Origin of the sequence: Aeromonas sp. S19(2024) (genome assembly GCF_041402625.1) — a bacterium.
In the GTDB taxonomy this organism is placed as follows: domain Bacteria; phylum Pseudomonadota; class Gammaproteobacteria; order Enterobacterales; family Aeromonadaceae; genus Aeromonas; species Aeromonas caviae.
Genome location: NZ_JBGLQU010000003.1, coordinates 173015 through 403700, shown reverse-complemented (window position 1 = coordinate 403700; position 230686 = coordinate 173015). Strand labels below are relative to the sequence as shown.

The window sequence follows — 230686 nt, the reverse complement described above, 5'->3', positions numbered from 1 at the left end:
CACGGGCCGGACGGTACTGCACGTTGTCGAGCAGCTCTCGGGTGTCTTCCACCTTGGTGCGGGACGCCGCATCGATTTCCAGCAGATCGACGAAATTACCCTGATCGATCTCGCGGCAGGTATCGCACACACCGCACGGATGGCTGCTGATCCCCTGCTCGCAGTTGAGGCTCTTGGCCAGAATGCGGGCGATGGTGGTTTTGCCCACGCCGCGGGTCCCGCTCAGCAGGTAGGCATGGTGAAGCCGCCCCTGATCCAGGGCATTGGTCAGGGCCGTCAGCACATGTTGCTGGCCGACCACTTGTTCAAACGTATGGGGGCGCCATTTGCGCGCCAAAACCTGATAGCTCATAGATCTCGATGCTGGGAAACGAGGCATTGAGGCTGGATGCTAACACAAATGGAGGGCTGGCTGTATGGGGGATGCGCCGCCTTGGGAGGGATCGCTTGAATTTCAAACCGGTGCCCGTTCAGGCACCGGTTTGCGGCAGAAAGCAGGGTGACGAGGCCTGCCGCGCGAAGGGGCGATTTACGCCCCCGCGAGTTCCACCAGAGAGACCACCTTGACGCCGGCGGCGGTCAGGCGGGCATCACCGCCCAGGGACGGCAGGGAGATGATGAAGGCGGCATCCGCTACCTCACCGCCGGCGCGGCGGATGAGCTTGACGGTGGCATCGACGGTGCCGCCGGTGGCCAGCAGATCGTCCACCACCAGCACCTTGTCACCGGGCACGATGGCATCGGTGTGCAGTTGCAGGGTGTCGGTGCCGTACTCCAGGGCGTAGGACTCCTCGATGACGGCGCGGGGCAGCTTGCCCGGCTTGCGCACCGGCACGAACCCCAGCCCCATGGCGTAGGCAACCGGGGCGCCGAAGATGAAGCCACGGGCCTCGGTGCCGACAATCTTGGTGATGCCTTGATCACGGTAATGATCGGCCAGCAGATCGATGGTGGCCTTGAAGGCCTCGGCATTCTCGATCAGGCTGGTGATGTCGCGAAACAGAATGCCCGGCTTCGGATAGTCGGGAATGGTCTTGATGCTCGCTTCGATAAACTTCAGGGTTTCCGGATTCATTATTTGACCGCTTATTTTTTGAGCCCTGCCATGGCGGCGCACGGGGTCTCCGCCTGGGGGCAATAAAAAGGCCCGTCACGCAAAAATGACGAGCCAACTCCATAGCATTATTGCCGCGATAGCTTAGGGATTTCACTTCTTCATTGCAACCGGCTCCAGCACCGGCAGACGCATCAACCAGGTGAGCAGGATCACCATTATGACAACCAGCAGCCACCTCACCCAGGGCAACGGCACCACCAACAACGATACCGAGAACGAGATCAGGATGAAGATGATGGCGCGGCGTCTCGCGTGACGGCGAATGCCGCGATACTGCTGCCAGTCGAGGATGGGGGGGCCAAACCAGGGATGCGCCAGCAACCAGCCATGAAAGCGGGGGGAGGAGCGTGCAAACAGCGCCGCCGCCAGCAACATGAAAGGAGTAGTCGGCAGCAGGGGCAGGACTATCCCGACTATCCCGGTGGCGAAGGCAAGCCAGCCCAGGGCCATCAGACACCAGCGTTTCATGGGTACTCCTCTGCATGTATCTCTGCATTTAGCCTAACAGAGTTGGCCCGGAAGCTGACAGCCTGGCCCAGTCGGCGGCCGTCGATTGGGGTCATCGAGTGGGCAGACGGCTGACAATCCCGGCCATTGCCACTACAATCTGCGCTCTTTTTTCTCCCCTTGTCTTCGGAAGCAGCTATGCGCGTTATTTTGGCCCCCATGCAGGGGGTGCTGGATCACCTGATGCGGGAGGTCCTCACCTCCGTCAATGATTACGACCTCTGCGTCAGTGAATTCATCCGGGTGGTCGATCAACTGCTGCCCGCCAAGGTCTTCCATCGCCTCTGCCCCGAGCTGAAACAGGATGGCAAGACCCGTGCAGGGACCCCGGTACGGGTGCAACTGCTGGGACAACATCCGGAGTGGCTGGCAGAAAATGCCATACGGGCCATCGAGCTCGGCTCTCCCGGGGTCGATCTCAACTTCGGCTGCCCTGCCCCCACGGTCAACAAGAGCAAGGGGGGCGCCGTGCTGCTCAAGGAACCCGAGACCGTCTATCGCATCGTCAAGGCGGTGCGGGAGGCCGTGCCTGCCCACCTGCCGGTGAGCGCCAAGATCCGCCTGGGATACGATGACAAGGATCTCTATCTGGACAACGCCCAGGCCGTCTATCAGGGGGGGGCCAACGAGCTGGCGGTGCATGCCCGCACCAAGCGCGAAGGCTACAAGGCGCCGGCCCACTGGGAGTACGTGGACGCCATCCGCCGCGCCCTGCCCATCCCCGTCACCGCCAACGGCGAGATCTGGAACCATGCCGATGCCCTGACCTGTGCCCGGGTGTCCGGTTGCGATGCCCTCATGGTGGGCCGGGGCGCCATCTCCCTGCCCAACCTGGCCAACGTGATGAAGACGGGGTGTGCCCACATGAGCTGGGCCGAGGTACTGCAACTGATGGTGACCTACACCGAGCAGGATCTGGCGAGCGACAAGGCCGACTACTACCCGAGTCGCATCAAGCAGTGGTTCTCCTACATAGTGCGGGAATACCCCCAGGCCGACGAGCTGTTTCGTCGCATCCGCACCATCAAGACCGCAGAGGAGATCCGCACCGCCCTCGAGCGCGAGTGCGCCTCACAGGCCTAGACTTGGCCGCCGCCCCGCGGCGCCCTATGATGAAGGCTCATTGACAGGAGGTCAGGATGCAAGGAGTGCCGGTCAACTTTACCCATCAGCACGACAGGGCCGATTTTCGCGCCCTGCCTGGGCAGCCGGCGACCGAGCTCTATCGCGCCCACATCCAGCACCACATCTTCGATCCCCATAGTCACGAGGGGTTTGGCCTCGGTGTCATCGAGTGCGGTGCCGAGCGCTTTCGCTATCGCGGCAGCCAGCTCCTGGCCGGTCCCGGCAGCCTGGTGCTGATGAACCCCGATGAGCTGCACACGGGCGAGTCAGCCTGCGAGCAGGGGTGGCGCTATCGCATGCTCTACCTGCCCGCCGACCGGCTCGAGGCCATCAGCGGCGAGCGCGACTGGTATTTCACCGATGCCGTGCGAAGCGATCCGCGCACTGCCCCCGTCCTGCAGGCAGCCCTGGATGCCCTCTGGCACTGTGACAGCGAGCTCGCCGCCGACGGCCTGCTGCTAAGGGTGTGCGAGACCCTGCGCCCCCATGCCCGGGCCCTGGCGGCCCCGCGCGAAGCGGCCCACCCTCTGGGCCGCGCCATCGACTATATGCAGGCCTGTTTCGCCCGCCCCATTACCCTGGCCGAGCTGGCCGGTTCGGTGAACCTCAGCCCCTACCACTTCCAGCGCAGCTTCAAGGCCCGCTTTCACGTCACCCCCCAGCAGATGTTGATGGCCATCCGCCTGCAGCGCGCCAAGGGGTGGCTGGCTGCCGGCCTGCCCGCGGCCGAGGTCGCCGCCGCCTGTGGTCTGGCCGATCAGTCCCACCTCAACCGTGCCTTCCTGCGCCGCTATGGCACCACCCCGGTCCGCTACCAGAAACAGGTGTAGGCTGGCCGCTAAAGCGCAATCTGGTTCAATACGCCCCCCTTCCCCCCTGCTAGGCTGGCCTCCTTCTTCTTTACCGGATATGAAACATGTTGATCGGAGTCCTGTTTGCCCTGCTGGCCGGCCTGATGTGGGGGCTCATCTTCGTCGCCCCCCTCTTGGTGGACGGCTATCCCCCCGCCCTGCTCGCGAGCGGCCGCTACCTCGCCTTCGGCCTCATCGTACTGCCGCTCGCCTGGCAGGCCCGCAAACACCTGGCGGGCCTCTCGGCCAGCGACTGGCGAGAGGCCCTCGCCCTCACTCTGGTGGGTAACCTCCTCTACTACTTCTGCCTGTCGGGGGCCATCTTGCGCATCGGCTCGCCCCTGGCGGCCATGTTTATCGGCACCCTGCCGGCGGTGACGGCCCTGGCCGCCAACCGCCTCTATGGCGCACGGGACGGTCGCCTCTCCCGCACCCGGCTCTACCCGTCCCTGGTGCTGATGGGGGCCGGCCTTTATCTGGTCAACAGCGCCGAGCTGACCTGGCACACCGAGGCGCGCACCGAACAACTGCTTGGGCTCGCCCTGGCGGTGGGCGCCGTGCTGTGCTGGACCTGGTATCCCCTGCGCAACGCCCGCTGGCTGCGCGAGCACCCGGGCCGCAGTCCGGCCGTCTGGGCCACCGCCCAGGGGCTGGTGACCCTGCCGGTGGCGCTCATTGCCTATCTCGGCAGTCTCGGCCATCTTGCCCTGAGCGCACCGGACTTTCCCCTGCCCTTCGGGCCGACGCCCCTGCGCTTCGTGCTGCTGATGGGGGCGGTGGGGCTCTTCTGCTCCTGGCTCGGCACCCTGTGCTGGAACGAGGCGAGCCTGCGCCTGCCGACCGCGCTGGTCGGGCCGCTCATCGTGTTCGAGACTCTGGCGGGGCTCTTGTACGCTTTTATGCTGCGCGGGATCATGCCCCCCATGAGTACCCTGGTAGGTGTCGTCTGTCTGGTGGCGGGGGTGCTCTACGTCATCACCGGCAAGCCGCAGCACCTGCCGGAAAAACCTGCCAAAGCACGGTTAACTTGACTCATGTCATCTTGATAAACCGCGGGTTTCCCTATACTGGCCGAGTTTTATCACTCGTTTTTGGGGGCTGCTGTGTGTGAAGTGACGCAAGCCCGGTTGGCCGAATGGCATCAGCGCCTTCTGACCGACTGGGCGCAAACAAGAGAGGAGCTGATCCGTCAGCTCAAGGCCTGTCGACAAGATGACTGGGCACAGAAGGTGGAGCGCTGCGAGCGGGATCAACTGGTTGATCTGACCAGCCGTCTCGATCTGCCCGGGGTGGAACACTGCGTGGCACGCCTCAAGCGGCTCGACGCGGCGCTCTGCCAGATGGATCTGGGGCTCTATGGCTTCTGCTCCGATTGTGAGGAGCCGCTGCTCCCTGAACAGCTGGAACAGGATCCGACCCTGCAACGCTGCCCGCGCTGCGAGGCCCGCTACCGCAAGGGATTCCACGCTCACGAACTCTGATGGGGGCACCCTTTGTGCCCGCCATTTTCCTCCTCCACCCCTTCTCGCTTCCCATCATGACCAACCCCCTGGCGCGACGATCCCGGCAACCCCTGGGGGCAGCCGCACAGGCATGAAAAAGGGGAGTCATGGACTCCCCTTCTCGTACTGCGTACTCGTCACTGGGCCAGCAGGTGGCCTACCAGCTCATGACGCCACCCTTGCAGCAGCATGGGCTTGTCCGCCCTGGCCCGCTCCTCGGCACTCATGCGCCAGCTCCAGGTGAAGTACTGGTGGATGATCTTCTTGCTCGCCACCAGCTCCGGTGGAATGTTGCTGGCCTTGGCCTTCTCCTCCACCATGGCCTTGATGCGCTTGAGCTCGGCCTTGTACTGGGGGAAGTCCACCAGACGGCGGATGGGATCGGGCCAGCTAGCAGGGTCGCTCTGCTGGGCGGCGGCGACGATGTCCAGCATCCGCTTGCCGTGGATCTTGATCTCGATGGGCGAGAGGCCCAGCTCGTTGAGATCCCGAAGGGAAGCGGGACGACGCTCCGCCACCTTGAACAGGTGCAGCTCTTTCACCACGAAGTTGAGGGCGAGATCCCGGCGTACCGCTTCCTGCTGGCGCCAGGCGGCCAGCTCGCGCAGGATGGCCAGCTCACGGCGACCCAGTTGCCAGGCGTTGACGATCTCGAGGTAGGCCTGACGGGGATCGCTGCCCTGGGTCTTGCGGGCGGAGTGGTTCTGGCACTCCTGCTCGAACCAGGGGAACTTGCCGCTCTCGCGCAGTCTGGCCATCACCTTCTCGTAGAGGGGCATGAGGTAGAAGACATCCGCCGCGGCATATTCCAGCTGACGAGGGGTAAGGGGGCGCGCCAGCCAGTCGGTACGGGCCTGATCCTTCTCAAGCTCGACCCCGAGGAATTCGTTGACCAGGGCGCCAAACCCCACCGACACGCCATGACCCAGGAAGGCTGCCGCCAGCTGGGTATCGTGCATCTGGTTGGGCAGGTGACCCGCCTGATGCTGGATAAGTTCCAGATCCTCACCGGAGGCGTGCAGGATGGCAATCTGTCCGGCCCGACCGAGGCGCTGCCACAAACCGGAGAGATCCAGGGTCAGGGGATCGAGCAGGGCAAGCTGCTTGCCATCGTAGATCTGGAACAGACCGAGCTGGGGATAGTAGGTACGGGTGCGAACGAATTCGGTATCGATGGCCAGAGGAACGTCGGCCAGAGAAGCGAGATACTGATCCAGTTCGGCTTGCTGTGAAATGAGTTGATATTGCATCGTTGCCTGCACGTTGGTCGGATCCAGAAAGAAAAAACCGTGGATGTCCCACGGTTTTGCATAACGACAGCGCTGGACTGCAAAGCAGTGCATGCCGGTTACTGCTTGGCAATCTCCTCGTCGCGCAGTACGCGGCGCAGGATCTTGCCCACGTTGGTCTTGGGAAGTTCGTCGCGAAATTCTACCAGTTTCGGCACCTTATAGGCAGTCAGATGTTTGCGGCAGTGGGCAATTATCTCCTCTTCCGCCAGCTTTGCATCTTTCTTGACCACGAAGATCTTCACCTGCTCGCCGGACACCGGGTTGGGTACGCCGACGGCGGCTACCTCCAGCACCTTGGGATGCAGGGCCACCACGTCTTCTATCTCGTTCGGGTAGACGTTGAAGCCGGAGACCAGGATCATGTCCTTCTTGCGATCGACGATCTTGAAGAAGCCCTGCTCGTCGCATACCGCGATGTCGCCGGTGCAGAGCCAGCCATCCTGCATCACCTCGGCGGTCGCCTCCGGGCGCTGCCAGTAGCCGGTCATCACCTGAGGACCGCGCACCTGCATCTCGCCGGGGGCACCCCGTTCGGTGACCTGGTTCCCCTCGTCATCCACCAGACGGATCTCGGTGGAGCAGACCGGCAGGCCGATGGAGCCGTTGTAATCCACCAGATCATAGGGGCAGACGCTCACCAGGGGCGAGCACTCGGTCAGGCCATAGCCCTCCAGCAGCGGGGTGCCGGTCAGCCCCTTCCACTGCTCGGCCACCGCCCGTTGCACCGCCATGCCGCCACCGATGGTGAGCTTGAGCTTGGCAAAATCCATGCTCTTGAAGTCGTCGTTGTTGACCAGGGCGTTGAACAGGGTGTTCACCCCGGTGATGCAGGTGAAAGGATACTTTTTGATCTCTTTGACAAAACCCGGAATGTCGCGGGGGTTGCTGATGAGCAGGTTGTAGCCCCCCAGACGCATGAACAGCAGGCAGTTCACCGTCAGGGCGAAGACGTGATAGAGCGGCAGCGCCGTGACCACGAACTCCTTGCCGCGCTCCAGCACGGGGCCATAGACACCGAGGCACTGCTCGACGTTGGCGATCATGTTGCGATGAGTCAGCATGGCCCCCTTGGAGAGGCCGGTGGTCCCGCCGGTGTATTGCAGGAAGGCGATGTCCTGGTTGCTGATCTCGGGTTTGATGTACTGCAGGTAGCGCCCCTTGGCGAGGGCCTGGCGCATGGTGCTGGCATGGGGCAGGTTGTACTTGGGCACCAGCTTCTTGACGTATTTGACCACGAAGTTGACCAAGGTCCCCTTGGCCAGCCCCAGGTTGTCCCCCATCCGGGTCAGGATCACGTGCTTGACCGGGGTGTCATACACCACTTTTTCCAGGGTGTGGGCAAAGTTGGAGACGATGACGATGGCCTTGGCGCCGGAGTCTTTCAACTGATGCTCCAGCTCGCGCGGGGTATAGAGGGGGTTGACGTTCACCACCGTCATGCCGGCCCGCAGGATGCCGAATACCGCGATGGGGTATTGCAGCAGGTTCGGCATCATCACGGCCACCCTGTCCCCCTTGCCGAGCTTCAGCTCGTTTTGCAGGTAGGCGGCGAAGGCTCGGGACTGCTCCTCCAGCCGACGGTAGGTAATGGTCTGCCCCATGTTGACGAAGGCGGGTTGATCGGCGAACTGGTTCACCGACTCTTCAAACATCTCGACCAGAGAGCCGTATTGGTCTGGATTGATCTCGGCGGGCACCCCTTCTGGATAACGCTTCAGCCAGACTCTTTCCACGAACTTCTCCTGCATAACTCGCACCTGTGCGCTCACTGTGTTGCCTCCGTCCCTGTCACATCCATTTCAATCAGTTGTTTTAAGTTCATGCTCTAATGCCGCACATATTTACATAAGGCAACATCAATTAACAGTGAATTAACAACGGGAAATGTGAGGGAGAAAGCAAACCTGACATGATTCAAAGCCGCCGATCTTACCGGATTTGAGCGAAGTTTTCGATATAAACGGCGGTTTCTGATGAATTTTCCATATGAAAATGATGGCCTCCTGCCACTGTCACCCGTTCAATGTGGCCAAAGGCCGCCTCCCGCAACTGCCACTGTGCCAGGAGCCCGGGGAAGCCCTGCTCTCCCCGGATAAAGAGCACCGGACAGGCGATGGCCCGGATCAGGGCCTGGGCCTGCCCCTCGCTCATGCGCAGGGGCGAGAGATCGCGAAGACGGGGATCACTGCGCCAATACCAGCGCCCTGCCCGCGCCTCCAGTTGCCGCTCGCAGATAAGGCGTGCCGCACTCGGGGGGATGTCCGCCACCTTGCAGCGGGCTGCCACCGCCTCCTCGAGGGTGGCAAATCCACTGGTTGCACGCTCACGGGTACGAGTGCGGTTGAGGATGGCGCGGCGCAGCTGCCCCGGTACCTCCTCGTCGGGCTGGCTCAAGGGGCCGAGCCCCTCCAGCAGAATGAGTCGCTCGATTTGCTCGGGAAAAACGCCGGCATAGGCAGAGGCAATCAGCGCCCCCAGGGAGTGACCAAGCAGGATGAAACGCTGCCAGCCCGCGGCCTGGGTGATCTGGTAGAGATCATCAAGCCAGTCCACGAAGACATAGGGAGTCGACTTGTGATCGGAGTGACCATGGCCCGGCAGCTCGACGCAGACCAGATGAAACGCCCCCAGCCAGGGGGCCAGAGGCAAAAAGCTGGCGCCGTTGTCGAGCCAGCCATGGAGGGCCACCAGCAGCGGTCTGCCCTCCTGACCATTGTCCAGCAGGGCGATGTGCCGCCCGTCCGCCAGGCACAGCCTGCGCTCCTGCAATGTCGCCGTCATCCGGGCTCCTCAGCGGCGCAGGGGCCGTCTGGGCCAGAAGGGATCATAGAAAGGATCGTAAAAGTAGGGATCCATGTAGCGGATCTCCACCTCCTTCACCGGTGGCCACAGCTTGCTCCCCGTCACCTTGAGTACCGAGAAGCGATACTTGTGCTCGCCAATCTGGCTGTCCACCGGCTTGTCGAGGGTGCCGAGCACCGTCAGGCTGCGACCCTTGGCATAGAGGGTCGGGTCGACAAACCCTTGCATGATGGCGAGAAAACGACCGGGGCTCTGCTCGGTCTGCTCCGGCACCCCGTTGGACTTGAGGGGCAGATAGACCACCTCGATGACACTCTGATCCGCCTTGTTGTGGACCGCCGAGATGACACCGCTCCAGCGGGCCGGCTTGCCTTCCATCCCCTGCAGGGCGGGTTGATAGGCAACCAGCTGATCCGCAGGCTCATAGGCAAGCTCTTTGGGCACCGTGCTGCAACCACCCAGCAGCAGCCCCACCAATCCCAGCATGATCACGGATTTTCTCATTCGTCTCTCCATCATCGTCCGATAAAGCAGCCCGGGCAGCTGTTGCCGCCTATTCGCGACCCGGCAGTTTCTTCCAGGTCACCTTGTCACGGAGATAGACAGGGGTGGCTTGCTCAACTGGCACCGCCTCACCCGCAAACCAGGCCTGGCGTGCCAGAGGCAGCATGTCGGCGGCCGCCGGGAAACGCACCTGGCTTGGCATCAGCACATCTGCCAGGCCGCACAGGGTCTCGCCATAGGTTTCAAAACCGGTGCCAACGCAGCTCACCGCGCCAGTCAGCTTGTCACGGGCCTGCACCAGTGCGGCTGGTTCGCTCACCACCTCCTCGCCCACCAGCGTCATCACCCCGTCCACCAAGGCGTAGTGGCCGAAATAGACCTCGTCCATGCGCGCATCGATGGCGGCAAGCACCTGCTCGGCCCCTTCCAGCTTATGGGCCCCCTGGGCCATGGCTGCCAGGGTGGAGACACCGATCATCGGCACGCCGGCACCAAAGGCGAGCCCCTGGGCCACGCTGATCCCGATCCGTACCCCGGTGAAGGAGCCAGGCCCACGACCGAAGGCGATGGCGTCGAGCTCATCCAACGATAGACCGGCTTCATCCAACAGAGCCTGAACCATGGGCAGGATCTTGCGGGTATGGTCACGGGGCGCCTCTTCCCAGCGGGAAAAGAGGGTATCGCCCACCAAGAGGGCTGCGGAGCAGGCTTCGGTGGCGGTATCCACGGCCAGGATCTTCAACTCATCCATTCTTTTTATTCTCTTCACATCAGTCAGTTAAATCGTCAGCATGGCCAAGGCCTGCCGTCATGCATGGCCGGGGGCAATCAGCCCCGGCGCGGCGGACTCACTCTCGTGGTCCGAAAAATTCTCCCAGGGTCGCCAGCTCCCGGGTCCGTGGAATGGCAGGCAGGCTCTTGATGAAGGTGGCGCCATAGGGCTTGTTGACCACCCGAGGATCACAAATAACCAGTACGCCGTGATCACTGCGATCACGGATGAGCCGCCCCACCCCCTGCTTGAGGGCAATCACCGCCTTGGGCAACTGCAGCTCGGCAAAGGGATCCCCCCCCTTGAGCTTGCAATCCTCCACCCGTGCCTTGAGCTGGGGATCGTCCGGGCTCGCAAAAGGCAGCTTGTCGATGATAACACAGGACAATGCCGCCCCCCGCACGTCTATCCCCTCCCAGAAACTGCTGGTGGCCACCAGCACGGCCCGACCGTTCTCCACGAAGGTCTTGAGCAGCCGCTGCTTGTTGTCTTCCCCTTGCAGCAGGACGGTGCGGCCGATTTCCCGGCGCAGCACCTCGGCCACCTGGCGCATCACCTGATGGCTGGTGCAGAGGAAGAAGCACCCCCCCGGCGTCTTGTTGATGAGGGGGATCATCAGGGTCGCCAGCGGCTCCCCGCGCCCGAAGGCATTGGGCTCTGGCAGGAAACGGGGTACGCACAGGCGCGCCTGCTCGGCGTAATCGAACGGACTGTCGAGAATGAGTTCGGCGCTGCCGGCCAGCCCCATCTCGGCGACGAAGTGGGCGAAGCGATTGTCCACCGTCAAGGTGGCCGAGGTGAAGACCCAGGCCACCTCGGGGCGCTGCACCTCGGCACCAAAGCGCTCGGCGACCGACAGCGGCGTCAGATTGAGGGTAAAGTGCAGACGCGAACAGTCATACCAGTAGGAGAAACCGGTCTGATTGATCGCCAGCACCTCCCCAAGGCGAGTACGCAGCTCGCTGATGCGCTCGAAACAGTGATCCAGCTGCTCCCCTCGCCCGAGCGCCAGTTTCAGCACTTCATAACAGAGCCCGATGGCATCGTTGAGACGGGCCAGCGCCTGGGCCCAGAGGGATTGTCTCAGCAGATCCCGGGTGTTGCCGCGCCCCCCCTCCACGCCGAAGGCAAGGCGCAGATCCTGACTGGCAATGGCGAGCCTGTCCGCCGCCTTGCCAAGCTGGGCCATGTCATGAGCCTCTGCCCGGTAGGCGAGCTGGATATCCTGCGCCAAATCCTGGATGGTGCGGCTGCCCACGGACTTGCCGAAGTAGTGGCTGGCGATCTCGGGCAGCTGGTGCGCCTCGTCGAAGACATAGACCTGCGCCTCGGGCACCAGCTCGCCAAAGCCGGTGTCTTTGACCGCCATGTCGGCGAAAAAGAGGTGGTGGTTGATCACCACCACCTGGGCGTCCATGGCACGGCGCCGGGCGATGACCAGGTGACAATCATCGTAATAGGGGCAGTCACGACCCAGGCAGTTGTCGTTGGTGCTGGTGACGTGGGCAAGGATCTCGGCGTTCTCCTGTAGCCCCGGGATATCCCCCACATCGCCGTTGTCGGTGGCGGTCGACCAGGATTTGACCTTCACGAGATCGCTCAGGATCTCGGGCTTTTGCAGATGGGATTCACTCAACAGCCGGTTCATCCGCTCGATGCAGAGGTAATTGCTGCGCCCCTTGAGCAGTGCCACCGGCGGGGTGTAGTGAAGCGCCCCCGTGATGGTGGGCAGATCCCGATAAAAGAGCTGCTCCTGCAGATTCTTGGACCCGGTGCTGATCACCACCCGCTTGCCGGATTCCAGCGCAGGCACCAGATAGGCATAGGTTTTGCCAGTGCCCGTTCCAGCCTCCACCAGCAAGCGGCCACCTTGCTTGATGGCGCGCGACACCGCCTCGGCCATCTCCAGTTGCGGGGCACGGGCCTTGAAGCCGTCAATATGGCGGGCCAGGGGGCCGTCTGGCTTGAACAGGGTCTGGATGATGGTCAAAGGCATGTCCCGCTGCAAAAGCGGGCATTATGCCAAAAGCGCGGAAAAAGCGGGACTGATAATGCGTTCAGACGAAGAGATCAATCCGATGGTCCGGATCCGGTTTGTGATCATCATCCTGCACCGCTGGTTGATCAGGCTTTGGCGGCTGCTCCCTCTGCTGGTGATGCTGGCCACCGCCGCCATTGTCGGTGCCTATCTTGCGCAGCTGATGTTTCTGGCTGATCTGGGTCACCTCCCGCTTGATGTCATCCGGGCTCGGTGTCGAGGGTGCGCGGGGCAGGATGGGAAATAACAGGTCCTGGCTGGGCATGATGTCGCCTCCTTTGGCATCTCATTGTCTAGTTATCGACCAGAAAACCGTTTTCTCAACTTTAATCGTCCGGATCACATTTTTCGGTTGCTTTTTCTGTCAAGGCAGGTAGTTTAAACCGGGCGTCAACAACGGCATCTGATTTGTAAAGGATTGATTACATCATGAAGTTCACCAACCTGAAGACTCATCATCACCATCATCATCCCGAATAGTCTTTCAGGAGGTTGACTGCTGGAAGACACTTAACTGGTGACTTCCAAAAGGACCGCAAGATTCATGAACCCTCGGAAGCACATACTTCCGAGGGTTTTTTCGTTTTTGACTAGAAGGAAATCGAGCAATGGAAACACAACGTCTGCGCATCGCCATGCAAAAATCCGGTCGTCTGAGCCAGGATTCCCAGGCCCTCTTCAAGAGCTGCGGCCTCAAGATCAACCTGCGGGAACAGCGCCTCATCGCCCATGTCGAGAACATGCCCATCGACATTCTGCGAGTGCGTGATGACGACATCCCGGGCCTGGTGATGGAAGGGGTGGTCGATCTTGGCATCATCGGCGAGAACGTTCTCGAAGAGGTGCAGCTCATCCGCGCAGCCCAGGGGCAGCCCTTTGCGGTGAAGACCCTCAAGCAGCTCGACTTCGGCGGCTGCCGCCTCTCTCTGGCGGTGCCGGACGATGTCAACTACACAGGACCCGAGAGCCTGGCCGGCAAGCGCATCGCCACCTCCTACCCCGGTCTGCTCAAGCGCTTCTTCGACGAGAAGGGCCTGGGCTTCAAGAGCGTGATGCTGGGTGGCTCGGTGGAAGTGGCCCCCCGCGCGGGTCTGGCCGATGCCATCTGCGATCTGGTCTCCACCGGCGCGACCCTGGAAGCCAACGGCCTGAAAGAGGTCGAGGTGATCTACCGCTCCAAGGCCGTCCTAGTGCAGGCTCCCAACCCCCTGAACGATGCCAAGCAGAAACTCATCGACAAGCTGCTGCCCCGCATCCAGGGGATGCAGCAGGCGCGCGAAAGCAAATACATCATGCTGCACGCCCCCAAAGACAAGCTCGATGCCATCACCGATCTGCTGCCGGGGGCGGAGCGTCCCACCATCATGCAGCTCGCCGGTGACACCAACCAGGTGGCCCTGCACGTCGTCTCCAGCGAAACCCTGTTCTGGGAGACCATGGAACAGCTCAAGGCCCTGGGTGCCAGCTCCATCCTGGTGCTGCCCATTGAAAAGATGATGGAATAAGCCGAGATGATGGAATAAGGAAGACACATCATGCAGACCCTGATCTGGAAGACCCTCTCCCCCGCCCGGCAAGCCGAGGTCCTGACCCGGCCCGCCCTTGGCGACGAAGCCGACATCGGTACCGTGGTGCGAGACATCATTGCCGCGGTACGCAGCCGGGGCGATGAGGCCCTGCGCGAGCTGAGCCAGCGTTTCGAACGCGCGCCCCGCGAACAGCTTCGGGTGAGCGACGCGGAAGTGGATGCCGCCTGCGCTCGACTCGGTGATGACATCAAGGGCGCCATCGAGGCCGCCATCGCCAATATCCGTACCTTCCACGCCGCCCAGGTGCAGCCCGTCGTCCGAGTCGAAACCCAACCCGGGGTACTGTGCGAGCTGCGCACCCAACCCATCAGCCGGGTCGGCCTCTATGTCCCGGGAGGCAGCGCGCCGCTCCCCTCCACCGTGATGATGCTGGCCATTCCGGCAAGACTGGCCGGTTGCCGTGAGGTGGTGCTCTGCACCCCGTCTCCGGCGAGCGACGAGATCCTGTTTGCCGCCCGCGCCTGTGGCGTTCGCCAGGTGTTCGCCATCGGCGGCGCCCAAGCCATCGCGGCCATGGCCTATGGCACGCAGACCATCCCCAAGGTGGACAAGATCTTCGGCCCGGGCAACGCCTATGTGACCGAAGCCAAGGGGCAGGTTTCCCGTGACTGGCGGGGCGCCGCCATCGACATGCCAGCCGGCCCCTCCGAGGTGCTGGTGATCGCAGACGAGAGCGCCAACCCGGCCTTCGTGGCATCGGATCTGCTCTCCCAGGCCGAGCACGGCCCCGACAGCCAGGTGGTGCTGGTCACCACCTCCGCTTCCCTGGCCGATGCCATCGGCAGCGAGCTCCAGGCGCAGCTCGCCGACCTCAGCCGCCGCGACATCGCCGAGCAAGCCCTGAAGGCAAGCCTGGTGATCCTCTGCGACAGCCTGGAGGAGGCCTGCGCCATCTCCAACGCCTATGCCCCGGAACACCTCATCGTGCAGACCCGGGCCCCCCGGGATCTGCTGGACAAGCTCGAGAACGCGGGCTCCATCTTCCTTGGGGCATGGACTCCGGAATCGGTCGGTGATTACGCCAGCGGCACCAACCACACCCTGCCCACCTACGGCTATGCCCGCACCTGCTCGAGCCTGGGGCTTGCCGACTATCAGCGCCGCTACACGGTTCAAGAGCTCACTGCAGACGGCATTCGCGGCCTTGGCCCCATTGTCCAGCGCATCGCCCAGGCCGAGGGACTCGATGCCCACAAGCATGCCGTCACCCTCAGGTTGAACGCCCTGGCCGCCGAGCCCCAACAAACAGCACAGCAGAAGGATTTGTCATGAGCATCGTCAATCTGGCCCGTCGCGTCGTGCGGGCTCTCACACCCTACCAGTCCGCTCGCCGCATCGGCGGCAAGGGCCACGTCTGGCTCAATGCCAACGAGGCACCCCTGGCCTATCCCTTCACCGTCGAGGGGAGCCGCCTCAACCGCTATCCCGAGTGCCAGCCGGCCGAGGTGGTGAATGGCTATGCCGCCTACGCCGGGATCAATCCGGATCAGGTGCTGGTGAGCCGCGGCGCCGACGAGGCCATCGAGCTGCTGATCCGCACCTTCTGCGAGGCGGGGGAAGATCAGATCCTCATCTGCCCCCCCACCTACGGCATGTACGCCATCAGCGCCGAGACCTGTGGCGTGGGGATTGTCGAGCAGCCATTGACCGCCAGCCGTCAGCCGGACTGGCCCGCCATCGCCGATCGCCTCTCTGACGTGAAGCTGGTGTTCCTCTGCTCCCCCAACAATCCCACCGGGGATCTGGTGGGCCGCAAGGGACTCGTCGCCCTGCTGGAGAAGGCACGGGACCGCGCCATCATCGTCGTGGACGAGGCCTACATCGAGTTCTGCCCGGAGGCCTCCGTGGTGGACCTGCTGGCCCAATACCCGAACCTGGTGGTGACCCGCACCCTCTCCAAGGCCTTCGCGCTGGCGGGGATCCGCTGCGGCTTTACTTTGGGGGATCCCGAGGTGATTGCCATGCTGGCCAAGGTGATCGCGCCCTACCCCATTCCCGACCCCATCGCCCAGATTGCCGCCCAGGCGCTCTCTCCCATGGGGCTGGAACTGATGCAGGAGCGGGTGCAGGAGCTCAACAAGCAAAAGGCGCTCATCAAGGCGGAGCTGCTTCGTCTGCCCTGCGTCAAGGAAGTGTTCGAGGACAAGGGCAACTTCGTGCTGGTGCGCTTCGTGGATGGCGCCGCCGTGTTCGCCGCCATGAAGGCCGCCGGCATCATCTTGCGTGATTTCTCCAGCAAGCCTGGCCTTGACAACAGCATCCGCATCACCATCGGCTATCAGGGCGAAATGGACGCCGTGCTGGCCGTGCTGCGTGACCTGCCCCCACCCTCTCTGTAAGACAAGCAAGGATGTAGCGATGAAAACCCCGTTTTTGTTTATCGACCGTGACGGCACCCTGATCGAGGAGCCGGTCACCGACAAGCAGGTGGACAGTCTTGCGAAGCTGCGCTTCGAGCCCATGGTGATACCTGTGCTGCGTGAGCTCCAGGCCGCCGGCTACGTGCTGGTGATGGTGACCAACCAGGATGGGCTCGGCACCGCCAGCCTGCCCCTTGAAAACTTCCAGCCGCCTCACGACCTGATGATGCACCTCTTCGAATCCCAGGGCGTCACCTGGGAGCAAGTGCTGATCTGTCCCCACTTCCCCACCGACGGTTGCAGCTGCCGCAAGCCTCACCTTGGGCTGGTGAAGGAGTATCTCGCCTCGGGCCGCATCGACTTTGCCAACTCCTTCGTGATTGGCGACAGACAGACCGACATCCAGCTTGCCGAAAACATGGGCATCCGCGGCATACGCTACCACCCGCAAGATCACGGATGGACTGCCATTCGTGATCAGCTGCTCTCCAAGGGGCGCGTGGCCGAGGTGGAGCGCTACACCAAGGAGACCCGCATCCAGGTGGCGGTGGATCTCGACAAGAGCGGTGGCAACCAGATCGCCACCGGCATCGGCTTCTTCGATCACATGCTGGATCAGATAGCGACCCACGCGGGCTTTCGCCTCAAGCTCAAAGTGAGCGGCGATCTGCACATCGACGATCACCACACGGTGGAAGATGTGGGATTGGCACTGGGTCAAGCCCTGCGCCAGGCACTTGGCAACAAGCGCGGCATCGGCCGCTTCGGCTTCGTGCTGGCGATGGACGAGGTGCAAGCGGTGATCGACGGGCGTCCCCGCCAGGAGGCTGACAACACCTCGCTGACCGAGCTGGACGTGGCCACGGCGCTGGATCTGAGCGGCCGTCCCTACTTCGTGTTCGACTGCCCGAGCGGCTTTGGTCGCGACAGCGTGGGAGAGATGGCCACCGAGATGGTGCCCCACTTCTTCCGCTCCCTCTCTGACGCCATGGCCATCACCTTGCAGATGAAGGTGGGCAGCGGCAACACCCACCATCAGGTGGAGGCGCTGTTCAAAGGCTTTGGCCGCGCCCTGCGCCAGGCCATTCGCGTGGAAGGGAGCGAGCTTCCCTCCAGCAAGGGGGTGCTGTGATGGGGAAGCAGAACCTGGTCATCATCGACACCGGCTGCGCGAACCTCGCCTCGGTGCGCATGGCGTTCGAGCGCCTCGGCGTGCAACCCAGGGTGAGCTGCAAGGCCACCGACATCGAGCAGGCGGACAAACTGATCCTGCCCGGCGTCGGCACCGCCATCGCCGCCATGAAGAACCTCAATGAGCGGGAACTGGTGCCCCTCATTCGCGCCGCCAAGCAGCCGCTGCTCGGTTTCTGCCTCGGCATGCAGATGCTGGCACAGGCCTCGGAAGAGAACATGAGCGCCGATGGCAGCGAAGGAGCGCTCATCGACTGCCTCGGCATCGTGCCTGGCAGGATCCGCCTGATGGAGGTGGGCAACCTGCGCCTGCCCCACATGGGCTGGAACCAGATTGCACACGACGAGACCCACCCGCTACTCAAAGGCATCCCCAGCGGCAGCTACTTCTACTTTGTCCACTCCTATGCGCTGGAGGTGACCGACGCGACCCTGGCGACCTGCGACTACGGCCTGCCCTTTACCGCCATCGTCGGGCGGGACAACTTCTTTGGCGCCCAATTCCACCCGGAGCGATCCGGCCCGGCCGGTGCCCGCCTACTGCAAAACTTTCTGGAGCTATGACAGGCATGATTATTCCCGCAATAGACCTTATCAATGGTCAGGTCGTGCGCCTCTACCAGGGCGACTACGGCCAGAAAACCGCCTACAGCGACAACCCGCAGGCCCGCTTCGATGACTATGTCAGCCAGGGGGCGGCTCAGTTGCACCTGGTGGATCTGGACGGCGCCAAGGATGCCAAGGCCCGCCAGTTGGCCCTCATCGCCCAGTTGCTGTCCGCCACCGAGGCACCGGTGCAGGTCGGCGGCGGCGTGCGCAGCGAACAGGATGTGGCTGACTTGCTGGCGGCCGGCGCCAGCCGGGTGGTGATCGGCTCCACCGCCGTCAAATCCCCGGATCTGGTGGCCAGCTGGATGGAGAAATATGGCCCCGAGCGCATCGTGCTGGCCCTGGATGTCAACATCGATGAACAGGGCAACCGCCACATCGCAGTGGCTGGCTGGCAGGAGAACAGCGGCATCTCCATCGAGGCGCTGATCGAGCGCTTCCTCCCCGCCGGACTCAGACACGTGCTCTGCACCGACATCAGCCGGGACGGTACCCTGGCGGGCACCAACGTCGAACTCTACCGGGATCTCTGTGCCCGCTACCCGAGCGTCGGCTTCCAGGCGTCCGGCGGTATCGGCGGCCTGGCGGATATCGAGGCGCTCAAGGGAACCGGCGTCAAGGGGATCATCCTCGGCCGTGCCCTGCTGGAGGGCAAGTTTGACGTGGCAGAAGCCATTCACTGCTGGGGTGACGGCCGCGCTGCGTGACGCGCCCCTTTCCGGCATCAGACAGCCTGCCCATCCGGGCAGGCCTCTTTCTCCCCGATGGGGGCGAACCTTATGATTTGGCAGCAATTGGCTCTATACTCGACCTCACAGGGATAGCGTCATGGAAGACATATGTTGACACCTCACAACGCCACCATCCTGATCGTCGACGACTCACCCGAAAATCTGATGGTACTGACCGAATTGCTTTCGCCTCATTACCGCGTGCTGGCTGCGCAGAGCGGGGAAAAATGCCTGCGCATCGTCAGCGCGGATCCAAAGCCTGACCTCATCCTGCTGGATGTGATGATGCCCGGCATGGATGGTTATGAAGTGCTAAGGCAATTGCGTCAGTCCCCGATCAGCAGCCGTATTCCCGTCGTTCTGCTCACCGCCCTCGCCGACCCCCAGAGCGAGGAGTTCGGCCTCTCCCTCGGCGCCGCTGATTACATCACCAAGCCCATCAAACCGGTGGTCGTTCAGGCCCGGGTGCGTACCCAGCTGGAGGCCAAGCAGGCCCGTGACGGTCTGCAAAACCAGAATGCGGCGCTGGAAGCCGAGGTCGCGCGGCGAATGGCGGAAAACGACCTGATCCAGCAGGTCTCCATCCGAGCTCTCGCCCATCTGGCGGAGATCCGCGACCCCGAAACCGGCAACCATATCCTGCGCACCCAGGGCTATGTGCGTCTGCTGGCGAGCGCCCTGGCTGATCACCCCCGTTTCGCCGATACCCTGACCCCGGGTTACATCGACCTGCTGAGCCGCTCCGCACCGCTTCATGATATCGGCAAGGTGGGCATTCCCGACCACATCCTGCTCAAACCGGGCAAGCTGACCCCGGAGGAGTGGCAGATCATGCGCACCCACGCCAAGCTCGGCAGCGATGCCATCGAGGAGGCCGAACAGGACATGGAGCAACCCCTGGCCTTCCTCACCCTGGCCAAGGAGATCGCCCACTGGCACCACGAGAAGTGGGATGGCAGCGGCTACCCGGATGGCTTGCAAGGGGACGCCATACCCCTCTCGGCCCGCCTGATGGCGCTGGCAGACGTGTTTGACGCCCTCATCTGCGCCAGGGTCTACAAGCCGGCCATGAGCTACGACGAGGCTCGCGCCCTCATCCTCTCCGGCAGTGGCCACCATTTCGATCCCGATGTCGTGACCGCCTTCGATCGCCATTTCGACGCGTTCGTCACCATTGCCGAACGCTACCAGGATGGCAGCGAGGCCGTGGATGGCTGAGGCTCCCCTGACCCGGGCACATGTGCTCAACGTCGTGCTCACCTATGCCGCCGTGGCAAGCCTGTGGATCCTGCTCTCCGACAAGGCGGTGGAGTGGCTGTTCAGCACCCCTGCCCAGTTCGCCATGGCAAGCACCATCAAGGGCTGGCTCTTCATCCTCATCACGGCCCTCATGCTTTATGCCATGCTTCGTCGTCGCATTGACACCACCGGCAGCACACCTGTCTTTACGAGGCGTCAATGGATCCCCTTCCTGTTGCTCAACGGGCTCATTCTGGCCCTGACCGCCATGGCCATCGCCCGCAACATCGAACTGGCACGCAACAAGGAGGTGGCTCGTCTCGAAGCCATCGCGGATCTCAAGAGCCAGCGCGTCACCGAGTGGCTCGGAACCCACGAGCAGGATATTCACCAGCTCATAAAGGGTCTGGGCAGTACTGATTTCTATCGTCCCGGACAAGCACCATCCTCACCCGAAGCGATCACGCCACCACTGGCAAGGCTGCTCGAATTCATCTCGGTACGCGGATTTCACGGTGCGGCCGTGTTCAATCCTGCCGGACAGCCCCTGTGGCATACCCCGGGTGGCGACACCATGAATGCCACGTTGCGTGACGCCCTGCCACGGCTCGAGCAGGGCAACGTCATGCGTCTTGGTCCCTATCTCGATGATCGCGGTCACGCCAGGCTGGACTTTTTGGTCAATCTGGAGGTTGCTGCAGGACCTGCCCCCGTGCTGGTGATGCAGATAAGCGCAAATCGCTGGCTCGATCAGATCCTGGGGGCCTGGCCCGTCCCAGACAGCAGCGGAGAAGCCATTCTGTTTCGCCAGCAGGGGGATCAGGTCCACTATCTGAGTAGCCTGCGCTATCGCCCGGAACCGGCTCTCACCCTGCACTATCCCGTCACCCACCCCACCCTGCTGGCAGCCCAGTATTTGCGGCTCGCCGAACGCGGCACGCCCCAGGTGCTTTATGGCCAGGATTACCGGGGCAGCGAGGTCTTCGGGGTTGTCTATCCGGTCATGAACACGGACTGGTACCTGCTGGCCAAGATCGACAAGGCGGAACTCTACCAGGCCACCTTCAAGGAGAGCGTCTGGATCGGTCTCATCGGCCTGCTGGTGCTCTTTGTCACCAACGCCGGCATCATCCTGCTGCGCCAGCACACCCGGCTGCAGATGGCCGAGCAGCTTCAGCACTCCCAGTCCCAGCGGCTGGAGGCGTTGCAACTGCTCTCCGCCATCGCCGACAGCTCGGAAGACGCCATCTTCGCCAAGAACAAGGAGGGCAGATACATCCTTTTCAACCGGGCCGCCAGCCAGTTTGTCGGCAAGCCGGTTGACGAGGTGCTGGGCCAGGATGATCTGACGCTCTTCCCGCAGCAGCAGGCGCAGATGCTGATGGCATCCGGGCGCCAGGTCATAGAGCGCAACCGGGTGCAGACCGAGGAGGAGTACCTGACCCTGCCCGATGGCGAGCATGTGTTTCTCGCAACCAAAGGCCCCTTGCAAGACAGCGAGGGGCAGGTGATCGGGATCTTCGGCATCTCTCGGGACATCACGGACTTCAAACGGGCCGAGGCCGACTTGCGAGAGCGCGAGGGACTGTTCCGTGCACTGGTGGAGCAATCCCTTGCCGGGATCTACATCATCCAGCAGGGTCGGCTCTGCTACATCAACCCCTGTTTTGCCCGACTGTTTGGCTATGACACCCCGGGGGCGCTGATCGCCGTTGGCCAGTTACACGCCCTTGCCGCTCCCAAGGACAGCACCAGGGTCGCCGAGCTGGTGCACGCGTGCGAGCAGGACGCGCGCGATATCCACACCCGCTTCAGTGCCCTGCATCAGCACGGGGAATCCCTGGAGGTCGAGCTGTACGGGCGGCGCGTCGACTACCTCGGCCAGCCCGCCATCATCGGCATTCTGCTCGATGTCACCGAACGGGAGCAGGTTGAACAGGCCCTTACCCGCCAGGCCAGCGAGCTGCGCCAGCAGAACCATGAGCTGGAGCGGTTCAACAAGGTGATGGTGGACAGGGAACTCGCCATGCTGGCCCTCAAGCACCAGATCAACGGGCTCTCCCGTCAGCTCGGAGTGCCGCCCCCCTATCCCCAGGCCCCCATGCCACCGGAGGATCTCCCATGATGAGCTGGTCACCCCTGTGGCATGTGCGCCCCTCCACCCAGCGCTGGGGGATCTCCCTGCTGGCCGTGCTGCTGCCCGTTCTGATGTTGCAAATCCGGGTCCAGCTGCCCATCGCCTTTGGCGAGCGACCGCTGCTGGTTCTCTTCATGTTGCCCATCATCGTTTGCGCCCTGTTGGGGGGCTTGTTGCCAGGTCTGCTCTGCACTCTGATCACCGCCCTGGTCACCAGCTATTTCATGCTCCCCCCCATCTATTCACTGAGTGTCGAGGCTGGCCAGGATCTGGTGCAATGGTGCCTGCTCATCGCCAACGGTCTGCTCATCAGCGTGCTCAGTGCCGCCTTTCATCGCGCCCGGGCCAGAGAGGTCCTGCGCTGGCAGGAGCTGATGAACACCCAGAACCAGTTGCAGCAGAGCGAGAACCGCTTCCAGGTCACCTTCGAACAGGCGGCGGTCGGCATCGCCCTGGTCTCCCCCGATGGACACTGGCTGCGTGTCAATCAGCGGCTGTGCCACATCCTGGGCTACCGGGCCGACGAGCTCACCGGGATGACATTCCAGCAGTTGACCCACCCGGACGATCTCTACCTCGATGAGGCCCATGTGGCCCGGGTGCTGGCGGGAACTATCCCCCACTACACCCTGGAGAAGCGCTACCTGCACAAGGGGGGCGAGATCATCTGGACCACTCTGACGGTGGCCCTGGTGCGCGACGCCGAAGGCAATCCCGACTACTTCATCTCCATCATCGAGGACAACCGGCAGAACAAGGAGACCGAGGAGGCGCTGCGCCGCAACGAAGCCATACTGCGCGAGTCCCAGCGTCTCGCCAAGATAGGGAACTGGCGCTGGCGCGTGGCCGATGACAGCCACTTCTGGTCACCGGAGATCTATCGCATCTATGGCCGGGATCCGGCCCTCCCCCCCGCCGTCTATCCCGAGGTCAGAAAATACTTCACCCAGGAGGGGTGGCACACGGTGGCCCAGGCCGTCGAGCGCTGCAGGATGGACGGGCAGCCCTACGAGTGCGATGCCGAAGTGATCACGGAGCAGGGGGAGACCGCCTGGGTCATTGCCCGCGGAGCGGCGCTCAGGGACAGGGATGGCACCATACTCGAGCTCTACGGCACCGTGCAGGACATCACAGAGCGCAAACTCGCGGAGCAGCGCCTGCAACACAATCAGCAGATGGCGCTCGATACCCAGCGTCGTGCTCGCCTCGCAGCCCTGAACCTGATGGACGACGCCATCAGTGCACGGGTGCGCGCCGAAACCGTCAGCAGCGCCCTGCGCGAGAGCGAACAGCGCCTGCTGATGGCCCAGGAAGGGGCCCATGTCGGCATCTGGGAATGGGACATGGTCAGCAACCGCCTCTTCTTCTCGCCGGAATGCGCCCGCCTCTATGGCCGCAGTGCCGAGGCGCTCGGCGAGCTGGCCGCCTGGCAAGCCTGCCTGCATCCGGATGACAGGCCCCGCATCGAGCAGTTGCTGGCGGAGCGGGCGGTCAGCGGCGCCCCCGTCGAGCTGGAGTTCAGGATCCTGCTGCCAGATGGCGGCATCCGCTGGCTGGTGAGCAAAGGGAGTGTCTACCGGGACGCCCAGCAGCGGCCCGTGCGCCTCCTTGGCATCCATCTGGACATCACCCAGAGCAAGCTGGCCGAGCAGCAGTTGCGCCAGTTGTCCCTGGCCCTCGAACAGAGCCCTGACGGCGTCTTCATCACCGACACCCGGGCGCGCATCGAGTACGTCAACCCCGCCTTCCTCGCCGCCAGCGGTTACCAGCAGCACGAAGTGATAGGCCGGACCCCGTCCCTGCTGCGCTCGGGCCTCACCCCGGATGCCAGCTATGTCGCCCTGTGGGATGCCATCAACCACGGCCAGCGCTGGCATGGCGAATTCATCAACCAGCGCAAGGATGGCTCCCACTACCAGGTGCTGGCCACGGTGTCGCCGATCCGCCAGGAGAGCGGCGAAATCACCCACTACGTCACGGTCCAGGCCGACATCACCGAGAAGAAGCAGCTCGGCGAGGAGCTGGACCAGTATCGCTACCACCTGGAGGAGATGGTCAACGAGCGCACCCGGCAGCTGGCCCAGGCCCACCAGCGGGCCGAAAGCGCCAACCACGCCAAGAGCGCCTTCCTTGCCAATATGAGCCACGAGATCCGCACCCCCATGAACGCCATCCTGGGGCTCACCTATCTGCTCAAGCGCGACACCCGGGATCCCACCGACCTCGAACGGCTGACCAAGATAGACACTGCCGCCCAGCACCTGCTCAGCATCCTCAACGACATCCTGGATCTCTCCAAGATCGATGCGGGCAAGATGACGCTGGAGCTGACCGATTTCTCCCTCACCGCCATGCTGGACAACGTCCGCGCCCTGATGAACGACCAGGCCAGGGCCAAGGGGCTCACCATAGTGACGGACATCGGCGATACCCCCGCCTGGGTGCACGGCGACATCACCCGCCTGCGCCAGGCCCTGCTCAACTATGCGACCAACGCCATCAAGTTCACCGAGCAGGGAACCGTCACCCTGCGCGTCAGGCTGGCCCGCCCCCTCACCACCGGCTACCTGCTGCGCTTCGAGGTGGAAGACACCGGCATCGGCATCACCCCTGCGCAGCGCGAGAAGCTGTTCCAGGCGTTCGAACAGGCGGATGTCTCCACCACTCGCAGATATGGCGGCACTGGCCTTGGCCTTGCAATCACCAGCCGGATCGCCGCCCTGATGGGGGGCGAGGTCGGGGTCACCAGCGAGCCAGGCCAGGGAAGCTGCTTCTGGTTTACCGCCAGGCTGTTCAAGGCAAAGGAGGACGCTCCTTCCCGGACCCCGTCCGAGCAGGGGAACCAACAGGCCTTCAGCTTCCCTCGCCACGCCCGGATCCTGCTGGTGGAAGACAACGCCATCAACCGGGAAGTGGTGCTTGAGCTCCTGTGCCACAGCGGCCTCGTCATCGAGACGGCCGTCAACGGCCAGGAGGCCCTGGCCCTCGTCAGCCAGCACCCCTTCGACCTCATCCTGATGGACATACAGATGCCGGTGATGGATGGCTACAGCGCCACCCGCGCCATCCGGGCCCTGCCCGGCATGGACAGGCTGCCCATCCTGGCGCTCACCGCCAGCGCCTTCGAGGAGGACAGAAAGGCGAGCGCATCGGCCGGCATGAACGATTTCATTGCCAAGCCCGTCACCCCCGCCAAGCTGTTTGAAGCCCTGCAGCGCTGGCTGCCCCAGGGCAAGGTCCCCGAGCTTGCCCCGGACGACAGCACTCGCCATCCCGTGACAGGCCCCCTTGCCCGCCTGCAGGCACACCCGGGTCTGGATCTCGACCAGGGGCTGGCGGCCCTCAACGGCAATCAGGAGAAATACCTGGCCCTGCTTCGCTACTTCATCCATGAGCATGGCCAGGACATGACCCGGCTGCACCGCCACTTGCAGGCCGGGGAGCACAGCGATGCAACCCGCATGGTCCACAGCCTGCGCGGCGTGGCGAGCACCCTGGGGGCACATGAGCTGTCGCACCACTGCCTGGCCCTGGAGCAGGCCATCGCGGACGGCAACACTGAGCCCACCGGACTCATGTCATCCATCGATGAAGAGATCGCCGCCCTTTGCGCTCTGCTCGGGGACGATCTCGCCACCCCGACCACCGATCTGGTGCCCCTGGGGGATCATTGGCGCCAGCAACTGCTGGGCCAGATGGAAGCCCTGCTGGTGCAAAGCGACACCGCCGTGATCCCCCTCTACGAGCAGTATGCCGGTCCCCTTCGCCTCATGCTGGGGTCTCGCAGCGACACCCTGACCAGGCAACTGAAGGCGTTTGATTTTGATGCCGCCCTGCTCACCCTGCGCCAGCATATGGCAACGGACGAGACCCACCCGGACGATCGGGCTCCCCTCCCCGAGGCGCCAGCCTGCCATCCGGGGCAGGTGAAGGGCGACAAAGGGTTGAATCACTGAATGAAGTCATGCATATAGTGGGGTGCCCAGAGGCGACGAGACGGCCTGCCGGGCCTGTCGTTTCTCCCTTCATGGGCCCCCGTTCAAGGCATGCCAACCGTGTTCCCGTCCGCCGCCCGGGCCAACGCCGGCGGCAGAACGACGTTTCTTTAACCGTGCTTTACATGGAGCAATGAGCATGTTGTCAAAGCGTATTATCCCCTGTCTCGACGTCAAAGATGGCGTGGTGGTCAAGGGCGTGCAGTTTCGCAACCACGAGGTGATGGGCGGCATTGTCGACCTCGCCCGCCGCTACGCCGCCGAGGGCGCCGATGAGCTGGTCTTCTATGACATCACCGCCTCGAGCGACGAACGGGTAGTGGACAAGAGCTGGGTAAGCCGGGTGGCGGAAGTCATCGACATCCCCTTCTGCGTCGCCGGCGGCATCAAAAGCGTGGAGGATGCCCGCCAGATCCTGGAATTCGGTGCCGACAAGGTCTCCATCAACTCCCCCGCCCTGGCCGATCCCACCCTGATCACCCGGCTCGCCGAGCGCTTCGGCGTGCAGTGCGTGGTGGTGGGTATCGACTCCTACTTCGATGCCGCCCTCGGTCAATATCAGGTCAAACAGTTTACCGGCGACGAGAGCCGCACCCGCACCACCACCTGGACCACCCTGGAGTGGGTACAGGAAGTGCAGCACCGGGGCGCGGGGGAGATAGTGCTCAACGTGATGAACCAGGACGGCATGCGTCAGGGGTACGACCTTGAGCAGCTCAAGCTGGTGCGCGCCGTGTGCAAGGTGCCCCTCATCGCCTCCGGCGGCGCCGGGGCCATGGAGCACTTTCGCGATGCCTTTACCCTGGCCGACGTGGACGGGGCGCTGGCCGCCTCCGTGTTCCACAAGGGCCTCATTCCCATTCCCGAATTGAAACGCTGGCTGAAAAACGAAGGAGTCGCCATCCGTGAATAATCAAGCAGTAGACAATGCATTGCCGCTGGCCGAGCGCCTGGACTGGGCCAAGTGTGAGGGCATGATCCCCGCCATCGTCCAGCATTCCCTCAGCGGCGAAGTGCTGATGCAGGGCTTCATGACCCGCGAGGCGCTGGAAAAGACCCAGACCACCGGCCAGGTCACCTTCTTCAGCCGCAGCAAGCAGCGCCTGTGGACCAAGGGCGAGAGCTCGGGCCATGTGCTCAAGCTCGTCGCCATCACCACCGACTGTGATCAGGACTCCCTGCTCATTGCCGCCGACCCGGTCGGCCCCACCTGCCATCTGGGCAACCCCTCCTGCTTCGACGGCCACCCCGTGCCGCCGCTCGGTTTCCTGGCCGAGCTCGAACAGATCCTGGCATCACGCAAAGGGGCAGATCCCGCCACCAGCTACACCGCCAGCCTCTATGGCAAAGGCACCAAGCGCATCGCCCAGAAGGTGGGTGAAGAGGGGGTGGAAGTGGCCCTGGCCGCCATGGCGAAAGACAGAGAAGAGCTCATCAACGAATCCGCTGACCTGCTCTACCACCTGACCGTCTTGCTGCAAAACGAAGGCTTGGGTTTGAAGGATGTGGTGCAGCGCCTGCATAAGCGCCACACGAAGTAATTATTGAATTCTGTTCAACAAAACGGGCCCTATAGGCCCGTTTCATTTCATGATTGCCATCTCACCGGGGGATGGCAGGCCCCGCTCCGCCCTCAGCCGATACGGGTCCAGAAGCTCATGTTGACCGAGTGATGGTCAAGCAGGGTCAGGTACTCCCCTGCCACGTCGTTGTGCAGCCACTGCTGGCAGTAGGCTTCCACCAGCGACTGGCTGGGGGCCATCACCACGTCCGCATAGAGGCCGTCGGCGCCGCGCAGCAGGCAGTGCATGATGAGCCCGGATTGCTGGACAAGAAACTCGGACTCGACCCGCCGTGACAGGGCGAGCAAATCAGCCTCCGTCACCCCTTCCCTGAGCCTGAAGGTGGCAAATTCGACGCCCCCTGCCTCTTGCATGTCACCCTTGATGATCATCTCGTTTTCTCCGTTGTGGATGGTCTGGAGAACCCAGCATAACGAAGGGCTACTGACAGCCTTGTGTCAGTCCTGAATGACCTTTTCGGCGCCACTGCGCCCAGGGGGAAACGCGTCCGACTGGCGCAGGGCAAGGTAATCGGCCAGGGTCGCGCCAGGTGGTGCCCCTTCTCCCGGTCGGCACGGCGCCAGGGTGTCGATGCGATCCACCCTGAAATCCCGGTAGGCCCGGCGCAGCGCACACCAGGCGCCGAGCGTCCAGCATCCGCCCCAGTAGAAGAGCCCGAGGGGAAAGAGCTGGCGTTCGGTCCTGCTGGCGCTGGCATCCCGGTAGCCAATGTGCAGCCAGTGACCGGCCGTGATGGCGTCGTGCAACCTGTCCCAGCGAGCGTATGCAGGGTGCGCCGTGGAATAGTCCGGCACCCGCACCACGGGGACGCGAGGTGCCCGAGCCTCCTTGGCGGGCAGAGCCGCCTCAATCTTGGCGAGCAGGGCGCGGGCCGGATCGGCCATCCCCTTGCCCGTCAGCACCGCCACCAGGTTCACCCCGGTGATGAGGGCCTCCAGCTCGGCCGCACTCAGTTGCAACGGGGCCATCTCGAACCCCTCGCTCAGCCGATAGCCCAGCCCGGCTTCCCCGTAAACCGGAATGCCCGCCAAAGAGAGATCGTCGATATAGCGGTAGATGGTGCGCTCCGACACGCACAGGCGCGTCGCCAGATCCCGGGCGGTCAGGGGTTGATGCGCCCGCAGCAGGTTGGTCAGTTGAAACAGTCGGTCCGATTTTCTCACAGGCATCCTCAGGCTGGCGGGACATGGCGGCCATGGTAAGCCGGGACGGGCTCGAAAGGCACGTCTTGTTGGCTGGCGACCGCTACCGGCGAGGCCCTGCTTCTTTGCATCACGCAACACAAAACGGGCCCGCAGGCCCGTTGATGGCGCGGCGCCTTTGTCGTCACGCCAACTGCTTGCGCAGCATGAATTTTTGCACCTTGCCGGTGGAGGTCTTGGGCAGCGGGGTGAAGATGATGCGCTTGGGGGCCTTGAAGTGGGCCATCTGCTCGCGGCAGAACGCAATGAGCTCGGCCTGGGTGAGCTCGCGCCCCTCCTTGAGCTTGACGAAGGCGCAGGGTACCTCCCCCCAGGTCTCGTCCGGCATGGCGATCACCGCGGCTTCTTCCACATCGGGGTGGCGATAGAGCACGTCCTCCACCTCCAGGCTGGAGATGTTCTCCCCGCCGGAGATGATGATGTCCTTGGATCTGTCCTTGATCTCCACATAGCCGTCCGGGTGCCAGACCGCGAGATCCCCGCTTCGAAACCATCCCTGAGCCATCGCCTCCTCGCTCGCCGCCGGGTTCTTGAGGTAGCCCTTCATGACGATGTTGCCCCGCAGCACTATCTCTCCCAGGGTCTTGCCATCCATGGAGACCGGCTCGCCGCTGACGGGGTTGATGACCCGCATCTCCCCTTGCAGGGGGGAGGCCACCCCCTGACGCGCCTTGAGACGGGAGAGGGTGGTGGCATCCTGCCCCTGCCAGCGTCTTTGCGGCTCGCACACCACGCAGGGGCCATAGGTTTCGGTGAGGCCATAGACATGGGTCACGGCGATCCCCATCGCCTCCATGCCGGCGATCACGGTGGCGGGTGGCGCTGCCCCCGCCGTCATCGCCTTGATGGGGTGGTCGAGCCCCTGCTTGAGTGCCGGATCGGCATTGTTGAGCATATTGAGCACGATGGGGGCGGCGCAGAAATGGCTCACCTTGTGTTCGCGCAGCGCCCCGTAGATGGCCGCCGCCTGCACGTGGCGCAGACAGACGCTCACCCCGGCGGTGGCCGCCAGGGTCCAGGGGAAGCACCAGCCGTTGCAGTGGAACATCGGCAGGGTCCAGAGGTAGACCGGGTGCTTGGGCAGCTCCCAGGAGAGGGCATTGTTGATCGCATTGAGGTGGGCGCCGCGATGGTGATAGACCACCCCCTTGGGGTTCCCCGTGGTGCCGGAGGTGTAGTTGAGGGAAATGGCCTGCCACTCGTCCGCCGGCAGCCAGCCGGGTTCGTCCCCGTCCCCCAGGGCGATGAACCCCTCGTAGTCGAGCTCGCCCACCAGCTCCCCTTCCCGGTAGAGGGGATCGTCGATGGCGATCACCAGGGGCTGGCTGTCAATGAGAGAGAGCGCCTTTCGCACCACGGCGCCAAACTCCCGGTCCACCAGCACCACCTTGCTCCGGGCGTGCTGGAAGATGAAGGCCATGGCGTCCGCATCGAGCCGGGTGTTGATGGTGTTGAGCACGGCGCCGCTCATGGGCACCCCGAAGTGCGCCTCGAACATGGCCGGTACATTGGGGGCGACGATGGAGACGGTGTCCCCCTCGCCAATGCCGCGACGGCGCAGGGCCGAGGCGAGCTGGCGGCAACGGCGTTCGGTCTGGGCCCAGCTCTGGCGCAGGGGCCCGTGGATCAGCGCCGGATAGTCGGGATAGACCCGGGCGGCCCGCCCCAGAAAGCTCAAGGGGGTCAGCGCCTCGAAATTGGCGGGCGTCTTGCCAAGGCCGGCGTCGTACATGTTCTGCTCTGTCATCGGATCCTTCCTCACAGGGACACAAAACGGGGTGGCTCTCGCGGTTCACCACGACCGGCATTGCGCCCTGATGCGGGGCCAGGATACCGGCTGGAACCGGATGAAAGGGTATCAAGGGGGCCAGATCCCAGGTATTAGCGAAACGTCTTAGGGGCCCTCGGCCCTGCTCTCCCTGTCGCCAATCGCCGACGCTATTTTTGCGCGGTCACTTTTTGCGCAGTCAGCCCCTGTCGCGATCCCGTGGCCCTTGCCTTGAGCCTGCGGCGCAAAATGCGAAGAATGATCCCAAGCCCTCAACGGGTATGAGTACGAGGAGAAGAGTGATGAACAAATCCATGTTGGCAGGTGTCGGGATCGGTGTGGCCTCTGCGCTGGCATTGTCGGCGGTCGCCAGCGGATCCCTGTTTTCATCAGAGCCCCAGTTTGCCGAGGTGCTGGCCAGCAAGCCGGTGACCGAGACCATCAAGACGCCGCGTCAGGAGTGCCGCAACGTCACCCTGACCCACCGCAAGCCGGTGCAGGACGAGCACAAGATCCTGGGTACCGTGGTTGGCGCAGCCCTGGGCGGCGTGGTCGGCCACCAGTTTGGCGGTGGCAGCGGCAAGAAGGTGGCCACCGCCGCCGGTGCCGTGGCAGGGGGTTATGCCGGGAATCAGGTGCAGGGCAACATGCAGGCGGGTGATACCTACACCACCACGGAGCAGCGCTGCAAAACGGTGCAGGAGAGCAGCACCCGCACCATCGGCTATGACGTCACCTACCGCCTCGCTGGCCAGGAAGGGGTGGTACGCATGGAGAAGCAACCCGGCCCCACCATTCCGGTCAAAGATGGCAAGCTGGTACTGAGCAACGCGCAGGGTTGATACTCCGTTAGGAGCGCCCTGCCATGAGGAAGGCCCACCATGACGGTGGGCCTTTTTCATCTTCGCAACCCCACCTGTCTGCAACAGGTCTTCCCAACAAACGTTTTCTCAACAGAAAGGGGCCCGCAGGCCCCTTTCTTTTGCTCAATCATCCTCAGTGGCGACCGAAGGGCCACCAGGGCTTGTCGTTGTCCTGGATGTCGACCCGGGTCTGCTGCAGGGCGCCGGGCTGGCCCCCTTCCACCCGATCGAGGCTCACCCTGAACTGCTCGGTGGGCTCGACGAACCAGTCATCGATGATCAGCACCTTGACCGACTTGCTGCCCCCCTCGCCCGCGGCCCAGCTAACCGTCTGGCCGAACCAGGGCAGGAAATCCAGTCCCCAGCGCGCGGTGACCCCGTCAAGGGCCACCCGGGCCCGGGCCGGCTTGCTCAGATCGCCGCTTCGCACCAGGGGGATCTCGGCAAACCACTGCCCCTCGTTCACCGTCAGGCTGGCGCGCGCCAGCGAGATGGTGGACGGCGCCAGCTTGTCCTTGATGGTCACCAGGGTCTGGTGCTGCTCGCCTAGGGTCGCGCCACTCGGGTCAAACAGCTCCAGGGTAAAGGTCTCGTCCCCTTCGCGCAGGGTATCGCTCTTCACCGGGATGCTGATGGTCTGGCTGTCGCTCTGTCCGGCGGCCCAGTGCAGGGTGCCGGTGAGGGGTGCCACGTCGCCTGCGTCCGCGCTGCCGTAGGCAATGCGGTAGCTGACGCTGGCCTCACCATAGCTGCCGTCACGGCGCGCCACGCTCAAGACCAGAGTGTTGCCCTCCTCCACGCTCGCAGCGGCGCTCTCGAGGCTCAATACCCCGGCGGGTGGCAGCGGATACTGGATGGCTACCAGCACGGGATCGTGATCCGAGGCGCTGAAGGGGCCCTCGGATTTCGCCAGCTGGCCGCTGTACTTGCTGCCGTACTCGAAGAAGTTGCTCTCGGCGGAGTTGATGTGCCAATCCTCGATGCCGATCACCTTGGCCGCGAGACTCGGGTTTGCCAGGGCGTGATCCAGGTTGCCGAGCTCCCCTTCGTAGCTGTAGGAGTAGGTGTCGGTGCCGTGGAAGCGGGTGTTGAGGTTCACAAAACCATACCCCTTGCCAAGGGCGCTGCCGCTCTCCTCGAAGGGCTGGCCCGCCAGGGTGGTGAAGGAGGCGCTCATGATCTGGCGCGATTGGGCGGCCGGATCATAGTCGGTCAGCACCCGAATGGGATCCTCCATGCCGTAGGCGTTCATGTCGCCGATAAGCAGCAGATCCCCGGCCAACTCTTTGAGCTGTTCTCCCAGCACCTTGGCGGCAGAGACCCGCAGCGCGTTGCAGTGGCCCTGACCATCCAGCGGATCGGCGGTGGCGTAGTCGGGGTAATCCTCGAAGCAGGCGGAGCCCTTGGACTTGAGGTGGTTGACCACCAGGGTCAGCGGCGCATCCCCCTTGGGCGAGCTAAAGCGCTGCACCAGCGACTCGCGCATCCCCTGATTGATGGTCACCGGCTTGCCGCTGGCGTCCACCGCCTCGGCCTGCTGCACCGGCAGCGCGATGAGGCTGGCGGCCCCTTGCGGGCTCACGCTGGCGGGTCGGTAGATGAGCCCCACCGTGATGGCGTCGGTGCCAATGGGCTTGCCATCCGGCGAGGCAATCCAGCGGTAGTGATCCGCCTCATCCGGCTGGGCGGCGTTCAAGGCCGCCACCAGATTGGCGATGGCGGAGTTGTCGCCGTAGCCGTTGTTCTCGATCTCCATCAGCCCCACCACGTCGGCGTTGAGGCGGGTGATGGCGCTGACGATCTTGGTGCGCTGCAACTCGAACTCCGCCACCGTCAGGGCGCCCCGGTTGCTACCGGTGGGGTTGGCATCGCCCCCCACGACCGTGGTGAAGAAGTTGAGCACGTTGAAGCTCGCGACCCGCAGATCCCCCGCCTCGGCGAGCTCGGAGGTTTCCACCCGATCCCAGCCACTGTGATCTATCTGGCTCGCGTCAATGCGGTTGCTGGCCACCAGTCTGAACAGGTTGTAGGAGTAACCGAGGGCCCCCTCCAGCCCGTTGAGCCTGTCGCCGATGCGCAGGTAACCGTCCTCGGCATTGAAGCCGGGATACCAGGGCAGCACGCCATCCGGCGCCTTGGCGTCGGTCTCCACCACCAGCTGGTTCTGCTGGTTGCGAAGGGCCCAGTCGCTCGCCTCCTGGCTCATGGCGGCAAACTTCTGGGTCGACTTGATGAGCGGCGCGCCATAGGCCAGCACCAGGTTGTTGCGCTTGCCGTCGTAATCGAAGCTGAAGTTGCGGGTCACCACCAGGCTGGAACCCGGCACCAGCCGAACCTGCATCCCCTCGTGACGCTCCAGCAGCTGGCTCAGGCTCTCGCCCGCCACCGGCACCAGATCCACTGCCGCCGGCACTGCCCCAGCGGGCCGAGTCACCACCAGCTCGTCGGCGTTGATCTGGGTCTGATTGAAATACTCCTTCACCTTGCCCGAGACGCACACCTCAGCCCCCGGCACGATGGCAGCGTTGGCCTTGGTGCTGTAGACGAAGAGGCCGTCGGAGGTGGCCGGATCCCCGTCCCCCTGCTCATCCTGAATGAAGAAGCCCTTGTAGAGGCCGCTCACTACCTGGGTCACCACGCCGCGGGTGGCATAGGCCTGTTCCGATTCGAACTTGCCGGCCGGCACCAGCGGGCTGCTGCTGCCCGGGCCCTGAATGGCGGGCACCGGCACCAACTGATCCACCGGGCAGACGAAGGCGGGCGGCTGGGTACCATCGCAGGGGCCATCGCCACTGCAACCCAGGCCACTGGCGTCATCTTTCGGGGCCGCCACGTATTCCTGCGCCGGATCAAAAGGCGACGTCGCATCAGTGCGGCCCATGGTGACGGTGGCCTTGCGGCGCAGTGTCATGTCCAGGGTCGAGACGCTCCCCGACACCCAGGCCGTGCCCGGATCCACCCCCACCTGGCCGACGCTGTCCACTATCTCGCTGCCGCGATAGAGCACCAGAGCATCGTCACCGTTGAACACCAGGTTGCCGCTGGTCTGGGTCGTCTTGGCCAGGATCTCGGCATTTGCAGAGGGGTTGGCCAGCACCAGGGTGGCGCCCGGGGCCAGCGTGCCTTGCAGCGCCAGGCTGTTGGTGGGTGATTCGCTGATGGGTTTGCCGTTGGCGTAGAGTGCCAGCCGGTATTGGGAGAGATCGACGGCGTCGCTGCCGAGGTTGCTCAGCTCCAGCGCCTTGTTGTTGCCGGACCCTTCCAGGTATTCGGTGATAAGCAGTTGCGCCTGTGCCTGTCCAGCGAGCGCCAGCCCGACGGCCAGCGCCACCAGAGAGTGTCTTCCTGACATGGTCAGTTTCCTTTTTTATTTGCAGATCATGTTATTGGCGCCCCGCACAAGGCGGGCCGCAGCACCTTGGATGCAGCCATCAACGGGAGGCATGTCAGCCCCCGGCCGAAACTGCGCGCCCACTCTGCCCCGTCGATGCCGAGGCTGCTGCGAGCTGGCTAACAATGACAACAAAATGTTGCGCCAAGGTGACGGGCAATACCCGAATGGGCAGTGTCTGCCATCGCTGCGCAGGAAGTTGTCGCCACCCCTAGCCCCTGCTGGCGGCCTCTGTCAGGGATCGACATCGGCGCCGGGGCAGACGGGGGGAGCATTACGGCAGGCCTCTGCCCGGTACCATTTCGTGAGCAACCCCACTCACAGACACTGGATCATGGGCAAATCCATGGGCGCCATACCGGGCGCCACCCCCTGCGTGGCCCGAGAAGGCAGAAAACCGGGGGATGGGACTCTCTCCTGGTGCTCTTGTGGAACCGGTTCCAGTAATGACAGAAATAACAAGAGAGGGGATGACACAAACGTTTGTTGCTTTTGCGCTCGCGAATAGCAATAGTTCTCACTTTCTTTTTTGACCGTCTCTATTCTCGAGGTGCTACAAGATGTTTCGTCACCCCCTGGCAAAGTTGCTGCTGCTCGGCCAGCTCGTCCTGGTAAGCTGGATGGCGCAGGCCGCCCCCCCCGTTGAAGTGGAAGATGTGATGGGCCGCAAGGTCTCCCTGAGCCTTCCGGCAAACCGCATCGTGCTCGGCTTCTATCCCGAAGATTACCTGGCGGTGGCCGGTGAAGGCGGGGCCGAACGCCTGGTGGGCATGTCCCTGGGCTGGTTCATGAAGTCCCGTCCCGCCATCTGGTCTCTCTACGTGGCCAGCCAGCCACAACTGGCCAACGTGCCGGACCTTGGCAACGTGCAGGATCAGAGCTTCTCCATCGAGAAGACCCTGGCGGTCAAGCCCGACCTGGTGATCCTGGCGAAGTGGCAATATGAGGCCCTGAGCGCCGACCTGCCACGCCTTGAACAGGCGGGGATCCCGGTGGTGGTCATCGACTACAACGCCCAGACCCTGACACAGCACATGGCGAGCACCCTGCTGCTTGGCAAGCTGACCGGCCAGGAGGCCCGTACCCGCAAGATGGCCGACGAGTACAAGGCCAAGATTGACACCATCACCTCCCGCATCGCCACCGCGAAGCGCACGCCGCCCCGGGTCTACATCGAGCTGGGTGACAAGGGTCCGGCCGAGTACAGCTACACCTATGGCAAGGACATGTGGGGCGCCATGGCCCTGCTGGCCGGTGGCGACAACGTGGCCGCCCCCTTCGTCGATCGCTGGGGTCCCATCCACCCGGAACAACTGCTGGCGAGCAAGCCCGAGGTGATCCTGATGGCGGGCTACGAAAGCGTGAGCAGTGCCGTCGCCATGCAGGTCGGCCAGGATGTGTCGGAAGAGACTGTGCGCCAGCGTCTGCAAGGCTTTGCCGCCCGTCCGGGCTGGAGCGAGCTGCCTGCGGTGAAGCAGGGTCGCCTCTACGCGGTCTATCACGGCGCCACCCGCAGCATCATGGATGCCGCCCTCATCGAGTTCATGGCCAAGGCCCTCTATCCGGACCTCTTCCAGGATCTCGACCCCCTGGCCACCTATCAGGCGTTCTACCAGCACTACCTGCCCATCCGTCCCCAGGGCACCTTCATGCTGGGCATTCATCAGCACAACGCGCACTAAGTGTCGGGCCGGGGTCTCTCCGGCTCATTCCCTCCTCCACCCGGTGGAGAACCCACCGGCGACCTCAGGTTGCCGGTGACAAAAACGACAAAAAACCACAAGACAAGATGGAGTTCACACGCAGATGACACTTTTCTCCCGCTATGCCAGCCTGGTGCTGGCAAGCCTTTGCTGCTTGTTTGGCACCGCACAGGCGAAAGTTGAAACCCTGACAGATGTGCTGGGACGGGAAGTCCAGGTCGATCTCCCCGCCAAGCGGGTAGTGCTCGCATTTTACTTTGAAGACTACATGGCCGTCGGTGGCGAACAGGCCTTCGATCGGGTCGTCGGCATCTCTCGCGAGGCCTGGGAAGGCTGGCGTCCTGCCAACTGGTCCCTCTTTACCGCCCATCGCCCGTCCCTCAAGGAGATAGCCGACGTAGGCGAGGTAGAAGTGCAGACCTTCTCGGTGGAAAAAGTGCTCGCCCTCAAACCCGACGTCGTCGTTCTGGCCGACTGGCAATACAAAGGTCTTGGCCAGGACGTGGCCCGTCTCGAACAGGCCGGTCTGCCCGTGGTGGTCGTGGACTACAACATGGAACTCCCCGCCAATCACAAGGCCAGTACCTTGCTGCTCGGCAAGATTGCGGGCACCGAGCCTCGCGCTCGCCAGCTCGCAGACGAGTACCAGCATGCCATCGACGAAGTACATGGCCGGATCGCCGCAGCCAATCTGCCCAAGCCCCGTTTCTACGTGGAGTTTGGCAACAAGGGGCCTGACGAATATGGCTTCAGCTATGGCAAGGGCATGTGGGGTCCGCTCGGCCACCTGGCTGGCGGCGACAACATCGCCGCCCCCTTTGTGGAATGGTACGGCCCCATGAACCCCGAGCAGGTTCTGGTCTCCAAACCCGAGGTCATCTTCCTCACCGGCACTGAATCCACCCAGAACCCCACCGCCGTGCTGCTGGGCCAGGGTGTCAATCCCGCGCTCGCTCGGGCACGGCTCCAGGCCTTTACCGAGCGTAAAGGTTGGGCGAACCTGCCAGCGGTGAAGGAAAAGCGCATCTATGGGATTTACCAGGGCGCCTCCCGCACGCTGCTCGATTACACCATGGTCCAGTTCATGGCCAAGGCGCTCTATCCGAGCCTGTTCAAGGAGATGGATCCGCTTGCCAACTACCTCGACTTCTATCGGCGCTATTTGCCGGTCAAGGCAGACGGCACCTTCGCTATCGCTCTTTAACCTTCAACCTTCGTGGGCGCCTCTTGCGGCGCCCGTTTCAGGATTGACATCATGAATGATTTGGCTGCCCTGCAGCAGACCCTCGCCCGGCAGCGGCAACGGGAGCGCCGTCGCTGGCACTGGCTCCTGCTGCTCGCCCTGGTCCTGTGCATTACCCTGGTGCTCGACATCGCCACCGGCCCCTCCCTGCTGGCCCTGCACGACGTGATCGATGCCCTGGTTTCCCCCGCCCAGGCCGATCCCATGACCCGCACCATCGTCCACGACATGCGCCTGCCCATCGCCCTCATGGCCCTGGTGGTCGGGGCCTCTCTCGGCCTTGGCGGCGTGCAGATGCAGACCCTGCTGGACAACCCCCTCGCCAGTCCCTATACCCTCGGGCTCGCGGCAGCGGCGGGCCTTGGCGCGGCGCTGGCCCTCTACACCGGCGGCCTCGGGCTTCCTCCCCTGGTGGCCATCCCGGCCGGCGCCTTCATTGTGTGCATGTTTGCCGCCTGCCTGCTGTTTGGTCTGGCCATGATGCGCCATGTCAGCAGCCAGACCCTGATCCTGGCGGGCATCGCCCTGCTGTTCCTGTTCCAGTCCCTGCTCTCCCTGCTGCAGTTCCTCTCCTCCCCCGAGCTCAACCAGCAGATCCTGTTCTGGCTGTTTGGCAGCCTGATGCGCACCACCTGGGACTCCCTGATCATCACCGCAGTCGTCACCCTGATCTGCACCCTGCTCATCTACCGGGATGCCTGGGCCCTTACCAGCCTGCGCCTCGGGGAAGCCCGCGCCCGCAGTCTCGGGGTCAATGTCGACAGGCTGCGCATGAAGACCCTGGTGCTGGTCGCCCTGCTCACCGCCACCGCCACCAGCTTCGTCGGCGTGATCGGCTTCGTCGGCCTGGTGGCCCCCCATATCGCCCGCATGCTGGTGGGGGAAGATCAGCGCTTTTTGATCCCCCTCTCCGCCCTGTGCGGCGCCTGCATGCTCTCGGCGGCCTCGGTACTCTCCAAGTCCATCATTCCGGGGGCCCTCTTCCCCATCGGCATCGTCACCGCGCTCATTGGCGTGCCCTTCTTCATCTGGTTGATCCTCGGCAGGGGGCGTAAACGTGCTTGAAATATCCCGACTCTCCCTCTCCCTCGGCCAGCAGACCTTGCTGCGGGATCTCAGCCTCACCCTGCATCCGGGTCAGGTCCATGTGATCATCGGCCCGAACGGGACCGGCAAGACCTCCTTGATGCGCACCCTCTTTGGTGAACTGACCCCGGACAGTGGCGACATTCGCCTCGGGGACCAGAGTGCCCGCCAGATGTCGCAGGCCAGGTGGCGCCAGCAGTTTGGCTACATGCCCCAGAACATCCAGCTGGAGCTGGACCTCAGCGTCATCGAAGTGGTGGTGCTGGGGCGCCTCGACAGCCTCTCCATGCGCCTCGCGGACGAGGACATCCTGGCTGCCGGCCGCGCCCTGCAGGCGCTCGGCATCGCCCATCTGGCGGATCGCCCCCTCTACTCCCTGAGCGGCGGCCAACGGCAGATGGTGCTCTTCGCCCAGGTGCTGCTGCGCGATCCCCGCATCATGATGCTGGACGAGCCGGTCAGCGCCCTGGACCTGCACCACCAGATGCAACTGATGGAGCACCTGTGCCAGCAGACCCGGGAGCAGCAGTGGATCACCCTGGTGGTGCTGCACGACCTCAACCTGGCCGCCCAGTTTGCCGATCAGCTGATCGTGCTGGCAGGGGGAGATCTGCAGGCCTTCGGCCCCCCCGCCCGGGTGCTCGACGCGGCCCTCATCGAGCGCCTCTACCAGGTGCCGGTGGAGATAAGCCACGATCAGCACGGCATCCCCTTCCTCAGAACCCTGCGAAAGACATCATGACACAGTGCTGCGCCACCCCGGCGACCACCGCCCCACGCGCTGGCGGGAGGCGACCATGAACGGCGCCTCCTACTGGCGGGACTGGCAGGACATGAGCCCGGCCGCCCGCCTGCTCATCACCAATGGGCTCGCCTTCAACCTCGGCTTCTACATGATGATGCCCTTCCTCGCCCAGCACATGGGCAGCGGGCTCGGCCTGGCCGGCTGGGCCTGCGGCCTCGTCATGGGGATGCGGGTCTTCAGCCAGCAGGGGCTCTTCCTGTTGGGCGGTACCCTTGGAGATCGCATCGGCTACCATCCCGCCATCGTCTGGGGCTGCCTGGTACGATCCTTGGGCTTCGTGCTGCTGGGCTGGGCCGAGTCCCTGCCCATCCTGCTGCTGGCCGCCGCCCTCACCGGCTTTGCGGGGGCTCTTTTCACCCCCTGCGCCCAGGCCTACCTTGCCAGCGAATGCCACAACCCGAGCCAGCGTCAGCGCGCCTTCGCCCTGCACAATCTGGCCAGCGAGGCGGGCATGCTGCTTGGCCCCCTGGTCGGCCTCACCTTGACCCAACAGAGCTATACCCTGACGGGGATCCTGGCGGCGAGCCTCTTCGCCCTGCTCGGAGTGCTGCAATACCGGGTGCTGCCCAAACGCCCGGTGAGCAACCAGAGCCCCCGTGGCGCCATCTTGCGCCAATGGGGGGAGATAGTGCGCCAGCGCCCCTTCATGGGGTTCACCCTGCTGGCAGGCAGCTACCAGATCCTGTTCCACCAGCTCTATCTCGCCCTCCCCGCCCATATCCAGAGCCTGCCGGACGCCACCCACCTGCTCGGCGGCGTCTTCACCCTCTCGGCGGTGATCGGTGTCGTGCTCCAGCTCCCGGCCTCCCGCCTGGTGGAGCATCGCCTGGGAGTGCCGCTCGCCATGGGGCTGGGGATAGGCATGATGGGCCTGAGCTATCTCGCCCTGCCCCTGCTGGCCCCCTGGCCGACGGCAGGCGTGTTGACGCAGGTGGCCCTGCTCTCCCTGGGCTCCATCCTCTGCTTCCCGCTCTTCGCCGCCCAGCTGCCCCGCTACGCGCCCCCTGAGCAACTCGGCAGCTACTACGGCTTCTATGCCAGCGCCGGGGGCTGCATGGCGCTCTTTGGCAACCTGCTCATCGGCTTTATGCTGGGGGATGCGGGCAGTCGCCCCGCCACCGCCATCTGGTGGCTGCTGGCCCTCGCCGGCCTGCTGGCGGGAGTTGGCCTTTATTCTCAGTTGCGCAAGGATGGCCAGGTTCAACCTGCTCCCCATCAATAAACAGGGCGGCCAAGGCCGCCCTGTTTTATCCCATTCATCCCTCTCCGATCCCCAGCCTTTTCATCTAACCCGAAACAGGGCTATATACTTGGCATCAATCGCACTCTAATCAGATATATACACTGTCCCTTCCATAATGCCTTCAGGAATGGACCTGTTTGCATCCACAATGCCATGTATATCCTCTTGTTTTGTTGGCTTTACAATTAATGGCGCACCCGCTATTAATTGATTGCCGCTGTTTCATAAGAGGAGCGGTGTAAGGCTGATCCGCCTAAGCTGGTCAGTACCCGCTCTGAGCCAGTCAGGCCGACGGGACTTCAACTTGAACCGAAGTCCGTCCGGCCATCATTTAATTCATACCGTCACGGACTTCAATATCAAACTTATTGAGGTCACGACCATGGGTAACATCGCCAAACAACGCCATCAGGCTGCCGTTCGCCAATCTTTTCACTGCTTCTATTGCGGACTGCCGATGTGGGAATCCTCCCCTGCCGCACTGATGCACCAATACCGCCTCACTCCTGCCGAAGCACGGCTATTGCAGTGTACTGGGGAACATCTGCAGCCACGCAGCGAAGGGGGATCGGATCGGTCAGCCAATATCGTGGCAGCCTGTCGACACTGCAACGGCACCCGCCACAAAACCCCCAAGGTGCTATCCCCTGAGCAGTATCAGAAAAAGGTACGGGCGCGGGTGGGTAAAGGGGGCTGGTTTCCGAAAGGGATCACCAGCAAGGTCAAGGGGAACAAAACCAATCGGGTTTAAGGTCGTAGGTTCGATTAGCGAAGCCTAATCGGACATGCACGATAGCAATAAAAAGGACGCCATCGGGCGTCCTTGAAGAGGAAGACAGAGCAGGGTCAACTCCCCAGATGCAGCGCCAACCAGACCGCCAGCGGGATCACCAGCACCGAGAGCGCATTGCCGCCGAGCACTATGCTGGCCACCTTGTCGGGCTGGCACTGGTACTGCTCGCACAGGATGTAATTCAATACCGCCGGAGGCAGTGCCACCGAGAGTGTCAGCAGCGGGATCCAGGCAGGCTCCAGGGGCAGCAGCCAGACGGCGAGCCCCAGGGAGAGGCCCCCCGCCAACAGGTAGAGCAGGTTGCACTTGATGGCCAGCCCCAGATGATCCAGCTCCCCCTCCATCAGCCGGATGCCTAAGGCAAACAGCATCAGGGGCACCGCTATCTGGCCGAGCAGGGCGGCGCTGGTCACCAGGTATTCCGGCAGCGGGATATGCAGGTTGGCCACCAGCAGCCCGGCGAAGGCGGCCCAGAGCACGGGGCTTCTCAGCCAGCCCCAGCGGGAGCTGCTGGCCGAGAGGATGAACATGCCCACCGAGAAGTGGAGCAGGTTGGAGAGCACAAAGAGGATGACGATGGCGCCGAGCTGCTGCTCGCCAAAGGCGAGCACCATCAGCGGAATGCCGAGGTTGCCAGTGTTGCGAAACATGGCGGGCAGGATCAGTGCGGCCCGCTCTATCTCCTTGAGTTTGAGCAGGGAGAGCAGCAAGCCGGGCAGCAGGATCACCAGGGCACCGGCCCCCACAAGGGGCAGGTGCGCCGCCAGATCCAGGGGGTATTTCACCAGGGCCGAGAAGACCAGCGCCGGGGTAAAGAGCTCGATATTGGCCCGGTTGACATAACCCAGGGCCCCGCCCGGTCGCAGCCGTCCATAGAGGGCGCCAAGGCCCACCACCGCAAACACGGGAATGACGATATTGAGCAGAGCGCTGAACATGGGTATCCCGTTTACAGTTCGCGGGCCGGGCGTCCCATCAACACCACGGGGTCCAGCGTCACCTCCTGGCTGCCGTTGCTGACCCAGAGCTGGCCGTCGGAGATGGTACAGGTGAGCTGCATGGTGCGCTCCACCATGGCCGCCAGGGGCAGGGTCTGGCTGTCGGAGAGTTCGATGACGCTCAGGTTGTCGTGCAGACCGAGCTTGCCCTGGTTCTGCTTCCACCAGACGCTGGTGCCACGGCCGCCGTAAAGGTAGAGCACCACCTGGCGAGAGCGGTTGCATGCCTTCTTGAGGCGGCGCTCGTCCGGCTGACCCAGCTCAATCCAGAGTTCAATCTCGTCGGAGTAGTTCTTGCACCAGAGCTCGGGCTCGTCGTCGGCTGAGAGCCCCTTGGTGAACTCCAGCCGCTCGGCGGCATGCCAGGCGAAGGCCGCGAGGCGGATCATCATGCGCTCGTCGGTCTCGGAGGGGTGACGGGCCAGGGTGAGGGAGAAGTCCTGATAGAGATTGCGATCCATGTCAGACAAGCTGATCTGGGCCTTGAAGATGGTTGCCTTGAGCGCCATAGAAGTCGTGAATACCTGATAAAAGAGAAGGAGGCGGACATGCCGGGCGTCAGTGTAATCAAAATGGCCGCCGGGTTCGACCGTCTTGCGCTCCCTTTACCCCATCAGGGGCGGGACAAGTGCTTCAGAAGACACAAAAAACAAATGCCAGTCGTGAGACTGGCATTTGGCGGCATGAACGAGAGTGACTCACTTCTCGGCGGACTTGACCCCGAAGGCATTGAGCAGCAGGCAGCAGGTCACTGCCACTGCCACGAACCCGCTCAGGAAGATAAAGGGCATGGCCCCATACCCCAATACAGTCCAGATGGTGTGTTCAAGCAGACTCATAGTGTGTCCTTCATCCAGTGAAATGGGTGTCCCTTTCGTGACGGGGTCGCCCCCGTTCCTGATGAGACTATTTGACCTCAACCCGCGCCTGAGTCCTATGCCACCAAAGTAATAAATGGGGCACCAGTTTGCGCCAGATCAAGGTTTTACCCCTCTCCGCCCCGTTTTTCTTCGCGCCCTCGCCCCAAACCGGAAAGGTACGCCCAACAAAAAGCGAGGCGACCTTGGGGTCGCCTCGTTCGATGCATGCCGTCGAGAGCCATCAGTAGAAGGTCTGCTGCTCCGCCGCCATCGCTTTCAGCCGCGCACAGGGGGCGAAGCGGTCGCCAAAGCGCTTCTGATGGTGCTCAAGGCGCCCCACCAGATAGTCGATGCCGAGGCTGTCCATGTAGCGGAACGGACCGCCCAAGAAGGGGGGGAAGCCGATACCGAAGATGGCGCCGATGTCGCCATCCCGGGCCGAGGCCACCACGCCGCCATCCAGGGCCATGGCCGCTTCGTTGAGCATCAACAGCACGCAGCGCTCGGCGATCTCCTGCCTGGCCAGCTTGGCCTGGGGCTTGACGCCCAGCACGTCGTAGACGCTCGCGTCCACCGTCTTCTTGCCCTCCTTGCCGGTGAGCTTGTTGCGCGGAGCCGCCTTGCCATAGAGATAGAAGCCCTTGCCGTTCTTGCGCCCCTTGCGATCGTCTTCCAGCAGCTTGTCAAAGGCCTTGGGCGCCTGGAACTGCTCGCCACCCAGCTCTTTTTCGAGGATGGGGGAGATCTTGGCTCCCACGTCGATCCCCACCTCGTCCAGCAGGGTGATGGGGCCGACCGGGAAACCGAAGTCGAGCAGAGCGCCGTCCAGTACCTCCACCGGCTCCCCTTCCAGCACCAGGCGCGCCGCCTCGTTCATGTAGGGCGCCAGGATGCGGTTGACATAGAAGCCCGCCTCGTCCTTCACCACGATGGGGGTCTTGCCCTGGGCCCGGGCAAAGGCCAGGGTGGTGGCCACCGTCTCGGCACTGGTACCCGCGTGGGGAATGATCTCGGCCAGCGGCATCTTGTCCACCGGACTGAAGTAGTGCAGCCCCACCACCCGCTCCGGATGCGTCGCCGCCGAGGCGATCTGGTGGATGGGCAGGGAGGAGGTGTTGGAGGCAAACACGGTGTGCTCGCCGCACTCGCGCTCCACGTCCTGCACCATCTGGTGCTTGAGGTTGATCTCCTCGAACACCGCTTCCACCACCATGTCCACCCGGTGGAAACCGGAATAGTCCAGGGTGCCGGTGAGCAGGCTCATCTGTTTTTCCAGCTCGCTGCGCAGCAGTTGGCGACGCTTGAGCTTCCTGGCGAGGAGGTCGTAGCTGTAACGCATGGCATTGCCGATGCCGGCGCTCGCCACATCCTTGATCCGCACCGGTACCCCCGCCTTGGTGGCGGTAACGAAGGCAATACCCCCCCCCATCAGGCCGCCCCCCAGCACGGCGGCATGACCCACCTTGCGTGGCTCGGCCCCCTGATAGCTCACCTCTTTTTTCATCTCCGTGGTGGCGAAGAAGAGGGAGCGCAGGGCGGCGGATTCCGGCGTCATCACCAGCTCGCCGAAGTGGCGGGCCTCGGCCTGCAGGCCGGCCTGCATCCCCTCCTCCACGCCGATGCGCACCACCTCGATGATGCGCTCCGGCGCCGGGTAGTTGCCCCGGGTCTTGGCCTTGACCCCCTTGCGGGCCTGATCGAACAGCACCTTGCGACCAAATTTGTTGGTCTCCAGCACCTTGCCCTGCAGATCCCGTTTCAGGTGGTGGCGCGGCTTGCCCTTCTTGGCAAGCTTGATGGCGGCCTCCAGCAAAATGGATGGGGGCACCATGTCATCCACCAGCCCGAGTTTCCTGGCCTGTTTGGCCCGCACCTGCTTGCCGGTCAGCATCAGATCCAGTGCCTTGGCCACCCCGATGAGGCGCGGCAGGCGCTGGGTACCGCCGGAGCCCGGCAGCAGGCCGAGCTGCACTTCCGGCAGGCCCAGCACGGTTTTACCGTGATCGGTCACCACCCGGCCATGACAGGCGAGCGCCAGCTCCAGCCCGCCGCCAAGGCAGGGGCCGTGAATGGCGGCGATCACCGGGATCCCCAGGGCTTCGATCTCGGCGAACACCTCCTGTCCGGCCCGGGACAGCGCTTCGGCATCCTGGGCGCTGGTGCAGGCCGCCAGCATGGCGATGTCGGCCCCGGCAACGAAGGAGTCCTTCTTGCCGGAGACGATCACCAGGCCGATCAGATCCCCGTTCCCCTTTACCTCGGCCAACAGAGTGCGGATCTCGTCCGCAAAGGAGGCCTTCAGGGTGTTCATGCTCTCACCGGGCACATCCATGGTGAGGATGCCGATGCCGTCTTTGCGAATATCCAGAGAAAAAGTCTTGGCACTCATCATTCCACCTCCAGCACCATGGCCACACCCAGCCCACCCGCCGCACAGGCGGTGTTGAGCCCCAATCCCCCACCCCGGCGCCGCAGTTCATGCAGGGTCTGGGTGATCATGCGCGCCCCGGTGGCGGCAAAGGGGTGACCAAAGGCCAAAGAGCCGCCGAGCACGTTGAACTTCTCCATGTCCACCTCGCCGATGGCCTGATCCCGGCCCAGCTTGTCACGGGCAAATTCGGCGCTTGCAAACATCTTGAGGTTGGCCAGCGTCTGGGCGGCAAAGGCTTCGTGCATGTCGATGAGGGTCAGATCCCCAAGGGTGATGCCGGCACGGTCCAGCGCCAGCGGCGTGGCATAGGAGGGGCCCATCAGCATGTCCTGCCAGACATCGATGGCGGAAAACGCGAAGCTGCGGATGTAACCCAGCGGCTCCAGACCCAGCTCGCGGGCCCGCCCTTCACGCATCATCAGCACGGCGGCGGCGCCGTCGGTGAGCGGGGTGGCGTTGGCGGCGGTCACCGAGCCGTGAGCCCGGTCAAAGACCGGTTTGAGCTTGGCGTAACTCGCCAGATCCGAGCTTTCGCGGATGTTGTTGTCCCGCTCCAGCGGCGACTTGTAGGGGGGCACGTGGGCAGTGAACACCTCGCCACTCAATTTGCCCTGGGCCCAGGCTTCGGCCGCCAGGGTGTGGGAGCGGTGGGCCAGCGCATCTTGCGCCTCGCGGCTGATCTGGTGGGTCTTGGCCATCTGCTCGGCGGTCTGCCCCATGGAGAGACCGGTGGAATACTCGGCCACGGCCGGGGGCACCGGCAGCAGGTCCTTCAGACGCAGACGGCGCAGAATATTGAAACGCTGCTGGAGGTTGCGCGCCTTGTTGAGATCCACCAGGGCGCGGGCCAGAGACTTGCTGACCCCGATGGGCAGCACGGAAGAGGAGTCGGCACCGCCGGCGATGGCGATGTCCACCGTGCCGGCCATGATGGATTCGGTGACATTGGCCACCGCCTGGAAACTGGTGGCGCAGGCGCGCGACACGCTATAGGCATCGGTGCTGACGCTCATGCCAGTGCCAAGCACGATCTCCCGGGCGATGTTTGGCGCTTCCGGCATCTGCACCACCTGGCCGAACACCAGCTGGTCGATGAGCTTGGGGTCGAGATCGGTGCGGGCGAGCATCTCGCTCACCACCAGTTTGCCCAGATCCACCGCAGGCACGCCGTGAAAAGCGGTGGCCTGCTTGGCAAAGGGGGTGCGCAGACCCGCCACGACGGCTATCCGTTCGCCCTGGCGAGTCGTCAGTTTCAATGGCTGTTTCATCCTGGCTCCTTGGGTTAAAAAGGCAGAGGTCTGACCTCATTGCGCCACATCTTAACAATCCAATCACAACTTTCATACGGCTGATTGAAACTAAATTGTCCCCATCTTGCCACCCTCCCTCGCCCTTGTGAGCCAACTGGGGTATAAAAAGATCAACTTCCATAAAAACAACGGGTTTATCGCATGGCAGCGGCCGAGTTCAGAGCACTTGGAGACTATCTGGGCAGCCAGATCCTGGGACAGGGCCCCCTCATCGAGGGGCTGCTGATCGCCCTGTTATGTGAAGGACATGTGCTGATCGAGGGGGCCCCCGGTCTTGCCAAGACCCGGGCGGTCAAGGCGTTGGCCGGTGCCGTGGAGGGGCGCTTTGCCCGTATCCAGTTCACCCCGGATCTGCTCCCTGCCGATCTCACCGGCAGCGAGGTCTTCCATCCCCAGGATGCGAGCTTCGTGTTTCAACCCGGCCCCCTGTTCAACCACCTGGTGCTGGCGGACGAGATCAACCGGGCGCCGGCCAAGGTGCAGTCCGCCCTGCTGGAGGCCATGGCCGAGCACCAGATCACCGTGGGCAAGAAGAGCTGGCGCCTGCCCTCCCTCTTCATGGTCGCCGCCACCCAGAACCCCATCGAGCAGGAAGGGACCTATCCCCTGCCGGAGGCCCAGCTCGATCGCTTCTTACTCAAGCTGCTGGTGGATTACCCCAGCCCCGCCATGGAGCTGGCCATCCTTCAACTCAACGCCCGTGGCGACGCCCTGCCGACGCCGCCAATCACCCTGAGCCAGTCCGACCTGATGGAAGCCCGCACCGCCGTTCAAGGGGTACAGATGCAGGGGCGCCTCGAGCACTATCTGGTGCAACTGGTGTGCGCCACCCGCCCCGGCAGCGGCCTGTGCCCCGAGTTAGACCCCCTGGTCGCGGTGGGGGCCAGCCCCAGGGCCAGCATCGGCCTCGCAAGAGCCGCACGGGCCCGGTCCTGGCTCGCCGGGCGCGACTTCGTGCTGCCCGAAGACATCCAGCAGCTGGCGCCAGCCGTGCTGCGCCACCGCCTCATCCCGAGTTATCAGGCGCTGGCGGACAACCTCGATAGCGAGGCGATCATCACCCTGCTGCTGGATGCCATTCCATGCCCCTGAGCCGGCCCCCACAGGCAGCCCTATCGCCATGACCCCCGTCGCCGAGCCCCGGGATCACCCCAACATCGCCCTCACCCTCCAGCGGCTGCTGGCGGTGCGCCTCTGGACCCGCCAGGGCGAGCGTGCCCGCATTCATCAGGCGGCCCATGGGCGTATCGGGCGCCAGCCCGGGCTCCATTTCAGGGAGCTTCGCCTCTATCAGGCCGGTGACGAGGTGCGTCACATCGACTGGCGGGTCACCGCCCGCCTCGGTCGCCCCCACACCCGCCTCTACGGGGAAGAGCAGGATCAGGCCCACTGGTTGCTGCTGGATCTCTCACCCGCCATGTACTTTGGCTCCCGCGCCCAGCTCAAGGCCCGCCTTGGCTGCGAGCTGGCCGCCGCCCTGCTCTGGCAGGGGGAGAAACAGGCCAATACCTTGATCTGCCAGGGCGCAGTCCCCCACACAGAGCACCAGCGCGGCTCTCTCATGCCTCTGCTGGAAGCGCTCTGCCGCCATTACGAGGCAGGGCTGGATCGCGCCCCCCCGCCCTGGACGCTGGCCCAGACCCTGGCACGACTCACCCTGCCCCACGGGGCCAGATTGACCCTGATAAGCCATCACCAGGCACCGGACCAGGCACTCTGCCAGCAGTTGCAACGCCTTCGCCTGCGCCACGATATCCACTACTGGCAGATTCGCGATCCCCTGGAAGCCGCCCTGCCCGAACAGGGGCAGCTGGCAGTGCAGGCAGGCAGACACAGCGGTTGGCTCGCGGGAGAAGATCCCCGCTTTCGCGCCCGCTACCAGAGGGCGGCCGACGAGCAGGCCGAGGCCTGTCGCCAGCAGTTGCTGCCCCTGGTGACGCGCCTCTATCGCCTCGACAACGGCGCCACCCTGCAACGCCAGTGGCAGGAGGGCGGATGCCGTCTGTTTTGAGGGGGGAGCAGGGCGTGCCCGCACCGGATGCATATCGCCAGCCCTCGTCCAGCGAGTCCTTGCAAGCCATCCGTGCCGAGCTGCGTGACATCCACCAAGGCCCCGCTCTCGAGCCTGCACAGGATCCTCGCCTGATGGCCCTCGGGGGGCTGCTGATCGCGGCGATCGCCGCTTGCCTGATCGCCACGACGGCCCTCACCCTGTTGCGCCAGCGCCGCTGGGCGCACCGGATAGACTGGCAGGCAGACGATCTCGTCCCCAAGCTGCAGGATGCCCTGCGAGAAGCGGCCATGGCCCGCTGGCCCGAGGCGGCCCCCCTGCAAGGGGAGGCCTGGCTCGCCTGGCTGGACAACAAGGGGGGGAGCGATTTTTCCCGGTTTGCCGCCCAGTGGCCACTCTGGCTCTATGGGGGCAGAGTGCCCGATGAAGCGCAGCGCAAAAGATTGCGCCTCGCCTATCTCGCCTGGGGGCGACGCTGCGTCAGCGCGCCGCGATTCCCGGCAAGCAAGCGAGGGGCACCTCCCCCGGAGGGTACGCGATGATCCTCGCCTGGCCCTGGTTTTCCCTCGCCCTCGCCCTGCCGCTGCTGGTGCGCTTCGGCCTGCCTCCCATGAAGGGGCGCAAGGGAGGAAACCGACTCGTTCACGGAGGTTTTCCCCTGCTCCAGCCCCAGGCGGGGCAGCCCTTGTGGCGCATGATGATCTGCTGGTGCGCCCTGGTACTGGCTCTGTGCCGCCCCCAGTGGCAGGAGCCCCCGATCATTCACTACCAGAGCAGCCGGGACCTCATCCTGGCGGTGGATCTCTCCGACAGCATGCGCACCCAGGACATGTTGGATGACGGAGAGCAAACGGACAGGCTTGCCGCGGTGCGCCAGCAGATAAGCAACCTTGTCGCCTCCCGCCCGGGGGATCGCATCGCCCTGGTCGTCTTTGCCGATCACGCCTATCTGCTCTCCCCCCTCACCCAGGAGACCGGGGCCCTGCTCACCCTGGCCAGGGAGCTCGATTTCGATCTGGTGGGGCGCACCACGGCCCTGGGGGAAGCCATCCTGCTGGCACGCCAGCACGCCGACCCCACCCGCCCCACCGCCCTGCTGCTGGTGACGGACGGGCGCAATACCTCGGGCAATGCGGATCCCCTGACCGAGGCCCGGCTCGCCGCCAAAGCCGGCATCCGTCTCTATACCCTGGGGGTGGGCGCCGACCCCGACACCTTCGCCGGGCCCGCAGGGGACGCCGATCCCAGTGCCGAACTGGATGAAGCCCTGTTGCAGCAGTTGGCGACGCTGGGAGGAGGCCGCTATTTTCGCGCCCGCAACCGGGGCGATCTCGCCGCCATCAACCAGGCCATCGACACCCTGGAGCCCCTCGCCCGGCCCCAGACCCTCTCCCGGCCCCACCAGGAGCTCTACCCCTGGCCACTGGCCCTGGCCTGGCTGCTGCTCTGCTGGCCAGCCCGCTGGCGCATCTCCCTGTCACACAGGCCATCCCATGAGTAGGCAGGCCATGATGGTGGCACCATGGAGCTGATCTTGCTGCGCCCCCTCTGGTTGCTGGCCCTGCTCCCCTGGCTGTGGCAGGGGTGGCGCCGCCGCCGCGATCCCGGCTTGCTCTCCCCGGCCATGCAGGCCTATCTGCTGCCGAGCCGCCATCGGGCCATCCCCTGGCGCTGGCTTGCCTGTCTGCCGGTGATCCTCGCGCTCTCGGGCCCCGCCCTGCGCCAGCAGAGTCTCCCCATGCCGAGCCCGGCCCTCGATATCTGGCTGATGGATCTCTCCGACTCCATGCTGGCACAGGATCTGGCGCCGGACCGGGCAACCCGGGTAAGGCTGGGATTGCAGGAGATGCTGGCCGACATAGCGCGGCAGGACGCGGCCCATCCCATCGCCCTCATCCTGTTTGCCGGGGATGCCTACCTCGCCATGCCTCCCACCCGGGATCATCAGGCCATCGCCCTGCTGCTGCCGGACCTGCGCCCGGCCATCATGCCTGTCCAGGGCAGCGCCCCCGAGCGCGCCGTGGCCCTGGCCCTCACCCTGATCCCGCCGGGCCAGTCCGCCCGTCTGCTGCTCGTGACCGACGGCCTCTCCGGGACAGCGCGCGATCGCATCGCCGCCCTCTGGCCCTGCCTCAACGACCTGTTCTGCAAGGCAGGCTCGGCCCCGCGGCTCGACATCCTGCTGGCCAGCGGGGGCAAGGAGACTCGGCTACCCGGCGTGGCCGCCGAGCGCTGGCAGCTCGGCAGCCCGATCGGCCACACCTTGCCGGCGCCCGACGAGGAGGCCATGACCGCCCTTGCCGCCAGTACCGGAGGCAGGCTGGCCTGGCTTGATTCCGGCCTGCCCCGCTTTGCCCCCCTGCCCATGGGCCAGACCCTGACGCAGGGGCAATCCCGGGATCTCGGCCCCTGGCTGCTCATCACCTTGCTCCCCCTGGCGCTGCTGGCGCGGATCGGCGCCCACTGGCTGCTGGTGATCCTCGTCATTGGCGTCGCGCCCCCTTCCCTGCAGGCGGCCTCCCGACAAGATGAAGCAGGCTGGCAGGCTTATCGCCAGGGACACTATCGGGAAGCGGCCAACGCCTTCCAGGATCCGGTCTGGCAAGGCAACGCCAGGTATAGAGCCGGGGATTACGCCAGGGCCGTCGCCGCCTATGGCAGGGCAAACAGCGCCACCGCCCACTACAACAGGGGCAATGCCCTGGTCTGGCTCGGGGATCTTGCCGCCGCGGAGCAGGCCTATCTGAGCGCCCTTCGCCTTGAACCTGGGCACAGGGATGCCTTGCACAACCTGGCCCTGCTACGGGCCAACCCGCCGCAGACAACGCCCTCGGCAAATGCCCCGGCGCAGGCCGACACTCCCGACCCCGCCCGCGCCTCAGAGGCTCCTCGCCCCCCGGCGCCCCCCGTGCTGCTGCTGGAGCAGCGCCTTCGCAAGGAGGCCCTGCGCCGCCCCCTGATCAAGGTGGAGGAGCCCTGGTGATCCTCGTGCTGCGCTTGCTCTCCCCCCGGATCGGCTGCTGGCTGCTGCTCGCCCTGTGCGCCATGCGGGTGCAGGCCGCTCCTGCCGAGGCCGAGCTGTTGCCGGGGGCGAGCGAGCGCGACTGGCTGCTCATCATCGAGGCCGACGGGATGTACCGCGATGAGGATCTCAACCTGCAACCGCTGCTGCGCCAGTTTGCGGTCGGGCGGGTCAGCATCCAGCGGGTCAGTGCCCAGAGCCGCAGCCTGACCCGCTGGCAGATCCCCCTGCACCTGCTCGATACCAGTCCGCGCCAGGTGCCCTCCCTGCCCCTTGGCGCCGATCTCACCCCCTCCCTGGTGGTGCCGACACGTTCCCTGGACGGCACCCTGATGCCAGCACAAGACCCGGTATTCTCTCCGGTCGAGCTGCAGGCCCGGGTGCTCCATGAGGGGAATCTCTACCCCGGCCAGCCCTTCATCTATGAGCTGACCCTCTGGCTGCCTGCCAACCTGGAGGCCCCCAACCTCGGCGAGCCCATCACCCCGGCCTTTACCATTCGCCGCCTTGGCGAGGATCGCTGGGACTCTCCCGCCAGCCCCGGCCTGCCAGGACGTCTCACGCGAAAATGGCTGCTGCAGGCCAAAGGGCCCGGGCTCCATCCCGTCGAATCCCCCCGCTTCCAGGGGCGGTTGCCGCACCAGGACCAGGCCGGTGCGACTGCACCGGGCAACGCGGGGGATCTGCTGTCCGCCAGGGCAGCGACCCTCTTCATCAAGGTGGACAAGGCCCCCCTGGAGCCGGTGGCGAGCAGCCTGGTGTTGCGCCAGCAGTTCAGCCCGGCGCAGGCCAGGGTGGGTGAGCCGGTGATCCGCACCCTCACCCTGGTGATGGAAGGGGGGGATGGCAACCGCCTGCCCCCCTTGCCGGCCCCACCCCTGCCCGCCGGCCTCTCCATGAAGCCGGACGGCGAGCAGCAGCAGGAGCGATTCGTGGCCGAGGGGGCGCTTCGCTTCGAGCGCCAGTGGCGCCAGGCCCTGACCGCCGACGAGGCGGGGCGCTATGTGCTGCCCCCCCAGACCCTGCGCTGGTTCAACACCCAGAACGGTCGCATCGAGGAGGCGCGCCTGCCCGCACATCCTCTGGTGTTCACGGCAAGGGAGAGCGCCACTCCCGCCTCCCCCGCACTAGGGGTCCAGTATCTCTATTGGGTGCTCCTGGCCATCCTGCTGCGGGCATTCATGCGCCGCTGGCCGCGCTGGCGCGCCTTCTATCGCCTGCAACGGGCCCTCGCCACGGGCTCTCCTGACGAGGCCAGGGAAACCCTGCTGACCTGGGCCGTCCTGCGCTGGGACACCCCCTGTCTGCATCTGGCCAGGCTGCCCTGTCACCGCGACCCCGCCATGGGGGCGCTGCTGGACGGCCTGGATCGGGCCTGTTTTTCCCCCAAGCGAGTCCCTGGCGAACACCTGCCCAGGCAGGTGCTCGCCAGGGAGTTGTGCACCTGGGAGAGCTTTGCGATAGCCTATGGTCTTCGAATACTGGCGTGGATGCGTGCATGATGCGCCCCTCATGAAACAGGACACCCCTTTATGGCGTTAGGTTTTTTCAGAAGAAAAAGGGCCGACACGGGAAAGGATCCCTGCGCTTCTCCGGTCTATGAGGAGATGGCAGACAAACAAACCAAGTACGAAGCCCTGGTGCACGCCCTGCACGGAGACATCTACCGCTACGCCTACTGGCTGTGCCGGGATCCGCAAATCGCCGAGGATCTGGTGCAGGAGACTTTCCTGCGCGCCTGGAAGGCGATAGATACCCTGCTGGACGACAAGGCTGCCAAGGCGTGGCTCATCACCATATTGCGGCGGGAGAATGCCCGCCGCTTTGAGCGAAAGCAGTTCGATCTCGTCGACCTCGACGAGCACCCCCTGCGGGATCAGGGTGTCCTGCCAAGCGAGCAGGAGATGGAGCACGAATGGCTCAGGCGCCACATCGCCCGCCTGCCTGCCGAGTATCAGGAGCCGCTGCTGCTGCAGGTACTGGGGGGATTCAGCGGGGAGGAGATCGCCGAGCAACTCGGCCTGAACAAGAACACCGTCATGACAAGGCTGTTTCGCGCCCGCAACCAGATAAAAGAGGCCATGGAGTCTGCGAAACAACAGAGAGGACACACCAATGGATGAGCTTGAATTTCGCCGCCGGGCCATCACTCACCCCTCGGACAGGGATCCCGCCTTCCTGAAAGCCGCCGAGGCGTCACCGGCCAATCGCAAGCATCTGGACGAGATGCAGCAGCTCGAGCGCCAGGTGCGCAGCACTCTGGAAGTGGACGTACCGGCCGGTCTTGCGGAGCGGATCCTGCTCAGGCAGGCGATGGCAGCCGAAGAGGAGCAGGTGGTTCCGCTACCCGTCGCCCCTGCACGCACGCCATGGCGCGCTCTGGCCATCGCGGCCTCGGTCGCCTTCCTGCTCGGCATGAGCACCCGCTGGATCAGCTGGCCTGTCGCACCGGACACCCTGTCGCTGGCTCAAGTCGCCATGTCCCACGTTTATGGGGAAGAGCCCTTCATTCATGCGGTGGATGAGCGGGTCAGCCTGCACACCATCAACGCGAAAATGGAGAAATATGGCGCCACCCTGAGCGAGATGCCGGGCATGAAGGTAACCTATGTCAACCACTGCGCCTTCTACCAGGGACCGGCCCTGCACATGGTGCTGCAGGGCAAGATGGGACCGGTCACCCTGTTCCTCGTCCCCAAGCACCTGCCATTGACGATCCAGTCCGATTTTGCAGACGGGACCCTCAAGGGGGAGATACTGCCGCTCAAGGGGGCCAACATGGTGCTCATCGGAGACATGCAGGAACCCCTCGCCCCGGTTGCCCGCCAGCTTGAGTCACGTCTGCACTGGTCCATTTAACAGACCTTGACCCAGGCTGACTCGTCCTCCGCCTCAGCCACATCACAGGCAGACATCCTCATTGTCTGCCTGTTCATCCCCACATCCCCGCATGTTCCCGCCCATTGCCCGCGCGAAGTCACATTTTTACTATTTATTTTAAATGACGCAAACGGCACCGTTTGTGCTTTATTTATCCAATAATAGATAAATCAGCCTAATAAAACGGCAAGTTAAAACAAATGATTAACACAATGGAAACTTTTATGTATTCTGCTGTCACTGGTCTGATTTCTTACCTCCTACCAGATCCATAGAATCACGCCAGCAATGAATGGGAAGAAGCTGACATAACAACAGATCATGTCGTCAATAGCCGCCAAAGAGCCGCGATGTCGACAGAAAATCTGCTTACAAAGAGAGAACACTATGACAACTGCCTTTTTCAAGAAAAGCCTGATCGCTGCGGCCGTGACCCTGGCCAGCACCCAGACCTTCGCCGCCGCGTTCCAGCTGAACGAGCACTCGGCCTCCGGTCTGGGGCGCGCCTACGCAGGTGAAGCAGCCATCGCCGACAACGCGGCCGTGCTGTCCCGCAACCCGGCGGCCATGACCACCTTCGACAAGATGGCACTGTCTGTATCCGGCACCTATATCAAGCCCGACGTGGACGTGGCTGGCGACATCTATGCCGGCCCCACCAAGCTGGCTCCGTCCAGCGAAAGCGACATCGCCCCCGATGCCTTCGTGCCGGCCACCTACTTTATCCAGCCCCTGAATGATCAGTGGGCCTGGGGGATCGGCCTCTTCTCCAACTACGGCCTTTCCACCGAATATTCCAAGACCTTCGCGGCCGGTGCCGGCGCCGGTGACACCGAGCTGCTGACCTTCAACATCAACCCCAACATCGCCTATCGCATCAACTCCAGCTTCAGCGTCGGTGCCGGCATCAATGCCGTCTACGCCGCCGCCGAGCTGAACCGTTATGCCGGTGCGCTTTCCGCCGCCATTCCGGGCGCCAACTCCGATACCCGTCTGGCGCACCTGAAGGGCGACACCTGGGGCTTTGGCTGGAACGTCGGCACCCTGTACGAGATCAACGACAACAACCGTCTCGCCCTGACCTACCGCTCCCAGGTGGACTTGAGCTTTGACGGCGACTTCCAGGGTGCCACCTCCGGCAATCGCGTCGTCGATGGCAACCTGAAACTGGATCTGCCGGCCCAGGCCGAGTTCGCAGGCTACCACCGCTTGAACCAGCAATTCGCTGTCCACTACTCCGTGAACTGGACCGACTGGAGCGCCTTCCAGGAGCTCAAGGCCACCAGCAGCAACTGCGCCGGCGGCGTGTGCCTGCAAAAAGACGAGAAGTTCAAGGACTCTGCCCGTTACGCCCTGGGCGGTACCTGGTACGTCAACCCGTCCTGGGAAGCCCGTATCGGCTTCGCCTACGACAACAGCCCCATCGAGCCGGAATACCGCAGCCTGAGCATTCCTGACTCCGACCGTATCTGGTACAGCGCCGGTGCCACCTACCACATCAATCCGGACATGAGCCTCGACTTCGGCATGGCCTATCTGGACGGCAAGGAAGTGGACGTGAACGAAGGCCTGCGCAACCACAGCGATGCGCTGCGCTGGAAGGGCACCTCTCACGGCAACGCCCTGCTGGCTTCCGCCCAGTTCAACATGAAATTCTGATTTTCATGTCATCATCAAGAGCGCCCCAGGGCGCTCTTTTTTTATCCAATTTCGCCAACTGAGCGCACAGCTGTAGTAAACAACTGTACTCTTTTCTTTTTTTATCAAGCTGTTATGGGGATTTCTTTCAGCATTTAATCCCGTTTTGCCGCACGTTCCCCTCTCCCCGTTGCCTTGCTTGTCATACCATATAAAATCCCGGCCCCAACCGAATAACAGAATGAACACCCAGTTCATCCCGAGGAAAGACCATGCATCCGACGTTCAAACCCTCCCTCATAGCCCTCTTGCTGCTGTCGAGCCAGGTGCAGGCTGCCGGCTTCCAGCTCGCGGAGCAATCCGCCACCGGCATGGGGCGTGCCTTCGCGGGTGAGGCCGCCATCGCCGACAATGCCAGCGTGCTCTCCCGCAATGCCGCCGCCATGACCCGGTTCGATACCCTGGCCTTCTCCGGCGGCGTTATCCACGTGCACCCCGACGTCAACATCGAGGGCACCACACGGGTGCCTACCCCCCAGGGGCCGGTCAGCCTGGATGCCGGAGCCCACGACATTGCGGGTGACGCCTGGGTGCCCAACGCCTATCTCATCGTGCCCCTCAACGAGCAATGGCGCCTCGGACTTGCCGCCACCTCCTATTACGGACTCGGGGTCAAGATGCCGGACAACTACAACGCCGGTCACTTCGGCAACGTCTCCGACATCAAGACCGTGGATCTGGGGGCCTCCCTTGCCTATCGCATCAACCGCGTCTGGTCCGTCGGGGCCGGTCTCTCCGCCATTCAGGGGGAAGGGGAAGTGGGCGGCACTTTCCCCTCCAACAACCAGATAGCCAAGCACCTGAAAGGGGATGGCTGGGCCATGGGCTGGAACCTGGGCACCCTGCTTGAGTTGTCGCAGGCAACCCGCGTCGGTCTCTCCTATCGCCACGACGTGACCCTGACCCTCTCCGGTGACGCCATCGGCATCGATCAAAGGGGCCAGCCCTTCACCGATACCGGCAGCCTGGATCTGCCTCTGCCCGCCACCGCCGAGCTGGCTCTGTTCCATCAACTCACCCCGGCCCTGGCGCTGCATTCGAGCATCAACTGGACCAACTGGAGCAAGTTCGTGCAGCTCGAATCCGAGCTCGACCACCACGGCACCATGCACATCAAGGAGGAGCACTGGGAAGACAGTTGGCGCTATGCCCTGGGGATGACCTACCAGCTGGCCCCCCAGTGGCAACTGCGCTCCGGTATCGCCTACGACCGCAGCCCGGTCCCGGCGGATCGCCGCACCATCTCCATCCCCGACTCGGATCGGGTCTGGTACAGCGCTGGCGTAGGCTACCAGATTGACCGCCACCTCTCGCTGGATCTGGGGCTGACCCTGATCGACGGCAAGAAGGTGGACGTGAGCGAAACCATGCAGCTCAGGCCCGGCATCCCGCAGACCACCTCCACTTTCAATGGCACCTCGGAAGGGGATGCCTGGCTCGCCGGCCTGCAGCTCAACTACCTGTTCTGACACCCCGGGTTTCCTGACAAATAGTATGCCAGTTGTTGACCTTCCCGACCGGTCGGCACTGGCATAGTGATCCGCTTCACCATAGAATCAAGCCTGTAACCATGGTGGAGAGATGCATGTATTCCTATGTAGCAAGGCAGCCCATTCTGGATCGGGAGTTGAACACCCAAGCCTATGAGCTGCTGTTTCGCGACAGCCTGGACAATGTATTTCCCTCCGTCTCCGCACAGCAGGCCACTTCCAGGCTGGTTGCCGAGCAGTTCTTGCAGCAGAACATCGATCATCTCATCGGAGATCACCCCTGCTACATCAATTTCCCCCACTCCCTGTTGCTGGATGGATTGGCCGAATGCCTCCCCCGTGACAAGGTGGTGATCGAGATCCTGGAGGATGCCGAGCCCGACGATGCGCTGCTGGAAAAAGTGATCCAGCTCTATGGGCTGGGCTATCGGTTGGCGCTGGATGACTTCACCATGGTCTCAGACTGGGACAGGTTCCTCCCCTACATCCATATCATCAAGTTCGACCTGCGCAGCACGCCGCAACCCTGCATCGAGCACTTCATGGCGAATCATCGCCACCTGCCCCTCACCTATCTGGCCGAGAAAGTCGAGGATCAGGCCGAGTTCGAGCGGATGAAGCAGCTCGGCGTCACCCTGTTCCAGGGATTTTTCTTCAGCCGCCCCCAGATGGTGCAACAGCCCACCATACCGCCGGCCCAGCTGGTGGTGATGCAGCTGCTCGAGGTGGTCAATCAGACCGAGCCGGATCTGGACAAGATTGAGCAACTGCTCAACCAGGATCTCACCCTCTCCCTCAAGCTGCTGCGCTACATCAACCACCTCAAGCGTTTCCCCCAGCCCATCGCCTCGTTTCGCCAGGCCGCAAGTTCCCTGGGGCACGCCCAGCTCAAGCGCTTCGTCGCCCTGATCGCCGCCACCAGTGCGGGAAGTGAAAAGAGCGCCGAACTCCACCAGATGTCCCTCATCAGAGCCCGGTTCTGCGAACTGCTGGCCCAGACCCATGCGCCCGCAGAGCAGGCACAGCAAGCCTTTGTCACCGGCCTCTTCTCCCTGCTGGACGTGCTCATGGGCGAACCGCTGGATCAGCTGCTCGGCTCCATTCCCCTGACCGACGACATTCGTGCCGCCCTGCTCACCCGCAAGGGCAAGCTCGGGTTCTACCTGGCGTTCTGTGAAGATTTCGAGAAAGCCGACTGGCAGCGGGTCGCCGCCAACACCGTCCGGCTCGGCCTCAACGAAGAGAAGGTCAGCCACCTCTATCTGAGCGCCACCGCCTGGGTCAACCAGCAGCTTCAGGCCATGGAAGAGCAACCGGTCCACTCCCACCAGAAATGACAACGTCCCTCTTGAAGGGACGTTGTCATTTCATCAAGCCGCAGCAATCTCACCCACGCATTCAGCCTGCCTCGATGGCGATGGCCGTTGCCTCCCCTCCCCCGATGCACAGGCTCGCCACCCCTCGTCTGAGCCCGCGGGCACGCAGGGCATGGATCAGGGTCACCAGGATGCGGGCGCCACTGGCGCCAAGAGGGTGCCCCAGCGCACAGGCCCCGCCGTTCACGTTCAACTTGTGATGGGGAATGCCGCACCCTGCCATGGCCAGCATGCTCACCATGGCGAATGCCTCGTTCACCTCGAACAGGTCCACCTCCTCCACCGACCAGCCCACCCGGGCCAGCAACTTGTCGATGGCGCCGACGGGGGCACTGGTAAACTCCGCCGGCAAGGCGGCGTGACTCTGGTAACCCACTACCCTGGCCAGCACCGGCAATCCGAGCCGGGCAGCGCTCTCGCCCCGCATCACTACCAGGACTGCCGCCCCGTCCGAGATGGAGCTGGCATTGGCCGCCGTGATGGTACCGTGCTTGCTGAAGGCCGGCTTGAGGCCGGGGATCTTGTCGGGCCTGGCTTTGCCCGGTTGCTCATCCTCGGCCAGCAGCAGGGTATCCTCAGAGGTCATGACGGGAGCCAGTTCCGCGGCAAAGGCACCGCTGCGCTGCGCCGTCAGCGCCCGCTCCAGGGAGGCGATGGCAAAGGCATCCATGTCGGCCCGGGTCAGTCCGCTGCGATCGGCACTCAACTGGGCGTAATGCCCCATGAGATGGCCTTCGTAGGCATCCTGCAAGCCGTCCAGGAACATGTGATCGAGCACGCTCTGGTGCCCCATGCGAAAACCGCTGCGCGCCTTGTCCAGCAGATAGGGGGCGCGGCTCATGCTCTCCATGCCCCCCGCCACCACGACCTCGGCCTCCCCCAGGCGCAGGCTGTCCGCCGCCAGCATCACCGCCTTCATGCCGGAGCCGCACACCTTGTTGATGGTGGTACAGGGCACGCTGTCCGGCAGCCCCCCCTTGAGCGCCGCCTGGCGGGCTGGCGCCTGGCCGACCCCTGCGCTCAGCACGTTACCCATATAGACCTCATTGACCTGCTCCCCCGTCATCCCGGCCTGCGCCAGCGCGGCGCGGATGGCGCAGGCGCCAAGCTCGGGGGCACCGAGCGCGCTCAGGGCCCCCTGGAAGGCCCCCATGGGGGTACGTTTGGCCGCCACAATCACGATATCCATCGATAGCACTCTCCTTGTTACATCGGGATAACATATGCTGCGACCGCGACAGGAACAAGACTTGCGGGGAAGTTGACGTTTGGGTAAGGTGCCAGCCTGCATTGACAACCAGATGGCAGCCAAGACAGCCCCATGACCAAATCCAGGGACGACACCCGCACCTTCAGCATCAGCGAACTGGCTCGCGAGTTCGATGTGACCACCCGCAGCATCCGCTTCTACGAGGATCAGGGCCTGCTCAACCCAACCCGCCAGGGACAGCACAGGATCTACAGCCGTCAGGACAGGGTGCGGCTCAAGCTGACCCTGCGTGGCAAGCGTCTGGGCTTCAGCCTCGCAGAGATCCGGGAGTTGTTCGATCTCTACGATGCGGACAAGAGCAGCCGCTCCCAGTTGCAGACCATGCTGGGGCTGGTGGCCGACAAGCGGGAGACCCTGCAGCAGCAGCTGGAAGATATCCAGATGGTCCTGCTGGAGCTGGAGGCGGCCGAACAGCGCTGCCGCCAGGCCCTGGCACACCTCTCCCCCTGAGTCACGCAGACGGGCGAGGCAAGCGGGGATCACCGCCAGCAAATAAACACAAATGAAAGAGGGAGGCTTGAAGCCTCCCTCTTGTCATGCATCGTGGACGACCGATATCAGGCCTCCTTGCTCCAGCGGTTCGGATCGTAATCCGGGCTGTAGCGATCGACGATGATGGCACAGGCCGCATCGCCGGTGATGTTCAGCGCGGTGCGGATCATGTCGAACAGACGATCCAGCGCGAACAGCAGCGGCAGACCCTCGATGGGAATCCCGGCCGCCAGCAGCACGGCAACCACCAGGAAGCTCGGGCCCGGTACACCGGCCTGACCGATGGCACCCAGGGTGGAGGTGACGATGATCGCCGCCCAGGCACCCATGGAAAGATCGATGTTATAGACCTGGGCGAAGAAGATGGCGACCAGGCCGTAATAGATGGCATTGCCGCTCATGTTGATGGTGGCGCCCAGCGGCAGCACGAAGGAAGCGGTGGCGTTGGTCACCTTCAGATCGCGCTCGCAGGTCTCCATGTTGACCGGCAGGGTCGCCATGGAAGAGGCGGTGGAGAAGGCCACGATCTGCGGCTTCTTCATCGCGGAGAAGTACTTGCGTACCGGCGTGTTGGAGAAGAACGCGATCAGCAGCGGATAGACCACAAAGCCGAAGATGAGGATGGCGGCGACATAGACGACGAACAGCTTGAGCACCAGAGTCAGCACGTCGAAGCCGTAGGTGCCGATGGCGTCGGCCATCAGGCCGAAGACGCCGATGGGGGCGATCAGCATCACCTTGTTGATCATCCAGACGAAGGCGTCCACCAGGGTGTTGAGCCCGTCTACCAGCGGCTTGGCGCGCTCACGGGGCTGCTTGGCCAGGGCGATGCCGAGGAACATGCAGAACACCAGGATCTGCAGGATGTTGGCCTCGTTCAAGGCGCTGAACACGTTGGTCGGGATCATGCCAAGCAGGGTGGCCACCGCATCGGGCAGTGCACCCTTGTCGGCGTAGTCGCCGGAGAACATGGCCGCAGTGGCGCCAAAGTCAACGCCCACACCAGGTTTGAACACCTGACCCATCACCAGCGCCAGGAACACCGCCAGTGCGGAGGTGCCGAGGAAGAAGGCGAGCGTGGTGACGCCAATCTTGCCAGCAGCGGGGCTGGCCCCCAGGTTGGCGGCCCCGGACAGGATGGCCACCGCCACCAGCGGGATCACCAGCATCTTGATCAGCTGGATAAACAGGGTGCCGAGCGGCGCAAACACCGTGGCTTGCTCTCCCATGAGCGCCCCGACCAGCGCGCCCAGCACCATGGCCACCACTACCTGGAAGCCGATGTTTTTGATTAATCCTTTTGTTAACACAGAATGTTCCTTTATTTAGCAATTACTCACACTTTTACAGCGTAAATGACCACCCAGAGCGTCAAATCCTCTCCATTGCTCTGGCGGTGCGCTTTATCTCATATTTGCGCCCCGTTTTACATCAGAATCCGTTAACGAAATGCATTGATAACTTTATGAGAAAGTAAAGCCTCAAAAGAGACACGGCTGTTTTTGCTCCTTTTACCATGACAACATCCAAAACAGTGTGCTACGTTGGCTCTGCAAACGTGCATACAGGGAAGAAAAGATGCTGAAAGTTAACGAGTATTTTGACGGAAATGTTAAATCTATCGGTTTCGAGCAAAAAGGTGAGAAATCTACCGTTGGTGTGATGGAAGCGGGCGAGTACCTGTTCAATACCGCCGCCCCGGAGCGCATGACGGTGATCAAGGGCGCCCTCACCATCCAGCTGGCCGACGAAGATGAGTGGCACACCTACCAGCAGGGGGAATCCTTCGACGTGGCCGGTCACTCCTCCTTCAAGCTGGAAGTGAAGATCGCCTCCGCCTATCTGTGCGAGTTTCTCGACTGATGTATCACGGGCGCCATGGGATGCCGAGCGGCTCCCCCATGGCGCGCCTCTCCCGCGCCCATTTCCCTACCGCCATCACACCCCGCTATCTCCCCCCTTTTCAACGACTACAAAAAATTTACAATGTTTAGACGAAATCCATAATTGGAGTACGTCATGATCAGTGTCTTCGACATGTTTTCCATCGGGATAGGCCCCTCCTCCTCCCATACCGTGGGACCGATGCGGGCCGCCTGCGCCTTCATCCAGACCCTCAAAGCGAACGCACTCCTCTCCCGTACCGGACGCGTCGTCGTCGAGTGCTACGGCTCACTGGGCCAGACCGGCAAGGGGCACGGCACCGGCAAGGCCATCATCCTGGGACTGGCCGGATTTGAACCCGAATCCGTGGACATCGAGGCCATTCCCGCCTTCCTCGCCCAGGTAGAGCAGACCCAGACCCTCTGCCTTGGCGGCGAGCAACCCAGCGAATTTCCCCGCATCGGCGCCATCCTCTTCAACCGGCGCAAGACCCTTCCCGCCCACTCCAACGGCATGACCTTACGCGCCTATGAGGGTGACACCCTTGTGTTCGAGCAGACCTACTACTCCATCGGGGGCGGTTTCATCATCGAGGATAGTCACTTCGCCAACGCCCGGGAAGAGGCGGCCCGCTTCGATGCCGCCCACCCCATCCCCTATCCCTTCGAGAGCGGCGCCGAACTGCTGGCACAGTGCCAGGAGAGCGGCCTCTCCATCTCGGGACTGATGCTGGCCAACGAGAAGGTGTTTCGCTCGGAAGCGGAGATCAAGGCCGGGCTTCGCAAGATCTGGCAGGCGATGCAGGGGTGTGTGGAGCGTGGCTGCAAGAGCGAGGGGGTGCTGCCAGGCGGCCTCAAGGTCAAGCGCCGGGCTCCCGCCCTCTATCGCCAGCTCTGTGGCGAGACCAATTTCAACAAGGATCCGCTGATGGTGATGGAGTGGGTGGATCTCTTTGCGCTGGCCGTCAACGAGGAGAACGCCGCCGGGGGCCGGGTGGTGACGGCGCCGACCAACGGCGCAGCGGGCATCATCCCCGCGGTGTTGCACTATTACGATCGTTTCGTGCGCAAGGTGGATGACGAGCTGCTAATGCAGTACTTCCTCACCGCCGCCGCCATCGGCATCCTCTACAAGAAGAATGCCTCCCTCTCGGGGGCCGAGGTGGGCTGTCAGGGCGAGGTCGGCGTGGCCTGCTCCATGGCCGCTGGTGCCCTGGCCGAGCTGCTGGGCGCCAGCCCCGCCATCGTCGAGAACGCCGCCGAGATCGGCATGGAGCACAATCTCGGGCTGACCTGTGATCCCGTCGGTGGTCTGGTGCAGGTGCCCTGCATCGAGCGCAACGCCATGGGCGCAGTCAAGGCGATCAATGCCGCCCGCCTCGCCCTGCGTGGCACCGGCGAGCACAAGGTGTCGCTGGACAAGGTGATCAGAACCATGTGGGAAACCGGCAACGACATGAAGACCAAGTACAAGGAGACCGCCCGGGGCGGCCTTGCCGTCAACATCACCGAGTGTTAAGCCGCTGTGATAAAGCCGCATATGGCACTCGAATACCCGGCATCGCCGGGTATTTTTTTGCAAAACGTTTGTCTGGCGCTTAACAAAATGGATAACCATCAAAATAAATTTTATACTCGCGCCACGAATTCAACAAAAATAGATCTGTTTCAACTTTTTTTAGGCATTGAACCGTTACACTGTGGTTATCCGGTTCCCTGGCCTTTGTGACGACAGACCCGTCCCATGGATCCCTTTTCTGCGAGTGGGCATGGCGCCCCCTTCTACCCTGAGGTAATTGTTACATGATCAGCGTTTTTGATATCTTCAAAATCGGTGTTGGCCCCTCCTCTTCCCACACTGTCGGCCCCATGAAGGCAGCCAAACAGTTCGTGGATGAACTGCGTGCTGGCGGCAAGATCCGTGACATCACCCGGATCCAGGTCGATGTCTATGGCTCCCTCTCCTGGACCGGCAAAGGCCACCACACGGATACCGCCATCATCATGGGTCTGGCGGGCAACCTGCCGGAGAACGTCGACATCGACGCCATCCCAGAATTCATCTCCCGCGTGGAGCAGACCGGTCGTCTGCCCATCGGCCTGCACTGCCACACCGTCAGCTTCCCCAAGGGCGCCATGATCTTCCATGACGAGGCCCTGCCCCTGCACGAAAACGGCATGAGGCTGACTGCCTTCATCGAAGATGACGCCGTCTACAGCAAGACCTACTACTCCATCGGCGGTGGCTTCATCGTCGACGAAGAGAACTTTGGCAAGGGTGACAGCGGCGACATGTCCGTCAGCTATCCCTTCAAGAGTGCCGCCGAGCTCATCGCCCACTGCAGCCAGAGCGGTCTCTCCATCTCCGCCCTGATGATGGAAAACGAGAAGTGCTTCAACACCCCGGAAGAGATCTACAAGAAGCTTGGCAAGATCTGGACCACCATGCGGGAAGGGATCGAGCGCGGCTGCCGCACCGAGGGCGTCCTCTCCGGCCCGCTGCGCGTACCGCGCCGCGCCGCGCCGCTCTACCGCCAGCTGACCACCAACGAGAACCTCTCCAACGATCCCATGAACATCGTGGACTGGGTCAACATGTTCGCCCTGGCGGTGAGTGAAGAGAACGCCGCCGGTGGCCGCGTCGTCACCGCACCGACCAACGGCGCCGCCGGGATCATCCCGGCCGTGCTGGCCTACTACGACAAGTTCATCCAGCCGGTGGGCCGCGACGAGTACACCCGCTTCTATCTGGCCGCTGCCGCCGTCGGCATGCTCTACAAGATGAATGCGTCCATCTCCGGCGCCGAAGTGGGCTGCCAGGGTGAAGTGGGCGTCTCCTGCTCCATGGCCGCCGCCGGCCTGACCGAGCTGATGGGCGGCAGCCCCGAGCACGTCTGTGAAGCCGCCGAGATCGGCATGGAACACAACCTGGGTCTGACCTGCGACCCGGTGGCCGGCCAGGTACAGGTACCCTGCATCGAGCGCAACGCCATCGCCGCCATGAAGGCGGTCAACGCCTCCCGCATGGCCCTGCGTCGCACCTCCAAGCCGCGCGTGTCGCTGGACAAGGTGATCGAGACCATGTACATCACCGGCAAGGACATGGACTCAAAGTACCGCGAGACCTCCCGCGGTGGCCTGGCCATCAAGGTGATGCAGGTTGCCTGCGACTAACGCCGAGTTGCGATGACATGAAAAAAGCGGGATATATTCCCGCTTTTTTTTGGTCGCGATTTAAAGGGCAGCGTTCGTGGATAAAGGGAGGCCGACAAGGGATAAAAAGAGACGGGCATATCACCTCCACCCATTCGCCGTGACAGGAGAACGGGGGAGAGCTATTTCACGATGCGATCGGCCAGGGTGCCGACGGCCACCACGAAATAGGGGGAGCGATTCCAGTGACGCAGTACCCGGTAATTGTCATAGGCAAGGTAGCTTCGCCCGTGAATATCGTCAGGGCGGATGAGGGAGGCCTGCATGTCGACCACAGGCAGAGGTGAGCCGTCCTGCTGGCGAACCCCGAGGGCCTGCCAGGTCGCCAGGGACTTGCGGGTATCAAGCCCCAGCAAGGCGGGGTCCAGGCGTTCTGGCACCCTCACCCGCCGTCCCCAGGTCTGGTCTTCGCGCCAGCCGTTCTGGCTCAGATAATTGGCAGCCGATCCAAATACATCCGCCAGATTGCCCCAGAGATCCTTCTTGCCGTCCCCGTCCTGATCCACCGCGTATCGCAGGAATGACGAGGGCATGAACTGCACCTGTCCCATGGCCCCCGCCCAGGATCCCTTGAAGTTGGCGGGGTTCACATGTCCCTGCTCCAGAATGCGCAGGGCATCGAACAACTCGCCTTTGAAGAAGGCTTCACGGCGACCGTCCCAGGCCAGGGTCGAGAGAGAAGAGATAAGGGGATAATGGCCGGTTATTTTGCCGAAATTGGTTTCAATTCCCCACAAGGCAACAATAAAGCGGGGCTGTACCCCATATTCCCGGCCTATTTTTGTGAGCAGCGGCAAATGCTGGCGATATAAGGTTTGGGCTTGCTTGACTTTCCATTCCGGCACCGCCCGGGGAATATATGTGTCCAGGGTCAGTTTGAATTCCGGCTGATTTTTGTCGTGCCTGATGGCGGCATCGACAAGGTGGACATCCGCAAAGGCCGCACTCACCGTCTCGGGCAACATGCCCGCCGCCAGCGCCTGCTCTTTGAGGCTTGCCACGTACTGGTCAAAATCGGGGCCGGCCTGCACCGGCGATCCCGACAGGGCGCCTGACAACAGCAGTGCCAGCCGCCCCGCCCTCATCGTGCGCCCTTTAATTGCGCCTTGTGCTGCTCCAGCAGGTTTTCCGGTGGCGGTGGCACCTGCAGATAAAAGCCCTGGCTCTTCAGGGCGGCCATCACCCGCTCCGTGGAGGCCAGCCCCAGGGGCTTGGCCGGGTCCAGCTTGGTCATCAGGACCAGTTCGGGATGCCCGAAGGTACTCATCAGCACCTCGGGAACGCGGGAAAAGTCCTCTCTTCGTTCAATAAAGAGATAGGTCTCGGCTTTTTTGCGACTTTTATAGACTGCACACAACATGGAAATTGATATAATCCGACGGGTTTATTGCCTCTGGTGGTGGCAAACTATAACATCAGGAATTGAATAACAATAACGTATTACCGTCTCGGTTCGGGGAAGATTCATGGTTGAACGCGATAACGAATTGAAAGGGACCACCTTCACTATTTCTGTGTTGCATCTCAGCGATGGCAATCCGGCCCGGATCCGACAACTGCTGGAGGCCAAGGTCGCGCAGGCCCCCCAGTTTTTTAATTGTGCCCCCCTCGTCCTCAATGTGGAACGCCTCGAGGCGATCCCCGATTTCGAACAGCTCAGGGAGCTGGTCGAGTCGGAAGACTTCGTGCTGGTCGGGATCACGGGGGCGCGGGACGAGGCGATGAAGACGGCCGCCAAGGCGGCAGGCCTCGCCGTCATGGTGTCAGGCAAGAGCCGCAAGGCAGAACCTGAGCCGACGCCGCCAGTGCCTGAGCCCAAGCCAGTGGAGGCCGCATCGGTTCCCCCGGTGCCAGCGCCCGTGGAGGCAAGCAAGGTCCACGTGGGCCCGGTGCGCTCCGGTCAGCAGATCTATGCAGCCGGCACCTCGCTGGTGGTGCTGGGCTCGGTGAGCCCTGGCGCCGAAGTCATCGCCGATGACAGCATCCATGTTTATGGTGCCCTGCGTGGCCGAGCCATCGCAGGGGCCAAGGGCAATCCCAAGGCCCGCATTTATTGCCAGCAATTGCAGGCCGAGCTGCTCTCCATCGCGGGCACCTTCCAGCTCAGCGATGCATTGCCTGCAGGCGTGATACAAGAGCCGGTCCATATCCGGCTCGACAATGAACAACTTCGTATAGACCGAATCAAATAGAGTTACAAGGAAGCGAGAATGGCGCGAATCATAGTCGTTACATCGGGCAAGGGTGGCGTTGGCAAGACGACAACCAGCGCGGCACTGAGCACCGGTCTGGCCCAGCGTGGCCACAAGACCGTGGTCATCGATTTTGACATTGGTCTGAGAAACCTGGATCTCATCATGGGTTGCGAGCGGCGCGTGGTCTATGACTTCGTCAACGTCATCAACGGGGAAGCCAACCTCAACCAGGCCCTCATCAAGGACAAGCGTTGCGAAAACCTGTTCATCCTGCCCGCCTCCCAGACCCGGGACAAGGATGCCCTGACCCGTGAAGGGGTGGAGAAGATCCTGGATCAGCTGGCGGAGATGCAGTTTGACTACATCGTCTGCGACTCCCCCGCCGGTATCGAATCCGGTGCCCTGATGGCGCTCTATTTCGCCGACGAAGCCATCGTCACCACCAATCCGGAAGTCTCTTCCGTGCGTGACTCGGATCGCATCCTCGGTATCCTGGCCTCCAAGTCCCGCCGTGCCGAGCGCGGTGAGGATCCCATCAAGGAGCACCTGCTGCTGACCCGCTACTGCCCGACCCGCGTCAACCGCGGCGACATGCTGAGCGTGCAGGACGTACAGGAGATCCTGGCCATCAAACTGCTCGGGGTGATCCCGGAGTCCCAGGCGGTGCTGCGCGCCTCCAACTCCGGCGAGCCGGTCATTCTGGACAAGGAGTCCGATGCCGGTCAGGCCTACGAGGACGCCGTCGCCCGTCTGCTGGGTGACACCAAGGATTTCCGTTTTCTGGAAGAAGAGAAGAAGGGCTTCTTTAGCCGACTGTTCGGGAGTTAAGCATGTCATTATTGGATTATTTTCGTTCCAACAAGAAACAGAACACCGCACAACTGGCCAAAGAGCGGTTGCAGATCATCGTGGCTCACGAGCGTTCATCCAGAGGGGGGCCGGATTACCTGCCCCAGCTCAAGCAGGACATCCTCGACGTGATCCGCAAATACGTGCAGATCGACCCGGACAAGATCACCGTCCAGCTTGATCAGAAGAGTGACGAGTTGTCGGTGCTGGAGCTCAACATCACCTTTGCCGACGACCAGAAGAAGGGATGAGCTGACGCACCATGCGCGACCCCTTCCCCCAATGAAGACCGGATCCTTTCCCAGGATCCGGTTTTTTAATGCCTGGCGTCCCCGCATCTCGCCAAGGGCATCAGGGCCAGCTAGAATACCGCGCACCCCGAGGCGCTGCCGACGGACTTTCCCTCCCCCCTTATCTGGAACACGGCTTTTATGTCTTTGAATGACGAAATGCACAGCGTCGAGGAACTGCTCGACACCGCCCTCGAACTCTTCATGGAGCTGGCCTCCGACAACCTGCCCGAGCAGGAGATCGTCCGCTTCAATCAGGAGTTCAACGACCGCGGCCTGCTGGCGGAGACCGATCCCGCCGACGACTGGGCGGCCGACGTGGGGTTTGAGGTGAGCGACGCCGACTATGCCGAGATCTGGGTCGGCCTTGGCAACGAACAAGAAGAGTACGAGCACCTGTTTGCCCGCATGCTGCTCTCCCGCCGCGTCGACGAGAAGTTCTGCCACATCGAATGGCAGCCCCAATAATTCCGGATCCCGATGATCCTGGCCACTATGACTGGGACGGCAGGCCCGAGCCCGTGAGGCCTTCGCGCAGACGGCGACTGCTGGGCTGGCTCGGCAAGCTGCTGCTGGCCGCCTTTGCGAGCACCATCGTCTCGGTCGCGCTGCTGCGCTTCATCGACCCTCCCATGTGGACCTGGCGCCTCGAACGCGCCCTGTTTCCCCCTGCCAAGGTGGCCGAGGTGAAGCACGACTGGGTGCCGCTTGAGCAGATTTCCCGGGAGCTGCAACTGGCGGTGATCGCCGCCGAGGATCAGCGCTTTGCCGAACATCACGGTTTTGACATGGATGCCATCAGCTCGGCCCTCAGGCACAACCAGCAAAGCGGGCGGGTGCGCGGTGCCAGCACCCTCAGCCAGCAGACCGCCAAGAACCTCTTCATGTGGAGCGATCGCAGCTTCCTGCGCAAGGGGATAGAGGCCTGGTTCACCCTGTTGATGGAGCTGGGCTGGGACAAGTCCCGCATTCTCGAGGTGTATCTCAACATCGTGGAGTTCGGACCCGGCATCTATGGCGCCGAGGCGGCCGCCAGGCACTACTTCGGCAAGCCGGCGATACGCCTCACCCGCTACGAGGCCTCCCTGCTCGCCGCCGCCCTGCCCAACCCCTGGCGTTATCGGGTCAAGCCCCCCTCACCCTATGTGCAGCAGCGCTCGGCCTGGATCCGTCGTCAGATGGGTCAACTCGGGCAAGTCACCCTGAACCGGGTCCACGGCACAGAGTAGCGCCATCCTGCGGATCAGAGGCGGGCCCCAGATGGCCGCCGACGGTTTCCCGATGAAGGGGCAGATAGTGCCACCACCAGGTTTCGCGCCGCCGCTTGATCTGCCTTCTGTACTGTCGTCGCTTCATCTTGCCAGGCCGCCCCGTCACGCCGCCCCTGCTGGCGGCTCTGTTAACCTTATCCCCTGATCCCGCCATTTGACAGCACGGCGTCACCGCCCCCGGGCTGGCTGCCCATCCCAATACTTGTTAAAGTGGCGAACCTGGACGTATCTGGAGTGATTTCATGGAACAACGTAGCCCGGATCAGCTGGTCGAGTGGGCCTATGATCAGTTTCTGGAGCAGGCCGCCGACATGCTGGCCCCCGAACAAATCGTCGACATCACCCTCGAGTTCGAGCAACGTGGCGCGGTGGAGGCAACCCTGCCCAATGCCGACTGGTCGACCGAACTCGGCGAGCCGGTGGACATGGCACGTTGGGCCGAGGTCTGGGTCGGCTTGCTGGATCATCAGGACGAGTTCGAGGTGATCTACGCCACCTTCCTCCTCCCACGGGATCAGAGCGAGCACGACGTACATATCCGCTGGCACCGCCAGCAACAGGCATAAGAAAAGGCGCCCCAGGCGCCTTTTTCGTTTTTTGCGATGCCCGAGTCAGGGGCGTGCCGCGATGGCCTTGGCCAGACAGCGGCGACACCAGCAGGCGCTGGCATCGCTCATGGGCAGCGCGGGAAGCTGGCTGCACCAGCAGCGCTCGATGGGTTCCCCCGCCGACACGGCGCAGAACGCCGGCTCGCCGCAGCCCGGGCAGGCATGGGTGCTCTTCGAGCCATCGAGCTCGGCCATGCGGGCCAGCTGGGCCTCGCTGTCCATGACGGACCACTGGCCTATCTCGGTCAGGGTGCGGCCACAGCCGAGACAGAGCCCCTCCTTGGCCCGGCAGTCACCGATGCAGGGACTCGGCACCTTATTCGTCCCCTGCCGGCGTGTCGGAGCCCACGAGGCGGATGCTGTGCTCCTCGATGACGATCTTGCCCTGCTTGTAGAGGCCGCCGATCGCTTTCTTGAAGGTGCCCTTGCTCATGCTGAACATCTTGTAGATGACGTCAGGATCGCTCTTGTCTCCCACCGCAAGGCTGCCCCCCTGCTTTTGCAGGCGCAGCAGGATGCGCGCACCGGCGTCATCCATCCGGGCCAGCCCCGGCTTTTGCAGGGTCAGGTCCAGCTTGCCATCTTCGCGCACCTGCTTGACCCAGGCGGTCAGCGGTCGGCCCGTCATCACGCGGCCGAACACCTCGTTCTTGAACAGCATGCCGGCGTACTGGCCATTGACCACGGCCTTGATGCCAAGGGGGGTGTGCTCCCCCGGCAGCACCGTCACCTCGTCACCGCTCTTGAAAGGAGGGTCGATGCGCAGGAAGCGCTCCAGACGGCTGGTGCCGACCATGCGCCCTTCGTTGTCCAGCATCAGGTGCACCAGATAGACATGGCCCACCTGCATCGGCTTGTTCTGCTCGCGGCTTGGTACGAAGAGATCCTTTTTCATGCCCCAGTCGAGGAAGGCACCAATCTTGTTGGCGTTGACCACCTTGAGACCGACGATGTCCCCCACCATGGCGAAGGGCTTGTCGGTGGTGATCACCGGCTCGCAATCCGCATCCAGATAGAGGAAGACGGACACCTCGCTCTCCTCGGCGACGCCTTCCGGCAACTGGCGCCTGGGCAGCAGCAGCTCGCCGTATTCCCCCGCCGCCAGCCAGGCGCCGCGCTCCTCGATCTCGACGACGGTCAGGGTGTTCATCTTGCCAATCTGTAACATGGTGATCTCTTCTTTCAATATCCGGATGGGCCCATCTCATGGAAGACCCGTCATATAGAGGTGCATCGCCTCCGTCGGATGAGAGAGGACGGGGCCGATTTATGTCATGCAGGCGCGCATGTTACCCCAGAGCGGCAGCAGGACCTAGCCCCTCCCCCCTGTGTCTGACCTCTTTTCCCGCTCCCGGGCGGCCAGATTGACGATATTAGCAGCATTCAGTTCCCCCTTTGCTGCAAATAACCCCACTTTTAGGTAGACTTCGCGGCCGTCAAATCCAGAGGAAGCGTCGATGAACCCAGCCACTCGAACCCGTCATCTCAATCAATGGATCCAGACCCACAGCCAGCAGGAGATGAGTTACCCCGCCCTGCACGGCTTCCTGTGCGCCCGTCTGACGGGGCCCGTAGCCCCCGACTGGCAAGATCCGCTGGCCGGCCTGCTGCCTCATGATACGGCGCTGGACGAGAAGAGTGCCGAGGCGCTGCATCACCTGATCGCCGAGCTGGAAGCCCAGGCCGACGACGCGCAGCTAGCCCTGCCGAGCCAGTGTCGCCTCTCTACCGACAACCCGGAGCAGGTGTTTGACAAGCGCCATCCTCTGGGCCAATGGAGCTATGGCTTCAGTCAGGGGGTAGCCTGCTGGCTGGCGCCGACCGACCTGAACGATCCGGCGACCCGCCATCGCTTCAGCCTGGTGGCCGAGCTCTGCCTGTTTCGCGACAAGCCCATGGCCATGATGCTGCACCAGGCTGCGGCCAGCGAGCTCCCCTTCCTCGATTTTTGCAAGCGTCAACGCCAGCAGATGAAGACGGCCCTCAACCTCCTGCTCGGCCAGGATCACTACGAGGCCGAGCCTGAAGAGAGCCCGTCCCTGGACAACGAGCAGACTCGCCAGTGGCAGCAGTGGTTCGAGCTGGCGGCAGGGAGCCGCGATCCCCTCGCTCGCCTTGGCTGGTTCGAGCGCATCATTGCCGATGCCAACCTCCTGTTCGATGAGGCATTCTGGCAAGCCCACGCGGGCCATGGCTGGCAGGTCCCCGAGGCACGCCCTCTGATCGCGGCCAGGGCCGGTCGAGCCGATTGCCTGCTGCGACTTGGGCAGCTTGGGCAGGCACGGGATGAGTACCTGGCCCTGCTCGCCCTCTGTCGCGCCGACGAGCCCGCTTGCCGCCACCCCCTCTCCACCCTCTATGCCTGGCAAGGGGAATGGGATGCCCTGCAACAACTGCTGGTGCGCTTTGATGAAGCCTCCTGCTGGCTGCTCTACAACAAGGCCTTGATGAGCTTTGTCTGCGAAGGGGAAGCGGCGGCGCGCCCTCATCTGGCGGCGGCAATGGAGGTCAATCCCCATGTGCCCGCCACTTTGCTGGGCCAGCGCCGCTTGCCCAAGCAGGAGCCTCGCCGCTGGCAGGGAGGCAGCCGTGACGAGGCGGCGCTCTACGCCTTGCAGAGTCGCGAGGCCTGGCTGACCCACAACGCCTTGATATGGCTGCGAAAGAGTGCGGGCAAGCAGGCCAGTTGAGACCCCAATTGCCGATTCGATGACAGAACACGTGCGCAAACGCACATTTTTCTGGTGACTGGTCAGACAAATGCCCCTGTGTTACGTATCATCAAGGCCAAAGTATCAAGAGAAACTGCACCCGATGCAGCCGCCACAGCAGGATGTCATATGTCGAAGATCATTGAGCTGCTCGCGCACTACCCTCCTTATCAGCTGGTTCACGCCGCTGAGATGGTGCGCGATACCTTTGAACAGTTTTATCAGCAGCGGTACCAACTCACCGTGCCCCAGTGGCGCCTGATGATGGTGCTCGGCCCCCACTACCCCATCAGCCAGAAGGAACTGGTGGAGGCGAGCGGCATGGACAAGGTACGGATCTCCCGCGAGATCCATCGTCTGGTGGAGAAAGGCATCCTGTTCACCGAGAACAGCGTGCAGGACAAGCGCATCAGCCTGGTCTCCTTCACCCCGGCGGGGCTCACCCTGTTCCAGCAGCTCAAGACGGAGGCGGGAAGCTGGCAGCACACCCTCACCGACTATCTGCCGGCCGAGGCGCGCCAGAGCATTCGCCTGCACCTGCAGAGCGTCAGCGATGCCATCGAACAACTTCACCTGCTGGACAACGAGCAACCCTCATGAAGCTGAACAACTTTGCCACCATGGATGTCAACATGCTGCTGAGCCTGGTCAACATGCAGCTGCGTGATCACTACGAGGATCTCGATGATCTTTGCCGGGCGCAGGATCTCGACAAGGAGGCCCTGGTCGCCAGGCTGGCCAGCGGCGATTTCCACTATCAGGAAGATCAGAAGCAGTTCAGATAGGGATCCGGATCACAACCCGACCCATGCCGCTGGCTCCGTCGGCAAAAGCTGCTAAGGTGGTGGCTACCCGGTCAGTTGATGTTCGCAAGAGGTATGGATACATCTTGTTGTCACAGACCGCGGTTAGCCTCTTGTTCACCACCCGCAGCCAAGGATGACCCATGATGCGCCTCATTCGACCAACCAGCCTGATCACCCTCTGCACATTGCTGGTGATCAGCCTCTTCCTCCCCCAGGTCCCCAGCAGCGCCGAGCAGTGGCTCACCACCCTGCTGCTGGCCTCCCTGGTGGCGGTCTTTCTGATGGTCGGCAGCGGCTGCCGCCACTTCCTACGTGAATAACGACGCCAGAGCGTGATGCCTGCGCAAAAACAACAACGCAGCCCGAAGGCTGCGTTGTTGTTTCAGGATACTGGGGGCCAAGGCCCCGAGTCGCATCAGTAAGCCAGGGTTTCCAGCTGCTCCTTGGCCTGCTCGATCCCCTTGGCTTGCGCCTCCGGACCCATGCCCATGCCTTCGGCATAGATGAAGTCCACTTCGGTGATGCCGATGAAGCCCAGCACGGTACGCATGTAGGGGGTCACCAGGTCGGTGGCATTGCCCACGTGCATGCCGCCACGGGGGCTGACCACCAGGGCGCGAGTGTTCTCTACCAGGCCGACCGGACCGGTCTCGGTGTAACGGAAGGTCACGCCGGCACGGGCCACCAGATCGATCCAGTTTTTCAGCTGGGTCGGGATGTTGAAGTTGTACATGGGGGCCGCGATGATCACCAGATCGCTCGCCTTGAGCTCGGCGACCAGCTCGTCGGACTGGGCCAGCACCGCTTGCTGACGCTCGTTCAGGTTCTCGCCACCACGCAGGCCCATAGCCAGCTCGCCGTCCAGCACCGGCAGGTTCAGGGTCGCCAGATCGCGTACCTGGATGGTGTCACCCTGGCGCTCGGCCAGGTAGCCGTCGATCAGGGCGTTGGATTGGGAATACTGGCCCAGGATGCTGGACTTCAGAACGAGGATATTGGCCATGGTGAAACTCCATTTGATTGTCAATTGAACAGCCAGGCTGTCGATGGAGGTCACTATAAAGACTGGCATTAAAGCCTGATAGCGAAAATAGATGCTCAAGTCATTCAAAAAATTTGATGTCTGTGCATTTCCTCGGCAGAGAGGGGCTCATCAAACTCCGCACCCTTGGCATGACAAACGATTGCCGTTATGATCCGCCGCACTTTTTGTACGTGATCCGGATCTCATGACCTCCTCCCGCAGGCACTCCCCCTTTGCCGGCGCCGTCTGGATGATGGTGGCAGGCCTCTGCTTCGCCGCCGTCAACAGCCTGAGCCAGTATGTCAGCTTCACGCTCGGCCTCCCCTCGACCCAGGTCGCCTTTCACCAATATCTGATCGCCCTGGTCTGCCTGCTGCCCTGGCTGGTGCACCACGGTCTGCGCCAGTCCCTGATGACGAACCAGCTGCGCCTGCACCTGCTGCGGGTCGCCCTGGCGGTGACCGGCATCCAGTTCTGGCTCTGGGCCCTGGCGGTCCCCGTCCCCATCTGGCAGGGGATCGCGCTCTTGATGACCTCCCCCCTGTTTGCCACCCTGGGATCAGCCCTCTTTCTCAAAGAGCAAGTGAGCCGGGCCCGCATTCTCGCGACCCTGACGGGGTTTGTGGGCGCCATGCTGATCCTGGCCCCCTGGACCGACGACTTCACCCTGGCCTCCCTGCTGCCGGTGGCGGCCGCCCTCTTCTGGGCCGGCTACTCCTTGCTGGTGCGCTATCAGGCGGCCAGCGAGTCGTCCCACACCATCGTCGTCTACCTGCTCGTCTTCAGCACCCCGTTCAACGCCATGCTGGCGATCCCTGAATGGCAGTGGCCAAGCGAAACCCAGTGGCTGCTGGTGGCCGCCTCGGGCGTACTGTCGGCACTGGCCCAGATGTCCATCGCCCGCGCCTACAGCGTGGCGGAGGCCTCCTTCGTGCAACCTTTTGATTTTGCCAAGCTGCCCATGAACGTGCTGGCCGGCTGGCTGGTATTTGGCTGGGCGCCCCCCGGTCGCTTGTGGCTGGGGGCGGCCATCATCATCGGCGCCATCACCCTGCTCACCCATCTGGAGCAGCGCGCCCACCCACCCACTTCCTGAGGTACGCCATGCGTGCCTCTTTTTTTGCTCACCCGGATCAGCTCTGCTGACCACCGACCTCAGGAGAGATCAGATGTTTGGAACCGCCACCCGCCCCACTGCGACCCGCGCCCTGCTGCTGGGATCAGGCGAACTCGGCAAGGAGGTCGCCATCGAGCTGCAGCGGCTCGGTATCGAGGTGATCGCCGCCGACCGCTATGCCGACGCCCCCGCCATGCAGGTGGCCCACCAGGCCCGCGTGCTGGACATGCTGGATGGTGCCGCCCTGCGCGCCCTGGTGGCCGAGGTCAAGCCCGACCTCATCATCCCCGAGATTGAAGCCATCGCCACCGACACCCTGGCCGCCCTCGAGCAGGAAGGGGTCAAGGTGGTGCCCAATGCCCGCGCCACCCAGCTCACCATGAACCGGGAGGGGATCCGTCGCCTCGCCGCCGAAACCCTGGGGCTGCCCACCTCTGCCTACCGCTTTGCCCAGAGCAAGGAGGAGTTTGTGGCCGCCGTCGAGGCCATCGGCTTGCCCTGCGTGGTAAAACCGGTAATGAGCTCCTCCGGCAAGGGGCAGAGCCTGCTGCGCGATCTCGCCAGGCTGGATGAAAGCTGGACCTATGCCCAGGAGGGGGGCCGTGCCGGTCGTGGCAAGGTGATTGTCGAAGGCTTCGTTCCTTTCGAGTACGAGATCACCCTGCTCACGGTGCGCGCGGTCGATGGCATCCACTTCTGCGAGCCTATCGGCCATCGTCAGGAGGATGGCGACTACCGCGAATCCTGGCAGCCCCAGGCCATGAGCGAGCTGGCCCTGGCCCGCTCCAAGGAGGTGGCGGCCAAGGTGGTCGAAGCCCTTGGCGGCTACGGTCTGTTCGGGGTCGAGCTCTTCATCAGGGGCGACGAGGTGTGGTTCAGCGAAGTCTCCCCCCGCCCCCACGACACCGGCATGGTGACCCTGATCTCCCAGGATCTCTCCGAGTTCGCCCTGCACGTGCGCGCCATCCTGGGGCTGCCCGTCGGCACCATCACCCAGTACGGCCCGAGCGCCTCTGCCGTGGTGCTGCGGGAAGGCCACAGCCAGGATATCCGCTATCAGGGGATTGGCGAGGCACTGGCCCTGGTGCCGGGTGCCCAGTTGCGTCTCTTTGGCAAGCCGGAGATCGCCGGTCGTCGTCGCCTCGGGGTGGCGCTCGCCCGTGGGCAGGATTGCCAGGAAGCCGTGGAGCAGGCCAAAACGGTGGCAGCCCGGGTAGAAGTACTGTTCTAGGCAATCCGCTTTACCACGCAAAAACAAACGTTTATCTGCGTGATCCGGCGCAAGGGGCAGGTGACTGCCCCTTTCCCATTGAAGCACCAGGCTTATAATCCCCCCTTCACCTATGTCAGGAGTACAAGATGTTAACTGCCGTGATCTTCGATATGGATGGTGTTCTGATCGACTCGGAACCCTTCTGGCAACGGGCACAGATGGCCGTCTTCGCCGAACTGGGCCACTTCCACACCGAGGAGGACTGCAACTCCACCATAGGGGTGCGCATCGATCAGCTGGTGGCCCACTGGTACCGGATCCGCCCCTGGAGCAGCCCCAGCCAGGAAGAGGTAGTACAGCGCATCCTGGATCAGGTGATCGCGCTCATCCTGCAAGAGGGACAGCCCAAGGCCGGGGTGCTGGAAGCCCTCGACCTCATCGAGGCCCAAGGGCTCAAGATCGGGCTCGCCACCTCCTCACCGTTTGCCATGGTCGAGGCGGTGCTCGGCAAACTCGGCATCCAGGACCGTTTCATGGCGGTCCACTCCGCCGAGGTGGAGCGCTTTGGCAAACCCCACCCGGATGTCTATATCCACGCCGCCGAGAAGCTCGGCGTCGAGCCTGTGCACTGTCTCGCCATCGAGGACAGCTTCACCGGCCTGCTGGCAGCCAAGGCAGCCTCCATGACGGCGCTGATCGTGCCGGACCCGGCACTGGTCGGCGATCCCCGTCTGGTCATCGCCAACCACGAGCTGCGCTCTCTTGCCGAGCTGAACGCAGAGATGCTGGCCGGCTGGGTCAAGTAGGCAACACGGACTGACCTCCAGCCTCCCTTGAGCCCGCTCATAAACGTGCGCTTGCTCGCGGTTGCGCCGCCCTGTGGCGACTAGAATCAGCAGGAGCACAGAGACGGCCCACGGGCCCGAGGAGGTCACCATGATCGAATACACCAGCAAGCGTATCGTCTGCCCCCACTGCGGCCACCACACCCGGGTCGAGCTGGATGCCAGCCAGGGGGATCAGGAGTTCTACGAAGATTGCATGGCCTGCTGCAACCCCATCCACCTGCGGCTGCACCGGGATGAAGCCCGCGACTGCCTGCAACTCTTCGTGGATGCCGACGACGAGCAGCTGTTCTGAATTCCCCTGTCCAGACACAGACAAAAACAAACGGGACCCTGTGGGTCCCGTTTGTTCTGGTGCCATCGTCAGGCTGGATCACGCCTCCCTCAAGCACGCCGCCTTCGCCGACGTCATGGTCGGAACAAACTCCACCACCTGATAATCGGCCGCCTCTGCCTGCTTGAAGGGATCCTCTGCCAGCATCGCCTCCAGGGCGTCTCGGCTCACTCCCTGCGCCAGTATGACGCCCCCGACTCGGGGTACCCGACGCCCGGACGCCAGAAAATGGCCTGCGGCATACTGCCGCTCCAGCCACGCAATGTGGGCCGGGATCAGGGCATCGATCTCCGCCAGCGGTTTCACATAAGTCAATGTCACGACAAACATAGAGAAGTCTCCAAGGCTCTGGGGCGGCGCCTCTTCCACAAGAGGGCGCCTTTCCCGTGATGCCGCCCTCCTCTTCAAACCCTGGGGGCAGCGCTCAGGTGGTTACTGGCGCGCCGCCAGCACCCGCTCCACCGTGTCGACGATGGCCTGGGTCTGGGGGTCTATCTCGATGTTGGTCCGCCAGCCGGCCTTGACCCAGCCCAGATTGGTGCGGGCCAGGGTCTCGGGGATCAAGTTGACGCAGAACTCGCTGGCGCGCACCTCGCCCACGGTGAGGCTGATGCCGTCGATGCCGATGTAGCCCTTGGTCAGCACGTACTTCATCAGCGCAGGATCGAGGCGATACCACACCTGGCGGTTGTTGGGGGTGTCGATGACCGAGGTCACCTCGGCCGTCCCCATGATGTGGCCGGACATGGCATGGCCGCCAATCTCGTCCCCAAAGCGGGCGGCCCGCTCCACGTTGACCTTGTCCCCCACCACCAGTTGCCCGAGGTTGGTGAGGCGCAGAGTCTCCTGCATCAGATCGAAGCTGACCAGATCCCCCTCCACCCGGGTGACGGTCAGGCAGCAGCCGTTGTGGGCCACCGAGGCCCCCAGGGCCAGCCCCTCGCCCCAGGCCGGGCTCGGCATGCGGATCACGTGGGTGCGAAAATTGGGCAGTGAATCGATGGCCACCAGTTCGGCGGTCCCTTGTACGATGCCGGTGAACATGAGTCTCTCCAGGCTGTGAGAATTGTCGGCAGGTTACCCCCGGCCACCTTGCAAGACAAGGGTGCCGGCTGACAAGGAGAAGCGCGATCGCTATAGTGACCCCAATCAATCCAGACTGAACGAGGAAACAAAAATGCAGGTATATCAATGCTGTGAAGCCATTCGCATCGCCTACAACCAGATTGGCTCCGGTGAGCAGGGTTATGTGCCCCAGGCCATCGCCGCCAGCATACGGGCGCTCAACGCCGTGGCCTCCGACGAGCGGGTACCGGCGGATCTGCGCGAGCAGGCGGCCTATGCCGCGGCCAACCTGCTGATCAGCGATCACGAAGACGCCTGATCCCGGCTACAAATCTGCCGCCGACCTTCCCCGTTGGCGGTTTTTCAGGCTAGAATGACACCCCCGCATTTTGTCTCCTCAGGACGAGGAGGCAAAAGCCCATCTCTCTTGCCCGTTCTTTCTCTTTTATCTGATCCACTCGGAGGTGTCAGTGCAACGTTATTGGTCCGAGGCGAAGCAGCTCGTTCGTCTAGCCAGCCCCATTCTGGTAGCCCAGGTGGCCCAGATCGCCATGAACTTCGTCGATACCGTGATGGCGGGACAGGTGAGCGCCGTGGATCTGGCCGCCGTGTCGGTGGCGTCCAGCTTCTGGTTGCCGATCATCTTGCTGGTGCAGGGCATCATCATGGCCCTCACCCCCATCGTTTCCCAGCTCAACGGCGCCCGCAAGCAGGACGAGGTACGCCCCGCCGTGCACCAGGGCTTCTGGCTCGCCCTCATCGTCACGCCCATCGCCATGGTGGCACTCTACTTCAGCCCCCTGGCACTGCAGTTCATGGACGTGGATCCCGTCATGGCGGCCAAGACTGCCGGCTACCTGCACGCCATCCTGTGGGGCCTGCCCGCCTTCGTGATGTTCCAGGTGCTGCGCAACTTCAGTGAGGGGCTCTCCCACACCATGCCGACCATGGTGATCGGGTTCGTGGGGCTCGCGGTCAACATCCCCGCCAACTACATCTTCATTCACGGCCACTTCGGCATGCCGAAACTCGGCGGCGTCGGCTGCGGCGTGGCCACTGCCATCGTGCTCTGGGCCATGCTGCTGGCGATGATCGTCTATGTGAAGTGCTCTGCCCACTTCAAGCGCATCAACCTGTTCGCCCAACTGGCACGCCCCAACGGCAGCCGGATCTGGCGCCTGTTTCGCCTGGGGTTTCCCATCGCCATGGCCATCTTCTGCGAGGTGACCCTGTTTACCGTGGTGGCCCTGATGCTGGCCCCCTTCGGTGCGGAGACGGTGGCGAGTCACCAGATTGCGCTCAACTTCTCCAGCCTGGTCTTCATGCTGCCCCTCTCCATCGGTGTCGGCGTGACCATCCGGGTCGGTCACAACATAGGGGAAGGTCAACCGGATCAGGCCAGGGTCGCCGCCCGCACCGGCCTGATGCTGGGCATGGGAGTCGCCGCCGCGACCGCCGCCCTCACCGTGCTGCTGCGCGACCCCATCGCGGGGATCTACACCGACGACCTGCAGGTGATCGGCCTCGCCGCCACCCTGCTCTTCTTCGCCGCCATCTACCAGATCTCCGATTCGGTACAGGTGGTGGCCGCGGCGGCCCTGCGCGGTTACAAGGACACCCAGGCCATCTTCTACGTCACCATCGTCGCCTATTGGGGGCTGGGTCTGCCCACCGGCATGATCCTGGGGCTGACCGACTGGGTGGTACCGCGCATGGGCCCGCAGGGCTTCTGGATAGGCTTCATCGTCGGTCTCACCTCCGCCGCCCTGATGCTGGGCGCGCGGCTGCGCGTCATCTACGGCCGCTTCGCCAGCCCCGCGGCCTGCACAGCCCTCTCCCGGGCGCAATAGGGCGCGGCCAGGGGCACGGGGAGCCGCACTTTTGGGACGGCTCGCCTGTAAAATCAACAGGCTGCACAAGAACTGGGCAAACAGTCTCCTTTGTGCATGTCCCTTGTTGACAGCCTTGGGGGCCATGGGTAGTATGCCGACCACGCCAGCAGTGCTGGCGGGATAAAACGGGTCTTCAGCCCGGTTTATGAAGTGGGTTTATAGCTCAGTTGGTTAGAGCACTACCTTGACATGGTAGGGGTCGTTGGTTCGAATCCAATTAAACCCACCACTTTTCGTGATGCGTCCTTAGCTCAGCTGGTTAGAGCACCACCTTGACATGGTGGGGGTCGGTGGTTCGAATCCACTAGGACGCACCATCACGAAACCCTGTTATGCGTCCTTAGCTCAGCTGGTTAGAGCACCACCTTGACATGGTGGGGGTCGGTGGTTCGAATCCACTAGGACGCACCATAACAGTTTGAATAAATTGCAGATATGAATTTGATACGGGTTTATAGCTCAGTCGGTTAGAACAGTACTTTGACATGGCGTAGGCAATGTCGTTGGTTCGAATCCGGTTGAACACAGATGTGGGTTTATAGCTCAGTTGGTTAGAGCACTACCTTGACATGGTAGGGGTCGTTGGTTCGAATCCAATTAAACCCACCACTCCCCTGCAATGACACACAAAGTCGCCTTGCGCACCCTGCGTCCTTAGCTCAGCTGGTTAGAGCATCACCTTGACATGGTGGGGGTCGGTGGTTCGAATCCACTAGGACGCACCAGATTTGAAAAGCCCGCTTGATAGCGGGCTTTTTGCATTGGTCGGCTCTGACATCCGCTCTCCCCCGTCATCTGCCTCCTGTCCCCTCTGGCCCGCGGGCCGCCATTGTCGTGCCATGGCGGCCGCGTTTACCTCGCTTCGTCAGAAGAGATCGAGCTGCTGGCCGCAGATCCGCTCGAACGACTCCCCCACAAAGGGAAGGATGGCGTCGGCGATGGGCCTGAGCTGCTTGTCGATGTAGTGCTCGTAGTCGACGGCGCTGCGCCGGTACTCCAAAGGCTCGGGGCCGTTCAGGGTCATCAGGTAGGCGATGGTGCCCCTGTGCTGATAACGCTGGGGCAGGCCGCGGCGCAGGTTCTCCTCATCCGCCAGGCGCGCCGCCCGCACATGGGGCGGCACGTTCTTCTGATACTCCTCGAGTTTCTGGCGCAGCCGCTTGCGGTAGATGAGCAGATCGTCGTGACGGCCGGCCCGGGTCTCGTCCACCATGGTGCGCACATAGCTGCTGGGATCCTGGTCGTGGAATACCATTTCGTAGAGCCGGGTCTGGAATGCCTTGGCAAGGGGTGTCCAGTCGGTGCGCACCGTCTCCAGCCCCTTGAACACCAGGTGCTCCCCTTCCCCTTCGCCCACCAGTCCCGCATAGCGTTTCTTGCTCCCCTTCTCCAGCCCGCGAATGGTGGGCATCAGGAAACGGCGGTAGTGGGTCTCGTACTGGATCTCCAGATGGCTCGGCAGGTCGAACTCCCGCCTGATCAGCGCGGCCCAGTTGTCGTTGATCATCTTCGCCAGCCGCTGGCCAATCTCGTCCGCCTGTTCGAGACGGATATCGCTCCCCAGGTGCACGAAGGTGGAGTCGGTATCCCCATAGATCACCTCGAACCCTTCTGCCTCTATCCACTCCCGGGTCTGCTGCATGATGCCGTGGCCCCGCAAGGTGATGGAGGAGGCGAGCCTTGGGTCGTAGAAGCGGCAACCCCCCGACCCCAACACCCCGTAGAAGGAGTTCATGATGATCTTGATGGCCTGGGAGAGGGCCTTGTTACTAGCGGCCTTGGCCCGATCCCGCGCCGCCCACAGGGTGGCGATGAGATCCGGCAGGAAGTGGCGGGTTCGGGAGAACAGGGCGCCGCGAAAGCCTGGAATGGCGTTATCCGGATGTTTGAGCCCCTCCACCAGCCCCATGGGGTCGATGCAGAAGGTGCGGATGATGCTGGGGTAGAGGCTCTTGAAGTCGAGCACCAGCACGTGGCGATAGAGCCCCGGCTTGGAGTCCATCACATAGCCGCCGGGGCTTGCGAGCCCGCCGTCTGCCGGCAGGTTGGGCGCCACATAGCCACCGCGGTGCAGCCGTGGCAGATAGAGGTTGGTGAACGCCGCCACCGACCCGCCCACCCGGTCGAGCTCAAGACCGGTGAGGGAGGCGCGCTCGATGGCGAAGGGGATGAGGTGGCAGAAATCGAAGATCTCCCACACCAGCCTGCAATCTTCCAGGTTGTAGCGGGCCAGCGCCTCCTTGTCGGAGTGGAACAGTTCGGTGATCTTCTCCCCCCGGTTGGCCACGTCCTCGATGTCCTTGCCCCGCCCGAGCAGCTCGCTCGCCACCGCATCCAGGCTGTAGCTCGGGAACTGCCAGGTGGCGCTCTTGAGGGTATCGATGCCGTCCAGCACCATGCGCCCTGGGATGATGACGTTGCCGCTCTGGGGGTCGTTTCGGGACGAGCGCCAGAAGCAGAGCTCCCGCCCGCGCCCGAGCCGCAGCCGCCGCTTGTGGAGTTCGGCGCGGCGCAGCAGCAGGCGAAAGTCGAAATTCACCACGTTCCAGCCGATGACGAGATCGGGATCGTGCAGGCTGAACCAGCCCTCCAGGGCAGCGAGCAGGGCTGGCTCGTCCGCCACCCACTCGACGGGGGTCTCCCAGTCCTGCGAGTCCGGCTCCGGGGCACCAATCATGATGACCCGCGCGTCCTCTTCGCTATGAAGCCCCACCGAGAAGAGAGTGCCATCCATGGCGCACTCCACGTCCAGGGAGACCCAGGAGAGGGTCGGCGTCACCGCCTTCGGCGCACAGCGCGCCTCGTTTACCTCCCAGTAACCCTGCCTGCCCCCCTTGCGCCTCGCCTTGCCGTCAAAGCGCATCCCGGCGGTGATGAAGCGCTCCATGAGAAAGCGCTCGGGCAGGCGGATATCCGCCTCGAAGTGCTCCAAACCACGGATGAGCAGCAGCTCGATGGCGCGGTGAAAGGCGCTCAGGGTGGCAAAGTAGCAGCCCACCACCCGGCTCCCCTCGAAGGTGTGCATGGGGAGGCGGCGAAAACGCCCCCTCACCCCGGCCCCCTTGAAGAGCTCTGCCGCCTCCTCCAGGTGGCGTTCCGGCAGGAAGAAGACCGGCTCCTGCCCCGGCACCACCACCCGTACCGGTCCCTGTGCGCTCCAGAGCCACATCACGATCTCGGTACGCCCCTGCACATCCCGACCATGGCGGGTCAGGATGAAGCCGTCGAGCGGCGGGGTCACGGGAGGGAGGGGCTGGATGTCGGTCATGCAGGTGGTCGGGCTCAAGAGTGGGATGGGACTATTGTACGTTCATACAGTACCCGGCTGCAATTGCCGGGCTAGGCCCTCAGGGCAGGCGCTGTGCCCCGTCTTTGCCATCCGGCGCCGGATTGGGGCATAGTAACCTCGGCATCACTCACCGGCACCGGGCGAGACGGCATGTCCAACTCCCGGCAGACGCAGCCACCTGCGCGCGCGTGCGCCAACCTTTTCCTCGACAAGGAGCACCCCATGACACAACAGTGGCAACGCATTGCCTCCCGCCTCACCGATGTGGGCGGCATCCCGGTGGCTCGCGCCATCCCGGTCAAGGAGCGGCGCACCATCGGGCCCTGGTGTTTTCTCGATCATATCGGCCCGACCCGCTTTGCCCCCGGCGCCCCCGGCATGGATGTGGGGCCCCACCCCCACATCGCCCTGCAGACCTTCACCTGGATGCTGGAGGGGGAGATCCTCCACCGGGACAGCCTGGGCAGCAAGCAGATGATCCGTCCGGGCCAGGTGAACCTGATGACCGCAGGACGGGGCATCGCCCACACCGAGGAGTCGGTCCCGAACCAGCCCGATCTGCACGCCGCCCAGCTCTGGATAGCCCTGCCCGAGGCGGATCAGCATACCCCGCCCCGCTTCGATCACTACCCGACGCTCCCCCGCTGGCAGCAAGGGGAGATCACCCTCACCCTGCTCATCGGCGAGCACGGCAGCCAGCGCGCCCCCACCCTGCACTTCTCCCCCATTCTGGGGCTGGATCTGCACGCCCCCGAGGGAGGCGAGATCACCCTCCCCCTGGACCTCGCCTTCGAGCACGGCCTCTTTCCCCTCGCGGGGGAGACCATCGTCGCAGGGGAGGCCCTGGCCCCGGAGCAGTTGCTCTACCTGCCCCCCGGCAACCGGGAGGTAATGCTGACCCTGCGCCCGGGTGCCCGGCTGCTGCTCATTGGCGGCGAACCCCTGCCCAGACCGCTGCAGATCTGGTGGAACTTCGTGAGCGTCGACAAGGAGGCCATTCGCACCGCCGCCGCCGACTGGGAGAGTGGTCATCCGCGCTTTGGCGAGGTGACGGGTTACCAGGGGCCCCGTCTCAAGGCGCCACCCCTGACCGGGCTCTGAGCCAGGGTCCAAAACAAAAGAGCGCCCATGGCGCTCTTGTTGATTGGAATGAAGGCCCGTCAGGACTCCTCTTCCTGCTCCGCCTGCAACCTGGCCCGGCGGGCCATGGCCTCCTCCTGGGCACTCTCTATCTCGTGCAGCACGCCATCCAGATCGATGGCCTCCCGGCTCTCTTCGAACAGGCCGGTGAGCTCGGTCTCGGGGCCCAGCTTGCCATCCTCGAACAAGGACCACATCTCCCGGGCATACCGGGTCTTGAGCAGCTCGGGGGCATACATGCCGTAGTAGTTGCGCATGTTGTCGACATCCCGCTCCAGCATGGCCCTGGCCTGGTTGTTGGCGGCGGCATCCACCACCTGGGGCAGGTCGATGATGACGGGCCCCTCTTCGTCCACCAGCACGTTGAACTCCGAGAGATCCCCGTGAATGAGGCCAGCGCAGAGCATGCGCACCACGTAGCGGATCACCTTGCCATGATCCACCAGAGCCTGCTCACGGGTCAGGGCCACGTCGTTGAGACGGGGAGCGACGTTGCCGTCGGCGTCGGTGATGAGCTCCATCAGCAGCACGCCATCGAGGCAGACATAGGGCCTGGGCACCCGCACCCCGGCCGCCGCCAGCTTGAACAGGGCATCCACCTCGGTGTTCTGCCACACCTCTTCGTGCTGCTTGCGACCGTACTTGGAGCCCTTCTCCATGGCGCGGGCATCGCGGCTGCTGCGTACCCGCCGCCCTTCCTGATAGACCACGGCCTGCTTGAAGCTGCGCTTTGACGCCTCTTTGTAGACCTTGGCGCAGCGGATCTCGTCGCCGCAGCGCACCACATAGACGTCGGCCTCTTTGCCGCTCATCAGCCGGCTGATGACATCGTCCACCAGGCCGTCATCAACCAGAGGTTGGATTCGATTTGGAATTTTCATGACCGCCCTTTTACCCTATTTGCACCTTGTTTGCACCTGTTTGCTGGTGGCCTGCCACCCCTGTCAGAAACGGCCCGCAAGGTGGCCGTGTCGATCAAGGTTCCGGTGGCAGCCCCTGGCGGATGCGGCGGATCCCCGCCTCGTAGAGACCGTCCTCGCCCTGATCGTGCTCCTGGGTTTCGAAGATCTTGAGAAACCACATGTACTGCTCGGGGAAGCGGCCAAGCTGCTGCTCCACCATGCGGTTCATCTGGTTGACGTCCGCCACCAGATCCGCGGTGGGATAAGGGTCGAACGGCGCCTCGATCTCCAGCCGGTAGCACCCCTGATCCTCGTCGTAGCAGGCCAGAATGGGCACGGCGCGGGCACCGGTCAGCTTCACCAGCTTGGGCAGGGCCGGCAGGGTCGCCTTGGGGTGGTTGAAGAAGGGCACGAAGAGGCTCGCCTCCCGGCCATGATCCTGATCCGGCAGATAGAAGAAGCTGTCGCCGCTGCGCAGGGCCTTGATGGCGGGCTTGATGCCGACGCTGCGCTCGTAGATACGCCCGCCCTTGCTGCGCTCGCGGTTGATGTACCAGTCGAACACCGCATCCTTGGGGCTTTTCATCATGGTGCACATCTTGATCCCCTGCAGGGGGAAGTAGCGGCCAATCATGTCCACCGCCCAGGTGTGGGGCACCACGAAGATCATGGGGCGACCGGCTGCCCGCTCCGCCTCCACGTGCTCCCAGCCGCTCACCTTGACGCGCCCCTTGAGGAAGTCGGGGCTGCGCCAGGTCAGCTCGCCAAAGCCCAGGAAGGTCTTGAGCCCCACCCGGATGGATTTCAGCAGCAGGGCCTGACGGCCCGCCTCGTCGAGATGGGGGAAGCAGATCTTGAGGTTGGTGTCAGCGATGTAGGCCTGCTTCCTGGAGAAACGCAGCAGCAGGGGGGCCAGGTAGTCGGCCAGCTTGTCCCGTGCCCTTGCCGGCACCCAGGCCAGCAGGGAGAGCAGGGCGACGGCCAGCCAGCTGCCCCACAGACGGGGGTGCAGCAGGCGCGGATGAAAAGAGGTATCAAACACCGGATCTTGTGCGGACATGGTCGCCATCGAATCATCAAAACAGACCGTCATTTTAGTGATCCTGACAACTTTTTCTACCCTGCCCTGCACAGCGCCCCCGCGCCAAGTCACTGATCAGACAAGTTAGAAATAAAAAGTGGCCCGCTTGGGGCCACATTTTTGCACCGGGTGAGCGCAAGGCTCAGGGGTGAGGAGCAAGGCCCCGGCGGATGCGCCGGATCCCCTCTTCGTAGAGGCCATCCGGCCCCACCTGATCCTCACGGGTGTCGAAGATCTTGAGGAACCACATGTACTGGCCCGGGTGGCGGCAGAGCTGGCGCTCCACGCTGTCGTTCATGCGGCAGGTATCCGCCATCAGATCCCCGCTCGGGTAGTCGGCGTAGGGAGCCTCGACCTCCAACCGGTAGCCGTGCGCCTGCTCGTCATAGCAGGCCAGCACCGGCAGAGCCCGGGCACCGGTCAGCTTCACCAGCCGTGGCAGGGCCGGCAACGTCGCCTTGGGGTGGTTGAAGAAGGGGGCGAACAGGCTCGCCTCCCGGCCGTGATCCTGATCCGGCAGATAGAAGAAGCTCAGACCGGATTTCACCGCCTTGATCACCGGCTTGATGCCGGCGCTGCGCTCATAGACGCGGCAGCCGTGCCGGGCCCGCGCGCCGTTGATGTGCCAGTCGAACACCGGGTTGCGGGCGCTCTTCATCATGGTGCACATGGGCAGGCCCCGCTGGGCGAAGTAGTAGCCCGCCGCATCGATGGGCCAGCTGTGGGGCACCACCAGGATCACCGGTCGGCCAGCAGCCTGCTCCGCCTCGATATGTTCCCAGCCGCTGACCTGGATCCGCCCCATCACGTGGGCGGGGCTGCGCCAGGTGAACTCGCCAAAGCCCAGCAGGCTCTTGAGGCCGACCCGGATGGAGGTCATCAGGATGGCCTCCCGCTCGGCCTCGCTCTTCTCCTTGAAGCAGATGGCGAGGTTGGTCCTGGCGATGTAGATCTGCTTCTTCGAGATGGCGCATACCAGGGGCGTCAGAGCATCGGCCAGGCGATCCCGCCAGCGCGGGGGCACGAAGGCGAGCACACCGATGGCGCCGAGGGCGAGCCAGCTCAACCAGTAACGGGGGTGCAGCAGACGAGGCTGGAATCGGGCGTCAAACACGGGATCAGATGAGGACATGGGGCACGACAAAACAGTGGGAAGATAAAGTGGCGCGCATCGTGACAGGTATTACCAGTTAACGCCAACTGAATGTCGCCTGTATGGGCAACTATTTAAGCCACTTCACGGATTGACAAAATTAATCTGCTTCATTTGATTCCCCTCTGTGTCACTGCATCACGAACGGCAGACCCCGCACGGGCGGGGTCGATGACGAGGGGGGATGAAAACCTTGTGCCTAGCGGCGTGCGGGCTGCCCCGGCAGGTCATCCTGCACCGCCGGCAGGAAGAACATCAGGTAACGCAGGGCCACGTAACCCACCACCAGGGTGGCCACCCCCAGCTCCAGATAGGCCAGCTGATGGAGCTGCTCGGCATAGCGGGCCGCCTCCGGCCACTGCGACAGCAGGTGACTCACCTTGAACAGGGCGGTGGCCCCGATCACCAGGGGGAAGGTGAAAGCGGCGTAACCCGGCGAGAACGGCAGGCGCAGCAGCTTGATGAAGGCCAGGTAGATGATGCCGGTCATCAGCACGGCGATCCCGAGCAGCACCGCCACCAGCAGCAGGGAGGGATCCTGGCTCACGGTGAGGTAGCCGGCCAGCGACAGGCTCGCCGGGGCGGCCAGGATGGCGATGGTGGGCTTGGCGGCATCCGGCACCTCGTGGCTGAAGATGAGGCGATAGAGCATCAGCGGCAGCATCAGGCCATAGCAGGCCATGCCGAACCAGAGCAGGCCGGTGGCCAGGGATGCGAAGGGACCGCCCGGGTAGGCCACGTCAGCCACGATGATCCCCACCGGCGGCACAAACCAGCTCGGCACCATGTGATGGATTTCGAACGCTTTGGCCCTGTGCCAGACGAAGGTGGCGAGGAAGACGAGGTGGATGATGACCGCAAACAACCAGAGCCCCTGCCCCAGGGTCGGGGCGAGCAGGCCAACCGCCTTGGAGACCACCATGGTCCCCATGGCGTAGGTAGGCACCACGCTGCCCACCACGGGATGGGCGAGATCCTGCCACAGCAGGCGCGGGTGGATCAGAAACTTGAAGGTCAGGACGAGGAGCAGCACGGCGGCGATGGCGGCCCCCAGCAGTTGCAGACGGCCATCGAACTGACCGGCATTTTCCCAGCACCAGCCGAGGCTGGCGATCCCGAGTGCCAGACCGGCCATGGGGGTCGGGGCGGCAGCCAGGGAGCGGCGGGTTCTTGCGATCATGGCGAATACCCTCTTGATGATGACGATGGGCATAGGATAAAGGGGGTCTATCGTTTACGATATCTAAATGAATTGAACTTAGCGTTTAGGAAAATCAAACGACATGAAGCTCACCCTGCAACAACTCAAGGTGTTTGCCACCATCGCCCGCCACGGCAACCTGGGGGGCGCCGCCAATGAACTCTGCCTGAGCAAGGGGGCCGTCTCCCAGTCGCTGCAGGAGCTGGAGCGCCAGCTCGCCACGCCCCTGTTCGACCGGGTGCACCCGAGGCTCCAGCTCAACAGCGAGGGGCGCCTGCTGCAACCGGCCGCCGAGGAGCTGCTGACCCGGATGCAGGAGATAGAGCAGCTCTTCAGCCCCGATGCCGAGCCGAGCGGCCAGCTGCACCTCGGGGCCAGCCAGACCATCGGCAACTACCTGCTGCCCGCCCTGCTGGCGGAGGGGGCCCAGGAGCTGGGGGCCGCCCCCAGGGTCACCATCGCCAACACCCACCTCCTGTGCCATGCCCTCGCCCACTTCGAACTGGATCTCGCCCTCATCGAGGGGGAGAACCACCACCCGGATCTGGTGAGCGAACCCTGGCTGGAGGACGAGATGCTCATCATCGCCGCCCCCGGTCACCCCCTGGCGGATCAGCTCGAGCTGCCCCTGCGCCGGCTTGCCGGGGAAACCTGGGTGCTGCGCGAGGCGCAATCCGGCAGCCGCGAGCAGTTCGAGCAGCAGCTCCAGCCCCACCTGCCCCGCTGGCAGGCGGGGATAGAGCTCAATACCCTGGAGGCGGTGATGCTGGCGGTGGAGAAGGGGCTCGGCATCTCCTTCATCTCCCGCCTCGCGGTGGCGGACCGGCTGGCACAGGGGCGCCTGGTGGCCCTCACCCCGAGTCGCCGCTTCCCCCGCCAGCTCTCCCTCGTCTGGCACAAGCAGAAGTTCCACTCCGTCGCCCTGCGCCGCTTCCTGGCCTTCTGCCGCGCCCAGACCCTGGCGTGAGAACCCCTTCGGATGCGACAAGGGCGCCATTGGCGCCCTTGTCGTTCAGCCGATGAACCCCTCGGCCCTCAGCCCTTCCCCGGCCTCAGCCGGCGAGTCCCCCTTCAATCCAGCCGAGCACCTGCCGGGTCACGGCCTGGGGCACCCAGGGGGAGTCCAGCAGCCGGTGGCGCAGGCAATCGGCGAAGTGATCCGCCTCGTGCTGCATGCCGCCCCCCTCCACCGGCAGGTAGATGTCCGCCGGCCAGATGACGGGGGCAGGCCCCCCTTGCCAGCGAATGTGCTGGGGATTCCACCACTTGCCCTCGATGACCAGGCGCCACCCCTCCCCGGACAAGGACGCTTCCCGCTCGAGATCCTCGATGATGGAGGCCCCGAGCTCGGCCCGAAACGGCTCATCGAACGTGAAGCTGGCGGCGAGATCCACCTCCCCCGGAGCCCGCGTCAGCGTCACCTCGGGGGCGGGGCAGCCCAGCCCCAGCCGATGGCAGAGGGCGGCATGGAGCCAGAGGGGATAGACCCCCACGTCCCAGGCGGCGCCGCCATCCAGCGCCGGATCGAACAGCTTGCCCACCCTGGGCTGGGTCGAACCGAACGCCGCCCGCAGCTCGCACGGCGGCGGCAGCAGGGGCAGGCGCTGCAACAGGGCGCGCATGGCGGGGAAGCACATCACCTTCATGGCCTCGAGCAGCAGCAGGCCCCGTGCGTGGGCGAGCGCCACCAGGGCGTCCCAATCCGCCACCCGGGTCACCGCCGGTTTCTCCACCAGTACGTGCTTGCCCGCCAGCAGCATCTGCCTCACCAGGCCCGCGTGCTCCGGGTGGATGACCGCCACATAGACGGCCTCCACCTCGGGGCTGGCGGCCAGGGCCTCATAGCTGCCATAGGCGTGGGGCAGCCCCAGATCCCGGGCGAACTCGTCCGCCCGTCCCTGGTCCCGGGCGGCGATGGCCACCACCTCGGCTCCCCTGGCGTGCCCGTTCACATCGCGGCAAAAACGCCGGGCGATGGCCCCCGCCCCGGCAATGCCAAAGCGCAGGGGCGCCCTTGTCTCGTCGTGCATCGTCTCTCCTTGCTACCCAATGGTGGACCCCGGCATCACGCCGGGCGCGGGCTCCCGGCCAGGCTGCGCAGCCAGCTTATCTCCTCGCCCCAGATGGACTCGTCGATGGTCTCGAGGATAAGCGGGATGCCGTCAAATCGGTCGTCGTTCATGATGTGGTGGAACACCGCCTCGCCGAGGTTGCCCTCCCGCAGGCTGTGGTGACGGTCGACCCGACTACCGAAGGTACACTTGGCGCCGTTGATATGCATCCCCTTGAGGTACTCGAACCCCACGATGCGGTCGAAGTCGGCAAACACCGCCTCGCACCCCTCGGGGGTACGCAGATCGTAACCGGCGGCGAAGGCGTGGCAGGTGTCAAAGCAGACGCCGACCCGACTCTTGTCCTCTACCCCGTCGATGAGGGTGGCCAGGTGCTCGAACGACCAGCCGAGGTTGGTACCCTGGCCTGCGGTATTCTCGATCACCGCCGTCACCCCTTCACTGCGCTCCAGCGCCCAGTTGATGGACTCGCTCACGAGCTTCAGGCTCACCGCCTCGGGGATCTGCTTGAGATGGCTGCCCGGGTGGAAGTTCAGGTAGCACAACCCCAGTTGCTCGCAGCGCTTCATCTCGTCCAGAAACGCATCCCGGGACTTGGCGAGGGCGTCGGGGTCGGGATGACCCAGGTTGATGAGGTAGCTGTCGTGGGGCAGGATCTGCTCGGGACGAAAGCCCTCCTTCTCGCAGGCAGCCTTGAAGGCGCGAATGCTGGCCTCGGAGAGGGGCGCCGCCTGCCACTGGCGCTGGTTCTTGGTAAACAGGGCGAAGGCGTTGGCCCCGATGGCTTTGGCCCGGGCGATGGTGTTTTCCACCCCGCCCGCCGCACTGACGTGGGCTCCGATAAATTTCATCTCATCTCCTGTGCACTGTGACCGGGTGCCCGCCACACTGGCCACCGCACCCGTTGCCGGGGCGCCATTATGCCCAAGCCAACCCCTTGCGCCAAACCGGGATTGTCGATGGGGGCAATGGAAAAGGCGCCCGAAGGCGCCTTGATGAGAGACAGAACATCCCTGTCCGTCAATAGGCCAGACCGGCCCCGTAGGGATAGAGCGGGCTTTGTGAGTCCTTGGCCACGTCCGGGGACTGGGCCAGCACCGCCTGCCAGCTCGAGGGCAGCTCGAAGGGGAGCTTGCCGCGTGCCTTCTGGGTGCCGCTCATGACATCGAACAGGGCCTGATCCAGGGCGCCGAAGTTGGCGAGCAGCACCCGGGCCGCCGGGGCCACCTCGGTCAGGATGGCGGGCCTGTCCAGATAGACGGAGAGCACCAGGGGCACCCCGGCCTGCTCGATGGCCTGGATGGCGGCATAGTCATCCGCGCCGCGGTAGACCCCTTCATGGGCCGTCTCCTGCACCACCTGATCATTGCTGGCAAAACCGAGCTGACCGAAGTGGATGCTGCCAAACGGGAAGCGGGGATCCTGCTCGCCCGGGGCGTTGACCCGCACGATGGCAAGCTCCGCGTCGGCCAGGTTCGTCACCACCGTATAGCCGTTGGCCCTGGCCACCTCGGCGTTGACATTGTGCAGATAGACCCGCTTGCCGTCCGCCTTCAGCGGCAGCAGGGCCCCCTCGTTCTTCAGCAACACGTGAGACGCGGCCTGGGCGGCCTGGGCTTCCTGCTGGAACTCGGTCTTGCCCACTAGGGCCACCGCGGCCTCGGCATCCACATAGGGATTCTCGAAGAGCCCGAGGGCAAACTTCTGGGCCAGGATACGCTCGGCCGAAGTGGTGATGGCCGCCTCGGTCACCAGACCGCTCTGCACCGCCGCCAGCAGGGGCGCCGGATCTTCCACGCCACCGAACTGATCTACCCCGGCGTCGATGGCCTTGGCATAACGCTCGGCCTTGGTGAGCTTCTCCACGCCCCAGGACATGCCAAAGGGCACGGTCCAGGGGCTCACCCCGGCATTGACTTCATCCTGGGTCAACCCCTGCTCGCAGCGGCTGTCACAGTCATTGACGATGCCCCAGTCGCTCAGCACCACGCCGTCAAACTTGAAGTGGCCCCGCAACAGATCCGTGATGATCTGGCGGTTGAAGCCAAACCCCACCTCCTCGACGGGCTGCCCATCCTGGGCCAGGCCCAGGGGCATGGCGTAATAGGGCATCACGGCGGCCACCCTGGCCTCGAAGGCACCCTCGAAGGGCACCAGGTGGTAGGCAAACTGACCGCCGGGGTAGACCTGCTCCTTGCCCCAGGGGTTGTGGGCATCCAGCCCGTCCTTCTGGGGACCGGCCCCGGCGAAGTGCTTGACCACGGTGACCACGCTCTCCTTGCCTATCCCCTCGCTCCCCTGCTGGAAGCCCTCGATGTAGGCTTTGACCAGGGACTTGGCGAGCAGGTTGTCTTCCCCGAAGGTACCGTTGATGCGGCCCCAGCGCGGCTCGGTCGCGAGATCCGCCTGGGGCGAGAGGGCCTCGTGGATGCCGACGGCCCGGTACTCCTGACGGGCGATGTCGCCAAAGCGCTGCACCAGGGCGGCATCGCCGATGGCGGCCAGCCCCAGGGTCTCGGGCCACTGGGAGAAGGCCCCGGCACCGATGCTGGTGGCGTTCGGATCATGGGTGAAGTGGTTGCGGGGATCCGTGCTCACCGTCATGGGGATGCCGAATCCCACCCCTTCCAGCAGGGCCTGCAGGGTGTTGTTGTCTGCGGCGATGGCCGCCGGATCACCGGCCATGCGGGTGATGAAGGTGTTGACCCCGTCCTCGCGCAGCATCTTGTCCATGGCCACGAGGTTCACCCGCCCCGCCCCGTCCAGCACCAGGGTGCCGTGCATCATCAGCCCTGCCTTCTGGGCCAGGGTGAGCCTGCCCACCAGATCCCGGGCTCGCTCGGCGGCGCCGAGGCGCCAGTCCTCGTAGGGGGTCAGGGTGCCGCTGCCATCGAGATCCTTGAATTGCAGGCCGTCCTGCTCGATGAGGGTGACGGTGCGGTGGCCCAGAACGGGCTGCTCGGGCTTGGGGGTGGAGTCGTTGTCGTTGCACCCTGCCAGCAGCAGGGCCCCGATGGCGAGGGCGACACGGGTTCGGGAGAGCGAGTGGTGTTTCATTGTTGTTATCTTCCTTGTGTGTGTAGGAGTCGCCACTCTATGCAAAAGCGGCCCCTCTCACTTGCCCGTCGGGTGCAGGAAGTTGCCGGTTGGGAGCAGGATAGAAAAGTGTGAAAAGGGTTGCAGGGTTACCCTTGGTTACAAATCTGAAACATGAAAGCGGCGCTGGCTCACGGCAATCCGCCGCCGTTGGTCGATGATGGTGGGCCACCGCTGACAAGGATTTTTGCCGTGAAGACCGTCTCCAACCGGATTGCCCTGCACTGCCTCAACCACTGGCAGGCCCGCGGGCGGGATCCTGCTGCCCTCCTGCACCCCTGCGGCATCGCTCACGAAGAGCTGCTGATCCCCCAGGGGCGGCTCGACACCGGGCGCCACTTCCGGCTGCTGGCCGGGGCAGCCCCCCACGTGGATCTGGCCCTCGACTGGACGCCCCCCGCCCTCCCCGGCCTCTTTGCCGACTTCATGTCGCTGGCGAGCCTGTGCTGCAACGCCGCCACCCTTCGCCAGGCCCTGTACTTCTTCCTCGCCTACCGCCCCCTTATCGGCGAGAGCGACGAGATCCGCCTGCAAGAAGAAGAGGGGCAGGCCAGGATCAGCTACCACTCGGAGTCCGATCACCCGGACGTCATCGCCCTGAGCAGCCTGGCCAACCTCTGCCACCTCTATGCCCTGCTCCAGTTCTACCACCCGGGCCAGGGGCTGCTGGTGCTGCCCACCCCGGTACGCCCCAGGCTGTGGCGTGAGCTGGCAGGCTGGCTGGAAGGGCGGTTGCAACAGGGGGCGGCCTTCGAGCTGCGCTTTCCCGCCGCTTTGCTCGATCTCGCCCACGGGCAGTGCAACCTTCCCCTGCAACCCCTGCTGCTCGGGGAGCTCGACCGGCAGATGGCCCAGCTTCGCCCAAGCAGCCGCTACCGGGACAGGGTGATGGCACTCATCCGCCAGCAGCTGTGGCAAGAGAGCGCCGAGGCCTCCTCTCTGCTCGATGGGGTGTGCGAGCACCTCAAACTGACCCGCTGGACCCTCAACCGCCATCTGCGGGAGGAAGGGTGCCACTTCTCGGGCCTGCTGGAGCGGGTGCGCCGGGAGGAGGCCTGCCGCCTGCTGCAGGATCCCGCCCTCCCCCTGCAGACAGTGGGGGAGCGCCTGGGTTTTGCCCGCCAGAGCAGCTTTACCCGCTTCTTTCGCGAGGCGTTTGCCCTCTCGCCGAGGGAGTTTCGCTCAAGGCGCAGCCGCCTCTGAGGCGCCCCCGAGATGGGCGGCGAGCAACCCCGCCAGCCAGTGGATGAAGAGCTGGACCCTGGGGGCCAGTTGGCGGCGCTGGGCATAGAGGGCGTGGATGGGGAGCGGCGGCGGCTGCCACTGGGGCAGGATGCTCACCAGCTCGCCCCCCGCGAGCAGGGATTCGACCCCCACCCGCGGCATCTGGATGATGCCAAGCCCCGCCAGCGCCGCCGCCAGGTAGGTCTCGCTGTCATTGACCATGAGGGCCCCCGCCATGGGCAGCAGGGCGCGGCGGCCATCTTCCGCCAGGTATTCAAAGCCGGGCTCGCTGCGCCCCTGCCCGGCACCAAACCCGGGACCATAGTGCACCAGCCGGTGGCCCGCCAGATCCCCAAGGGTGCGGGGCACCCCGTGGCGAGCCAGGTAGCCTGCGCTGGCACAGTTGACCTGGCGATAGTGACCAAGGGGCCTGGCCACCAGGCTCGAGGGCTCAAGCGCCCCGACCCGCACCACGCAGTCAAACCCCTCGCGCACCAGATCCACCCGCCTGTCCGTGCTGCTCAGCATCAGTTGCAAGGCGGGATGCTGCGCCAGAAAGTCCGGCAGGGCCGGGATCACCAGGTGGCGGGCCATCCGGCTTGGCATGTCGACCCGCAGTTGTCCCGAGATCTGCCCCCCCTGGCGAAACAGGCCGTCAAACTCCTCCATATCTGCCAAAAGCTCCCGGCATCTGGCATAGCAGAGCTGGCCGTCCGTGGTGAGCTGCACCCGCCGCGTGGTACGCAGCAGGAGCCGGGTCCCCATGCGCTCCTCCAGCCGACGGATGGCGGCAGAGAGGGTCGCCTTGGGGATGCCCGTCTGCTCGGCGCAGCGGGTAAAACTCTCCAGCTCGGCAACCCGCACGAAGGCTCTCATCGCATCCAGTTGATCCATGGCCTGATTGTCTCGATAAACGGAACAGTGATTCTATTATCACGCTATTTATCCAGTTTAAAAGGAACAATACAGTGATCTGGTCGGCTCGTATCGAGCCTGTGTCCGCCACCCTGACAGGAGTCATACCATGACCAGACCCATCGCCCTCATCACCGGGGCCAGCCGCGGCCTTGGCAAGCACGGGGCCCTGGCCCTCGCCGCCAAAGGCGTCGACCTCATCATCACCTACCGCAGCCAGGCCGCAGAGGCGGAGGCGGTGGTGGCCCAGGCCCGCGCCCTCGGCGTTCGGGCCCATGCCCTTACACTGGACGTGGGCGAGAGCGCCACCTTCGCGGCCTTTGCAGAGGAGGTGACGCAACTGCTCGCCCGGGAGTGGCAGCGCACCCATTTCAACTTCCTGGTCAACAACGCCGGGATCGGCATTCATGCCAGCTTCGAGCAGACCACGGAGCAGCAGTTCGACACCCTGCTCAACATCCACCTCAAGGGGACCTTCTTCCTGACCCAGGCGCTCCTGCCCCTCCTGGCAGACGGCGGTCGCATCCTCAACCTCTCCACCGGCCTCACCCGCTTCGCCATGCCGGGTTATGCCGCCTACGCCGCCATGAAGGGGGGCGTCGAGGTGCTCACCCAGTATCTGGCCAAGGAGCTGGGCCCCAGGGGCATCGCGGTCAACGTGCTGGCCCCCGGCGCCATCGAGACCGATTTTGGCGGCGGCGTGGTGCGCGACAACAAGGGAGTCAACGACTTTCTCGCGAGCCAGACCGCCCTTGGCCGGGTGGGTCAGCCCGACGACATCGGTGGTGCCATCGCCGCCCTGCTCTCCGATGACTGCCGCTGGATCACCGCCCAGTGCATCGAAGCCTCGGGCGGCATGTTTATCTAGGCGGTCATGGTTGCCTGCTGCACAAACAAGGAAGGCCCCCTCCGATGAGGGGGCCTTCCGGCATTGGGCAGACGAGGTGCGGCGCACCGGGCCCGTTACAGGGTCTTGCCACCGCTTGCAATGACCTGGCTGTACCAGTGGAAGCTCTCTTTCTTGATGCGACGAAGAGACCCTCCCTGCTCGTCCCTGTCCACGTAGACAAAGCCGTATCGCTTCTGGTAGCCGTTGAGCCAGCTCAGGATGTCGGTGAAGGACCAGGCGCAATATCCAATCAGCTCGACCCCGTCCTGCATCGCCTCCTGGCACGCCTTGAGGTGGCTGTGCAGATAGGCGATACGGTAGTCGTCGTTCACCTTGTCCCCGGCTTCCAGCTTGTCGAACTCCCCCAGGCCGTTCTCGGTGATCATCAGCGGCAGGGCGTAGCGGGAGGAGAGCCGGCGCAGGGCGATGCGCATCCCGGTGGGATCGATGGCCCAGTCCCAGTTGCTGGTCTCAAGGTGCGGATTGGGGGCCGTCTTGTAGAGGCCGGGAATGCCGCTGGAGGGCGTAGTGCCCTTCTTGCCCGTGGTGTTGATGCGCTGCATCGTCTGGCCGCCGAGGGGGTTGTCGGTGAAGGTCAGGGTGTAGTAGTAGTTGACCCCGATGTAGTCGGGGGTGCCTTCGCGCAAGAGCTCGAGATCGCCCGGCAGGATCTCCGGCGCCTCGCCGGTCTCACGCAGATAGGCTAGCGCCGCCTGGGGGTAACGGCCGAAGCAGTAGGCATCCAGCCACCAGAGGTTGGTGAACTCCTCGGCATTCTCGAACGCCAGCATGTCGCTCGGGGCGCAGGAGGCCGGATAGGCGGGGGAGTACGCAAAGCTCGGCCCGATCAGGCCGTTTGGCACGTGCTGGCGAAACGCCTTGATGACCCGGGCATTGGCGAGAAACGCGATGTGGTTGGCGGCGAAGAAACGCTTTCTGTCCTGCACCGCGGGAGGATGGGTGCCAAGCTGGTAGGCGTTGGTCAGGTTGTAGTTCTGCTCGTTGAGCGACACCCAGTACTTCACCTTGCCGGCGAAGCGCTGATAGAGGGTCACGCAATAGCGCTCGAAGTCGTCGATGATCCGCCTGTCTTCCCAACCGCCGTACTCATCCTGCAGGGCCTGGGGGAGATCCCAGTGATAGAGGGTCAGCACAGGCTCGATGCCGTGGGCCAGCAGGGCGTCGATGAGCCTGTCATAGAAGGCGAGCCCCGCCTCGTTCACCTCGCCACGCCCCGTCGGGTAGATGCGCGGCCAGCTCACCGAGAAGCGATAGGCCTTGAGCCCCATCTCGGCCATCAGCGCCACGTCCTCTTCCACCCTGTGGTAGTGATCCACCGCCACGTCTCCGTTGCTCCCTTCAAAGGTCTTGCCCGGCAACTTGGTGAAGCTGTCCCATACCGAGGGGCCCTTGCCCTCCTCGTTCCAGGCCCCTTCCACCTGATAGGCGGCGGAGGCGGCGCCCCAGAGGAAACCGTTCGGGAAGTCGTTGAACTTGTGATGATGCATCTGGTGTTGCTCCTTCTGCGCGGATGGCGGGGGCCATCCCGTGATACGTCGGCCCCGTACAGGGGCCCGAAATGAGTTGGCACCAGCATCCAACACTTCTAGAATTCCGTCCAATGACAAATATGGCCACCTATCATTCCTATCTGGAATCAAGCGAGGCAACATGGAGTTGAGAGACCTGAAAGCCTTCGTCACCCTGGGGGAGGTATTGCACTTTGGTCAGGCGGCGGCGCGCCAGCACGTCACCCAGTCGGCCCTGAGCAAGCAGATCCGCCGGCTGGAGGCGGACCTTGGCGGCGAGCTGTTCGAGCGCAACGCCGGCAGCACCCGGCTGACGGTGCTCGGGCGCGCCCTCTACGCCGACGCCTGCACCCTGGTGGCCCAGAGCGAACAGCTCGCCCGCAGCGCCCGCGACGTGCTGGCGGGCCACGCGGGTACCCTGCGCATCGGCTTCGGGGTCGCCACCAAGCTGCTGGTGCCCGCCGCCATCGCCCGCTTTCGGGCCAGCCGCCCCGGGGTCGCCATCGAGCTCAACGATCTCTCCACCCATCACCAGTTGCTGGCACTGGCGGAGGGGCGGCTGGATCTCGGCTTCTGCCGCCTGCCCGCCCCCAAGGGCTGGCCGGTGCTGCCCGTGGTGCGCGCCCATTTCGTCGCCGTGCTGCCCGCAGGCTATCAGGGGGTGGCAGGGCTCGCCGATCTGCAGGAGAAACCGCTCGCCATCCTGCGCCGGGACAAGGCCCCCTCGTTTCACGATCAGTTCGTGCACTATCTGGCCCAGAGCGGCCTGCGCTTTCAGGACATCCAGTACGTCAACGACTTCGCCGCCGGCATCGCCACCGCGGCGGCCGGCATCGCCTGGACCCTGGTCCCCTCCTCCACCACCATTGAGCATCCCGATGTGCTGACCCTGCCCCTCGGGGAGGCCGACGCGAGCTGGATCATCGGGCTCATTCGCCCGCCGGGCAACGACAATCCCCTCGTCGCCCCCTTCTGGCAGACGGTGGCGGAGCTGGCGGATCCCGCCCTCACCGGCCTCATGACGACAGGGGACGGGGCTGCCGCCCGGGACACGCCATGAAGGGGAACCATTCGAGAATCACATTAACGATGGCATTGGGCGGACACCCCCCTTAAAATTGCCGCACTGCCCCGACGCCACGACAAGGATCCGTTTCGTTCATGCACTCTCACTGGCTGCTGAGGTTTGATCTGCATCGCCTCATCCTTGCGCTGGCCGTCATCGGCGTGCTGGCTACCTTTGGCAACAGCTTTTACGCCATCTATCAGGCACAAAGACAACTGCTCATCGACAGCACCCTGGAGGCAAACCGGGTCTATGCCACCAAGCTCGCCGCCTCCACCGAGACCATGCTGCGCTCGGCCCAGGGACAGCTGGCCTATGGCGCGGCCCGGCTCGCCCCCTTGCTGCAGGGCAACGACCTCCATGGACTCGAGGAGGTGGCGGGCCAGTTGCGCCAGCAGACCAACACCTTCAACTCGGTGGCCATCGTGAACACCGACTCCGTCATCGTCGCCGTCTCTCCCGAGGCATTGCATGTGAAAGGGGTCAAGCTCACCTCGGCCAATGCGAGCCGGACCCTGGCAAGCCAGCAGCCCCTCATCGCGGATCCCCTGGTCTCCCTCACTGGCAACTACCTCATCAGCCTCTCCCACCCCATCTTCTCGGCAGACAAGCGCTACCTCGGCTATGTCGCCGGCACCATCTATCTGGAGTCCGCCAGCGTGCTCTCCAGCCTGCTGGGGCAGCACTACTACCAGGATGGTTCTTATCTTTATGTGGTGGACCGCCAGCGCACCCTCATCTACCACCCGAACCCGGAACGCATCGGCCAGAGGATTGGCAAGAACCGGGTGGTGGATGCGGTGCTCAAGGGGCAGGATGGCGCCCAGAGCGTGCTCAACTCCCGGGGCAGCGAGATGCTGGCAGGCTTTGCCCCGGTGGCGGACGCAGGCTGGGGGATAGTGGCCCAGCGCCCCCGCAGCGCCACCCTGGCCGGCCTGGATGAACAGATGCTGGAGATCCTCAAGGGGATGATCCCGGTCACCCTCTTCATTCTCTTCGTCATCTGGCTCTCGGCCACCATCATCGCCAGACCCTTGCGACAACTGGCCAACCGGGCCGGACTCATGGATCAGCAGGGGGCCGCCACCAGCATCTCGGGGATCCGCGCCTGGTATTTCGAAGCAGCCCAGTTGAAGCAGGCCATCCTCAAGGGGCTGGGGCTGCTCAACACCAAGATCGACAAGCTGCACACCGACAGCCACACCGATCCCATGACGGGCCTGTTCAACCGCCGAGCCATGCAGCAGATGCTGGACGAGTACGAGGTCGAGCGTCAGCCCCTGACGGTGATTGCCCTGGACATCGATCACTTCAAGGCCATCAACGACCGCTTTGGTCACGACGTGGGGGATGCCGTCATCGTCTCCCTCGCCACCCTGATGCAGCAGGATCTGCGTTCTGATGCCGCCTTGTGTCGAAGCGGCGGCGAGGAGTTCCTGCTGCTGCTGCCCGGGGTCTCCCTTGCACAGGCGCAGAAGATCGCCGAGCGCCTGCGTACCCGGGTGGCGAGCCACGACATGGAGGTAGCTGGCCACATCACCATCTCCCTCGGCGTCGCCCACTGGGGAGCGGATGCCACCAGCATCGCCGCCGTGCTCAAGGAGGCGGACAAGGCGCTCTATGATGCCAAGAGCCAGGGCCGAAACTGCGTGGTGGTGGCCCTGGGCTGATCGGCCCAGGCTTTGCCGGGCACCGCCCGGCCATAAAAAACCCCTGCCATGGCAGGGGTCGGACGGTATCCATGTCAGGGGATCAGAGCGTGACGGCCAGGCTCTCGACCGAGGCGGCGCTCGGGGTCACCAGCACGGGCACCGATTTGGAGGTGGGGGTGAAAGAGCCCTCCCCTATGCTCTCGATGGCCACCAGGGGGTTGGTCTCGGGGTAGTAGGCGGCGATGTTGCCTTTCGGGATCTCGTAGAAGATGACGCTAAAGCCCCGCACCACCCGCTCGCGCCCATCGTTGCACACCGCACTCATGTCCACCCGCTGCTCCTCGGCGAGCCCCAGCCTCCTGGCATCCTCCTCGTTCATGAAGACCACGTTGCGTCGCCCCTTGATGCCGCGATAGCGGTCATCCATGCCATAGATGGTGGTGTTGTACTGATCGTGGGAGCGCAGGCTCTGAAGCAGCAGCACGGGCTGGTCCACCATCTGCTCCGCGTGGCTGGTGCACTCGGGCAGGATGGAGTCCGGCAAACGGCTCGCCCTGAATTCGGCGCGCCCGCTCGCGGTGTTCCAGCGCAGCAGGGCGGCGCTGTTCTCCAGATGGAAGCCGCAGGGCTCCTCGATGCGGCGGTTGAAGTCGCCAAAGCCCGCGATGGTCTCCTCGATGAGATCCCGCAGCAGCCCGTAGTCATCCCGCAGCGCCAGCCAGTCCACCCGATCGCTGCCAAGCGTTGCCTCGGCCATGCGGGCCACGATGTCTATCTCGGAGAGACAGAGCGGCGAGACCGGCTCGTTCATCCCGGTGGAGGCGTGCACCATGCTGAAGGTGTCCTCCACGGTGATCTTCTGCACCCCGGAGCGCTGCTGATCGAGCTCGGTACGGCCCAGGCAGGGGAGGATCAGGGCATCTTTTGACACCATGAGGTGGCTGCGGTTGAGCTTGGTGCTGATCTGCACGTTGAGCTCGCTCCTTCGCATCGCTTCATAGGTGAACTCGGTATCCGGCGCGGCGGCTGCCAGGTTGCCCCCAAGGCAGATGAGCACCTTGCTCTTGCCGCCATGAAGGGCTTTGAGGGCCTCGTAGACGTTGTGCCCCGGCGTGCGCTTGAAGCCCACCGGGAAGCGGCGCTCCAGGCGATCGAGGAAGGCGGCATTGGGTTTCTCGTTGATCCCCATGGTGCGGTTGCCCTGCACGTTGCTGTGACCGCGCACCGGACAGAGTCCGGCCCCCGGCTTGCCAATCTGGCCGCACATCAGGTGCAGGTTGACGATTTCGCGAATGGTGTCGACCGAATGCTTGTGCTGGGTGATCCCCATGGCCCAGCAGCTGATCACGCTCTCGCTGCTTGCGAAGATCTGCGCCGCCCGGGTGATCGCCTCCCGACCGAGGCCGGATTGCGCCTCGATCTGCGTCCACTCCGTGGCCTTCACCTGGGCCAGGTAGTCGTCAAAGTGCGCGGTATGCTGCTCGATGAAGGCGAGATCGATGCGCCCCCCCTCCTCTTCCAGGATGTATTTCGCCATGCCGCGAATGGCCGCCATGTCACCGCCCAGTTTTGGCGTGAGGTACTGGTGGCTGATGGTGGTGGCCGCCGGGGTCAGTAGCTCCGCCGGGCTCTGGGGGCTCGCGAAGCGCTCGAGGGCCACCTCTTTGAGATTGTTGAAGGTGACGATCTGGCACCCCTGGCGCGCCGCCTTGCGCAGGGCGTTCATCATGCGCGGGTGGTTGGTGCCCGGGTTCTGGCCAAAGACGAAGATGGCTTTGGCGGCGTCGAAATCATCGAGCACCACGGTGCCCTTGCCCACCCCGACGGACTGGATGAGCCCCACCCCGCTCGCCTCGTGGCACATGTTGGAGCAGTCGGGGAAGTTGTTGGTGCCATAGAGGCGGCCAAACAGCTGATAGAGGTAGGAGGCTTCGTTGCTGGCGCGTCCCGAGGTGTAGAACTCCACCTCGTCGGGGCTGGCCAGGCTCTTGAGTTTGTCGGCGATGAGGGCAAACGCCTGATCCCAGCTAACCGGCTCGTAGTGATCGGTGGCCGGGTTGTAGCGCAGGGGCTCGGTCAGTCGCCCCTGGTATTCGAGCCAGTAGTCGCTCTGGGTGGCGAGGCGACGCACCGAATGCTCGGCGAAGAAATCGGCCCCCACCGTCTTGCCGGTGGATTCCCAGGCCACCGCCTTGGCGCCGTTCTCGCAAAACTGGAAGGCCCCCTGCTTGTTGTCACCCCAGGCGCAGCCCGGGCAGTCGAAGCCGTCGGTCTGGTTGACCCGCAGCAGGTTCTTGATGTTCTGCCGGGTCTTCTGGCTGCGTAGCACCTGCTTGAAGGTGGACTGCAGGGAGGAAAAGCCGCCGGCCTTGGCCGGTTTTTCAATATGACTGGACATGGGAGTCTCCGAACTGATCCTGGAACCGGGGGCTGGCATAGCAGACCGGGGCATCGGATCTGGGCACATGAATGAGGGTCAGGTTGTATTTCAGGGCCAGTCGCACCGCGAGCTGGCTGGGAGAAGCAAGGCTGATGAGGTGGGCGGCGCCAAATTGCACCGCCTTGTGAATGAGTTCGCTGCCGCAGCGGCTGGTGATGACCAGCGTATCGGCCTGCGCGGGCTGGCGCAGCTGCATGCCGATGAGCTTGTCCAGGGCGTTGTGGCGACCGATGTCTTCCCGGCAGGCCAGGATCTCGCCGCGATCATTCAGGGCCAGGGCGGCATGCAGGGCCCCGCTCTGGCGGGCCTTGCTCTGCCAGGGGGCGATGCGCTCGCGCAAGTCCCGCAGACGCTCGATATCGAAGGGAGCGCCCGGGGTCAGCGGGGTGAGTGCGGGCAGAGCATGCTCGATGGCCTCCACCCCGCAGATGCCGCAGCCGCTCGCCCCGGCCAGGCGACGCTTGCGCTGACCCAGCGCCGCCAGGCAGCGATTGGCGATGGTGATGTCGAGCACCACCCCCTGCGTGGACGGCGTGCTCTGGATGTCGTGCACATCGTGATTGCCCCCTATGATGCCCTCGCCAAACAGGAAGCCGATGGCGAAGTCGTCGAGATCGTCCGGGGTGGCCATCATGACCGCGTGGTTGATGCCGTTGATGTTGACGGACACGGCCACCTCTTCCACCAGCTCATCCAGCCTGGGCAACCGTGAATTGAATGGGATCATGCGAGACGCTTATAAGCTGTATTCGGGCCTCAAGTTTAGATAAGTCGCTCTCCCAAAACCAATGAAACAAATCTATTCGCCGATAGACAACCTCTATTGCTTTGGCGATGTCGATTGATTAAATTTGTCGCTCATTGCCTTTGCCTGCTGCCATTACCACGATGAATATCAAGCAGTTGCACTATTTCTACGAGCTGGCTCAGCACAAACACTTCGCCAAGGCGGCCAAGGCCTGCTTCATCACCCAACCGACCCTGTCCGCCAGCATCACCGCTCTGGAGAAGTCACTTGGCACCGAACTGGTGGTGCGCAACAGCCAGTTCGTGGCACTGACCCAGGCGGGGGAAGTGGTGCTGCACCACGCCGAGCGGATGCTTCAGGAGCAGGATGCCATGCGCCAGGAGCTCAGCCTCTTTCGGGGCGGGCTGTCGGGTGCGCTGCGCATCGGCGTCGTGCCCCAGTCGAGCATCGACATCATGCCGCTGCTCAAGGGGTTCAATGACGCCTACCCCAAGGTGGGCCTGCACCTCTGCGTGATGACCCATGCCACCCTGATGGAGCAGCTGGATCTGCATCGCATCGACATCGGGCTCGGCTTTGACGAGTTGCTCACCGAGCATCAGCGCCGGGCCCTCGACGTCCAGCTTCGCCACCCCAACCCCATGGCCCTGCTGGGCCCCCTGCCTGCCCACTGCGCCCCGACCGGGCCGCTGACCCTGGCGGACTTGCAAGATCTCCCCCTGATCCTGCCAAGCACCACCATGCAGTTTCGCCGCTACCTGGACGAGGCCGCCGTCCGCCAGCAGATCAGCCTGCGGGTGGTGCTGGAGACCGACTCCCTGTTCCACCTGGTCAACGGGGTGAGCCACGGCCTGGGCTGCGCCGTGGTCAGCGCCGGCATCGCCGCCACCGCCCAGCAGCTCTTCAAACTGCCCTGCCATCCCCTGAGCGATGCGAGCGCAGGCACCATCGCCTTCATCACCCGAAAACACAGTGTCACCCCCGCCATGAAGGCGTTTCTCGCCAAGGCTGGGGCATGAAAAAGGCAGCCCATGGGGGCTGCCTGCACTGATCAAGGGGGGAACTTGCGCCTCTCCTGGCGTCAGCCTGCCCCTTGCTGTTTGTCCAGCGCCGCGATGAAGGCGCTCGCCAGGGCGTGATCGGAGAAGGGATTCTGGCCTGTGATGAGCTCGCGATCGATCACAACGCCAGGCTGCCAGGGTGCCACGAACTGCATGCTGCCACCGGCCTGGGCCATGGCCTTCGCCGGGTAGTAGCGCAGCTTGTCACCCCCAAGGGAGCCTTCAAACACCGCCTCTTCCTTGTCGGAGAAGATGGTCATCCTGTAACCGTCGTAGATCCACTCTCTGGCGCCGTCTGCCTTGCCTGCAATGACCGACTGCTCGAACCCGGCCGGATCCGCCTGCGCCGCCAGCAGCGCGATGGGGCCGTGGCAGATGGCGGCCGTGGGTTTGTGGTTGTCATGGAAGTGGCGAAGCAGGGTCCCCACCTCGGGATCCTTGGCAAGATCGATGAGGGGCGCGTGGCCGCCGGGAATGAAGAGGCCGGCATAGCGCTCGGGACCGGATGCCAGCACCTCCCTCAGGGAGAGCACCTTGCCGGTGCCAAGCAGCCCCTCCACGACGGCGCCGATGCGCACCATCTCCTGCGGGTTGCCACCAAAGTACTGGGGATCGACGGAGTGCGTGTCGACAACGGGCCGGTTCCCTCTCGGGGTCACCGGGGTCAGGGTATAACCGGCCTCCAGCAGGGCGGCGGCAGGCACCCCCAGTTCATTCTGGTAGAAGCCGGTGGTCAGGCTCTTGCCCCCTTGCAGCGGCAGTTCGGTCTCGCTCGAGAGCAGCACCAGGATCTCTCCTTTCGGGGCGGCGCTGGCCGCAGCGGAGGTCGCCAGCAGCAGTGAGGCCAGCACGGCCTTGAGGGTGTTCTTCATCGTGATCTTCCTTTTGATGGCAGTGATCGATCGGGCGGCCACCGGGCCGCCCGCGATGAGCAATTTACTGATTACCCAAGGATGAATAAACTCACACCATTGAACTTGATTATTTACATGGATGAACATATGTCCCGTGCCTTCGACCCCGTCCAGCTCGGCACCATAGAGCTCTTTTGCAAGGCAGCCGAACTTGGCAGCTTTACCGCCACGGCTCAGGTACTGGGGGTAACGCCCGCCTCGGTGAGCCGCTCCATCCAGCGTCTCGAGGCCAGGCTCGGCGTCAAACTCTTCCATCGCACCACCCGCAGCGTGCGCCTCACCCATGACGGGGAGCTCTATCGGGAACAGTGCCAGCAGGCGCTCGAGCAGATCGCCGAGGCCGAGCGGGCCATCACCGGCCGCCAGCGCCACCCCAGAGGAGTGCTGCGCATCAGCGTGGGCACCGTCTATGCCCACCACCGTCTGGTGCCCCTGCTGCCGGGCTTCATGGCGGCCTATCCCGAGGTCGAGCTGGAGCTCAATGTCTCCAACAGGAACATCGACTTCGTGGAGGATGGTTACGATCTGGCCATCCGGCTGGGGGAGCCGCGCGATGGGAGGATCATCGCCCGCAAGCTGGAGGATGCCAGCCTCGGGGTCTTCTGCGCCCCCGATTATGCCGCCCGCCGCCCCGCGCCAACCTCCCTGGAGATGCTGTCGCAACATGATCTGATCCAGTTCATCACCCCGAGCACGGGTCGCCCCTTCCCCTGGCAGTTCGTGAACGAGCAGGGGGACCCTGTCGACCTTCATGTTCAGAGCAGACAGCGGGTGCTTGACGATGTGCTGGCGGGCCTGGGCTGGGCGGTGGCTGGGGGCGGTCTGTTCCAGATCTACCATTTCGTGGCGGCCGAGGCGCTGTTGCAAGGCAAGCTGATCGAGGTGATGACCCCCTTTGCGGGGCGATCCCGCCCCTTCTACGCCCTCTACCCACAGCACCGTCACCTCTCGGCCCGGGTCCGGGCCTTCGTGGATTATCTGCTGGCAGCGGTGCGCCAAGAGGGGTCGCCTGTGCCAGGGGAATATCCCCCTCTTCGTTGACGAGGGCCCCTCATCTGCGTGCCTGCGCCCCCGATAACGGGGGCAAAAAGCAGGTGGCACTCTGGACACAATGGTTGCCTAATTAAATAAATATGCATAAAAATCAATGCAGGCAGGGCTCGATATATGAACTCTTCTGCTGTTTGTATGAAGCATCGTGCTGCTGAAAATTTTCTGTGAGCCACCTCCCGCCGTTTAATTCAAGAGCCTATAACCTTGACCCGTACAATAAAAACCTGACGTGTTCCGGTTTATTTCACCATGCATCACAAAGGAGTGTCATATGTATAAAAAAGTGAAACTGGCGAGCATTATCAGCACCCTTATTCTCTCGGCAACTGCATATTCTGCAGAGATGACCGTGGGCTTCTCGCAAATTGGTTCTGAATCCGGGTGGCGAGCTGCAGAAACATCGGTCGCCAAGAGCGAGGCCCAAAAACGCGGCATCATCCTGAAAATTGCCGATGCCCAGCAGAAACAGGAGAACCAGATCAAGGCCATTCGCTCCTTTATTGCCCAAGGAGTGGATGCCATCTTTATTGCCCCCGTGGTACAGACTGGCTGGGAGCCGGTATTGCAGGAGGCGAAAGAGGCCGAGATCCCGGTCTTCCTGCTGGATCGCAATATCACGGTAAAAGATGACGGCCTCTTCATGACCGGGGTCGCCGCCGACAGCGTCCACGAAGGGGAAGTGGCAGCCCAGTGGCTCATCAAGCAGCAGGATGGCAAACCGTGCAACGTGGTGGAATTGCAGGGCACGGTGGGTGCCAGCGTGGCGCTGGATCGCAAGAAGGGCTTCCTCGACACCGTCGCGGCCGTGCCCACCATCAAGATCATCCGCACCCAGTCCGGCGACTTCACCCGCAGCAAAGGCAAAGAGGTGATGGAGAGCTTCATCAAGGCGGAAAATAGCGGCAAGAATATTTGCGCCGTCTACGCCCATAACGATGACATGGCCATCGGCGCCATCCAGGCCATTAAAGAGGCCGGGCTGAAACCGGGCAAGGATATCAAGATCATCTCCATCGATGGCGTGCCGGATATTTTCAAGGCGATGATCGCAGGCGAAGCCAATGCCTCGGTGGAGCTCACGCCGAATATGGCGGGACCGGCCTTCGATGCCCTGCTGGCCTATAAGAAAGATGGCACCCTGCCCCCCAAACATATCAAGACGGAGTCCAAACTGTTTGAGCCCGGGAGTGCCGAGGCGCAGCTCGAGCTGAAAAAAGACATGGGTTATTAATCCCGCTCCCCCGCCAGACTGTCACATAGCGCGCCATATAAGTGATTGAACTTGTATGGCGCGCTATATCGGAGAGCCAATGTTCATGTCAGAGAACACTCACGATGTCGTATTGAATGCCCGCGGAATATGCAAGGCGTTTCCCGGAGTACGAGCCCTGCATCAGGTGGACTTCTCCCTGCGCCGGGGAGAGATCATGGCGCTGCTCGGCGAGAACGGGGCCGGCAAGTCCACTTTGATCAAGACCCTCACCGGTGTCTATCAGCGAGACGCCGGCCGTATCGAACTCGATGGCGTCCCCATCTCCCCGACGGACACCGCCCATGCCCAGCGTCTGGGGATAGGCACCGTCTATCAGGAGGTCAACCTGCTGCCGAACATGTCGGTGGCGGACAACCTCTTCATCGGCCATGAGCCCCGCCGTTTCGGCTTCATCGACCGGGGCGCCATGACCCGGCAGGCCAGCGCCATCATGGCCAGCCACGGCTTCGAGATGGATGTCACCCTGCCCCTCGACCACTACTCGGTCGCCATGCAGCAGATCGTGGCCATCGCCCGGGCGGTGTCCCTCTCCGCCAGGATCCTGATCCTGGACGAGCCCACCGCGAGCCTGGATGCCAGCGAAGTCCAGATGCTCTTCTCCCTGATGACGCGCCTGCGGGATCAGGGGGTGAGCCTCATCTTCATCACCCATTTTCTCGATCAGGTCTACGCCATCAGCGATCGCATCACAGTGCTGCGCAACGGCGAGCTGGTCGGCACCCGCGACACCCAGGCACTGCCACAACTGGAGCTGGTCAAGATGATGCTGGGACGCGAGCTGGACGACAATGCCCTCAAGCGGGCGGGCAAGACACTGCGCAGCAACCAGCCCATGGTGTCGTTCAGGGACTATGGCAAGCGGGGAGTCATCGCCCCCTTCAGTCTCGACGTCATGCCCGGGGAGATAGTGGGTCTCGCCGGCCTGCTCGGGTCCGGTCGTACCGAGACCGCCGAGCTGATGTTCGGCATAGTGCCGAGCGACAGCGGCGAGTGCCGGGTGCGGGACAAACCGGTGACCATCCGCTCTGCACGCCAGGCGGCCGCCAACGGCTTTGGTTTCTGCCCGGAGGATCGCAAGAGCGCCGGCATCATCGCCTCGGCCTCGGTGCGGGAGAACATGGTGCTGGCCCTGCAAGCCCAGCGGGGCTGGTTGCATCCCCTGTCTCGCAAGGAACAGGACGAGATCACCGCCCGCCTCATCGAGCAGTTGGCCATCAAGACCCCGGGACCAGAGCAGCCCATCCAGTTTCTCTCCGGGGGCAACCAGCAAAAGGTGCTGCTCGCCCGCTGGCTGCTCACCAAACCCCAGTTCCTGATCCTGGACGAGCCCACCCGGGGCATCGACGTGGGGGCCCACGCCGAGATCATCCGCCTCATCGAATCCCTCTGCGCCAACGGGCTGGCCCTGCTGGTCATCTCCTCCGAGCTCGAGGAGCTGGTGGGCTATGCCGATCGGGTGATCGTCCTTCGTGACAGAAAACAGGTGGCAGAGCTTGCGACGGACGCCCTGAGCGTCCCTGCCATCATGAACGCCATTGCATGTGAGGCCTGATATGACGTCATCCATTCTTCCCCTCGCCAAGGGGTCGCGCGCCCGCAGGGAGTGGCCCACGGGCTCGGCCCAGTGCGCCGCCCTGGTGTGCGTGCTGCTCATCAATGCTCTGGTCGCCGACAACTTCTTCGCCATCCACATCCAGGATGGGCGGCTGTTTGGCAGCCTCATCGACATCCTCAACCGCTGTGCCCCGGTGGCCCTGCTCTCCCTCGGCATGACGCTGGTGATCGCCACCGGCGGCATCGACCTGTCGGTGGGCGCCGTCATGGCCATCAGCGGGGCCACCATGGCCAGCCTGGCCACCGGCGGTCACAGCCTGCCGGTCATCTTCGCCGCCGTCATCGGGGTCGGCCTTCTGTGCGGCCTGTGGAACGGCCTGCTGGTGGCGGTGTTCAAGATCCAGCCCATCGTCGCCACCCTGATCCTCATGGTGGCGGGCCGGGGCATCGCCCAGCTCATCACCGAGGGGCAGATCATCACCTTCAACAACGACGCACTCGCCTGGATCGGCAGCGGCTCCCTCTTCTATCTGCCCACCCCGGTCATCATCACCCTGGGCATGGCGCTGCTGCTCTGGCTGCTGACCAAGCGCACCGCCCTCGGCCTCTTCATCGAAGCGGTGGGGATCAACATCAAGGCCGCCAAGAACGCCGGGCTCAACACCCCCATGGTGGTGATCGCCACCTACCTGCTGAGCGGCATGATGGCCGCTGTCGCCGGCATGATAGTCGCCGCCGACATCCGGGGTGCCGATGCCAACAACGCCGGGCTCTGGCTCGAGATGGACGCCATTCTGGCGGTGGTGATAGGAGGCACCTCCCTGATGGGGGGGCGCTTCAACCTCGCCCTCTCCCTGATCGGCATACTGATCATCCAGGGGGTGAACACCGGGATCCTGCTCTCCGGCTACCAGCCCCAGTGGAACCAGATCGTCAAGGCCCTGGTGGTGCTGGCGGTGCTGGTCATGCAGTCACCGGCCCTCAACCACCTCTTCCAGCGAGGGACTCGCCATGTTTAAACGCAACCTCCCCCTGATGGTGACCATCATGGTCTTCGTGCTGGGCTATCTGCTCTGCCTGGCCTCCTTCCCAGCCTTCATGTCCACCCGCATCATCTGCAACATCCTGACGGACAACGCGTTTCTGGGAATAGTGGCGGTGGGCATGACCTTCGTCATCCTCTCGGGGGGCATCGATCTGTCGGTGGGGGCCGTCATCGCCTTCACCGGCGTGCTGCTGGCAACCCTCATCGGGAAGCTGGGCGTCAGCCCCGTGCTGGCCATCCCTCTGGTGCTGGTGCTCGGGGCAGGCTTTGGCGCCCTCATGGGCTGGCTCATCGACACCCTGAAGATCCCCGCCTTCATCATCACCCTGGCGGGCATGTTCTTCCTGCGGGGGGCCAGCTTTCTCATCTCCGAGCAGTCCCTGCCCATCGATCACCCCACCTTCACCTACCTGTCGAGCCTGTCGTGGAAGATACCGGGGGGCGGTCGCCTGAGCCTGCTGGCCCTCATCATGCTGGCGGTGGTGGTCTTCGGCATCCTGCTCGCCAACCGCACCCGCTTTGGCAACAACGTTTACGCCATCGGCGGCAACGCCACCTCGGCGGCCCTGATGGGGATCTCGGTGCGCCACACCACCATTCGCATCTACCTGCTCTCCACCACCCTGGCGACCCTGGCAGGCATAGTGTTCGCGCTCTATACCTCGGCGGGCTATCCGCTCGCCGCCGTCGGGGTGGAGCTCGATGCCATCGCCGCCGTGGTCATCGGCGGCACCCTGCTGAGCGGCGGGGTGGGCACCGTCTTCGGCTCCCTGTTCGGGGTGCTGATCCAGGGGTTGATCCAGACCTACATCAACTTCGACGGCACCCTCAGCTCCTGGTGGACCAAGATCATCATCGGCCTGCTGCTGTTCAGCTTCATCGCCTTGCAGCGCCTGCTGATCCTGGTCTCGGAACACCGCAAAGCCAACAAGCCAGGTCCCTTCAAGCGCCAGGCGTCTGCCGCCGCCCAGCCCGAGTGAGGTATCAGCAAGACTCTGGTGGCAGAAGATAACGCGGGCAAGGCGCTCCCGTGCGCCCTCCCCGCCTGGCCGTCACGGGTCCGGCGCAGAGGATGGGGAGGCAGCGGGGGCGCTCACAGGGCCCGGCCCCAACCTCCCGCACGCCCCTTTGAGGGGTGACACCGTCCTTGGAGGGCACTCAGGTCAATCGCGCCACCAGGCGCTGCCCTCATGGGGGTTCAGCACCTCCAGAGGCTCCCCCATGACAGGCGTGGTCAGGGGGATCTGTTGCTCCGCAGCCAGGCGGGCAATCTGCTCAAGCGGATCGTTCCAGCGGTGCATGGCCAAATCGAAGGTGCCGTTGTGCACCGGATAGAGCCATTTCCCCCCGAGATCGTGAAACGCCTGCGCCGTCTGCGCCGGGAGCATGTGCACCAGCTCCCAGCGCTTGTCGTAGGCCCCGGTCTCGAGGAAGGTCACGTCGAACGGACCGTAGCGCCTGCCAATCTCCTTGAAACCGTCGAAGTAGCCGCTGTCACCGCTGAAGAAGAGGTTGACCCCCTCGCCGCGAATGACCCAGGAGGCCCAGAGGGTCTGGTTGCCGTCCCCGAGGCCACGGCCGGAGAAATGCTGGGCCGGGGTCGCTACCAGGGTGACACCGCCCACCCGGGTCTGCTGCCACCAGTCCAGTTCGCGGATCTTCTCCTTCGCAATCCCCCAGGCCATGAGGCGCGCCCCCACCCCGAGGGGCGTGATGAAGTGGCCGACCTTCTCCTGCAGCGCCAGTATGGCCCCGTGATCGAGATGGTCGTAGTGATCATGGGAGAGGATCACCCCCTCGATGGGAGGCAACGCTTCCAGGGTGATGGGCGGCTGATGCCAGCGCTTGGGGCCGAACCACCGCACCGGCGAGGCCCGCTCGCTGAACACGGGATCCGTCAGCCAGAACGTGCCCTGCAACTTGAGCAGCAGAGTGGAGTGGCCGAGGCGCCACACGCTGTTGTCCGGCGCCGCAATGAGCCCCTCCCGGGTCATGACCTGTACCGGAATGGCGCGATCCGGCACCGTGCCCTCAGGCTTGGCGAACAGGAAGTCCCACCAGAGCCTGGCCCCTTCCCAGAGGCTTCGCGCCTGGGGTGTCACGGCATTGTTGAACCGGCCCCCCTGATATTGCGAGGAATCCGGGTGTTCGGGCAGGCCCGGTTTGAGTAGAGATGCGATCATGCCAATCATCAGGGCTCCTTTGAGCAACCACAGAAAACGGCGCCCCTCAGGGGCGCGAAAAGAGGCTGACGGGTTCTGCAATCTGACACGCCTGCCAACCTGGTATCTGGTGAGTAGAGAGCAGCCCCTGCACGGGGCCGCACCTTCCGTAAAACAGAGTGGAAGAGCTGCACCGCATGAAACCGGTGCCCGGCGTCTCCAGCAACGGCAAGATAGCCTCTCCGAGCTCCCGCCACCAGAGGGGGTCGCGTTGCCGCGTGGCCCCGGCATGGTGTCGCGTCACGCACATGGCCTCACCTGCTCTGCCAGCGCCAACAAAAGGAGGCGTCAGATGGCGTACTGCAAGAGCTTGCAGTGCTGAAAGTCAGAAGATGGCTGGGCCATAGAGGCCACGGGAGGTGACTGAGGGAAAGCATGATCTCAAGGGGACAGTGCTGAAGATCAAGAGGAAGTTTGAGCCAGGCGCGGTCTGAAGCCTGATGAACGCCCATAGGGCACAGGCTCACCTTGCGGTAGAGCAAATAGCATGTGAGGAGAGCTGAAAATGCACTTTGAAGACTCCTGATTCATCCACATGAAGTGGATTACCAAGAGGTCTGAAGGGGGTATTAGCAGTAACTTGTTGAATAGCAGAAACAGGTGGTGGCCCTACCAGCCACATCCCGGCACTCGAGTCCCCCGCCTTGGCTGCTACCTTCCGGTCCTGACCAGGTCGACGGGTTATCAATGCGAGCCCAAATAAATCAGGCACTTGGGGATGGAACTGAACGCCATCACAGTGTTCTGAAACCTCAACAAGCGAGAACCCGCCGGAAGTACGGTCATCCACATCAAGTGGACATGCTTAAATGGGTAACAAACAGGGCAATCCTACCCGCCCGCCCTCAACGCTTCAAGCCATATTCCGTGGGGAATCAGCCAGCCCCATGGCGATGGCATCAGAAGATGTTGATGCAAAAACTAGTCGAAGTGTGTTGTACAGGTTTTGTTGTTGGGGTGCAGTGAGAGGGCAAACCATGGTACCAATACAGGTGAGTGCTACCGGCTGGGTTCAGCTCGTGATCGGACTCAGGTTTAAAATCCAACCAACGGTAACTGGACGAAACGAGACAATAATATCGGGCGATTCGTCGAGCAGAAGCAAGATTTGTAGCTATAGCGAAAGAAGACGATGACCGCTTTAATAGGAGGGGGCACGACCTGTTCCTACACGATGTGCTCCCACCCACAACCTGGGACTAGCTGCTATATGGATGGCTCCCAATCATTGACATCTAAGGCGTAGCTTTTCGACATCATCAATCATTACTACCAATTCTCCATGGTCTTCTGGTTCGCCCGAAGCAGGAGCTTCACCACACCCACCTGGCTCGAACACAAGGTAATTTACATTCCCTCGCGAGAAATCCCACGCAGTGTAACTACAAACCCCAGTGCCCTGAGGACGCCATGCCCTCTGATCTATTAACTCGACATCTGGTTTTTCACTTATAGCCTTGGGCTTATTCCAAGAGCGGTAGCGGTAAGAATTGTTGTCGGTTGAATCAATAAAAATCCGGTGTTTTGCCGTCTCACACGAAAACGTACGACGAGCCTCCCCATTCTTGCCTTCAGCCAGAGCAACGGATGATGTGACAGAAAGTAACAAAAAAATAGACGACGTAAAAAATCTCATACTGCAACTCCTCATTTTATCGATAGAAGAAACTACCGCGAGGCGGTTGTTCGAATAAAAAGGAGCCCGATATGGGCTCCTTGAAGTGTTACTGGTTGCACGTCCCCCATACAACACCATCAGTGCCGCACTCTTCTTTGTGCGTCCCATCAGCAAAGACGGTGAACTTGCGGTAACGCCCTTGGTTGTCATAGCTGATAGTGGTGGTGACCTTGTTGCTGTCAGTCACAGTCTGTTTCTTGAACCAAGCATCAGCATCCGGCTCCGGCGTCTTGTCATCATAGCGGTACGGCAGTTGCTCGAAAGCGGCAACCAACTCGTTCATGTTACGAGTCGCGTGATCATGAGCCATCCCTACCCAGTTACTGAGGAAAGGGAAACTGGCAGAACCGCCGAGGAAGTAAACAAACTGGCTGCTGTAGTTGGCCCCTTCCGCTTTATAGCCGACCGTCGCGTAGCGATGAGTAATTGCCCCAGTCAGGTTCTCTGGGATGCAATCTTCAAACGCCTGAGCCTCACCGTTAGCAAGGTTCACCAGCTCGTATTCCTTCGCATCAGCGTTAGTGGAGACAGTCTCCTTGATGTCGCAGCTGTAAGGGGTTCCGTCTCCATTCCGAGACTCAAACTCGTAGCTATTGCTATAGCGGTAGTCCTTGCCAGCAACGCTGATCTTCTCGCCATAGATGATGGTTTTTATATCTTGATTGAAGTCGTTACTGACTTTAACCAGCTCAGTTTGACTCTTGGTTGGCCAATAGATCCCTTGCTCGCGATACCAAGCCTTGGGATACGCATTGTTGTTGTCTCTCGAGTCACCCTGGTGGTAATCCACATAGGCATAGAACGCATCAGGATGGGCACGCTTTAGCTCTTCACTGGCGCTGAATGACTTCTGTAGCCCGCGTACGATTTCTTGGGCCTTGATCGCCGTCTCGTCATCACCGGTAGCGATGAAGTCATCGAACAGTTTATTCTCGGGGATGTTGTAGTGATACACCACCCGATCTACAGCCAGCTTCAGCGACTGCATCAGTTGCTCACGCTTTTGCTGGTTTTCCATCACACTCTGGCAAGTCAGAGCCCCACCAGCAGCCAACTCCTTTTCTACTGAACTCCACAGCACAGTGGTCAGCGGCGTCACATGATAGAAATCATCTTGCGTGATCGGCTTGAACTTCGGCGGTAGTACCATCTGATAAGCCTTCTCAACAGGCCCCAGATCCAGATCCACGGCCCCAACAGGCACATCGACAACCAAGGGCACGTATTGAGCACACGCTTGCTGAGCCTCTGTCAGCTCCAGACGATAATCACCAGCCCCAGATGTGATGCTCTTAGGCTCTCCCTCATCCCATTGCCGATTGAAGTTCAGGTCCAGATAGACAGAGGCACCTTGAACATACCCATCGATCGCCTTCCCCGAGATCGCGGCCTTGGGTTTAGGAGGGGTCGGGGTGCCACCGCTATCTCCACCACCACCTCCACAAGCAGTCAGAGCTATGCATATACCCATACTCACCAGTGAACGAACTGACATCTATTTCTCTCCTTGTCTTTTTTATTATCAGCACACCGAACCCAATTTGATTCCAAAGGAGGCATGCTAATAAATCGCAGCTAAGATTTGTGTGATTGATAGCGCTTTCACGCATTAATGACGACTTTATCTTGTTGATTACATTGATCTTCCCTCTAACTTCCTGAGTATTCTTTGCACACTGGATAGGCTAATCCCCGTTCGACGTGCTATCTCTGCCTTGGCTATTCCCCGTTCAGCGAGTGACAGCACCTCCTCCCCTTTAGCCATGGCGGTCGGCTTGCGACCTTTGTAGACCCCACGCTTTTTTGCCATAGCAATCCCTTCTGCCTGACGCTCCAGCATCAGCTCCCGCTCAAACGTGGCGATGGCACCGATCATGGTCAACATCAGTTTTCCGGTAGGTGTCGAGGTATCGATACCCAGATTCAAAATCCTCAGAGCAACCCGCTTAGCGTGCAGGTACTCCGAGATCTCCAACAGGTGGCGAGTGTTGCGAGCCAAGCGATCCAGCTTGGTCACCATCACTACGTCTCCCTCACGAACAAAATCCAGCATCAACGCGAGCTGCGGACGGTCATCCTTGGCCCCGCTCACCTTCTCCCTGAATATCTTGCTGCACTCGGCCAGTGCCTGAAGCTGGGCATCCAGGCTCTGCCCCACAGTGCTGACACGTGCATATCCCACCAGTGCCATGGTCTCCTCCTGGTCAATAGGGCAAGGTACACTGACGCGACCGGTCAGAAGGTCGAAAGGAACCCATATGACCGGCAAAAAGTGGCACTTTCGCTCGCGTCACACGGGCTTGGTCTATTGACCTGTGCCAGTGATACAAATGAAAACGGGCCGCTCCGTGATGGAGGGCCCGCAGGGGTTTTTAGGTGCCCATAAAGGGCCAGAGATATCTGTTTACTACATATGTTAGAGCTACTCGCCGAGGAGCCTAATGACAAAGGGACTCGTTTTTATCTGAATGGTACATATGTACCATGCAGGTAGCGTCACCCCATCCTAACGAATCAACGGACTCGTTATGACCTGAATGGTACATATGTACCATGCAGGTAGTCTCGCACCATCATGACGAATTAACAGACTCGTTATGATCTGAATGGTACATATGTACCATGCAGGTAGCCTCGCCCCATCCTGACGAATTAACGGACTCGTTATGATCTGAATGGTACATATGTACCATGCAGGTAACGCCACCCCATTCTGTCAGCATGACGGACTCATAATTATCTGAATAGTACATATATAGGTTGCAGGTTCGACTTAATGATGTGTTGTACTACCAGGCATCCGCAATACCTTAGCCAATTCAGCCTTCTTGACCTTACGTTGCTGGTGAATAAACAGAGTGCCACTGGTCAATACTGCCAGGGCCAAGGAACTCAGGATCATCTTCTTCATTGGTATTCATCTCCATTCATGTTGTAGAAGTGTGGTGGCATATAGCGAGCCATCATCGCGTTGACGATGACCGATGCAAATGCCGTCAATGCCGCTTTCAAGGCATCGAGCAGCAGGGCTTTCGTGAAGTCGTTCATAACAATCACTCTTGGGAAATATCCAAGTGGTAAACCTCCATCCGGTAATAGGTGAGAAAGTTCCTCTCCCAGAGCCGGTAGAGGTCCATGGTTGTGGCCAACGGCCGTTCTCCACACCAGGGGTCGTAGAACACCCCAGCGGCGAAGTCGAAATCCAGCGACTTAGTCAGCTCATCGGTGACATAGCAGAACTCCGTCACATAGAGGAGCCCCCAACTCCCAGCCCGTTTCTCCAGACGAATTTCGACCGGACGGTATCCACCAGTGTCGGCGGAATAATCGGGACTTCGGAAGTTGAGGGTCAGGGCAGTGGCATCGGGGTAGCTGCCGATGATCTTGTCGAACAGAGCCTGTAGCTGTTTGGATGGGGTCATAGCAGCCCCCTATCGGCAAACGAGACGATGTCGTGCTGTCCCACCACAAAGTGGTCGAGCACTCGCACGTCAACCATCTCGAGCAACTCCTTGAGACGAGCTGTGACAGCCTTGTCGGCATCCGAGGGATCGACCATACCAGAGGGATGGTTATGGGCCAGAATGACCGCTGCGGCGTTTTTGTTGAGAGCCGCCTTGACCACCTCACGGGGGTGAACGGTGCCAGCATTGATTGTGCCGAAGAACAGCTCTTGGTAATCGAGTAGCCGATGCTGATTGTCGAGCAGCATGACGGCGAACACTTCCCGTTCGTATTCACCCATCTTGAGCCGAAGGAAGTCTGCTGCCGCTTTGGGCTGAGTGAAGGCATGGCCCAGATGCCGCTGTCGGCTCTCCAGAATGGCCAAAGCTTGATTAATGATGTGATCGCCCTGTCCGGGGTGATCATCATAGTGGTGTGTCATAACAGTAACCTCGCGTCGTTTGGATACACGAGTTACTTATGCCAAGAACACTCCGCATTATTGATAAATTAAATACTGGACATTCAGGTATAAGCCCAGTGATGACTCACCCAGCACCCTCTTGTCAATATACCTCAAGCAATGTTATTAATTACTTGGGTTGATAATTCCAGGTAAAACAGGGATCTGTTTAATCCACATGGTGTTTGGCAACACATTCGACTTACGGCAATCGATATAAGCCAAACGAAACCAACCATGAGGAAACACCTATGCGTTATCAACACGAAGCACACAGCAGCTATTTGTTAATGAGTCGCACACTGGCGCAAAGTTTGCCCGGCCAACACAAGCTGAATATTCTTTTTTCAGATTGTGACCATGCTGGCACACAAGCATTGTGGATTGTACCTTGTGATGAAAATCCGATTCAGGGCCGTCTATTCGGTGAATTAAACGTAACACCGCAGCAGATTGCCAAAATCCATGAAATCATGGACTTTTATGGTGTTGATGGCGGTGTTGCCCAGAATACGATGGCTACCGATATGGCTCCATTACCGGTATTGAGATGCGTTGCAGATACTATCTTTCATTGCGTCAGATCGCGCTAAATTACTTGAGCTGCTTGCTATAAACCCAAGGGGTCCTTCGGGACCCCTTGTTCATTCAACAGTTAAGATTACCCAACCGATTACAACACCAAGCGAGGTAATTAATCTGCCGATTTCTATGCATTAATACGATCTTTTCTATGCTACCGATGATAAGAAAAGTTCATAGATATGCCTCAAAATCGGCAGTTGACCATAATCACCTCTTCCCCCTCGTGTTATTAGGCTGGGGAACAATGGTGCCAATTAACCCAACTTAATTCTGATGGCTCAATCCCCCCTGCAAGCCTTTGAGCAAGATATCCAGGAGTAGGCTCTGGATACGGTTGGCCGCCTCGGGTCGAGAGAGGTAGTCCAGCGACATGCCATTCTGGATATCCATCCGCTCGATCACGGCCGCATCAACCGCCTTGGGATAGTCACCCAGCATGATGGCGTCGCGGGGGTTATTTCGCACCTGATCCATCAAGGGCTGGTTTTCCGCAATCTTGCTGGCCATCCCCTGCAGCCAATCCAGCTTGTCCCCATCAGTCACCTCTGTACCGAACAGATCGTTCAATTGCTCCAGGATGTGAGAGAGGAAGTCCTTCTTCTCCTCTTTTGCTTTAGCACTGCCAAGCGCCGAAATGCCCTGCAAGCCATTGCCGCTTGCATCAGCTTTGAGCTTGAGATCCTGAGTTCGCTTGGCCTTGAGGTTGTAATGGCTCAGCAACACCTGGGAGAGGTCAATCTCATCCTCCTCCAGCACCTCCTGACGCAGCATCGGCAGCAGGTGGCGGGCGAACACGCAGAGCCGCTCCAATGATTCGTCATCAAAGGCGGTGATCTGGGAGACAAACTCATAGAACCGCACATAGCTGTTGAGATCTTTCTTGAAGAGATCCAGCTCGCCCCGGGCTTCGGTCGCTTCTTTGACCCGCCGTTCGGCATTTACCTTATCAGTCGCAGACCCGCCTTCCCGCTCGATGCGTTTGAGCATCTGGCGACACTCCCTCACAGCTTCACTGGCCAGCTTGTAACGTTTGGTGAACCGTTCGACAGCCGGTTTGATATAACCGGGCAAGGCTTCGGCCCCACGCTTGGGATCGAAATAGGCATCACTAAACGCCTCCACCTCGCTCCAGGTAAAGATACCCGTCGCTTTCAGCTTGTGGAACAGGTCATAGACCAGATTGGGATCGGATACGGTATCGAGGGTGGCTGTCTCAAAATATTTTTGGAACTCCTCCAGCACATCCTGCGGATCATTCACAAAATCGAGCACAAAGGTGCTCTCCTTACCGGGATAGGTGCGGTTGAGGCGAGAAAGGGTCTGGATGCAATCCACTCCTGTCAGCTTCTTGTCCACATACATGGCACACAGCTTGGGCTGATCGAAACCGGTCTGAAACTTGTTGGCCACCAGCATCACCTGATAGTCCTGGGTATCGAATGCCTTACGCATATCCCGCCCATTAAGCTCGGGGTTCATGTTCCGCTCGTTAAAGCTCTGCCCTTCCTCTTCGATGTCTCCAGAGAACGCCACCATGGCACGAATAGCACCATAGCCTTGCTCTGTTACATACTTGTCGAACGCCAGCTTGTAGCGAACAGCCTCCAACCGACTCGACGTCACAACCATCGCCTTGGCCTGCCCTCCAAGGAGATTGGCCACGTTGGTGCGGAAATGCTCAACGATGATCGCCACTTTCTGGCCGATATTGTGCGGGTGTAGCCGCACCCACTTGGAAAGCCTGATGCGAGCCTTCTTGGCATCCACTTCCTTATCCGCCTCTTCTGCCTTCATGGCGAGTTTGTAGGCAAGCGAATAGTTGGTGTAGTTCTTCAGCACGTCGAGGATAAAACCCTCCTCGATCGCCTGACGCATGGAGTAAACATGAAATGGATTGGGCTTGTTATCCGGGCCAAGCGGCATCGCCGGGTTCGCTGGGCGGCCAAACAGCTCCAGCGTTTTACCCTTCGGGGTTGCCGTAAAGGCGAAATAGCTGATGTTCTGGCTGCCGCCACGAGCGGCCAGCGTCATGTTCATCACATCTTCGCCGCTGAGTTCCTCTTCCCCATCCAGCTGCTCGGTCATCAAGACTTCACGCAACTGACGAGCCGTGCTGCCGGTCTGGCTTGAATGCGCCTCATCGGCAACCACCGCAAAGCGAGAGCCTTTCAGTGTGGTCGATTCCTGAATGGCCTTGAGTACGTGCGGGAAGGTTTGAATGGTGACGATGATGATAGGCGTGCCACTAGCCAGTGCCTCGGTCAGTTGTGCCGACTTGGAGCCATCTCCCTCTTCCCGGTTGATGCGACTCACCACCCCATCAGCATGGTCAAACTGGGCAATAGTCTCTTGCAACTGGCTGTCGAGCACCGTTCTATCGGTAATCACAATCACCGAATTGAACAACTTCTCCCCTTTATCCAGGTAGAGCGTGGCTAGCTGATGGGTCAGCCAGGCAATCGAGTTGGATTTGCCAGACCCTGCCGAGTGCTGGATAAGGTACTTCTGACCAGCCCCCTCCTGTCCCACCGTGGCCAACAAATTCTGAACCACTTTCCACTGGTGATAGCGAGGAAAGATCATCGTCTCTTTCTTCTTCTGCCGCCCCAGCTCATCCTCTTCCACCTTGACCTCAAGGTGCAGATAGCGACTCAGTATCCGCAGGAAGTTATCCGGTTGCAGGATCTCTTGCCACAGATAACCGGTAGCAATGCCCTCCTCACCATTCACTGGCAAGGGCTGATCATTGCCCGCCCCCCCCTCACGGGTGCCCTGGTTGAATGGCAGGAAGAAAGTCGAGTCGCCCGCCAGTTTAGTGGTCATCGCCACCTCGAACTGATTCACTGCAAAGTGCACCAGCGCCCCGCGGCGAAAACTCAGTAGTGGCTCATCACGCCCATTGGTCTTGGGCAGACGATCTTCCCGATACTGCTTCTTGGCATTCTCCAGCGACTGCTTGAAACAAGATTTGAGCTCCAGTGTCGCCACCGGGATGCCGTTCAAAAAGAGGGTTAGATCGATGCGGCCATCATAGCCATGGGGGCTATAGACCAACTCGGGCACAACCCGCAGCCGGTTGGCCTGATAACGAGCCAGCAACTCGGGATTCAAGTCATGATCAGGCTTGAAGCTGGCCACCTTGAGTCGATGGCCGCGATCTTCAATCTGATTACGCAGCAACCACAGGGTTCCCCCTTCACTGCGTTTCAGCTGGCGCACTGCACCATCCAGCAGATGACGTTCTGGTTGCTCGCCATAGGTCTTGCAGAACTTCTGCCACCCCTCAGGCTGGCTCTCTTGCACAAAGGCGATCAAATCTTCCGGGTAGAGAGCTCGCTCTTTGTCGTAATGAGCCGACTCACCCACCAGCCAGCCCGAAGCGGCCAGCTGCGCGATGATATGGTCCTGAAAGGCTTTTTCCCGTGCTTTGTTGTCCATACGAATCAATTCTCCAGATAGGAACGCTCAATCAGGGCGATCACCTTTTCCCAGTCCTGCTGGTGACGAATGGTCAGTTCCAGATCACCGGTTCCCCAGTGGCCCTTGTTGCGGGCATCGACAACCCTTCCCTCCGCTAGCTCGACGGTATCGGGGTCGAGATTGAGGTAGAGCTTGAGGTGAGGGTTCTGCTGGGTGGAGGCAATCACCACGCAGACAAAATTGCGAATCTTCTTGAAGGCCGTGTAGAGCTTGAGCTCCTTGCGTTGCACCTCATCACCCAGCGCCTCAATAAAATCGCACACTGACTCGTGGAGAGTACGCAGCGAAGGAGTGGCAGCAACCAGACGTTCAGCATTGGTACGGACATGGCCATTGGTGGCTTGGACCGGTTCACTCACCGGTATCGATGGCGGCAGCCCAAGCTCTGTCGGGGTTGAGGGTTTATTGATCTGGCTGGTCACCGCATTGACCAACTCCAGCATCAGCAGATCATCACCAAACAGCTTGTAGCGGATCAGCTCGACATTGCGGTTGATCTGCTGTACGGCGTGCAGATCATAACGGGTAAAATCACCGGCGATGCAGAGCAAACGGGTGCCAACCCACTCGATGCTGTCAGCCACTTCTTTCCCCAGCGTCTCCATCACCAGCCAGCGGTACTCGGCCTGATGGTCGAGCAACCAATCCAGATAGAAAAGACCCTGATTGATGACATTTTCGTTGCTGTAACGCTTGTACTCGATGATCACCGGGCAGCCATTCTCATCGATCCCGAGAGAATCGATCCGCCCCTTGTGGGTCTTGCCGGTAGTGTATTCGCTGGCCAAGAAGCGAACCCCAAGAAAGGCCGCCATCTGCTGCTCGATCAGAGTCTGCAACTGCTTTTCCACCACGGCAGCCTTGCCTTCCAGCTCGTTCACCCCTTGCTGACCATAACGGAACAGCTTGATATCGCTCATGCCGCCACCTCGTCGGCAGGCGGCGTCCAACCACGCAGATCGATCTTGCCAGTGACGGCCGCTGAAATAAGAGCGGTGCGGCGTTCTTGCATCAAGGTTATTGCCCTTACTGACTTTTCAATCAGTGTATCAAGCATCCCTGTCTTGCGATTAAGGAAACTGACTATTTCAACTTGTTCTTTTTTTGGCGGTACAGGTATACGGCTCTCGCTGAGACTATCTCTATTTATTTTTGGCATTGCAACACGGTCAGCTTGGTTAACAGCAAAGCGAGTAAAATTGTCAGACAATAAAAACCAAAGCAGAAAATCATTTTCGAGACCATTTCTGCCACAAATTGGATACATATCAGCACTACAAATCACATGATTTTCTGGTGACAGGCATACTTTTACTAGCGCTGGCCTAATCTTGCTGTAAATGACCTCACCTTTCTTACAAATATACTTTCCACTGTCAGCACCTTGCTCCTCAGCTGTCTGCATATAAAGTATTCTGCCTGTACCACTCTCGATGTGGTTAGGAGCGATCAATATGTGGTCGTTATATGGGCTAATCGTTGGATCTACTTGACCATTACGAATACTTGCACAATGGTTGAATTTAAGTGTTGCCCAATGCTCCGGCACTTGGCCAAGCCACTCGATGCCGGAATCTTTCATGGGGGCATTGGGGTTCAGTCCCTTGGTGACGGCGTGGGAGATCACCGCCTGCCGCTTCTCTTTAAGCAGTTCGATCAGCCGCTGCTGCTGGGAAATCAGTCGGTCAATCTGGGAGGTTTCGTAGTCGAGGAAGGCGGCTATGGTGCGTTGCTCAGTATCTGTGGGTATAGGCAAGATAATATTTTTCATCTCGCTGTAGTTAGTGCTCCACAGGTCAGCGACGATCCCTTTCCCCCATCGATAAAATTCCTCTTGAAATGGATAGCTTCTCAGTAAGTGATGGATGTATCGATGGTTTATCCCTTTTGGCTCCATCACAATACTGATTAGAGATACTGAACCATCACGCTCAGAAATCCCTGAAGATCCCTTTCTGTCGGAACGACTGTTGATCACAAAGTCACCGGTTTTCACCAGTTTTCGATTATCACCGGCATCACTTTTAGCCGCTGTATCTAACTGAGGCAAAATCCCATTTTTTGTAACCGAAAGTGCGGCATAGTCTTTATCACTTACCTTTTCCCTACGTTCGAAAAGAAACTGGCCAAGGCGCTTAGCATCCCAATGGCTTGGAACTGTGTCCAACCACTCCACTCCCGAATCCTTATATTCCGGATAGGGGTGATAATTACCTGCCAGCCCTTGCTGAGCAGTAGCAACGACTTCGCTCATGAATGCACCTCCGCCAGCAGCTGCATAATCTCCTTGGCGACCGCATCGAGATCAGCATCAATCGCTGCTAGCTCCCGGGGCGGCTGGTACTGGTAGAAGTGGCGGTTAAAGGGGATCTCGTAGCCAACGATACCCACCTGGCCATCGAGCGGGTCGGTTTTACTGGTGTCTATCCAGGCATCCGGCACATGGGGCAGCACCTCACGCTTCAGATATTCATGGATGTCTTCCCCCAGCGGCACATTTTCGTTATCCCGCAGATCCGCATTAGCCTCCTGCTCGCCCTTGGTTTTACACACTTCGGCGGCGTCGTCCTGCTCACCCAGATGGCTCACCAGCAGCTTAAAGGCCGGGGCAGGCAGCTTGACCTCACCCAGCAGCTTGGTCAGCTGCTTTTTGAATTTGTCGCGAGAGAGCAGTTTGACCTCAGAGAACTGGCCCAGGGCAGTCAGGATGGCGGACTGCAAAGTGCCATCGAGCTTGGCCCACCCTTTATCGGCAGTGAGGCTGGCAAGGCGCTCGGCATCCTGCGGGTAGAATGCCAGTTTCAGCGGCCGCTCGATGGTCAGGCGGCGATAGCCAAAGGCCGTGGTGGGGAAGATTTTGGCGATCGGGCTCTCTTCGTAGCGGCTATAGAGGCTGACGATCTCGCTTAACGCCTCATCGCTCAGCTGTTTGCGCTTGGACCCCAGCGATTTACGCATCGGGCTGTGCATATCGCTGGCGTTGATCAGCAGCACCTTGCCCTTACGCTCGGCCGGTTTGTGGTTGGAGAGCACCCAGATATAGGTGGCAATGCCGGTGTTGTAGAACATATCGGTGGGCAGGGCCACCAGCGCATCGAGCAAGTCGTGCTCAAGAATATAACGGCGGATCTCGCTCTCGCCACTGCCCGCCCCACCGGTAAAGAGCGGTGAGCCGTTGAGGATAATCCCGATCTTGGAGCCCGCACACTCAGCCGTGGGTTGCTGCATCTTGGCGATGAGGTGCATCAAAAATAGCAAGGAGCCGTCAGATACCCGTGGCAAGCCTGGGCCAAAGCGGCCGTTAAAGCCCAGCTTGGTCGCTTCATCCCGCACCTGTTTTTCGACCTTTTTCCAGTCCACCCCGAATGGCGGGTTGGACAGACAATAATCGAAGGTCTTGTAGGGCAACTGGTCATCAGAGAGGGTATTGCCCAGCTTGATGTTACTTATCTCCTGCCCCTTGATCAGCATGTCAGCCTTACAGATGGCGTAGGACTCGGGGTTGAGCTCCTGACCGAAGGTGGCCAGCCGTGCGGCGGGATTCAGCTCGTGCAGATACTCCATGCCGCAAGAGAGAAAGCCACCAGTCCCCGCAGTGGGGTCATAGATGGAACGCACAATGCCCGGCTTGCCGAGCGCCTCATCATCACCGGCAAACACCAGGGAGGTGGTGAGCCGCACGATATCGCGAGGGGTAAAGTGCTCACCAGCTGTCTCGTTGGAGCTTTCCGCAAAGCGGCGGATCAGCTCTTCGAACACCAGACCCATGTGGTAGTTGTCTACCGCTTCCGGGGAGAGATCCACGTTGGCAAAGGAGCGCACTACCTTGTAGAGCAGGTCAGCATCTTCCAACAGGTTGATGCTGGCATCGAAGTTGAAGTGCTCGAAGATCTCACGAGCATCCTTGGAGAAGGCCCGCACGTAGGCATCCAGGTTATCACCCACATGGGTTTCACCCAGCTTGGCCAGCTCCAGCGGCGAACTGTTGTAGAAGGCGTGGCCGCTGGCATTGAGCAGCAGCTTCTCTTTGGCCAGCTCCGGCATGGCTTTGGTGGTATCTACCATGGCCAGCACCTGGGCCTTGCTCGGTGCCAGCACACACTCAAGACGACGCAGCACGGTAAAGGGCAGGATGATGCGGCCATACTGGGATTGTTTGAAATCACCACGTAGCAGGTCGGCAACCGACCAGATCAGGCTAGCCAGGGAAGAGATATTGGTGGTCATTGGGATTCTCAAAACATGGGGAACTGCCGAGGCATATTCAGGACCAAACGGAAATGCGGGCAGTTTACCACAGGGGACTGGCTATGGGCGTGATCCCAACCGTTATCCTCAACCCTTTCTTCCCCACTTTGGCCACCAAACCGAATACCCTGCCGTATTTTCATACTGACACGCCGATTTTGTGCTGGCTTACATCCCTATTAACAAAGCGAAATCAGCCTAAAAAGACGTACTCTCTGCCAATTTTCGGGCTAATTAAGAGAACCTTTCATTTAGTTAACCACATGAAAAAGTTATGAAATATGCTTAAAAACTGGCACATGAACCTGAGGGCTTACATCTCGTTTTGGCACGGGGAGAGTGTCGAATACATGGATAAAGCAGAAGGGACTCATAGGTGTAAGTTGAGGGGCTTCTACGGCTAAACCCTTACCCTAACTAGAACGCTGCATCTCGTTTTTGTATATGCAGCTTTTTTGAAGCCGAGCGAAGAAGGCTAGGATTATCAAATCTCACCTCAAATTGCAAACCCTCCGTTTCGGATGTTTGATCTCAAAAACAGTATAAAGGCAGTAAAAGCAATGCTTTCACTCTTGTTGTGTATCCATCCCTGAGTATATTTCGACCTTGTGTTGGGTAATTTACGTCCCCGTGGCCATGAAGCCAGCTCCCATGATGGATTCCTGGTGGCCACTACCTCAGCATCTGGCAACCCTTTGTTCGAACGTAGACGGACCGCCGATCAGCCTTTGAGATGGCAGATCTAGCCAGTCAAACAATGAGTTATTAATTGATTGTCAAACTGGAGAGAAATCATGTCTCAACATACAAATTGCGATCTCGAGTTCGCTTTGGCCGAAGCTGGCTACCCGCTCAACTTCGAACTTGCCGATATCAAGGCTAAATTCTCTATTCTTGATGTCACTTCAGCCCTTACAGGGCAAGACGTAGAACAACTTGGTGAGATCTATCGGCTGGATGATCGCAGTTGCCCACTGTGCGGGCATAACGATTGCTTCACCTTATATCCTGAAACAAATAGCTTTCACTGTTTTAGCTGTGAAGAGAATGGTGATGTCCTCGACCTCATCGTCAAATACAAGCAAGCCCCAAATGTCTACGATGCTGCTCGCCTGCTGCTACTGGGAGAACTGGAGGCTAGTCCCACTACTCCCAAGGTTGTACCTTTGGAACAACCGGTCTACACCGCTCCACCAGCTCGCCTGCAGGAGCTATTCAATCTGGCTGCCCGCCACTATCAAACTCGTTTGGACATTGAGGAGCTGGTAGAACTGCGTGGCCATTCTGAGGAGGTGCTAGTGGGGCTGGACATCGGTTTCTCCGGTGGCCTGAACAAAGCGTTGCGGGATGCTGGCTTTTCCCAAGAAGAACGGCTGGCATCCGGTCTGGTCAAGCCCCGCAAGGATGCACCTGACCAACTTCGTGACTTCTTCCCGAGCGGTGTCTATGTGTTCCCGCACTTCGACCGCAACGGACAAGTCAGTCGCTTCACCTTCAAGGACCCAAACAAGCAGCACCAGTTCCAACTACCGAGCCGCAACTGGCTTAACGGCGTTCAGTTCTACGGGGAAGAGAGTCTGAATGCCCCTGGCCCTGTCGCCCTGGTAGAGGGAGAGAATGACCGCCTGTCGCTGGTCGATGCCGGTTGGCCTGGACCAGTGCTGGCCACTATAGGCACTTTGTCAAAGACCCAGCTTGAGTGGCTAGAGCGTGAGCTCGCGAACCGTGACACCGTCACCTTCTTCGACACCGATGAGGCTGGTGATAAATACCGTTCAAATGTTGCCAAACTTGACCTCACGCTGACTCAGGTCAAGCTGCCGGATAGCGTAAAGGACATTGACGAGTATCTGCACGGTGACAATCCACTCCCTCTGCAGGAGCTGGTGGCAGCATTTACTCTGAAAAAACCAGTAGTTGAAACCACGGGAACACAAGATGACGATCTGCAACCAGAATCCGTCACAATTGTCCCCCGTCAGTCCGTCTTGGCAGTCGAGTTCCACGACAGCCGAAACGCTGAACGGCTTGTTGAACTATGCGGCCATGACCTCAAGTATGTGCCCGAGTTTGGCAGTTTCCTCTGCTTCAATGGGACCTGCTGGGAACTGGACAACCAAACCCCGTTGCTGATGGCCAAACAAGTAGGAGAAGAACTCCACCAGATTGCAAAGCAGCTACTCGATACTGCCAAAGAGAAGGATGACGAGAAGGCCATGGAATGGGGCAAGATGGTTCGCAGCTATGGCACCCGTTGCCTCAGTCGGGCGAGCATCCAGAACATGCTGGAGTTAGCCAAACCGATGCTGCAGATAAAACTCGCCGAGCTCAACGCCAACCCCATGCTACTTGGTGTCGGTAACGGGGTTATCGATCTGAACTCTGGATGTTTCCTTGCTGCTCGTCGAGCCCATTTGCTGACCAGTGCCAGCCCTGCTGTCTATATCTCGGGGGCCACTTGCCCACGCTGGGAGCAATTCATCAGTGAAATCACCTGTGGAGATACCGAACTGGCCACCTTCCTGCAACGCTGTGTGGGCTACTGGATAACGGGCCGTACCGACGAGCAATTGTTGTTCTTCCTCTATGGTAATGGCTGTAATGGAAAGAGCACCTTCATGTCGGTCATCCAGCAACTGCTCGGGGACTATAGTCGGCAGATCAACAGTAACGTCCTGCTGTTTAACCGCAATGCCAGTACCGGCCCGAACCCATCGTTGACAAAGCTGGTGGATGCCCGACTGGTAGTAGCTAATGAGCTGCCAGAGGGCTCTCGCATGGATGAGAATCTAGTGAAAGCCATGACGGGTGACGACATCATTGTCGCTCGGGCCCCTTATGCCAAGAGCGAGATGGAGTTCCGTCCCCGCTTCTCACTTGTAATGGTGGGGAACCACAAGCCTGTGATCCGGGATACCAGTCCCGGCATGTGGCGACGGATGATGATGATCCCCTTCAATGCAGCATTTACGGGAGAGCAATTAGACCCGTACTTGATGCAGAAGCTTCAGGATGAACTGCCAGGTATCTTGAACTGGGCCATCCAAGGCACCCAGATGTGGCTGGCACAAGGGCTGAAACGGTCGATGCCAGCAAGCATCAAGGCCGATGTCGAGAGCTACCGTGCCGAATCCGATCTAGTGGGAAGCTTTTTGGAAGAGTGCACTCAGCCAAGCAGTAACTACAAATGCACCATGGACGAGATCTACGCTGCTTTTAGCCGCTGGGCTCAGCAGAACGGAGAGTGGACCATGAGTAAAATCATCCTCAAGAAAAAACTTGTGGATAAGGGGTTCGCAGCAACACGCCACCGTAACAAGGCTGCAATTATTGGGATTGTGTTACGGGATGATGCATTTGATGCTTATCCAAGTGCATCCCCCACGCTCCGTCTTGCATCAAATCAGTAACATTTTCGGGGCCTGCGGGCCCCTTTTCGTTGTCGGTTATGGCACACATCACTACCCCATACTGAGGCGGTACTCTGTGCTCCTTCAACGTCATAACGTAAGCTGTGGAAATCTGTATCGATGGAATGATGCTTGCTAAACCATCATTGCTGTATCAATTTAGGCTCGGCGTGTGCGATACCAAGTCACTCCACCTGTGGGAGATAGCCGCTTGTCTACTTCGAAGAGCTGGGAACAATGAATGACCTCCCGCCAACTACTACATCCGTACAACTTGGGAGATAAGTCTGGCCACCGTTGACCAATGCTATAAATGGCTTCGTTTAACTGTACCCAGCCGTTCTTGGCTAAGGAATGCTCTGCAAATTTCAGCTGTTGGATAATGGTGGTATTTTCCCAATTCTCGACAGGTTCACCCGGGATGATGCCGTACAAATAGAGACTCTCTCCGACAGGTGAGTTAATAAATTCAAGCAGTCTCTTCTTACTTTCTTCAAAAGCGATCAGGAGGGATTGTATCGTATCCCTATTGCTCTTGATGGTGCTTGCTGCAGTAGACAGATAACTGATTGCCTCTTGGCAACTGGCCTCCGAGTTCAACGTAAAGCGTGACAGGAAATGATGCACCAGCTCATTTCGCAACTCGACCAATTGTTTGAACTTTTCTCTCATCCATTCCCCGTCTTCCAGACCAACGCTGATGCTGATGTACGCTCGGTTGTGTAGGGCATCATCAATTTCTTGCTCATCGCCCAGCGTAATTCTCTGGCTCCACTGACCAACCAAATGCCCCAGCGTCTTTCCAACTAAAAACTGGCGATAGCGTTCAATGTTGCCAACCAGCTCATCCGAAAATCCGCTCACCTTCATAGTGGGCAGGGCTGCTTTGAGCATCAATTCAAACTGCTGTAGCTGGAGGAGACATCGCCCGTACTCCAACGCAATTTGCTCTTTCAAGTCATTCAAATCAGATTGTGCCGTGTCAGGCCTATTGTGTTCCAACGGAGCTCTTCCTTGTGCTCATTAGCATCCAGCTAATAGTGGCTATTTGAGTTGAAGTACCTACTAGATGTTCACCAATGTAACGCGTTCATAGTGCAGCTTCGATAGCGGCTTGTAACTTCTCAACTGCTACCCCACCACCATATCGGTCATAACTGATCGCTCCGTTGGTATGACCCAAGATCGCGGCAGCAAATTGAAGAGGAATACCTTTATCCTTCAGAATTGTCGCTACCGTATGTCTCAAACTGTGGAAATCTTTAGGCACCGGCCGGTTGCGGCTGAACCACTGTCCCCAAAGGTGGCTGTAGCCGTCTTGGCGATGGGGCAGTTCGACGAAGAGCCTTCCCCCCACCCTCTCTTGCACAAATGCTAGGAAGCCAGCCTCCAGCACCGCCGAATGGATCGGAATGAGCCGTTTGCTGTTGTCTGTCTTGAGCTTCTGGTCTGGTCTACCTGCCTGCACTTTGATACACCAGATGTTATCCACCAGCACAACATCATCGGCATAGAGCTGGCAGATCTCGTTGGCTCGAGCCCCCGTGTAGAGCCCCAACAGGGCTATCCAGCGGCGATAGGGCTCCTGCCTTTTCGCCCATTGGACGAACCTCTGCCTCTCCTCCATCGTGTAACCACTTCTGGCCTTGGTCTCTTTGACCCGCTGTAACTTGAGCCCAGCGAAGTGGTTGATGACCCCATCCTGATGGTTAGCCAGCCAGCTAAACAACAGGGAGAGCTTCTGGAGATACTTGTTGATTGTGGCTGGGCTCTTGCCAGAGTTCAGCAACCCCTCCTTGAACTTGACCACATCAGCCTTGCTGTAGCCTGCCGCTGGCTTGTCGCCGAGTGCCTCGATAAAGGAACCGAGATAGTTTTTCTGGTTCTTTCGCTCTTTCGGTGCCCAGGAGAGGGCCTTCTCTTTCTGATAGCGGTCACTCAGGACCGACAGGAGCGGAGCACGCGGTTTAGCCGCCGGAGTCATCGGCTGGGCTACTGATTGCTCATGTGGGGCAACATTGACGTCTGCAGGCAACTGAATGGGCTTGGGTCTGGAACGCACACAGGCAAGCAGCTTCGCAACAGCTGCACGGGCCGTCAGCTTGTCTCGGGTATGCAGGGATTTTTTGATCTCTTTGCGGCGACCACAGGGGAGCGTGGTGACTTTCCGGTAATACCAGATACCGTGGGGACTGAGCCAGAGATTCATCGATGAGCTCCTCGTCGTCCACACAAAGTGGATGACCAAGGGCTTTAGGAAGCTAACTTATTGAATTACAGAAACAAGTGGTGGCCCTACCAGCCACATCCCGGCACTCGAGTCCCCCGCCTTGGCTGCTACCTTCCGGTCCTGACCAGGTCGACGGGTTATCAATGCGAGAGGACCAATAGGACCACCGGCGAGGAGAATAGGCAAACTGGCCCCTCAATGCAACGGCTTTCTGCCGCATCGCGAGCTGTTCGCCTTATTTTTCAACAATCTGGCCAAGGGTTCAGCTAAAGAGCATGAATTTGGCACCCACCAGCAACATGAGCAGGGCAAAGGCCTGCTTGAGCCGCCGGGGTGACATTCGGTGTGCCAGTCTGGCGCCCAGACGGGCAAACTGGGTGCTGGTGAGCACGATGCCAAGCAGGGCCGGCAGATAGATGAATCCGACGCTCCACTCGGGCAGATCGGCGTCTCCCCAACCGGCATAGAGGTAGCTGAGGCTGCCTGCCAGGGCGATGGGCATGCTGCAGGCGGCGGAGGCGGCCACGGCGTTGCGCATGGGCACCGAATTCCAGGTGAGGTAAGGCACGGTCAGCGAGCCGCCACCGATGCCGAACAAGGCCGACATCCAGCCGATGACGGTGCCCGCGATCCCGGTACCAAGGGGGCCCGGCATGTGTCGCTCCGCTTTTGGCCTCAAATTGAGCCCCATCTGCAGGGCCATGGTCCAGGCGAAGCAGCCGATGATGATGTTGAGGGTGCTGGCGCTCAGCAGGTTGGCGGTCATGCCGCCGAGCCAGGCACCCACCAGCATACCGGCGCCCAGGCGCCGTATCATTCCCCAGTCCACCGCCCCGGCCTCCTGGTGCGCACGCAGGGAGCTGAAACCGGTGAAGATCATGGTGGGCAGCGAGGTGCCGAGGGCCAGATGGGTGATGATCTCCGGCGCCACGCCCTGTGCGTGAAAACTCAGGACCAGCACGGGGACGATGATGAGTCCGCCGCCGATACCGAACAGCCCGGCCAGCATGCCCGCGAAGGCGCCCAACACCAGATAGCCCACAAACAGCATAAACATTCCTTCAATAACAAAACAGCGGTCAACTTGACCGCCATTATCCATAAAAAAGAGATGGCATCTTGCCATCTCTTTATTGTGCCGATTAATGCAGGGGAATGGTACCGTCCATCACCTTGTAGAACGCCAGCACGGCGCAGCCGAGCAGGGCTGCCGTCATCCCCTGCTCCAGCCGATTGAGGCTGCGCAGGCCGTGGTGCTGGCGCGCCTTCCAGTAGATGAAGATCCCCGGGCTGTAGAGCAGTGCCACCAGCAAGAGGTACTCCACCCCCGCGGCATAGACCAGCCAGCAGCCATAGACGGTGGCCACCAGGGCCAGCAGCAGGTCGCGCTTGCGCTGATGGGGCTGGCCCGCGTAGGTCTCCCCTTTCAACGCCAGCTTGAGGCCGTAAGCACCGGAGAAGACATAGGGCACCAGGGCCGCCGAGGTGGCAATGTTCACCAGCGCCAGGTAGGTGCTGTTCTGGAAGTAGATGATGATGAGGAAGACTTGCACCAGGCAGGTGGAGCACCAGAGCGACACCTTGGGGGAACCGTTCTTGTTCTCCTTGGCGAACCAGGCCGGGAAGACCCCGGTCTTGCCAGCTATGTAGGGCACTTCCGCCGCCAGCACGGTCCAGCTCAGCAGGGCCCCCATCACCGATATCACCAGGCCGATGTTGATGAGCCAGGCGCCCCAGGGGCCGACCACGGCTTCCAGGATCATGGCGGTGGAGGGGTTCTTGAGGGCCGCCAGTTGCGGCTGGTTCATGACCCCCAGGGAGAACAGGGTCACCATGACGTAGAGCGCCAGGGCGCCGAGCAGCGCCAGCACGGTGGCGCGGCCCACGTCCTTGCGATGGCGGGCACGGGCGGAGACCACCACGGCCCCCTCGATGCCGATGAAGACCCAGAGGGTCACCTTCATGGTGGACTTGACCTGATCCATCACGGAGCCGAGCTCGGGACTCCCCTGCCCCCAGAGATCCAGGGTGAAGGTCTCCATGTTGAAAGCGAGCAGGATGGCTACGCAGAAGACGATGAGGGGCACCATCTTGGCGATGGTGGTGACGATGTTCACCAGCGCCGCCACCTGGATGCCGCGCAGCACCAGGGCATGCACCGACCAGATGAGCAGGGAAGCGAGCGTGATGGCGACCGGGGTATTGCCGTCACCGAAGATGACATTGTCCGGCGTGTCGAAGAAGTAGCTCAGCGCACTGAACACCACGATGGCGTAGGAGACGTTGGCCAGCAGCTGGCACAGCCAGTAACCCCAGGCGGCGTTGAAGCCGACGAAATCCCCGAACCCCGCCTTGGCGTAACTGAAGATGCCGCCATCGAGATCCGGTCGACGCATGGAGAGATTCTGGTAGACTAGGGCGAGGCAGATCATGCCGATCCCCGTGATGGCCCATCCCAGGGCGACGGCCCCGGCACTGGCGTGCGCTGCGATGTTTTGCGGCAGACTGAAAACCCCGGCACCGACCATGGAGCCGATCACCAGCGAAATGAGGGCACCCAGCCCCAGTTTCTTGTCCATCTCAAACCTGTTTTATTAGGCGGCGGCTGAGCATCCGTATTCATACAGCGCGCGACATGGGAGGGGCTAGAAATCCATACCCCGTGAAAAAGGCGGCAACTATATTGCATGACTATTCCGGCCGCAATCCCTCTTGCCGTCAATCATGAGCCGCCTTGACCGCGCGCAATTTTACAGCACTGACCCGGGGTGCCTGTGAGCTGGTTCAAATTAAGAAAGACCCGTTGATATTTCACGACTTTTCATGATGCCGCCCCGCTTTTCAAAAGCCGGACCTGCATGGCTATGCACCCTTGCACTGGGGCCTTTCCCCTGCAAAAACGCCCCTGCAGGAGGGGCGTCAGAGAGGGTATATGCAGGGGGGACTAGAGCCTCAAGCCGCCGTCCAGCTCGATCATCCGCCCCGACAGATAGTCGTTGGCAAGGATGAACTGCACCGTCTGGGCCAACTGCGCCGCCTGCCCCAGGGTGCCCACCGGGATGGCCTGTTGCATGCGGGCCATGGCTTCGGGCTTCATCGCCGCCGTCATATCGGTGGCAAAGACGCCGGGGGCGATGCCCATCACCCGGATGCCGTGACGGGCCAGCTCCTTCCCCCAGGTGACCACCAGAGAGGCCACCCCCGCCTTGCTGGCGGCATAGTTGCTCTGGCCCATGTTGCCGGCCCGGGCGATGGAGGAGATGTTGATGATGACGCCCCCCTCCCCGCCGGTGGCCATCAGCGCCGCCCCCTCGCGCCCGCACAGGAAGGTGCCGGTGAGATTGACGTCGATGACGCTCTGCCACTGGGCCAGGCTCATCTTCTCCGTCAGTGCCCCCTCCTTCACCTTGATCAGCATGCCGTCGCGCAGGATGCCGGCACAGTTGACGAGGCCGTGCAGGGCCCCCAACTGATCCTTGATGGCGGCGAAGGTCGCCTCGACCTCCGGCTCGCTTGCCACGTTGCAGACGAACAGGGCGCAGCGGCCGTCACGGCTGCGCACCTCCGCCTCGGTCACCTCCAGATCGGTGCGGTTGACGTCGATGAGTGCAAGCACGGCACCTTGCTCCGCCAGACTCAGGGCGATGGCGCGCCCGAGCCCCCTGCCCGCCCCCGTGATCGCAATGACTTTCCGTGTGATATCCATAAATGCTCCTGGTGAGATGGCCGGTGACTGTCGAGTCAAAGACTCTCGGGTAAAAAGGTAGATAGCGGCCCTTAACCCGGCGCAGTTTTGTCCCGATAGAGCTCGAGGATACTGGAGAAATCCTTGTTCTCCTGGCCCAGGCTCGCGTGCAGGTTGAAGAGGTTGCGGGCCAGGGCCCCCATGGGCACGGCGCTGTGGGCATGTTCCGCCAACGCCATGGCGAGCCCCAAATCTTTGACCATCAGCCGGGTCATGAAGCCCCCCTGATAGCCACGCGACGCCGGCACGTTCTCCATCACCCCGGGCCAGGGGTTGTAGCGCTCCAGGCTCCAGTTGTTGCCCGAACTCTTGCCCATGATGGTGGAGAGCACGGCGGGATCCAGCCCCTCTTTGACCCCGAGCGTCAGCGCCTCGGCGGTGCCCGCCATGTGGATGGCGAGCAGCATGTTGTTGCACATCTTGGCGATCTGGCCAGCGCCGAGGGCCCCGGCGTGAAACAGGTTCTGCCCCATGCAGGCGAGCACGGGTCTGGCCGCTTCAAAATCCGCTTGTTCGCCGCCGACGATGAAGGTGAGTGTGCCCGCCGCCGCACCGGCCACGCCTCCCGAGACGGGTGCATCGAGAAAACGGATGCCACGCGCCTGCGCCGCCGCCCCCACCTGACGGGCCGAGGCCACGTCTATGGTGGAGCAGTCGATGACCAGGGCGCCGGGCGACAGGGCCGTCAGCAGATCCTGGCCGCCCCGCTCACCGGCACTCTCCCCCAGCCAGAGGCTGCGCACGTGCTCGCCCGCTGGCAGCATGCTGATGACCAGCTCGCAGCCGCTCACCGCTTCCCGGGCATTGCCGGTGGCGAGGCAGCCGGCCTCGATGGCGCGGGTCAGGCTCTCGGGCACCAGATCAAACACCTGCACCCTGTGCCCCGCCCTGGCCAGGTTGGCGGCCATGGGGCCCCCCATGTTGCCAAGCCCGATAAACCCAATCCTTGTCATGGTGTGCTCCTTGTGTGTGATCGCATGTCAGCGGGGGCGCAAGGGGTTGTCACCCTCGGGCCAGCGATAGAAGGCATCCAGCCAGGCCTCCCCTGCCTGCGGGGCCTGCCAGCGAGGGGACTTGTCCTTGTCGATGAGCAGGGCCCGCACCCCTTCCACAAAATCCCCTTTGAGTACGCAGTTGACCGAGAGGGCCAACTCGTCGGCAAACACCTCGGCCAGGGACTGGCGCCGTGCCTGCCAGAACTGGCGCCAGAGAATGGCGCGGCTGATGGGGCTGCCGCGAAGGCAGGTCTCCCGCCCCTGAGCCAGCCCCGGTTCGTCCAGCTCGGCGTCCTCGAGGCGTGCCAGCACCCTTTGCAGGGAGCGGCCGGCCAACAGCGCATCGATGCGTTCCTGGTGGGGCAGCAGTACGGGAGGCGGCAATACCTGACCAGGGGCCTCCTGCAAATCGGTGAGCAGCGCCTCGATCTGCTCGCCGGGGTCGCCTGCGGACCAGTCGAGGGCGGCGAGGCGCGCTGGCAGCTCCATCCGCTCACGGCTCGCCATGGCATGATCCGCGAGCCCCAGGCCGATGGCATCCGCCCCGTTGAAGCGGGCCCCGGTGAGGCCGAGCCAGAGCCCGAGCCGCCCCGGCATGCGGCTCAAAAACCAGCTGGCCCCCACATCCGGATAGAGGCCGATGGTCACCTCCGGCATGGCGAACAGGCTCTTTTCGGTCACCACCCGGAATCCGGCCCCGGCAAAGAGGCCGATGCCGCCCCCCATGCAGATGCCGTCCGCCACGCAGATGAGGGGCTTGCTATAGCGATGGATGTGATGATCGAGCCGGTACTCCTGCAGGAAGAAGTCGCGAGCATAGCCAAACAGTGCCGACTCGCTCGCCTCCTGTTTGCGGTAGTAGAAGGAGCGGATGTCGCCACCGGCGCAAAACGCCTTCTCGCCGGCCCCTTGCAGCAGCACGCAGACGATGGCCGGATCCTGCTCCCAGCGGGTCAACGCAGCCTGCAACAACTGGATCATCTCAAGGCTCAGGGCGTTGAGGGAGGCGGGGCTGTCCAGGGTCAGCATGCCGATGCGGCGGCCATCCGCCGTGGGGCGGGTCTCGATGCGCACGGGCTCACTCATGGGCAGCCCCCGCAGACCGGGTATCTGCCCCTGCGACATGGCGGGTCGCCATCATTACCTCATTCATCCTTCACTCCCTCACTCTTTCGGTTTGGATTGGTCGTAACGCCAGCGCGGGGCCCGCTTCTCCAGGAAGGCCGCCACCCCTTCGCGCTGGTTGGCATCGTCAAACAGGGCGAGAAAGAGGCTGCGCTCGAGTGGCAGCGCCGCGTCCCTGTGGGTGCTTCGCCCCTGATTGATGAGCTGTTTGCAGGCACGCAGGGCGCTCGGGCTCTGGCGCTCCACCAGCTGGGCCATCTGCTGCGCCGCCTCCCAGGCGTGCCCCTCGGTCACCACCTCCTCCACCAGCCCCATCTCGTAGGCCAGGGTGGCGCTCACCTTCTCGCCGCAGAGGATCATCCGCTTGGCCCAGCCCGGCCCCACCAGCTCGGTGAGGCGCTGGGTGCCGCCGGCGCAGGGCAGCAAGCCCACCGAGGCCTCCGGCAACCCCAGCTTGGCCTGCTGCTCGGCGATGCGGATGTCGCAGGCCAGCGCGACTTCGAGCCCCCCTCCCATGGCATAACCGTTGATGGCGGCGATGCTGACCCCGTGAAAGCGGGCCAGCGCCTCGAAGGCGTGGCCAAAGGCCTCGGCCACCTCGCGGGCATGCGCCAGGCTGCCGTCGGCGAACATCTTGAGATCGGCGCCGGCGCAGAAGAATTTCTCTCCGGCACCGCGGATCACCAGGGCCACCACGTCGGGGCGACCATCCAGCTCCACCATCATCTGCAAGAAGGCTTTCAGGCTGGCGAGCGTCCAGGTGTTGGCGGGTGGGTGATCGAGGGTGATGTAGGCCACGTGGCCGTGATATTCGAGCCTGATCCTTGTCATTGCGTTGTCCTTGTCAAAAAAACTGCCCCATGATGACAGGGTTGAATGGAGCCAACCTGCACCTGGCTCACAAAGCCTGAGGACGCGCCGACTGCGTCCTCAGAGCAGGCCCCTCCCGCTACTCCAGCGACAGGCCGGGGTCGGCCAGCAGGCGGCGGGCGATGATGAGCCGCATCACTTCATTCGTCCCTTCCAGAATGCGGTGCACCCGGGTATCGCGCAGATAGCGCTCGAGCGGATACTCGCGGATATAACCATAGCCGCCAAAGAGTTGCAGAGCGTCGTCGCAGATGCGGTGCCCCACGTCGGTGGCAAAACGCTTGGCCATGGCGCACCAGGCGCTCTTGTCCGGACTGCCCTCATCGAGTTTGGCGGCCGCCTGGCGCACCAGCAGGCGGGCGGCGGCGAGCTCGGTGGCCATGTCGGCCAGGCGAAACTGCACGCTCTGGAATTCGCTGATCGGGTGTCCAAATTGCTGGCGCTGCTGCACATGGGCCAGGGCATCGTTGAGAGCCTGCTGAGCTGTGCCCAGCGAACAGCTGGCGATGTTGATGCGCCCCCCATCGAGCGCCTGCATGGCGAACTTGAACCCTTCCCCCTCCTCCCCCAGCCGGAAGCGAGCGGGAATGCGCACGGCGCTGAAGTTCACCTCCCGGGTCGGCTGGCTGTTCCAGCCCATCTTCTCCTCCGCCTTGCCGTAGCTCACGCCGGGGGTCTGGGCCGGTACCATGAAGGCAGAGATCCCCTTGGCCCCCTCGCCACCGGTGCGGGCCATCACCACCAGCACGTCTGTGCTGCCGGCGCCCGAGATGAACACCTTGCTGCCGTCGAGGAGGTATTCTTCGCCATCGCGCACGGCGCGGGTCTTGAGGGCCGCAGCGTCGGAGCCCGCCCCTGGCTCGGTGAGGCAGTAGGATCCCAGCAGCTCGCCGCTGGCCAGCCGAGGTACCCACTCCTCGGCCACCTCGGCAGGCAGCCAGCTGCCCAGCATCCAGCTCACCATGTTGTGGATGGTGAGATAGGCGGTGGTGGAGGTGCAGCCCATGGCGAGGCGCTCAAAGATGAGGCTGGCATCGAGCCGGTTCAGGCCCAGACCGTCATACTGCTCCGGGGTATAGAGGCCACACAGGCCCAGCGCCGCCGCCTGCTTGATGGTGGGGATGGGGAACTCGTGCTCCCTGTCCCAGCGCGCCGCATGGGGTTTGAGCGCCAGATCGGCGAAGGCGCCGGCCGACTCGACACAGGCCCGTTGGGATTCGGTCAGGGTAAAATCCATCTTGTTCGCTTCCTTTGTACTTGTTCCGTCGATCCGTTGCTGTCAATGGGGGCGCCCGGGAAAAGTGGGCAACCCCTGCCGTCAGCGCAGCTGAATGGTCATATTGGGGCCGCTGGGAATGTCTTCGTCGAACCAGCGCTCCGTCACCGTCTTGGTCTCGGTGTAAAAACGCACCGCCTGCTTGCCGTAGGCGTGCAGATCCCCGTAGAAGGAGCCGCGCCAGCCGGTAAAGGAGAAGAACGGCAGCGGCACCGGGATGGGCACGTTGATCCCCACCTGGCCCACCGCCACCTCGTGGCGGAACTTGCGGGCGGCGGCGCCACAGCCGGTGAAGAGGGAGGTGCCGTTGCCGTAGGGGTTGGCGTTGATGAGGGCAAGCGCCTCGTCGAGGCTCCCCACCTCGAGGCAGGCCAGCACGGGCCCGAAGATCTCCTCCCGGTAGATGCGCATCTCGGGGGTCACGCCGCGAAACAGGGTCGGCCCCACCCAGTTGCCCACCGGGTAGCCGGGTACGTCGCAAAAACGGCCGTCCAGCAGGCACTCGGCTCCCTCGGCAATCCCCGCCTCGATAAGCCCCTCCACCCTGACTTTCGCCTCCGGGCTGATGAGGGGGCCATAAGCCGCCTCGGGATCGTGCCAGACGCCGGGTTTCACCTTGGCGAACTCGGCGGCGAGCTCGGGGATCCACTCCCGGGCGTTCCCCACGAACACCGCCACGCTGATGGCCATGCAGCGTTGACCGGCGGCGCCGACCCCGGCCCCCACCAGGTTGCCGAGTACCTGCGCCTTGTTGGCATCCGGCATAATCACCATGTGATTCTTGGCGCCGACAAAACACTGGGCGCGCTTGAGCTGCGACGTGGCACTGCGATAGACGTGGCCGCCGACACGGGCCGAGCCCACGAAACTGACTGCCTTGACATCGGGATGGGCCAGCAGCGCATCCACCTGCTCGGCGCCGCCATGCACCACCGACAGAATGCCCCTGGGGGCCCCCGCCTCGGTAAACAGCTCGGCCAGGCGCATGGGAGTGAGCGGATCCTGCTCGGAGGGCTTGAGCACAAAGCCGTTGCCGCAGGCCACCGCCAGCGGGAACATCCAGAGCGGGATCATGGCCGGAAAGTTGAACGGCGTGATGCCAAGGCAGACCCCGAGGGGCTGCACCCAGGAGTGGCCGTCGACCCTGCGCGCCACGTTGCCCATGGTCTCCCCCAGAGTCTGGCTGGCAATGGCGCAGGCCTGCTCCACCACTTCGATGCCGCGCCAGACGTCCCCCTTGGCGTCCGCCAGGTTCTTGCCGGTTTCCTGGGCCAGCAGGGTCGCCAGCTCGTCATGATGCATTTTCAACAGATGCTGGTAGTTGAACATCACCCGGGCCCGCTCGGGGGCCGGCACCTCCCGCCACAGCAGATAGGCGTCGTGGGCGGTACGTACCGCGTGCTCGATCTCGGCCGGGGTAGCCTTAGGCACCCGCGCCAGCAGATGCTGGTCCGCCGGGTCGGTCACCTCGATCCACTCGTCGCTTGCGGACGGACACGCCTCGCCACCGATGTAGAGCGGCAGATCCCCGTACTGGGTGTGATGCTGGCTCATGCCCCCCTCCTGGCCCGTTGGCAGGCGATGGCAGGCCACTGCAGGCCGGCCACATCCATCTTGCTGTTGCACATCCTGTTCACTCCTTGCGCTCCTCTGCCCGGGTAGCCCTTGCGGCGGGCTGCCATCGAATTTACCTTAGACTAACAACTCATTTACGTTTACGCTAACGTAAACTTTAATCACGAATGGACTGACCAGTCATCACCCTGATGGCAGGGGAAATCGGCAGTCCACTGCACCAAGGAGAGCACGGATGCATGCCCTGATGGATGAAACCCTCCAGGCCCTGACCGAACAGGTCGAGGCTTTCTGCCAGAAAGTGATCGCACCGCGTGCCAGCGAGATCGATCAGAGCAACGCTTTCCCCCGGGATCTCTGGCCCCGCATGGGTGAACTGGGGCTGCACGGCATCACGGTGGCGGAGGAGTATGACGGGGTGAACCTCGGCTATCTGGCCCATGTGCTGGTGATGGAGCAGGTGAGCCGCGCCAGCGCCTCGATCGGCCTCTCCTACGGCGCCCACTCCAATCTCTGCATCAACCAGATCCACCGCCACGGCACCCCTGATCAGAAGGCGAGATATCTGCCCTCCCTCGTCAGCGGCAAACACGTGGGGGCGCTGGCCATGAGCGAGCCGGGTGCCGGCTCCGACGTGGTGAGCATGCGCCTCACCGCGGTGCGCGAGGGGGATCACTTCGTGCTGAACGGCAACAAGATGTGGATCACCAATGGGCCCGATGCCAACACCTTCGTCATCTATGCCAAGACCGATGCCGCCGCCGGGCCCAAAGGGATTTCCGCCTTTATCGTCGAGGCGGGGACTCCCGGTTTTTCCACCGCCCAGAAGCTCGACAAGCTCGGCATGCGCGGCTCCAGTACCTGCGAGCTGGTGTTCGACAACTGCCGGGTGCCGCAGGAGAACCTGCTGGGTCCCCTGCACGGCGGGGTCAAGGTACTGATGAGCGGGCTCGACTACGAGCGGGTGGTGCTGGCAGCAGGCCCCCTTGGCATCATGCAGGCCTGCATGGACGTGGTGCTTCCCTATGTGCGCGAGCGCAAGCAGTTCGGTCAGGCCATCGGCGAGTTCCAGCTGGTGCAAGGCAAGCTCGCCGACATGTATACCCGCCTCGCCAGCAGCCGGGCACTAGTCTACTCGGTGGCGAGCGCCTGCGATCAGGGCCGCACCAGCCGCAAGGATTGCGCCGCCGCCATTTTGTTTGCCGCCGAGAACGCCACCCAGATGGCTCTCGATGCCATCCAGCTGCTCGGCGGCAACGGCTATATCAACGAATACCCCACCGGCCGCCTGCTGCGGGACGCCAAGCTCTACGAGATCGGCGCCGGCACCTCGGAGATCCGCCGCTGGCTCATCGGCCGCGAGCTGATGGGGGATAACGCATGAGCAGGATCCACTCCCGCCTCGACACCGCGAGCCCCGACTATGAGGCCAATCGGGCCGCCATGCAGGCCCTGGTCGACGATCTCAATGCCCGCCTGGAGGAGATAGCCTTGGGCGGCGGTGCTGCCAACAACGCCCGCCATCAGGCCCGCGGCAAGCTGCTGCCCCGCGAGCGCATCGACCAGCTGCTGGACCCGGGCTCTCCCTTTCTCGAACTGTCGGCACTGGCCGGCTGGCAGGTCTATGACGAGCCAGTGCCCGCCGCCGGCATCCTCACCGGCATCGGCCGGATCTCTGGGCGCCTGTGCATGCTGGTGGTGAATGACGCCACCGTGAAGGGCGGCACCTACTACCCGCTCACGGTGAAGAAACACCTGCGCGCTCAGGCCATCGCCGAGCGGCTGCGCCTCCCCTGCCTCTATCTGGTGGATTCCGGCGGCGCCTTCCTGCCCATGCAGGACGAGGTATTCCCCGACCGGGAGCATTTTGGCCGCATCTTCTACAACCAGGCTCGCATGTCGGCCCAGAGCATCCCCCAGCTGGCGGTGGTGATGGGGCTCTGTACCGCCGGGGGCGCCTACGTGCCCGCCATGGCGGACGAGTCGATTATGGTCAGGGAACAGGCCACCCTCTTTCTGGCGGGCCCGCCCCTGGTCAAGGCCGCCACCGGCGAGGAGATCAGCGCAGAAGCCTTGGGCGGCGCCGAGGTGCACTGCGTCCACTCCGGGGTGGCGGATCACATGGCCAGGGACGATGCCGATGCCCTGGCCATCGCCCGCACCCTGGTAAGCAACCTGGGGGACAACCAGACGGCGGCGTCACCCGCCCCATCCGCTCCCTCCTATGATGAGCCGCACTACCCCATCGAGGAGCTCTACGGCCTGGTGGGCACCAGTCTCAAGCGCCCCTTTGACGCACGAGAATTGATCGCCCGACTGGTGGATGGCTCTGTGTTTGACGAATTCAAGGCGTTGTTCGGCACTACCTTGGTGACGGGTTTTTCCCGCATTGAGGGCATGCAGGTGGGGATCCTCGCCAACAATGGCGTGCTGCACAGCGACAGCGCCCAGAAGGGAGCCCACTTCATCCAGCTCTGCAACCAGCGGGGGATCCCGCTGCTGTTTCTGCAAAACATCACCGGCTTTATGGTGGGGAGTACGGCGGAGAAAGAGGGGATCGCCAAGCACGGCGCCAAGCTGGTGACCGCCGTGGCCTGCAGCCGGGTGCCCAAGATCACCCTGATCGTCGGCGGCAGCTTCGGTGCCGGCAACTACGGCATGTGCGGGCGCGCCTATGAACCGGATTTTCTGTTCAGCTGGCCCAACAGCCGCATCTCCGTCATGGGGGGCGAGCAGGCGGCCGGGGTGTTGGTGCAGGTGCGCCGGGACAAGCTGGCCGCCGAGGGCAAGACTCTGGGCGAGTCGGAGGCGGCCGCCATTCGCGCCCCGGTGATCGCGCAATACGAGCGCCAGGGTCACCCCTATTACGCCAGTGCTCGCCTGTGGGATGACGGCGTCATCGACCCGGCCCAGAGCCGCACCGTGCTGGCCCTGGCCCTGGCGGCCTGCCAGGGGGCCGAGCCTGGCCCTGGGCAGTACGGCATCTTCCGGATGTAAGGAGTTCATATGTCAGACCCGCTCTTCAACGATCCCCTTGCCCATTTTCGCCTTGAGCGCCACGGCCCGGTGATCGAGCTGGTGTTCGCCCGCCCGGCCCGTCACAACGCCCTCGATGCCGACCTGATGCAGGGGCTGCTCGACTGCCTCGACGAGCTGGCCCACGGCCAGCCCCTCGCCGACCGCCCCCACGTGCTGCTGCTGCGCGCCGAGGGGCCGCATTTTTGCGCGGGCGCCGATCTCGAGTGGATGCGCAAGATGGCCGGGGAGGCATTCGACCCCCGCGCCTTTGACAAGAATCGCGAGGACGCCCGGGTGCTGGCCCACCTGATGCAGGCACTGGACGAGCTGCCCTTCCCCACGGTGGCCCTGGTGCAGGGGGCCGCCTACGGCGGAGCCTTAGGCCTTGTCTGCGCCTGCGACATCGTGCTGGCCAGCGAAAATGCCCGCTTCTGCCTCTCCGAGGTGACCCTGGGACTGGTGCCTGCGGTGATCAGCCCCTACGTGGTGCGCGCCATGGGGATGCGCCAGGCCCGCCGCTACATGCTGAGCGCAGAGCCTTTCGATGCCATCACCGCCTGCCGACTCAACGTGGTGCACAGGCTCAGCCAGCCTGATCAGTTGTTGGCGGAGGGACGCGCCATGGCCCTGCGGTTGTGTCGCAACGGCCCCCAGGCGATGAAGGAGACCAAGCGGCTGCTGGCCGCCCTCGAAGGGCGCCCAGGCCACCAGCACGAAGAGCAGACCGTCGAGACCATCGCCCGGGTACGGGTCGGCCTCGAGGCCCAGGAGGGGATCCAGGCCTTCTTCGACAAACGCCCCCCAACCTGGCGCCCCCGTTTCAAGGACGAAGCATGACTCAATACCACCCCATCAAGCACCTGCTGATCGCCAGCGGTGGTCAATATAACTGCAGTGTGGATCAACACGCTTCGCACTTGTGCACCTTGAACAGCAGGGAGGCAGCATGACCCATCACACTCCCATCAAGCGCCTGCTGATCGCCAATCGCGGTGAAATCGCCGTGCGCATCATCAAGACCGCACGGCGCCTCGGCATTCACACCATCGCCCTCTACTCCGACGCCGACGCCCGCGCCATGCATGTGCGCGAAGCCGACGAGGCCTGGCATCTGGGGCCGGCCCCCGCCCGGGAGAGCTACCTCGACACCGGCAAGGTGCTCAAGATTGCCAAAGAGGCGAATGCCGACGCCATCCACCCGGGCTACGGTTTCCTCTCCGAGAACAGCGACTTTGCCACCGCCTGCGAGCAGCGGGGCCTGCGCTTTGTCGGCCCAAGCGGCGCCGCCATCCTCGCCATGGGGGACAAGTCGGGGGCCAAGGGGCTGATGCAGGCAGCCGGCGTCCCCGTGCTGCCCGGTTATCACGGCGCGGATCAGCACCCCGACATTTTGCGCGATCAGGCGAGCCAGGTGGGCTTCCCGCTCCTTATCAAGGCGGCCAGTGGCGGCGGTGGCAAGGGGATGCGCCGGGTCGATCAGCTGGCCGACTTTGACGACGCCCTGGCGGCGGTCAAGCGGGAGGCGAGTGCCGCCTTTGGCGACGACCATGTGCTGCTGGAGCGCTATCTCCCCCGCGCCCGTCACGTGGAGGTGCAGGTCTTTGCCGATGCCCTTGGCAACGCCATCTATCTGGGGGACAGGGACTGCTCCTTGCAGCGCCGCCACCAGAAGGTGATCGAGGAGGCCCCCGCTCCCGACATCTCCCCTGCCCTGCGCCGCGCCATGGGCGAGGCGGCCGTGGCGGCGGCCAAGGCCATCGCCTATCGGGGGGCGGGCACCATCGAGTTTCTGCTATGCGGGGAGGAGTTCTTCTTCATGGAGATGAACACCCGGTTGCAGGTGGAGCACCCGGTTACCGAGGCCATCACAGGCCAGGATCTGGTGGCCTGGCAGCTGGCGGTGGCCGAGGGCAAACCGCTGCCCCTCACCCAGGATGAGGTGGTGCTGCGTGGCCACGCGGTGGAGGCGCGCCTCTACGCCGAAGACGTGGCCGCCGGTTTTCTGCCAGCGAGCGGCCCCATCCACTGGCTCACCTGGCCCAAGGGGGTGCGCATCGACACCGGCGTCACCGCCGGCGATGGGGTGAGCCCCTATTACGACCCCATGATCGCCAAGCTCGTCGCCCACGCACCGAGCCGCAGCGAAGCCTTTGCCACCCTGGCCGATGCCCTGGCAGCCCTGGATCTTGGCCCTCTGGTGCACAACGGCCCGCTCCTGCAGCGCCTGTGCGAAGCGCCAGAGGTGCTGGCGATACGCCACCACACCCAGTGGCCCATTCCCACCGACACCCTGCCCGTTCCGGCGCTCGCCTGGCCCCTCGCCACCCTCTGGCTCGCCACTTGCGAGCGCGATGCCTCCCCCTGGCAGCAGGCCGCAGGCTTTCGGCTGGGCCCCACCCGCCGCTTTTGCGCCACGGTGCGCATCGGCGAGGAGACCCGCACTCTCACCCTCGCCGAGCGAGGGGGCGCCCTGCTCTGGCAGGGCGAGCAGATCCCCTGCGAGCGCACTGTAGAACAGATCCGCCTGTACCAGGGTGGACATTGGCAGCGCTATCCGGTGCAGCCCCTCGGCGAGGGCGCCTATTTGCTGCACCTGGCGGGCAGGCGCATCCGCTTCTCGCTCGATGATCAGCATCATCAGCTCCACCATGATCACGACACGAGCCATGTCCCGGGCATCCTGGCCCCCATGCACGGCATCGTGGTGGCGCTGCAGGTCGAGGCCGGCCAGCCGGTCAGCAAGGGGCAACCCCTGCTGGTGCTGGAGGCGATGAAGATGGAGCACGTCCTCAAGGCTGACCGGGACGGGGTGATTGAGGCCCTGCAGTGCCGCCAGGGGGAACAGGTGAGCCAGGGCGCCGTGCTGGTGCGCTTTGCCGAGGACCATACCGTGCAGGAGGAGCGCTCATGAGCCACACGCACGAGAGCCGGGACGACAAGGTCAGCCTGGTGGAGATGGGGCCGCGGGACGGCCTGCAAAATGAAGCTGCGACCCTCTCCCTGGCGCAGCGGCTGGCGCTCATCGCCCGCCTGGCCGAGAGCGGGTTGCAGCGCATCGAGGTGGGGGCCTTCGTGTCGCCCAAAAAGGTGCCGCAGATGGCGGATTCCGCCGCACTGTTCAACGCCCTGCCGCGCAGGGGGCCGACCCGCTATGGCGCCCTGGTGCCCAATCTGCAGGGTCTGCAGGCCGCCGTCGCCGCACGCGCCGACGAGATAGGTCTCTTCACCGCCTGCTCGGACGGCTTCACCCGGGCCAACATCGGCATCAGCGTGGAGGAGTCCCTGGTGCGCTTCGCTCCCCTGGTGCAGGAGGCGCGCAGCCTCGGCATCAAGGTGCGCGGCTACCTCTCCACCGTCATCGCCTGCCCGTTCGACGGCCCGACCCGCCCGAAACGGGTCGCCGCCCTGGCCGAGCGGCTGCTGGATCTGGGCTGCCACGAGATATCCCTCGGCGACACCATCGGCGTTGGCACCCCGGGCACCGTGGCTCCCATGCTGGATGCAGTGCTGCACGAAATCCCGGCGGGCCGGCTTGCGGTTCATTTTCACGACACCTATGGCCAGGGGCTGGCCAACCTGCTGCCGGCGCTCGAGCGCGGGATCCGCACCATCGACTGCTCGGTGGCCGGGCTCGGCGGCTGCCCCTATGCCCCCGGCGCCTCCGGCAATGTGGCGTCGGAAGAGGTGGTCTATCTGCTGCACGGCCTTGGCATGAGCACCGGCGTCGACCTCGACCAGTTGGCCGCCACCGGCCAGTGGGTGAGCGAGCTGCTGGGGCGCCCCAACGGCTCCCGGGTCGGCCAGGCCCTGCACGGGAGGGGACGGCGCCAAGAGCGCGAGCAGCGCCTCTCGGGAGGCCATCATGCATCATGACCCCGGCCCTTGCCGCTGTGCCAGGACCCCGCCAGCTCATCAGGAGGGCGCACCATGAGAGCCAGACACGCCAGTGGCAAGGAGAGGACCTACAGCATCTCTGAGCTGGCCCAGGAGTTCGACATCACCCCCCGCACCATCCGCTATTACGAGGACGAGGGGCTCATCACCCCGACCCGGGAGGGGCAGACCCGTATCTACAGCCACAAGGACAGGATCCGCCTGAAATTGACCCTGCGCGGCAAGCGCCTCGGGTTCAGCCTGGCGGAGATCCGCGAGCTGTTCGACATGTACGACACCGACCGCTCCAGCCGGATGCAGCTTCACTCCATGATCCAGCTCATCGAGGCCAGACGCCACTCCCTGCGCCAGCAGCTGGAGGACATCCAGATGGTGATGGCCGAGCTCGATGCCGCCGAGCAGCGCTGCATCCACTCCCTCGGCGGCTTGAAAACCGACGGGGATTGACAGACTCTGGGGGTATCTCGCCCCCGGTATCCCGGTTTTCCAGTGGATATTCGCAGTGGCAGGCCCTGACCCGGCAACCCCCTTGTTCCCCACATCGCCCGTCACGGCATGCCGGACAGACTGGGCGGTTTGGGCAAGCGGCGAGGTGGGGCAAACGGGGGAAATCCGGCCTTGGTCGCACAATAATTCCCCAGCCCGGTCAGAGTGCGGCGCACCTCATGAGTCCTTCCCATGAACCGGGCACGATTAATTGCTACCATATGCGCATCAAATGGAGACCATCATGCTCAAGCCTCTGCCCGCTCGTCTGCTGCGCTATGCCCTCTATCTTCTCGCGCTCCTGCTCATCGGCATCACCATCCTGCTCTGGCAGGCGCCGACCCTCATCCAGCGCCATCTCCCCGGCTGGCTTGCCACCCATTACGGTCTGCACCTCTCCCTTGGCAAGATAGAGGTGGGGATCCGCTCCCCCTCCCTCGTGCTGGGGCCCAGCGCCCTGCTCGATGACAAGCAGCAAGCACTGGTGTCATTTGAAGAGCTGAAGCTCATTCCCGCCTTGAAAGCGAGCTGGCAGCAGCGCGCCCTGGTACTGGAAGAGGCCACCCTGACCGCCCCCAGGGCAGATCTGGTGCGCCTCGAGGATCTCAAGGGGGAGGCACGCTTCAACCTGACCGATGCACTGGCCTCCCTGCTCGCCCCTGCGGCGGAGCAAACGCCGCCAGCTAGCGCCGAGCCCGTGCTGGTGACCATCGGCAAGCTGTCCGTCGAGCAGGGCCGGCTCAGCTACCGGGACAGCCGCAAGCAGAGCAGCCCGGGGTGGGTCCCGCCCCTCACCCTGGACAAGCTCGCCCTGCACCTGCCCGGCTTTTCCACCGCAGAGGGGGTGCTCAACCCCTATCGCCTGAGCGCCACCGTCAACGAGAAGAGCCCCCTCAAGGCCGAAGGGGAGTTCGACATGATGAGCGGCGCCGGCAAGGGCAACCTCAGCCTTGGCAAGGTGGCCATCGCCCCCTTCGCCCCCCTCTGGGCCCCCTATCTCAAGGCGACCCTCGCCAAAGGGGAGGCCAGCGCCGAGCTCGCCTATCGCCTCACCCAGGGCAAGCAGGGACTGGACTGGCAGTTGTCAAAGGGCAAGCTGACCCTGGCCAACTGGCAGCTCACACGCAACAAGGGGGAGGAATTTGCCCGCTTCAAGCAGTTGGCGCTGACCGGGATCCGCATCGATGGCAACAAGCAGCGCCTTGAGCTCGATGCCGCCACCCTCAAGAGCCCGGCCATCACCGCCGTCCTTGACCACCAGCAACAACTGGATCTCGCGGACCTGCTGATCCCCCAGAAGACCCCCAAGGGGGGCAAACAACCGGCCACCCCCACCAAGACCTGGCAATGGGCCCTCAAGCAGACCCGCATCGACCAGGGCAGCCTCACCCTGACCGAAGCCACCAGCGGCAAGCCCCTGAAACGGGCCATCTCCGCCATCGCCCTCACCCTGGGGCCCCTTGGCAGCCAGACCGCCCAACCCAGCCCCCTCACCCTCAACGCAGCCCTCGACACCAGGACGACGGTGGCGTTTGACGGCACCCTGGGGCTGACCCCCTTCACCCTGAACGGCGCCATCCGCCAGCAGGGGCTGCCGCTGACCCTGGCCCAACCCTACCTGCAGGATCTGCTGCGCATCAGCGTGCGGGACGGCGAGCTTGCCAGCCGCACCAGGCTGGACCTGGCCACCGACCACCAGGGGGCCATCAGCAAGCTGGAGATAAGCGGTGGACTCGAGGTCGCGGGGCTCAACGTGCTGGATCGGGCCGACAACCAGCGCCTGCTCCAGATAGAGAATCTGCAATTGAGCGGCCTGCACTATGATGGCCTGAGCCAGCAACTGCACATCGCCGACATCCTGCTCAGCAAACCCTATGCCCGCATCGAGATCAACGAAGAGGGGATCACCAACGTGCAGCAACTGCTGCTGCCGCAACCCGCCGCGAACGCCAGGGAGAGCGCCCCCGCCCCGCACATCGTCATCGATCAGATCCGTACCGCCCAGGGCAACCTGCGCTTCGCCGATCGCAGCCTGAGCCCGGAGTTCGTGGTGGACATCGCCTCCCTCGACGGCCAGAGCCGCCATATCAGCAACACCCCGGGGCAGCGCTCCGAGCTCGCCTTCAACGGCAAGGTGGACCGCTATGCCCCCGTCACCATCCGGGGGGGCGCCAACCTGCTCATCGAGGATCCCGTGCTGGATGTGGCCGTGGCCTTCAACAACCTGGAGCTCACCACCTTCACCCCCTACTCCAGCACCTATGCAGGCTATGCCATCGACAAGGGGCAGCTCTCCATGAAGCTCAACTACAAGCTGCAGGGCAACCGGCTGGAGGGGGACAACGACATCACCATCAAGAAGCTGCAACTCGGGGAGAAGGTCAAGAGCGAGCAGGCCAAGGATCTGCCCCTCGGCCTCGCCATCGCCCTGCTGAGCGATTCGAACGGCGTCATCAAGATGAACCTCAAGGTGAAGGGCAATCTGGATCAGCCTGATTTCAGCCTGGGCAACATCTTCTGGGACGTGCTCGGCAATACCCTCGGCAAGGCCATCACCTCCCCCTTCTCCCTGCTTGCGTCCTTGACGGGGGGCACCAAGGATCTCGACGAGCTCCCCTTCCTGCCTGGCGATCCCGCCCTGACCCCGACCCAGCAGACCAAGCTGACCACCCTCGCGCAGGCCCTCAAGGAGAGGCCCAAGCTCAGCATGAACATTCGCGGCAAGGTCAACTTCAACGAAGAGCGCCCCATCCTCCAGCGCCAGAAGCTTGAGCGGCTGCTGGCCAAGACCACCGGCAGCCCGGTGGATTTGACGCTGCTGGAGCAGGATCCCGCCATGCAATCCGCACTGGCAGAGGCCTATGAAGCCAAGTTCAACGAAGATCTCGGGGATCTGGCCGACCGGTTGCGACTCGATGAAGGGAGCGAGGCCCTGCGCGCCCAGGCGGTGCTCCTGCTGCGGGATCAGCAGCTCATCACCGCCAAGTCCCTGCGAAACCTCGCCATGCGCCGCGCCCAGAACACCAAGGAGTATCTGGTGGATACCCAGGGCATCGCGCCGGAGCGCCTCTTCGTGCTCGACAGCCAGGTGAAGGAGACGGACAAGGAAGCCAAGGTGGTGCTGACCCTGGACAACTGATCCGGCGCCCGCCGGATGCCCCTCTTGTTTGCCCCGACGGCACATGGCCCGAGGGGCTCCCTCCCCTGACCCCCACCGGATAACGCCTTCCTGGCCATTAAAGTTGCCCACCGCCCAGGTACCGGGCGGCGCCAGTTGCTCGGCCCTTTCTCATCCCTTTCTTTCCCGCCGGAGCGAGCGGGCGGTGGCTGGTCCCGCGCTTTGCCCCTGCTGTTCCCTTTGTGCCTAGCGGCGGCGACATCATGGTGGAGCTGCCTTATCCCTGCTTGCCTCCCCTTCTCTAACCTCCCCCGACCCCTGCCATCAGGATTTATCTCTCGCTAGCCGTCTCGAAAGATCTCGTTATCCCGTTATCCCGCATGTCGGCATGTCGGCATGTCGGCATGTCGGCATGTCAAAATAGATGGCCCGATTAGATATACAGTGTCTAATCGGGCCAATCCTGAACACCCTCTCGCGCACGCCAAAGGGCCAACCCCGCGCCCCCTTCCATTTAGAAGCGTCTTCACAGGAGCCCTCGTTCTGCCGCCTCTTCCATCTTGAGGCTCTCTGCCACAGAACGCGCCCTTGGCCCAACCTCTTGCGTCTCAGTTTTTTCACCTGGCTAGCCCATGACGCCATTCCTCCCGTCTTGACCCTTTTGCACCAGCGCAACCGGTGCTGCCGTGTCTGCCATGTTGAAGCCTCCGGCCACAGGGCGATCCCTTGGCTCACCCTCTTGCGTCTTGGTTTTTGTCATCTGGGCCCATGGCCCATCCCGCCTCTGGCTTTTTGACAAGGGCAGCCTCTGATCCTGCCCGTTAATCTTGCGCCCCTTTCGCCCGTGGCAGTCAACACGGCGCGCTTGCGGGTTTCTCTGGCGCCCCGCCCTTGTGTAGGGAACACGGTGGCGAGCGCGGGGTTGACGAGAAAATGGGGAGCGCAACGGACACTGCGATGGCAAGCGATACGGGAGGCCCATGGGCCACAAACAGGAGGGAAACACTCTGGTCTGATGGCATATGAACTCATTTTTCAATCAAGCCGCCATGACGCGACCATCCGGGGCGCGTTTCCCTCACCAATCCCAGTCACCATCGTCGTTGCCGACTTTCATGCCAAGGTGCCTTTTATACAAAATTGCAACGTTGAAAACGTTTTTCATTCACCGCTCGTCTACCTGAATGGCACGAATGGTTGGCCACTTAAACTTTCGTGTTCTTTTTTTACCATTTCTGTGTGTCCCCCCCTTGCCCGGGACCCTGAGCCTGCCTAAAATCGCGCGTCTTTTATCAACCCCACCTCTATTGTTGGAGAACACCACGTGAGCGAAAAATTGGCCAACCCTGCCCCTCTGGGTCTGATGGGTTTCGGTATGACCACCATTCTGCTGAACATCCATAACGCAGGTTTCTTCCCCATCAGCGCCATGATCCTGGCCATGGGTCTGTGCTATGGCGGTCTGGCCCAGATCATCGCCGGCATCATGGAGTACAAGCGTGGCAACACCTTCGGGGTCACCGCCTTCATCTCCTACGGCACCTTCTGGTGGAGCCTGGTGTTCCTGCTGATGATGCCGGGCATGGGTCTGGCCGAAGCCACTCCCCACGCCTACATGGGCTGGTATCTGCTGATGTGGGGCATGTTCACCCTGTTCATGCTGGTAGGCACCATCAACTTCCCCCGCGTGAAGCAGTTCGTGTTCGCCTCCCTGACCGTGCTGTTCTTCCTGCTGGCCGCCCGTGACTTCACCGGCAGCACCCTGATCGGCACCATCGCAGGTTTCGAAGGCATCATCTGCGGCGCCAGCGCCATCTACCTGGCCATGGCCACCGTGATCAACGAGCAGTTCGGTCGCACCGTGCTGCCCATCGGCGAGCAGAAGAAAGCCGCTCCCGCCCAGCTCAAAGCCGCTGCCTAAGCACCCGGCGACATCGCTGTCACGAAAAAGGCACCCTCGGGTGCCTTTTGTGTTTCTGCCGCCCGGACACAGTGCCGGTCAGCCCTGCGCTCCGGGATCCCCAGCCAGCAATCGGGTGGCCGGGTAGCGGGCGGCGGGATCCTGGCCGTAGAAGCGGGCGAACTGGTCATAGACCGCAGGGTAGACGGCGCGCAGACGCAACGGATCGGTGAAGAAGCTCTCGCTGCACACCGCGAAGAATTCGGCGGGGTGCGAGGCGGCGTAGGGGTCTATCTCGGTCACCTCCTCTCTGGTCAACTGATCGTTCATCTCGTCAAACGCACCTTGCAGCGCCCGGGTCCATTGCTGGGGATCCATGCCCCGCGGCAGGGGCGGTGCACCGTCCGCATCCCCTCCCAGCATGTCGAGCTTGTGGGCAAGCTCATGGATCACCAGGTTGAATCCGTCCCAGTCCCCGTCCTGCTGCAATTCGCTCCAGGCCAGCACCAGCGGCCCCTGGGGCCAGGATTCACCGGCGTTCTCCTCTTCAAATTCGCTCACCAGCCCGAACTCGTCCTGCACCTCCTGACGACGGGTCACGGGCTCGGGGATGATGATCACCTCGTGGAAACCTCGATACCAATCGAACCCCAGGTGCAGGATGGGCAGCACTGCCTGCAGGGCCAGCACACCCTGCTGGCGGGGCGTCAGTTCCACCCCGATCTGGGTGAGGGTCTTGCGCGAGAGAAAATGGCGCGCCAGCTCCATCAGCTTCTGCGCCTCTTCTTCTTCAAGCCCCTGCAAGATGGGCACCGCCGCCAGCGCCTCGCGCCACTCCTGCTCTTCGGGGAGACGGGGCTCCCGGGGAGATGCACCACCCAATACCTCTTTCAACCTGGACCAGAACACACGGACTCCTCTTGCCAATCAGACAGCTTTCACAAAACGTTTCGGACGCTCGCAATACCCTTGCGCCAGATAAAATCGGTGCGCCCCTTCGCGCTTGAGGCTGCTGGAGAGCTCCAGCTGGCCGCACCCCAGGGCTGCCGCCCGCTGCTCTGCCGCCGCCAGCAGCAGGGCCCCGATGCCCCCGCCCCTTGCACCCTCATCGACAACCAGCGCCGAGATCAGGCCCCAGGCTGGTGCAAGGTGCATGGGCTGCAGGCGATGCCACACCAGCACCCCCACCGGGCTCCCCTCGCACAGGGCCACCAGTACCTCCCGCGCCGGATCGGGCTGGGCCAGCCTGGCGCTGACCGCCCCGTCAGGGTTGGGGTAGCCCAGCTGGGCAAACAGCCCCGTCAATCCGGCCCCATCCGCCTCCCCGGCGAGGCGAATGATGTATCTGTTTTCCATTGTTGCCACTCCTGGCCTCCTATTTGCATAACCTCAATCAGCCCTCTGGGCATGGCAAAGTGGCAGATGATGGGTATGTACCGAATCTTGTCCAGTTCCATTCACCATTTGTTAATGTCAATTCACAAATTAACAAAGTCACAACACTTTTCACTAGGAAGGCCCTGAACAAACCGATATGTTAAATCCCGCGGACTAACCAGTCGAAAGTCCCGCACAATCCTGAGTGACCCCCTTGGTCACCGCATATTTCAATGTTAAGGGAGCGAGGCACAGACCTCGCCAAGACAGCGCAACAAAGGAGTTGTTGTACATGAATGAGATCGTCAATGCCATCAATGGCGTGATTTGGAGCCCTGCGCTCATTTATCTGTGTCTGGGGGTAGGCCTCTACTTCTCCCTGCGCAGCCGTTTCCTGCAACTGCGTCACTTGAAAGGCATGATACGCCTGATGTTTCAGGGCAAGGGCAACGATGCCGGTGTCTCCTCCTTCCAGGCACTCTCCATGACCCTGGCCGGTCGCGTCGGTACCGGCAACATCGCCGGTGTGGCCACTGCCATCACCTTCGGCGGCCCGGGCGCCCTGTTCTGGATGTGGATGGTCGCCTTCCTCGGCGCCAGCTCCGCCTTCGTGGAGTCCACCCTGGGTCAGGTCTACAAGGAGAAGATCAACGGTGAATACCGAGGCGGTCCGGCCTTCTACATCGAGAAGGGCCTGGGCATGAAGTGGTATGCCTGGACCTTCGCCATCGCCACCATCTTCGCCTGCGGCGTGCTGCTGCCGGGCGTACAAGCCAACTCCATCGGCTCCAGCCTGCAGACCGCCTTTGACATCGATCCCAACGTCACCGCCGCCGGTCTGGCGCTGCTGCTCGGTTTCATCATCTTCGGCGGCGTCAAACGCATCGCCAATTTCGCCAGTACCGTGGTGCCCTTCATGGCGCTGGGTTACATCATCGTCGCCTGCGTCATCATCGCCCTGAACATCGGCCAACTGCCGGGCGTGATCCTGCTCATCTGGAAGAGTGCCTTCGGGATGGAAGCCGGCTTCGGCGCCATTCTGGGTCTGGCCATCATGTGGGGTGTCAAGCGCGGGGTCTACTCCAACGAAGCCGCCCAGGGGACTGGCCCCCACGCCTCCTCCGCCGCGGCGGTGAGCCACCCGGCCAAGCAGGGCCTGGTGCAGGCGTTCTCCGTCTACATCGACACCCTGTTCGTCTGCTCCGCCACCGGCTTCATGCTGCTCATCACCGGCCTGTACAACGTGCAGGGTCCGGACGGTGCAGCCCTCTACACCGGCATCGCCGGCATCGCGGCGGGCCCCGGCTATGTACAGACCGCCATGGAAAGCATGATGCCAGGCTTTGGCAACTACTTCGTCGCCATCGCCCTGTTCTTCTTCGCCTTCACCACCATCGTGGCCTACTACTACATCGCTGAAACCAACATCGCTTTTGTCAACCGCAAGATTAACCGCCCCTGGCTCACCTTCCTGCTGAAGATTGCGCTGATGGCTGCCACCGTCTACGGCACCGTCAAGACCGCCGATCTGGCCTGGGGCCTCGGTGACATCGGGGTCGGCCTGATGGCCTGGCTCAACATCGGTGCCATCCTGATGCTGCAAAAGCCGGCTTTCGCCTGCCTCAAGGACTACGAGGCACAGCTGGCCAAGGGTCTGGATCCCGTGTTCCACCCGGAAAAGCTCGGCATCAAGAACGCGGACTACTGGATTGAAAACCGCGCCGAAGTGAACCTGATGCGCGAGCAAACCGGCCACCCCTTCGAGGCGGACCCGGATTCCGTTGCCAAGTAATCAGACGGCACAATGCAAAATGGCAGCTTCGGCTGCCATTTTCATTTGTGTTGGATGGGTGAGGGGTTCAAAGCGCGTTGCGGCGCGGTCCGAATGGCAGGCGCCAGCGAAACAGGCTGTTGAGGGTCGCCCGCCACTGGTTGGGGCGCCCCAGGATCTGCCTCTGCAACCGGGTCTCTTCCTTGAGCATCGCCTCGTCGCTGCGGGCCCAGGCCTGATGGTAGAGCTGCTTGATCCCCGCCAGCGCGTCCGGCGACTTGGTGATCAGGGTCCTTGCGAACTCCCGCGCCGCGTCGAGGGGATCCTCGCAGACCCGGCTCACCAGCCCGAGGGACCTGGCCTCCTGGGCATCCAGCTCGCGGCCGCTCATGGCCAGCTCCATGGCAGTATCCATCCCCATCAGGTTGCGCAGGGTGACGCTGCCGCTCATGTCGGGGATGATGCCCCACTTGATCTCCATCACCGAGAAGCGGCAATCCGGGGTGCTGAAGCGAAAATCGGCGCCGAGCGCTATCTGCAGGCCGCCGCCAAAACAGACCCCCTGGGTCACCGCAATCACGGGCACCGGCAATTGATGCCAGCCATAGGCCACCCGCTGGGCCAGGTTGGTCGCCTCGTCCGCCTCGCGCTTGAGGATCTCCAGCGCCGCCACCGGCTGCTTCAGCATGGATTTCACATCCAGCCCGGCGCAGAACGCCCGCCCCTCCCCGTGCAGGATCACGGCCCGCAGCCCTTTTTGCCGGGATACTGCGTTCAGCGTCTCGTCGATGGCGTCGAACATGGCCCGATCCAGCGCGTTGAGCTTGTCCCCCCGGCAGAGCATCACCTCGGCGATCCCCTCCTGAAACACCCATTTGACCCTTGGCTTTTCCATCTCCGTCTTCGTCCTTTGATTCAACTGGTCATACCACAACGTTACCAGAGTGTTATGGGCAGGTACAGGGAGGCCGCCCCGGGCCTGCGACTAAAGTCGGCTGGCCCGGTGGTGGAGCCTTTGTCAGACTGGCCCCATGGTCACGGTGGAGCCTCTCATGTCACTTCTGTTCAATTTTGCCCGTCCACCGTTCGACGGCCTGGACGAGGAGGCACGCCAGCGGCTCGGTCAGCACCTCAGCATCTGCTACTTTCGCGCGGGCCAGACGGTGCAGCACGCCGGGGAGGAGCCCGCCGGGCTCTACCTCATCATCAAGGGGGCCGTGGAAGAGTCGGCCCCCCATCAATCCTTTGGCGACTATGGCGAGGGGGACATGTTCGACGTCCGTGCCCAGTTTGACGGGCACTGCCGCCACCGTTTCGCCGCCCTGGAAGATACCCTCTGCCAGCTCATTCCCCGCCCCGTCTTTCTGGCCCTGTGCGACGAGCACCCCCATATCGCCCGCTACTTCACCGCCACCCTGGCGGAGCGCCAGCGGGAGCAGGAGCGCCGCGGCCAGCTCGGACAGCAGAACCTGGCAGAGTTCATCCTGACCCGCATCGCTCCCGACCATCTGCAGGCGCCGCTCATCGTGGAAAGCAGCCTCTCGCTCCTGGCCGCCACCGAGGCCATGGTGGCCAGGGGCACCGACTGCCTGCTCTATCCCGGAGCAGACGGCAGCCTGAGCCTGGCCACCCGCAAGACCCTGCTCCACGCCCTCACCCTCAAGGGATTGCCGCTCAGTGCGCCGCTGGCGGTGCTGACTCCCACCCCGCTGACGGGTCTGCCACTGGGGAGCTATCTGTTCGATGCCCTGCTGCTGATGACCCGCCACCGCATCAAGCGCCTGGTCATCTGGCAGGGGCAGGAGGTGGCAGGCATCCTACATTTGACCCAGGTGCTCGGGCTCTTCTCCACCCACTCCCATGTGTTGACCCTGCGCATCGCCCGCGCCGACTCCCCGGCCGCCCTCGAGGCGGTCGCCCGGGAGCAGCAGCAGCTCATTCGCTCCCTGTTTGCCCAGGGGATCCACACCCTGTTCCTGATGAAGCTCATCGCCACCATCAACGAGCAGTTGATCGCCAAGGCCTTTTCCCTGGTGATCCCCGCGGCGCAGCAAGAGCAGGTGTGCCTGCTGATGCTGGGGTCGGAGGGGCGTGGCGAGCAGATCCAGAAAACCGATCAGGACAATGCCCTGATCCTGCCGGATGGCCTGCCGTGGCCCACCCAGTCGGCGGATCTGGCCGCCTTCAGCGCGCTGCTGGCGCGCCTGGGTTATCCCCCTTGCCCGGGCAGGGTGATGGTCAACAACCCGGCCTGGGTGAAGCCGCTTGACGGCTGGCTGCAAGGGATAGAGCAGGCCTGTGTGCGCGCCAGCGAAGCAGATCTGCTCTGGCTCGCCACCCTGGCCGATGCCCAGGCCATCACGGGAGATCGCGCCCGGCTCGCCCCCGTCGCCCGCCACCTGCGGGCCTGCCTCGCCGACCGGCCGGATCTGCTGGCGGAGATGGCAAGGGCCGCCGTCGCCTTTCACGCCCCCCTCACCCTCTTTGGCAGACTGGAGCAAGCCCCGGAGGGGCTGGATCTCAAGCGGGGCGGCCTCTTCCCCCTTGTCCACGGCGTCCGGGTGCTCTCCCTGGAGGCGGGGATCCTGGAGACCTCGACCACAGGACGCATCGAGGCCCTGGTGGGCCAGGGACGCCTCAGCCGGGACTATGGCACCAATCTGGCGGAGGCCTTCCGGCTGTTCATGCGGCTTCGGCTGCGCAGTCAGTTGCAGGAGGGAGACGGACGGGTGCGGGTGGCAGACCTCGGCCCCGCAGAGCGGGATCTGCTGCGCCATGCCCTGCACCAGGTGAAGAAGTTCCAGCAATGGCTCACCTTGCACTTTCGTCTTAGGCAATAGCGATGTGGATGCACTGGCGCCGCCGCTGGCTTGGCAGGACGTTTCGGGAGGGGGAGTTTGCCCCGCTCTTTGCCCGCCCTGCTGGCGACGAGTGGGTGGCGCTGGACTTCGAGACCACCAGCCTGGATCCGGCGCTGGCGGAGATCGTCTCCATCGGGGCGGTGCGCATCCGGGGCAACCGGATAGAGACGGGCGATGCCCTTGCCATCCGGGTCCAGGCTCCCGCCAGCCTGAGCGCCGGATCCGTGGTGATCCACGGCCTGCGCCATCAGGATCTGCAACAGGGAATGGCACTGGAGCCCGCGCTGCGCGCGCTGCTGGAGTTCATCGGCCCCCGTGAGCTGGTGGGATATCACATCGCCTATGACCTGCGCATTCTCAACCTCGCCTGCCAACGGCTGTGGGGGCTCACCCTGCCCCAGCGCGGCATCGAGGTGAGCCGCCTCTATCACGATCACCTCTATCGCCGCTATCCCGATGCCGCCATCGATCTGCACCTGGCCGCGATCTGTCGCCATCTGGCGCTGCCAGCCCTGCCCCCCCACGACGCCCTGAGCGATGCCGTCACCGCCGCCCTTGTCTTTGTACGCCTGCATCAGGGCGGCCCGCTGGCTTATCCCAAAGTCTAATTGTTCGAAAATAACATTTAATTCACATTTTGCTTACATGGACAGCCGTGCTGTCCGGTAGGGAACCCCTCATCCACCGCTGACATTCACTGTCATGGAGAACTGCAATGGAACAGCAACCGTATCTTCGGATCCAGCAAGATCCCAACTTCCAGGCACTGGTCGCCAAACGCCAGCGCTTCGCCTGGACCCTCTCCATCCTGATGCTGGGGCTCTACCTGGCGTTCATCCTGCTCATCGCCTTTGCACCGGGCTGGCTTGGCACCCCCTTGAGCGAAGGCTCCAGCATCACCCGTGGCATCCCGGTCGGGATTGGTCTCATCGTATCGGCCTTCGTGCTGACCGGTATCTACGTATTTCGTGCCAACGGCGAGTTCGACGAGCTGAACCAGAAGATCCTCAAGGGAGCGCAATCATGAAAGGCAAGTTTCTGCTGCCGCTGGCAGGTCTGATCTCCACCCCCTTGCTGGCGGCCGACGCCATCAGCGGCGAGGTGCAACGCCAACCCCTCAATATCTCGGCCATCGTGATGTTCGTGGTCTTCGTGGCCGCCACCCTGTTCATCACCTACTGGGCCTCCAAGCGCAACCGCTCGGCTTCCGACTACTACGCCGCCGGCGGGCGCATCACCGGCTTCCAGAACGGTCTGGCCATCGCCGGTGACTACATGTCCGCCGCCTCCTTCCTCGGCATCTCCGCCCTGGTCTATACCTCGGGCTACGACGGTCTCATCTACTCCATCGGCTTCCTGGTGGGCTGGCCCATCATCCTGTTCCTGATCGCGGAGCGGCTGCGCAACCTCGGCAAGTACACCTTTGCCGACGTGGCCTCCTACCGCCTCAAGCAGACCTCGGTGCGCAGCCTCTCCGCCAGCGGCTCCCTGGTGGTGGTCGCCCTCTACCTCATCGCCCAGATGGTCGGTGCCGGCAAGCTCATCGAGCTGCTGTTCGGCCTCCAATACCATGTGGCCGTGGTGCTGGTCGGGATCCTGATGGTGCTCTATGTGCTGTTCGGCGGCATGCTGGCCACCACCTGGGTACAGATCATCAAGGCGGTGATGCTGCTCTCCGGAGCCTCCTTCATGGCCATCATGGTGATGAAGTCCGTCAACTTCGACGTCGGTACCCTGTTCAGCGAAGCGGTCAAGGTGCATGCCAATGGTGCGGCCATCATGAGCCCGGGGGGCCTGGTCGCCGACCCCATCTCCGCCATCTCCCTTGGGCTGGCCCTGATGTTCGGTACCGCCGGTCTGCCCCACATCCTGATGCGCTTCTTTACCGTGAGCGATGCCAAGGAAGCCCGTAAATCGGTGTTCTATGCCACCGGCTTCATCGGCTACTTCTACATCCTCACCTTCATCATCGGCTTTGGCGCCATCCTGCTGGTCAGCACCAACCCGGACTTCAAGGACGCCACCGGCGCCCTGCTGGGGGGCACCAACATGGCGGCGGTCCATCTGGCCGATGCGGTGGGCGGCAGCCTGTTCCTCGGCTTCATCTCCGCCGTGGCGTTTGCCACCATACTGGCTGTCGTGGCCGGGCTGACCCTGGCGGGGGCCTCCGCGGTCTCTCACGACCTCTATGCCTGCGTCATCAAGGAAGGCAAGGCCAACGAGGCCGACGAGCTGCGCGTCTCCAAGATGACCACCCTGGTACTGGGTGTGGTCGCCATCGGCCTTGGCATCCTGTTCGAGAAGCAGAACATCGCCTTCATGGTGGGCCTGGCGTTCTCCATCGCGGCGAGCTGCAACTTCCCGGTGCTCTTCCTCTCCATGTTCTGGTCCCGCCTGACCACCCGTGGCGCCGTCTATGGCGGCTGGCTCGGTCTCATCAGCGCCGTGACCCTGATGATCCTGGGCCCCACCGTCTGGGTGAAAGTACTGGGCCATGCCCAGGCGATCTTCCCCTACGAATACCCGGCGCTCTTCTCCATGGGGCTGGCCTTCATCGGGATCTGGTTCTTCTCGGTCACTGACAAGTCCCAGGCAGCCTCCGACGAGCATGCGAAGTTCTTCCCGCAGTTCGTCCGCTCCCAGACCGGGCTCGGTGCCTCCGGCGCCTCCGCCCACTAAGTGGCATCCCACGCATCCAAGCCGGCCCAGTGCCGGCTTTTTTCATGACCGCCCCTCGCCTCCCCTCTGCAAGAGAGGCCGGAGCCCGTTGCCGGCCTGGTCGTGAAACCTTCCCCCCTGCAATGGGGCCAGATCACAGTTCCTGCTAAAACTTTCAGGGGATCTGTGCCATAATGCGCGCCATTTGACAGACCAACCGGGACATTCCAGTGCTTTCAAGCAACAACATCACCATGCAGTTCGGCGCCAAGCCGCTGTTTGAGAACATCAGCGTCAAGTTTGGCGGCGGCAACCGCTACGGCCTCATCGGTGCCAACGGCTGTGGCAAGTCCACCTTCATGAAGATCCTCGGCGGCGATCTCGAACCCACCGGCGGCAATGTGAGCCTGGATGTCAACGAGCGCATCGGTAAGCTGCGCCAGGATCAGTTCGCCTACGAAGAGATGCGCGTGCTGGACGTGGTCATGATGGGCCACACCGAGCTGTGGGCCGCCATCGCCGAACGCGATGCCATCTACGCCAACCTGGAAGCCACCGACGACGACTACATGAAGGCCGCCGAGCTGGAAGGCCTGGTCGCCGAATATGATGGCTATACCGCCGAATCCCGCGCAGGCGAGCTGCTGCTGGGTGCCGGTATTCCCATCGAGCAGCACAACGGCCCGATGAGCGAAGTGGCCCCGGGCTGGAAACTGCGGGTACTGCTGGCGCAGGCGCTCTTCTCCAACCCCGACATCCTGTTGCTGGACGAACCGACCAACAACCTGGACATCAACACCATTCGCTGGCTGGAGCAGGTGCTCAACGATCGTGAAAGCACCATGATCATCATCTCTCACGACCGTCACTTCCTGAACTCCGTCTGCACCCACATGGCGGATCTGGACTACGGCGAGCTGCGGGTCTACCCGGGCAACTACGACGAGTACATGCTGGCTGCCACCCAGGCCCGCGAGCGCCTGCTGGCCGACAACGCCAAGAAGAAGGCCCAGATCGCCGATCTGCAATCCTTCGTCTCCCGCTTCAGCGCCAACGCCTCCAAGTCCAGCCAGGCTACCTCCCGCCTCAAGCAGATCGACAAGATCAAGATTGAGGAAGTGAAGGTCTCCAGCCGTCAGAACCCCTTCATCCGCTTCGAGCAGGACAAGAAGCTCTACCGCAACATCCTGGAGATCGAAGGCGTCTCCAAGGGTTATGGCGACGGTCCCCTGTTCAAGGGGCTCAACATGATGCTGGAAGTGGGCGAGAAGGTCGCCATCCTGGGTACCAACGGGATCGGTAAGTCCACCCTGATCAAGACGCTGGTCGGTGCCCTGGCACCGGATACCGGCACCATCAAGTGGTCCGAGAACGCCCAGATCGGCTACTACGCCCAGGATCACGCCGAAGATTTCGACACCGATCTCAATGTGTTCGACTGGATGGCACAGTGGAAGCAGGAAAACGAAGACGAACAGGCGGTGCGCTCCGTGCTGGGTCGTCTGCTCTTCTCCCAGGACGACATCAAGAAGCCGGTCAAGGTGCTTTCCGGTGGTGAACAGGGCCGGATGCTGTTCGGCAAGCTGATGATGCAGCGCCCCAACATCCTGATCATGGATGAACCGACCAACCACCTGGACATGGAATCCATCGAATCCTTGAACCTGGCGCTGGAGATGTACAAGGGCACCCTGATCTTCGTCTCCCACGACCGCGAGTTCGTCTCCTCCCTGGCGACCCGCATCCTGGAACTGACCGAAGACGGCATCCGCGACTTCGGCGGCACCTACGAGGATTACCTGCGCACCCAGGGTGTGGTGTAATCCTCCGCTTTCAAGCAAAGCGATCAGAACCGGCGCCTCGTGCGCCGGTTTTTTTATGCCTGCTGGCAACGCCGAGCGGGATGCAAACCAGGACGATGCACGACTTAGCTCATCCCTGCAAGAGCAGGTAGCCGCCCCCTCTTGTACCGCGTACAGATAAAAAAACGGCTCCATCATGGAGCCGTTTTCACACTTGGGGCCGTGAGGCTGACTTACTCGACAGTGGCTTCCACGTCGGTGAAGTATTCGATCTTGGCCGCCTTGCGCAGCTCGTCGATCAGCGACTTGTAGTCGGCCTGTGCCTTGCCCTGACCCAGCTGACCTTGCAGCAGGCTCACCATCTGGGACGGCTCCTTGATGACGTTGACCTTGTCCAGCGCCACCACCACACGATCACCGTTGGCTTCGGTCACCAACTCGACGCTCGGCTTGCCATCGGTCGGATGGGGCATGCGGAACGCCTGGGTCACCAGGTTCTGGTCCATCTCCTGGGCGAAACGGGATACGCCGGTATGGGTATCCACTTTCAGACCCAGCGCGGTCAGGTCGACCTGAACGTTCTCACCGGCCTTGAGCTTGTCCAGCAGACCCTGGGCCTTGCCACGGGCCACTTCACTGGCCTTGTCGTGCTTGATGGCGGTGATCACCTGCTCTTTCACCTCGGCAAGCGGCTTGGCCGCCTTCGGCTGGTGACCCATGATGTGCAGCACCAGCGCCTTGCCGTCGGCCAGCTCGATCACGTCGGAGTTGGTGTTGTCATCGCGCAGCTGTTCGGAGAACGCCACGGAGAGCACCTTGGGATCATTGAGCGGTGCCGGCGCATCGGCCTGGCTGAAATAGCCGGTGGACTGCACCTGAAGGCCCATGGCTTCGGCGGTCAAGTCCAGGGAGTCCGGGTTCTCGAAGCTGCTGTCGGCCATCTTCTGCTGTTCGGCGAAGAACTGCTCCTTGGCCTTCTCAGACTGCAGACGGGCGATGGTATCGCTCATCACGTCCACGAAGGGCTTGGTCTTGGCCGGTTCGACGGCCAGCAGCTTGATGATGTGGAAGCCGAACGGACTCTTCACCACGGCGGAGAGATCGCCAGCCTTGGCCAGCGCGAACGCGGCTTTCTCGAAGGCAGGATCCATCACCCCTTTCTCGAACCAGTCGAGCTCCCCGCCCTTCTTCGCGGAGAAGGTATCGGAGGAGTCGGCCTTGGCCAGCGCGGCGAAATCGTCACCTGCCTTGGCCTTGGCCAGCACGGCCTCGGCTTTCTGCTCGGCGGCCTTTTCATCCTTGCCAAACGGGATCAGGATGTGCGCCACCTGACGGCGCTCGGGACGCTGGAACAGATCCTGATGCTGGTCGTAGTAATCCTGGGCATCCTGCTCGGTGACCTTGATGTTCTTGCCAAGGTTCGCGGCATCGAGCAGCAGATAGTCGACCTTGACCGTCTCGTCGTTCATGAAACGAGCGCTGTTGGCCTTGTAGAACTGCTCCACCTCGGCATCGCTCACCTCGATCCCGTCCACATAGGCGGAAGCGGCCAGACGGATCAGGCGCAGGTCACGGGTCTGGTTGTAGAGACGATCCAGTTGCTCGGCTTCACCCTTGAGGGCGAACTCCGATCCCAGCACGGCGCCCATCAATTGCTGGCGCACCATGTCCTGGCGCAGGGAGTCGCGGAACATCTCGGGGGTCATGCCGGCACGGCGAATGAGCTGCAGGTAGCGGTCATTGCTGAACTTGCCGTTCTCGGCAAACTCGGGCATGGCGACGATGGCCTGCTTGATCTGCTCATCGCTGACGCGCAGACCCAGGGAGCGGGCCTTGTCATCGATCAGCGCCTGATCGATCAGACGGTCCAGCACGCCACGGCGGAACTGTTTCATGTAATCGGGATTGGCGGCCAGCTGGTTGAAGGCCTCACCCATTTGGGATTCCATGCGGGCCCGCTCATTGCGGTAGGCATTCTCCAGTGCGGGGGCACTGATGTCATTGCCGTTGACGGTGGCGGGGGCGGTACGTGCCGGGCCATTCAGGTAGCTGCCTACGCCGGCCAAGGCAAAGGAGAGGATGATCAGGCCCAAGATAACCTTGGCTACCTTGCCCTGCGCCCCTTCGCGTAGTTTATCCAACATCATGTTTGTACTTATGCTCCCGAACTCGATGGGCGTAAATAATGAAAAGGCGCACCGATTGCGATGCGCCTTGGTCAAGCAGTATGAGGGAGAGCCCTCTCACTTGTCTGGTCAGAGACCAAGGACGGTGCCGATAGATATCAGCGACCGGCTTAGTTGACCGCGTCTTTCAGGGCCTTGCCGGCTTTGAAGGCAGGAACTTTACCGGCAGCGATTTCGATGGTCGCACCAGTTTGCGGGTTGCGGCCGGAACGGGCTGCACGCTCGCGAACGGCGAAAGTACCGAAACCAACCAGAGCAACCTGGTCACCCTCTTTCAGGGCTTCGCCCACGGCATCGATGAAGGCATCCAGCGCACGGCCAGCGGCAGCTTTGGAGATATCAGCACCGTCTGCAATCTTGTCAATCAGTTGAGATTTATTCACTCTTATATTCCCCTTTTATCGAACATCGCTGCGGCGCTGATTTCCCTGGCCACAACAAGTGGAGGTTTTATAACAAGCCTCCTGATCAGTTGCAAGTGACAATCTGGCGCAAACCCGCGCCACATCACGCATTGCGACTCATCATGAGTACCCGATCGGTGGTCAAGGCTACTTCCGTTGTCCGGTGCATGCAAGCCTTAACCACCCCCCGAATGCGCCAAATTTGCGGCGCATCAACATTTACACGACAGAAACGCGTTCGAAACCTTGCGGATTGTCCTGCAACGCCAGTGCAAGCACCTCATCAATCCAGCGAACCGGATAGATTTCAAGATCTTGTTTGACGTTGGCCGGGATCTCCTCGAGGTCACGTTCGTTCTCTTTCGGGATCAGCACACGCTTGATGCCACCACGGTGGGCCGCCAGCAGTTTCTCCTTGAGACCACCGATGGGCAGCACCTCGCCACGCAGGGTGATTTCACCCGTCATCGCCACGTCGGCACGCACCGGGTTGCCGGTGAGGCTGGAGACCAGGGCGGTACACATGGCGATACCGGCGCTCGGGCCGTCTTTCGGGGTCGCCCCTTCCGGCACGTGCACGTGGATGTCGCGCTTCTCGTAGAAGTCGCCGTTGATACGCAGCTTCTCGGCACGGGCCCGCACCACCGTCATGGCCGCCTGGATGGACTCCTGCATCACGTCACCGAGGGAACCGGTGTAAGTGAGCTTGCCCTTGCCCGGCATGTTGGTGGTCTCGATGGTGAGCAGATCGCCCCCCACTTCGGTCCACGCCAGCCCGCACACCTGACCAATCTGGTTCTGGTCGGTGGCCTTGCCATAGTCAAAGCGCTGTACCCCCAGGAACTCCTTGAGGTTCTCCTGGTTGACCTGAACATGCTTGATGCTCTTGTCCAGCAGGATGCGTTTGACTGCCTTGCGACAGATTTTGGAGATTTCACGCTCCAGGCTGCGCACACCCGCCTCGCGGGTGTAGTAGCGAATCACCCCGATCAGCGCCGAATCCTCGATGGTGATCTCGGAAGGCTTCAGGCCGTTGCGCTGGATCTGCTTGGCAACCAAGTGCTGCTTGGCAATGTTGAGCTTCTCGTCCTCGGTGTAACCGGACAGACGGATCACTTCCATCCGGTCCAGCAGCGGACCCGGGATGTTCATGGAGTTGGAGGTGGCCACGAACATCACGTCCGACAGGTCATAATCCACTTCCAGATAGTGATCGTTGAAGCTGCTGTTCTGCTCGGGATCCAGCACCTCCAGCAGGGCGGAAGCGGGATCGCCACGCATGTCCGAGCTCATCTTGTCGATTTCGTCGAGCAGGAACAGCGGGTTCTTCACGCCGACTTTCGCCATCTTCTGGATGAGCTTGCCGGGCATGGAGCCGATGTAGGTACGACGGTGACCACGGATCTCCGCCTCGTCACGCACCCCACCCAGGGCCATGCGCACATACTTGCGGCCGGTGGCCTTGGCGATGGACTGGCCCAGGGAGGTCTTGCCCACCCCGGGAGGCCCGACCAGGCAGAGGATGGGACCCTTGAGCTTGTTCACACGCGCCTGCACTGCCAGGTATTCGAGGATGCGATCCTTGACCTTGTCCAGGCCATAGTGATCCGCATCCAGCACCTCCTGGGCCTTGCCCAGGTCTTTCTTGACCTTGGAGCGGGCCTTCCAGGGCACCTGAACCATCCAGTCCACATAGCTGCGCACCACGGTGGCTTCCGCCGACATGGGGGACATCATCTTGAGCTTGGCGAGCTCGGCCTGGGCCTTCTCGCGGGCATCCTCCGGCATCCCGGCCTCTTCAATCTTGCGATTGAGGGCTTCGAATTCATCCGGGCTGTCTTCCAGCTCACCCAGCTCTTTCTGGATGGCCTTCATCTGCTCGTTGAGGTAATACTCCCGCTGGCTCTTCTCCATCTGCTTCTTGACCCGGGAGCGGATGCGTTTCTCGACCTGCAACAGGTCGATCTCCGACTCCATCATGGCCATCAGAAACTCGATGCGCTCGGACACGGAGGCGATTTCCAGCACCTTCTGCTTGTCTTCGAGCTTGAGCGGCATGTGGGCAGCCATGGTATCGGCCAGGCGCGCCGCATCGTCGATCGCCGAAATCGAGGTGAGTACCTCGGGCGGGATCTTCTTGTTGAGCTTGATGTAACCTTCGAACTGGCCGATGGCAGAGCGCACCAGCACGTCCTGATCCTTCTCCTCGATGGGGGCGGACGCGATGTACTGGGCCTCCCCGACAAAGAAGTCGCGATCGTCGATCATCCGCTCAAGGCGGGCACGCTGGCCCCCCTCCACCAGCACCTTGACGGTGCCGTCCGGCAGCTTGAGCATCTGCAGAATATTGGCCACTGTCCCGACGGAGAAAATTTCCTCCACCGTCGGTTCGTCAGTCGACGCATCCTTCTGGGCCACCAGCAGGACTTTCTTGTCCTGCTCCATGGCCGCTTCCAGACAGCGAATGGATTTTTCCCGCCCCACAAAGAGTGGAATGACCATGTGGGGATAGACCACCACGTCACGAAGAGGCAGGACGGGAATCTCGATGCGTTCTGAACGCTCTAGGTTCATATATGTCCTCTCGGCTTGTTATACCGTTGGCAAAGGCTTGGCTGAGTATATGGGGGCGCAAAGATGAGATTCAATCGCCTTGGCCGTAAAAAGCATGAAAGGGGCAAAAAGCCCCTTTATGTGATTAAAAATCAGACAGTTACTCTGAGGCTGCGGCCTGAGTCTCGGGATTGTCGTAGATCATCAGGGGCGCGGAGTCTCCCTTGATCACCGTCTCGTCGATCACCACCTTGCTGACCCCTTTCAGGGAGGGCAGGTCATACATGGTGTCGAGCAGTACGGCCTCGACAATGGAACGCAGACCCCGGGCACCGGTTTTGCGCTCCATGGCCTTGCGGGCAATGGCATTGAGCGCGTCGTCACGAAACTCCAGCTCCACCTCTTCCAGGGCAAACAGCGCGGCATACTGCTTGGTCAGCGCGTTCTTCGGCTCTTTCAGGATCTGGATGAGGGCAGCCTCGTCAAGCTCGGTCAGGGTCGCGACCACCGGCAGACGACCGATGAACTCGGGGATGAGACCGTACTTGATGAGATCTTCCGGCTCCACCTTGGCAAAGTTCTCGCTCAGGGTTGCCTTGGCATTCTTGGATTTCACCTCGGCGCCAAAACCGATGCCGGTGCCCTTGACGGAGCGCTGCTCGATCACCTTGTCCAGCCCCGCGAAGGCACCACCACAGATGAAGAGGATCTTGGAGGTATCGACCTGCAAAAACTCCTGCTGCGGGTGCTTGCGACCGCCCTGGGGCGGCACGGAGGCGATGGTGCCTTCGATCAGTTTCAGCAGTGCTTGCTGCACCCCTTCCCCGGAGACGTCGCGGGTGATGGAGGGGTTGTCCGACTTGCGGGAGATCTTGTCGATCTCGTCGATGTAGACGATACCTCGCTGGGCCTTCTCCACGTCGTAGTCGCACTTTTGCAGCAACTTCTGGATGATGTTCTCCACGTCCTCGCCCACGTAACCGGCTTCGGTCAGGGTGGTGGCATCGGCCATGGTGAAGGGCACATCCAGCAGACGAGCCAGGGTCTCGGCCAGCAGAGTCTTGCCGCTGCCGGTGGGGCCAATCAGCAGGATGTTGGATTTGCCCAGCTCCACGCCACCGGACTCGCTGCCGCTGCGAAGACGCTTGTAGTGGTTGTAGACAGCCACTGCCAGCACCTTCTTGGCGTACTCCTGACCGATCACGTAGTCGTCCAGATGGGCGCGGATTTCATGAGGGGTCGGCAGCTCGCTACCATCGCGCTTGGGAGAGATCTCGCGGATCTCTTCGCGGATGATGTCGTTGCACAGCTCGACACACTCATCACATACGTAGACGGAAGGGCCAGCGATCAGCTTGCGCACTTCATGCTGGCTTTTGCCGCAGAAAGAGCAATACAGCAGCTTGTCGCCCTCACCCTTGCGTTTCTCTGTCATTCAGCGACCTCGTTTTATCAATAGAGGATGGATCGTCCTGTTGAGTTTACAACAGGACGGGGTACCCTGCTCAGCCGCGCTGGCTCAGGATGCCGTCAACCAGACCATAGGCAACGGCCTGCTCGGCGGACATGAAGTTGTCACGGTCGGTGTCGCGCTCGATGGTAGCCATGTCCTGACCGGTATGGAACGCCAGACGATCGTTCAGGGTATTCTTGATTTTCAGGATCTCCTGGGCATGGATCTGGATGTCAGAAGCCTGCCCCTGGAAGCCGCCCAGCGGCTGGTGGATCATCACTCGGGCATTGGGCAGGCAGAAACGCTTGCCCTTGGCGCCACCGGCCAGCAGGAAGGCCCCCATGGAGCAGGCCTGCCCCATGCAGACGGTGCTTACGTCCGGCTTGATGAACTGCATGGTGTCATAGATGGACATACCCGCAGTGACGGCGCCACCCGGCGAGTTGATGTAGATGCTGATGTCCTGATCCGGGTTCTCGGACTCCAGGAACAGCAGTTGGGCCACCACCAGGTTCGCCATGTGATCCTCGACTTGACCGGTCAGGAAGATCACCCGCTCTTTCAGCAGACGGGAATAGATGTCGTAGGAACGCTCCCCTTTCGCGGTTTGCTCTACCACCATCGGGATGAGCGCATTGCGTGGGGATTCAGTCACATCGTTATAGTTCTTGTACATAAGGCATTGTCCCTAAAATAAAATGGCCCGAGTGGAGATCACACGAGCCATTATACTTAACAGTTTTGACCTTAAGTCAAATGTTCTTAGGCAGCGGCACCGGACTTGTTGATCACTTCGTCGAAGGCAACTTCTTTCTCGGTGACTTGCGCCTTGGACAGGATCAGATCGATGGCTTGATCTTCAATGGCCAGGTTGCGCACGCCGTTCAGCATCTGCTCGTTCTGCTGATAGTACTCGATCACTTCTTTCGGATCTTCGTAGGCAGTGGCCATGGACTCGATGATGCTGGTCACACGGGCGTCGTCAGCCTTGATCTCGTTGGTGCGGATGACGTCACCCAGCAGCAGACCAACGCGGACACGGCGCTCGGCCTGGGCCTGGAACAGCTCGGCCGGCAGCTCGGGGGCGTTGCCGCCCTGGAAGCCACCGAAGCGCTGCAGAGCCTGCTGACGCAGGGTGTCGATTTCCTGGGCAACGGCAGCCTTCGGCAGATCGATCTGGTTGGCTTCAACCAGGCCGTTCAGTACCTGCTCTTTCACGCTGTTTTTCAGGGCCTGGGCCAGTTCGCGCTCCATGTTCTTGCGCACTTCTGCTTTCAGCTCTTCAACGGAACCGCTCTCGATGCCGAAACGCTTGACGAACTCTTCGGTCAGCTCGGGCAGCACCTGCTCTTCAACCTTGTGCAGCTTGGAGGCAAACTTGGCAGCCTTGCCCTTCAGGGCTTCGGCGTGGTAGTCAGCCGGGAAAGTCACCTCGATGGTGAACTCGTCGCCCGCTTTCTTGCCCAGGATGGCGTCTTCGAAGCCCGGGATCATGCGGCCAGCGCCCAGTTCCAGGGTGAAGCCTTCAGCCTTGCCACCATCGAACTCTTCACCGTCGATGGAACCGACGAAGTCCATGGTCACACGCATGCCGTTGGCGGCAGCCACAGCGGCTTCAGTCCAGGTGGCGTGCTGCTTGCGCAGGGTGTCGATCATGTTTTCCAGGTCGCTGTCCTTCACGGTGGCAACCGGCTTCTCGACCTTGATGCTTTCCAGACCGGCAACTTCGAACTCCGGATACACTTCGAAAGTGGCGGTGAATTCGAAATCCTGACCTTCTTTGATCTCTTTCGGATCCATGGTCGGGGCGCCAGCCGGGCTCAGTTTGTTCTCGATGATGGCCTTGATGAAGTTGTTCTGCATCATTTCATCGGCAACGCGGGCGTGAGCCATGGCACCGAACATCTTCTTGATGATGGCAACCGGAGCCTTGCCAGGACGGAAACCGTCGATGCGACGGGTTTTGGCCAGGCCATTCAATTCTTTGCGCACGGCGGCGTCAACGGTAGCGGCCGGTACAGTGATGGTAAGACGGCGTTCCAGACCCTGGGTTGTCTCTACAGAAACTTGCATTCTTTTACCTCGTTCAACTCAGCACTGCGTGCTGACCCTTTATTGCCCCCGGGCAAGCCCGGAGTCTTCCTGTTTATAAAGACAACGACTGTCTTTGTGATGAGAAAATATGACGCGACATTATAGCGGCGTGCAGTGGTCGCGTCGAGCCGCACATCCCCCATCCGGGGCACAGACAGCACAATTTGCGCAAGACTTTCTCCTATATGGGGAAGCCTTGCACCGAGTTCAAGCGTTCCATCCGCAATAATTTGCACTGGCTCACTCTTTTTCACGGCGAACGGGCCATTTTGATCGCCATCCACCGCCCATCGGGCACAAAAATGGCGTACTGCGACCCAAATTGTCCACCTTCTCGCCTGTGCCATTGCGTCCCCCGGCCGGGCTCGCTATGGTGACAACCAATTTACGTGCTGCTGGAGTCACCCACATGTCCTTTTTCCGCTTCTTGTTCAATCTGCTCTGGTTCGTGCTGGGAGGCGTCTTCATGGGGCTGGCCTGGTGGCTGGCGGGGCTGCTCTGCTTCGTCTCCCTCATCGGGATCCCCTGGGGACGCGCCTGCTTCGTCATCGGCACTTTCACCTTCTTCCCGTTTGGCAAGCAGGCGGTGAGCCGCAAGAGCATGACGGGCCAGAGCGACATCGGCACCGGTGCCCTGGGGCTGATTGGCAACATTCTCTGGTTTGTGCTCATCGGGGTCTGGCTGGCCATCGGCCACATCGCCTCGGCGCTGGCCTGTTTCGTCACCATCGTCGGCATCCCGTTCGGCATCCAGCACCTCAAGCTGGCCCTCATCAGCCTGGCCCCCATCGGCCAGATGATAGTGACCAACCACGAGGCCGAATCGGGCCGCTACATCCGCTGACGGCCCATCTCAGGCTATCCTTGCGGGTGGAAAAAAGGGCAGACTAGGGTCTGCCCTTTTTCATTGCCCCATTCGAGGTCTTCCATGCTGCCCAGCCATTTTTTTGCCAACCTCGCTCGTATGCGCCTCATCTACCGCTGGCCCCTGATGCGCAACATCCAGCCCGAAAACATCGCCGAGCACAGCTTGCAGGTCGCCATGGTGGCCCACGCCCTCGGCCTTATCAGCAATCGCCTGTTCGGCGCTCAGGTGGATGCAGACCGGGCCGCCGTCATGGCCCTCTACCACGACAGCAGCGAGGTGCTGACCGGGGATCTGCCCACCCCGGTCAAGTACTTCAATCCCGAAATCGCCCGTGAATACAAGAAGATTGAGCTTGCCGCCGAGCAGCGCCTGCTGGGCATGTTGCCGCCTGAGCTGGTCGAGGACTTTCGCCCCCTGCTCGACTCCGGCGCCCAGGACGAGGCCCTCACCAGCCTGGTGAAGGATGCAGACACCCTCTGCGCCTACACCAAGTGTCTGGAGGAGCTGAGCGTCGGCAACCGGGAGTTCGAGCCCGCGCGAAAGCGCCTCGAGCAGATGCTGGACGCCAGGATGAACCCCGCCATGCGCTACTTCATCGATGTCTTCGTGGGGAGTTTTTCACTGCCTCTCGATGAGTTGAATGCCCATTGATGCCATCAACACGGCACCGGGCATCATCTCCTCCTGCGTATTGCCCCGATAACCGCCACTTCGGGGGTTTCCCCACAAAAGAGTGACAATAAAAAGGGCCCCGCAGGGCCCTTTATCACATCCATGGGCATCAATGCCCCAGTTCCCGGGACGGCACCAGGCCGCTCGCCCGCCAGGCGGGATAGAGGGTCGCCACCAGGCTCATCAGGATGGCGGCGCCGGTCACGATGAGCAAGTCCTGCATGTGCAGCTCGGTCGGCAGGAAGTCGATGAAGTAGATGTCCGGATTGAGGAAACGGTGCCCGATCACCCCTTCGATGGCGCTCAGGATCTGGGTCAGCTTGCTGGAGAGCAGGCCGCCCAGCAGGGCGCCTAGCAAGGCTCCCGCCACCCCGTTCACCATCCCCTGGATGACGAAGGTGAGCCGGATCTGGCCCGGGCTCGCCCCCATGGTCTTCAAGATGGCGATCTCGCTGCGCTTCTCGTTCACCGCCATCACCAGGGTGGAGACGATGTTGAAGCAGGCCACCGCCACCACCATCAGCATCACCACGTACATCACGGTGCGCACCATCTGGATGTCCTGATAGAGATAACCCTGACGGCTCATCCAGCTGCTGATATAGACGTAGTGCGGGAATTTCTGGGCCGCCGCCACCGTGATGGACTGGGCCTTGAGCACGTCGCTCACCTTGAGGCTGAACCCCTCCACCGCGCTGCCCATGCCGGTGATGGCCTGGGCGTCCGCCAGGTGCATGAAGCCGAGCAGGCCGTCGAGCTGGCCACCGATCTCGAGCAGCCCTACCACGGTGAGCACCTCCCGTTTCGGGTTCTTGATGCCGGCGGCATCACCCGCCTGGGGCAGCAGCAGGGTGACGGTGTCCCCTGTCTTGACCCCCAGCTTGTCGGCGATGATCTTGCCGAGGATGACCCCGTGTTCACCCGCCTGCAGCTCGCGAAGGCCCCGACCCGTCATGAAGTTGCCCGCATCGGAGAGATTGGCTTCCAGCTCCGGCAGCACCGCACGCAGCTGGACCCCCTTGAGGGCGGAGCCGTGCTCCAGCAGGCCGTCCAGGCGAATGACGGGCGCAGCCGCCTCCACCCCGGGCTGGGCCAGCAGGTAGTCCCTGAGCCTCGGCCAGTCAGGCAGCGGCGCTTCCATGCCGATGAGCTCACCGTGGGGGACCACGGAGAGCACCCGGTTCTTGAGCTCCCGCTCGAACCCGTTCATGGCGGAGAGGCCAAGAATGAGGGCCATCACCCCGAGGGCGATGCCGATGAGGGAGGAGGCCGAGATAAAGGCGATGAAGCCGTTGCGGCGGCGGGAGCGGCTGTAACGCAGGCCCAGGAACAGGGGCAGCGGCTTGAACATCAGGCGACCTCCGCCATGATGCCGCTCACCAGGGTGACCCGGCGGTGGAGCTTGGCGGCCAGGCTCAAGTCATGGGTCACCACCACGAACGCGGTGCCAAGCTCGCGGTTGAGCTCGCACAAGAGCTCATAGACGGCGGTGGCGCTGGCATGATCCAGGTTGCCGGTGGGCTCGTCCGCCAGCACCAGGCTGGGTTCGTTGACCAGGGCACGGGCGATGGCCACCCGCTGGCGCTCACCACCGGAGAGCTCGGACGGTCTGTGGTTGAGACGGTGGGAGAGCCCCACCCGCCCCAGCATCTTGCTCGCCTTCTCGGTGGCGCTGGCCACCGACTCACCGGCGATCAGCAGCGGCATGGCCGCATTTTCCAGCGCGCTGAATTCCGAGAGCAGGTGGTGGAACTGGTAAACGAAACCCAGCTCCTGGTTGCGAAACCTCGCCTGGGTGCGGCTGTCCCAGCCATGGATGTCCTGCCCCTTGAACAGCACGGCGCCGCTGGAAGGGTTGTCCAGCGCCCCCATCAGGTGCAGCAGGGTGGTCTTGCCGGAGCCCGAGCTCCCCACCACCGCCAGCATCTCCCCGGGGGCGACGTCCAGCTCGATCCCCTTGAGTACCTGGGTCTCCAGATTGCCCTCTTTGTAGACATGATTGAGGGCCTGGCAGCGCAGCAGCGGCTCGCAGGAGACGGATTGATTCATAACGGGGGCTCCACTTGCACCAGTAACAACAGAAGATGAATTATTCATAACGCAGCGCCTCCGCCGGTTTGACCCGGGCCGCGCGGGAGGCCGGGTAAAGGGTGGCACTGAAGCTGAGCAGCACGGCGCCCAGCAAAATGGTCATGACCTGGGCCGGCTCGACGATGACCGGCAGACCGCTGCCCCCCGCCGCCATATAGAGGTTGAGCCCAAGGGCATTGAGCAGAGGATTGAGGCCGAAGCAGAGCGCCAGCCCCGCCAGCCCCCCGAACAGGGCGCCGATGACGCCGCTCGACGCCCCCAGCACCATGAAGATCTTGACGATGCCGGATTCGCTCATGCCCATGGTACGCAGGATGGCCACCTCCCCTTCCTTGTCGGTGACCACCATCACCAGGGCGGAGAGGATGTTGAAGGTGGCGACCGCGATGATCAGCACCAGCATCAGCCCCATCATCCGTTTTTCCATGGCCACCGCCTGGAACAGCTCGCCGCGCTCGCGGCGCCAGTCCTGCCACTCCAGCCCGTCCGGCAACGCGGTCTTCACCACCTCGTCGGCGGCGAAGGGATCGTCCAGCCAGAGGCGAATGCCGCCCACCTTGTCTGCGGGCAGGCGCAGCATGCGCTGGGCATCCCCCAGGGCAATCAGGGCCACCTGGCTGTCCACGTCGGCGCCGACCCCGAAAATGCCGGAGACGGTGAAAAGACGCTGGGCCGGCACCCGGCCAAAGGGGGTAAAGCGGGTACCTTCGGTCAGAATGAGACGCACCTGGTCGCCGATGGAGACCTTGAGTCGGCTGGCCACCCCCTGCCCCAGCACGATGTGGTATTCACCGGCCTGCAGGCTGTCAAGGCGCCCTCCCAGCATCTGGGCGTGCAGGATGTCATCCTTGGGCCAGCGGGCGGGATCGATCCCCTGCACGCTCACGCCGGTGAGCTGACCCGGGCTTTGCAGCATGCCTTCGCTGTCGAGCATGGGGGCCGTGGCCACCACGTGGGGCAAGCCGGCCAGATCGGGCAGACCTTCGGGCTCGGCCTCGATGCGTCCGGCCTGATTGGTCACCACCACATGGGGGATCACCCCGAGGATGCGCCCCTTGAGCTGGCCTTCGAACCCGTTCATCACCGAGATCACCACCATCAGGGCGGCGACCCCGATGGCGATGCCAAAGGTGGAGAACAGGGAGATAAAGGAGACGAAGCGGTTACTGCGTCGCGAGCCTGCATAACGCAGGCCGATGGCCAGCGACAGTGGCTGAAAAAGTCCGGTCTTCAAGGATATCTACGTTGCCAACGAAATAAGATACCGGATAATAAAGGGAAACCGTCTATGACAACAAGGGATAGCCTCCATGCAGGAACAGTTCTTCAGCGTCACCCATGCCACGCCGGTCAATGTGATCCCCATGCCGGCCGACTTTCGTCTGCCGACGCTGGAGGCCCTGGAGGCCGAGTTGCCCGAGCCGTTTCGCATCGCCTCCGCCATCACCTCCATCGATCTGGTGAGCAGCCGGTTGCTGCGCAGCCAGAACGAGTCCATGCACGATCTGGTGGAGATCATCAACCAGCAGTCCCGCAAGATCGACATGATCATGGGCTATGTGCTGGCGGCCCAAGATCACCCCGAGCACCGCTTCCACACCCTGCGCTTTGGCGCCGGGCAGCTCACCTACCTGCACCCCCACCAGGGGCACGGGGAGGCCCCCGCCCTGCACCAGATCGTGCGGCTCAAGATCTTCCTGCGGGAAGAGGCCTCCGCCGTCTACTGCTACGGCGAGGTCGTGCAGCGGGACGCCGGAGAGCATGGCACCCACGTGGTGCTCGACTACGTGCGCATCCGCGAGGATGACCGGGAGCTGCTGGTGCGCGCCAGCCTGCATGTGCAGTCGAAACAGCTCAAGCTGCGTGCCCAGGAACGTCAGCGCTAACCCAGGTCCATGTCAAAAGAACGCCAACAGTAAAAGACTCCGATGATGCCAATGACCCTCCCCGCCTTGCCCGCCAAAGCGGGCCAGAAGACAACGTTCGGCCAGCTGGTCGGCAGCAGCCTGGCTCTGGTTGCCGCCCGCCTCACCCGGGAAGCCCGAAGACCCGTCCTGCTGGTCACCGCCGATACCCCGAGCGCCCTGCGCCTTGAACAGGAACTGGGGTTCCTGCTGGCGGATCAGGATTGCCCGGTGCTGCTGTTCCCGGACTGGGAGACCCTGCCCTACGACAGCTTCTCTCCCCACCAGGACATCATCTCCCAGCGCCTCGAGACCCTCTACCAGTTGCCGCAGATGCGCCACGGCGTGCTCATCGTGCCCATCTCCACCCTGATGCTGCGCACGGCGCCCCAGGCTTATCTCGACAAATACAGCCTGATGGTCACAAGCGGCCAGCGCCTCAACCTGCTGCAGCTGCGCGGGCGTCTGGCGGAGGCGGGCTACGTGGCGGTGGAACAGGTGCTGGAGCACGGCGAATTCGCCGCCCGCGGCTCCCTGCTGGATCTCTTCCCCATGGGGAGCAGCCGCCCCTATCGCATTGATTTTTTCGACGACGAGGTGGACTCCATCCGCCCGTTCGACCCCGAGACCCAGCGCTCCAGCGAGCCGGTGAAGTCGGTGAGCCTCCTGCCCGCACGGGAATTTCCCACCGACGAGGGGGCCATCGAGCTGTTTCGTGGCCAGTATCGCGAACAGTTCGAGATCTCCCGCGCCGAGGGCTCCGTCTATCAGGAGGTGAGCAAGGGGCGCTGGCCCGCCGGCATCGAATACTACCTGCCGCTCTTCTTCAACCAGACCGCCAGCCTGTTTGACTACCTGCCAGGCAACACCCTGCTGCTCACCGTGGGGGAGATCTACCCCGCGGCCCAGCGCTTCTGGAACGACATCGGCCAGCGCTATGAAGACAGACGCTGGGACAACACCCGTCCCCTGCTGCCGCCCCAGCAGATCTATCTGCCGGTGGAGCAGCTCTTCGCCGCCCTCGGGGACTATGGCGCCGTGCGTCTGCAGGAGGCGACCGTTGACGGTGGAGCGGGTCAGCAGGATCTGCCCCTCGCCCCCCTGCCGGATCTGCAGCTCGACCACAGCAAGGAGCAACCCCTGCTGGCCCTTGACGGCTTCCTGCAAGGCTTTGCCGGGCGCACCCTGTTTGCGGTGGAGTCCGAGGGGCGGCGCGAGGGGCTCGGGGATCTGCTTGCACGGATCAACCTGCAACCCCGGGAGTTTGCCTCCCTCGACGCCTTCCTCTCGAGCGATGCGCGCCACGGGCTGCTGGTCTGTCCCCTGGAGCGGGGCTTCCTGCTGCAAGAGCCCGGCCAGATGCCCCTTGCCCTCATCACCGAGGCCGAGCTGCTCGGCGGCAAGATCCGCAGCAAGCGCCAGCGGGACAAGAGCAAGAACCTGAGCTCGGATGCGGTGATCCGAAACCTGGGCGAGCTGACCCAGGGCCAGCCGGTGGTGCACCTGGATCACGGGGTCGGTCGCTACCTGGGGCTCGAGACCATCGATGCCGGCGGCCTGCCCACCGAGTTTCTGACCCTGGAATACGCCGGCGGCGACAAGCTGTTCGTGCCGGTCACCAGTTTGCACCTGATCAGCCGCTACACCGGCTCGGACAACCCGCCCAGCCACAAGCTCGGCGGCGAGGCCTGGGTCAAGGCGCGGCGCAAGGCGGCGGAGAAGGTGCGGGACGTGGCGGCCGAGCTGCTGGATGTCTATGCCATGCGGGCAGCCCGTCACGGCTTTGCCTTCAAACACGACCGGGAGGCCTACCGCCAGTTTGCCGCGAGCTTCCCGTTCGAGGAGACCGAGGATCAGCTCAACGCCATCAACGCTGTGCTCGGCGACATGTGTCAGGCCAAGAGCATGGACCGCCTGGTGTGCGGCGACGTGGGCTTTGGCAAGACCGAAGTGGCGATGCGGGCGGCGTTTGTGGCCGTGCATGGCGGCAAGCAGGTGGCCGTGCTGGTGCCCACCACCCTGCTCGCCCAGCAGCACTATGACAACTTCCGCGACCGCTTCGCCAACTGGCCGGTGCGGGTGGAGGTGCTGAGCCGCTTCCGCTCCGCCAAGGAGCAGAGCGCCGTGATGAAGGAGATGGCCGAGGGCAAGGTGGACATCATCATCGGCACCCACAAGCTGCTCGGCGCCGATCTCACCTTCAAGGATCTGGGGCTGCTCATCGTCGACGAGGAGCACCGCTTCGGCGTGCGCCAGAAGGAGAAGATCAAGGCGCTGCGGGCCGACGTGGACATCCTCACCCTCACCGCGACCCCCATTCCCCGCACCCTCAACATGGCGATGTCCGGCATGCGGGATCTCTCCATCATCGCCACCCCGCCCGCCAAGCGCCTGGCCATCAAGACCTTCGTGCGCCAGCACGAGCCGGCGGTGGTGCGCGAGGCGGTGCTGCGGGAGCTGAAGCGTGGCGGCCAGGTCTACTACCTGCACAACGACGTGGAGAGCATCGAGAAGTGCGCCAGCGACCTCGCGGAGCTGGTGCCGGAGGCGCGCATCGGCATCGCCCACGGCCAGATGCGCGAGCGGGAGCTCGAGCGGGTGATGTCGGACTTCTACCACCAGCGCTTCAACCTGCTGGTCTGCACCACCATCATCGAGACCGGCATCGACGTGCCGAGCGCCAACACCATCATCATGGACCGGGCGGATCATCTCGGTCTGGCCCAGCTGCACCAGCTGCGGGGCCGGGTCGGTCGCTCCCACCACCAGGCCTATGCCTACCTGCTCACCCCCCATCCCAAGCTGATGACCAAGGATGCGGCCAAGCGGCTGGAGGCCATTGCGTCCCTCGAAGATCTCGGTGCCGGCTTTGCGCTCGCCACCCACGATCTGGAGATCCGGGGCGCGGGCGAGCTGCTGGGCGACGATCAGAGCGGCCAGATTGAATCGGTCGGCTTCACCCTCTACATGGAGATGCTGGAGCAGGCGGTGGAGGCGCTCAAACATGGCAAGGAGCCGTCCCTGGAGCAGCTGATGAGCCAGCATACCGAGGTGGAGCTGCGCCTGCCCGCCTTGCTCCCGGACGACTACATCCCGGACGTCAACATGCGGCTCTCCATGTACAAGCGCATCGCCAGTGCGGCGGACGAGCAGGAGCTGCGGGAGCTCAAAGTGGAGCTCATCGATCGCTTCGGTCTCTTGCCGGAGCCGACCAAGACGCTGATGGAGCTGGCCGCCTTCCGCCAGCGCGCCACGGCGCTGGGCATTCGCCGGGTGGAGATGAGCGAGCGCGGCGGCTATCTGGACTTTACCCAGGAAACCCGCGTCAACCCGGCCTATCTGGTCAAGCTGCTCTCCGAGCAGCCGCGCATCTACAAGATGGACGGACCGACCCGGCTGCGCTTCCAGGTGCCGACCCAGGACAGGGCCATGCGCCTCAAACTGGTGGACGGCCTGCTGGCAGATCTCGCCCGCCATGCCACCCCCTGAGGGGAAGCATGACGTCAGCAGGGCACGACCTGCCACCTATAACAACGGGAGCCCCAGGGCTCCCGTTTCGTTGCTGGCAAGGGGCGGCATCTCGCCCCCGGCCCTCCTTCTTGCCTCCCGATGCCTCGGTTCGCCCTCCTGGCTGCACCGTTTTGCCGCCAAATCCATCCACTAATGCGATACATTGAGTCACCACCCATCTGAAAAACAGATGGATGTGGGGATGATTGTGGGCAACAAACGGGCTCAATGCGCCTCGATAGCCCCGCAGATGGCCCGTGCCGTATTTATCCCGCCCACGTATCCAGGCCAGGCATCCCGGCCAAGGGGCCATCAGCCATTGCACCGCGACAATCGAAACGCCGCGTCAGTCCGTCAGTCCGTCAGTCCGTCAGTCCGTCAGTCCGTCAGTCCGTCAGTCCGTCAGTCCGTCAGTCCGTCAGTCCGTCAGTCCGTCAGTCCGTCAGTCCGTCAGTCCAGTCCAGTCCAGTCCAGTCCAATCCAGTCCAATCCAGTCCGCCAGCATATCAACCTGGTTCAACCCGCCAGCACGCCAATAAAAACGGGAGCCTTGACGGCTCCCGTGACGAAGGGACGCTGGCCCGGGCTCAGCCCTGGTTGGCCGGATCTTCGTGGGCGGAGAACTCCCGCATGAAGGCCTCGGCCCGCTCCACCATCCTGGTGGACCCGACGAAGTAGGGGGTCCGCTGGTGCAGAGCGGTAGGCTGGATGTCCATGATGCGGCCAAAGCCATCGGACGCCTTGCCACCGGCCTGCTCCACCAGGAAGGCCATGGGGTTGCACTCATAGAGCAGGCGCAGCTTGCCGTTCGGGGAGTTGGTGCCGGACGGGTAGATGTAGATGCCCCCCTTGAGCAGGTTGCGGTGGAAATCCGACACCAGGGAGCCGATGTAGCGGGAGGTATAGGGCCTGTGAGTCGCCTCGTCACGCTCCTGGCAGTATTTCAGGTACTTCTTCACCCCGTCCGGGAACTTGATGTAGTTGCCCTCGTTGATGGAGTAGATCTTGCCCTCCTCCGGAATGCGGATGTTCTCGTGGGAGAGGCAGAAGCAGCCGATGGAGGGGTCATAGGTGAAGCCGTTGACCCCAAAGCCGGTGGTGTAGACCAGCATGGTGGAGGAGCCATAGACCACGTAGCCCGCCGCGACCTGACGGTGACCCGGCTGCAGGAAGTCCTCCAGAGTGACCCCGGCGCCCGGTTTGCTGACCCGGCGGTAGATGGAGAAGATGGTCCCGACCGAGACGTTGACGTCGATGTTGGAGGAGCCGTCGAGGGGGTCTATCAGCACCACGTACTTGGAGTGACGAGAGAGCTCGGAATCGAAGGAGACGAAGTCCTCCTCCTCCTCAGAGGCCATGCCGCACACCTCGCCACGGGCCTCCAGCGCCGCCTTGAAGCGCTCGTTGGCATAGACGTCCAGCTTCTGCTGCACCTCGCCCTGCACGTTTTCGGCGCCGATGGAACCGATGATGTCCGCCAGACCCGCCTTGTTGATCTCCCGGTTCACCACCTTGGCGGCCAGGCGGATGGAGCTGAGCAAGGAGGTCAGCTCGCCAGTCGCGGTCGGGTAGTCCGCCTGCTTTTTGACGATGAACTCGCCCATGGTGATCATGTTTCGCATTCTTGTTCCTTTAAGATCGTTTCCGTTGGCCGTTGAAAACGTTTGCAAGTGTCGGCAAAAAAAGTGCCGATCCCCGGCAGCGTTGTTTTGTAACCCAATGTAACGCCTGTTTTTTGTTTTTGCAGCGAATTAAGCCGTTCTTTAAATCGCCAGAAAACCGCGCCACCACGGGCTTTCGCCGTGAAAAAAGGGTTTCATCCGGCATCTTTTGGGGGGTTAATTCGTGACAAGAATGCATCCGGGCCGACGCGGCTGCCCGCCTTGCTCCCCCTGGCGCCCGGCAATGTTGCGCCAGAGGCGCCCCTCTTGAGATCTGCCCCCCAATCCCGCACACTGGCTGCGCTTTGGAAGCAAAAAAACATAAGGATATTCAATGAAAAAGTCGCTTATCGCCGGGGCGGTTGCCGCTCTGCTCACCCTCCCCGTCCTCGCCGCCCAGGTGCCTGAAGGCACCCAGCTTCTGCCAGCCGCCCAGCAAGTGTTCGTGCGCAACATCGGCACCGAGCCTGCCTCCATCGATCCCCAGATGGTGGAAGAGAGCGCGGGCAGCGACGTCGTCAACGATCTGTTCGAGGGGCTCTATACCCTGGATGGCAACGGCAAGCTGCAGGCGGCGGGCGCCCTTGGCTACGAGCTCGATGCCACGGGCACCGTCTACACATTCAAGCTCAGACCCGATGCCAAATGGTCCAACGGCGAGCCGGTGACGGCGGCGGACTACGTCTATGGCTGGCAGCGGGCGGCGGACCCCAAGAACGCCTCCAACTACGCCTGGTTCATCGAGCTGACCGGCGTCGCCAATGCCAGCGACGTGGTGCAGGGCAAGCAAAGCCCGGATGCCCTGGGGATCAAGGCGCTCGATGACTACACCCTGCAGATCACCCTGAAAAACCCGGTCCCCTTCTTCCTCAAGACCCTCTCCCACTACACCACCTTCCCGGCGCCCAAGGCCACCATCGAGAAGTTCGGTCATGAGTGGGTCAAACCGGCCAACATCGTCTCCAACGGCGCCTTCGCCCTCAAGGAGTGGACCCCGAACGAGCGCCTCATCGCCGAGCGCAACCCCCACTACTGGGACAACGAGCACACCGTGCTGAACAAGGTGATCTATCTGGAGATCGTCTCCGATACCGCGGCCTACAACCGCTATCGTGCGAGCGAGCTGCACTACACTACCTATCCCCTGGAGCAGTATCAGCAGATCAAGCGCCAGAGCCCGGAGGAGCTGGTGAGCGCCCCCATGCTCGCCACCTACTACTACGTGTTCAACACCCAGCGCAAACCCTTTGACGACGTCAGGGTGCGCAAGGCACTCTCTCTTGCCATCGACCGGGACACCATCACGGAGAAGATCCTGGGACAGGGGCAGCTCTCCGCCTTCAGCCTGACCCCGCCGAGCGTGGACGGCTTCGAGCTCAAACGCCCCGCCAGCGAGCTGATGAGCAAGGAAGAGCGCATCAAGCAGGCCAAGGCGCTGCTCGGCGAGGCGGGTTACGGCCCGGACAAGCCGCTGACGGTGGACATCCTCTACAACACCAACGAGGGGCACAAGAAGATAGCGCTCGCCATCTCCTCCATGTGGAAGCACAACCTGGGGGTCAAGGCGGAGCTCAACAACATGGAGTGGAAGACCATGGTGTCGGCCCTGAACGAGGGTGACTTCGGGGTGAGCCGCTACTCCTGGAACGGAGACTACAACGATGCCTCCACCTTCCTCGACATCATGACCTCCAGCAGCAGCGCCAACAGCGGCAAGTGGTTCAATAAGGAGTACGACGCCCTCCTGGCCAAGGCCCATGACGCCAAGGACCCCGCCGAGCGCAACCGCCTCTATCAGCAGGCCGAGGTGCTGATCGACGAGGAGGCCCCCATCGCGCCTGTCTACTTCTACGTGAAATCACGGCTGCTCAAACCCAACGTCAAGGGCTACCCCTACCAGAACCCGCAAGACCTGGTCTATGCCAAGGATCTCTATCTGACGGCGCAGTGACGCTGGGCACCGAACCAAAAAGACCGCCTCGAGGGCGGTCTTTTTTTATCCTACTTCTTTTTTATCCTACTTCTCCTGACAACCCGCCACCGCGAGCCGGGCGCGTCTTCGCACCGTCACGGGCCTCACCAGCAACTGCGCCAGCAACACCCCCATCAGGGTCATGCCGCCACCGATGAGGTGATAGCTGGTGAGCCGCTCCCCGAGCCAGCTGATGGCAAGGGCGGCCGTCATCACCGGCAACAGGTTCATGAAGATAGCGGTGCGGCTCGCCCCGAGCAGGGCAATGCCCTGCATCCAGAGCCAGGGCGAGAGGGCCGAGGTCGGGATCCCCGCATAGAGGATGAGCCAGAGGGCGCTGCCATCGGGCCAGTGCCCGTCCACCAGCAGATAGAAGGGGGTGAGGAACAGGAGGCTGCACAGCACCTGACCGTAGAGCATGGACCAGTTGTCCAGCCCCAGATCCCAGCGCTTGAGCAGCACGCTGTAGAGCGCATAGGTGGCCGCCGAGAGCAGCATGTAAACGGAACCGATATGGATGCCCTGGGTCAGCAGCCGGGCCGGATCCCCCTGCCCCAGCAAAATCGCCAGCCCCAGAATGGAGATGGCGCCTCCCAGCAGCGCCCCCCAGGTGGGCCGCTCGCGCAGCAACCAGATGCTGAGCAGCACTGTCATCAAGGGGGTCAGCCCCATCATCAGGCCAATCTCGGTGGCCCCCAGGGTCTGGGCCGCGTAATAGCCAAAGGTCTGGTTCAAGACCATGCCGAGCAGGGCCAGCACCGCCAGCTTCGAGAAACCGGCCCGCAGCTTGCGGCGCTCGCGCCAGGCCCGGTGAGCCAGAAACGGGGTCAGCACCAGGGCCGCCACCATCCAGCGCGACCAGGCGAGCGCCGCAGGAGACAACACCCCGACCGCCAGCTTGCTGACGATGCCATTGCCGGCCCAGATGGCCATGCAGGAGAAGGGAAACAGGAAGGCAAGGGGCATTGCGATATCCAGAATAAAAAGGCGGGTATTGCGCGCGAGTATAGAGAGGCAATCAGGATAAGCAAGCCTGCCAACGCAGGAAGAAGCGCCATGACGCGAACGGTTGGCGCCGCGCCCAGGCGCCATCAACAATCATGCCCGCACAGGGGCGGGCATGAGGGGGACCAAGGTCAGCCTGAGGCGCCTCAGGCGGCATCCATGTGGAGCCTTGAAATCAGTTCATTGACCTCGAGCACCGTCTGGCGATGGGGAATGTCGGCTTGCAATGGCATCATCAGCAAGCCCGACTGGAAATCGAAGCGCCCCCTGCCGTGGATGTAAATCCGCCCCTTGAAGAAGGTTTTGACATGTTTTGCCACCATCAGTGGCAGGTACTTCTTGAACACTCTCATCGTTTGCAACCTCTTGAAGTTGTATCCGTATGACAGCAGCTTATGCGAAATAATTCCGTTAAATTTATATAAAAAACCGGAAAATTCGACTCTCTCTTCTCCAAAAAACCAAACTGTAACTTATTATTAACTTTTACCGTATTGTATGCGGTCCTTCCAGCCAGAGCAAGACTCCTTTGCCATCTTGCCATTCGATGCAGGCCAGCCCGGACGTCGCGAACATGGGGGCCCCTGCCACCGGGCAGAGACTCTGGACCAGATACCCCACCAGCGGCAGGTGGCTGACCATCAGGATGTTGTCATGCTCCGCCGCCAGCGCAGTGAGGTAGCTCGCCACGAAAGCCGGATCCCCGTAGGGGGTGATGTCGCCGCTCTCCTCGACCTTGAGGGCCTTGGGCAACACGGGGGCGATGGCCTGCCAAGTCTGTCTGGCACGCAGGTAGTTGCTGTGGATCACCAGGTTCAGGGAGCCTGCCAATTGGGGAGCCAGCCAGCCCGCCATGTGGATGGACTCTTCGATGCCTTGCTCGGTCAGTGGACGCTGTTCATCAGTCTTTGCGTTCATGCCAGCCTGGCCATGACGCATGATGTAGATTTTCATTACAACCTCGCCCAGGGGGCCTGTTTAAATAGCGGGGGGATCTTACCCCGCCATGCCGGGGGAAACAATTGCGCCACCTCTCAGAAAAGGGTTTGCCTCGCAAGATAGCGGGGTCGATAATCATGTTTAAATTCAAATAAATTCACCGCGAGCCCCTCCCCAATGAGCCCATATGCCAGTCCCAATGACCATCGGCGGTATCACTATCTGGAGCTGGCAAACCGGCTCAGGGTCTTGCTGATCTGTGATCCCGAGACCGACAAATCCGCCGCCTCCCTGGCGGTGAATACTGGCCACTTCGACGATCCTGCGGATCGCCAGGGCATGGCCCATTTCCTCGAGCATATGCTGTTTCTCGGTACCCGCACCTACCCCAAACCCGGTGAATACCAGCAATTCATGAGCCGCCACGGTGGCAGCAACAACGCCTGGACCGGTACCGAGTTCACCAACTTCTTCTTCGACATCGACAACGGCTTCTTCGAGGCGGGGCTCGACCGGTTCTCCCAGTTCTTCATCTGCCCCACCTTTGCACCGGAGTGGGTCGACAAGGAGCGCAACGCGGTGGACTCCGAGTACCGCCTCAAGCTGCAGGACGACGTGCGCCGCAGCTATCAGGTGCACAAGGAGACGGTCAATCCGGACCACCCCTTCTCCAAATTCTCGGTGGGCAACCTCGACACCCTGGCGGATCTCCCCGGCCGAGATCTGCGCTCGGACCTCATTGCGTTCTACGAAACCCACTACAGTGCGGATCGCATGGCGCTGGTCATGCTTTCACCGGCACCCATCGAGACCCAGCTAGCCTGGTGTGATCGCTTCTTTGGTGCCATTCCGGATCGCCACCTCGGGCCTCCGGTACTGAGCCATCCTCTCTACCGGCTCGATGATCTCGGCATTCGCATCCAGCTGACCCCGGTCAAGGAGACCCGCAAGCTGGCGCTGACCTTCCCGCTGCCGTGCGTGGATGAGTATTACGACAAAAAACCCCTCACCTTCCTGAGCCACCTCATCGGCTATGAGGGGGAAGGCAGCCTGCTCTCTCTGCTCAAGGGGCGAGGCTGGGTCAATCAGCTCGCCGCCGGCGGCGGCATCAGCGGCGCCAACTTCAAGGACTTTGGCGTGAGCTTTGGCCTCACCCCCCTTGGGCTTGAGCATGTGGACGAGATCATCGCCGCCCTGTTTGGCTATCTGAAGCTCATCGAGCGGGGCGGGGTGCAGGCCTGGCGCTATGAGGAGAAGCGCAGCGTGCTGGAGTCCGCCTTCCGCTTCCAGGAGCGGGGCCGGGCCCTCGACACCGTCTCCGGCCTCGTGCTCAACCTGTTCAGCTACGGGCCGGACGATCTGCTCTACGGCGATTACATGATGCGCGAGTTCGATGAGCCGCTGATCCGGCGCTTCCTCGCCAAGCTGACCCCCCACAATCTGCGAGTGACCATCCAGGCCCCGGAAGTGAGCACGGATCGCCTCGCCCGCTGGTACCAGACACCCTACAGCGTCCAGATCATCAGCGAGGCCGAGAAGATCCGCTGGCAGCAGAGCGAGCCGGATCCCGCCTTGCACCTGCCGGCGCCCAACCCCTTCATCAGCAACCGCCTCGACGCCCGTCTGCCGACGCTGCCCGCCGACATGCCGTCCTGCCTCATCGACAGGCCCGGTTTCCGGCTCTGGCACCTGCACGAGCATCAGTTCAGCGTGCCCAAGGGCAGCCTTTACATCTCCGTCGACAGCGAACATGCGGTCAAGAGCCCGCGTCACATCGCCATGGCGCGTCTGGCCGTGGAACTGCTCACGGATCACCTCAACGCCCTCACCTACCCGGCGGAGCTCGCGGGCCTTGGCTACCAGATTTATGCCCATCAGGGGGGCTTTACCATCAACCTCAGCGGTTTTGCCGACAAGCAACCGCTGCTGCTCGACATGATCCTCGGCAACCGCACCCTGGGGTATCCGGATCCAGCCCGCTTTAGCGAGATCAAGGAGCAGCTTATCCGCAACTGGGAGAACCAGTCCAAGACCCGCCCCATCTCCCAGTTGTTCAACCAGCTCACCAGTTTGCTGCAACCCAACAACCCGCCGTTCGAGCAGCTGTTGCGCCACCTGCGCACCGTCGAACTCGGGGAGATGCCCGGCTTCGTCTCCGAGCTCTTTGCCAGGGTGCATCTGGAGGCCCTGGTACATGGAGACTGGACGGCCGCCGAGGCCCTCGAACTCGCGGCCCTGCTGGAGCGCCACCTCGGTGCCAACAGCCAGCCCAGCGCCGAGACCCGCCGCCCCCTCATCTCCATCCAGGACAGAGGCACCCTCATTCGCGAGCAGGGGTGCGATCACGAGGACTCGGCGCTGCTGGTCTACTACCAGTCGCGCACCACCCGGGCCCGGGATCTCGCCTGCTTCACCCTGGCCAACCACATCATGTCATCCACCTTCTTCCACGAGCTGCGCACCCGCCAGCAGCTCGGTTACGTGGTGGGAGCCGGCAACCTGCCCCTCAACCGCCATCCCGGTCTCATCTTCTATATCCAGTCGCCGGTGGCGGGGCCGCAGATCCTGCTGGATGCGGTGGAGGAGTTCATCGATCTCTTCCCGCTGGCCATGCTGGAGTTCACCGAGCAGCAGTGGCAGGAGAGCAAGGCGGGGTTGCAGGCCCAGCTCAGCGAGCGGGATGCCAACCTGCGCAGCCGCGGCCAGCGGCTCTGGGTCAGCATCGGCAACAAGGATCTGGGTTTTGATCAGCGCGAACGGGTACGCGAGGAGGTGGGCAAGCTCAGCCGTGCCGATCTGGTGCGCTTCATCACCCAGCTGAGATCCCGTACCTCGGATCGCCTCATCCTCTGCAGCTATGGCCTGGGCCACGAGCACGACGAGCGGATCACCGGCCAGTTTGTCGACGATCCCAGGGCATTTCGGCTCAACGCCGCCACCTTCGAAGGTTGACCTCCCCTGTTGGCAACGCGCAGGCAATAAAAAGCCGACCCCGTGGGGTCGGCTGGAAAAACCATAATCAATTGCGACCAGAGCCGCCAAAAGTGAACATGAGCGTGAAAATCAGACACTGGGTTGATGTTCGACCGGCGTTCAAACCAGAGCTCATCGGTCGGCACCAGCAGTGATTGAGAAACAGCCTCATCTTAGGCATTTCCCTGATTTTCCACGTTGATCTATGTCAAAGGAGGTAAAAAAAGCGCCACTTCCCTCGTTGGCAGCGGCCTCGCGCCCTCTCAGCCCCGGCGGATCAGCCGGTAAGCCACCTCGTCGAAATAGGAGAGCTGCCCCGAAAGCACCCTGGGGTGATCCAGCTCGGCGCCACGCCCCAGCACCTCGACACCAAAGTCGCGCTCAAACAGGGTGCGCACCTCCATCTCCCCTACCGAGAACGGCGGCTGTTGCTGCTGCTCGGGCTGATATTCGAGGGTCACCAGCAACACCTGCCCCCCCGCCTCCACCAGGCGGCTCATCAGGGCGGCATACTGGCGGCGCATGGCGCCCGGCAAGGCGATGAGGGCCGCCCTGTCATAGACCAGGCGATAACGCTGCCCGAGCTCCGGGGCGGCGAAGAAGTCCCCCTGATAGATGCGCAGATCCTCGTGCTGGTGGCACTGATAGGGACCCACCTCGCTTCTCTCTGCACTCAGGTTGTTCTCGTCAAAAAACTGGGTGATGGCGAGCTCGGAGAGCTCGAAGCCATCCACCGGATGCCCCTGTTCACGCAGCCAGAGCATGTCCCGGGACTTGCCGCAAAGGGGCACCAGCACGGGGTCGCTCCCTTGCTGGGCCGACCACCAGGATTGCAGCCAGCGGTTGAAATCTGCCTGATGAAAGCCAATCCGGTTTTCTTTCCACTTCTGGTGCCAAAATGCCGCTTCCATCATCTTCCTCTCGTCATCTGCAATGGTGCATCACTATCACAACTTCACCGAAGTGGCGCAAGCCCCATGATCCCGCCCCTGTGCACGAGAACGCCCACGATGGGCAGGCCTCAGGCCACGACCCCAGGCAGGCTTGTCGCCATCGCAGCCAGCCGGGTCAGGATCTGCGCGAAGGTGGGCCGCCGGGAAGGCACCTCAAAGCCGCACTCCCCGGCCAGTCGATGAAGGGGGTCAAGGTCGGCATCGCCCCCATTACAGCGCGCCAGCAGCTCGGCCAGCAGGCAGCCAAAGGCCCGCACTTCCAGGCGCTCGAGCCGCCCGGCCAGCACGTCATCGGCGCGGTCGTAACAGGAGGCGGCACCAAAGTCACCGAGCAGCACCCGGCCCGGCGCCTCCTGCGACGAGTGAGGCATCGCGGGCTGCAAGGAGTACAGCAGGTTGTGCGCGTAGAGATCGCCATGGAGGATGCCCCGCTCGTGCAGGTGCCGGGCGGCCGCAGCCACCCCCTGCACCATGGCCATCATCTGGGCCGGGGTGAAGTTCAGATCCACCCCATAGACATCCCGGGTGCAGGAGTCCAGGCTCGGGGGCCCCGCCAGGGTGGCGAAGGCGGGGTCTATCAGGGGCATCACCAGTGCCGGGATACCGGAGGGATGATCGCTCACTCTCCCCATCACACCGACCAGGTTTGGATGACGACCGGCGGCCAGGGACGCAGTCATCTCGCTCAGGGGCAAGCCATCGCTGGTGACGGCCCCCTTGAAGAGCTTGACCGCCACCGCCCCGGGCCCTTCGGCCCTCGCCCACTCGGCGCGATAGATGACGCCGGATGCTCCCTCCCCGAGCACATCCCCCAGTGAGAGCGCCTGCCAGATAATCTCGGTAGTGAACTCCGATGTGCCGTTCAAACACGCCTGCTCATCACAGAAAGGGTTGCCCGCAAAGGCCAGCCAGGTCAGACGCGGCATCGAGGGCAGCCACTCTGGAAGCGCCTCGAGCCGGTTGGCGGCGATGCGCAAAAGCTCCAGACGGTGGCAACCGGCAAGCGTCTCGGGGAGCTCATGTAGCCGGTTGCCCGAGAGCATCAGCTTTTGCAGATCAATGCAGCGCCCCAATTCTCCGGGCAGTGTCTCTATCTCGTTGTCGGTCAGGATCAACCAGCGCAATCTGGCGGGCAGGGAGGCGGCCGGGACGGTCGCGATGCGGTTGGCCTTGAAGCCCACCATGGTGAGCGCAGGGCAGCGCCCCAGCACCTCGGGCAGTTCGGTGAAGTTGTTCTCGGAGCAGAAGAGGATGCGCAGCTTCTTGCATTCGGCCAGCGCGTCAGGCAACTCGCTCAGCTGGTTGCCGGTGAGATCCAGCACCTCCAGGGTCTCCTTGAGGCTCAGGATCTCGGGAGGGAACACCGCGAGGTTTTCAGCAAGTTTGAGGTGGCGGGCGCCGCAGAGTTCGCCTGCGCGAAGCTGTTCCAGGGTATGCATGGGATCGTCTCTATCAACATTCGGGCTTGCGGTGGCTCACTGCGGGACACTCCCCCCAGACCACAAAGGAGGGGCATTATAGGGAATGACGGCCAAAGATGGCCGATTTTCTTGCAACGCCTGCTCTTGCAAAGGCCCCCCATCGCCACACTCCCGCTCCCCGTTGCCATGGACCATTCCGGTCGCGCGCTTGGGTGGTTGAACATTTGATTGGCGCCATATAGTATGGCGCCATACAAAGTCATTCGAGACTCACCATCATGATCACGCTGGAACAGAAACACCTCGCCCTGCTCGAGGATGCAGAGCGCCGCGGACACGCGGACACCCAAAACATGCGCGTCTGCTTTGAGGTGTTGACCCTCGCCGCTGCCATCGATCAGGCGTGCGCGGCGCGCCTGGCCCCTCACCGCCTCTCCGAAGGCAAGTTCGTGCTGCTGTTTTTGCTGCGCGACCTGCCAGAAGGGTTGGCTCCCCACGAGCTTGCCGACAAGGCGGGGGTCACACGGGCCACCATCACCGGCCTGCTCGACGGGCTGCAACGGGACGGCCTGTTGGCTCGCCACAGCGACAGCCAGGACAGGCGAAAGATCTCGGTGCGCCTGACAGAGCAGGGCCAGGCCCTGGCGCAGCACCTGCTCGATGAGCACAGCCAGTGGATAGGCTCCCTGTTTGCCGGGTTCGATCAGGCAGAGCGAGAGACCCTGAGCGCCCTGCTCAAGCGGGCCTGGCTCAACGTCATCTCATCCCGGGCAGGCTGCACTGAGGCCGCCACAGAGGAGCACCCATGACACGCAGCCGCATCACGGATATCGCCCCCTCACGCCTCGCCCAGCTCAACCGGGGAGAGGCTGAGGCAAGCAACCTGACCGAATGCCTGGCGGTGGATTTTGCCGCCCTGATGCAGTGCACCCTGCCTTCACTCGGGCCCCAGGCGCTGGCATCGATGCACGCCGCATCCGGGGAGGGCATTACCCGGCGCATGGCGCTGGCCGCCAGGCTGCTCCTGACCGAGAGCGGCACGAGGGATCTTGCGGCGCTCAGCCGTCATCCCTCCGATACCGTGCGGGGCTGGGCCTGTTTCATGGTGGGCGCGAGCGAGGGGCTGTCGCTCAGCGACCGCCTGGCCCTCATTCGCCCCCTCGCCGATGACCCGCACTTTGGGGTGCGCGAGTGGGCCTGGCTCGCAATGCGCTCGACCATTACCGCGCAGCTCGAGGCGGCCATTGCCGCCCTGGAGCCCTGGACGGCGGAGCCGTCCGAGCGGCTGCGACGCTTTGCCAGCGAAGCGACCCGGCCCCGCGGCGTCTGGTGTACCCATCTTGCGTCCCTGCGACAAGCGCCGGAGCAGGCCCTGATGCTGCTTGAGCCCCTCAAGGCCGATCCCGCCCCCTATGTGCAGGACTCCGTCGCCAACTGGCTGAACGATGCGAGCAAAGACAGGCCACAGTGGGTCACTGACCTCTGCACGCGCTGGTCTCGCGAAAGCCCCTGCCCCGCGACAACCCGGATTTGTCAACGCGCCTTGCGCACCTTGCGCAAAGGCCAACTCCCAAAGGAACCCCTATGACCCACTATCTGGCAGAGCTCTACACCCCCACTCCCGCCTGGCTGGCATTGAGCCAGACGGCTCGTCAGCAGTTCTTCGAGGCCATTGGCACAGGCATGGCCAACCTCGCCGCCCTCGGGGTGGAGCCCATCGCCCTGGGCGAGACCGATGCTGCCACCCTCCATGGTACGCCCCACCCCTTCTTCGCCATCTGGCGCGGGCCGGATGCCGCAGCCATCGATGCCCTCGTCCAGGGGATAGCCGCATCGGGCTGGCACGACTACTTCGAGACGGTCAACGCCACCGGCGCCGGGGTCTCCCTGGGCGAGCACCTTGCACAGTTGGCCGCCCTGCCCTGCGCCGCCACAACCAGCCCCGCCCTGGCCTGATAACCCCTAAAAGAGCGTTATCCCACCAGGCTTTGCGTCAGTGCTGCCGACACCGGTGGCACTGTTTTCCATGCCCTGCCCTTGCAAACCCAGGTCACCACCACCTGGGAAAGCGGCGCCACAGCCCCGCTCCCTTCCCACTTCCTTCCCACTCCCTTCAAAAAACGCTGATATCTCCTGATGCCGTGATGAGCCATCGCCGATGGCACAAATGAGCAAGATCCGGGTCGTCGTGACAAAGGTTCGCCGCCATAGTGCTTTCAAACCAACAGTGCTTTCGCCCCCCCAAAGCTTTGAACCAAAGGAGGGTTGAACCAAAGGAGGTTTGAACCAGGAGGGGGTTGAACCCATCCACTTGTCTGCCAACCCTGCATGAGCGTCGCCACCTGGCGCCATGCACATCTCGCGAGGGAACTGCCATGTCATTACTGTCCAACAAGGTCGCCATCATCACCGGCGCCAGCTCCGGTATCGGTCGCGCCAGCGCCATCCTGTTTGCAAGGGAGGGGGCCAGCGTCGTCGTCGGCGCCCGCCGCCAGCCCGAGCTGGATCTGCTGGTGGAGGAGATCCGCCACGAGGGGGGCCAGGCGGTGAGCCTGGCGGGGGATGTGAAAAGCGAAACCTATGCCCGCGCCCTGGTGGATCTCGCGCTGACCCGTTTCGGCGGACTCGATATCGCCTTCAACAACGCCGGCACCACGGGGACACCGGGCAGCGTGCCGGGGCTTGAACTGGCGCAGTGGCAGGAGACCCTGGATACCAACCTCACCAGCGCCTTTGTGGGGGCCAAGTACCAGATCCCCGCCATGCAGGCGCGCGGGGGCGGCTCGCTTATCTTTACCTCCACCTTCGTCGGCCATACCCTGGGGCTGCCCGGCATGGCGGCCTATGCTGCGAGCAAAGCAGGCCTCATCGGCCTGACCCAGGTGCTGGCCGCCGAATATGGGGCACAAGGGGTGCGGGTCAACGCCCTGCTGCCGGGGGGCACCGACACCCCCATGGGGCGGGCCTTTACCGATACACCGGAGAGTCTCGCCTTTGTGCAGCATATGCATGCCCTCAAACGGCTGGCCCAACCGGAGGAGATTGCCCGCTCGGCCCTTTATCTCGCGTCCGATGCATCCAGCTTTACCACCGGCATTGCTCTGCTGGCCGATGGTGGGGTATCTATTTGTCGCACATGACCTTGTCGCACCCAAGATCCTGCAGCTGCAAACCTATCGTGAGAGCGCCTTATGTCTGATTACGCCCGCATCGCCGATGCCATCCGTTTTATCGCAAGCCAGGTGGCGCGCCAGCCCACCCTGGACGAGATAGCGGCGCATGTTCACTTGAGCCCCTTTCACTTCCAGCGGCTGTTCAGCCGCTGGGCCGGGGTGACGCCCAAGCGCTATTTGCAGGTGCTGACCCTGGAGCGGGCCAAGGCGCTGTTGCAGGAGTCGCGCCCGCTGCTGGAGGTGGCCGATACCCTGGGCCTTAGCAGCGGCTCGCGGCTCTATGATCACTTCGTGCAGCTCGAGGCGGTGACGCCGGGCGAATACAAGCAGCGCGGGGCCGGGCTGGTGATCGATCACGGGGTGCACGACACCCCCTTCGGCCAGGCGTTCGTCGCCCTGACCCCGCGGGGGGTGTGCAACTTCTCGTTTCTCGATGACCAGGCCCCACAAACGCCGCTGAGTGCCCTCGCCCAGCGTTGGCCTGAGGCAGAACTGCGAGAAGCGCCATCACGCACCCAGGGGGTCATCCACACCATGTTCGATGGCAGCAAGGCGCCGGATCGCCCCCTCTCCTTGCACGTGAGCGGCACCAACTTTCAGATCAGCGTCTGGCGGGCGCTGCTCGCGATCCCGCCCGCCAAAGTGGTGAGCTACGCCCAGGTGGCAAGCGCCGTCGGCAACCCCAAGGCCGCCCGCGCCGTGGGGCTGGCGGTGGGCGCCAACCCCGTCGCCTTGATGATCCCCTGCCACAGAGTCATTCAGCAAAACGGCAAACTCGGCGGCTATCACTGGGGCGAGACCCGCAAACAGGCGATACACGCCTGGGAAGCGGCAAGGTATGAGTGAGGAACGGCCTTTCTGCTCTCCTTATAGGGAAAAACAAAGCTGTTGATCGTGAGTCAGCAGAAAATCAGGCAGCGCAAGACAAGCATGCGGCGATATAAAACGGGGGTATTTGAAGAATTGGGGCGCAGATCGCCCGTTTTGTTGCTTTTTCTTTAAGGACGTGGTCGGTTCGCATTTTTATTCCTATGTCTAACGTTTGGCCAAGGAGTGGAATTTAGCCCAACTAAATGAGCGAAGCGAACGATTTAACAAGTTATTATACGTCATTAACGATTACTTCTATGACTTGGGTTTTGACGTTGAGATATTCATACGTGGCTCTGGTTTTATGTATAAAGGCGACATCCCGAGAGAATAGGAAATCTGAGAACGAAGCTATAGCTGCGTGTCCTGCATCACTCATTGCGGCAGTAAATCTTCTATCATGCTTCATCTTAGAATCTGGGTAGTAGCCAATAACATTTAATACATTGTATACAGATATCACCTTTTCGTGCAAATACATCTCTCTATTGTAAATTGGGTTTATTGATATACCTAAGAATTGCTCTATCGAAAAATCACTTTCCCTATAGCCATCAAGTGTTTTGTAGATGCTCCATATTTTCTCTATTACGCTTGGAGGTTGAATGTTATTCAGTTGAACTGGCCCGATATTCATATGGTTGCGATATGTCTGAACGCCAGAATAGTTTAATTCATCTTCTATGTGTTTACGCAACTCCGCTGTTGACTGGGCAAGGGCGTCGTTGAAGCTGTGTTGCATTTCCTTTGTATGGGCAGCGACTGCGGCCTCTATTCCTGGAACTAAATATTTTATCTCGTCAACCTGTTCAGAAATATATTTAATTAAGTTACTGAATGAATCTATTTGCTCTCTGTTAATGTCGTCAAAGTCGCTTCCTACTCGGCCACCATAGAATTTGAGCAATGATTGCGTCGTGGCTTTTTCCATCGCTTCATAAACCGGTTCAATGTTTTTGCAGTAATCTTCAAAAGCATCGAATGGGTTTCGTTTTTTTAATATGGCTTTATCCGTTATTTTGAAACTCTCAGTGAGTAATATTCGAACATGCATTGCCTCCATACTTTCAAGAACCTCAAGAAATTTTGAGCCACAACTTCCTGTCCTTTTAATTTCTTTGAGTGTTTCATCTGAATAAACAATTTGATATTTCTCCCTCAGCTCAGATGAGAATGGTAAATGTTTATTTTTTACAAATATATCAAGGATGTTGTGGTCTAAATATGCTGTTGGCTTTCCATCATAATTGTGATTCGAAGTTTCCACTCAATATCCTTATTATGTATAACAGTGATTAGATGGAAGGTGGTACTAATCCGATAGCAGAGCCTTCCGTATAACTCCGCTTCATCTTTATAACCACAACCAAAATTCATTTTAAACCATCACATTACAAAACTTTCACTGGTATCAGACCGCATTCGCTCCTATCCACTGCGCCCCCACTGGCGCTCTGCGTGCTCGCGCTATTTCCGAGTAACAACCAAGCTACCGTAGGGCAGCCTCCAGTTTGCCCCTTTTGACCCAAGTGGTGTCTCTGACCTGGTTCATCGGTGACGCCAAAGAGACCATATCCAGACGGATATCCTAGCAAGCGAAAGAGACAAGAAAAAGCGGAAGGGGGCGTTTCCCAAGCCAGATCAAGAAATTACCCCATCTTGGGGGCGCATCAGCCGCTCGCATCACCCTCTTGTATCAAGATGGGGCATCGACACGGTTGGTATCCGACTCCATTTCCCACATGGCATCTGACGGACAGGGGTTGCTCCCCCTCCCCGTCTGGATAAACCACAGCCTGCCGCCCTATGTGGACGCGATAGATGACGCTCTGCCGATCGCCCCAGGCACTCAGCACGACAACGTTGGCAACAGGGCCCTCACCCCCTGCGCCCGAGGTCAAATTTTCTCGCAAACGATTGGAAAAAGAAAAGGCACCTCAAGGGCGCCTTTTTGACAGTTTTGCGTTACCGCTGGGAGAGAGGCGTTAGCCGCTTATTCCCACGCCTTTTATTCCCATTCAATGGTTGCGGGCGGCTTGCCGGAGACGTCGTACACCACGCGGGAGATGCCGTTGATCTCGTTGATGATGCGGTTCGACACGTGGCCGAGGAAGTCGTACGGCAGGTGAGCCCAGTGGGCGGTCATAAAGTCGATGGTCTCGACGGCGCGCAGCGCAATGACCCAGTCGTACTTGCGGCCATCGCCCATGACGCCGACGGAGCGCACCGGCAGGAAGACGGCAAACGCCTGGCTGACCTGGTTGTAGAGGTCGGCCTTGCGCAGCTCTTCGATGAAGATGGCGTCAGCCTTGCGCAGCAGGTCGCAGTACTCTTTCTTCACTTCACCAAGCACGCGCACGCCCAGACCCGGGCCCGGGAAGGGGTGACGGTAGAGCATGTCGTAGGGCAGGCCGAGTTCGAGGCCGACGCGGCGCACTTCGTCCTTGAACAGCTCGCGCAGCGGCTCCACCAGCCCCATCTTCATCTCTTCCGGTAGGCCGCCGACGTTGTGGTGGGACTTGATGACGTGGGCCTTGCCGGTCTTGCTGGCAGCGGATTCGATGACGTCCGGGTAGATGGTGCCCTGGGCCAGCCACTTGGCGTTCTTGAGCTTCTTGGACTCGTCGTCGAACACGTCGACGAAGACGCGGCCGATGGTCTTGCGCTTGGCCTCCGGCTCGTCGATACCCGCGAGAGCGGAGAGGAAGCGCTCTTCGGCATCGACCTTGATGATGTTCAGGCCGAAGTGATCGCCGAACATGTCCATCACCTGCTGGCCTTCGTTCAGGCGCAGCAGGCCGTTGTCGACGAAGACACAGGTGAGGCGATCGCCGATGGCGCGGTGCACCAGCATGGCGACCACGGAGGAGTCCACGCCGCCGGAGAGGCCCAGGATCACCTCGTCGTCACCCACCTGCTCGCGGATGCGGGCAACGGCGTCGTCGATGATGGTGGCCGGGGTCCAGAGGCACTCGCAGCCGCAGATGTCCTTGACGAAGTGCTCCAGCATGCGGGCACCCTGACGGGTGTGGGTCACTTCCGGGTGGAACTGCACGCCGTAGAAGCGCTTGGCTTCGTCGGCCATGGCGGCGTGGGGGCAGGTCGCGGTCTGGGCGATGGTGGTGAAGCCGGCGGGGATCTCGGTGACCTTGTCGCCGTGGCTCATCCAGACATCCAGCAGGGCATTGCCGTTGTCGGCAATGGCGTCTTCGATGTTGCGCAAGAGGGCGCTGGTCTTGCCGGACTGGCCCAGCACTTCGACCTGGGCATAGCCGAATTCACGCAGGTTGGAGGACTGCACCTTGCCGCCGAGCTGCTCGGACATGGTCTGCATGCCGTAGCAGATGCCGAACACCGGCACGCCGGCGTTGAACACGTATTCGGGGGCGCGCGGGCTGCCCGCCTCGGTCACGGATTCCGGGCCGCCGGAGAGGATGATACCGCTCGGGTTGAACTCGCGGATCTGCTCTTCGGTTACGTCCCAGGCCCACAGCTCGCAGTAGACGCCGATTTCACGGACGCGACGGGCGATGAGCTGGGTGTACTGGGAACCGAAATCCAGGATAAGGATACGGTGGGCGTGAATGTCTTTAGTCATTTTATTCCTGCATCAGGCTGATGTTGTCACAAAAAGCACGGGATAAAAAAAGGGTGGAAAAACGGGGCGCAGAGCCCCGTTTCATCAGCCCATCCGGTAGTTGGGGGCTTCTTTGGTAATGGTCACGTCGTGAACGTGGGACTCTTTCATCCCGGCGCCAGAGATGCGCACGAACTCGGCCTTGGTGCGCATGTCGTCGATGGTCGCGCTGCCGGTCAGACCCATGGAGGAGCGCAGGCCGCCCATCTGCTGGTGGATGATCTCTTTGAGGCGGCCCTTGTACGGCACGCGCCCTTCGATCCCTTCCGGCACCAGCTTGTCGGCGGCGTTGTCGGTCTGGAAGTAACGGTCGCTGGAGCCCTTGGACATGGCACCCAGAGAGCCCATGCCGCGGTAGGACTTGAAGGAGCGGCCCTGATAGAGCTCGATCTCGCCCGGCGCCTCTTCGGTACCGGCAAACATGGAGCCCACCATGACGCAGCTTGCGCCTGCGGCGATGGCCTTGGCCACGTCGCCGGAGAAGCGGATGCCACCATCGGCAATCACCGGCACGCCGGTGCCTTCCAGGGCGTCCACCGCGTCGGAGATGGCGGTGATCTGGGGCACGCCGACACCGGTCACGATACGGGTAGTACAGATGGAGCCCGGGCCTATACCGACCTTGACGGCGTTGACACCCGCTTCCACCAGCGCCTTGGCGCCCGCGGCGGTAGCGACGTTGCCGCCGATGATTTGCAGGTCAGGATAGGCTTCACGGGTCGCCTTGATGCGATCCAGCACGCCCTGGGAGTGGCCGTGGGAGGAGTCAATCAGCAGCACGTCCACACCGGCTTCCACCAGGGCGGCGACGCGCTCTTCGTTGCCTGCGCCGGCACCGACGGCGGCACCGACCCGCAGACGGCCACGCTCGTCTTTACAGGCGTTGGGCTTGCGCTCGGCTTTCTGGAAGTCCTTCACGGTGATCATGCCCTTCAATTTGAAGTCGGCGTTCACCACCAGCACCTTCTCGATGCGATGCTTCTGCATCAGGGCAACCACCTCTTCGCGAGGGGCCCCTTCACGCACGGTGACCAGACGATCTTTCTGGGTCATGATCTGTTCGACAGTCTGGGAGAGATCGATGACGAAGCGCACGTCACGGCCGGTGATGATGCCCACCAGCTGGTTGCCGTCAGTCACCACGGGGTAACCGGCGAAACCGTTCTTGTGGCTCAGCTCCTTGATCTGGGCGATGGTCATGTCAGGGCGCACGGTAACGGGGTCGCTGACCACGCCGCTCTCGTACTTCTTGACCTTGCGCACTTCGGCAGCCTGCTGCTCGATGGACATGTTCTTGTGAATGAAGCCGATACCGCCTTCCTGGGCCAGTGCGATAGCCAGACGGGCTTCGGTCACTGTGTCCATGGCAGCGGAGATCATCGGGATATTCAGCGTGATCGCAGACGTGAGCTTGGTACGCAGGTCGGCGGTATTGGGGAGAACAGTGGAGTGGGCTGGAACCAACAGTACATCGTCGAAGGTCAGCGCTTCTTTGGCAATCCTGAGCATGGCAATATCTCACCGTTGAGGAGTGGGGGTGTAAAATATTGCCGACAAATTTTACTCATGCATTGGGCAGTGGTAAAGAAGTTTTTTGAATTTTTTATGGCGTAGCCCGATTTAACGCCACCAACAGGGCAAAAAACCAATAAATTCAGCCGTAACCATGCCGTTTTTCCCGACAAGATGATCTTTTTTGCCGTTGAGCCCCTTTCTGCCGCCAGTCTCCCGGAACGGCCTTTTTTCCACTCACAGCCGTCAGCCAGACCGGCGGTCAGTTCCCCTGATAGCGGCCCGGCTTGTGCCAGTTCATCAGCATGGCGTTCATGGCCAGCGCACTCAGGGTTGACCAGAGTAGCAGGGGAAGCGGCAGGGTGAGCAGAGAGAGCGCAAACACCAGCACATCCAGCACCATCTGGCTCTTTCCCGCATTGATGCCGGTGCGCCGTTGCAGCCAGAGCGTCACCACGCCGGTGCCCCCCACGGAGGCATTGTGGCGCGCCAGAGACAAGACCCCCATGCCGAGGAAGGTTCCCCCCACCAGGGCGGCAAACAGGGGGTGGACATAGCTCACCGTCAGCAGCAGCGGCACCGCCTGGGTGGCCGCCGAGAGGGCGACGTTGACGATCAGCGTCTTGAGGGTGAAGGCGCGCCCCATGGTGACGTAGCAGAACACCATGAAGGGCAGGTTCACCAGGAAGAAGAGCACGCCGATGGGCAGGGTACTGACATGGGCGATCAGCAGGGCGATGCCCGCGATGCCACCGGTGATCATACCGGAACACTTGAGCAGATTGAGCCCCACGGCGATAAACATGACCCCGAGCACCATGCCGTAGACATCGTCCTTGAGGGTATGGGCCAGCCCCCTGCCCGCAGCCGCTGGCTGCATGGTCATTTCACCTTCCATATGACTCCTTAGATCCGATTTGATGGTGGCATCCGTTGCCCGACAACCAGGCCGCATTGGGGCTGATGGCGGCGACCCGATCACCTTGCCGTCCCCACCCCCCAATCTTGCGTCCCCCGCCCCCTTATGTCGCCATCGTGGGGATGACAAGGCACAGCAAAAAGAGCGCCAATCAAAACAAGAGTCCGCGATACCATAAATAATCGGATTTAAATTCTGATAAACACGCAATGTGCAGCTCGAATGCACCACTTCCGTGATCGGCCATCACAGTGGCGCAGCATGTTTACCCGAGTCACCGAGAAAGGCCTCGTGGTATCCCCTTCACAGCCCGGTTTTTCGGCAGATCATGTCGATACGATGCCGCTTTTCAGCATGGATGATGCTTGTCATGGGGGAAATCCGGGGGCCAAACGGTGTGTTTCTTCGGGGCGGGCTCCAGGGGCGGATGTGGACATTACGCACCAATAAAGTGCAGTTGCACCAATATAGATCAACCGAGTGGCACGGTTTGCCTTGCACCGCGGTGCAAAGGCGACATGGGCACCGCTTTGCTCACTGCCATGAGCACTGCAATATGCAGAGCATGGAGTGACTCGGGCGGCGGATGCACCACTCCCCTTCCCTCTAGCCCCCTGCCCATGAGCGTGCTGGTCGCGAGTCCACAGGTCTGTCCATCCATCAGCCCCTCCGCAGCCAGAGTCCCATCAGGATGGGGCATCCATTCAGGCAGAAGGCAGAATAAAAAAGTCGGCCCGAAGGCCGACTCGCTGCACCCTGTGACAGGGCTTCCTTACTTGAGGTATTTGCCGTCCGCGCCCACCTTGCCCGGGCCGTTCAGTACCCAGACCCGCGCCGAATAGGCGGGCACCGCAAAGCTCAGGCTGCCGTTGCTGACGCTCTGGCTCGCACCGGTTACCGCGTCCGTGTAGGTGCCGTTCTTCAGGCCACTCAGGTTTATCTGCTGGGCCGAGTTGGCCGCAAGGCCCACGGCAGCGTAGCTCCCTTGGGCGCTCAGATCACGCACGAAGCTGATGCCGCTCCCCCACTCGTTCACCTGGCTCATGGGCGCTTTTTGCAGGGCGGGCACCGCCTTGCGGATCTGGTTCAGGCGCTTGATGTGCTGATAGAGCGGGTGGCTCGGGGTGGCGGGGTTGTCCAGCACATCTCCGTAGTAGGCACGACCGGTCTGATCCACCGTCATGGTGGCCCCGTCGATGTCCTGGGGCTTGCCCGCCTGGAACATTACCTCCTCCCCGTAGTAGAGGGTCGGGATCCCCCGCGCCGTCCAGAGCAGGTTGTAGGTCATGGCCGCATTGCCCTCTTCCCCGCCGTAGCGGTACTTGAAGTCATTGTCCGGCCCCACGTCGTGGTTCTGGAAGAAGGTGATGAGCTTGGTGGCATCCCCATAGACCCAATCCATGGCGAAAATCCCCCCTACCCCGCCAAAGTTCCCCCGGGTGACGTTGTCACGGAAGGTGGAGAAGAGGGAGAAGTCCAGCACAGAGAGGCCCGAATCGCCCCCTGCACGGGGATCGGCCGGGTTGGCCGTCGTGCGGGTATACCACCAGGGGCGGATAACCGCCGAGGCATTGTCGTTGGCCAGCTCAGAGCCCCAGCCGGTGCCCTTGACCAGGTTTTCGCCAAAGACGAACAGCCCCGGCTTGTGAGCCTGCCAGTCATGGACATAGGTCAGCAGTTCGTCCCGCTCGATGTGCTTCAAGGTATCGATGCGAATCGCATCCACCCCCATGTCGAGGTACTGACGAATGGCGCCGTTGAGGTAGTCCTTGACGTTCTGGTTGCCGGTGGCGAGATCGATGCAGTCCCCCGCCATGTGCTTGCGCTGCAGGGCAAGCGGGCTCTCCCAGTCACCGCCGGACATGAAACCGTCCAGGTGATACCAGGCGGGATCCAGGGTCTGGGCGTCGATGCCGAAGAAGCGGTTGGGGTTGTAGCCTGCGCTCGGCACGGTGGCGCCGGTTTTGGGGTCTACCAGGGGCTGGGTGCCCGCCGGATCGGACTGGCAGCGGGCCTTGTACCAGTCGGGCGCCGCCGGGTTGTCGTCGTCACAGCGGTTGGCGCTGGCGTAGTCCCCGAGATTGCCCTGATAGGGGCCATTGTTGATGAGTCCCTGGCTCGACCCCGCCGGTACGTAGTATTTGACGGGCAGGCGATCGATCCAGGTCTTGCCGCGCAGACCGTACTGGCTCGAGTGGTTGAGCACCACGTCCTGGATCACCTTGAGCCCCTTGGCGTGGGCCGCCTGGATGAACTCCCGGTAACCCGCCCCCGGCGACTCCAGACGGGGATCGACCCGGTAGAAGTCGTAGGCATGGTAGCCGTGGTAGTCGAGGCCGGAGCGGTTCTCCACCGGCGGCGTCACCCAGATGGCGGTGAAGCCGAGATCCTTGATGTAGTCGAGCTTGGCGATCAACCCCTTGAAGTCGCCACGCCACTGGGGATCCCCCGCCTTGTAGCGATCCCGGTTGTAGTAGTTGTTGCTGGCATCGCCATCATAGAAGCGGGCAGTCAGCAGGAAGTAGATGCTCTCGGCGCGAAAATCGCCGCTCGCCACCCCCTGCTCGCCGATGTGGTACTCGAAGCGCTGCTCGCGCTGATTGCCGCTGGCGTCGATGGCAAGGGTGCGGATCACCAGATCGGTGCCACTCCCCTTGTCACTCGCCACCAGGGGCTGGCCTGCATAACGGGCCGATGCCGTGGTGGGCTGGCTGCCGTCCGTCGTGAAATGCACGGCGGGGGCGCTGTCCTGATCGTCGCTCACTCCCAGGGTGATGGACTGGCTGTCCACATAACTCCCCGGGGACGGGGTGGCCGTCACCGTGGGGGCCTGCAGATCGGCCCCGGCCAGCGTCTCCACCTCGATGGCCTTGCGCAGGCTGTCAAAGCAGATGCGATAACTGGTGTTGGCGCTGACCAGGTAATCCTGGGCCGGATACGCCTCGGTCCAGTCCCCCTTGTGGTCAATCTTGAAGCGGGGGTTGTTGCTGCCAAAGGCCTGCTCGGTGCAGAAGGTGGTGCCATCCTCGCTGGTCATGGGGGTGAGCCCCCAGTTGTTGGCCGTGCCCCGGAAGTACCAGCTGTCGCTGCTCTGTCCTGCCCCGACCACCACGCTCACGCTGCTGCTGCCCTTGGCGCCCTGATCGTCGGTGACCGTAAGGCCATAGGTGAAGGTGCCGGTCTGGGTGGTGTTGACGACGATGCTTTCCGTGGTCTCGCCGCTGCTCCACAGATACCTCGCGATCTGGCCGTCGGGATCCGTGGAGTCGCTGCCGCTCAAGGTGAGTGACGCCCCTTGGGTCACGTTCACCGTCCCCCCCGGGGTGATGACCGCGAGCGGCGGCTGGTTGTCATCCCCAAGGGGGGTGATGCTGTAGGCCAGGGTCTGGTCGTTGACCTGGATGCGCACCGTGCCCACGGCGCTCCAGAAGATGTCGCCGCCACTTTTCTCCAGCACGCCGTCGCCGTTGCTGTCGCCAAAGTTGACGGCCCAGTCGCCAGCCTGATCAAACTTGAGGCGCTGGCTCGCCTTGCCATCCATGTAGGCTTCCACCTGCCACAGGTGATCCCCTACCAGGGTCATGGGGAGACTGGCCCAGCCGTTGAAGGTGCCGCGCACGTTGAGCTGCGGCAAGGTGCTGGCAAACCCCGAGGCCTCGCAACTGGCCACCGCCGTCGCGCTCACCGCCTGGGTGCTCGCGTTGATGCGGATCTGGTACGCCGTGTTGGCATTGACCCCATAGTCGGCCGCCGGGTAGCTCTGCTGCCAGTTGCCGTACCTGTCTATCTTGAAGCGCGGGCCGCCGCTGGCATCCCCGCTCACGAAGCGCTGGCAGGTATCAAAATTGACGCCGTCCGTCGACGTCATGGCGGTCGCCGCCCATCCATTCGCGGTGCCCCGGAAGAACCACTCCGCCGCCGTGCTCGGCGCCGTGATCAGGGTTCCCAACAATCCGGCCGCGAGTATCCATCTAGCCATTGATAGTCCTTTATTTTCATTGTTTGTGTGTGATGCCGGTGTGTCCCGGCATTCCCCCATCCGCAACGTCCCGCCTTCAGATGAGCCCGACCAGTCTAGAGTCCCCCATGGCCAATTCATGGCCAACACGCGCAAAATGTGACCACTGTCGACCTCATCATGGGCTGTATGTGATTGATAGCGCTTTCATTTCCTGGCGCAGAAGTGAGGGGCGCCCCCATCGGGGAGAGCAAGATGGCCGCCCTCCGCGACCACCTCGGGCACAGGGTCAGCCCCTGCCTCCTGCACGGCGCCGTTGCCATCGGGGACGCTTGCCCCCATGATGCAATCCCCCTTGCCATCTCGGGCAACTGGGCGGTTCATTCAGGGAGAAACGATGAGACCATCGGATTACGGGAGATTGCTCGCGCTGGCAGCCATCTGGGGAGTCAGCTTCTTGTTCATGCGCATCGCGGCGCCGGCGTTCGGCTCGGTCAACACCACCTTCCTGCGGGTCTTCTTCGCCCTCGTCGGGCTCGCCGCCATGCTCCTGCTGCTGCGCACCCCCATGCAGTTTCAGGGCAAGCTCAAATCCATCATGGTGCTTGGCATCATCAACTCCGGCGTCCCCTTCCTGATGTATGCCGTGGCGGCCCTCTGGCTGCCCGCAGGGTATTCCGCCATCCTCAACGCCACCACGCCCCTGATGGGCGCCCTCATCGGCTTCTCCTTCTTTCACGAGGCGCTGACCTTGCGCAAGTGGGCCGGGGTGATGCTGGGGCTGGTGGGCATCGGTCTCATCACCACCACCGGGGAGGTCGACCTGAGCGGCCAACTGGCCATCGGGGTGCTGGCCTGCCTCATCGCCACCGCCTGCTATGGCTGCGCCGGCTTTCTGACGAGGCGCTGGGTCACCGAGCGGGGAGGCCTGGACGCCAAACTGGTGGCCTTTGGCAGCCAGATAGGGGCCGTCCTCTTCCTGCTTCCCTTCTTCGGCTACACCCTGGCGACCGGCCCCGCCGTCGACTGGGCCCAGCCTGGGGTCTGGGCCAGCGTGCTGGCGGTCGGCTTCCTCTGTACCGCCTTCGCCTATCTGCTCTATTTCAGGCTGATCGCCGACATCGGCCCCCTGCGAAGTCTCACTGTCACCTTCCTCATTCCGCCCTTCGGCATCCTGTGGGGCTATCTGGTGCTGGGGGAAACCCTCACCGGCGGCTTCGTGTTCGGCGGCGCCGTGGTCTGCCTCGCGGTCTGGCTGGTGACCAGCCCCGCCAGAGCCGTCAAGTCGGCCAAGGCACAAGCCTAGGCTCCGCGTCATCTGCCGGGCCCATGGCTCGGCAGATGGGCGCAACTGGGGTAAGATGACCCCCATCGTTTCTCCCGCCCCGGCGGACACCACAGCAGGGCCAGCCTTGAATCACCTCGAACCCGCCAGTCAGAGCAGACAACAGCAGATCTTCACCGTCACCCGCCTCAACAGCGCCGTGCGCATGATCCTGGAGCAGGATTTGGGGCTGGTGTGGCTCACCGGCGAGCTCTCCAACCTGGCGATGCCAAGTTCCGGCCACTGGTACTTCTCCCTCAAGGACATGTCGGCCCAGGTGCGCTGCGCCATGTTCAAGGGCAACAACCGCCGGGTGCCGTTCCGTCCCCAGGATGGCATGCAGGTGCTGGTGCAGGCGCGAGTCTCCCTCTATGAACCCCGGGGCGACTACCAGCTCATCATCGAGTCCATGCAGCCCGCCGGGGATGGCATGCTGGCCCTGCGCTTCGAGGAGCTCAAGCGCAGCCTCGGGGCCGAAGGGCTCTTTGACGAAGGGCGCAAGCGCCCCTTGCCCCGGGAACCCCGCGCCGTCGGGCTGGTCACCTCCGCCACCGGCGCCGCCCTGCACGACATGCTGACGGTGCTTGAACGCCGCGCCCCGGACTTGCCCGTCTTCATCTACCCGACCCAGGTGCAGGGGAGCGCCGCCACCGCCCAGATCGTCTCGGCCATCATGCTTGCCAACCGCCGCGCCGAGGTGGATGTGCTCATCGTCGGACGCGGCGGCGGTTCCCTTGAAGATCTCTGGTGCTTCAACGAAGAGGCGGTGGCACGGGCCATCGCAGGCTCCGCCATCCCCGTGGTGAGCGCCGTAGGACACGAGGTGGACGTCACCATCAGCGACTTTGCCGCCGACCTTCGTGCCCCCACCCCCTCTGCCGCCGCCGAGCTGGTCGCGCCGGACAGGCGCACCCGCGCCCAGCGCCTCGTGCACCTGCGCCAGCGGCTCACCCAGGCCATGAGCCGTCACCAGGTCGCCGCCCGCCATGGCTTCGTCCTGCTGCAGAAGCGGCTCGATCATCAGGATCCCAAGCGACGGCTGGAGCAGCAGTCCCAGCGCCTCGACGAGCTCGACCGCCGCTTGCAGCAGCACCTGCGTGATCGCCTGCACCAGGGGGAGCGGCGCCTGGCGGGCCTCGCCATGCGCCTGCAGGCCAGAAGCCCCGAAAAGCTGCTGGCCATCGGCAAACGTCGTCACCAGCTTGCCGAGGAGCGCCTCCATGCCCTCATCGCAAAACGCCAGGATCTCGCCCGCCACCGCCTCGCCATGCTGGGAGCCCGCCTCGACGGCATCAGCCCGCTGGCCACCCTGGGGCGCGGTTACGCCATCGTGCGCACCCCCTCCGGGGAGGTGATCCGCCGCGCATCCCAGGTCAATGCAGGCCAGACCCTGGTCACCACCCTCGCAGAGGGAGCGCTGCGGGTACGGGTGGACGAGGTCGACAACCGCTGACAAAAAGCGGGGGCCTGCACCAGGCCCCCGCCTCCTTTCTGTGCTCCGATAGCCCGTTATACCAGGGCATGACCGGCCATCTTGCCCGAGTGGCCGGATGGTTTCTCGCCCCCCTTGATCCCCCCCGGTGGATTGCACCTCAGATACTCGAACAACCCGGCCTGCAAATTCACGTTCCAGAAACGCCCCGCCAGGGTGAGGGCGAGACGCTCGGCCGAGAGCCGTGCCAGCCCGTGTCGCTGCCAGGCCTCAAAGAGCGGCATCAGGTGGGAGACCAGCCCCTGTGGCAATTGCGACAACGCCAGCCATCCGGTGTCGAGCCCCCCTCGCAGCAACCCGTCGAGACGGGCATCGGGATGGGGCCTCATCACCATGCCGGGGGCGCGCACACCGGTTGCCAGCGCCTCGTGCCAGGCCGCCAGATCCCGGCCATACATCAGGCCGTGACCCTGCACATTGCCCCCCGCCCCTGCGCCGAAGGGCAGGATCTCGGCGCCCCACTTGGCCATCTGGTTGTAGCGGCTCTGCTCGGCATCGGTGCGCCGCCAGTGGCTGCAGGAGAGCCGCTCCCAGCCCCCCGCCTCCAGCGTCCGTGCCCCGTCGGCATACATGACTGCCCGCTGCTGGCCATCGGCGGCCCAGCCCAGGGTGCCTTTCTCGTCGGCGCGCGCCAGGTTGGTGCCCGCCATGGAGATGAGCTGGTAGAGATCCACCCCGTGCACCCCGCTCGCCATCACATCCGCGATATCCTGGCGCCACACGGCCTCATCCTGCCCCGGCAGACCGAAGATGAGATCCGCCACGATCACCGCCTCGTTGTGGCGGGTCAGCGCCGCCAGCCGGACCAGCAAGGTCTCCCTGTCATCGAAGCGGGCCGCCTGCTGGCGCACACGGGTATCAAAACTCTGTACGCCGAACGAGAAACGATTGAAGCCACCCGCCAGGGCCGTCTGCCACTTCTCGTCATCAAAGCCGTTGAGCCGCCCCTCCAGGGTCAGCTCCGCATCCACGGTCAGGGGAAAACGGCGGATGGCGCTGGCCAGGCGGGCGAGATCGCCCGCCGCCATGTCGGTCGGCGTGCCGCCCCCCACATAGACCGCCGAGAAAGGCCGGCTCTGGACGAGCGGCGTCTCGGCTGCCTGGTGCAGCGACCCGCAGAGTGCCTCCATGTAGCGGCTCATGCGCGCCGGATTGGCGCCGTTTTCGAAGAAGTTGCAAAAACTGCAGCGCTTGCGGCAAAACGGGATATGGATATAGAGCGCTCGGGCCTTGGCCTCGCTCTCCTGCTGCCACCAGGCTTGCCAGCCGGCATCGTCCAGCATCAGGGGGGCGGCCCCTCCCCGGCTGGCATGGGCCGACGTCTTGGCGGTGAAGGCGAATTTGAGGGGATCCGGGGTACAAAGCCCCGTCATGGTCGAAGAAAGCTGGAGAGTCGTCACTGGGGTTACCCTGCGTAAATAACGCAAATGATAACGAATATCAGTTGCAGGTATTTGTGCTGGATCAAGTCGGGAAGGATTGAGCCGTCACTCTGTCTCCATCAGGGCAGCAGCGCGTCAGGCAAGGAAGGCGTGAAACAACAAGGGAAGAGAGCCACTCTCCCACTGGAGAGTGGTGGCACACACAGGATCAGGCGGTTGATTCAAGGCTCCCGACGGGAGCGCCGCGCCGATACCGGCTGACGGGGTCAGCCATTGCCGATGATGATGGCAACCCGGCGATTTTCCGCTCGCCCGGCAGCGGTCGCGTTGTCGGCGATGGGCGCCTCTTCTCCGCGGCCACGGATATCCAGGTTCCCCTGGGGCATACCCACCGACACCAGGACATCGGCCACCGACCGTGCCCGCTTGAGGGAGAGTTGCTGGTTGTAGGCCTCATCACCGTTGGAGTCGGTATGACCGTCCACCCGGGCCCGGTTCAGTCCTACCTCAATCAGGGCCTTGCCGAGTTTCTCCACCACCTGGCGGGTCTCGGGGTTGAGGGCCCCCACATTGTTGGCGAACAGCACCTTGTTGGAGATATCCAGGGTCCATCCCTCGTCGGTCAGGTGAAATCCCTGCTCCTTCAAGGCGGCGATCTGCTCCGCCGTGAGCCCCTGGGGAGGGCTCTGGCACGCCGCCAGCACACTCAGCAACAGTGCCACCAGGCCCGCTTTGATCGGGTTCAACATGCGCATTCTTATCATCCTTTCACTATTTCCGGTTCAACTTCACGTGCTCGTTTTTCGTGTTTCTCTCTCCTCCCTGCGTTGTCGTTTGGTTTGATACATGGCGTCGTCTGCCCATTGCAGCAGGGCATCCGCCGTCCTCCCCTGCTCGGGATAGCGGGCAGAACCGATGCTGATCCCCACCCCGAGATGGCGACCGTCACTCAATACCACGGGGGTGTTCATGGCCTGCTGCACTCGCCCTATCACCTCGCGCACCTCGTCCTCCCCCTGGATCGGGGTCAGGAGGATGACGAACTCATCTCCCCCCAGCCGGCAGACCAGATCCAGGGGCCTGAGCTGATGCTGCACCCGCCGCGCCACGGCGATCAGCACTTCGTCGCCGATGCCGTGGCCCAGGTTGTCATTGATCTGCTTGAAACGATCGCAATCCAGATAGAGCAGGGCAAAACCTTCATGCCCCTTGTTGCCTGCCAGGATGGCCTGCTCCATGCGAGCCTCGAACAGAGCGCGGTTGGGCAGACCGGTCAGGGGATCATGGGTTGCCTGATGCAGCAGGCTGGCGTTCTCCCGCTTCTGGTGGGCCTGCCAGGCTTCCAGCTCATCGAGCAGCGAATTGAAATCCTCACCCAGCTCGTGCAGCTCGGCGATATTGGCCGCCGGCACCCGCTCCTTGAGGGCCCGCTGGCGGCTGACGTTGTAAGCCACCTCGGTCAGGGCCTTGAGGGGTGCCGTGATGGAGCGCTGCATCCGGCGCGCCACATGGAGTGCCCCGAGAATACTGATGAGCAGGCACACCAGGGTAGCCAGCAAGGTCTGCAACAGGAATCGCAGCAGGTACTGGCCGTGACCGACCAGATGCACCCTGGCTATCTCCTTGTGCTCGCGCACCATGGGGAGCGCCACGGGCCCCGGCAGGATCAGGCGGGCCAGGTGCTGCTCCAGGGTGGTCCAGGGGGTGGTGATGTCCCGGCGCCAGCTCGCCAGTACCTGGCCGTCCGGCAGCACTATGCTGGCGCTGGCTATGTCTTCCCGGGAGGTGATGGTCTCCAGGGCATCCAGTGCCGCCTCCTTGTCATGGAAGACCACGGCCGCCTCAGTGGTGTAGCTGATGGCCCGCGCCACCAGCTTGAGGTTGTGATCCGCATAAAGGCGCAGCGCCAGCAGCGCCGTGATGGTCAGAAACAGCCCGGCCATGCAGACGGCAGTCAGGGAGATCATCATGTGGGTGCGCCCCAGACTCTGTCGCAGGGTAAGCCTGGGAGTGGCGTGATGGACCGTCATCGCACCTCCTCATCGGCTCGCGCCAGCTTGAGCACGGCCGGGTGCACTCGTACGCCGCTGCGGGCCAGCGCATCCAGATTGACCCGAAAACGCACCCTCTCCTCCCCGGCCTGCAGACAGAAGACCGCATCGGCGATGCATTCGCGGCTCTGCTCACTGATGCTGAGGATGGCGTGACCGCGCAGGCGCTCGAACAGGGAGAGGCGCTGCGCCGGTGCCAGCACCCCCAGATAGATGACATCGCAGCGCTGGATCAGTGACTCGTCGTCCATGTCGTAGCGATGGACCTCCACCGGTCGGCCATTGGCCTGCCGTTCAATGGTCAGAAGGGATGACGCATATTCCGTCGGCGCCGTGATGCAGAGCCGAAGTCTGGCGGGCTCGCTGGGCCAGCGGGTGTAACTGAGGATATCGAGCACGGTCTGGCGCACCATGTCGCTGCGCGCCTCGGCGGAGGTCGCCGCCATGGCCTGGTTTGCCAGCATCAGCATGCAGCACAGTGGCGTCAGCCACATCAGTAACCGGAGGTAACAAAACATCTGCATGGTGCCCGCGAGAGTGTCCAGGTCGGCGCCGGGGTCACCCGACGCCCAGGATGAGAGTGCCAGCATGGCACCGCACCGAGCTTACCAGCCGGGTGGCCAGCCCCCAGAGGCAAGTGGCACGGTTGCGTCACCGGGTGTCGCAGCCGTGCCTGCAAGGCGCTCAGTGTCCCTGGCAGACACCGTCCATCGACACTACTTCTTGCCAATCCCATATTCGCGCAGCTTGTTGGCGATAGCGGTATGGGAGACACCGAGCCGCTTGGCCAGTTGGCGGGTGGAGGGGAACGCCGGGTAGAGCCGCTCCAGCAGGCGGCTCTCGAAACGCTTCACCGCCTCGTCGAGCCCCCCTTCGAACCACTCGTCGATGAGAGGCATGGCATCGGCCGCCACCGGCAAGTCCACGTGCTCGGGTCCAATCTCGTCCCCTTCCAGCAGGGTCATGGCCCGATAGAGGCAGTTGCGCAGCTGGCGCACGTTGCCGGGCCAGCGGTAGGCGGTGAGGTACTCGGCCATGTTGCGGGTAAAGCGCGGGCGCGGGCGCTGCAGTTCGCTGGCAAAGCGCGACACGAACTGCTGGGCCAGGGCCATGATGTCCGCCTTGCGCTCGCGCAGCGGCGGCAGATTGAGGCTAAGCACATTGAGGCGGTAGTAGAGATCTTCGCGAAACTTCCCTTCATGGACCAGATCCAGCAACTGCTTCTGGGTGGTGCAGATGAAGCGCACGTTGACCCTCACCTCCTGCTCGTCACCGACCCGGCGAAACACGCCATCTTGCAGCACCCGCAGGAACTTGGTCTGCAGATGGGGGGACATGTCGCCGATCTCGTCCAGCATCAGGGTGCCACCGCTGGCCAGCTCCAGCACCCCGCGCTTGCCCTCGGTGTTGTTGCCAAAGGCGCCGGGGGCATAGCCGAACAGCTCGCTCTCGGCCACGTTGTCCGGCATGGCCGCACAGTTGAGCGCCATGAAGGGGTGGCTGGAGCGCAGGCTGGCGCCGTGGCAGGCCCGGGCCAGCAACTCCTTGCCGGTGCCGGTCTCCCCCACGATGAGCAAGGGGGCGTCCTGCATCGCGAGCTTGGCTGCCTGGGCCAGCACCTCCTTCATCTTCTGGCTCTCGGCCTGGAGGTGCTCAAAGCCCCCCACTTCCACCGCGTGCAGGGCACTGAAGTGCATGCCGACCCGGCGGGCGGATTTGAGCACCACCACGGCGCCGGCCAGAGCCTGCTTGCCCTTCTCTTCGGCCACGAACAGCGGCATCAGATCGCCCAGGTACTCTTCGCCACCGAGGCTCAGCTTGCAGGTCTGGGGCTTGATCTCCCCCGACTCCAGCCAGCGGCCAAACGAGAAACCCTTGACCAGGGAGGCGATCGCCACGCCGCGCACCTCGTCCGGTGGCAACGCCAGGGTGGTGAGAGCGGCCTGGTTGGCCTGGGTCACCCGCCCCTTGCTGTCGAGGGAGAAGACCAGGTCCGGCAGGGCCTTGAGCAGGGCCTCTATCTCGTGGTGTTCCCGCTCGGAGGGCATGTAGGGGATCGTCTTGACGTCATAGACGCCGGGAATGCGGCGAATTTCCGGCATCAGATGCTGAAAGTCACGGAACTCCAGCTCGGGGAAATTGAGATAGATGATGCCTGAGGTATCGATTTCGATGCCGCGCAGATCGATGTTGTGCTCCACCAGTCGGTCGAGCAATTCCCGGGTCAGGCCCAGACGGTCTTCACAGCTGACTTCAAGACGCATTCGGCACACACTTCCTAGCTAACATTCTGAATAACGGGATAATACAGACTCGATCCCGCCAGTGCGAGCGCTCCCCCACAAAAATGCGGGCCTGCCCCGCTTTCACCGGGCAGGCCCTGTCTGCGCTGGCGCCAGACGGCGGTTACTTCATCAGACCGTCGGTGCGGGCAGCCATGATGAAGTCGTTGCGATGCAAGCCGCCTATCTTGTGGGTCCACCAGCTCACGGTCACCTTGCCCCATTCAAGCAAGATCGCCGGATGATGGAACTCCGCCTCCGCCAGTTCTCCGAGGCGGTTGGTGAACGCCAGCCCCTCCTTGAAGTTGCGAAACACAAATTCACGACGCAGTTGCAGCTCGCCGTTCACCACCAGGGGCTGCCAGTCGGGGATGAGGTGCATCAGCTCCCCCAGCTCCTGATCGCTCACCCTGGGGGCATCGGCGCGGCACGCCTCGCATCGTTGACTCGCCAGTTCAGTCATTCGGGACTCCTTTCATGAAACATCGTGGGAATGAATTCGGGTCAGCTCGCCTGCTTGCCGGCAACGGGGGCAAAGCGGGGTGGACGCAAGCCAAGACGACGGGCCTCGGCCACGGCCGCCATGATCCCCTGCCCCTCCAGACCATAGAGGGTATCGAGACGAGGCAGCACGAAATAGGTCGGCTGCATGATGTCGATGCGATAGGGGGTACGCAGGATCTCCAGCAGATCGAAGGGTTGCAGCTCGGGCTTGCCCGAGAGGGCATAGGCGGTCTCGCCGATGGAGGAGAGAATGCCGCCGCCGTAGATACGCAGCCCCTCCTCCCCCTGCAGGAGACCGAACTCCACCGTGAACCAGTAGAGCCGCGCCAGATAGACCCGCTCCTCCTTGCTGGCATGGAGTCCGAGCCGACCATACAGGTGGGTGAACTGGGCAAAGGCCGGGTTGGTCAGCATGGCGCAGTGGCCGAAGATCTCGTGGAAGATGTCGGGCTCTTGCAGGTAGTCGAGCTCGTCCCGGCGGCGAATGAAGGTGGCGACGGGAAAACGGCGATCAGCGAGCAGCGCGAAGAAGTGATCAAAGGAGATGAGTGCCGGCACCGCCGCCACCGACCAGCCGGTGGCGGGCATCAGGGCGGCGTTGATCTCGCCCAGCTGGGGGATACGGTCCAGAGGCAGGTCGAGGCGTGCCAACCCGGCCTGGTATTCGTCGCAGGCCTTGCCATCGAGCGCCGCAAGCTGGCGTGCAATCAGGATCCGCCAGGTGCCGTGCTCCTCGTCCGTGTAGTGGATCCTGCCCTGCCCATCCGGTTGGCGGGCCGTGTAGAGACTTGCCATGAGTGATCCCATCCTTCGGGTGCCAGCCGCCATCCGGGCGGTCACTGGTCGTTGAGTCATGGGATCACTGTAACGGTTTGCCCCTCAAAAAAGCAGCCGACCCCGGGGTCGGCTGCTTTTGACAATTGTAAATTATTTGTGACATCCCTATCGAATCCCAGCCACCTCACGACTTGTTGAGATAACCCGCCAACTGGCCGATCAGCCGCTTGCGCAGCTCGCCCAGTTTCGGCTTCTCGTCGGCACACCAGGGGAGCGGACGACAGGCTTCCATGGTACGCATCCCGAGGCGCGCGGTGAGCAACCCGGCCCCGACCCCTTGGGCAGCGCGGGCGGAGAGCTTGGCGGTCAGCTCGGCCCCCAGCAGATCCATTCCCACCTCGGTCACCAGCTCGGTGGCCCCCGCATAGAGCATGTTGCGAAACACCTGGCGAATGAGGCGGATGCGGCTCCAGTAGCCGAGCTCGATGGCGTAGACATCGGCGATGTCCTCGATCATCCGCAGGTTGCGCCAGAGCATCAGCATCATGTCGACGGTGGCGAGCGGGCTCAGGGCCACCAGCACGGCGGCCTCCCCCGACCATTTGGCGACGCGGGCCTGGGCCAGCTTGTCCCGCTCGGTGAGCACCAGCTGGCTGTAGAGGGTCAGCACTTCCCGATCGCTGTGGCTCTCGTCAAGCTGGGATAGCCAGGTGCGATACCCTTCCCGCCCCTTGTCACCGCTCTTCTCGGCCAGGGCCTCGCAGAAGGCCTGCCCCTGACCCACCCCCTGATGGGCCAGCAGATCCTCGGCTCTTGAGCGCACATCCTGGCGCCGCTTCAAAGTGCGCAGCCGCAGCCATTCGCGCCCCGCCACCCCGGCGGTGCCCACCGCCACCAGGCCGGAGGCGAGCAGCCAGGCGCCGCCCCAGAAGGGGGAGGCGGCAAACTGATCCACCAGAAAAGCGCCAAACTGGCCAAGCGACAGCAGCCCCACCCCGCCCAGCCCCCAGGCCAGCAGACGATGGCGGCGCCGAGGCCTGACGGTAAGCGCGGGTTCCACCTCGGTGAGCTCGTCCAGCGCGTCCAGAGGCTCGAAGCTCTCCTCTTCCAGCCGCCGGGCCGGGGCCGGTGGCTGCACTTCGCTTGCCACCGAGGGCGCGGGCTCCAGCGTCACCTTGCCTTGCAGGGGAGCGGCGTCATCGGTGCGCCATCTTGTCTGATCGTTCATCGCATTCTCTCCTGTGGGCGCCCCTCGAGCACAGCGGGCCACCCACCCGTTATTCGAGGTGATCCCCGAGCAGGAATTCCAGCGCCGCATCGAGCCGGATATGGGGGAGCGCCTGATGGGCGCTCATGGGCAACGGGCGAAAGGCCTGAAAATCAAACCCTTGAGTTTTCCACCACTGCGCAGGCGGGATCTGGGCAGGCACCTCCCCCGGGAAGAGCAGCAAGGGCTCGCCCGAGAGGGTAGTGCCACGAATGGCGGGAAATTCCCGTCCGTCTGCCACCCCCTTGCCCACCTCGGTGGCCTTGATGGCGGCGAGCGCCAGGCATTCGGTCTCTATCCCCTCGAAGCGGGCCTGACCCCGGCCACGGCTCACCAGGTGCTGCAGGAGCGACACCAGAGGTCCGTGCTGCTCCGGCGTGACGTGATCGGCCTTGCTCGCCACAAACAGCAGCTTGTCGATGCGCGGGGCGAACAGGCGGCGCCACCAGTTGCTCTTGCCGTAGGCGAAGCTTTCCATGATGCGGGCGATGGCCTGCTGCATGTCACCAAAGCTCGCGGCACCGGCATTGAGGGGCGCCAGGCAGTCCACCAGCACGATCTGGCGATCAAAGCCTGCAAAGTGCTGCTCATAGAAGCCCTGTACCAGATGCTGCTTGTACTGCTCGAAGCGCTGCTTGAAGGTGGCGTAGAGAGTGCCGTCTTCGGGGGAGTGTGTGGGCATCTCCCACACCCAGGGCACGAATTGCAGCAGCGGCGCACCGGCATACTCGCCGGGCAACACGAAACGCCCGGGCTGGATGAGGTGAAGCCCGAGCCCCTGCTTGCAGGCGTGCAGATAATCGGTGTAGCGGGCGGCCAGTTCGCTGGCGGCCCGCTCCTCGAAGGCTTGATCCGCCTGCCAGTGCGGCGTCAACCAGCCTGCCGCCAGGGCTTGCAGCTCGGGACGACGCAGTTGCTCCCGCACCTGCTCGCTCCACTGCTCGTAGTTCAGATCCAGCAGCGGCAAATCCAGCAGCCACTCCCCGGGATAATCCACCAGATCCACATAGAGGGTGGAGATCTCACCCAGGTGCCGACGCAGCGGATGGCGGGTGCGATAACGGATCTCGAGGCGTACCTCGGCCACCCCTCGGGTCGGCGCGGGCCAAGCGGGCGGATCGCCAAACAGGGCATCGAGGCCCCGTTCGTAGGGGAAGGTGGGAATGTGGGCGTTTTGCTGGGGCACCCGGCGAGCACCGAGGATGCGTCCCTGGCGCTGGGCGTCCCAGAGCGGCAGACGACCATCGATGGCCGCGTGCTCCAGTTGATTGACCAGCGCCGTGATAAACGCGGTCTTGCCACTGCGAGAGAGGCCGGTGACCGCCAGCCGGATGTGGCGATCCCGGGCCCGGTTCACCGCGTCAACGGCCTTGTGCTGGAGCACCGACCAGGAGTGTTCGAGTTTGTTGCGTATCAAGGCGGGTCTTCTTCTCCTTGTGATCACATCAGAGAGACGGCCGCGAGACAGTATCCTCGCGGCCCGGCACGATTAGAGCTTGCTGAACTCCCGTTGCAGGGTGAACTCCTTGGAGGTCACCAGCTTCTCGATGCGCTGCACCCTGGGCTCCAGTGCATCCAGCTCCTGGCCGATGCGGGCAAGGGCCTGATGAGGTGTGACGCCTGCCTGCCAGCTGCGCGCCTTCATCCGCACCTCGGCGAACTCGGCATCTTCCTGGGAGTAGAGGGTGACCGGCTTCTTGTCGAGCAAGAACCAAGCGGCAATATAGGCGGTGAAGGTGATGAAACCGGCGAAGATGAGACCACTGATGGCCAGCAGCCGCACGATCCAGGTCTCCACCCCGAAGTACTCTGCCAGACCGGCACAGACCCCGGCAATCTTGCCCCGCTGGGGATCCCGGTACAGGTTGCGCCCTTCACGACTGACACTGTTCATACCTTGTTCCTCCAACCGGGGACTTCCGCATCCAGAATCGACTCCAATAGGGTTTCGGCCCGCTCCGGCTTTTTGCCACGGTCATGACCTCTCTCATTGAAAACCGTCATACCTTGTTTCTCCAACCAGGAACCTCGGCATCCAGAATCGACTCCAGGGCGCCGACCCGTTCCTGCATCTTCTCGGCACGCACCAGCAAGCCCTGCAGCTGTTCACGCTCACCATCGGCAAGACCGGCGCCAATGCGTCCCTTGGCACGGTAGTGCAGCACCAGCCAGATGGGGGCCACCACCACCATGAAGACCACCATGGGAACCATCAATACACCCAGCAGATCTTCCATCTGTTACTCTCCCTGTTTCGGTGCCGGATTGTGCTGGCCCAGCTTCTGGCGCATGGCTTCCAGCTCGCGGCTGATCTGGTCGTCCGCCTCCAGCTCGGCAAACTGCTGGGCGAGCGCCTTGTCGGACTGCCCCAGATCGGCGCGGGCTTCCATCTCGTCGATGCGGCGCTCCATGCGCTCGAACTTGCTCACCACGGCCTGACTGTCGCCACGGGCCACCTGGCTTTGCACGTTGAGGCGGCTGCTGGCGGCTTCGCTGCGAATGGCCATCGCCTTCTGGCGGGCACGGGCGTCTTCCAGCTTGGCTTCCAGCTGGCGGATCTCCTCCCCCAGCTTCTCGATGCCGCTGTCCACCGCCTGCTGTTCACGAGACAGGGCGTCGGCAAGCTCCGCCTGCTTGCTCTTCTCGATGAGGGCAGCCCGGGCCAGATCTTCGCGCCCCTTGGTCAGGGCCAGCTCGGCCTTGCCCTGCCACTCGGCGACCCGCTCCTGATGGCGGCTCACCTGACGGCCGATCTCTTTTTGATTCGCGAGGAAGCGGGCCAGATTGGAGCGCTCCTTCACCAGTTCATCTTCCATCTCCTGGATGATCAGACGCACCATCTTCTGGGGATCTTCCGCCTTGTCGAGCAGGGCCGTCAGATTGGAATTGATGATGTCGGCCAGGCGAGAAAAAATGCTCATGATTGTACTCCTGTGATAGGCATCGGGTTGTGTCTCCATTGACAATGGCAACTTGTGTGCCAATCTGGAACAATATTTAACTTGTTGATTTATATGGGCACTCAGAATGCAGTTCAAGTCCCGGGGAAACAAGTGATGATTAAAATAACCAACTTTTGGTAAGATTAACCAGATTTTTCAACTCACAGGGGCAGGGATGACCACGGCCACGGAAAGTCTGTTGGGTGAATCCAACGCATTTCTAGAAATCATCGAGCAGGCATCGCGCCTCGCGCCGCTGCGCAAGCCCGTACTCATCATCGGCGAGCGGGGGACCGGCAAGGAGCTCATCGCCCACCGCCTACATTATCTCTCGGATCGCTGGGATCAAAGCTTTGTCACCATCAACTGCGCCACCTTGAGCGAGAGCCTGCTGGAGACCGAGCTGTTCGGCCACGAGGCGGGCTCTTTCACTGGCGCCGCCAAGCGTCATCAGGGGCGCTTCGAGCGGGCCGACGGCGGCACCCTCTTCCTCGACGAACTGGCCACCACCAGCGCCCGGGTGCAGGAAAAACTGCTGCGGGTCATCGAGTACGGGGAGTTCGAGCGGGTGGGCGGCGCCAAGCCCCTCAAGGTGGATGTGCGGCTGGTGTGCGCCACCAACGAGGATCTGCCTGCACTGGCAGAGAAAGGACGGTTTCGTCACGACCTGCTGGACCGGCTCGCCTTCGACGTCATCACCCTGCCCCCCCTGCGGGAGCGGCGCGAGGACATCCTGATGCTGGCGGAGCACTTCGCCCACGGCATGACCCGGGAGCTGGGGTATCCGCTCTTTGCCGGCTTCTCGCGCAAGGCGACCCAGTTGCTGCAAGATTATCCCTGGCCGGGCAACGTGCGGGAGCTCAAGAACGTGGTGGAGCGCAGTCTCTATCGCCAGGGCAACCCCCAGTTGCCGCTGGCGGATCTGGTGCTCAATCCCTTTGACTCCCCCTGGCGCCCCCGTGCCCGAGGTGACGCCGCCCCTTCCACGGACGCGCCGACCTCGGCAGAGACGGCCCCGACCCTGACCCTGCCGCTGGATCTCAAAGGGGCGGTGGCGGAGTACGAGATTAATTTACTCAAGCAAGCGATGCAGCAATCCCAGTATAATCAGCGCAAAGCAGCCCAGTTGCTGGCCCTGAGCTATCACCAGTTCCGGGGGATGCTGCGCAAATATCAATTGCTGGACGGGGATGACAACAGTGGCAACCAGGAGGCGGGCTGATGCCTGGCACCGGGTCTGCGCGCGCGGATAACGCGGCGTACGTCACCCCTGACGGGAGCGCCTGCCCGGCCGCCCCCCGCAACGCGCCCGCCCCCTGGCGGGCAACTCTGTCTGAAAACATGGTTCCAACATGAGAATGCTCACCCCCCTGCTGCTTGGTCTACTGGTCCTGGTCAGCGGCTGTCAGAAACGCGATGAAGCCTCCAAAACCGGGCTCATCTATTGTGCCGAAGGGGCACCCCGAACCTTCAACCCGCAGCTTGCCAATTCGGATGCGACCCTGGATGCCAGTGCCCGCCCCATCTACGATCGCCTGCTCGAGGTCAATGCCAACACCCTCGGCATCGAAGGGGGGCTCGCCACCCGCTGGCAAAGCAGCGAGGACGGCCTCTCCTATACCCTGACCCTGCGCAAGGGAGTGACCTTCCACCGTACCCCCTGGTTCAGCCCGACCCGTCACTTCAATGCCGACGACGTCCTGTTCACCTGGCAGCGTCTGCTGGACGAACACCACCCCTTCCACGCCGTCTCCGGCGGCGAGTACCCCTATTTTTACAGCCTGGGGCTCGGCAACCTCATCAAGCGGGTCTACAAGAAGGGGCCCTATGAGGTGGTGTTCGAGCTGAACCGCCCCGATGCCTCCTTCCTTGCCACCCTGGCCAGCGACTACGCCATCGTGCTCTCCGCCGAGTACGGGGAGCAGATGCTAAAGGCCGGCACCCCGGCGCTGCTGGACAGCCGCCCCATCGGCACCGGCCCCTTCAGCTTCAAGGAGTATCGCCACAACGAGTTCGTGCGCTACCTGCGCCACCCCGGCTACTGGGGCGGCGAGGCCAGAATGGAGCAGCTCATCTACGACATCACCCCCAAGTCCTCCAAGCGCCTTGCCAAGCTGTTGACCGGCGAGTGCGACGTGATGAGCACCCCCTCTGCCAGCCAGCTGTCGGTGATAGACAAGGACTCCCACCTGGATCTGTCGGTGCAGTCGGGGATGAACGTCGCCTTCCTCGCCCTCAATACCCGCAAGGCACCTTTCAACAAGGTGCAGGTGCGCCAGGCCCTCGCCAGCGCCATCAATGTGCAGAATCTGCTGCAGGCTGTCTATTTCGAGACCGGCCAGAGCGCCGCCAGCCTGCTGCCGCCCCTCTCCTGGGGTTACAACCCCTCCCTGCCCCAGCGCAAGCCGGATCTCAAGCTCGCTCGCCAGTTGCTCAAGGACGCGGGCTACCCCAACGGCTTCGAGATGCAGGTGCTGGTGCAACCCGGCGCCCGTCCCTACAACCCGGACGGCCTCAAGACGGCGCAACTGATGCGCAGCGATTTCGCCAAGATTGGGGTGAGCCTCAAGATAGTGCAGCAGGCCTGGCCGGTCATCGAGACCCGGCTCGCCCATGGACAATATGACAGCCTGCTCTCGGGCTGGATCGCCGACAACGCGGATCCGGACAACTTCTTCCGCCAGTTGCTGAGCTGCGCCGCCGTCGAGCGGGGCAACAACTACAGCCGCTGGTGCAGCCCGGCGTTTGATCAGCTGCTGGACGATGCGGTGACCACCCCGCAGCTCGCCTTCCGCCTGCGCAACTATTACTATGCCCAGTCCCTGCTCAACGAGCAGTTGCCGCTCATTCCCCTGGCCCATGCCCTGAGAACCCAGGTGAGTCGCAGCGACATTCAGGGGCTGACCCTGATGCCCTTTGGCGGCACCACCTTCAACCAGGCCCATCGGGAGTGACCATGACAGATAACCACTCCATCGTCGGGCCATCGGCGCACCGCCCCCAGGAGGCATAAGCATGTTTTTCTATATCCTGCGCCGCATCACCCTGCTGGTGATCACCCTCCTGGTGCTGACTCTGGGGGCCTACCTCCTGGAGTTTCGCCTCATCACCCAGGTGCTGGATTTCTGGCACGGCTATCCTGACTTCCTCCAGCGCATCGCCGCCGGGGATTTCGGGCTCTCCAGCGTCTCCGGCCAGCCGGTCCTCGACGAGATCCGTCACTACTTCCCGGCGACCCTGACCCTCTGCCTCGCCGCCTTCGCCATCTCGCTGCTGGTGGGCATCCCCCTGGGCACCCTGGCGGCCCTCTATCAGGGGCGCAGCCCGGACCTCTCCATCATGGCCGCCGGCCTCGTCGGCTATGCCATCCCGGTCTTCTGGCTGGGGCTGCTGATGGTGATGTTCTTCTCCCTGGATCTTGGCTGGCTCCCCTCCTCCGGCCAGATCAGCCTGCTCTACGACGTGCCCTCCATCACCGGGATCGCCATTGTCGATGTGCTGATGAGCCAGGAGCCCTGGCGGGAGGCGGCCCTGCACGACGCCCTGCGCCATCTGGTACTGCCTTCCCTGGTGCTGGCCGTGGTGCCCACCACCGAGGTGATCCGCCACGTGCGCAGCTCCCTCATCGACGTGATGAAACAGAACTACATCAAGGCCGCCGCCAGCCGCGGGCTCTCCCGCCGCCAGATCGTCTGGCGTCACGGGCTCAAGAACGCCCTACCCCCCGTGTTGCCGCTGCTGGGGCTGCAACTTGGCAGTGTGCTCACCTCCGCCATGATCACCGAGGTGGTGTTCGACTGGCCCGGCATCGGCCGCTGGCTGGTGAGCAGCATCGCGCTGCAGGACTACGCCGCCATCCGCGGCGCCTTCCTGGTGGTGGCGAGCTTCGTCATCTTCATCAGCGTCAGCACCGATCTGCTGACCACCATCATGTATCCGGCACGGCGTAAAGAACTCTATGCAAGACAAGATTGATTGCGGTCTGTGGATGAACCACGGCGGCCCATGGGCCACCGGTGCACAGGCGTGCCCATCCCCTTGCGACCGGCACGGGAGCCTGCACCATGCACGATAAATCGAACATCTATCCGGAGCTCAAGATCCTCTCCCCCCTGGAGCAGACCTGGGCCTCCTACCGGCGCAACCCGCTGGCCATGGCGGGGCTCTGGTGCTTCGGGCTGCTGCTGCTGGTGACCCTCATCGGTCCCCTGGTGATCCCCTACGGCATCGACGATCAGCACAGCAGCCACCTGCTGCTCGCCCCCTCCTGGGCCAACAGCGGCAACATCGATTACTTCCTGGGGACCGACGATCTGGGGCGCGACATCCTCTCCCGTCTGGTGGCCGGGGCCAGGCTCACCTTCGGCAACGCCCTGCTGGTGGTGCTCATCGCGCTGGTCATCGGCTCGGCCATCGGCATCCTCGGCGGCATGAGCAAGGGGGTGAAGTCGAGCGTGCTCCATCACCTGCTCGATACCCTGCTCTCCATCCCGTCCCTGCTGCTGGCCATCATCGTCGTGGCCATCCTGGGGCCGGGTCTGTTCAACACCCTGATCGCCATCACGCTCGCGTTGATACCGCCCTTCATCCGGGCGACCTACAACGCGGTCCACGCCGAGATGCAGAAGGAGTACATCATCGCAAGCCGCCTCGACGGCTCTCCGCCCCAGCGGATCATGCGTCTGGCCATCTTGCCGAACATCGTCGAGACCCTGGTGACCCAGACCACCCGCACCCTCTCCGCCGCCATCCTGGACATCTCGGCGGTGGGCTTCCTCGGTCTCGGGGCCCAGTCTCCCCAGCCGGAGTGGGGTGCCATGCTGGCCGATTCGAGCGATCTTATCTATCTGGCCCCCTGGACGGTGACCCTGCCCGGGATGGCCATCCTGTTCAGCGTGCTGGTGACCAACCTGGTGGGCGAAGGCATTCGCGAAGCACTCAAAGAGGGGAACGACTGATGTTGCCAGCCTTGTTATCTATCCCCGCCCCCGGACGCCCTGAGCGACCCTGCTGCGCCCTGAACGGGAGACATTGCTGATGCCTCTGCTCGACATACGCAACCTCACCATCGAAATCGACACCCCCCAGGGCAAGGTCAAGGCGGTGGACAGAGTCAGCCTGACCCTGAACGAGGGGGAGATCCGCGGGCTGGTGGGGGAATCCGGCTCGGGCAAGAGCCTGGTGGCCAAGGTGATCGTCGGCATCCAGAAGGAC

The 230686-nt window shown here is 62.5% G+C and carries 196 protein-coding genes, 5 tRNA genes, 2 other RNA genes and 1 other annotated feature (2 of these 204 cut by a window edge); of the genes, 104 read left to right on the top strand and 99 right to left on the bottom strand.

Features of this window, described 5'->3' with window-relative positions; genetic code table 11:
* The 3 genes from dnaX to ACB037_RS09205 all read right to left on the bottom strand — a co-directional run.
* Nucleotides 1–352, bottom strand: the beginning of a protein-coding gene (gene dnaX, locus ACB037_RS09215; protein WP_371175238.1) for a DNA polymerase III subunit gamma/tau. The gene continues 2129 nt to the left of window position 1, outside the view; the window shows 352 of its 2481 coding nt (coding positions 1–352); it begins with the start codon at nt 350–352; the stop codon falls past the left edge of the window.
* Nucleotides 353–529: 177 nt separating this feature from the next.
* On the bottom strand, nt 530–1075 hold the full coding sequence (gene apt, locus ACB037_RS09210) for an adenine phosphoribosyltransferase (RefSeq protein WP_010674707.1): 546 nt from the start codon (nt 1073–1075) through the stop codon (nt 530–532).
* A 132-nt stretch (nt 1076–1207) separates the two neighbouring features.
* Complete coding sequence (locus ACB037_RS09205) at nt 1208–1585, bottom strand: YbaN family protein (protein ID WP_039039141.1); 378 nt, start codon at nt 1583–1585, stop codon at nt 1208–1210.
* 177 nt (nt 1586–1762) lie between these two features.
* Here ACB037_RS09205 and dusC point away from each other — a divergent pair, with 177 nt between their 5' ends.
* The 4 genes from dusC to ACB037_RS09185 all read left to right on the top strand — a co-directional run bounded on the left by dusC (nt 1763) and on the right by ACB037_RS09185 (nt 5081).
* Nucleotides 1763–2707, top strand: a complete 945-nt coding sequence (gene dusC / locus ACB037_RS09200; RefSeq protein ID WP_103243143.1) for a tRNA dihydrouridine(16) synthase DusC — start codon at nt 1763–1765, stop codon at nt 2705–2707.
* A gap of 56 nt (nt 2708–2763) precedes the next feature.
* Nucleotides 2764–3579: an AraC family ligand binding domain-containing protein gene (locus ACB037_RS09195; RefSeq protein WP_371175237.1), complete on the top strand. Its 816-nt coding sequence runs from the start codon at nt 2764–2766 to the stop codon at nt 3577–3579.
* Between the two features lie 86 nt (nt 3580–3665).
* Nucleotides 3666–4631 (top strand): DMT family transporter, encoded by a 966-nt coding sequence (locus ACB037_RS09190; RefSeq protein ID WP_371175236.1) that lies wholly within the window; start codon nt 3666–3668, stop codon nt 4629–4631.
* 81 nt (nt 4632–4712) lie between these two features.
* Nucleotides 4713–5081: a conjugal transfer protein TraR gene (locus tag ACB037_RS09185; RefSeq protein ID WP_316286397.1), complete on the top strand. Its 369-nt coding sequence runs from the start codon at nt 4713–4715 to the stop codon at nt 5079–5081.
* Between the two features lie 158 nt (nt 5082–5239).
* On the opposite strand, the gene rnd is transcribed toward ACB037_RS09185, so the two are convergent.
* From rnd to ACB037_RS09150, 7 genes are all read right to left on the bottom strand, one after another.
* On the bottom strand, nt 5240–6352 hold the full coding sequence (rnd, locus tag ACB037_RS09180; RefSeq protein ID WP_039039174.1) for a ribonuclease D: 1113 nt from the start codon (nt 6350–6352) through the stop codon (nt 5240–5242).
* A gap of 98 nt (nt 6353–6450) precedes the next feature.
* Nucleotides 6451–8127 carry a long-chain-fatty-acid--CoA ligase FadD gene (gene fadD, locus ACB037_RS09175; protein WP_139737180.1) on the bottom strand — a complete coding sequence of 559 codons (1677 nt, stop codon included), beginning with the start codon at nt 8125–8127 and terminating at the stop codon, nt 6451–6453.
* 196 nt (nt 8128–8323) lie between these two features.
* Nucleotides 8324–9175: an alpha/beta fold hydrolase gene (locus ACB037_RS09170; RefSeq protein ID WP_371175235.1), complete on the bottom strand. Its 852-nt coding sequence runs from the start codon at nt 9173–9175 to the stop codon at nt 8324–8326.
* Between the two features lie 9 nt (nt 9176–9184).
* A complete protein-coding gene (locus ACB037_RS09165; protein WP_039039136.1) occupies nt 9185–9700 on the bottom strand; it encodes a Slp family lipoprotein in 516 nt (171 codons plus the stop codon).
* 49 nt (nt 9701–9749) lie between these two features.
* The gene (tsaB, locus tag ACB037_RS09160; RefSeq protein ID WP_202042492.1) at nt 9750–10451 is read right to left on the bottom strand and encodes a tRNA (adenosine(37)-N6)-threonylcarbamoyltransferase complex dimerization subunit type 1 TsaB; all 702 of its coding nucleotides are present in this window, start codon (nt 10449–10451) and stop codon (nt 9750–9752) included.
* Nucleotides 10452–10548: 97 nt separating this feature from the next.
* A complete protein-coding gene (locus ACB037_RS09155; RefSeq protein WP_371175234.1) occupies nt 10549–12468 on the bottom strand; it encodes an ATP-dependent DNA helicase in 1920 nt (639 codons plus the stop codon).
* A gap of 61 nt (nt 12469–12529) precedes the next feature.
* Nucleotides 12530–12775 (bottom strand): hypothetical protein, encoded by a 246-nt coding sequence (locus ACB037_RS09150; protein WP_010674695.1) that lies wholly within the window; start codon nt 12773–12775, stop codon nt 12530–12532.
* Nucleotides 12776–12965: 190 nt separating this feature from the next.
* Nucleotides 12966–13090, top strand: a sequence feature (His leader region).
* Nucleotides 13091–13118: 28 nt separating this feature from the next.
* Between ACB037_RS09150 and hisG the strand changes: the two genes are divergently transcribed.
* From hisG to hisIE, 11 genes are all read left to right on the top strand, one after another.
* Nucleotides 13119–14015, top strand: a complete 897-nt coding sequence (gene hisG / locus ACB037_RS09145; RefSeq protein ID WP_010674694.1) for an ATP phosphoribosyltransferase — start codon at nt 13119–13121, stop codon at nt 14013–14015.
* Nucleotides 14016–14045: 30 nt separating this feature from the next.
* Complete coding sequence (hisD, locus tag ACB037_RS09140; protein ID WP_371175233.1) at nt 14046–15371, top strand: histidinol dehydrogenase; 1326 nt, start codon at nt 14046–14048, stop codon at nt 15369–15371.
* On the top strand, nt 15368–16438 hold the full coding sequence (gene hisC / locus ACB037_RS09135; RefSeq protein WP_252593463.1) for a histidinol-phosphate transaminase: 1071 nt from the start codon (nt 15368–15370) through the stop codon (nt 16436–16438). Before hisD ends, hisC begins: the two co-directional genes overlap by 4 nt.
* A gap of 19 nt (nt 16439–16457) precedes the next feature.
* Nucleotides 16458–17591: a bifunctional histidinol-phosphatase/imidazoleglycerol-phosphate dehydratase HisB gene (gene hisB / locus ACB037_RS09130; protein WP_042017604.1), complete on the top strand. Its 1134-nt coding sequence runs from the start codon at nt 16458–16460 to the stop codon at nt 17589–17591.
* Complete coding sequence (gene hisH / locus ACB037_RS09125) at nt 17591–18214, top strand: imidazole glycerol phosphate synthase subunit HisH (RefSeq protein WP_104455912.1); 624 nt, start codon at nt 17591–17593, stop codon at nt 18212–18214. Before hisB ends, hisH begins: the two co-directional genes overlap by 1 nt.
* A 5-nt stretch (nt 18215–18219) precedes the next feature.
* Nucleotides 18220–18966 (top strand): 1-(5-phosphoribosyl)-5-[(5-phosphoribosylamino)methylideneamino]imidazole-4-carboxamide isomerase, encoded by a 747-nt coding sequence (hisA, locus tag ACB037_RS09120; RefSeq protein ID WP_045524835.1) that lies wholly within the window; start codon nt 18220–18222, stop codon nt 18964–18966.
* Between the two features lie 132 nt (nt 18967–19098).
* Complete coding sequence (locus ACB037_RS09115) at nt 19099–20208, top strand: two-component system response regulator (protein ID WP_010674688.1); 1110 nt, start codon at nt 19099–19101, stop codon at nt 20206–20208.
* The gene (locus ACB037_RS09110; RefSeq protein ID WP_371175232.1) at nt 20201–22354 is read left to right on the top strand and encodes a PAS domain S-box protein; all 2154 of its coding nucleotides are present in this window, start codon (nt 20201–20203) and stop codon (nt 22352–22354) included. Before ACB037_RS09115 ends, ACB037_RS09110 begins: the two co-directional genes overlap by 8 nt.
* Nucleotides 22351–26322, top strand: coding sequence for a PAS domain S-box protein (locus ACB037_RS09105; RefSeq protein ID WP_371175231.1), 3972 nt, complete (start codon nt 22351–22353; stop codon nt 26320–26322). The genes ACB037_RS09110 and ACB037_RS09105 overlap by 4 nt, the downstream gene beginning before the upstream one ends.
* A gap of 178 nt (nt 26323–26500) precedes the next feature.
* Nucleotides 26501–27274, top strand: a complete 774-nt coding sequence (hisF, locus tag ACB037_RS09100; protein WP_103243155.1) for an imidazole glycerol phosphate synthase subunit HisF — start codon at nt 26501–26503, stop codon at nt 27272–27274.
* Nucleotides 27267–27902, top strand: a complete 636-nt coding sequence (gene hisIE / locus ACB037_RS09095) for a bifunctional phosphoribosyl-AMP cyclohydrolase/phosphoribosyl-ATP diphosphatase HisIE (protein WP_371175230.1) — start codon at nt 27267–27269, stop codon at nt 27900–27902. Before hisF ends, hisIE begins: the two co-directional genes overlap by 8 nt.
* Before the next feature lie 92 nt (nt 27903–27994).
* Here hisIE and ACB037_RS09090 read toward each other — a convergent pair whose 3' ends face one another.
* The 3 genes from ACB037_RS09090 to ACB037_RS09080 all read right to left on the bottom strand — a co-directional run bounded on the left by ACB037_RS09090 (nt 27995) and on the right by ACB037_RS09080 (nt 30893).
* Entirely contained in the window at nt 27995–28315 is a 321-nt protein-coding gene (locus ACB037_RS09090; protein WP_042881380.1) for a hypothetical protein, read from the bottom strand.
* A 66-nt stretch (nt 28316–28381) separates the two neighbouring features.
* Complete coding sequence (locus tag ACB037_RS09085) at nt 28382–29080, bottom strand: YafY family protein (protein ID WP_193550731.1); 699 nt, start codon at nt 29078–29080, stop codon at nt 28382–28384.
* 190 nt (nt 29081–29270) lie between these two features.
* Entirely contained in the window at nt 29271–30893 is a 1623-nt protein-coding gene (locus ACB037_RS09080; RefSeq protein WP_371175229.1) for an acyl-CoA synthetase, read from the bottom strand.
* Between the two features lie 323 nt (nt 30894–31216).
* On the opposite strand from ACB037_RS09080, the gene ACB037_RS09075 reads away from it, so the two are divergent.
* A complete protein-coding gene (locus ACB037_RS09075; RefSeq protein ID WP_010674678.1) occupies nt 31217–31756 on the top strand; it encodes a glycine zipper 2TM domain-containing protein in 540 nt (179 codons plus the stop codon).
* A 154-nt stretch (nt 31757–31910) separates the two neighbouring features.
* On the opposite strand, the gene ACB037_RS09070 is transcribed toward ACB037_RS09075, so the two are convergent.
* A complete protein-coding gene (locus tag ACB037_RS09070) occupies nt 31911–35129 on the bottom strand; it encodes an ExeM/NucH family extracellular endonuclease (protein WP_371175228.1) in 3219 nt (1072 codons plus the stop codon).
* A gap of 599 nt (nt 35130–35728) precedes the next feature.
* Between ACB037_RS09070 and ACB037_RS09065 the strand changes: the two genes are divergently transcribed.
* The 6 genes from ACB037_RS09065 to ACB037_RS09040 all read left to right on the top strand — a co-directional run bounded on the left by ACB037_RS09065 (nt 35729) and on the right by ACB037_RS09040 (nt 41999).
* Complete coding sequence (locus ACB037_RS09065; RefSeq protein WP_371175227.1) at nt 35729–36850, top strand: ABC transporter substrate-binding protein; 1122 nt, start codon at nt 35729–35731, stop codon at nt 36848–36850.
* A gap of 124 nt (nt 36851–36974) precedes the next feature.
* Nucleotides 36975–38075, top strand: a complete 1101-nt coding sequence (locus ACB037_RS09060; RefSeq protein ID WP_103243162.1) for an ABC transporter substrate-binding protein — start codon at nt 36975–36977, stop codon at nt 38073–38075.
* Between the two features lie 51 nt (nt 38076–38126).
* Nucleotides 38127–39179: an iron ABC transporter permease gene (locus tag ACB037_RS09055; protein WP_010674675.1), complete on the top strand. Its 1053-nt coding sequence runs from the start codon at nt 38127–38129 to the stop codon at nt 39177–39179.
* A complete protein-coding gene (locus tag ACB037_RS09050) occupies nt 39172–39942 on the top strand; it encodes an ABC transporter ATP-binding protein (protein ID WP_124245025.1) in 771 nt (256 codons plus the stop codon). The genes ACB037_RS09055 and ACB037_RS09050 overlap by 8 nt, the downstream gene beginning before the upstream one ends.
* Nucleotides 39943–39997: 55 nt before the next feature.
* The gene (locus ACB037_RS09045; RefSeq protein ID WP_371175226.1) at nt 39998–41227 is read left to right on the top strand and encodes an MFS transporter; all 1230 of its coding nucleotides are present in this window, start codon (nt 39998–40000) and stop codon (nt 41225–41227) included.
* Nucleotides 41228–41552: 325 nt separating this feature from the next.
* Nucleotides 41553–41999, top strand: a complete 447-nt coding sequence (locus tag ACB037_RS09040) for an HNH endonuclease (protein ID WP_371175225.1) — start codon at nt 41553–41555, stop codon at nt 41997–41999.
* A gap of 95 nt (nt 42000–42094) precedes the next feature.
* On the opposite strand, the gene ACB037_RS09035 is transcribed toward ACB037_RS09040, so the two are convergent.
* The 5 genes from ACB037_RS09035 to fadI form a co-directional block, all read right to left on the bottom strand.
* Nucleotides 42095–42979: an AEC family transporter gene (locus ACB037_RS09035; RefSeq protein WP_261998886.1), complete on the bottom strand. Its 885-nt coding sequence runs from the start codon at nt 42977–42979 to the stop codon at nt 42095–42097.
* Between the two features lie 11 nt (nt 42980–42990).
* Nucleotides 42991–43548, bottom strand: coding sequence for a YaeQ family protein (locus ACB037_RS09030; RefSeq protein ID WP_010674671.1), 558 nt, complete (start codon nt 43546–43548; stop codon nt 42991–42993).
* Nucleotides 43549–43737: 189 nt separating this feature from the next.
* Nucleotides 43738–43878 (bottom strand): TIGR02808 family protein, encoded by a 141-nt coding sequence (locus tag ACB037_RS09025; RefSeq protein ID WP_010674670.1) that lies wholly within the window; start codon nt 43876–43878, stop codon nt 43738–43740.
* Between the two features lie 262 nt (nt 43879–44140).
* Nucleotides 44141–46288: a fatty acid oxidation complex subunit alpha FadJ gene (fadJ, locus tag ACB037_RS09020; protein ID WP_201894028.1), complete on the bottom strand. Its 2148-nt coding sequence runs from the start codon at nt 46286–46288 to the stop codon at nt 44141–44143.
* Nucleotides 46288–47598 (bottom strand): acetyl-CoA C-acyltransferase FadI, encoded by a 1311-nt coding sequence (gene fadI, locus ACB037_RS09015; protein WP_010674668.1) that lies wholly within the window; start codon nt 47596–47598, stop codon nt 46288–46290. The genes fadJ and fadI overlap by 1 nt, the downstream gene beginning before the upstream one ends.
* Before the next feature lie 183 nt (nt 47599–47781).
* Here fadI and ACB037_RS09010 point away from each other — a divergent pair, with 183 nt between their 5' ends.
* From ACB037_RS09010 to ACB037_RS08960, 11 genes are all read left to right on the top strand, one after another.
* Nucleotides 47782–48732, top strand: coding sequence for an AAA family ATPase (locus tag ACB037_RS09010; RefSeq protein ID WP_371175224.1), 951 nt, complete (start codon nt 47782–47784; stop codon nt 48730–48732).
* Nucleotides 48733–48760: 28 nt separating this feature from the next.
* Nucleotides 48761–49651 (top strand): DUF58 domain-containing protein, encoded by an 891-nt coding sequence (locus ACB037_RS09005; RefSeq protein WP_371175223.1) that lies wholly within the window; start codon nt 48761–48763, stop codon nt 49649–49651.
* Complete coding sequence (locus ACB037_RS09000) at nt 49636–50193, top strand: DUF4381 family protein (protein ID WP_371175222.1); 558 nt, start codon at nt 49636–49638, stop codon at nt 50191–50193. Before ACB037_RS09005 ends, ACB037_RS09000 begins: the two co-directional genes overlap by 16 nt.
* Complete coding sequence (locus ACB037_RS08995) at nt 50190–51152, top strand: VWA domain-containing protein (RefSeq protein WP_223920560.1); 963 nt, start codon at nt 50190–50192, stop codon at nt 51150–51152. Before ACB037_RS09000 ends, ACB037_RS08995 begins: the two co-directional genes overlap by 4 nt.
* A 21-nt stretch (nt 51153–51173) precedes the next feature.
* Nucleotides 51174–52634 carry a tetratricopeptide repeat protein gene (locus ACB037_RS08990; RefSeq protein ID WP_371175221.1) on the top strand — a complete coding sequence of 487 codons (1461 nt, stop codon included), beginning with the start codon at nt 51174–51176 and terminating at the stop codon, nt 52632–52634.
* A 5-nt stretch (nt 52635–52639) separates the two neighbouring features.
* Nucleotides 52640–54175, top strand: a complete 1536-nt coding sequence (locus tag ACB037_RS08985; RefSeq protein WP_371175257.1) for a hypothetical protein — start codon at nt 52640–52642, stop codon at nt 54173–54175.
* Between the two features lie 30 nt (nt 54176–54205).
* Nucleotides 54206–54796, top strand: a complete 591-nt coding sequence (locus ACB037_RS08980; RefSeq protein WP_286701106.1) for a sigma-70 family RNA polymerase sigma factor — start codon at nt 54206–54208, stop codon at nt 54794–54796.
* On the top strand, nt 54789–55532 hold the full coding sequence (locus ACB037_RS08975) for a DUF3379 domain-containing protein (RefSeq protein ID WP_326510723.1): 744 nt from the start codon (nt 54789–54791) through the stop codon (nt 55530–55532). The genes ACB037_RS08980 and ACB037_RS08975 overlap by 8 nt, the downstream gene beginning before the upstream one ends.
* A 408-nt stretch (nt 55533–55940) precedes the next feature.
* A complete protein-coding gene (locus ACB037_RS08970) occupies nt 55941–57212 on the top strand; it encodes an outer membrane protein transport protein (protein WP_041211385.1) in 1272 nt (423 codons plus the stop codon).
* Nucleotides 57213–57463: 251 nt separating this feature from the next.
* A complete protein-coding gene (locus ACB037_RS08965; protein ID WP_323951792.1) occupies nt 57464–58720 on the top strand; it encodes an outer membrane protein transport protein in 1257 nt (418 codons plus the stop codon).
* Nucleotides 58721–58836: 116 nt separating this feature from the next.
* Entirely contained in the window at nt 58837–60078 is a 1242-nt protein-coding gene (locus ACB037_RS08960; protein WP_202042508.1) for an EAL and HDOD domain-containing protein, read from the top strand.
* A 61-nt stretch (nt 60079–60139) separates the two neighbouring features.
* On the opposite strand, the gene ACB037_RS08955 is transcribed toward ACB037_RS08960, so the two are convergent.
* The gene (locus ACB037_RS08955) at nt 60140–61306 is read right to left on the bottom strand and encodes a thiolase family protein (protein ID WP_139737810.1); all 1167 of its coding nucleotides are present in this window, start codon (nt 61304–61306) and stop codon (nt 60140–60142) included.
* 132 nt (nt 61307–61438) lie between these two features.
* Between ACB037_RS08955 and ACB037_RS08950 the strand changes: the two genes are divergently transcribed.
* Nucleotides 61439–61837 carry a MerR family DNA-binding transcriptional regulator gene (locus ACB037_RS08950; protein WP_010674655.1) on the top strand — a complete coding sequence of 133 codons (399 nt, stop codon included), beginning with the start codon at nt 61439–61441 and terminating at the stop codon, nt 61835–61837.
* Nucleotides 61838–61944: 107 nt separating this feature from the next.
* Here the strand turns inward: ACB037_RS08950 and ACB037_RS08945 are convergent, their stop codons facing one another.
* Entirely contained in the window at nt 61945–63189 is a 1245-nt protein-coding gene (locus ACB037_RS08945) for a dicarboxylate/amino acid:cation symporter (protein WP_041215213.1), read from the bottom strand.
* 268 nt (nt 63190–63457) lie between these two features.
* Between ACB037_RS08945 and ACB037_RS08940 the strand changes: the two genes are divergently transcribed.
* The 3 genes from ACB037_RS08940 (at nt 63458) to ACB037_RS08930 (ending at nt 66936) form a co-directional block, all read left to right on the top strand.
* The gene (locus ACB037_RS08940; protein ID WP_162624626.1) at nt 63458–63742 is read left to right on the top strand and encodes a pyrimidine/purine nucleoside phosphorylase; all 285 of its coding nucleotides are present in this window, start codon (nt 63458–63460) and stop codon (nt 63740–63742) included.
* A gap of 156 nt (nt 63743–63898) precedes the next feature.
* Complete coding sequence (locus ACB037_RS08935) at nt 63899–65281, top strand: L-serine ammonia-lyase (RefSeq protein ID WP_326510690.1); 1383 nt, start codon at nt 63899–63901, stop codon at nt 65279–65281.
* 284 nt (nt 65282–65565) lie between these two features.
* Nucleotides 65566–66936, top strand: coding sequence for an L-serine ammonia-lyase (locus tag ACB037_RS08930; protein ID WP_039039104.1), 1371 nt, complete (start codon nt 65566–65568; stop codon nt 66934–66936).
* Between the two features lie 161 nt (nt 66937–67097).
* Here the strand turns inward: ACB037_RS08930 and ACB037_RS08925 are convergent, their stop codons facing one another.
* Both ACB037_RS08925 and ACB037_RS08920 read right to left on the bottom strand, forming a co-directional pair.
* Complete coding sequence (locus ACB037_RS08925) at nt 67098–68060, bottom strand: lytic transglycosylase domain-containing protein (RefSeq protein WP_052816494.1); 963 nt, start codon at nt 68058–68060, stop codon at nt 67098–67100.
* Nucleotides 68057–68335 (bottom strand): YcgL domain-containing protein, encoded by a 279-nt coding sequence (locus ACB037_RS08920; protein ID WP_151028228.1) that lies wholly within the window; start codon nt 68333–68335, stop codon nt 68057–68059. Before ACB037_RS08920 ends, ACB037_RS08925 begins: the two co-directional genes overlap by 4 nt.
* Before the next feature lie 106 nt (nt 68336–68441).
* Here ACB037_RS08920 and minC point away from each other — a divergent pair, with 106 nt between their 5' ends.
* From minC to ACB037_RS08890, 6 genes are all read left to right on the top strand, one after another.
* The gene (gene minC, locus ACB037_RS08915; RefSeq protein ID WP_151028229.1) at nt 68442–69167 is read left to right on the top strand and encodes a septum site-determining protein MinC; all 726 of its coding nucleotides are present in this window, start codon (nt 68442–68444) and stop codon (nt 69165–69167) included.
* Nucleotides 69168–69185: 18 nt separating this feature from the next.
* Nucleotides 69186–69998 (top strand): septum site-determining protein MinD, encoded by an 813-nt coding sequence (gene minD / locus ACB037_RS08910; protein ID WP_010674647.1) that lies wholly within the window; start codon nt 69186–69188, stop codon nt 69996–69998.
* Nucleotides 69999–70000: 2 nt separating this feature from the next.
* A complete protein-coding gene (gene minE, locus ACB037_RS08905; RefSeq protein WP_010674646.1) occupies nt 70001–70270 on the top strand; it encodes a cell division topological specificity factor MinE in 270 nt (89 codons plus the stop codon).
* Between the two features lie 180 nt (nt 70271–70450).
* A complete protein-coding gene (locus tag ACB037_RS08900) occupies nt 70451–70777 on the top strand; it encodes an HI1450 family dsDNA-mimic protein (protein ID WP_371175220.1) in 327 nt (108 codons plus the stop codon).
* Nucleotides 70778–70830: 53 nt separating this feature from the next.
* Nucleotides 70831–71538, top strand: coding sequence for a monofunctional biosynthetic peptidoglycan transglycosylase (gene mtgA, locus ACB037_RS08895; protein WP_080767838.1), 708 nt, complete (start codon nt 70831–70833; stop codon nt 71536–71538).
* A gap of 284 nt (nt 71539–71822) precedes the next feature.
* The gene (locus ACB037_RS08890) at nt 71823–72146 is read left to right on the top strand and encodes an HI1450 family dsDNA-mimic protein (RefSeq protein ID WP_010674643.1); all 324 of its coding nucleotides are present in this window, start codon (nt 71823–71825) and stop codon (nt 72144–72146) included.
* 45 nt (nt 72147–72191) lie between these two features.
* Here ACB037_RS08890 and ACB037_RS08885 read toward each other — a convergent pair whose 3' ends face one another.
* A complete protein-coding gene (locus ACB037_RS08885; protein ID WP_042863822.1) occupies nt 72192–72503 on the bottom strand; it encodes a DUF1289 domain-containing protein in 312 nt (103 codons plus the stop codon).
* 1 nt (nt 72504) lies between these two features.
* The gene (locus ACB037_RS08880) at nt 72505–73374 is read right to left on the bottom strand and encodes a S1 RNA-binding domain-containing protein (protein ID WP_042014378.1); all 870 of its coding nucleotides are present in this window, start codon (nt 73372–73374) and stop codon (nt 72505–72507) included.
* A gap of 271 nt (nt 73375–73645) precedes the next feature.
* Between ACB037_RS08880 and ACB037_RS08875 the strand changes: the two genes are divergently transcribed.
* From ACB037_RS08875 to ACB037_RS08860, 4 genes are all read left to right on the top strand, one after another.
* On the top strand, nt 73646–74878 hold the full coding sequence (locus ACB037_RS08875; protein ID WP_371175219.1) for a UPF0149 family protein: 1233 nt from the start codon (nt 73646–73648) through the stop codon (nt 74876–74878).
* Nucleotides 74879–75028: 150 nt separating this feature from the next.
* A complete protein-coding gene (locus ACB037_RS08870; RefSeq protein WP_010674639.1) occupies nt 75029–75499 on the top strand; it encodes a MarR family winged helix-turn-helix transcriptional regulator in 471 nt (156 codons plus the stop codon).
* Entirely contained in the window at nt 75496–75684 is a 189-nt protein-coding gene (locus ACB037_RS08865) for a DUF4250 domain-containing protein (protein WP_043155974.1), read from the top strand. The genes ACB037_RS08870 and ACB037_RS08865 overlap by 4 nt, the downstream gene beginning before the upstream one ends.
* Before the next feature lie 161 nt (nt 75685–75845).
* Complete coding sequence (locus ACB037_RS08860; protein WP_041215220.1) at nt 75846–76025, top strand: hypothetical protein; 180 nt, start codon at nt 75846–75848, stop codon at nt 76023–76025.
* 95 nt (nt 76026–76120) lie between these two features.
* On the opposite strand, the gene ACB037_RS08855 is transcribed toward ACB037_RS08860, so the two are convergent.
* The gene (locus ACB037_RS08855) at nt 76121–76708 is read right to left on the bottom strand and encodes an FMN-dependent NADH-azoreductase (RefSeq protein ID WP_010674635.1); all 588 of its coding nucleotides are present in this window, start codon (nt 76706–76708) and stop codon (nt 76121–76123) included.
* A gap of 226 nt (nt 76709–76934) precedes the next feature.
* Here ACB037_RS08855 and ACB037_RS08850 point away from each other — a divergent pair, with 226 nt between their 5' ends.
* From ACB037_RS08850 to ACB037_RS08835, 4 genes are all read left to right on the top strand, one after another.
* Nucleotides 76935–77825: a DMT family transporter gene (locus ACB037_RS08850; protein WP_371175218.1), complete on the top strand. Its 891-nt coding sequence runs from the start codon at nt 76935–76937 to the stop codon at nt 77823–77825.
* 73 nt (nt 77826–77898) lie between these two features.
* Nucleotides 77899–79077: a formate-dependent phosphoribosylglycinamide formyltransferase gene (gene purT / locus ACB037_RS08845; protein WP_371175217.1), complete on the top strand. Its 1179-nt coding sequence runs from the start codon at nt 77899–77901 to the stop codon at nt 79075–79077.
* Nucleotides 79078–79205: 128 nt separating this feature from the next.
* A complete protein-coding gene (gene hxpB, locus ACB037_RS08840; RefSeq protein ID WP_042014370.1) occupies nt 79206–79865 on the top strand; it encodes a hexitol phosphatase HxpB in 660 nt (219 codons plus the stop codon).
* Nucleotides 79866–79995: 130 nt separating this feature from the next.
* Nucleotides 79996–80199, top strand: coding sequence for a CPXCG motif-containing cysteine-rich protein (locus tag ACB037_RS08835; RefSeq protein WP_005336871.1), 204 nt, complete (start codon nt 79996–79998; stop codon nt 80197–80199).
* A 78-nt stretch (nt 80200–80277) separates the two neighbouring features.
* Here ACB037_RS08835 and ACB037_RS08830 read toward each other — a convergent pair whose 3' ends face one another.
* A complete protein-coding gene (locus ACB037_RS08830) occupies nt 80278–80568 on the bottom strand; it encodes a YciI family protein (RefSeq protein ID WP_029314482.1) in 291 nt (96 codons plus the stop codon).
* Between the two features lie 102 nt (nt 80569–80670).
* Complete coding sequence (locus ACB037_RS08825) at nt 80671–81282, bottom strand: riboflavin synthase (protein WP_039039091.1); 612 nt, start codon at nt 81280–81282, stop codon at nt 80671–80673.
* Nucleotides 81283–81415: 133 nt separating this feature from the next.
* On the opposite strand from ACB037_RS08825, the gene ACB037_RS08820 reads away from it, so the two are divergent.
* The 7 genes from ACB037_RS08820 to ACB037_RS08790 all read left to right on the top strand — a co-directional run bounded on the left by ACB037_RS08820 (nt 81416) and on the right by ACB037_RS08790 (nt 83920).
* A complete protein-coding gene (locus tag ACB037_RS08820; RefSeq protein ID WP_010674629.1) occupies nt 81416–81622 on the top strand; it encodes a YaeP family protein in 207 nt (68 codons plus the stop codon).
* A 151-nt stretch (nt 81623–81773) separates the two neighbouring features.
* Entirely contained in the window at nt 81774–83153 is a 1380-nt protein-coding gene (locus tag ACB037_RS08815; RefSeq protein ID WP_029314480.1) for an MATE family efflux transporter, read from the top strand.
* A 194-nt stretch (nt 83154–83347) separates the two neighbouring features.
* A tRNA-Val gene (locus tag ACB037_RS08810) sits at nt 83348–83424 on the top strand.
* A gap of 11 nt (nt 83425–83435) precedes the next feature.
* A tRNA-Val gene (locus ACB037_RS08805) sits at nt 83436–83512 on the top strand.
* 17 nt (nt 83513–83529) lie between these two features.
* Nucleotides 83530–83606: transfer RNA gene (locus ACB037_RS08800), tRNA-Val, on the top strand.
* A gap of 121 nt (nt 83607–83727) precedes the next feature.
* A tRNA-Val gene (locus tag ACB037_RS08795) sits at nt 83728–83804 on the top strand.
* 39 nt (nt 83805–83843) lie between these two features.
* Nucleotides 83844–83920: transfer RNA gene (locus tag ACB037_RS08790), tRNA-Val, on the top strand.
* A 140-nt stretch (nt 83921–84060) separates the two neighbouring features.
* Here the strand turns inward: ACB037_RS08790 and ACB037_RS08785 are convergent.
* Complete coding sequence (locus tag ACB037_RS08785; RefSeq protein ID WP_270667906.1) at nt 84061–86463, bottom strand: DNA polymerase II; 2403 nt, start codon at nt 86461–86463, stop codon at nt 84061–84063.
* 243 nt (nt 86464–86706) lie between these two features.
* Here ACB037_RS08785 and ACB037_RS08780 point away from each other — a divergent pair, with 243 nt between their 5' ends.
* Nucleotides 86707–87585, top strand: coding sequence for a pirin family protein (locus tag ACB037_RS08780; RefSeq protein ID WP_371175216.1), 879 nt, complete (start codon nt 86707–86709; stop codon nt 87583–87585).
* 59 nt (nt 87586–87644) lie between these two features.
* Here ACB037_RS08780 and ACB037_RS08775 read toward each other — a convergent pair whose 3' ends face one another.
* The 4 genes from ACB037_RS08775 to ACB037_RS08760 form a co-directional block, all read right to left on the bottom strand.
* On the bottom strand, nt 87645–88505 hold the full coding sequence (locus tag ACB037_RS08775) for a PA4780 family RIO1-like protein kinase (protein WP_029314478.1): 861 nt from the start codon (nt 88503–88505) through the stop codon (nt 87645–87647).
* 94 nt (nt 88506–88599) lie between these two features.
* The gene (locus ACB037_RS08770; protein ID WP_216945198.1) at nt 88600–89595 is read right to left on the bottom strand and encodes a lauroyl-Kdo(2)-lipid IV(A) myristoyltransferase; all 996 of its coding nucleotides are present in this window, start codon (nt 89593–89595) and stop codon (nt 88600–88602) included.
* Between the two features lie 154 nt (nt 89596–89749).
* Nucleotides 89750–90739 carry a lipid A biosynthesis (KDO)2-(lauroyl)-lipid IVA acyltransferase gene (locus ACB037_RS08765; protein ID WP_010674623.1) on the bottom strand — a complete coding sequence of 330 codons (990 nt, stop codon included), beginning with the start codon at nt 90737–90739 and terminating at the stop codon, nt 89750–89752.
* Between the two features lie 220 nt (nt 90740–90959).
* Nucleotides 90960–91940 carry a TDT family transporter gene (locus ACB037_RS08760; RefSeq protein WP_371175215.1) on the bottom strand — a complete coding sequence of 327 codons (981 nt, stop codon included), beginning with the start codon at nt 91938–91940 and terminating at the stop codon, nt 90960–90962.
* Between the two features lie 103 nt (nt 91941–92043).
* Between ACB037_RS08760 and ACB037_RS08755 the strand changes: the two genes are divergently transcribed.
* Nucleotides 92044–92928: a LysR substrate-binding domain-containing protein gene (locus tag ACB037_RS08755; RefSeq protein ID WP_010674621.1), complete on the top strand. Its 885-nt coding sequence runs from the start codon at nt 92044–92046 to the stop codon at nt 92926–92928.
* Nucleotides 92929–93013: 85 nt separating this feature from the next.
* On the opposite strand, the gene ACB037_RS08750 is transcribed toward ACB037_RS08755, so the two are convergent.
* The 3 genes from ACB037_RS08750 to ACB037_RS08740 form a co-directional block, all read right to left on the bottom strand.
* Entirely contained in the window at nt 93014–93991 is a 978-nt protein-coding gene (locus ACB037_RS08750; protein ID WP_113725367.1) for a Gfo/Idh/MocA family protein, read from the bottom strand.
* A 35-nt stretch (nt 93992–94026) separates the two neighbouring features.
* Complete coding sequence (nfo, locus tag ACB037_RS08745) at nt 94027–94884, bottom strand: deoxyribonuclease IV (RefSeq protein ID WP_041215226.1); 858 nt, start codon at nt 94882–94884, stop codon at nt 94027–94029.
* A 169-nt stretch (nt 94885–95053) separates the two neighbouring features.
* Entirely contained in the window at nt 95054–97090 is a 2037-nt protein-coding gene (locus ACB037_RS08740; RefSeq protein ID WP_371175214.1) for a glycoside hydrolase family 3 protein, read from the bottom strand.
* A gap of 231 nt (nt 97091–97321) precedes the next feature.
* On the opposite strand from ACB037_RS08740, the gene ACB037_RS08735 reads away from it, so the two are divergent.
* On the top strand, nt 97322–98332 hold the full coding sequence (locus tag ACB037_RS08735; RefSeq protein WP_319884241.1) for a helix-turn-helix domain-containing protein: 1011 nt from the start codon (nt 97322–97324) through the stop codon (nt 98330–98332).
* Here ACB037_RS08735 and ACB037_RS08730 read toward each other — a convergent pair.
* Complete coding sequence (locus ACB037_RS08730) at nt 98312–99247, bottom strand: LysR family transcriptional regulator (protein WP_371175213.1); 936 nt, start codon at nt 99245–99247, stop codon at nt 98312–98314. The two genes, ACB037_RS08735 and ACB037_RS08730, sit on opposite strands and share 21 nt — an antisense overlap.
* A 130-nt stretch (nt 99248–99377) precedes the next feature.
* Here ACB037_RS08730 and ACB037_RS08725 point away from each other — a divergent pair, with 130 nt between their 5' ends.
* Nucleotides 99378–100136: an SDR family NAD(P)-dependent oxidoreductase gene (locus ACB037_RS08725; protein ID WP_371175212.1), complete on the top strand. Its 759-nt coding sequence runs from the start codon at nt 99378–99380 to the stop codon at nt 100134–100136.
* A gap of 95 nt (nt 100137–100231) precedes the next feature.
* Here the strand turns inward: ACB037_RS08725 and ACB037_RS08720 are convergent, their stop codons facing one another.
* The gene (locus ACB037_RS08720) at nt 100232–101665 is read right to left on the bottom strand and encodes a glycoside hydrolase family 1 protein (RefSeq protein WP_041215229.1); all 1434 of its coding nucleotides are present in this window, start codon (nt 101663–101665) and stop codon (nt 100232–100234) included.
* Nucleotides 101666–101828: 163 nt separating this feature from the next.
* Between ACB037_RS08720 and ACB037_RS08715 the strand changes: the two genes are divergently transcribed.
* Both ACB037_RS08715 and ACB037_RS08710 read left to right on the top strand, forming a co-directional pair.
* Nucleotides 101829–102746 carry a LysR family transcriptional regulator gene (locus tag ACB037_RS08715; protein ID WP_371175211.1) on the top strand — a complete coding sequence of 306 codons (918 nt, stop codon included), beginning with the start codon at nt 101829–101831 and terminating at the stop codon, nt 102744–102746.
* 101 nt (nt 102747–102847) lie between these two features.
* Nucleotides 102848–104422 carry a diguanylate cyclase gene (locus ACB037_RS08710; protein ID WP_042863814.1) on the top strand — a complete coding sequence of 525 codons (1575 nt, stop codon included), beginning with the start codon at nt 102848–102850 and terminating at the stop codon, nt 104420–104422.
* An 82-nt stretch (nt 104423–104504) separates the two neighbouring features.
* Here ACB037_RS08710 and ACB037_RS08705 read toward each other — a convergent pair whose 3' ends face one another.
* Together ACB037_RS08705 and fdhD are read right to left on the bottom strand one after the other, a co-directional pair.
* The gene (locus tag ACB037_RS08705; protein WP_010674611.1) at nt 104505–106802 is read right to left on the bottom strand and encodes an FdhF/YdeP family oxidoreductase; all 2298 of its coding nucleotides are present in this window, start codon (nt 106800–106802) and stop codon (nt 104505–104507) included.
* Nucleotides 106786–107571 carry a formate dehydrogenase accessory sulfurtransferase FdhD gene (fdhD, locus tag ACB037_RS08700; RefSeq protein ID WP_371175210.1) on the bottom strand — a complete coding sequence of 262 codons (786 nt, stop codon included), beginning with the start codon at nt 107569–107571 and terminating at the stop codon, nt 106786–106788. The genes ACB037_RS08705 and fdhD overlap by 17 nt, the downstream gene beginning before the upstream one ends.
* A gap of 161 nt (nt 107572–107732) precedes the next feature.
* Here fdhD and ACB037_RS08695 point away from each other — a divergent pair, with 161 nt between their 5' ends.
* Complete coding sequence (locus tag ACB037_RS08695; RefSeq protein WP_371175209.1) at nt 107733–108611, top strand: LysR family transcriptional regulator; 879 nt, start codon at nt 107733–107735, stop codon at nt 108609–108611.
* A gap of 62 nt (nt 108612–108673) precedes the next feature.
* On the opposite strand, the gene ACB037_RS08690 is transcribed toward ACB037_RS08695, so the two are convergent.
* Nucleotides 108674–109525 carry a type 1 glutamine amidotransferase domain-containing protein gene (locus tag ACB037_RS08690; protein ID WP_201969005.1) on the bottom strand — a complete coding sequence of 284 codons (852 nt, stop codon included), beginning with the start codon at nt 109523–109525 and terminating at the stop codon, nt 108674–108676.
* 117 nt (nt 109526–109642) lie between these two features.
* Here ACB037_RS08690 and ACB037_RS08685 point away from each other — a divergent pair, with 117 nt between their 5' ends.
* The 5 genes from ACB037_RS08685 to yjfF all read left to right on the top strand — a co-directional run bounded on the left by ACB037_RS08685 (nt 109643) and on the right by yjfF (nt 115472).
* Nucleotides 109643–110608: a LysR family transcriptional regulator gene (locus ACB037_RS08685; RefSeq protein ID WP_371175208.1), complete on the top strand. Its 966-nt coding sequence runs from the start codon at nt 109643–109645 to the stop codon at nt 110606–110608.
* A 283-nt stretch (nt 110609–110891) separates the two neighbouring features.
* Nucleotides 110892–111851, top strand: a complete 960-nt coding sequence (ytfQ, locus tag ACB037_RS08680; protein ID WP_128273170.1) for a galactofuranose ABC transporter, galactofuranose-binding protein YtfQ — start codon at nt 110892–110894, stop codon at nt 111849–111851.
* An 85-nt stretch (nt 111852–111936) separates the two neighbouring features.
* Nucleotides 111937–113445: a galactofuranose ABC transporter, ATP-binding protein YtfR gene (gene ytfR / locus ACB037_RS08675; protein ID WP_039039167.1), complete on the top strand. Its 1509-nt coding sequence runs from the start codon at nt 111937–111939 to the stop codon at nt 113443–113445.
* 1 nt (nt 113446) lies between these two features.
* Entirely contained in the window at nt 113447–114466 is a 1020-nt protein-coding gene (ytfT, locus tag ACB037_RS08670) for a galactofuranose ABC transporter, ATP-binding protein YtfT (RefSeq protein WP_010674605.1), read from the top strand.
* Nucleotides 114459–115472 carry a galactofuranose ABC transporter, permease protein YjfF gene (yjfF, locus tag ACB037_RS08665; protein WP_266139670.1) on the top strand — a complete coding sequence of 338 codons (1014 nt, stop codon included), beginning with the start codon at nt 114459–114461 and terminating at the stop codon, nt 115470–115472. The genes ytfT and yjfF overlap by 8 nt, the downstream gene beginning before the upstream one ends.
* Before the next feature lie 183 nt (nt 115473–115655).
* On the opposite strand, the gene ACB037_RS08660 is transcribed toward yjfF, so the two are convergent.
* From ACB037_RS08660 to radC, 8 genes are all read right to left on the bottom strand, one after another.
* Complete coding sequence (locus ACB037_RS08660) at nt 115656–116684, bottom strand: MBL fold metallo-hydrolase (protein ID WP_371175207.1); 1029 nt, start codon at nt 116682–116684, stop codon at nt 115656–115658.
* Between the two features lie 637 nt (nt 116685–117321).
* An RNA gene (gene ffs / locus ACB037_RS08655) (signal recognition particle sRNA small type) lies at nt 117322–117415 on the bottom strand.
* A 524-nt stretch (nt 117416–117939) separates the two neighbouring features.
* Nucleotides 117940–118350: a hypothetical protein gene (locus ACB037_RS08650; protein WP_371175206.1), complete on the bottom strand. Its 411-nt coding sequence runs from the start codon at nt 118348–118350 to the stop codon at nt 117940–117942.
* Nucleotides 118351–118438: 88 nt separating this feature from the next.
* Nucleotides 118439–119887, bottom strand: a complete 1449-nt coding sequence (locus ACB037_RS08645) for a hypothetical protein (protein WP_371175205.1) — start codon at nt 119885–119887, stop codon at nt 118439–118441.
* 138 nt (nt 119888–120025) lie between these two features.
* Nucleotides 120026–120583, bottom strand: coding sequence for a recombinase family protein (locus ACB037_RS08640; protein WP_371175204.1), 558 nt, complete (start codon nt 120581–120583; stop codon nt 120026–120028).
* A gap of 716 nt (nt 120584–121299) precedes the next feature.
* Nucleotides 121300–121440, bottom strand: a complete 141-nt coding sequence (locus tag ACB037_RS08635; RefSeq protein ID WP_164470740.1) for a hypothetical protein — start codon at nt 121438–121440, stop codon at nt 121300–121302.
* A 5-nt stretch (nt 121441–121445) separates the two neighbouring features.
* On the bottom strand, nt 121446–121814 hold the full coding sequence (locus ACB037_RS08630) for a DUF2787 family protein (protein WP_119197676.1): 369 nt from the start codon (nt 121812–121814) through the stop codon (nt 121446–121448).
* Nucleotides 121811–122278 carry a DNA repair protein RadC gene (radC, locus tag ACB037_RS08625; RefSeq protein ID WP_073350485.1) on the bottom strand — a complete coding sequence of 156 codons (468 nt, stop codon included), beginning with the start codon at nt 122276–122278 and terminating at the stop codon, nt 121811–121813. The genes ACB037_RS08630 and radC overlap by 4 nt, the downstream gene beginning before the upstream one ends.
* Before the next feature lie 272 nt (nt 122279–122550).
* On the opposite strand from radC, the gene ACB037_RS08620 reads away from it, so the two are divergent.
* Nucleotides 122551–122892: a hypothetical protein gene (locus ACB037_RS08620; RefSeq protein WP_141116491.1), complete on the top strand. Its 342-nt coding sequence runs from the start codon at nt 122551–122553 to the stop codon at nt 122890–122892.
* A 256-nt stretch (nt 122893–123148) separates the two neighbouring features.
* Here ACB037_RS08620 and ACB037_RS08615 read toward each other — a convergent pair whose 3' ends face one another.
* The 4 genes from ACB037_RS08615 to ACB037_RS08600 are packed head-to-tail and all read right to left on the bottom strand — an operon-like array spanning nt 123149 to nt 130591.
* Nucleotides 123149–126322: a type I restriction endonuclease subunit R gene (locus ACB037_RS08615; RefSeq protein ID WP_371175203.1), complete on the bottom strand. Its 3174-nt coding sequence runs from the start codon at nt 126320–126322 to the stop codon at nt 123149–123151.
* 5 nt (nt 126323–126327) lie between these two features.
* Nucleotides 126328–127284: a DUF5655 domain-containing protein gene (locus tag ACB037_RS08610; protein ID WP_371175202.1), complete on the bottom strand. Its 957-nt coding sequence runs from the start codon at nt 127282–127284 to the stop codon at nt 126328–126330.
* Nucleotides 127281–128618: a restriction endonuclease subunit S gene (locus ACB037_RS08605; RefSeq protein WP_371175201.1), complete on the bottom strand. Its 1338-nt coding sequence runs from the start codon at nt 128616–128618 to the stop codon at nt 127281–127283. Before ACB037_RS08605 ends, ACB037_RS08610 begins: the two co-directional genes overlap by 4 nt.
* The gene (locus ACB037_RS08600) at nt 128615–130591 is read right to left on the bottom strand and encodes an N-6 DNA methylase (protein WP_371175200.1); all 1977 of its coding nucleotides are present in this window, start codon (nt 130589–130591) and stop codon (nt 128615–128617) included. The genes ACB037_RS08605 and ACB037_RS08600 overlap by 4 nt, the downstream gene beginning before the upstream one ends.
* A gap of 815 nt (nt 130592–131406) precedes the next feature.
* Here ACB037_RS08600 and ACB037_RS08595 point away from each other — a divergent pair.
* Nucleotides 131407–134022 carry a phage/plasmid primase, P4 family gene (locus ACB037_RS08595; protein WP_201934257.1) on the top strand — a complete coding sequence of 872 codons (2616 nt, stop codon included), beginning with the start codon at nt 131407–131409 and terminating at the stop codon, nt 134020–134022.
* Nucleotides 134023–134181: 159 nt separating this feature from the next.
* Here ACB037_RS08595 and ACB037_RS08590 read toward each other — a convergent pair whose 3' ends face one another.
* The 11 genes from ACB037_RS08590 to ACB037_RS08540 all read right to left on the bottom strand — a co-directional run bounded on the left by ACB037_RS08590 (nt 134182) and on the right by ACB037_RS08540 (nt 145817).
* Nucleotides 134182–135024 (bottom strand): OST-HTH/LOTUS domain-containing protein, encoded by an 843-nt coding sequence (locus ACB037_RS08590; protein WP_371175199.1) that lies wholly within the window; start codon nt 135022–135024, stop codon nt 134182–134184.
* An 88-nt stretch (nt 135025–135112) separates the two neighbouring features.
* Nucleotides 135113–136231, bottom strand: a complete 1119-nt coding sequence (locus tag ACB037_RS08585; RefSeq protein WP_371175198.1) for a tyrosine-type recombinase/integrase — start codon at nt 136229–136231, stop codon at nt 135113–135115.
* 84 nt (nt 136232–136315) lie between these two features.
* An RNA gene (ffs, locus tag ACB037_RS08580) (signal recognition particle sRNA small type) lies at nt 136316–136412 on the bottom strand.
* Between the two features lie 102 nt (nt 136413–136514).
* Nucleotides 136515–137303, bottom strand: coding sequence for a sulfite exporter TauE/SafE family protein (locus ACB037_RS08575; RefSeq protein WP_042014760.1), 789 nt, complete (start codon nt 137301–137303; stop codon nt 136515–136517).
* 91 nt (nt 137304–137394) lie between these two features.
* Nucleotides 137395–138831 carry an arginine-ornithine antiporter gene (gene arcD / locus ACB037_RS08570; protein WP_316286358.1) on the bottom strand — a complete coding sequence of 479 codons (1437 nt, stop codon included), beginning with the start codon at nt 138829–138831 and terminating at the stop codon, nt 137395–137397.
* A gap of 365 nt (nt 138832–139196) precedes the next feature.
* Nucleotides 139197–139958, bottom strand: a complete 762-nt coding sequence (locus ACB037_RS08565; RefSeq protein WP_103243199.1) for an SDR family oxidoreductase — start codon at nt 139956–139958, stop codon at nt 139197–139199.
* Between the two features lie 71 nt (nt 139959–140029).
* Nucleotides 140030–140950, bottom strand: a complete 921-nt coding sequence (gene mmsB, locus ACB037_RS08560) for a 3-hydroxyisobutyrate dehydrogenase (protein ID WP_371175197.1) — start codon at nt 140948–140950, stop codon at nt 140030–140032.
* 27 nt (nt 140951–140977) lie between these two features.
* The gene (locus ACB037_RS08555; RefSeq protein ID WP_371175196.1) at nt 140978–142078 is read right to left on the bottom strand and encodes an enoyl-CoA hydratase/isomerase family protein; all 1101 of its coding nucleotides are present in this window, start codon (nt 142076–142078) and stop codon (nt 140978–140980) included.
* A gap of 78 nt (nt 142079–142156) precedes the next feature.
* Nucleotides 142157–142948 (bottom strand): enoyl-CoA hydratase, encoded by a 792-nt coding sequence (locus ACB037_RS08550; RefSeq protein WP_010674596.1) that lies wholly within the window; start codon nt 142946–142948, stop codon nt 142157–142159.
* Between the two features lie 118 nt (nt 142949–143066).
* Nucleotides 143067–144224 carry an acyl-CoA dehydrogenase family protein gene (locus tag ACB037_RS08545; protein WP_069784715.1) on the bottom strand — a complete coding sequence of 386 codons (1158 nt, stop codon included), beginning with the start codon at nt 144222–144224 and terminating at the stop codon, nt 143067–143069.
* A gap of 81 nt (nt 144225–144305) precedes the next feature.
* Nucleotides 144306–145817: a CoA-acylating methylmalonate-semialdehyde dehydrogenase gene (locus tag ACB037_RS08540; protein WP_371175195.1), complete on the bottom strand. Its 1512-nt coding sequence runs from the start codon at nt 145815–145817 to the stop codon at nt 144306–144308.
* A gap of 256 nt (nt 145818–146073) precedes the next feature.
* Here ACB037_RS08540 and ACB037_RS08535 point away from each other — a divergent pair, with 256 nt between their 5' ends.
* The 8 genes from ACB037_RS08535 (at nt 146074) to ACB037_RS08500 (ending at nt 158275) form a co-directional block, all read left to right on the top strand.
* Nucleotides 146074–147222, top strand: a complete 1149-nt coding sequence (locus ACB037_RS08535; protein ID WP_371175194.1) for an isovaleryl-CoA dehydrogenase — start codon at nt 146074–146076, stop codon at nt 147220–147222.
* Nucleotides 147219–148835: a carboxyl transferase domain-containing protein gene (locus ACB037_RS08530; RefSeq protein ID WP_371175193.1), complete on the top strand. Its 1617-nt coding sequence runs from the start codon at nt 147219–147221 to the stop codon at nt 148833–148835. The genes ACB037_RS08535 and ACB037_RS08530 overlap by 4 nt, the downstream gene beginning before the upstream one ends.
* A 9-nt stretch (nt 148836–148844) precedes the next feature.
* Nucleotides 148845–149693 (top strand): enoyl-CoA hydratase-related protein, encoded by an 849-nt coding sequence (locus tag ACB037_RS08525; protein ID WP_371175192.1) that lies wholly within the window; start codon nt 148845–148847, stop codon nt 149691–149693.
* Nucleotides 149694–149802: 109 nt separating this feature from the next.
* Nucleotides 149803–151767 carry a biotin carboxylase N-terminal domain-containing protein gene (locus tag ACB037_RS08520; RefSeq protein ID WP_371175191.1) on the top strand — a complete coding sequence of 655 codons (1965 nt, stop codon included), beginning with the start codon at nt 149803–149805 and terminating at the stop codon, nt 151765–151767.
* Nucleotides 151764–152729 carry a hydroxymethylglutaryl-CoA lyase gene (locus ACB037_RS08515; protein WP_323908545.1) on the top strand — a complete coding sequence of 322 codons (966 nt, stop codon included), beginning with the start codon at nt 151764–151766 and terminating at the stop codon, nt 152727–152729. The genes ACB037_RS08520 and ACB037_RS08515 overlap by 4 nt, the downstream gene beginning before the upstream one ends.
* Before the next feature lie 54 nt (nt 152730–152783).
* Complete coding sequence (locus tag ACB037_RS08510; protein ID WP_010674587.1) at nt 152784–153197, top strand: MerR family DNA-binding transcriptional regulator; 414 nt, start codon at nt 152784–152786, stop codon at nt 153195–153197.
* A 271-nt stretch (nt 153198–153468) separates the two neighbouring features.
* Nucleotides 153469–156375 (top strand): DUF748 domain-containing protein, encoded by a 2907-nt coding sequence (locus ACB037_RS08505; RefSeq protein ID WP_371175189.1) that lies wholly within the window; start codon nt 153469–153471, stop codon nt 156373–156375.
* 1303 nt (nt 156376–157678) lie between these two features.
* Nucleotides 157679–158275, top strand: coding sequence for a GPR1/FUN34/YaaH family transporter (locus ACB037_RS08500; protein WP_045524779.1), 597 nt, complete (start codon nt 157679–157681; stop codon nt 158273–158275).
* A gap of 78 nt (nt 158276–158353) precedes the next feature.
* Here the strand turns inward: ACB037_RS08500 and ACB037_RS08495 are convergent, their stop codons facing one another.
* Together ACB037_RS08495 and ACB037_RS08490 are read right to left on the bottom strand one after the other, a co-directional pair.
* Nucleotides 158354–159163: a zinc-dependent peptidase gene (locus tag ACB037_RS08495; RefSeq protein WP_103859213.1), complete on the bottom strand. Its 810-nt coding sequence runs from the start codon at nt 159161–159163 to the stop codon at nt 158354–158356.
* 18 nt (nt 159164–159181) lie between these two features.
* Nucleotides 159182–159610 carry a GNAT family N-acetyltransferase gene (locus ACB037_RS08490; protein ID WP_371175188.1) on the bottom strand — a complete coding sequence of 143 codons (429 nt, stop codon included), beginning with the start codon at nt 159608–159610 and terminating at the stop codon, nt 159182–159184.
* 313 nt (nt 159611–159923) lie between these two features.
* Here ACB037_RS08490 and ACB037_RS08485 point away from each other — a divergent pair, with 313 nt between their 5' ends.
* Nucleotides 159924–161423 (top strand): sodium:alanine symporter family protein, encoded by a 1500-nt coding sequence (locus tag ACB037_RS08485; RefSeq protein ID WP_216944202.1) that lies wholly within the window; start codon nt 159924–159926, stop codon nt 161421–161423.
* A gap of 67 nt (nt 161424–161490) precedes the next feature.
* Here the strand turns inward: ACB037_RS08485 and ACB037_RS08480 are convergent, their stop codons facing one another.
* Complete coding sequence (locus tag ACB037_RS08480; RefSeq protein ID WP_342040682.1) at nt 161491–162297, bottom strand: crotonase/enoyl-CoA hydratase family protein; 807 nt, start codon at nt 162295–162297, stop codon at nt 161491–161493.
* A 157-nt stretch (nt 162298–162454) separates the two neighbouring features.
* Between ACB037_RS08480 and ACB037_RS08475 the strand changes: the two genes are divergently transcribed.
* From ACB037_RS08475 to ACB037_RS08455, 5 genes are all read left to right on the top strand, one after another.
* Nucleotides 162455–164242 carry a putative nucleotidyltransferase substrate binding domain-containing protein gene (locus tag ACB037_RS08475; RefSeq protein ID WP_371175187.1) on the top strand — a complete coding sequence of 596 codons (1788 nt, stop codon included), beginning with the start codon at nt 162455–162457 and terminating at the stop codon, nt 164240–164242.
* A 2-nt stretch (nt 164243–164244) separates the two neighbouring features.
* Nucleotides 164245–164871 (top strand): 3'-5' exonuclease, encoded by a 627-nt coding sequence (locus ACB037_RS08470; protein ID WP_029314461.1) that lies wholly within the window; start codon nt 164245–164247, stop codon nt 164869–164871.
* Nucleotides 164872–164978: 107 nt separating this feature from the next.
* Nucleotides 164979–165290, top strand: coding sequence for a DUF485 domain-containing protein (locus ACB037_RS08465; RefSeq protein ID WP_039039049.1), 312 nt, complete (start codon nt 164979–164981; stop codon nt 165288–165290).
* Entirely contained in the window at nt 165287–166942 is a 1656-nt protein-coding gene (locus ACB037_RS08460) for a cation acetate symporter (protein ID WP_039039048.1), read from the top strand. The genes ACB037_RS08465 and ACB037_RS08460 overlap by 4 nt, the downstream gene beginning before the upstream one ends.
* A 209-nt stretch (nt 166943–167151) precedes the next feature.
* A complete protein-coding gene (locus tag ACB037_RS08455; RefSeq protein WP_010674576.1) occupies nt 167152–168744 on the top strand; it encodes an ABC-F family ATPase in 1593 nt (530 codons plus the stop codon).
* 212 nt (nt 168745–168956) lie between these two features.
* Here the strand turns inward: ACB037_RS08455 and ppiD are convergent, their stop codons facing one another.
* The 6 genes from ppiD to tig form a co-directional block, all read right to left on the bottom strand.
* On the bottom strand, nt 168957–170870 hold the full coding sequence (ppiD, locus tag ACB037_RS08450) for a peptidylprolyl isomerase (protein ID WP_371175186.1): 1914 nt from the start codon (nt 170868–170870) through the stop codon (nt 168957–168959).
* Nucleotides 170871–171019: 149 nt separating this feature from the next.
* Nucleotides 171020–171292, bottom strand: a complete 273-nt coding sequence (gene hupB / locus ACB037_RS08445; RefSeq protein ID WP_005315375.1) for a nucleoid-associated protein HU-beta — start codon at nt 171290–171292, stop codon at nt 171020–171022.
* A 240-nt stretch (nt 171293–171532) separates the two neighbouring features.
* Complete coding sequence (gene lon, locus ACB037_RS08440; protein WP_010674574.1) at nt 171533–173887, bottom strand: endopeptidase La; 2355 nt, start codon at nt 173885–173887, stop codon at nt 171533–171535.
* A gap of 139 nt (nt 173888–174026) precedes the next feature.
* Complete coding sequence (gene clpX / locus ACB037_RS08435) at nt 174027–175301, bottom strand: ATP-dependent protease ATP-binding subunit ClpX (protein ID WP_010674573.1); 1275 nt, start codon at nt 175299–175301, stop codon at nt 174027–174029.
* Between the two features lie 70 nt (nt 175302–175371).
* Nucleotides 175372–175995: an ATP-dependent Clp endopeptidase proteolytic subunit ClpP gene (gene clpP / locus ACB037_RS08430; protein WP_005324106.1), complete on the bottom strand. Its 624-nt coding sequence runs from the start codon at nt 175993–175995 to the stop codon at nt 175372–175374.
* An 86-nt stretch (nt 175996–176081) separates the two neighbouring features.
* Nucleotides 176082–177392, bottom strand: coding sequence for a trigger factor (gene tig, locus ACB037_RS08425; protein WP_010674572.1), 1311 nt, complete (start codon nt 177390–177392; stop codon nt 176082–176084).
* A gap of 430 nt (nt 177393–177822) precedes the next feature.
* Between tig and ACB037_RS08420 the strand changes: the two genes are divergently transcribed.
* Together ACB037_RS08420 and yfbR are read left to right on the top strand one after the other, a co-directional pair.
* On the top strand, nt 177823–178257 hold the full coding sequence (locus ACB037_RS08420; RefSeq protein ID WP_039039046.1) for a YccF domain-containing protein: 435 nt from the start codon (nt 177823–177825) through the stop codon (nt 178255–178257).
* A gap of 84 nt (nt 178258–178341) precedes the next feature.
* Nucleotides 178342–178932, top strand: a complete 591-nt coding sequence (yfbR, locus tag ACB037_RS08415; RefSeq protein ID WP_010674569.1) for a 5'-deoxynucleotidase — start codon at nt 178342–178344, stop codon at nt 178930–178932.
* A gap of 130 nt (nt 178933–179062) precedes the next feature.
* Here yfbR and lolE read toward each other — a convergent pair whose 3' ends face one another.
* Genes lolE through ACB037_RS08400 form a run of 3 tightly spaced genes read right to left on the bottom strand, consistent with a single transcriptional unit; the run spans nt 179063 to nt 182278 of the window.
* A complete protein-coding gene (gene lolE / locus ACB037_RS08410) occupies nt 179063–180304 on the bottom strand; it encodes a lipoprotein-releasing ABC transporter permease subunit LolE (protein WP_103243212.1) in 1242 nt (413 codons plus the stop codon).
* Entirely contained in the window at nt 180304–181002 is a 699-nt protein-coding gene (gene lolD / locus ACB037_RS08405) for a lipoprotein-releasing ABC transporter ATP-binding protein LolD (protein ID WP_010674567.1), read from the bottom strand. The genes lolE and lolD overlap by 1 nt, the downstream gene beginning before the upstream one ends.
* Before the next feature lie 40 nt (nt 181003–181042).
* A complete protein-coding gene (locus ACB037_RS08400; protein ID WP_104452890.1) occupies nt 181043–182278 on the bottom strand; it encodes a lipoprotein-releasing ABC transporter permease subunit in 1236 nt (411 codons plus the stop codon).
* 76 nt (nt 182279–182354) lie between these two features.
* On the opposite strand from ACB037_RS08400, the gene ACB037_RS08395 reads away from it, so the two are divergent.
* Together ACB037_RS08395 and mfd are read left to right on the top strand one after the other, a co-directional pair.
* Nucleotides 182355–182930 carry a PilZ domain-containing protein gene (locus ACB037_RS08395; protein WP_042863798.1) on the top strand — a complete coding sequence of 192 codons (576 nt, stop codon included), beginning with the start codon at nt 182355–182357 and terminating at the stop codon, nt 182928–182930.
* 42 nt (nt 182931–182972) lie between these two features.
* Nucleotides 182973–186437 carry a transcription-repair coupling factor gene (mfd, locus tag ACB037_RS08390; RefSeq protein WP_371175185.1) on the top strand — a complete coding sequence of 1155 codons (3465 nt, stop codon included), beginning with the start codon at nt 182973–182975 and terminating at the stop codon, nt 186435–186437.
* A gap of 608 nt (nt 186438–187045) precedes the next feature.
* Here the strand turns inward: mfd and fbp are convergent.
* Entirely contained in the window at nt 187046–188080 is a 1035-nt protein-coding gene (fbp, locus tag ACB037_RS08385) for a class 1 fructose-bisphosphatase (RefSeq protein WP_029314452.1), read from the bottom strand.
* A 373-nt stretch (nt 188081–188453) separates the two neighbouring features.
* Here fbp and ACB037_RS08380 point away from each other — a divergent pair, with 373 nt between their 5' ends.
* Complete coding sequence (locus ACB037_RS08380) at nt 188454–190070, top strand: peptide ABC transporter substrate-binding protein (protein WP_010674562.1); 1617 nt, start codon at nt 188454–188456, stop codon at nt 190068–190070.
* A gap of 66 nt (nt 190071–190136) precedes the next feature.
* Here ACB037_RS08380 and ACB037_RS08375 read toward each other — a convergent pair whose 3' ends face one another.
* The 3 genes from ACB037_RS08375 to sixA form a co-directional block, all read right to left on the bottom strand.
* Entirely contained in the window at nt 190137–191057 is a 921-nt protein-coding gene (locus tag ACB037_RS08375; protein ID WP_039039040.1) for a DMT family transporter, read from the bottom strand.
* A gap of 185 nt (nt 191058–191242) precedes the next feature.
* Nucleotides 191243–191449, bottom strand: a complete 207-nt coding sequence (locus ACB037_RS08370; protein WP_005324080.1) for a DUF1107 domain-containing protein — start codon at nt 191447–191449, stop codon at nt 191243–191245.
* A gap of 133 nt (nt 191450–191582) precedes the next feature.
* Nucleotides 191583–192050: a phosphohistidine phosphatase SixA gene (gene sixA, locus ACB037_RS08365; protein ID WP_371175184.1), complete on the bottom strand. Its 468-nt coding sequence runs from the start codon at nt 192048–192050 to the stop codon at nt 191583–191585.
* A 162-nt stretch (nt 192051–192212) separates the two neighbouring features.
* On the opposite strand from sixA, the gene ACB037_RS08360 reads away from it, so the two are divergent.
* Complete coding sequence (locus ACB037_RS08360) at nt 192213–194987, top strand: insulinase family protein (RefSeq protein ID WP_371175183.1); 2775 nt, start codon at nt 192213–192215, stop codon at nt 194985–194987.
* 284 nt (nt 194988–195271) lie between these two features.
* Here the strand turns inward: ACB037_RS08360 and ACB037_RS08355 are convergent, their stop codons facing one another.
* Nucleotides 195272–195919, bottom strand: coding sequence for a thiopurine S-methyltransferase (locus ACB037_RS08355; protein WP_219604750.1), 648 nt, complete (start codon nt 195917–195919; stop codon nt 195272–195274).
* Nucleotides 195920–196029: 110 nt separating this feature from the next.
* A complete protein-coding gene (locus ACB037_RS08350) occupies nt 196030–197400 on the bottom strand; it encodes a leucine-rich repeat-containing protein kinase family protein (protein WP_371175182.1) in 1371 nt (456 codons plus the stop codon).
* Between the two features lie 260 nt (nt 197401–197660).
* On the opposite strand from ACB037_RS08350, the gene ACB037_RS08345 reads away from it, so the two are divergent.
* The 5 genes from ACB037_RS08345 to ACB037_RS08325 all read left to right on the top strand — a co-directional run bounded on the left by ACB037_RS08345 (nt 197661) and on the right by ACB037_RS08325 (nt 201401).
* The gene (locus ACB037_RS08345; RefSeq protein WP_052814499.1) at nt 197661–198191 is read left to right on the top strand and encodes a MarR family winged helix-turn-helix transcriptional regulator; all 531 of its coding nucleotides are present in this window, start codon (nt 197661–197663) and stop codon (nt 198189–198191) included.
* Nucleotides 198188–198970, top strand: coding sequence for a HEAT repeat domain-containing protein (locus ACB037_RS08340; protein ID WP_371175181.1), 783 nt, complete (start codon nt 198188–198190; stop codon nt 198968–198970). Before ACB037_RS08345 ends, ACB037_RS08340 begins: the two co-directional genes overlap by 4 nt.
* Entirely contained in the window at nt 198967–199338 is a 372-nt protein-coding gene (locus ACB037_RS08335; protein WP_371175180.1) for a DUF6616 family protein, read from the top strand. The genes ACB037_RS08340 and ACB037_RS08335 overlap by 4 nt, the downstream gene beginning before the upstream one ends.
* Before the next feature lie 419 nt (nt 199339–199757).
* On the top strand, nt 199758–200522 hold the full coding sequence (locus tag ACB037_RS08330; RefSeq protein WP_201926875.1) for an SDR family oxidoreductase: 765 nt from the start codon (nt 199758–199760) through the stop codon (nt 200520–200522).
* A gap of 51 nt (nt 200523–200573) precedes the next feature.
* A complete protein-coding gene (locus tag ACB037_RS08325) occupies nt 200574–201401 on the top strand; it encodes a bifunctional transcriptional activator/DNA repair enzyme AdaA (RefSeq protein WP_202042541.1) in 828 nt (275 codons plus the stop codon).
* Between the two features lie 256 nt (nt 201402–201657).
* Here the strand turns inward: ACB037_RS08325 and ACB037_RS08320 are convergent, their stop codons facing one another.
* The 5 genes from ACB037_RS08320 to ACB037_RS08300 form a co-directional block, all read right to left on the bottom strand.
* The gene (locus tag ACB037_RS08320; protein ID WP_371175179.1) at nt 201658–202692 is read right to left on the bottom strand and encodes a hypothetical protein; all 1035 of its coding nucleotides are present in this window, start codon (nt 202690–202692) and stop codon (nt 201658–201660) included.
* Nucleotides 202693–203433: 741 nt separating this feature from the next.
* Nucleotides 203434–205023, bottom strand: a complete 1590-nt coding sequence (gene guaA, locus ACB037_RS08315; protein ID WP_042863789.1) for a glutamine-hydrolyzing GMP synthase — start codon at nt 205021–205023, stop codon at nt 203434–203436.
* Between the two features lie 84 nt (nt 205024–205107).
* The gene (gene guaB, locus ACB037_RS08310) at nt 205108–206571 is read right to left on the bottom strand and encodes an IMP dehydrogenase (protein WP_323886728.1); all 1464 of its coding nucleotides are present in this window, start codon (nt 206569–206571) and stop codon (nt 205108–205110) included.
* A gap of 265 nt (nt 206572–206836) precedes the next feature.
* Nucleotides 206837–207472 carry a YitT family protein gene (locus tag ACB037_RS08305; protein ID WP_010674548.1) on the bottom strand — a complete coding sequence of 212 codons (636 nt, stop codon included), beginning with the start codon at nt 207470–207472 and terminating at the stop codon, nt 206837–206839.
* A gap of 793 nt (nt 207473–208265) precedes the next feature.
* Nucleotides 208266–211472 carry an alpha-amylase family glycosyl hydrolase gene (locus ACB037_RS08300; protein WP_371175178.1) on the bottom strand — a complete coding sequence of 1069 codons (3207 nt, stop codon included), beginning with the start codon at nt 211470–211472 and terminating at the stop codon, nt 208266–208268.
* Nucleotides 211473–211848: 376 nt separating this feature from the next.
* Between ACB037_RS08300 and ACB037_RS08295 the strand changes: the two genes are divergently transcribed.
* Both ACB037_RS08295 and xseA read left to right on the top strand, forming a co-directional pair.
* On the top strand, nt 211849–212757 hold the full coding sequence (locus ACB037_RS08295; RefSeq protein ID WP_371175177.1) for a DMT family transporter: 909 nt from the start codon (nt 211849–211851) through the stop codon (nt 212755–212757).
* Nucleotides 212758–212863: 106 nt separating this feature from the next.
* Nucleotides 212864–214228 (top strand): exodeoxyribonuclease VII large subunit, encoded by a 1365-nt coding sequence (gene xseA, locus ACB037_RS08290; RefSeq protein ID WP_371175176.1) that lies wholly within the window; start codon nt 212864–212866, stop codon nt 214226–214228.
* A 56-nt stretch (nt 214229–214284) separates the two neighbouring features.
* Here the strand turns inward: xseA and hutW are convergent, their stop codons facing one another.
* The 12 genes from hutW to pspA form a co-directional block, all read right to left on the bottom strand.
* Nucleotides 214285–215640, bottom strand: coding sequence for a heme anaerobic degradation radical SAM methyltransferase ChuW/HutW (gene hutW, locus ACB037_RS08285; RefSeq protein WP_371175256.1), 1356 nt, complete (start codon nt 215638–215640; stop codon nt 214285–214287).
* Nucleotides 215641–215915: 275 nt separating this feature from the next.
* The gene (locus tag ACB037_RS08280; RefSeq protein WP_010674543.1) at nt 215916–216404 is read right to left on the bottom strand and encodes an OmpA family protein; all 489 of its coding nucleotides are present in this window, start codon (nt 216402–216404) and stop codon (nt 215916–215918) included.
* A 33-nt stretch (nt 216405–216437) separates the two neighbouring features.
* Nucleotides 216438–217679 (bottom strand): diguanylate cyclase domain-containing protein, encoded by a 1242-nt coding sequence (locus ACB037_RS08275; RefSeq protein ID WP_371175175.1) that lies wholly within the window; start codon nt 217677–217679, stop codon nt 216438–216440.
* Nucleotides 217676–218194 carry a YfiR family protein gene (locus ACB037_RS08270; RefSeq protein ID WP_236752716.1) on the bottom strand — a complete coding sequence of 173 codons (519 nt, stop codon included), beginning with the start codon at nt 218192–218194 and terminating at the stop codon, nt 217676–217678. Before ACB037_RS08270 ends, ACB037_RS08275 begins: the two co-directional genes overlap by 4 nt.
* Nucleotides 218195–218416: 222 nt before the next feature.
* On the bottom strand, nt 218417–219964 hold the full coding sequence (gene tyrR, locus ACB037_RS08265; RefSeq protein ID WP_010674540.1) for a transcriptional regulator TyrR: 1548 nt from the start codon (nt 219962–219964) through the stop codon (nt 218417–218419).
* 142 nt (nt 219965–220106) lie between these two features.
* A complete protein-coding gene (locus ACB037_RS08260; RefSeq protein WP_010674539.1) occupies nt 220107–220445 on the bottom strand; it encodes a 4a-hydroxytetrahydrobiopterin dehydratase in 339 nt (112 codons plus the stop codon).
* A gap of 41 nt (nt 220446–220486) precedes the next feature.
* A complete protein-coding gene (gene phhA, locus ACB037_RS08255) occupies nt 220487–221281 on the bottom strand; it encodes a phenylalanine 4-monooxygenase (protein WP_371175174.1) in 795 nt (264 codons plus the stop codon).
* A gap of 166 nt (nt 221282–221447) precedes the next feature.
* Nucleotides 221448–222491 (bottom strand): YcjF family protein, encoded by a 1044-nt coding sequence (locus tag ACB037_RS08250; RefSeq protein WP_226044313.1) that lies wholly within the window; start codon nt 222489–222491, stop codon nt 221448–221450.
* A gap of 49 nt (nt 222492–222540) precedes the next feature.
* Entirely contained in the window at nt 222541–223947 is a 1407-nt protein-coding gene (locus ACB037_RS08245) for a YcjX family protein (RefSeq protein WP_371175173.1), read from the bottom strand.
* A 72-nt stretch (nt 223948–224019) separates the two neighbouring features.
* Nucleotides 224020–224424: an envelope stress response membrane protein PspC gene (gene pspC / locus ACB037_RS08240; protein ID WP_010674535.1), complete on the bottom strand. Its 405-nt coding sequence runs from the start codon at nt 224422–224424 to the stop codon at nt 224020–224022.
* 106 nt (nt 224425–224530) lie between these two features.
* The gene (gene pspB / locus ACB037_RS08235) at nt 224531–224767 is read right to left on the bottom strand and encodes an envelope stress response membrane protein PspB (protein ID WP_005300084.1); all 237 of its coding nucleotides are present in this window, start codon (nt 224765–224767) and stop codon (nt 224531–224533) included.
* 3 nt (nt 224768–224770) lie between these two features.
* Entirely contained in the window at nt 224771–225451 is a 681-nt protein-coding gene (pspA, locus tag ACB037_RS08230; protein WP_010674534.1) for a phage shock protein PspA, read from the bottom strand.
* A 196-nt stretch (nt 225452–225647) separates the two neighbouring features.
* Here pspA and pspF point away from each other — a divergent pair, with 196 nt between their 5' ends.
* The 5 genes from pspF to ACB037_RS08205 form a co-directional block, all read left to right on the top strand.
* Entirely contained in the window at nt 225648–226694 is a 1047-nt protein-coding gene (gene pspF / locus ACB037_RS08225; protein ID WP_371175172.1) for a phage shock protein operon transcriptional activator, read from the top strand.
* 136 nt (nt 226695–226830) lie between these two features.
* Nucleotides 226831–228426, top strand: coding sequence for an ABC transporter substrate-binding protein SapA (gene sapA, locus ACB037_RS08220; protein ID WP_010674532.1), 1596 nt, complete (start codon nt 226831–226833; stop codon nt 228424–228426).
* Between the two features lie 61 nt (nt 228427–228487).
* A complete protein-coding gene (locus ACB037_RS08215; protein WP_010674531.1) occupies nt 228488–229447 on the top strand; it encodes an ABC transporter permease subunit in 960 nt (319 codons plus the stop codon).
* An 89-nt stretch (nt 229448–229536) separates the two neighbouring features.
* Nucleotides 229537–230430 (top strand): ABC transporter permease subunit, encoded by an 894-nt coding sequence (locus ACB037_RS08210; protein ID WP_069784996.1) that lies wholly within the window; start codon nt 229537–229539, stop codon nt 230428–230430.
* 79 nt (nt 230431–230509) lie between these two features.
* A protein-coding gene (locus ACB037_RS08205) for an oligopeptide/dipeptide ABC transporter ATP-binding protein (RefSeq protein WP_010674529.1) crosses the window boundary here: on the top strand, nt 230510–230686 show its 5' end (the start). Its footprint extends 822 nt past the window's final position; only the first 177 of its 999 coding nucleotides appear in the window; the start codon lies at nt 230510–230512; the stop codon falls past the right edge of the window.

What these genes read in the sequence shown, in the direction of transcription:
- ACB037_RS08355 (WP_219604750.1), bottom strand. Translation starts at nt 195,919, where the DNA reads ATGGAAGCGGCATTTTGGCACCAGAAGTGGAAAGAAAACCGGATTGGC.
- ACB037_RS08420 (WP_039039046.1), top strand. Translation starts at nt 177,823, where the DNA reads ATGTCCTTTTTCCGCTTCTTGTTCAATCTGCTCTGGTTCGTGCTGGGA.
- ACB037_RS08775 (WP_029314478.1), bottom strand. Translation starts at nt 88,505, where the DNA reads ATGAAAATTCCAAATCGAATCCAACCTCTGGTTGATGACGGCCTGGTG.
- ACB037_RS08830 (WP_029314482.1), bottom strand. Translation starts at nt 80,568, where the DNA reads ATGTTTGTCGTGACATTGACTTATGTGAAACCGCTGGCGGAGATCGAT.
- ACB037_RS08720 (WP_041215229.1), bottom strand. Translation starts at nt 101,665, where the DNA reads ATGCATCATCACAAGTTCAACGACTTCCCGAACGGTTTCCTCTGGGGC.
- hisG (WP_010674694.1), top strand. Translation starts at nt 13,119, where the DNA reads ATGGAAACACAACGTCTGCGCATCGCCATGCAAAAATCCGGTCGTCTG.
- pspA (WP_010674534.1), bottom strand. Translation starts at nt 225,451, where the DNA reads ATGAGCATTTTTTCTCGCCTGGCCGACATCATCAATTCCAATCTGACG.
- rnd (WP_039039174.1), bottom strand. Translation starts at nt 6,352, where the DNA reads ATGCAATATCAACTCATTTCACAGCAAGCCGAACTGGATCAGTATCTC.
- ACB037_RS08565 (WP_103243199.1), bottom strand. Translation starts at nt 139,958, where the DNA reads ATGGATATCACACGGAAAGTCATTGCGATCACGGGGGCGGGCAGGGGG.
- pspB (WP_005300084.1), bottom strand. Translation starts at nt 224,767, where the DNA reads ATGGAAGATCTGCTGGGTGTATTGATGGTTCCCATGGTGGTCTTCATG.
- ACB037_RS08740 (WP_371175214.1), bottom strand. Translation starts at nt 97,090, where the DNA reads ATGAAACACCACTCGCTCTCCCGAACCCGTGTCGCCCTCGCCATCGGG.
- ACB037_RS08890 (WP_010674643.1), top strand. Translation starts at nt 71,823, where the DNA reads ATGGAACAACGTAGCCCGGATCAGCTGGTCGAGTGGGCCTATGATCAG.
- ACB037_RS08990 (WP_371175221.1), top strand. Translation starts at nt 51,174, where the DNA reads ATGGAGCTGATCTTGCTGCGCCCCCTCTGGTTGCTGGCCCTGCTCCCC.
- hisH (WP_104455912.1), top strand. Translation starts at nt 17,591, where the DNA reads ATGGGGAAGCAGAACCTGGTCATCATCGACACCGGCTGCGCGAACCTC.
- minE (WP_010674646.1), top strand. Translation starts at nt 70,001, where the DNA reads ATGTCATTATTGGATTATTTTCGTTCCAACAAGAAACAGAACACCGCA.
- ACB037_RS08295 (WP_371175177.1), top strand. Translation starts at nt 211,849, where the DNA reads ATGAGACCATCGGATTACGGGAGATTGCTCGCGCTGGCAGCCATCTGG.
- ACB037_RS08730 (WP_371175213.1), bottom strand. Translation starts at nt 99,247, where the DNA reads ATGGATCAACTGGATGCGATGAGAGCCTTCGTGCGGGTTGCCGAGCTG.
- lon (WP_010674574.1), bottom strand. Translation starts at nt 173,887, where the DNA reads ATGAACCTAGAGCGTTCAGAACGCATCGAGATTCCCGTCCTGCCTCTT.
- ACB037_RS08520 (WP_371175191.1), top strand. Translation starts at nt 149,803, where the DNA reads ATGACCCATCACACTCCCATCAAGCGCCTGCTGATCGCCAATCGCGGT.
- lolE (WP_103243212.1), bottom strand. Translation starts at nt 180,304, where the DNA reads ATGTTCAAGCCGCTGCCCCTGTTCCTGGGCCTGCGTTACAGCCGCTCC.
- ACB037_RS09055 (WP_010674675.1), top strand. Translation starts at nt 38,127, where the DNA reads ATGAATGATTTGGCTGCCCTGCAGCAGACCCTCGCCCGGCAGCGGCAA.
- ACB037_RS08980 (WP_286701106.1), top strand. Translation starts at nt 54,206, where the DNA reads ATGGCGTTAGGTTTTTTCAGAAGAAAAAGGGCCGACACGGGAAAGGAT.
- ACB037_RS08335 (WP_371175180.1), top strand. Translation starts at nt 198,967, where the DNA reads ATGACCCACTATCTGGCAGAGCTCTACACCCCCACTCCCGCCTGGCTG.
- ACB037_RS08530 (WP_371175193.1), top strand. Translation starts at nt 147,219, where the DNA reads ATGAGCAGGATCCACTCCCGCCTCGACACCGCGAGCCCCGACTATGAG.
- ACB037_RS08705 (WP_010674611.1), bottom strand. Translation starts at nt 106,802, where the DNA reads ATGTCCAGTCATATTGAAAAACCGGCCAAGGCCGGCGGCTTTTCCTCC.
- ACB037_RS08750 (WP_113725367.1), bottom strand. Translation starts at nt 93,991, where the DNA reads ATGCACGACGAGACAAGGGCGCCCCTGCGCTTTGGCATTGCCGGGGCG.
- yjfF (WP_266139670.1), top strand. Translation starts at nt 114,459, where the DNA reads ATGTTTAAACGCAACCTCCCCCTGATGGTGACCATCATGGTCTTCGTG.
- dusC (WP_103243143.1), top strand. Translation starts at nt 1,763, where the DNA reads ATGCGCGTTATTTTGGCCCCCATGCAGGGGGTGCTGGATCACCTGATG.
- ACB037_RS08935 (WP_326510690.1), top strand. Translation starts at nt 63,899, where the DNA reads ATGATCAGTGTCTTCGACATGTTTTCCATCGGGATAGGCCCCTCCTCC.
- ppiD (WP_371175186.1), bottom strand. Translation starts at nt 170,870, where the DNA reads ATGATGTTGGATAAACTACGCGAAGGGGCGCAGGGCAAGGTAGCCAAG.
- radC (WP_073350485.1), bottom strand. Translation starts at nt 122,278, where the DNA reads ATGACACACCACTATGATGATCACCCCGGACAGGGCGATCACATCATT.
- fdhD (WP_371175210.1), bottom strand. Translation starts at nt 107,571, where the DNA reads ATGATCCCATTCAATTCACGGTTGCCCAGGCTGGATGAGCTGGTGGAA.
- ACB037_RS08360 (WP_371175183.1), top strand. Translation starts at nt 192,213, where the DNA reads ATGAGCCCATATGCCAGTCCCAATGACCATCGGCGGTATCACTATCTG.
- ACB037_RS09205 (WP_039039141.1), bottom strand. Translation starts at nt 1,585, where the DNA reads ATGAAACGCTGGTGTCTGATGGCCCTGGGCTGGCTTGCCTTCGCCACC.
- ACB037_RS08485 (WP_216944202.1), top strand. Translation starts at nt 159,924, where the DNA reads ATGAATGAGATCGTCAATGCCATCAATGGCGTGATTTGGAGCCCTGCG.
- tyrR (WP_010674540.1), bottom strand. Translation starts at nt 219,964, where the DNA reads ATGCGTCTTGAAGTCAGCTGTGAAGACCGTCTGGGCCTGACCCGGGAA.
- ACB037_RS08395 (WP_042863798.1), top strand. Translation starts at nt 182,355, where the DNA reads ATGCAGGAACAGTTCTTCAGCGTCACCCATGCCACGCCGGTCAATGTG.
- ACB037_RS09190 (WP_371175236.1), top strand. Translation starts at nt 3,666, where the DNA reads ATGTTGATCGGAGTCCTGTTTGCCCTGCTGGCCGGCCTGATGTGGGGG.
- clpP (WP_005324106.1), bottom strand. Translation starts at nt 175,995, where the DNA reads ATGTACAAGAACTATAACGATGTGACTGAATCCCCACGCAATGCGCTC.
- ACB037_RS09150 (WP_010674695.1), bottom strand. Translation starts at nt 12,775, where the DNA reads ATGCCCAGCCAGGACCTGTTATTTCCCATCCTGCCCCGCGCACCCTCG.
- ACB037_RS08865 (WP_043155974.1), top strand. Translation starts at nt 75,496, where the DNA reads ATGAAGCTGAACAACTTTGCCACCATGGATGTCAACATGCTGCTGAGC.
- ACB037_RS09155 (WP_371175234.1), bottom strand. Translation starts at nt 12,468, where the DNA reads ATGCCTTTGACCATCATCCAGACCCTGTTCAAGCCAGACGGCCCCCTG.
- ACB037_RS08545 (WP_069784715.1), bottom strand. Translation starts at nt 144,224, where the DNA reads ATGGATTTTACCCTGACCGAATCCCAACGGGCCTGTGTCGAGTCGGCC.
- ACB037_RS08995 (WP_223920560.1), top strand. Translation starts at nt 50,190, where the DNA reads ATGATCCTCGCCTGGCCCTGGTTTTCCCTCGCCCTCGCCCTGCCGCTG.
- ACB037_RS08940 (WP_162624626.1), top strand. Translation starts at nt 63,458, where the DNA reads ATGCTGAAAGTTAACGAGTATTTTGACGGAAATGTTAAATCTATCGGT.
- ACB037_RS08215 (WP_010674531.1), top strand. Translation starts at nt 228,488, where the DNA reads ATGTTTTTCTATATCCTGCGCCGCATCACCCTGCTGGTGATCACCCTC.
- minC (WP_151028229.1), top strand. Translation starts at nt 68,442, where the DNA reads ATGGTTGAACGCGATAACGAATTGAAAGGGACCACCTTCACTATTTCT.
- ACB037_RS08695 (WP_371175209.1), top strand. Translation starts at nt 107,733, where the DNA reads ATGAATATCAAGCAGTTGCACTATTTCTACGAGCTGGCTCAGCACAAA.
- ACB037_RS09000 (WP_371175222.1), top strand. Translation starts at nt 49,636, where the DNA reads ATGCCGTCTGTTTTGAGGGGGGAGCAGGGCGTGCCCGCACCGGATGCA.
- ACB037_RS08690 (WP_201969005.1), bottom strand. Translation starts at nt 109,525, where the DNA reads ATGAAGAACACCCTCAAGGCCGTGCTGGCCTCACTGCTGCTGGCGACC.
- ACB037_RS08250 (WP_226044313.1), bottom strand. Translation starts at nt 222,491, where the DNA reads ATGAACGATCAGACAAGATGGCGCACCGATGACGCCGCTCCCCTGCAA.
- ACB037_RS08635 (WP_164470740.1), bottom strand. Translation starts at nt 121,440, where the DNA reads ATGAACGACTTCACGAAAGCCCTGCTGCTCGATGCCTTGAAAGCGGCA.
- ACB037_RS08260 (WP_010674539.1), bottom strand. Translation starts at nt 220,445, where the DNA reads ATGACTGAACTGGCGAGTCAACGATGCGAGGCGTGCCGCGCCGATGCC.
- ACB037_RS08725 (WP_371175212.1), top strand. Translation starts at nt 99,378, where the DNA reads ATGACCAGACCCATCGCCCTCATCACCGGGGCCAGCCGCGGCCTTGGC.
- ACB037_RS09045 (WP_371175226.1), top strand. Translation starts at nt 39,998, where the DNA reads ATGAACGGCGCCTCCTACTGGCGGGACTGGCAGGACATGAGCCCGGCC.
- pspC (WP_010674535.1), bottom strand. Translation starts at nt 224,424, where the DNA reads ATGAACAGTGTCAGTCGTGAAGGGCGCAACCTGTACCGGGATCCCCAG.
- minD (WP_010674647.1), top strand. Translation starts at nt 69,186, where the DNA reads ATGGCGCGAATCATAGTCGTTACATCGGGCAAGGGTGGCGTTGGCAAG.
- ACB037_RS08210 (WP_069784996.1), top strand. Translation starts at nt 229,537, where the DNA reads ATGCACGATAAATCGAACATCTATCCGGAGCTCAAGATCCTCTCCCCC.
- ACB037_RS09080 (WP_371175229.1), bottom strand. Translation starts at nt 30,893, where the DNA reads ATGACAGAGCAGAACATGTACGACGCCGGCCTTGGCAAGACGCCCGCC.
- ACB037_RS08550 (WP_010674596.1), bottom strand. Translation starts at nt 142,948, where the DNA reads ATGACAAGGATCAGGCTCGAATATCACGGCCACGTGGCCTACATCACC.
- ACB037_RS08525 (WP_371175192.1), top strand. Translation starts at nt 148,845, where the DNA reads ATGTCAGACCCGCTCTTCAACGATCCCCTTGCCCATTTTCGCCTTGAG.
- ACB037_RS08555 (WP_371175196.1), bottom strand. Translation starts at nt 142,078, where the DNA reads ATGAGTGAGCCCGTGCGCATCGAGACCCGCCCCACGGCGGATGGCCGC.
- ACB037_RS09165 (WP_039039136.1), bottom strand. Translation starts at nt 9,700, where the DNA reads ATGAGAAAATCCGTGATCATGCTGGGATTGGTGGGGCTGCTGCTGGGT.
- ACB037_RS09170 (WP_371175235.1), bottom strand. Translation starts at nt 9,175, where the DNA reads ATGACGGCGACATTGCAGGAGCGCAGGCTGTGCCTGGCGGACGGGCGG.
- ACB037_RS08780 (WP_371175216.1), top strand. Translation starts at nt 86,707, where the DNA reads ATGACACAACAGTGGCAACGCATTGCCTCCCGCCTCACCGATGTGGGC.
- ACB037_RS08300 (WP_371175178.1), bottom strand. Translation starts at nt 211,472, where the DNA reads ATGGCTAGATGGATACTCGCGGCCGGATTGTTGGGAACCCTGATCACG.
- ACB037_RS08785 (WP_270667906.1), bottom strand. Translation starts at nt 86,463, where the DNA reads ATGACCGACATCCAGCCCCTCCCTCCCGTGACCCCGCCGCTCGACGGC.
- ACB037_RS08965 (WP_323951792.1), top strand. Translation starts at nt 57,464, where the DNA reads ATGCATCCGACGTTCAAACCCTCCCTCATAGCCCTCTTGCTGCTGTCG.
- ACB037_RS08975 (WP_326510723.1), top strand. Translation starts at nt 54,789, where the DNA reads ATGGATGAGCTTGAATTTCGCCGCCGGGCCATCACTCACCCCTCGGAC.
- guaB (WP_323886728.1), bottom strand. Translation starts at nt 206,571, where the DNA reads ATGCTCAGGATTGCCAAAGAAGCGCTGACCTTCGACGATGTACTGTTG.
- fadI (WP_010674668.1), bottom strand. Translation starts at nt 47,598, where the DNA reads ATGAAACAGCCATTGAAACTGACGACTCGCCAGGGCGAACGGATAGCC.
- ACB037_RS08370 (WP_005324080.1), bottom strand. Translation starts at nt 191,449, where the DNA reads ATGAGAGTGTTCAAGAAGTACCTGCCACTGATGGTGGCAAAACATGTC.
- ACB037_RS09010 (WP_371175224.1), top strand. Translation starts at nt 47,782, where the DNA reads ATGGCAGCGGCCGAGTTCAGAGCACTTGGAGACTATCTGGGCAGCCAG.
- ACB037_RS08820 (WP_010674629.1), top strand. Translation starts at nt 81,416, where the DNA reads ATGCAGGTATATCAATGCTGTGAAGCCATTCGCATCGCCTACAACCAG.
- ACB037_RS08585 (WP_371175198.1), bottom strand. Translation starts at nt 136,231, where the DNA reads ATGAATCTCTGGCTCAGTCCCCACGGTATCTGGTATTACCGGAAAGTC.
- ACB037_RS09075 (WP_010674678.1), top strand. Translation starts at nt 31,217, where the DNA reads ATGAACAAATCCATGTTGGCAGGTGTCGGGATCGGTGTGGCCTCTGCG.
- ACB037_RS08875 (WP_371175219.1), top strand. Translation starts at nt 73,646, where the DNA reads ATGAACCCAGCCACTCGAACCCGTCATCTCAATCAATGGATCCAGACC.
- ACB037_RS08920 (WP_151028228.1), bottom strand. Translation starts at nt 68,335, where the DNA reads ATGTTGTGTGCAGTCTATAAAAGTCGCAAAAAAGCCGAGACCTATCTC.
- ACB037_RS08515 (WP_323908545.1), top strand. Translation starts at nt 151,764, where the DNA reads ATGAGCCACACGCACGAGAGCCGGGACGACAAGGTCAGCCTGGTGGAG.
- ACB037_RS08490 (WP_371175188.1), bottom strand. Translation starts at nt 159,610, where the DNA reads ATGGAAAACAGATACATCATTCGCCTCGCCGGGGAGGCGGATGGGGCC.
- ACB037_RS09005 (WP_371175223.1), top strand. Translation starts at nt 48,761, where the DNA reads ATGACCCCCGTCGCCGAGCCCCGGGATCACCCCAACATCGCCCTCACC.
- ACB037_RS08325 (WP_202042541.1), top strand. Translation starts at nt 200,574, where the DNA reads ATGTCTGATTACGCCCGCATCGCCGATGCCATCCGTTTTATCGCAAGC.
- ACB037_RS08630 (WP_119197676.1), bottom strand. Translation starts at nt 121,814, where the DNA reads ATGACCCCATCCAAACAGCTACAGGCTCTGTTCGACAAGATCATCGGC.
- ACB037_RS08330 (WP_201926875.1), top strand. Translation starts at nt 199,758, where the DNA reads ATGTCATTACTGTCCAACAAGGTCGCCATCATCACCGGCGCCAGCTCC.
- ACB037_RS09105 (WP_371175231.1), top strand. Translation starts at nt 22,351, where the DNA reads ATGATGAGCTGGTCACCCCTGTGGCATGTGCGCCCCTCCACCCAGCGC.
- ACB037_RS08900 (WP_371175220.1), top strand. Translation starts at nt 70,451, where the DNA reads ATGTCTTTGAATGACGAAATGCACAGCGTCGAGGAACTGCTCGACACC.
- ACB037_RS08620 (WP_141116491.1), top strand. Translation starts at nt 122,551, where the DNA reads ATGCGTTATCAACACGAAGCACACAGCAGCTATTTGTTAATGAGTCGC.
- ACB037_RS08380 (WP_010674562.1), top strand. Translation starts at nt 188,454, where the DNA reads ATGAAAAAGTCGCTTATCGCCGGGGCGGTTGCCGCTCTGCTCACCCTC.
- ACB037_RS08925 (WP_052816494.1), bottom strand. Translation starts at nt 68,060, where the DNA reads ATGAGGGCGGGGCGGCTGGCACTGCTGTTGTCAGGCGCCCTGTCGGGA.
- ACB037_RS08660 (WP_371175207.1), bottom strand. Translation starts at nt 116,684, where the DNA reads ATGATTGGCATGATCGCATCTCTACTCAAACCGGGCCTGCCCGAACAC.
- ACB037_RS08505 (WP_371175189.1), top strand. Translation starts at nt 153,469, where the DNA reads ATGGAGACCATCATGCTCAAGCCTCTGCCCGCTCGTCTGCTGCGCTAT.
- fbp (WP_029314452.1), bottom strand. Translation starts at nt 188,080, where the DNA reads ATGCGAAACATGATCACCATGGGCGAGTTCATCGTCAAAAAGCAGGCG.
- hisD (WP_371175233.1), top strand. Translation starts at nt 14,046, where the DNA reads ATGCAGACCCTGATCTGGAAGACCCTCTCCCCCGCCCGGCAAGCCGAG.
- sapA (WP_010674532.1), top strand. Translation starts at nt 226,831, where the DNA reads ATGCTCACCCCCCTGCTGCTTGGTCTACTGGTCCTGGTCAGCGGCTGT.
- ACB037_RS08605 (WP_371175201.1), bottom strand. Translation starts at nt 128,618, where the DNA reads ATGAGCGAAGTCGTTGCTACTGCTCAGCAAGGGCTGGCAGGTAATTAT.
- ACB037_RS09030 (WP_010674671.1), bottom strand. Translation starts at nt 43,548, where the DNA reads ATGGCGCTCAAGGCAACCATCTTCAAGGCCCAGATCAGCTTGTCTGAC.
- nfo (WP_041215226.1), bottom strand. Translation starts at nt 94,884, where the DNA reads ATGAAATTTATCGGAGCCCACGTCAGTGCGGCGGGCGGGGTGGAAAAC.
- ACB037_RS09195 (WP_371175237.1), top strand. Translation starts at nt 2,764, where the DNA reads ATGCAAGGAGTGCCGGTCAACTTTACCCATCAGCACGACAGGGCCGAT.
- ACB037_RS08770 (WP_216945198.1), bottom strand. Translation starts at nt 89,595, where the DNA reads ATGGCGACCATGTCCGCACAAGATCCGGTGTTTGATACCTCTTTTCAT.
- ACB037_RS09110 (WP_371175232.1), top strand. Translation starts at nt 20,201, where the DNA reads ATGGCTGAGGCTCCCCTGACCCGGGCACATGTGCTCAACGTCGTGCTC.
- ACB037_RS08575 (WP_042014760.1), bottom strand. Translation starts at nt 137,303, where the DNA reads ATGCTGTTTGTGGGCTATCTGGTGTTGGGCGCCTTCGCGGGCATGCTG.
- ACB037_RS08305 (WP_010674548.1), bottom strand. Translation starts at nt 207,472, where the DNA reads ATGGAAGGTGAAATGACCATGCAGCCAGCGGCTGCGGGCAGGGGGCTG.
- ACB037_RS08645 (WP_371175205.1), bottom strand. Translation starts at nt 119,887, where the DNA reads ATGTCAGTTCGTTCACTGGTGAGTATGGGTATATGCATAGCTCTGACT.
- ACB037_RS08540 (WP_371175195.1), bottom strand. Translation starts at nt 145,817, where the DNA reads ATGAGCCAGCATCACACCCAGTACGGGGATCTGCCGCTCTACATCGGT.
- ytfT (WP_010674605.1), top strand. Translation starts at nt 113,447, where the DNA reads ATGACGTCATCCATTCTTCCCCTCGCCAAGGGGTCGCGCGCCCGCAGG.
- ACB037_RS08280 (WP_010674543.1), bottom strand. Translation starts at nt 216,404, where the DNA reads ATGCGCATGTTGAACCCGATCAAAGCGGGCCTGGTGGCACTGTTGCTG.
- ACB037_RS08600 (WP_371175200.1), bottom strand. Translation starts at nt 130,591, where the DNA reads ATGACCACCAATATCTCTTCCCTGGCTAGCCTGATCTGGTCGGTTGCC.
- yfbR (WP_010674569.1), top strand. Translation starts at nt 178,342, where the DNA reads ATGCTGCCCAGCCATTTTTTTGCCAACCTCGCTCGTATGCGCCTCATC.
- hisC (WP_252593463.1), top strand. Translation starts at nt 15,368, where the DNA reads ATGAGCATCGTCAATCTGGCCCGTCGCGTCGTGCGGGCTCTCACACCC.
- fadJ (WP_201894028.1), bottom strand. Translation starts at nt 46,288, where the DNA reads ATGAGTGCCAAGACTTTTTCTCTGGATATTCGCAAAGACGGCATCGGC.
- ACB037_RS08855 (WP_010674635.1), bottom strand. Translation starts at nt 76,708, where the DNA reads ATGGCCAATATCCTCGTTCTGAAGTCCAGCATCCTGGGCCAGTATTCC.
- mfd (WP_371175185.1), top strand. Translation starts at nt 182,973, where the DNA reads ATGATGCCAATGACCCTCCCCGCCTTGCCCGCCAAAGCGGGCCAGAAG.
- purT (WP_371175217.1), top strand. Translation starts at nt 77,899, where the DNA reads ATGTTTGGAACCGCCACCCGCCCCACTGCGACCCGCGCCCTGCTGCTG.
- hxpB (WP_042014370.1), top strand. Translation starts at nt 79,206, where the DNA reads ATGTTAACTGCCGTGATCTTCGATATGGATGGTGTTCTGATCGACTCG.
- tsaB (WP_202042492.1), bottom strand. Translation starts at nt 10,451, where the DNA reads ATGGATGAGTTGAAGATCCTGGCCGTGGATACCGCCACCGAAGCCTGC.
- ACB037_RS08765 (WP_010674623.1), bottom strand. Translation starts at nt 90,739, where the DNA reads ATGTCCTCATCTGATCCCGTGTTTGACGCCCGATTCCAGCCTCGTCTG.
- ACB037_RS08465 (WP_039039049.1), top strand. Translation starts at nt 164,979, where the DNA reads ATGGAACAGCAACCGTATCTTCGGATCCAGCAAGATCCCAACTTCCAG.
- hutW (WP_371175256.1), bottom strand. Translation starts at nt 215,640, where the DNA reads ATGACGGGGCTTTGTACCCCGGATCCCCTCAAATTCGCCTTCACCGCC.
- ACB037_RS09065 (WP_371175227.1), top strand. Translation starts at nt 35,729, where the DNA reads ATGTTTCGTCACCCCCTGGCAAAGTTGCTGCTGCTCGGCCAGCTCGTC.
- ACB037_RS08460 (WP_039039048.1), top strand. Translation starts at nt 165,287, where the DNA reads ATGAAAGGCAAGTTTCTGCTGCCGCTGGCAGGTCTGATCTCCACCCCC.
- ACB037_RS08835 (WP_005336871.1), top strand. Translation starts at nt 79,996, where the DNA reads ATGATCGAATACACCAGCAAGCGTATCGTCTGCCCCCACTGCGGCCAC.
- ACB037_RS08270 (WP_236752716.1), bottom strand. Translation starts at nt 218,194, where the DNA reads ATGTGGCTGACGCCACTGTGCTGCATGCTGATGCTGGCAAACCAGGCC.
- guaA (WP_042863789.1), bottom strand. Translation starts at nt 205,023, where the DNA reads ATGACTAAAGACATTCACGCCCACCGTATCCTTATCCTGGATTTCGGT.
- ACB037_RS08850 (WP_371175218.1), top strand. Translation starts at nt 76,935, where the DNA reads ATGACCTCCTCCCGCAGGCACTCCCCCTTTGCCGGCGCCGTCTGGATG.
- ACB037_RS09115 (WP_010674688.1), top strand. Translation starts at nt 19,099, where the DNA reads ATGTTGACACCTCACAACGCCACCATCCTGATCGTCGACGACTCACCC.
- ACB037_RS08475 (WP_371175187.1), top strand. Translation starts at nt 162,455, where the DNA reads ATGTCACTTCTGTTCAATTTTGCCCGTCCACCGTTCGACGGCCTGGAC.
- ACB037_RS08275 (WP_371175175.1), bottom strand. Translation starts at nt 217,679, where the DNA reads ATGACGGTCCATCACGCCACTCCCAGGCTTACCCTGCGACAGAGTCTG.
- ACB037_RS08470 (WP_029314461.1), top strand. Translation starts at nt 164,245, where the DNA reads ATGTGGATGCACTGGCGCCGCCGCTGGCTTGGCAGGACGTTTCGGGAG.
- ACB037_RS08640 (WP_371175204.1), bottom strand. Translation starts at nt 120,583, where the DNA reads ATGGCACTGGTGGGATATGCACGTGTCAGCACTGTGGGGCAGAGCCTG.
- tig (WP_010674572.1), bottom strand. Translation starts at nt 177,392, where the DNA reads ATGCAAGTTTCTGTAGAGACAACCCAGGGTCTGGAACGCCGTCTTACC.
- ytfQ (WP_128273170.1), top strand. Translation starts at nt 110,892, where the DNA reads ATGTATAAAAAAGTGAAACTGGCGAGCATTATCAGCACCCTTATTCTC.
- pspF (WP_371175172.1), top strand. Translation starts at nt 225,648, where the DNA reads ATGACCACGGCCACGGAAAGTCTGTTGGGTGAATCCAACGCATTTCTA.
- clpX (WP_010674573.1), bottom strand. Translation starts at nt 175,301, where the DNA reads ATGACAGAGAAACGCAAGGGTGAGGGCGACAAGCTGCTGTATTGCTCT.
- ACB037_RS08755 (WP_010674621.1), top strand. Translation starts at nt 92,044, where the DNA reads ATGAAGCTCACCCTGCAACAACTCAAGGTGTTTGCCACCATCGCCCGC.
- ACB037_RS08930 (WP_039039104.1), top strand. Translation starts at nt 65,566, where the DNA reads ATGATCAGCGTTTTTGATATCTTCAAAATCGGTGTTGGCCCCTCCTCT.
- ACB037_RS08860 (WP_041215220.1), top strand. Translation starts at nt 75,846, where the DNA reads ATGATGCGCCTCATTCGACCAACCAGCCTGATCACCCTCTGCACATTG.
- ACB037_RS08535 (WP_371175194.1), top strand. Translation starts at nt 146,074, where the DNA reads ATGCATGCCCTGATGGATGAAACCCTCCAGGCCCTGACCGAACAGGTC.
- ACB037_RS08825 (WP_039039091.1), bottom strand. Translation starts at nt 81,282, where the DNA reads ATGTTCACCGGCATCGTACAAGGGACCGCCGAACTGGTGGCCATCGAT.
- ACB037_RS08350 (WP_371175182.1), bottom strand. Translation starts at nt 197,400, where the DNA reads ATGCATACCCTGGAACAGCTTCGCGCAGGCGAACTCTGCGGCGCCCGC.
- lolD (WP_010674567.1), bottom strand. Translation starts at nt 181,002, where the DNA reads ATGAATCAATCCGTCTCCTGCGAGCCGCTGCTGCGCTGCCAGGCCCTC.
- ACB037_RS08955 (WP_139737810.1), bottom strand. Translation starts at nt 61,306, where the DNA reads ATGGATATCGTGATTGTGGCGGCCAAACGTACCCCCATGGGGGCCTTC.
- ACB037_RS08970 (WP_041211385.1), top strand. Translation starts at nt 55,941, where the DNA reads ATGACAACTGCCTTTTTCAAGAAAAGCCTGATCGCTGCGGCCGTGACC.
- ACB037_RS09025 (WP_010674670.1), bottom strand. Translation starts at nt 43,878, where the DNA reads ATGAGTCTGCTTGAACACACCATCTGGACTGTATTGGGGTATGGGGCC.
- ACB037_RS09070 (WP_371175228.1), bottom strand. Translation starts at nt 35,129, where the DNA reads ATGTCAGGAAGACACTCTCTGGTGGCGCTGGCCGTCGGGCTGGCGCTC.
- ACB037_RS08715 (WP_371175211.1), top strand. Translation starts at nt 101,829, where the DNA reads ATGGAGTTGAGAGACCTGAAAGCCTTCGTCACCCTGGGGGAGGTATTG.
- ytfR (WP_039039167.1), top strand. Translation starts at nt 111,937, where the DNA reads ATGTCAGAGAACACTCACGATGTCGTATTGAATGCCCGCGGAATATGC.
- ACB037_RS08340 (WP_371175181.1), top strand. Translation starts at nt 198,188, where the DNA reads ATGACACGCAGCCGCATCACGGATATCGCCCCCTCACGCCTCGCCCAG.
- ACB037_RS08710 (WP_042863814.1), top strand. Translation starts at nt 102,848, where the DNA reads ATGCACTCTCACTGGCTGCTGAGGTTTGATCTGCATCGCCTCATCCTT.
- apt (WP_010674707.1), bottom strand. Translation starts at nt 1,075, where the DNA reads ATGAATCCGGAAACCCTGAAGTTTATCGAAGCGAGCATCAAGACCATT.
- ACB037_RS09060 (WP_103243162.1), top strand. Translation starts at nt 36,975, where the DNA reads ATGACACTTTTCTCCCGCTATGCCAGCCTGGTGCTGGCAAGCCTTTGC.
- ACB037_RS08480 (WP_342040682.1), bottom strand. Translation starts at nt 162,297, where the DNA reads ATGGAAAAGCCAAGGGTCAAATGGGTGTTTCAGGAGGGGATCGCCGAG.
- ACB037_RS08610 (WP_371175202.1), bottom strand. Translation starts at nt 127,284, where the DNA reads ATGAGCGATATCAAGCTGTTCCGTTATGGTCAGCAAGGGGTGAACGAG.
- ACB037_RS08595 (WP_201934257.1), top strand. Translation starts at nt 131,407, where the DNA reads ATGTCTCAACATACAAATTGCGATCTCGAGTTCGCTTTGGCCGAAGCT.
- hisB (WP_042017604.1), top strand. Translation starts at nt 16,458, where the DNA reads ATGAAAACCCCGTTTTTGTTTATCGACCGTGACGGCACCCTGATCGAG.
- ACB037_RS08510 (WP_010674587.1), top strand. Translation starts at nt 152,784, where the DNA reads ATGAGAGCCAGACACGCCAGTGGCAAGGAGAGGACCTACAGCATCTCT.
- phhA (WP_371175174.1), bottom strand. Translation starts at nt 221,281, where the DNA reads ATGGCAAGTCTCTACACGGCCCGCCAACCGGATGGGCAGGGCAGGATC.
- hisA (WP_045524835.1), top strand. Translation starts at nt 18,220, where the DNA reads ATGATTATTCCCGCAATAGACCTTATCAATGGTCAGGTCGTGCGCCTC.
- ACB037_RS08950 (WP_010674655.1), top strand. Translation starts at nt 61,439, where the DNA reads ATGACCAAATCCAGGGACGACACCCGCACCTTCAGCATCAGCGAACTG.
- ACB037_RS08960 (WP_202042508.1), top strand. Translation starts at nt 58,837, where the DNA reads ATGTATTCCTATGTAGCAAGGCAGCCCATTCTGGATCGGGAGTTGAAC.
- mmsB (WP_371175197.1), bottom strand. Translation starts at nt 140,950, where the DNA reads ATGACAAGGATTGGGTTTATCGGGCTTGGCAACATGGGGGGCCCCATG.
- arcD (WP_316286358.1), bottom strand. Translation starts at nt 138,831, where the DNA reads ATGGACAAGAAACTGGGGCTGGGTGCCCTCATTTCGCTGGTGATCGGC.
- ACB037_RS09090 (WP_042881380.1), bottom strand. Translation starts at nt 28,315, where the DNA reads ATGATCATCAAGGGTGACATGCAAGAGGCAGGGGGCGTCGAATTTGCC.
- ACB037_RS08615 (WP_371175203.1), bottom strand. Translation starts at nt 126,322, where the DNA reads ATGGACAACAAAGCACGGGAAAAAGCCTTTCAGGACCATATCATCGCG.
- sixA (WP_371175184.1), bottom strand. Translation starts at nt 192,050, where the DNA reads ATGAAAATCTACATCATGCGTCATGGCCAGGCTGGCATGAACGCAAAG.
- ACB037_RS08375 (WP_039039040.1), bottom strand. Translation starts at nt 191,057, where the DNA reads ATGCCCCTTGCCTTCCTGTTTCCCTTCTCCTGCATGGCCATCTGGGCC.
- ACB037_RS08870 (WP_010674639.1), top strand. Translation starts at nt 75,029, where the DNA reads ATGTCGAAGATCATTGAGCTGCTCGCGCACTACCCTCCTTATCAGCTG.
- ACB037_RS08760 (WP_371175215.1), bottom strand. Translation starts at nt 91,940, where the DNA reads ATGATCGCAAGAACCCGCCGCTCCCTGGCTGCCGCCCCGACCCCCATG.
- hisF (WP_103243155.1), top strand. Translation starts at nt 26,501, where the DNA reads ATGTTGTCAAAGCGTATTATCCCCTGTCTCGACGTCAAAGATGGCGTG.
- ACB037_RS08650 (WP_371175206.1), bottom strand. Translation starts at nt 118,350, where the DNA reads ATGAGATTTTTTACGTCGTCTATTTTTTTGTTACTTTCTGTCACATCA.
- ACB037_RS09035 (WP_261998886.1), bottom strand. Translation starts at nt 42,979, where the DNA reads ATGTTCAGCGCTCTGCTCAATATCGTCATTCCCGTGTTTGCGGTGGTG.
- ACB037_RS08685 (WP_371175208.1), top strand. Translation starts at nt 109,643, where the DNA reads ATGGATGAACATATGTCCCGTGCCTTCGACCCCGTCCAGCTCGGCACC.
- ACB037_RS08345 (WP_052814499.1), top strand. Translation starts at nt 197,661, where the DNA reads ATGATCACGCTGGAACAGAAACACCTCGCCCTGCTCGAGGATGCAGAG.